Genomic DNA, 168,234 nt, shown 5'->3' on the forward strand with positions numbered 1-168,234 from the left:
ATCGCCGCTTCTATGTCGCCTCGCGCGCCCTCACCGCCAAGCAGGCCGCAGTTGCCATCCGAAGCCACTGGGCCATCGAGAACTCGCTGCACTGGGTCCTCGACGTCACCTTCAACGAGGACAAATGTAGAAGCCGAACCGGACACGGACCCGCCAACATGGCCGTTGTCCGCCACTTCGCCCTGAACCTCGTGCGATCAATCGACGACAAGCGAAGCATCAAGCTGCGCCGAAAGCGCGCTGCAAGAAACAACAAATACCTCGAACAGATCCTCCAACCTTCAATCCGTTAACCCGGATTCAAAGCCGTGGCCGGCTACCGCCCCGGGCGGCCGGTTTTGCCGGGACGGCGCTTTTCACGGCGGGCGTCAGCCGGATCTTCGTAGGAGCCGATGCCGGCGCGCTCGCGCTTGACCGGCTTGTCGCCCTCGACAGGCTTTTCCGTCCGGCGCACGGTCATCTCGTCGAGCGAATTCTTCTTGAACAAAGGTTTGGTGGAGTCGCCGGGGATACCGAAGTCTGAGCCGTGCGCTTCCTCGGCCGACTGCTTCTTGAACAAGGAGCGGGACACGGCACCGGCGGGCGTCGGCATGTCGGTGCCCGGCCCCATGGCGTCGAGCGAGGGTTTTGCGAACAGCGGCTTCTTGACCGGCACCGCGCCGTCGGCACCCATTTCATCAAGCGCCGGCTTGCGGAACAGGGAGGATTTGCCGCGATCCTTCGTGCCCCCCTCTGGCCTGCCGGCCATCTCCTCCTCAAAGGGGGAGATTCCCCTGTCGTCGACCGTCCGATGGATGGCGCGGCCCTTGTTGTGCTTGCCCTTTTCGCGACCAGAGACCGGGCTTTCCATGTCGGCATATTTAGCCAACGGATCGTCGGAGATGGAGAGCTCCATGTCGCGCAGCCGCTTGATCTCGTCGCGGATACGGGCCGCCTTCTCGAAGTCGAGATTGGCGGCGGCGTCGCGCATCTGCTTGTCTAGCGCCTCGAGATGTGCCTTCAGATTGTTGCCCATCATGGCGCCGGCGCTGTCGGTGAACTGCGAGATGTCGGCGCGTACGTGATCCTTCTCGTAGACCGAGTCGAGGATGTCGGAGATGCGAGACTTGACCGATTCCGGCGTGATGCCGTTGGCCGCGTTCCACTCCATCTGCTTCTCGCGGCGGCGGTTGGTCTCGGCCATCGCCCGCTCCATCGAGCCGGTGACCTGGTCGGCATAGAGGATGACCTTGCCGTCGACGTTGCGGGCGGCGCGCCCGATGGTCTGGATCAGCGACGTTTCCGAGCGCAGGAAACCTTCCTTGTCGGCGTCGAGGATAGCGACGAAACCGCATTCGGGAATGTCGAGGCCTTCGCGCAGCAGGTTGATGCCGACCAGCACGTCGAAAGCGCCGAGACGCAGGTCGCGGAGGATCTCGATGCGCTCCAGCGTGTCGATGTCGGAGTGCATGTAGCGGACGCGGATGCCTTGCTCGTGCAGATATTCTGTCAGGTCTTCGGCCATGCGCTTGGTCAGCACCGTGACCAGCGTGCGATAGCCGGCCCCGGTGGTTTCGCGGATTTCGCCGACGACATCGTCGACCTGTGTCTTGGCCGGGCGCACCTCGACCGGCGGGTCGATCAGGCCGGTGGGGCGGATGACCTGCTCGGCAAAGACGCCGCCGGACTGCTCCAGTTCCCAGGCGCCAGGCGTCGCAGAAACCGCGATGGAGAGCGGGCGCATGGCGTCCCATTCCTCGAAACGCAGCGGCCGGTTGTCCATGCAGGACGGCAAGCGGAAACCATACTCCGCCAGCGTCGCCTTGCGGCGGAAGTCGCCGCGATACATGCCGCCGATCTGCGGCACGGTGACGTGGCTTTCGTCGACGAAGACCAGTGCGGTGTCGGGAATATACTCGAACAGAGTCGGCGGCGGATCGCCCGGCTGGCGGCCGGTGAGATAGCGCGAATAATTCTCGATACCAGCGCAGGAGCCGGTGGCCTCCAGCATCTCCAGGTCGAAGCGGGTGCGCTGCTCCAGCCGCTGCGCTTCGAGCAGGCGGCCAGCCTTTTCAAGCTCTTGCAGCCGATGCTTGAGCTCTTCCTTGATCGACTTGATGGCTTGATTCAAGGTCGGGCGCGGCGTCACATAGTGCGAATTGGCGTAGATCTTGACGCTTTTCAGCTCGCCGGTTTTCTGCCCGGTCAGTGGATCGAACTCGGTGATCGCCTCGATCTCGTCACCGAACAGCGAGATGCGCCAAGCACGGTCCTCAAGGTGGGCCGGAAAGATTTCGATGGTGTCGCCGCGCACGCGGAACGAGCCACGGACGAAATTGACATCCTGACGCTTGTATTGCTGGGCGACGAGGTCGGCAAGCAGAGCGCGCTGGTCGAGCCGGTCGCCGATCTGCATCTGAAAGGTCATCGCCGTATAGGTCTCGACCGAACCGATACCGTAGATGCAGGACACCGAGGCAACGATAATGACGTCGTCGCGTTCGAGCAGCGAACGCGTCGCCGAATGGCGCATGCGGTCGATCTGTTCGTTGATCGAGGATTCCTTCTCGATGTAGGTGTCAGTCCGGGGCACATAGGCCTCGGGCTGGTAATAGTCGTAATAGGAGACGAAATACTCGACGGCGTTTTCCGGGAAGAATTTCTTGAACTCTGAATAGAGTTGCGCAGCGAGCGTCTTGTTGGGGGCGAGGATCAAGGCAGGACGCTGCGTCTCCTCGATCACCTTGGCCATGGTGAAGGTCTTGCCCGAACCGGTGACTCCAAGCAGCACCTGGGTGCGGTCGTTCTGGTCAATGCCTTCGACCAGATCCTTGATCGCGGTCGGCTGGTCGCCGGCGGGCTCGAAATCCGACACCATCTTGATGGCGATGCCGCCTTCGGATTTTTCCGGCCGGGCAGGGCGGTGCGGCGTCCACAGCACGCCGTCCTTGTGCAGCGGATTGCCGGATTCGATCAGCGCGGACAGTGCTGCGACGGTTGCGGTGACGCCGCCGGGCGAAACCGACTCGGCATCCTCCAGGCTGATGTCGAGGCCGGCGACGGGATTGAGGCCAACGGCAGCGCGCTCCTTGGCCGAGGCCGCGCCGCCCATCGAGGTGCCGCGCGCGGTCCGCGTCGGCGAGGCCGAGCGTTCGGGAATCTTTTTCGCCGTCTTTGGTGATTTGCCGCCGTCCTTACCGGAAACGGCCGGGCGCCCTTCCTTCTCAGCTTCCTGCTCGATCTGCTCAGCCCAATCGGCGATCGAGCCGGTCAGCGGCTCGCCTGAGAATTCCGCCTGCGGCGCTTCGGCAAAGCCGCCCTTGTGCAGCGGCTCCGATGCATCGAGAAAGTCGGTCAGAGGACTGCGCCGCTTTGGCGGCGAGGCGCGGTCGTCACTCGCCGGCGACGGCGTCTTTCTATCGGGAAGTTTGGCCATGTCCCGAATATGGGAGGTATCAGCCAAAATGGAAAGAGCGGAGTGGCGAGGGGCTTGGGACGAAACCAGGCTGCTGACACAAGGGTGTCAGGAGCAGTGTCGTGCCGAGTCGCTGTCCCTCAATTGAACCACACCGCAAAGGTCAAGAAGCCGGCGCCCCCGAACTGGCGCTGGATCTGGTCGAACTCCTCGCCGGTGAGGATTTTTCCGCTTTCGAGATAAGGCGCGATGGCTGGGCCGGTGATCGAAAGCACTAGGTCGAACGGTTTCGGCTCATCGAAGAAGCGCTTCATGTTGATGCCCTTGTCGGCGATGCGGAAATGCGGCAGCAAGATGCGGCCTTCGAGCAGGTCCTCGGCCATAGTCAGGGCGGCGAACCAGGCCTGGACCTGCTCTTCGCCGACGTCGAGGCCGGTGAGCGGGTTGGCGCCTTTCTGCTGCGGGCCGGGCAGCCATTCATGGTCGTTGTCGGTCTCGGCGCGGATCGCCGTCCAGTCCTCGCGCGACAGCCGGATCATTTCCAACAGATGCCGGCGCGCCGCCTGCCGGCGTTCCGGCTCGACCACCGGCCAATTGATCAGGTGCACCAGCGAGATGAAATCGGCCAAGCGCCATTCGGACGAGAAGATGCTTCTGCCCATGCCGCCGTCCAGCGGCACAAGCGTGTCCTGCAGCGGCAGTTTGGCGCGAGGAAACAGCATGTGGAACGAGCCGTCGAAGGTGTTTTTGAAATCATGCGCCAGCCAGAAATCCGCCTGCGCCATCAGGAACTCGGCATAGCCCTGCAGCCAGTAGCCGTCGGCGCGGTCGAAGCGGAAGGTGAGCGAAGAAGCAACGCTGTCAGGGCTGCCGCCGCGTGAAAGGGCGGCCATGATAGCGGCGGCGCTCTCGTCCGGCGCGATGGCGCCGTCCCCGTTGAGATCGATGCCGAGACGGGTCAGGTCGATCACCATGCCGATATCGGCTTCGGCGGGCACAGACCCAAGCGTGGCTGCGGATTTCTGCAGCCGGTCGCGGAAGGTGACTAGGATGGCGCGAAATTCCTCGTAGGTCAGCGGCGCGGGATTGGGATTTTCCGGCACCGGCAGCCGCATCAGTGGCAGCATGAAGGATTGCGGGCTCTCGAAACCGTGGCGGTGCAGGCCGCTGGCAAGGGTCTCCAGCGCGGTGAAGAATTCGCCAGCGCCAGCGGCGTAAGCCGACGCGGGATCACTGGGAGCGGCGGCTTCCAACGTGGCAAGGGCGCTGTCGCGGTCGGTTACGCTCTTCGCCTCGAACAGGGCGGAGGGTTGGGGGGCTGCGGCACCAGCGGAAACAACGAGCACGAGCAGAACGAGGGTGGATGCCAGCAGGCTCGAAAATCGCTTCATGTTTTTCCCCCAATGCACCATTCCGCCGGCGACCATACACGCATTTGTCGCGTTCCGCTTGTCGGTTTTGGCGCTGGGGTTCTCGACAGCCGCCCTATTGTCGACGGATACGCTTCAACCAACCCGGCTGACGGTCTACACAAGGCAAACAATTGGGCGTCGCGTGTCGAACTATCCGGTTTCCTACAAATTGTCGTGGCTGCCACGTTTCCTCCGGCCATCGCTCAGCGGCGACGCCGACGGCTTCGCGCCGCTGGCCGCAACGATGATCGAGCCGCCGCCGGCACGGACGGTGCGGCTCGCCTTCATTGGCGACATCTCCGCGGTTGCCAACCGCAACGCGCCGGACTGCGACCCGGTGATCACGGCGCTGCTTGGCTCCGCCGATCTGGTGGTCGGCAATTGCGAAAGCCCGGTTGTGGAATGGCCAAGCGCTACGCTCGGCACGCGGCTTGGCACGCACCATGCGATGACCGAGCGGTTTCTCGCCGAAGCGCTGGCGGCTGTCGGCATTCCGCGCGAAAAACTCGTGCTATCGCTGGCCAACAACCACGTGCTCGACCAGGGCGTCGCGGGATTCGACGAGACGGTCGCGGCGCTAAAGCGACTTGCCATCCGCACCATTGGCACCGCTGCAAATGGTCCGGTCGAGCTCCTTGCGGTCGGGCCGTTGACGATGGGCTTCGCCGCCTTCACGTTGTGGCGCAATGCCGATGCCGCCTTGTTTGAAGGCTGCGTGTCGATGCAAGGCGATCCTGCACGGTGGCCGCGCGACGCCACTGATGGTGCCGATCTCACCTGTGCCGTGCCGCATTGGGACTGGGAGTTTCGGCATTTTCCACGCGGCGAAACGCGGGCGTTGGCGCGGCGTCTGGCCGAGCATGGCGTCGGACTGATCGCCGGGCACCATGCCCATGTCGTGCAGCCGGTCGAGCGGATCGGCAAGATGCTCGTCGCCTACGGGCTTGGTGACTTCTTCGGCACGGCCTTCGCGCGCCAGCCATGGCCCGGCCGCATCGGCAGCATCCTGACTGTCGATATCAGCGCTGACGCCGACACACGCGGCGCTGTTGCCGCCTACCGGCTGCATGCCTTTATGCGCCTACGCTCCCGCGACCATGAGCGGCTGGTCCCGGTCGAAAGACTGGAAAGCCGGATTCACGGCAAGGTCGAAGGCCGTTTGAAAGCGATCTTTGGTGAGCAATCCGCGATGCTGGCGACGCCGGCATTGGCGCGCAAGGTCGGCGCGAAGGACGAAGAGGCGGGGTAGGGGAAGCGCAACTTCATGCGGGTGGTTGGCTGCTACGAACGGAAGATGTCGCCGTTGGCGATCGGCTCACAGGCTGCCAGGCACCATCCCTACCAGCCAGTTCGCCGACCGCTTCGCCATGTCGACCGTCGCAGACGCGGCGCGGCTGAGATCGGTCTTGACCACGGCGTAACCGGCCTTGGTGCGATAGAGCACGGCACGCCCGCCGTCGACCGCCGCTTCATAGGCGACAGGCCTTGCGGCTTCCGTTTCCATCGCCGTCGCCGGCGATCCGATAGGAATGCTTGGGCGATGGCTGAGTTCGGGCGGCAGCGGATAGGTGGTTTCAACGGCGCGGTCAGCAGGTTTCAACTCCGGCCGCGAGGCTGTCGCGGCAAGCTCGGGGGACGACGACGAGTCCTTGGTGCGACATATGCCCGAGACCAGCGGGTAGTTGAAATTGCGCTCATGCAACATCTGGCTTTTCATTGCCGCTTCGCAATCGGCGACGGTCGCCCATTTGGCGGGCGTCTCGCCGATATACTCGCAAAGCTTGGCGTCGCAGTCGCAACCGACGATGGTCATGGCGACAAGGGCGGTCTTGAACACGGTCTCGTCCCTTCGAATTGCAGCGTCTTTCCGGGTCCGAAAAAGAAGCCCGGCGCAGCAGTATCATCAATCGTCGTGGATCAAGGCGGGATTTGGCCGCGATTATGGAATGAGCATGGCAGTGCGCGACAGGGCGGTTCACCGTCGTCGATTGTGGCAGAAAGGTCTCAGGATCGTTTGGTGCGCGGTGAAGCGGCGCCGGCAAGATCGCCGGGATAGCCAAACGACAGTCGGCGCCGGGATTTCTCCCAGCGCCTCCCTGTCAGATCAGGACACGGTCGGGCAGCAACTTCCGTAAAGACGTCGCGCCATGCCGGCCTTGATTTTGACGGTCCTGCCAGTCGCTACCCGGAGGCAACGTCCGTTCTGGACCACGCCGATCTCCACCCTTGCGAGCTTCGCCCAGCGTGCCATCGAAGGTTTTTGCCGTCCTTCATGGCAGCATCGGTCCGCCGTCGGCGTTCGCACGCTTTCCGCGGCCCCGTAGGTCTCGGCTTCCATCCCTCGAACAGGCAAGCCTGCTTTCGCTCTGGGCCGTACGGGCCTCAGGAAATCCGCCTTCTCGCTTTGCCTTGCGGCGTGGCGATCGGTAGCCGCCTGAGATGGGTTCAATGTACGCCGGGTAAGCGTTTTACGAAACAACCGCGGGCCTGTGGATAGCGGGATTATCGGGGACTGCGTTCGGGAATTTTTCGACGAGGCGCGCTGACCCAGGCAACCGGTAGCGACATGACTCGTTCTGCGGTGAACCGGCGTCGTCAAATATTCCGCCCTTGCCCCGCCGGCCGGCGCGGGCTTCAATGCCGGCCAAGGATAACGGGGCGTTGGCTTTGGGTTCCTCGGGGGAGGGTGTGCTTGAAGGTCGGGGTGGTTCTCAATCCGGTTGCCGGCGGCGGCAGGCTCAAGCGGCATTGGCCGGAGGTCGCTGCCTCGCTGAAAAGGCATTTCGGCGATTTCGAACTGCGCGAGACGCAGGCCGAGGGCGATGCTGAAAGGCTGGCGCTCGACCTTGCCGCCGTCGGCTTCGAACTGGTAATCGCGGCGGGTGGCGACGGCACGGCAAGCGAAGTCGCCGACGGGCTGCTGCAGGCGTCCCAGGAAACCGGCCGGACAACAGAGCTTGGCCTGCTGCCCTGCGGCGCCGGCATCGATTTCGCGCGCGGGCTCGGCCTGCCGCGCGAGTTTGACGCGACGCTGAAGCGCATCGCTGCGGCCAAGAGCCGGCAAGTCGATGCCGGCCGTATCTCCTATGTCGACGACCATGGCGCGCTGGCCAGCCGCCACTTCATCAACATCGCCAGCCTCGGGCTTTCAGGCGCCACCGACCGTGCGGTCAACGCCGACAAGCGCAAGGGCAAGGTCTCGGCCAAGGCGCTGTTCTACTGGCGCACCGTATGGGAATTCATCCGCTACCGGTTCCAGGACGTTGTGATCACCGTCGACGACGGCGCCCCGGTCGAGGCGCGCATGGCGCTGGTGGCGGTGGCCAATGGAAAATTCTTCGGCGGCGGTATGATGATCGCGCCCGACGCCGAGTTGAACGACGGGCAGTTCGACATCGTCATCCTGAGGGCAGCAGGCAAGCTGAAACTGATCTGGGATATCAGGCTGCTCTACGGCGGGCGGCACCGCAATCATCCGGCGATCACCATTTTGCGCGGCAAGAAAGTGGTTGTCGAACCGCTCGGCGATGTTGAGAAGAACGGCGCGCTGGTCGACATAGACGGCGAGTCACCGGGGCGCATACCGGCGACCTTCGAGATCCTGCCCGGCGCGCTGACGCTGAGGTATTGAATCAAGGTGTCGAGACTTTGATTCAGGTGGTTCCGGCGATCCGTCCAATATGCTGAAATCGCCTGATAATCTGCCTTCATATACAAGGTGGCCGCGTGACCGTCCCAACCGCTCACGGCATTAGCGGCGTCTGCATCATCTGCAGGTGCAGGTCCTTGCCGGTCCAGGGGTGCGCATCGCAGACGGCTTCGTCGAGCTCGACGCCGAGGCCGGGTTCCTTCGACGGAATAACGTTGCCGTCCTGCCATTCGATCTTTTTCTTCAGCAGCTTTTCGTGAAAACCGTCCCACTGCTTCAGGGATTCCAGGATGAGGAAATTCGGCAGCGTCACCGCTAGCTGGATGTTGGCGGCGCCGACGATCGGCCCGCAATAGCAGTGCGGCGCGACCTGGATGTGATAGGCCTCGGCCATAGCGGCGATCTTCTTGGTCTCGAGAATGCCGCCGGAACGGCCAAGGTCCGGCTGCAAAATGGTCGCCGCTCGGTTTTCGATGACACGGGCGAATTCGAATTTCGTCGTCAGCCGTTCGCCGGTGGCGATGGGGATCGACGTGCCGCGCGCCACCTGCGCCATCACCTCGGGCATGTCGGGCGGCACCGGCTCCTCGAACCAGAGCGGGTCATAGGGTTCGATGGCGCGCGCCATGCGCAGCGCACCCGATGCGGTGAACTGGCCATGCGTGCCGAACAGGATATCGGCCCGGGTGCCGACCGCCTCGCGGATCGCCTTGATCATGCGGGCGGAGAGGTCGATGTCGACGAGACGCGGCTGGTGTCCATCGAAGGCGGTGTAGGGGCCGGCCGGGTCGAGCTTGACCGCGTTGAAGCCCTGCTCGACATATTCGAGCGCGCAAGCGGCAGCCAAGTCGGGATCGTTGTAGACGTTCTTGCCGCGCGCGTCCTCGGAGTGGACGCTGCCGGTGTGTGGATAGAGGTAGGTGTAGGAACGTAGTGTCTCATGCACCTGGCCGCCGAGCAGCTTGTAGACCGGCTTATTGGCCTCTTTGCCGATGATGTCCCAGCAGGCCATTTCGAGCGCCGAGAAACAGCCCATTCCGGAAACGTCGGGGCGCTGGGTGAAGCCGGACGAGTAGGCGCGGCGGAAGAAGCTCTCGATGTCATGGGGGTCACGGCCGACGAGATAGCGCTCGGCCATGTCTTCGACCATCCTGGCGGTGACGTGGGCGGAGAAGGTGGCGTTGTAGGCTTCGCCGTAGCCGACCACGCCGCGATCTGTGGTGAGCTTGACGAAGATGAAATACTTGCCGCCGATGCCGGGCGGCGGATTGCCGACAACCCAGGTTCTTACGTCGGTGATCTTCATTGCTGATCCTCCAGAACCAGTTCGGCGCCCTTCCATCCGGTCATGATCGCGGCGGCGTTGGTGTTGCCGGTGATGTTGTCGGGAAAGATCGACGCGTCGATGACGCGCAAGGACTCGATGCCGTGCACCCGCAGACGCGGGTCGACGACGGCGCGCGCAGCAGCCGGCCCCATGCGGCAGGTCGACACCGGATGATAGACGGTGCCCGAGCGCTTCCTGAAATCCTGAATCAGATCGGCGTCGGACGTGATCGACGGACCAGGCAGAACCTCTTCCTCGATGATCTCGGCCATTGCCGGCATCGAGGCGATTTTCCTGACGAATTTTACTGCTGCCAGCATCTCGGCGACATCGGATTCAGTCGAGTAAGCGTTGGCGACGATCTTCGGATAATCGCGCGGATTGCTGGAGCGGATCATGATCTCACCACGGCTCGACGGGCGGCAGTTGGACAGGCCGATTGAAAAGCCCGGCCACGGGTCGGGCGTCAGGATCGGGCGCTCGCCGCTCTTCGGAATGACGGTCGAGAACGCCTGGAAGTAGAGCTGCATATTGGGCCGCGACGCGGTCGGATCGGTGCGGAAGAAACCGCCGGAATTGTTCATCGACAGCGACAGCGGGCCGGAACGCATCAGGATGTATTGCATGCCGACCAGCAGCTTGCCCCACCAGGGACGCAGGATCTGGTTCAGCGTCGGCAGCTTGCCCTTGAAGGTGTAGTTGATGCCGACATGATCCTGCAGGTTCGCGCCGACATTCTCGTTGGCGTGAATAACGGGAATGCCGAGAGCGCCGAGCAGGGCCGACGGGCCGATCCCCGAAAGCTGGAGCAACTGGGGCGAATTGACCGAACCTCCCGAAAGGATCACCTCCCGGCCGGCGCGCGCGGTCCTGGTCTCGCCGTTCTGCAGATACTCGATGCCGACGGCGCGCTTGCCCTCGAACAGGATCCTGGTCGCCAGCGCATTCGTCTCGACGCGGACGTTCTTGCGCTTCATCGCCGGGCGCAGGAAGGCGCGGGCGGCCGACATGCGGCGGCCGTTCCTGGTGGTGATCTGGTAGACGCCGATGCCTTCCTGAACGGCACCGTTGAAATCCGGGTTGAGCGGCAGGCCGGCTTGGTTGGCGGCTGCAAGATAACGCTTGGTCAGCGGGTGAACGGCGATCGAGCAGTCGGTGATGTGCAGCGGACCGCCAACACCACGCCATCGATCGGCGCCGGCCTGATTGTCCTCGATCGCCTTGAAGGCGGGCAGGAGATCGTCGAAGCCCCAGCCGGGATTGCCGGCGTCACGCCAAGCGTCGAAATCCTCGCGCGCGCCCCGGATCCAGACCATGGCGTTGATCGAGCTCGAACCGCCGAGTAACTTGCCGCGCGGCCAGTGGTCGACATTGCTGGCCAGACCGGGATCAGGCTCGGTCTTGTAGTTCCAGTTGACCGCAGGGTCGAAGAAGGTCTTGCCGTAGCCAAGCGGCATCTGCACGTAGAAACGGCGGTCGGTGCCGCCGGCTTCCAGCACCAGGACCGAGAAGCGGCCCGAAGCCGACAGTCTTTCGGCCAGGACCGAGCCGGCCGAGCCGGAACCGACGACGATGAAATCATAAGTCTGCATGATGGATGCCGGTGGCTCCGAATTTGCGCTCCAGCCTAGACGCCGCAAGCCACCGCCATCACCGGAGCTTCCGGCATCGCTTGTGAAAAAAGCGACCGCGAACTTCGTTTGGGTTTCGACTTCCGGTCCGAAGCGGCCGTTACCACTTGGAAAAGCGTCCGGCTATCAATCATCTGCAATGTTCTTGAAATCATAACGCATGATCGGGCTGGCTGGCGTCCTGCGAGCTACGACTGCGAACCCGGCGCGAGCGAAGGTGGAGGCGTATCCACTACCGGAAGCGCTCGGCGATACCTCGGCATCAAAAGGATAGGCTTCGAGCGCGGGAGCATTTGCGCGCCTTGCGGTCTCCCGCGCCTCTGCGATCAGGTAGGACGTGACGCCCTGCCTGCGACACCTTTTTCGCACGTAGAGGCAAGACAAGGACCAGACTGGCGTATCATCCACTCGCTTGAGCTGCCACAGTCGATCGAGCCAAGGCACGGCATCTCGCGGTGTCACCCGGCACCACCCGACAGCAGTACTGCCATCAAAAGCAAGCACGCCTGGAGGTGGGCCATGCTCGACGGTCTGCCAGAACGCTGCCTTGTTTTCCTCGCGAGGTCTCTTCCGATAAGAACTGCCGATCCGCCCGTACATGCACCTGCAGCGACTGCAGACAGCGCTCTCAGCGAACAGGTCTTCAAGCGCGGGCCATAGATCGGGCGTCAGCAGACGAAAGCTGAGGTTCATGTCAGGTGCCTCCTCAACTCGCTGTGCGTAATGTAGCGCCGTGACCTGCCGCTTTGTATCCCCTTGGCCGAATTTCAACCGTGCCATCATCGGCCGGTGGCGCGTTGACGCGTCCGTGCCACGACTATACGGGGATCGGGACAGGCGCTCTCAAGGGGATTTCCCGTATGGTGCACTATGCGGAAGGCCGGCCGATCGGCGATCTGACGCTGCGGACGCTGGCCATGCCTTCGGACGCCAATGCCGCGGGTGACATTTTTGGCGGGTGGGTGATGGCGCAGATGGACCTTGCATGCGGCATCCGTGCCGCCGAGCGTGCCAAGGGCCGCGTGGTGACGGCGGCGGTAAAGGAGATGTCGTTCGCCAAACCGATGAAGATCGGCGACACGCTGTGCGTCTATACGCATGTCGAGCGCGTCGGCCGCACCTCAATGACGCTCAAGGTCGAGGCCTGGGCGCAGCGCTACCTTTCCGACCTGATGGAGAAGGTTACCCATGCCGATTTCGTCATGGTAGCGCTGGACAGCGAAGGCAAGCCGAAGGCGGTTCCGGCGGAAAGCTGACGGTCCGATTCCCGCATAGCCCGCGCCGCGATCCGCAGTGCAGAGAGACAATGCGTCAACGATTGCTGAACGGCACTCCCGGCTGGCGATCCTGTGGCCTGGTTCGGCCTGATGGGTATGACCGCCTTTGCCGAAGTCAGACGAGACGGCGCGGGCAGACTCTCACATCGGAAAACATCGACGGAGAGGCAGCGAAGTGACTGATCTGTCAGGCGACCCGGATATATTAGGCGACTAAGTACAACAGCGGCGGTCGACCCGAGCAATTGTTATCGGAAAATGAGCACCACCTGCCCAATCGACGGCAAACGATCGATCCGAAATCGAACCGGATCGGTAACTTCCGCAGAGAAATATGCAGTCGCAGCGGGTGTCTCCGCCGAGGGAGCGCGACGTGCGAAGCCCTTGCAAAGCAAGGGCCTCAGGCGTGCGCGCTGTCGAATTTCTCGCGCGCCGCCTTGACGCGTTCGGTGTTCCTGCGTGCCCATTCGCCGAGAGCGCCGACCGGCACCAGCAGCTCGCGGCCGAGGTCGGTCAACTCGTAGTCGACACGCGGCGGGATGGTCGGGAACACGGTGCGGGTGACGAAGCCATCCCGCTCCAGCCCGCGCAAGGTGGTGGTCAGCATCTTTTGCGAAATGCCCCCGACGGCGCTGCGCAACTCGTTGAACCGCAGCGGTCCGTCGCCGAGCTTGCCGACCACCAGAACGGTCCATTTGTCGCCGACGCGCTGCAGGATTTCCGAGATGGCGCGGCAGTCTTCGGTGCGGTGCGGGTGCCTTGGTAACAAAAAAGTGCCTCCTTGCGCATCGAGAGAACGGTCACTCATATAGCGCAGGTATCTAAACGATACCAGAAATTTCCTGAAGGAGAGCCCCCTATGTCCAAACCCAAGATCGCCATCGTCGTCGGTTCGACCCGCGCTGCCCGCTTCGCCGATGTGCCAACCCAGTGGATCGCCAAGATCGCCAAGTCGCATGCGGACATCGAAGTCGAAATCGTCGACCTGCGCGATTTCCCGCTGCCGTTCTTCGACGAGGTCGCATCGTCTGCCTGGGCGCCGTCGCAGAACGAAGTGGCGCAGCGCTGGCAGAAGAAGGTCGCCGAGTTCGACGGCTTCATCTTCACCGCCGCCGAATACAACCACGGTCCGACGGCCGTGCTGAAGAACGCGATCGATTACGCTGCCAATGAATGGAACAAGAAGCCGGCCGGCTTCGTCGGCTATGGCAGCGTCGGCGGCTCGCGTGCCGTCGAGCAGCTTAGACTGCATGCCGTCGAGTTGCAGATGGCGCCGGTGAAGTCGGCGGTCCACATTGCCTGGGGCGACTTTCTCGCCGTCAGGCAGGGTGAAAAGAAGCTCGATGAACTCGAGCATCTGAACCAGGCGGCCGCAGCTCTCGTCAACGACATTGCGTGGTGGGCCAGAGTGCTGAAGGCAGCGCGTCAGGCCGACGCCGTCGCCGAGGAAGTCAAAGCGGCCTGAGCGCCGGCTCGAAACAATCCTCCCAAGGATCCGGGGCGGCGCTTGCGCCGCCCCCTTTTTTGATTCAAGCCCTTGATTCAAGCCGCTTATTTCAGGCGACGTGCGCGTGCCGCGCTTGCCGAGGCCTGATGATGCAGTCGGCAAGGCGGTCCATTTCATTGAGCTCGTCTGCATGGTGCTGGCCCCACTCGCAAAGCGCCAAGAGTATGGGCTCGAGGCTAAGGCCGAGCTGGGTAGCGGAATATTCGACGCGAGAGGGAATCTCGGCGAAGATTTCGCGGTGGACGAGGCCGTGCTCCTCCATTTCACGGAGCTGCTGGATCAGCACTTTCTGCGTAGTGTCGGGCATCAGCGTCTTCAGCGCCGACAGCCGCCGAGGTCCGTCGAACAGGTGGTAGAGAATGACCGCCTTCCAGCGGCCCGAAATCACTTTCAGGGCGCGCTCCGCCGGCAGCATCGGCAGTCTCTTGGTTGGCCCACCATGGTCACCTCCTGGTCTGCAGGGGACAAATGAGTGTGTAGTCGCGGTCAGGCAGATAGTGGCAAACAGCACCCGATGCCATAGCGAGGTTTGCCATGAGAGCCATTCAACTCCCCCGTTTCGGCGGCCCCGACGTCCTCGAAATCATCGATGTACCGAAGCCAGCGCCGCTTGCCGGCGAGATCCTGATCCGCGTTCATGCGGCCGGCGTGAATTACTTCGAGGTGCTGATGCGCGGGGATCGCTATGCGACCACACCGGACTTGCCGATGATCCTCGGCGTCGAGGCTGCCGGGACCGTCGAGGCAGTTGGGCAAGGTGTGGATGCGTCGCTCGCCGGCAAACGTGTCACGGCGCCGTTGTTTGCCTCAAAGCGCCCCTTCGGTGGATACGCCGACTATGTGGCGATCGACGCGAGCCTGGCCGTGCCTTTGCCGGACGCACTTCCGTTCGAAGCTGCGACCGCATTGATGGTGCAGGGGCTGACGGCCTTGCACTTGCTGCGGCAAAGTCCGCCTGCCGGCAAGTCGGTGCTGGTCAGCGCTGCCGCGGGCGGCGTCGGCTCCTTGCTTGTCCAACTCGCCAAGCGCCAGGGCGCCAGCCTCGTGATCGCCGCCGCCGGCAGCAAGGCCAAGCTCGATCTTGCCTTGTCGCTCGGAGCTGATGCCGCTGTCGACTACAGCAAGACAGATTGGCCCGCGCGTGTCCAGGAAGCGATGGGCGGCGCCGGCGTCGACATCATCTACGACATTGTCGGCGGCCCGATGACGACGGCATCGCTGAAGGCTCTCGCGCCTTGCGGAGAGCTGGTGTTTGCCGCGCTCGGCAGATATGCGATCGGCGCTTCGGAACGGGAAGCGATGATCCTGCAGAACCAGTCGCTGAGAGGGTTCGCCCTGCTGCCGCTGCTGTCTGCGGATGTGCTGAGAGCCAGCCTGTCCGAGCTCTTCCAGCTGACGGCGAGCGGCCGGCTGCGGGTTGCGATTGGCGGCCGCTTCTCGCTCGACCAGGCCGGCGAGGCGCACCGCTTGCTGGACGAGCGCCGCTCGACCGGCAAGGTCGTGCTGATACCCTGATCTTTTTGCTCCAATTTGCTAGCGCACGATTTCGCGGTGGCCGCTTGGCAGGCGCGTAGCGATGAGCTTGTCGATGCGGCGGCCGTCGAGGTCGACCACCTCGAAGCGCCAGCCCTGCGCGTCGACGCATTCACCGGTCGCCGGCAGATGGTGCATGTGCGACAAGACATAGCCGGCGACGGTCTCGTAGTCGCGATTCTCGGGCAGGTCGATGTCGAGAACCTCCGCCATCTCGTCGGCCTGCATGTAGCCGGCGAGCAGCCATGAGCCGTCCTCGCGCTTGACGGCGTTTTCCTCTTCGCCAGCGTCAAGGTCGGAGCGGAAGACACCGGTGATGGCTTCAAGGATGTCGGCGGGGGTGACGATGCCTTCGAAGTGGCCGTATTCGTCATGCACCAGCGCCATCGGGACATCGGATTCCTTCAGCGTCGAAAGCACATCCAGCGCGTCGGCCTGGTCATGGACGATCGGGGCCGCGCGTACGTGCTTGCGCGGCTCGAGTACGCGTCCGCCGAGGATCGCAGCCAGCACGTCGCGGGTCTGGACGACGCCGATCATGGCGTCAACGCCGCCGTCGCCGGCCGGCAAGCGCGAATGCTGGGTGTCCATCAAGAGCTTGCGGATCGTCGCGTCGTCGGACTGCAGGTTGATCCAGTCGACCTCGGTGCGCGGCGTCATCACAGCGCGCACGGCGCGGTCGCCGAGCCGCATGACGCCGGCGATCATGCGCCGCTCGTCCGATTCGATGGTGCCGTGATGCTCGGCTTCAGCGACCAGCATCTTGATCTCCTCGTCGGTGACCTTGTCCTCGCTTTCGCCGCGCTGGCCAAGCAGCCACAGGATGGCGCGGCCGGAAACGTCGAGCAGGAAGACCAGGGGCGCTGCGACGGTAGCGAGGATGGTCATTGCCGGAGCGACCTTGGCGGCGACCCGTTCCGGATCGCGCAGCGCAATCTGCTTGGGCACCAGCTCACCGATGATGAGCGAGCCATAGGTGATGGCGGCAACGACGATACCGACACCGAGCGGGTCGGCGACGCTTTCGCGGATACCGGTCGATGCCAGGAAGGTAGCCAGCCGTTCGCCAAGCGTGGCGCCGGAGAAGGCGCCGGACAGAACGCCGACCAGGGTAATGCCGATCTGCACCGACGACAGGAATTTTCCGGGATTGGAGCCGAGTGCCAGAGCGCGACCAGCACCCTTGACGTTGCGGTCGATCATTGCCTTGAGACGAGCCGGCCGCGACGAGACGATGGCAAGTTCCGACATGGCCAAAAGGCCGTTCAAACAGATGAGGACGACCACAATGGCGATTTCAACGTAAAGCATGTTGGGTCAATAGCATTGCCGTGCGGTCTTCGAAAATAGATGGCCGCCATTTTTCGGGATCGCGGAATTCAGCCTGCATCCCACGGCGGCGCCGAGAAATGTGCGACCAGGGCGTCGACGACGACGCGGACCTTCGGCGTCAGGTTGCGGGTCACCGGCCAGACGGCATGCACGATAGTGTTCTCGACGAGACAATCCGACAGCACCATTTCGAGTTCGCCGCGCTTGAGGCTGTCGGCCACCAGCCAGGTCGGCAGATAGGTGATGCCGCAACCGGCGAGAGCGGCATCCAGCATCGGTTCGCCGTGACCGAGGATCAGCCGTGCCCGCGGCTGGAATTTGCCGAGATGACCATCGGTGTGCCGCACGGTCCAGGGATGGACGATGCCATTGCGGCCGTAGCCGATGACGCTGTGACTGGCGAGGTCCTCGATCGACTGCGGCCTGCCATGAGTTTCCAGATAAGCGGGAGCGGCGCAGATGGCCGAGCGTTGCGCATAGATCCGGCGTGCGGCGAGCGACAGGCTGTCATCGAGATCGCCCATGCGAACCGCCAGATCGATGCCTTCCTCGATCAGGTCGACGCGCCGGTCGTTGAAGGAGATTTCCATTGTGAGATCCGGGAATTGCCTGGAAATATCGAACAGCACCGGGGCGACGCAGCGGCGGCCGAAGGCTAGGGGCACGTCGACGCGAAGCCGGCCGGAGGGCACCTGCCGGCGCGAGGCAATCAGCGACTGGGCGGCCTCGATCTCGGTCAGTGCCCTGACGCAGGCTTCGTAGTAGCTGAAGCCCTCGCTGGTCGGGCTCAGGCTGCGGGTCGTGCGATTGAGCAGGCGGACGCCCAATCGCTGTTCCAGTTGCGCGATCGATTTGCCGACCGCCGATTTCGTCACATGCAGCCGCTCGCCGGCGCCGGTGAAGCTGCCAGCGTCGACCGCCTGAACGAATGCGAGGATGCCTTGCAGGCTGGCCGGTTCCAAAGCCGTTCTCCTATTGTAGAGTTTTGATCATCAATCAGTTTCCAAATATGCCGCATAGAAGCACTTTTTTCCATAGTTAAACGGCGTAGATGTCTCGCGTGGTCACCAATCACGGAGCGCGGACCGAAAATGAGCACCAAAATCAACAAATCCTGGCAGATGAACGGTTTCGGCCTGTCAAAGCTGAGACCGGCGCAAGGCAAGGTTCCCGAGCCCGGCCCGCATGACCTTCTGGTGCGCATCAAAGCCGTGTCGTTGAACTACAAGGACAGGCTAATCGTGGACGGCATGCTGATCCCGGACCTTGTCTTTCCCTTCGTGCCGACATCCGACGCGGTGGGCGAGGTGGCGGCCGTCGGAAGCGCGGTCAAGCACTTCAAGGTCGGGCAGCGTGTGCTCGGCCAAGTGATTGCCGATTGGCCCGACGGCGATGCGCCGCCGGTGTTGCACAAGCATACGCTGGGTTCCTCGTTGCCCGGCACGTTGTCCGACTATGTGATCTTTCATGAAGACGCCGCCGTGACAGCTCCACCGTCTCTCGACGATGCCGAGGCGTCGACGCTGCCGATCGCGGCGCTGACGGCGTGGTTTGCGCTGGTTGAAGCGGCAAAGCCGATCCCGGGCGAGACCGTCCTCATCCAGGGCACCGGCGGCGTGTCGCTGTTTGCACTGCAGTTCGCGGCCGCCTTCGGCCTGCGCGCCATCGTCACCTCGAGCAGTGACGAGAAGCTCAAGCGGGCAAAGGAGCTCGGCGCCTGGCAGGTGATCAACTATCGCACCCACCCGGCATGGGACGAGGCCGCGCGCGACCTGACGGATGGCACCGGCGTCAAGCACGTGCTGGAAATGGTCGGCGGCGACAATGCGCGGCGCTCGCTTAATGCACTGGCCGGCGACGGCCGCCTGTCGATCATCGGCCTTTTGGGCAGCATGGAGCTCAATTTTCCGATCTTGCCATTCATGCGCAACCGGATTGTCGTGCAAGGCATATCGATTGGTCACCGCCGCGCCTTCGAGCGAATGAACCAGGCGATCGAGACACTCGCGATCAAGCCAGTGATCGACACGGTCTATGACTTCGACGAGGTGCCGCGGGCATTCGAACATTTGGAGACGGGGCCGTTCGGCAAGATCGTGATCGCCGTCGCCTGATGCCGGCGGGCGCTACGGCAACTGCCGCAGCACGCCGACCACGGCCTTGCCGTCGGTGAAATAGGGATCGCCGCCGCCGTTGCGCCCACTCCGGGTTGCGCCGACGCCGGCGATTTCGTCGGTCGAGATCAACATGCCGGCAGCGGAAAGATCGTGGATCAGAAAGTCGCGCTCGGCGTCGATGTCTGGGCCGATGTGGTGGGTGATGGCGCCGGTGTCGTGACTGAGGCCGACGCCGCGATCGAAACTTGCGGATCCAAGCCACAGCGGCCGGCCGTCGTCGCCGGCGGCATCGGTCTGCCAGAAGCGAGCGTGATGACGCCGGTCGGCGCTTTCGCCAACCGGTTTTTCGAAGGCCAGGTCCTGCGCGCGGCCTTCGAACAGAAGCCGGCTGACCGGCGCGTCGGGATAGGGGCGGCCGAACAGCACGCTTTCGCCAATCTCGATCGCGGTCTTCAGCGTGACGGTGTCGGCAGTATCCCATCCGGCGACGGCGAAGGCGTGGACAAGTTCCTTTTCGGTGCCGACAAGGCCGACATTGATAGGGTCGCCCGGGATTCCTTGCGGCGTGTGCGTCACCATCTCGAAGCGCTGCGTGCGAAAGCCGCGATCGCGAAACGTCCAGAATTCGGGCGCGGCAAAATAGGCCAGTGCCAGATAGCCGGCGCAGAATGCCAGCAGCCAGGTCGCTGCGCGTCGTCGAAGGCTGCGTCGGCCCATGAGGTGCCCCCGCGTCGGGCATTACCTTAATCGGCGACGCGGGCCTTGGGCAGAGGGCATCCGCCTGCGATCAGCGGCAGGCGCGGTAGCCGTTCTTGCGGTTCTTGATGTCGAAATGGAAATGGTTGCGGTGGTCGTAATTGTAGCCGGGGCCGAGCACGGTGGTGAAATACTGGCAGCCGTCGGCGCGCACATTGTTGAGGAAGCCGCGCGTGCGGAAGGCGAACAGGCCGGGCTTGCGAACGTCGATGTCGTCGCCATTGTTGAGCTCGATGCTCATAACGTCGAGCGCATTGCCCTTGCCGTGCTCCGACAGCACGCCTTCGCCGGCGATGTTGCGGCAGGAATAACTCGAGCCCTGGTGGATGGTCCTGACCCCCGAGAAATAACGCCAGCGGGCGGACGGGACGAGTTCGTTCCTGGTCCAGCCGGCGAAGGTGGCGGCCATGTCGCAGGTCACTGTCGCCGCCGGCTTCATCTCGACGCTGCCGATGGCCGAGACCTTGACCGGATAGTCGATGCCGCACTGGCCTTCATGGATCGGCGCAAGATCGGTGTAGACGACGCCGAGGCGTTTCAACTCCTGGCGGCAGTCGACCTCGCTGGCCGGCATCTGTTCCGTCGGCGCCATCGGCTCGTCCATGCGCGGATAGGCGGCGGTCATGTAAGGGTTGGAGGGAACGAGGGTCTGCATGCCGGAATATCTTGGAACCGCGGCGGTCTGGCTGCCGACATCGACGGCGGGTTGCAGCGAAAACACGTCGCCGGTGGTGCAGGCAGAGATCGTTGCGACGGCAAGCAAGCTCGCAAGCCCGCCTGCGGTCGTACGCGCGCGTCTCGATCGCCGCGCGGCGACCAGCGCAGCGCGAAATATCCCGGCCATCGGCAGGTTCCCTGTCCCTAGATAGGACGGAATCTAATCCTGAAGAGTAAAGGAAAAATCAGCGCCGGCATTCACGCCTGAGGCCGAATTGCGGCATGAATGATCACTGACAGAACGTGCCGCCGTTGCGGCGCGGTTCGAGGTCGAGGTGGAAATGCAGCGAATGGTCGGAATCGCTGCCCGGTCCGAGCACGGTTTTGAACGGTCCGCAGGCTGCCTCGCGCAGCGCGTTCAGGAATTTCGCGTCCTTTTCCGGCGGCGCCGGCCCGACATCGATCTTTCGTCCGTCCGACAGTGTGAAGCCGGCAATGTCGAGTGCGTTGCCGAAGGCGTGCTCCGAGAGCTTTCCTCCGCCGTTGCGCGGCCGGCAGACGAAGGTCGATGCCTGGGTGACCGACTTCAGCTCCGCGCCGAAGTCGGCCTTGGCCGCGGGCTGGATGACATTGGCGGTGAAGCGCGCGGCCGCCTCGGCCATCTGGCAGTTCAGCTCGGCTCCAGGGCCGATGTCGACGGATTTGCCGAGCGTCTTCAGCGCGATCGGGTAGGGGATGGAGCAGCCGATCTGCGCATCGTGCTCGGCCTTGCGTTCCTCGAAATCGACGCCCATCGACTTCAGCCGCCTGCGGCAAGCAAGTTCTTCTTCGGGCATTTCCTTCGCAGGAATGGAAGCCGAGCGGGGATCCGGGAGTATTTTCTTCGCCTGCGGCTCCTCCGGCTTCTCCGGCGGTTTTGGCGCTGTTGCCGGCGGCTCGGTCTGCGCCGGCTTTTCAGGGGGCATTGGGGCCGTCGCCGGTGACTCCGGTCGCTCTGCCTTGGGCCGGTCAGTCCCCGGGGCGTCGGCGGGGCGCGGTTCCGGAACCGGGACATCCGCAAGCGAGGGGGGCGAAGATGTCGTTTTTCGGTTGAATTCGGGAACCGGAGCCGTTTGCGGCAGACTGGGGGACTTGGCCCAGGTGGAGACCACCGTCAGTGAGATCGCAGCGGCAACCAATCCCAATCTACGCATTTTGGAGAAGGTCAGCGCCGCCATTGCCCTCTAACGGTGTGGGTATGCAGAAGTTGCCTTGGAAAGCGCGGTCGTCCGATCACGATCGGTAACCGCTGTGTCATGCGCCGATCGCTTCCAGCCCTTCCTCGAGCCAGTCGGCAAGGAGCGGCATGCCGAGCAGATATTTCGCCGTGTGCTTGTTGGCGCGCTCGCGCGCGGCTGCCAGCGCATCGGCCCATTCCGATGCGTCATAATCACCCCGACCAATCCAGGCGAGCGCAACCAGCTCGGCGGCTTCATCGACATTGAGGTCGTTGATCAGTTCGCGCAGTTCTTCCTCGGTGAGATCTTCCGAGCTTTCCTCGGCGAGGCCGTCATGGTGGTGATTGTCGTGCGCCTCGCCGTCGAGCTCTATCTCGTGCTCGGCGCCATCGGCATAGTCTTCGTTGACGGCGGCGCTGAGCGCCTTCGCCTTGAGGATGAACAGGCGCACGGTGTCGGGACCGATCGAAAGCTCCCATTCCCTTTCACGGCGCTGCACTGGTGTTCTCCGCGTACTCCGTTTTGCCCGATGATAGCGAATTTGCAGCGCTCGTCACGTCACACGTTCGGCGTGTCGCCGCCTGGCAAATTACCGGCGGTCACTGCCCAATGGCCGGAAATGGTTTTGACGCCGCTGCCTTCTTCGGGATGAAACGGCTTTCGCGCGGCGTTAGTGTTGCATTGTCACACTCCAAGGAGGGTTCGATGCGCAGACGATTGCTGATCCAGGTCATGGCTGTTGCCGCCCTGCCGCTGTTTGCGGCACCGGTGTTTGCAGCCGGTGGCGGCGGCGGTAATGAGACCACCACACAGTGCAAGAAGGGCTATGTCTACGACAAGAAGCTGAAGAAATGCGTCCTTCCCAAGGAAGGCATGCTCGACGACGACAGCATCTATGATGCGGGTCACGCACTGGCGATGGCCGGGCGCTATGACGAGGCGATCGCCGTGCTCAGCCTTGCCGCCAACAAGCAGGATCCGCGCATCCTCAACTATCTCGGCTATTCGCATCGCCATTCAGGCCGCGTCACGGTCGGCCTTGGCTACTATGAGGAAGCGCTGCGCATCGATCCGAACTATACGCTGGTGCGCGAGTATCTCGGCGAGGCACATCTGCAGATCGGCGACCTCGCCGGCGCCCGGCAACAGCTTAGCGAAATCGAAAAGCGCACCGGCAAGGGTTCCCGCGAATACGGCATGCTGGCGGAGCAGATCGATCATTTCATGAGGAGCTGATTCGCTGCCAAAGGCTCCAAACGGCCGGCTGCGAGCGATCGCAGCCGGTTTTTTTGCTGCAGCTTACCCACTTGCCCCAACGGCAACTGTGCATCAGCGGATGAATTTTTAAAAACCGACTTTTTAGGCGTGAAAAACGCGCGAAGATTGCTATATTCGGGGAAATTGCGGTGAAACGGTTCCGTTGGCCCAGGCTGCCGGACCGTTTTCTTTTTGCACCCATCGACAAGGCCATCCCCGAAACGCGGGGATGGCGGCAGGAAAGGTCAGGCATGATGAACATGGTCCCGATGACAGGCGAGGGGTTCGCGTCATTGAAGGAAGAACTGCGCTGGCGCCAGCAGGAAGAGCGGCCGCGCATCATCGAGGCGATCTCGGAAGCGCGCTCGCATGGCGACCTCTCGGAAAATGCCGAATACCACGCGGCGAAAGAGGCGCAGAGCCTCAATGAGGGCCGTGTCAACGAGCTCGAGGACCTGATCGCGCGGGCCGAAGTGATCGACGTCACCAAGCTCAGCGGCGACAAGGTCAAGTTCGGCGCCACTGTGGTGCTGGTCGATGAGGACACGGAAGAGAAGAAGACCTACCAGATCGTCGGCGACCAGGAGGCCGATGTGAAGTCCGGCCGTATCTCGATCTCTTCGCCGATCGCGCGCGCGCTGATCGGCAAGGAAGTCGGCGACGCGATCGAGGTCAATGCACCCGGCGGAGCGCGGGGGTACGAGATCGTCCAGGTGCAGTTTATCTAGAACCTTTTTGGTAATTCTACTCCGGCGGCCGGCTAGCGCTGTTTTCTGCGCTTACGGTGCTCGCGTACTTTAAGTACGCTCCGCTCCAGTTCTCGAAAACCACGCCATCCGACTCGCCGGAGCGAATTCTTAAAAGGGCCTACGCCGGGGCTTGCGATTTGAGCGCCAGCAGCCTTTCGGCCTCCGCCATCACTTCAGCCGGCGTGACGCGGCCGCCGGGCACGGCCAGCAGCGTCGATGAGAACGGTCCGCGCGGCCCGGTCAGACCGGGTTCGGTCGCCAGAAAGATCGCCACTGTCGGCAGGCCGAAGGCGCTGGCGAGATGGGTGAGGCCGGTGTCGGCGCCGACGACCAGTACCGCGCGGCCGATGATCGCGGCGATCTCGGCAAGTGGCGATTTCGGCACCAGCACGGTCTGCGGAACGGCCTGCACGATCGCTTCGGCAACCGCCTTTTCCCTGTCGTTCGACCAGGTTGTAACCGGCGTCATTCCTCTCTTCATCAAAAGGCGAGCGGTTTCGATCCAGTCGCCGACCGGCCATTTCTTGTCCTCGCGGCTGGTGCCGTGCAGCAGGAAGGCGGTCTTTCCGCTGATCCCTGCCATACTGCCAGGCGGCGGTACAATACCGGACTGCAGCGTCGAAAAATCAGGCTCGTAGCCGAGCGCCAAGCCGAACAGCCGTCGCGTGCGTTCGATGGCGTGCAGGTCGCGCGGCACGGCGTAGCGGCGATCGTAGAACAAACTCGCCGAAGGTTCGCGCGCGCTCGAGCCGTCGAAGCCGGCGATCGGCGCTGCGGCCTGCTTGGCCACCAGAACCGATTTCAGCAACCCCTGTGCATCGATGACGAGGTCGTAGCGGCAATTGCGAAAGGCGCGGCGCAGGCCTGCCGCCTCACGCCATGTGTCGCCGTCAAGCAGCTGTTTGCGCCAGCGTCTTATGGCTACGGTATGGATCTCTCCGATCGCCGGATGCAAGGCAACGATGCCGGCAAAAGCCTCTTCCACACACCAGTCGAACGAGACATCCGGGCGGTTGCGGCGCGCATCCTCGACGGCCGGAAACGTGTGGATAACATCGCCCATCGAGGATGTCTTGACGATGAGTACCTTCATGCGGCGGCCGGGATTTCCAGCAGCCGGTCCGCGGCCGCCGCGACCTGTGCGACATCCAACGTCTTCAGGCAGTTGAGATGGCCGAGCGGGCAGATCTTCTTGTGGCAAGGCGAACAGGAGAGGCCAAGCCACACCAGTTCGCGGTGCTCGGCGAGCGGCGGAGTATTTTCAGGCGATGTCGAGCCGTAGACGGCAACGATCGGTGTGTCGACCGCCGCGGCGACATGCATCAGCCCGCTGTCGTTCGACACCGCCAGCCGGGCTGCCGCGATCAGGTCGATGGCGTCTTCCAGCCGCGTCTGGCCGGCCAGATCGACAACGCCAGGCGCAAGCGTGGCGATTTCCGCCGTCACCTCAGCATCGTTCTTCGATCCGAATAGCGCGATCTTGAGCCCTTTCGCCATCATCTCGCGAGCCAGGCCGGCATAGCCTTCGCTCGGCCAGCGTTTCGCCAGGCCGAACTCGGCGCCAGGCATCAACGCGACGAATTTTCCCGCCTTCAGCCCGAAGCGGTCGAGCAACGCCGCCTGGTTTCTTGTGTCGACGACGAGTTTTGGTGCGCGGAACGTGCCGCCGTTGGCGAGGCCAAAATAAGCCTGCGCCGTGCGCCGCTTTACCGCCTCGGGCAGCGGCACGATGTCGGTCAGCAGGCCATAGCGCATTTCCCTGAGATTGCCGACGCGGCGCGGAATTCCGGCAAAGAACGGGATCAACGCCGACTTCCAGCTTCCCGGCATGACATAGGCCATGTCGTAGCGGCCGCGCAGCAGGCGGCCGAAGCGCCGGCGGATGCGGAACTCGAGCGCTCCGGGCTTCAGCGGCAAGTCGATCTGCTGGCGTATCTCGGGCATGCGCTTGACCAGCGGTGCAGCCCAGGCCGGGGCCAGCACGTCGATTGCGGCGTTCGGATGAAGCTCCCTCAGCGCCGAGAACAGGCACTGCGCCATCACCATGTCGCCCACCCAGCGTGGGCCGATCACGAGGATCGTTGGGCTTTCAGCCATTCGACATAGTCTCTGACGCCGGTTTCCACAGCGCGAAATTGGCCATTGTAGCCGGCTGCGCGCAACCGCGACATATCAGCTTGCGTAAAACTCTGGTAGCTGCCCTTGAGGTGGTCGGGGAAATCGACGAATTCGATCTCGCCCTTGCCGAGCGTGCCGATCACCGTTTCAGCAATGGCGCGGAACGGCTGGGCCTTTCCGGTGCCGCAATTGAAGATGCCGCTTAGGCCGCGCCTCCACAGCCACAGATTGACGTCGGCGACGTCGCCGACATGGATGAAGTCGCGGCTCTGCTCGCCAGGACCGAAACCGTCATAGGCGCCGAACAGCTTCGGGTTCTCGCCGCGCTGGACCTGGTTGAACAAATGGAAGGCAACCGAGGCCATGGCGCCCTTGTGCGCCTCGCGCGGCCCATAGACGTTGAAGTAGCGCAGTCCGGCTACCGGCGAATGGTCGGTGTCGAAGACGGTGCGGCGAACGTAGTCATCGAACAGTTTCTTGGAATAGGCATAGACGTTAAGCGGCCGCTCGCATTGCGGCTCCTCGCGAAACTCGTCACCACCGCCATAGACAGAGGCCGAGGAGGCATAGAGGAACGGCACGCGCAGCGCCAGGCAAGCGTGCAGCAGCCGTTTCGAATAGGTGTAATTCACCTCCATCATGAACTTGCCGTTCCACTCGGTGGTGGTCGAGCAGGCGCCCTGGTGGAACACGGCCTCGATGCGGCCCAGGTCTCCCGCCTCGATGCGCGGGAGGAATTCGGCCCTGTCGAGGTAATCGGCGATCTGGAGATCGGCGAGGTTGGCGATCTTGTGACCGTCGGTAAGGTCATCGACGACAAGGATGTCGCTGACCCCTTCAGCGTTGAGCGCGGCGACGATGTTGGAGCCGATCATGCCGGCGCCGCCCGTGACGATGATCATGAAAGCCTCTGGTTTCGTTTGCCGATTCCGGCTCTTATAGGGGAGGCTGGCGGGGCTGTCGATAAAGCAGGCAGAAGCTGAAGATGCGGGCGTCACAGTGGCGCCGCAAAGCTCCCGCTTCAGTCGGCACGCTGCGATCGGCAGGGATCGCGACAGGAGCAAGCCAATGCCGTCGACGGAACTGCTTATCGCCTTTTTCGCCACCACGGCGATCTTCGCCTATATCCCCGGCCCGGCCATGCTTTATGCCGCCGCGCAAACCATGGCGCGCGGCCGCTGGTCCGGCCTGACAGCGGCATTGGGCATACATCTTGGCGGCTACGTGCATGTCATCGCCGCCGCTGCCGGGTTGTCCGTGCTTTTCCACGCCGTGCCGGCGCTCTACATGGCGGTCAAGCTGGTCGGTGCGCTCTATCTGATCTGGCTGGGCGTCTCGCTGTTGCGCGCCAAGGCGCAAGGCGAAGAAGCGGTCATGCCCGGCATTGAGCCGAAATCCGCGCACCGCGCCTTTTTCGAGAGCATCACCGTCGAGGTGCTCAATCCCAAGACGGCGATCTTCTTCATGGCGTTCCTGCCGCAGTTCATCGATGCGTCGGCGGCGTTTCCCGTCTGGCTCCAGTTCGTCGTTCTTGGAACCATCGTCAATCTGATGTTCTCCTCGGCGGATGTGGTGTGCGTGGTGTTGGCAGGTGCGGTGATCGCCAGGCTGCGGCGCTCAAGCCGCGCACAGCGCCTGATGCGGCGTGCGGGCGGCGCTGTGCTCGTCGGATTGGGCGTTCATGTCGCCTTGCAGAAAAGCTGATCGGTCAACCGGCGTTGGCCGTGACCGCTCGACGGCGGCCGTTGCGCTGGGCCGAATTGCGGTATATCGGCTTCGCCATGAGCGATCGGCCTTGCCAATCGAGCGTTACCAAGAGCACTGAGATCGGCTTTTCCCGCGCGTTGCCAATGACATGATCAAGCATCACCTGCCTTCTCCCGAACCCTTGCACCGCGTCATCTCGCGGTTCGGCAGCGTCACCGTGCTGGTGGTCGGCGACTTCATCCTCGACCGTTTCGTCAACGGGGTGATCGAGCGGATCTCGCCGGAAGCGCCAATCCCCGTGCTGCATGGGCGCGGCGAGATGCTGGCGATGGGCGGCGCCGGCAATGTCGTCTTCAACATCGTCTCGCTCGGCGCTGCCGCGGTACCGGTCTCGGTGATCGGTGCCGACCAGGCGGGCGAAAATCTCATGCGGATGCTCACTGAGCTTGGTGTCGATGCCAGCGGTATTGCAAAGGACCGTGAGCGCATGACTTCGTCGAAAAGCCGCTTCAGCGCCCTCAACCAGCAGGTGCTGCGCTTCGACGAGGAGGAAATCAAGCCGCTGGGCGACACGGAGCGGGCGACGCTGATCCGGCATTTTCGTGCAGCGCTTGCGGAGGCCGACATCGTCATCCTGTCCGATTACGGCAAGGGCATGCTGCTCGACGGCGTCGCCGGCGAGCTGATCTCGGTCTGCCGCGATGCGGGAAAGCCGGTGCTGGTCGATCCGAAAGGGAGCGACTATGCACGCTATGCCGGGGCGACGGCGATCACCCCAAACCGCAAGGAGCTCGGCCAGGCGGTCGGCCGTGCAGTGTTTGCCGACGAGGAGATCGTGGCGGCGGCACGCGAGTTGATCTCGGTGCACGGCTTCGATTTCGTCGTCGCGACGCGCAGCGAAAAAGGCATGAGCGTCGTCGGTCCGGACGACGCCTGGCATGTCGCCACGCAGGCGAGGGAAGTGTTCGACGTCTCGGGCGCCGGCGACACGGTGATCGCGACGTTTGCGCTGGCTCTGGCAGCGGGCGCCGACCGCGTCATGGCCGCCACCATCGCCAATGCTGCGGGCGGCGTGGTGGTGGGAAAGCGCGGCACCGCGCGGCTGACGGTCGAAGAACTCACCGGGGCGCTGTTTCGCTCGCATGGACCGATTGCCCACAGGGATGCGATCCTCGATGCCGCTGCCGCTGCGCGGCTGGTGGCGGCGTGGAAAGACGAAGGCTTGAGCGTCGGCTTCACCAACGGATGCTTCGACATCCTTCACGCCGGCCATGTCAGCCTTTTGCACGCGGCGCGCAGCCAGTGCGACCGGCTGGTGCTGGGCCTCAACAGCGATGCCTCGGTGCGCCGGCTGAAAGGGCCCGGGCGCCCGGTCAATGACGAGCATGACCGGGCCTGCGTGCTGGCAGCCCTTGCCTCGGTCGACGCGGTCGTCGTGTTCGACGAGGATACACCGCTTGCCCTGATCGAGGCGCTGTCGCCAGACATACTGGTCAAGGGCGCAGACTATACGGTCGACGAGGTGGTTGGCGCCGACGTAGTGCAGAAGGCAGGCGGGCGCGTGGTGCTGGTCGATCTCGTCGCCGGCAAGAGCACAACCGGTACGATCGGCAAACTGCGCGCGACCAACTGAGGGTTCCATGTCCGAACTGAACGACTATCTGGTCCGCTCAGCGGCCGCGATCACCGCGATGGTCGAGCGCGATCTCTCCGGCGAGATGGAGCGGGCTGTCACAGCCGTCGTCGCGGCGCTTTCGCAAGGCAAGGCGCTTCTGATCTGCGGCAATGGCGGGTCGGCCAGCGACGCGATCCACATCGCCGGGGAACTGGTCGGGCGCTTCCTGAAGGAGCGCAAGGCATACAATGTCATTGCCCTGCCGGCCAATGCGGCGGTGCTGACTGCCTGGGGCAATGATTACGGCTTCGACACGGTGTTTTCGCGCCAGGTCGAGGCGCATGGCTCGGCCGGCGCGGTGCTGCTCGCCATTTCGACCAGCGGCAATTCGCCGAGCATCCTCGCCGCCGCCGAACAGGCGCGCGCGATGGACATGACGGTGATCGGCTTGACCGGCGACACCGGCGGCAAGCTCAGGCCGCTATCGGACGTCCTGCTCAATGTGCCTTCGACCTCGACGCCGATCATCCAGCAGGGACATCTGTGCCTCTATCACCATCTGTGCGAGGTGGTCGAAGCGCGTCTCTGCAATGGCTGACAGGGTCGTGAACCCGTATCCGCTGGAAGAGCCGGGCCTGTGGGTGGAGCGCATCGGCACCAGGGTTTTTCCAGCCGGCTCACCGGCGCTGTTCCTCGACCGTGACGGCACCATCAATGTCGATACCGGTTATCCCAATGATCCGGCTGGTATCATGCTACGGGACGACATCGCGCCGGTAATCGAGGCCGCCAACCGGAACAATATCCCGGTTGTCATCGTCACCAACCAGTCGGGCATCGCGCGCGGCTATTTCGACTGGGGCGATTTCGCTGTGGTCAACGGCCGCGTGCTTGACCTGCTTCGCGAGAGAAACGGCTTCATCGATATGGTCGTCGCCTGCGCCTACCACGAAGCGGGCATCGGGCCGCTCGCGATCGCCGACCATCCGATGCGCAAGCCAAATCCAGGCATGCTGATCGAGGCGGCGAAGCGTCTCGGGCTCGATCTCAAGCGCTCGCTGATTGTCGGCGACAAGCCGGCGGACATGGAAGCGGGGCAGCGCGCCGGTCTGTCGCGCGGTTGGCTTGTCGATGGCGAGGCCTGCGATCAGCCGGAGTTCAAGGTTCTGCCGCTGAGCGATCGTAACGACCTGGATGGACTGCTGGCCGCAATTGAAGCGCTTACTACGAGTTAAGGGAACGCCACCAGGCCTTCATCCTTGACCTTGCGGATGGTCAGCGCGGTGCGCACCGTGTCGACATTCGGCGCCGAGGCTAGCTCTTCGATGACGAAGGTCTGGAAGGCGCCGAGATCGCTGGCAACGCAATGCAGCAGAAAATCGGATTCGCCCGACACCATCCAGGCATCGCGCACGATCGGCCAGCCACGCGTGCGCTCGGCGAAGGTCTTGAGTTCGGCGTCGGCCTGGTGATGCAGGCCGATAAGGCAGAAGGCGACGACGTCCATGCCAAGCGCCGGCGCATTGAGCAAGGCGCGGTAGCCGCGGATGATACCTGTCTCCTCCAGCCTCCTGACGCGGCGCAGGCATGGCGGCGCCGAAATGCCGACACGGCTCGACAGTTCGACATTGGTCATGCGGCCGTCGTCTTGAAGCTCGTGCAGGATCTTCCAGTCGATGGCATCGAGATCGGCCTTGAGTGGCATTGGCGGCTTTCGCAAGCGCAAGAATCTTTCGTGACCTTGTAATTAAACGACTTCGCTGTCCATTCCATCCCTTCGGCCGGAATTTTCGGAAAGGCTTCGAATATTCGTGGGTTTGACTCCTGCACCGAAGCTTTCCGGGGACGAACTGCAAGTCGTCTTGCTGGCGTCGCCTGCAACACCTAGATTAGCACCGAAAATCGACCTCTATGCCGGACGCTGATCTGCGTCCGGTTGTTGTGAAAGCGCCTCTATGACCGTCAAGCACGCGCCCGTTCTGATCATAGGCTCCGGCCCTGCCGGCTACACCGCGGCGATCTATGCCGCCCGCGCCATGCTGAAGCCGATGCTGGTCGCCGGCCTGCAGCAGGGCGGTCAGCTGATGATCACCACCGATGTCGAAAATTACCCGGGCTTTGGTGATCCGATCCAGGGCCCGTGGCTGATGGGCGAAATGCTCAAGCAGGCCGAGCACGTCGGCACCGACATCATCAGCGACATCATCACCGAGGTCGACCTCAACGTGCGCCCGTTCCGCGCCAAGGGTGATTCCGGCACCACCTACACTGCCGACACCTTGATCATCGCCACCGGCGCGCAGGCGAAGTGGCTGGGCATTCCGACCGAGCAGACCTTCATGGGCTTCGGTGTGTCGGCCTGCGCCACCTGTGATGGCTTCTTCTACCGCGGCAAGGATGTCGCGGTGATCGGCGGCGGCAATTCCGCGGTGGAGGAGGCGCTCTATCTCTCCAACCTGGCCAAGAGCGTGACTGTCATTCACCGGCGCAGCGACTTCCGCGCCGAGCGCATCCTGCAAGAGCGGCTGTTCAAGAGGGATAATGTCCGCGTCATCTGGGATACCGTCGTCGACGAGATCACCGGCCGGCCCGGCAAGACGCCGTTGCCGCCCTCGGTCGAAGGGCTGAAGCTGCGCAACGCGGTGACCGGGCAGGAAAGCCATTTGAAGGTCGAAGGCGTGTTTGTGGCGATCGGCCATGCGCCGGCGGTCGAGCTGTTCGTCGGCAAGCTGAAGCAGAAGCCGAATGGCTATCTGTGGACGGCGCCGGATTCGACCCGCACCGACGTGCCGGGCGTGTTCGCCGCCGGCGACGTGACCGACGATATCTACCGCCAAGCGGTGACGGCGGCCGGGCTCGGCTGCATGGCCGCACTCGAAGCGGAAAAATACCTGGCCGGCATCGAGGTTCACCGCGAAGCGGCGGAGTAAGGAAGCGGCTGAGGAAAGCCGTTCAAAAGCCTGATTTTTCATTCAGACGCCAAAAACAGAACGAGGGGCATCATGGCGTTGGACTGGGACAAGCTACGCGTGTTCCACGCTGCGGCGGAAGCTGGGTCGTTCACCCATGCCGCCGAAACGCTGCATCTGTCGCAATCGGCGATCTCGCGGCAGGTCAGCGCGCTCGAACATGACGTCGGCGTGCCATTGTTCAACCGCCACGCCCGGGGGCTGGTGCTGACCGAGCAGGGCGAGATGCTGTTCCGCACGGCGCACGACGTGCTGATGAAGCTGGAGACGATCAAGTCACGGCTGACGGAGACCAAGGACCGGCCTTCCGGCGTACTCAGGGTGACCACCACGGTCGGTCTTGGAGCCGGCTGGCTGACCGAGCGCGTGCAGGAGTTCATCGAGCTCTACCCCGAGGTCAGCCTGCAGCTCATCCTGGCGAATGAGGAGCTCGACCTGACCATGCGCCAAGCGGACTGCGCGATCCGGCTGCGCCAGCCGCAGCAGCCGGATCTTATCCAGCGCCGTTTGTTCACCGTGCATTTCCATCTCTACGCGGCTCCGTCCTACGTCAACAAATACGGCAAGCCGGCTTCGATCGCCGAGCTGAAGAACCATCGCATCGTCACGTTCGGCGTGCCGGTGCCGGCGCATCTGTCGGAATTGAACTGGCTGGAAACGGTCGGCGATTTCGAAGGTGGACAAAGGGTACCGACGCTGCAGATCAACGACATATTGTCGATCAAGCGCGCAGTGCAAGGCGGCGCCGGCATCGCCATGCTGCCCGACTATGTGATCAGCAAGGACTCAGGCCTTGTGCAATTGCTGCCGGAGACCGAGGTGCCATCCTTCGACACGTACTTCGCCTATCCGGACGCGATGAAGAACCAGGCCAAGCTGCATGTCTTTCGCGATTTCATCATCGCCAAGGCGCGCAGTTGGTCGTTCTGAAGCTGCCTGCACCAAGGCGGACCCTAGCCCCGCCACGGGCTCAGGCGAGGCAGCCAGCCGGGAACGGCGCGGCGATAGGCTTCGTATTCGGCGCCATAGCGGCGGGCAAGCGTCGGCTCCTCGTAGAGCTTGACGAACGAAACCATCGCCGTGGCGGCGACGGCGACGTAGGTGACAAGGAGCCAGCTCGAAAACAGCAGCGCCTGGCCGAAGATGATCGACAGTACCGCCACATACATCGGGTTGCGCACGTGTCGGTAGATACCGCCGACCACCAGTCTTTCGGTCGGCGCCACCGGGGCTGGCGTGCCCAGACCCTCGAGGGCAAACCGGGCGAAGGAATGAAGCAGCAAGGCTGCTGCGGCAACGACAAGGACCGAGCCGGCCGCGACGAAGCCGGGCACTGTCGACAGCGGCAGACGGTAGCGACCCGTCAACAGCCAAGGCAGCAGTCCTGCGACGACGCCGGGCGCGGCGATGAAGAACAGCGCGCTGCCGGCGATCGCCGAAAATGTGCGCATTGAGGTCTCCTGCCATAAAAATAAACGCGTCCTGCCCGATTCCACGTCACTCGGCGTTTTTCCGCATTTTCGGAGCGGAATCGGCCTTGATTCGCCGTTTCGCAACGGCTTTGGCCCGGCCGCGCACTCTATTTGGACGATTTTTTCTGGTCTTATCAAACTCGACAATGGGTTAGACCACAGCCTGCGTCTTTTTGCATGCGTGTGTTGCAAAATAGATGCTTGTTTCTTGGGCATGATGAGCACATATGTAGTTCATCTCCTGGGCGCGTTCTCCTCCCATTAGCGCCCTCGAGTGTTCCCCTCTGGAGGTTAGCCCTAATCGGCACTTCCAATCAAACTCAGCCGGATCTTCATTGATCCGGCTTTTTTGTTGCCCGGACCCCGCCAGGAAAATCGACAACATTGCCGCGTAACAGTGACATGTAACCTCAGGTAACATGTCGCAGACGCACTCTATCGATTAAGTAGAGCATAGGACGCGGTGTGGTCGTCCGGGAGATGGGGGCATCACTCGGACGGCCCGGGCTCAGGCGGCTACCGCGTCCGGACCTTTGTTTCGTCGAACCCAACAGGGCTGGCGGAGACCATGCGGCGGACCTGCCGTCTCACCTCCCGCGAAGACGGTCCGCAATAGGACGGCGTCCGGATCATCCGGACGCCGTTTCCTTGTGTCGGCCCTCAAAGCCCGGATTCAGGCAGCCTTGTGATTGGCGTTCATTGCCTCGTCGGCGAGACGCCCGGTCAGCTCGGCCATGTGGTCGAAGGCGCAGCGATAAGTGGCCACGCCTGCGGTCGCCGAACGCAGCTCGATGATCAGGTCGCCGATCTCCGCCTGCGGCATTGTCGCCTCGACGACATCCCAGCCCGGCCAGCCGGGCCGCGCGTCATAACGGAGAATCTGGCCGCGCCGCTGCGGGATGAGGGCGATGATCTTCGAGGTCGCATCGGACGGCGTGACGATTTCGACCTTCATGATCGGCTCGAGCAGCACCGGCGAGCACGCGGCCATGCCCTCCTTCATCGCCAATTTCGCCGCCATCTGGAAGGCCATGTCCGACGAATCTACGCTATGGTAGGAGCCGTCGGACAGATTGACGGCGACATCGACCACCGGAAAGCCGAGCGGTCCCGACTTCAGATAGTCGCGCACGCCGGTTTCGACCGACTGGATATAGGTCTTCGGCACGACGCCGCCGGTGATGGTGTCGGTGAACTGGAAGCCGGAGCCGCGCGGCAGCGGCTTGATCTCGATCACTACGTCGCCGAACTGGCCATGGCCCCCCGACTGCTTCTTGTGGCGGCCGCGCTGCTGCACGGATTTGCGGATCGTCTCGCGGTAGGGCACGGCCGGAGCATGGCCCTCGACCGGGATCTGGTTCTTGCCTTCCAACCGCTCGCGCACGACGCGCAGATGCATTTCGCCATGGCCAGACAGCACGGTTTCGGCGGCATCCTGGTTGTGGTGCAAGTTGAGCGAGGGGTCTTCCTCGGCAAGGCGATGGATGGCCGCCGACATCTTGACCTCGTCCTTGCGTTCCTTCGGCCGCAGCGCGAAGGCGAAGACCGGCTGCGGCGGCGCCAGCGTAACCAGCGGCTTGATGCCGCCCTTGGCTGAACTCAGCGTCTGGCCGGTCTTGACGTTGTCGAGCTTGCCGAGCGCGACGGTGTCGCCGGCCCCGGCGGCGGTGAGCTTGGACTGGTCCTTGCCGAGCATCCTGTAGATGCCGGAGACTTTTGCTGTTTCGCCGTTCGAGAGGAAGAGCTCGGAGGCGTCGGCAAGCTGGCCGGACAGGATGCGCGAAACCGACAGCTTGCCGCCATGAGCCGTATGGATGGTCTTCATCACTTGAACCACGGTCGCATTGCCGTCAGGAGCGCCAAGCCGCTTGCGGGTCGCTTCGGCATCCGGTGCGTCGTGGCGGATCGTCTTCAGCAGGCGCAGCACGCCATTGCCCTTTTCGGCGGTGCCGATCAGCACCGGCGTCACTGTGCCGGCGCGCAGGTCGGCGGCGAGATCGTCGAAGATGGCGTCCTTCGGCGGTTCGATCTCCTCGAGCAATTGCTCCATCAACTGATCGTCATGGTCGGCCAGCGTCTCCAGCATCGAGAAGCGCGCTTCCAACTCGCGTGCCTTCTCGTCGTCCGGAATCTGGGCGACCTCGCTTTCGGCATATTCGCGATAGATGTAGGCGCGCTCCAGCGCCAGATCGATCGAGCCGATGACGACACCGTCCTTGCGCAGCGGAATCTGGCGCAGCAGCAACGGCACCGAGCTTGTCGGCTGCAGCATCTTCAGCGTGTCGCGCACGCCTGATATCGCCTTGTCGACCTTGTTGAGGAACAAAATACGCGGCACGCCGAGGTCATCGAGCTTGCGCATGATCAGCTGCAGGGCAGGAATCTTCTTTTCGTCGGCTTCGGCGACAACCACCGCGGCATCGCAGGCGGCGAGCACCGGCTCAGCCTCAAAGGAGAACTCGATGGAGCCGGGGCAGTCGACGAAGGTGAGCTGCTCGCCCATGAATTCGGTGGTGGCGAAGGTCGCCTCGACGCTCATGGCGTGGGCACGGGCCTCGGGAGAATGATCGGAAACGGTATTTCCCGACGAAACGGGATTCTGGCGGGGAATGGCGCCCGTACGGGCCAATATTGCTTCGAGAAGTGTCGTCTTACCGCTTGCGAAGGGACCGACTATGGCAATGCATTTCGGTCCCGTGCGTCGTCCTCCGGCGCGAGTACCCATGACTGACCTCCACTCAGGCGTTTCCCTGGGGGCGGCGGCCGGCCTGTCGACCGTCGCGGGCGGGGTTCTTTTCAATCGCCACCTGCCCGCAGACATCGTCCCACGGGTTAGCCGGGAGGGCAAGGGATTTGAAGATGGCCGACCTGGTGGGCGGCAGCATTCAAGAACGCGGCGACGGCGGCCCAGCCATTGAAGGCCAGAATCCTCTTGAAACGGCTCAGCTGGCCCGGGTTTGGCGCCGCGCCAGCGTGGTTGCTTTCGCACTCTGTATTGCTACCGTTTCGGCAAAGCGCGACAGCAGCGGGTTGAACAGGTCCGGACGCTCCCAGAAGGGAGCGTGCCCGGTATCGGGGACGACATGGCAATGTTCCCACAGGGAACCGTAGGCCAGCGTTTCAAAATAGCTGAGCCGGACAAACGGATCGTTTTCGCCGTTGACGATCGCGACCGGAAATGTGGCTTGTTCGACCACCTGCTTCTGGTCAGCGCCTTTGCCACTGATCAGGCTGCGCGTTACCGCAGCGCGCAGCCTGCCGTCTGTGCGCAATATGGCGCGGCGGAAAGATGGATCGGCGGTATCGCCGAAGCAGAGTGTTTCAAAACGCTCGGCATCGCGCTCCGAATACACCCGTTTGGAAGCGAGCAGCATATCCCAATGGGCATGGAAGCCGCGCAACATGCCGAATGGGCCCTTCGATACGGGTGGGGCGCCGGTCAGCATCAACCCGTTGACCGCCCGGTGGAAGCTTGCGAGCTCGATTGCAACGTGCCCGCCAAGCGACCAGCCGAAGATGATGGCGTGGCCGATCTCCAAAAGGTCGAGTACATGGGCCGCACATTGAGCAAGGCCGGCGACCGTATAGGCCGTCGTCGGATCGTGGGCGTCCGAGGATTGACCATGGCCGGGAAGATCGAAGGCGATCAACCGATGGGCATCGGCGAGAGGGCTTTCGAATTGCCGGGCGAATACAGCGCGCGAACTGCCCGAGCCATGGATCATCACGATGGGGATGCCGGACCCCGACGACTGGCTGAGGCGCAAGTCCGCTTGCGGCGTGCGGATCGTACGGTCAAAAACACTCATTCGGGTTGGACCTTCAGATTGCCTGACGGCCAGCATCGCATCCCAGGGTCTATATGTTCTTTAGATGTGTGATGTTCTTTGGATGTGTGGTTAAAAAAGGATTTCTCTGTGACGACCGAATATGATGAAACGAATCCATGACAGCGAATTCGGAGTCTTGCTAATGGAACGTGGGCTCGATCTTCTCGTCTCGATCAGCAGCATCGCAACGCTTGGCCAGTATGTCTGGTCGATGCGAGCTCATTTCCAATCGCCGACCATGCCTTCGGGCGCGATGGTGATTTCGGCGGTCGTGATCGGCACGGCGCTGTTCTTTCTCGCGATACTGTGGATTGGAGGGCAGCCGGTATCGGCGAAGATCTGCGGGCTCGCCATTGAATTGGCAAGCTCGGCGCTGTTCTGGTGGGCGATTGCCACGTCGCGCAAGGCGCGGCTGCGCTTCGCATTCGATTCCGACAATCCCCACAGTCTGGTAACCGACGGCCCCTACGGCTACATCCGCCATCCGTTCTACGCCTCATACATCATCTTCTGGATCGGATGGGGCCTGGCAACCTGGTCGATCTGGGCGGTGGTACCTGTTGCCGGGATAATCGCGATCTACGTGATCGCCGCACTGGACGAAGAGAAGAAATTTTCGCGCACGACGCTAGCCAGTGCCTATGAGGTCTATCGCGAACGAACCGGCCGGTTCTGGCCGCGGCTATTGCGGTGGATTTGAGGCTGGCGGTTTTCATGCCGATCGGTTCGCCACCAGATTGAGGATTGCCGAAGATGAAAATCATTACCTGCGGCAGCGTCCCGACCATCATCGCGCCGGAAAAATACTTCACCGGCCGGGTATTCCAGACGCCGATCATCGAGAAGGAAGCGCCAGCGCGGCTCAGGGCCACCATGGTCAGTTTCGAGCCGGGCGCGCGCACCAACTGGCACACCCATCCGCTTGGCCAGACGCTCTATGTCACGTCCGGCGCCGGCCGCGCTCAGACGTGGGGTGGGCCGATACAGGAGATCAAGGCCGGCGACGTCATCTCGTTTGCGCCTAATGAAAAGCACTGGCACGGCGCCGGGCCGAAATCGGCGATGACGCATATCGCCATGCAGGAAGCGCTCGACGGCTCGCATGCCGACTGGCTGGAGCAAGTGACCGACGAACAATATGGCGGCTGAGACTTCTTGAGCCGATACGAAAAACCCGGCCTCGCGGCCGGGTTTTTCATGCCGACGACGCGGCTGATCAATTCAGCGAGGCGGTGAAGCGCTGGATGCGTGTGCAGGCCTCTTCGAGCAATGCTTCCGACGTAGCGTAGGAGATGCGGAAGTTCGGGCCAAGGCCGAAGGCCGAACCGAACACGACAGCCACACCTTCGGTTTCGAGCAGTTCGGTGCAGAAGGTCTCGTCGCTGTCGATGACGTTGCCGGCTTTCGTCTTCTTGCCTATCAACTGGGCGCAGGAAGGATAGACGTAGAAGGCGCCTTCTGGCGAAGGGCAAGAAATGCCGCGTGCCTGATTGAGCATCGACACGACGAGATCGCGCCGGCCCTGGAAGATCACCTTGTTTTTCAGGATGAAATCCTGCGGACCGTTCAGCGCTTCGACCGATGCCCACTGGGCGATGGTACAGGCGCCGGAGGTCTGCTGGCCCTGTATCATGTCCATCGCCTTGATCAGCGGCACCGGCCCGGCCGCATAGCCGATGCGCCAGCCGGTCATGGCATAGGCCTTCGACACGCCGTTCATGGTCAGCGTGCGCTCATACAGCTTTGGCTCGACCTCGGCGATGGTCTTGAAGACGAAGTCGCCATAGATCAGGTGCTCGTACATGTCGTCGGTCAGCACCCAGACATGGGGATGCCGCAAAAGCACGTCGGCCAACGCCCTGAGTTCCGCTTCGGTGTAGGCGGCGCCCGACGGGTTCGACGGCGAGTTCATCAACAGCCATTTGGTGCGCGGCGTGATCGCCTTTTCGAGCGCTGCCGCCGTCAACTTCAAGCCGTTGTCGATGGAGGTATCGGCAAAGGTCGAGGTGCCGCCACAGATCGCCACCATTTCGGGATAGCTGACCCAGTAGGGCCGCGGAATGATCACCTCATCGCCGGGGTTCAGCGTTGCCATGAAGGCGTTGAACAGGATCTGCTTGCCGCCGGTGCCGACGATGGTCTGCTCCGGCCGGTAGTCGAGATTGTTCTCGCGCTTGAACTTGTTGGCGATCGCCTCGCGCAGCGGCACGATGCCGGAAACCGGCGGATACTTTGTCTCGCCGCGGCGGATCGCCTCGATCGCCGCGTTCTTGATGTTGTCGGGCGTGTCGAAATCGGGCTCGCCAGCACCAAGGCCAATCACGTCGCGGCCGGCGTTTTTCAGCTCGCGCGCTTTCTGCGTCACCGCGATGGTCGCGGAAGGCTTCACGCGGGAAAGGGCGTCGGCAAGAAAGGCCATGACCAGATTTCTCCAAAGAAGGTCAGCGCTGGCCGAGGGCGGCCGCGGCGCCTCTCATGTCGCATCATCTCACCAAGCGCAAGCATTGTTGGATGAGCCAGACCTCAATTCCTCGGCAACATCAAATCCCCGGCAACAATAAATTCACCAACGGCCGATAAAACCTTGAGTGGCAGGATCGCAATCCAATCCGCCAGTCTCGCGGAGCGAGGAACCGTGTCGCGCAGCATCGGGCTTGCCCATATCATCCGTCATGATGACGGCACCTCCACCGGTGTCTGGGGTATTTACACGCTGCAGAGCGCCTTCCAGCCGATCTTCGCGTTCAAGGACGGCAAGCTGTCGGTCGCCGCGTTCGAGGGGCTTATCCGGCCGTTTCGCGATGGCGAGCCACAGTCGCCGATGAGTTTTTTCAGCACCTGTCCGGCGGGCGACCGCCTGCACGTCGAGGCGCTGACGAGGACACTGCACCTTCTCAACGCAGGCGCCTGCCTGCCAGAGGAAGCATCGATCTTCGTCAATTTCGACCCTTCGGTATTCACCGACCGGGCCATTGTCGACAAGGCGTTGCGCGACATGCGGCTGGTGCTGCACGAGGCGGGCATCGATCCGCGCCGTGTCGTCTGCGAGGTGACCGAGCAGAAGTCGGCGTCGCAGGAAAGCCTCTACAGTTTCGTCGAGGCGCTCAGGGCCAACGGTTTTCGTATCGCTGTCGACGACTATGGCGCCGACGAATCCGACATCAACCGCATCAAGGAGCTCAAGCCGGACATCGTCAAGTTCGATGCGCACTGGATCACGCAACTGATGGAGTCCGGCGCCGGCTTTGCCCTGTTGACCGCCATGGTGACGAGCTTCGAGCAGCAGGGCATCCGCACGGTATTCGAGGGCATCGAGAAAGGCTGGCAGCTTGAGCTGGCGGAAAAGTCGGGTGCCTCGATGGTGCAGGGCTTCGTGCTGGCGCGTCCGGAAATCGCGCCGACCAGTTTTCGCGTCTTCGGCAAGGATATGCAGTCGTCCGCGGCGGCGACCGATGCGGGCAATGCACCTGCCAGCCCGAGCGCGGCGCCTTCAGCGCGGCCGGTGAGGGCATTCGGGCGCAGGACGGTGCGATGACAGGACGCCCCGACAGGCGACGCGATGTCGGTGAGGCCATCTATGCCGACGAGGTCGGGATCGAGTATGGCGTCTACGGCGCATTCCGGCTGCGAAGCGCCTACCAGCCGATCTTCGCGCCGCGCGGCAGATCCTTGAAGGCTGTCGCGGTCGAAGGGCTGATCGAACCACATCGCGCAGCCCGGCCGGTTGCGCCATCGATGTTCTTCGACTGCATTCCGGGAGAGGACCGTCTGTTCGTCGAGACGATGTGCCGGATGCTGCACTTGAGGAATTTCCGCAACATCGGCGTCGACGGGCTCGACCTGTTCTTCAACTACAACCCGCTGATCAACGACCACCCCGGGCGGGCGATGGCCGAAATCCGATTGATGACCAGGCATCTCGGCGATTTCGATCTGCATCCGGGCATGCTGGTCTGCGAGATCACCGAGCAGGCGGCCGACGACAAGGTTCTCGTCAGCCTGGTCCGCGAGATGCGTCGAGACGGCATTCGTATCGCCATCGACGATTTTGGCACCGGACACTCGACCGAAGAACGGATCAGCCTTGTCGCGCCCGACATCGTCAAGATCGACGGTGCCTGGTTTGCGGAATTCTGCCGCCATGCCGCTGCCGAACGGTTCTTCCGGCCGCTTGTCTCGATGCTGCATGACCGTGGCGCCAAGGTGCTGGTCGAGGGGATCGAGCGATCCGTGCATCTGCGCGTTGCGCTGGACGGCGGCGTCGACCTGCTGCAGGGTTTCCATCTCGCTCGGCCGGCGCTGGCCGGCACGATCTTCAATGAAGAGCCGCTGGCCATCGATGCGCTGCTCGGCGTGGACAACAAGGTCATTCCGCTGCATCAGCGGCGCTGATGATCGCGCCAAAACAAATCACTGGTAACGGATGCGAGCCCGGTCGGGCTTGCGGCCTTCGGCCGACGGCATGAAATCTGAGGTGGAAAAGGCAAACAAAAAGGCGGGACAAATCCCGCCTTTCCATTCTTGGTAGCCTGATCTGGAGCATTTGGGCCGGGCCGGCAGCAATCTGCTGCTTCGGCTTGTCGGGGTCCTTCCGCTCCGGCCCGCTTCTCGCGCGACCGTCAGTACATCCGTGACTTGCCGCCCGTCCCGAGCTGTCGCCCGGCGCGCGCCATTCGCAAAATCAGGCTGCCTTGCTCAGAGATCCGGCGGACGACTTGCCAGTGCGGCGGTCCTGCTCGATCTCGAAGTTGATCTTCTGGCCTTCGACCAGGGTCGACAGTCCAGCGCGCTCGACAGCGGAGATGTGGACGAAAACGTCCGCGCCGCCATTGTCAGGCTGGATGAAGCCGAAGCCCTTGGTGGAATTAAACCACTTGACCGTACCTGTTGCCATTTTGATAGTCCTTCACATTTGCTTTAGTTTGACCGAACCGAAGTTCAGCCGGTTTGTATCGAGATTTTGGAGATAGACGTCAGCAAACGCGAAGATCGCGAGGCCCGATCGATCGGCCGAAATATCAATGGACCGCATATAGGCCGCTTTTGCGCCAAAAACAAGACCGTGTCGAAAAAGCACGATTGCGGCGCCGCCCAAAGGCCGCCCCAATCGAGTGAAACCGTCGCAACATACCGAAGCCGCGCCCTTTCGCTGCCTCGGGCACCGATGCGGGTTTTGGGAGAGGACCATGAAAACTGTTCTGCTTGCCATCTGCCTGACGCTGGTGGCCGCCGAGGCGCAGGCGATCTCGCGCTACGACCCGACCCGCATGAGCTGCGGCAGGGTGCAGGCGACGATCGCCAGGGAGGGCGCCGTCATCCTGCGCTACCCGTCGGGGCGCGTACCGGGGCTGCCGCTTTACGACCGCTATGTGCAGACCCAGCAATTCTGCAACATGGGCGAGGTCACGGCGCGGGCGTCGGTGCCGAGCGCCGACACCAGATCCTGCACCGTCTACAAGTGCAAGCGGCCGGAAACGAACCGGCATTTCCGCCGTCGCATCCTGCAGGACTAAGACAGACGTACCGGATCAGAATCCGAACGACACCTGCGCCGATGGCGGCGGGCCGACGCGCACGCCTTCCATGGCCAACATCTTTTCCTTGGTGGTCGAACCGCCGGGTGCTGAAAAACCGCCGATCTTGCCGCCGGCGGCAAGAATGCGATGGCAAGGGATGATCAGCGGCACCGGGTTGGCGCCGAGGGCTGCGCCGGTTTCCCGCGCCAGCCCGGCATGGCCGGCACGCCTGGCAAGTTCGCCATAGGTGGTGGTCTCGCCGAAGGCGAGCTTTCGCGCCGCGTCGTAGATGGCGAGGCGGAAATCATCGACCCCGGCCAGGTCGACCGGCACGGCGGAGAAATCGACGTCTTCGCCGGCGGCGTAGGCCTTTATCGATGCGATCAGTTCGGTGACCCATTGCGGCTCGGGCCTTGCGGCTTGCCCGGCGATGCCGGCATGGCGCAGCAGCCGGCGTTCCACCGCGTCACGATTGCGCTGCGGCAGGCAAAGCCTGGTCAGCCCCGCTTCGCTCCAGGCGATGCCCATGAAGCCAAGGGCGGTTTCGAAAACCGCGTGGCCGGCAACGGCGTGGGAGGAGGTTTGCATGATGTGCTCCTTTCCGAGAAACGGACGGTACATATCGAGAACGACATATCGCATTTCCAGGCTGCTCTCGCCACCCGAAAACCATCGGCAGTCCACAACAGGCTGCGGATTGCCGAGCGAAAGACGCTGGTGTAAGGCCTTCTTAACACAACCCGATGAACCGGACCCGAGCGCGGCTTGCCAGCAAAAATCATTTTTCCCGCAATCGGCGTGATGTTCGCTGCGGCCGGTCTCAGCGGCTGCACCTCGACCTCGCAGATGAAGGCCGCGCCTGCCCTCGCCGAAACAGCTGCCGAGGCGGGTAGCGATGCCGGCTTCACGCTGGCGCTGCCGGAGACGGTTTCGGTGCTGCCGGAATCGTCCGGCATCGCACCGGTGCAGACCGCAGCATTGGCCGTCGACGAATCCGCAGCTGCATCTGCTCAGCCCGCCGCCTTTGCCGGACCGATTCCGCTGGCCGCGCCCGCCGTGATGACGGCCGGCGCAGCACCTGTCTATGTTACCGCCGCCGTCGCCATGCCGGTCACCGGCCAGACAGCCGTTCAGCCAACTGCCATGCCGGGCGTTCAGCAGGCCGCCTACGTCGTGCCGCAGAACCCTGCCGTGCTAGCCCCAGTCGACCCGCCGTTGGAGCACGCAACTGGACCACGCGGCGAGATCGAACGGCTGATCGAGAAGTATGCCGCCCTCTATGAGGTGCCAGTGAACCTGGTGCGCAGTGTCGTCAACCGCGAGAGCACCTTCAACCCGAAAGCCTACAATCACGGCCACTGGGGATTGATGCAGATCAAACACGCGACGGCACACGGCATGGGTTATGACGGGCCGGCGAGCGGCCTGTTCGACGCCGAGACCAATCTGAAATATGCGGTGAAATATCTGCGCGGCGCCTGGCTTGTCTCGAACGGCAATGCCAAGCGCGCCGACCAGCTCTACCAGCGCGGTTATTATTACGATGCCAAGCGCAAGGGCCTGCTCGAGGCGACCGGCCTCGGCAGCGATAGCCTGCGCCGTCGCATGCAGCCTGATGCCTGAGCCGCGCCCGCCGGCGCCAAACGACATCCGGCTGCGCAAGATCCTCGACGACGCGCTTGCCCCTCCGCGCTGGCCCGAAGGCTTCGTCATGCGCGGCTTCGAGACCGCCGATGCGCTCGCCTTGCACACGCTGCTTGCCGCCGTGTTCGACGACGGCTCCGACGGGCCGTTCGAGGATTGGTGGCCGCGCATTTCCGGCGACAAGGATTTCGACCCCGCTTTGTGTTTCCTGGTCATCGACCGCCACGGCCGGCTGGCGGGGGCGGCACTGTGCTGGGCGAGGGCTTTCGTGAAAGATCTTGCCGTTCATCCAGAGGCGCGCGGCCGCGGCATCGCGGAGGCGCTGATACGACACGCCTTCATGATTTTTCGCGTGCGTGGTGCCGATCATGTCGACCTGAAGACCAACACGGTCGCCAACGCCGACGCCGTCAGGCTCTACGAGCGGCTGGGCATGAAGCCGGTCGCCTGGGAAGGATAGGGCAGCTCCGCCTTGCGGAATTTCCGGCACCGTTTGTCACGATGAAACATCGCGCCGGAGAAAGCGCATGCGGTTTGTGAGCTGCTTCACATAGGCCGCCACAAGCAAATGCTAATGCACCAACACGCCGCCCACTCGGCGGCGAGCAAGGTATCGGAGGAGGCTGCGCCGGCATGTGTCAGCCACTCCCTGGCGGGTCCCCGGGCTGGGGTTCGGGACCCGCCTGCTTGGCGCCTTCGGTTCCGGCAGCGCACCTTTTATCTCCGACATATCTCTGCTTCGACGCGCTCGTTCGACGCCGGCCGTCCGCCGCGCTGCCGATGGGCTACTGCGGCCGCTTGCGCGGGGCAAGGAGGAAAATCCGGAAAGGATCTGTCCACCACGGCGGCAGGCAGCATCTTGCCGGTACTCGCTCGATGACTAAGCTTCGATCTTGCGGTCCTCGTACCGCGGCGGGGTCTCGACCGAAACCGGAGAAATATGATGCGGCATTTGCTTTCCAGAACAGGCCTGGCCACCTTGGTCCTCATCGTTCCGCTTCTTACCGGCGTCGCCCGGGCCGACGATTGCGCCAACGCGCAGGACCAGGCGACCATGAACGAATGCGCCGGCAAGTCGTTCACCGAGGCCGACAAGAAACTCAACGACGCCTACAAGCAGATCGAGGGCCGGCTGAAGGGCGATGCGGCGGCGAAGAAGCTGCTGGTCAATGCACAGCGCGCCTGGGTCACCTTCCGCAACGCCGAATGCGCGTTCCAGGGAGGCCCGCCCGATATGGCCGGTAGCATGTATCCGATGGTCGTCGCCGGTTGCCAGGAGGTCCTCACCAACAATCGGTTGAAGGATTTCCAAGGCTATCTCAACTGCCAGGAGGGTGATGCGAACTGCCCGGTGCCGGCACAGTAGCATCGTTCGTCCCTGTGATGGCGAATTTATGGCGTCGAAAGCACGGGTCTTCATCGCCGACCGGGCGCGCAAAAATGTCGGAACCGTCTCGCGCCTTGCGTCCTTGGGAGGCAATGCGCGTTGCCGCGACCCGGGCAGTGCCGCCCAAGAAAAGCACCGCAGATGGAGATGACGATGATCAGCTTTCCCAACGAATCCCAGGAATACCGCAGCGCCCGCGAAAAGCTGCTGGAGAAGGAAATCGAGCTGCGCTGCACCATGGAGGATGTGGCGATTGCCCGCCGTGGGCTGCCGCCGGGCGGGCTGGTGCCACAGAATTATGTGTTCGACGGGCTCGATGCTGATGGCCAGCCGGTTCGCATAAAGCTGTCTGAGCTGTTTGCGCCGGGCCAGGATACGCTCCTGATCTACAATATGATGTTCCCGCGCCACCCGCAGGAGACGCGCGACGTGGCGACGAGTGGCGAGACGGCGAAGCTCGCGGTGCAGGACCAGCCATGCCCGTCCTGCACCGCGTTGCTCGACCATCTCGACCGCGCCGTCGGGCACATGACGGCCGCCGGCTTCAACTTCGCCGTGGTCGCCAAGACCTCGCTCGACAATTTGGTCACATTAGGCCGCGAGCGCGACTGGGCCAACATGCGGCTGCTCTCCTCGGCCGGCAACAGCTTCAAGCGCGACTATCATGCCGAGGCCGAGGACGGTGCGCAGCTGCCGATGTTGTCAGTGTTCCACCGCGATGCCGAGGGCATCCGGCATTTCTGGTCGTCGGAACTGGGCTACGCGGAGCCCGAGCCCGGCCAGGACCCGCGCGCGCTGTGCACGGTCGACACGCCATGGAACCTGATGGATTTCACCCCGGAAGGCAGGTCGCAGGCCTGGCGAGAGCAGCTGCAGTATGCCGATGCGTGCTGTAGTTGAGATTGACTGCTTTTCTTTTCTCCTCGCAGGGATACGAAAGGCGGCGAGGCCTCGACCGGCACGTCAGCGCCGGGCGGGCAGGATTGCCGACGCCTCGCTGTGTCCGGCATCCTCGTCCGCCTCCCTGCGATCACGTTTTATGCGTCGCGCAACTTCGTCGCTCGTGTCGCGTTGAACTGTCTGGGGACCGCGAACCCGGAGTCTTCATGTGAGAACGCATCTCACTATTACCACGGTCGCTTTGCTTGCCGGTGCACCGGCGGCCTTCGCCCAATCCGCCACGTCGCCCGATCTACCTTCTGCCGGCGAAACCAAGGTCGACACCGCAACCTTCTCCAGAACGGTGCCCAGCGCCAACCGGTTCGAGATCGAAAGCAGCAAGCTGGCCGAACAAAAGAATGTCGCCGCCGATGTGAAGGATTTCGCCGCGCTGATGATCAAGGATCACACCAAGGCTGGCGAGGATTTCAAGACGGCTCTCGAACGGAGCCAGACCACGGCCTCGGTGACATCAAGCGGTCCGGCCCTGCAGCCGAAAGACCAGGCGATGCTGGACCAGCTCAAACGGCTCGACGGCGATGCCTTCCAGGCGAAATACATCGCTCTGCAGATGGAGGCGCACAAGCAGGCGCTGGCGCTGTTTTCCACCTATGCGCAGTCCGGTGACGACCCGGCGCTGAAGGTATTCGCCGAGAAGACGCTGCCGACGCTGCGGATGCATGAGAAGCATGTGAAGGAGTTAGCGGCTGCTCACAGCTAGGCGCGCTGCCTCGCGAGGCCGCTAACAGGGAGGAGGGAGCGCTTTCTTTTTGCTATCAAAAAACCAACTCTTGTATTCAACAGTAGTCCTTGAAGGGCAGCAACTTCCAATGATGGCTTCTGCCGCGGCGGAGGCGCTCGAGAGTGTCGCGTAGAGAGGCACTTTCTGCGTCACCTTGGCGTGTGCCTTCTCATTTGCGGGAAAAGGTGGGGATCCACGCGTGAGCGCCGAGCGAGGCGGTCGCAGGACCGCAACATTGGCGGGACAGCCCCCCTCTGGCCTGCCGGCCATCTCCCCCGCTTGGGGGGAGATTGGCTAATCGTCTAGGCGAAATACTCTTGTAGCGGGCGCACTTCCAGCGACCCGGCCCTCAGTGCCGCGATGGCTTCCGCGACGGCCGCCGCACCGGAGAGCGTCGTGTAGTAAGGCACTTTCTGCATCAGCGTGGCGCGGCGCAGCGATTTTGAGTCCGACACCGCCTTCTGGCCGTCCGTCGTGTTGAAGACGATCTGCACCTGGCGGTTGCGGATGGCGTCCTCGATATGCGGGCGGCCTTCTAGCACCTTGTTGATTTTTTCGGCGACGACGCCGTTCTCGGCGAGGAAGCGCGCGGTGCCCGAGGTAGCCATTACCTTGAAGCCCTGGCCGGCCAGGCGCTTGACCGCCGGCAATATGCCCTTCTTGTCCTCGTCACGCACCGAGACGAACAGCGTGCCGGAGCGCGGCAGGTCGACGCCGGCGCCGAGCTGGCTCTTGGCGAAGGCCAATGCAAAATCGCGGTCGAGGCCCATGACCTCGCCGGTCGAGCGCATTTCCGGGCCGAGCAAGATGTCGACGCCGGGGAAGCGGGCGAAGGGGAACACCGCTTCCTTGACCGCGATGTGGCCGGGATTGCGTGGATCGGGCATGGCGCCGTAATGGGCGAAGGCGTCTTTCAGTTTCTCGCCGGCCATTATGCGGGCGGCAATTTTCGCGATGGGGCGGCCGATGGTCTTGGCGACGAAGGGCACGGTGCGCGACGCACGCGGGTTGACCTCCAGCACATAGACGGTGCCGTCCTTGATCGCATATTGCACGTTCATCAGACCGCCGACATCGAGCGCGCGGGCAAGGGCTGCCGTCTGGCGCTCCAGCTCGTCGACGAGCTCTGAAGGCAGCGAGTGCACCGGCAGCGAGCAGGCGCTGTCGCCGGAGTGAATACCGGCCTCTTCGATATGCTCCAAAATGCCGGAGACGAAGGTCACCTTGCCGTCGCTAAGGCAGTCGACGTCGACTTCGATGGCGCCGGAGAGATAGGTGTCGAACAAAAGCGGGTTCTTGCCCAACAGCGTGTTGATCTGACCGGTCTTGTCGTTGGGGTATTTCTGCTTGATGTCCTCCGGCACCAGGCCGGGCACGGTGTCGAGCAGGTAGGACTGCAGCATGCTCTCGTCGTGGATGATCTGCATGGCGCGGCCACCGAGCACATAGGATGGGCGCACCACCAGCGGGAAGCCGAGCTCGCCGGCGATGAGGCGGGCCTGCTCGACCGAATAGGCAATGCCATTCTTCGGCTGGGTCAGGCCGAGCTTGTGCAGCAGCTTCTGGAAGCGGTCGCGGTCCTCGGCGAGATCGATCATGTCGGGCGAGGTGCCGAGGATCGGGATGCCGGCCTTCTCCAGCGCATCGGCCAGCTTCAGCGGCGTCTGGCCGCCGAACTGGACGATGACGCCGACCAGCTCGCCCGAGGCCTGCTCGGCGCGCAGGATCTCCAGCACATCCTCCGGCGTCAGCGGGTCGAAATAGAGCCTGTCGGATGTGTCGTAGTCGGTCGACACGGTCTCGGGGTTGCAGTTGACCATGATCGCCTCGAAGCCGGCTTCGCGCAGCGCAAACGCCGCGTGGCAGCAGCAATAGTCGAACTCGATGCCCTGGCCGATGCGGTTGGGGCCGCCGCCGAGGATGACGACCTTCCTTCGCGACGACACTTGCGCCTCATTGGCGAGGCTGCCGGCAAAGGGCGCCTCATAGGTCGAATACATGTAGGCGGTGGGCGAGGCGAACTCGGCGGCGCAGGTGTCGATGCGTTTATAAACCGGATGAACGTCGAGCTTTTCGCGAGCCTTCTGGATCTCTTCCACGTCTTTCCTGACCAGGGACGCGAGACGAGCATCGGAGAAACCCATGGCCTTCAGCATGCGCAAATTGGTCGCATCCTCGGGGATGCCGTGTTCGCGAATGCGATCTTCCATGGCAAGGATGCCGGCGATCTGTTCGAGGAACCACGGGTCGATCTTGCACATGGTGTGCACGTCTTCCAGCGAGGTGCCCATGCGGATCGCCTGTGCGACCATGCGCAGCCGGTCCGGTGTTGGGGTGCCCAGTGCTGCGCGGATGGCGTTGCGGTCGTCGGCATGATTGGCCGCGCCGTGAGCGAGGCCGGGGATCTCGATCTCGTCGAGGCCTGTCAGTCCCGTCTCCAGTCCACGCAGCGCCTTCTGCAGCGATTCCTGGAAGGTGCGACCGATGGCCATGACCTCGCCGACCGACTTCATCGCCGTGGTCAGCACCGGCTCGGCGCCGGGGAACTTTTCGAAGGCAAAGCGCGGGATCTTGGTGACGACGTAGTCGATGCTGGGCTCGAAGGAGGCCGGCGTCGCACCGCCGGTAATGTCGTTCTCAAGCTCGTCCAGCGTGTAGCCGACGGCGAGCTTTGCCGCGATCTTGGCGATCGGAAAACCGGTCGCCTTGGAGGCCAGTGCCGACGAACGCGAGACGCGCGGGTTCATCTCAATCACCACCAGCCTGCCGTCGGCCGGGTTAACGGCGAACTGCACGTTGGAGCCGCCGGTCTCGACGCCGATCTCGCGCAGCACCGCAATCGAGGCGTTGCGCATCATCTGATACTCTTTGTCGGTCAGCGTCAGCGCCGGGGCGACGGTGATACTGTCGCCGGTATGCACGCCCATCGGGTCGATGTTCTCGATCGAGCAGATGATGATGCAGTTGTCGGCCTTGTCGCGGACAACCTCCATCTCGTACTCCTTCCAGCCGAGCACGCTTTCCTCGATCAGCACTTCGGTGGTCGGCGACGCGTCGAGGCCGGACTGGACGATCTCGAAGAATTCGGCACGGTTGTAGGCGATGCCGCCGCCAGTGCCGCCCATGGTGAAGGACGGGCGGATGATGGCCGGCAAGCCGACATGGTCGAGCGCCTGCGCGGCGATTGCCATGGCGTGGCTGATGTAGCGCTGCTTGCGGTCGCCCTCGCCAAGGTTCCAGCGCGTTTCCAGCGCGTCGAGCGCGGTATCGAGATTCTCCGGCTTCTCGGCCTTGAGCGCCGCACGTTCGGCCTCGTGCGTCTTGCGGTCGGCGTTCTTGACGTCGGTGGCGTTGGCCAGCATCGACTTCGGCGTTTCCAGCCCGATCTTGTTCATCGCCTCGCGAAACAGCGCCCGGTCCTCGGCCTTGTCGATGGCGTGCGCGTCGGCGCCAATCATCTCGACATTGTAGCGGTCGAGCACGCCCATGCGGCGCAGCGACAATGCGGTGTTGAGCGCGGTCTGGCCGCCCATGGTCGGCAGCAGCGCGTCGGGCCGCTCCTTGGCGATGATCTTGGCCACCACCTCCGGCGTGATCGGCTCGATATAGGTGGCGTCGGCCAACTCCGGGTCGGTCATGATGGTGGCCGGATTGGAATTGACCAGGATAACGCGGAAACCCTCTTCCTTCAGCGCCTTGCAGGCCTGGGTGCCGGAATAGTCGAACTCGCAAGCCTGACCGATGACGATAGGGCCGGCCCCGATGATCAGGATCGACTTGATGTCGGTGCGTCTTGGCATCGTCTAAGAATTCCCCGGCGGGCGGCTTGCACGAAAAACCGGGACGGGAAGACCCGGCCGGTTGTGCTCGCGATTCTGGTATCAGGCTAGGAGGGCCTTATAGGGAAGAGTTTTGCCCGATGTAACCCCGAAAATGCGGCTTCATGCGAAGCTCGGAGAGCTAATCTCCCAGCGCTATTCTCCCAATACCTGGGCGTCGGTAATCTCGAAGCGTTCGGAAACGCCGACACGAATCATGTTCAGGCTGCCCTCGCGGGTGAAGCGGAATTCGCCGGGCGCATCCGAACCGGCCGGCAGGCCGGCGGAAAAGCTGATGACGCGCGTGCCGCCATCGGGCCAGGTCACGGTCACGGCGCTGTCGCCACCCGTGTGCACGACACTTGCCTGGCAGCGGCCCATTGGCTGGCCGACATAGCGTGCGCAAGGGATCTCGCCGGCGGCACCGGGTGCCGGTCCATCTGTCTCTCCGCTCGACCGGTTTGCCGTGGCCGCCAACGCCAGGCGGTAAGCATCTTCGATGGCGGTCCTGCCGATTGCATCAGCGGATGGCAGCGTGGTTTCGGTTCCGCCCAGGCGCGCTGTCAGGTCGGGCGGCGGCTGATCCGCGTTCGCAGGGCCCTCCGCGTCGCCTACTGGCTGGGGGTTGATGGGCTCGAGGTAGCGCGCGGGAGCCCATCCGCTCATTTGCGGATTGCCGATCTCTTCGACCTTGCACCACGGATGGCCGTTGATGTCGTTGCAGCCGAGATTTTTCACGCTGGTGCCACCCGGCAGCCGCGCTTCGACCTTGCCGATGGCCGATGCCGTGGCACGGACGTTGAGGAGATCGCCTGGAGCGAGGCCGGTCACGATGGAGACGATGGCAGCCGGCGCTTCCTCGGCTTCGGCCGGCAACGCCGTAAGCATCAGCGAAGCGGCAATCAGCGTGTGCAGCGTCGTTCGGAACGTAATTGTGCGCCTCATCACCTGGCCGTGGGCGATCGATTGCATTGCCGAGGATACGGCCAAGCATAAAGCGCCACCGCATGCCACGCCGGGTTTATAGGGAACGGCGTGGCGTTATGTCACCCCGAAAATGCAGCCGGCTTGCGGCATGAACTTCGTTCAGCCTGGCATGAAGCCGGTGCGCAGCGCGTGGGCCCATTCCGGCCGCTCCACTTGCTCGGCCTGCCGCGCCGCCGCCTCGTGGTCGTAGTCGATGGCGATGGCCTCGAAGCGGTCGGGGCGGCCCGGTTCGCCGAATTCGACGATGCCATAGCGCGCATGGGGAGAGCCTTGCTCTGAGACATGCGCCGGCGGGGTTGAGTCGTCATAGGCGGGACAACCGATGCTGCCGGGATTGAAGATGACGGGACCATCGGGAATGTGGATCAGTCCGCTGCGGTGGCTGTGGCCGCAGAACGCGATGCGGCATGCGGGGTCGAGCGCTTTCAGCCGCCGCGTGATGGCGGCCAGCGGCGCACGCACCAGCCGGCCATCGGCTATCGTTTCGTTCAGATATTTTTCGTCGTGGTCGGGCCGGGCGTGGAAGGCGACCACGCCGGGAGCGACCTCCAGCGTAACGGGCAGGGCGAACAGCGCCTCGCGCTGCGCCGGTGTCAGCCGGTCATGCGCGTAGCGGTCGGAAGGCCACATGGCGTCATCGAGCGGGTCGCGGGCGACGCGGCGGTCGTGGTTGCCGCGCACCGTCGGCAGGTCGAGCCCCTGCAGCCGCTCCATCGTCTCGCGCGGCCAGAGCGGGCCGGAAACGCAATCGCCGAGATTGACGACGAGATCGGCTCCGCCGCGCTGCCGCAGATCGTCGAGCACGGCCTCCAGCGCTAGGACATTGCCGTGGATATCAGCGAGGATGGCAATGCGCATGAGAGGCTCCGTTGGTGAGGCAGCGTTTCCTCGCCCCTGCGAAGCGGGGGAGAATTGGCCGCGAAGCGGGGGAGAAGTGGCCGCAAAGCGGTCGGAGAGGGGCTTTCCGCAAGCGGCGCGCCGAGGAATCGAATTTCTTTGAACGATTAGTGTGCGTCAAGGCCTCTCCGTCTCGGCTTCGCCGAGCCACCTCTCCCCGACTTCCGTGGGGCGAGGAACCCAAGTTCTGAGGGGCTCGCGTTCCGATTGGCGGTTCCGGCGCCGTAACGCTAGGCGCGAACCTCGATCTCGGGGGCGCCGACCGTGGGCAACGCGGTATCCTCGCCGGCCGCGGCAATAATGCTGTCGAGCAGGCCGGGGAAGCGGCGGTCGAGGTCGTCGCGGCGCAGCGTGATCAGCCGGCTGGTGCCGACCACCTCGGTGCGGGTGATGCCGGTCTCGCGCAACTTGGCCAAATGATAGCTGAGATTGGTCTTCGAGCCGAGATCGAGGAACTGGCCGCAATTCAGCGGCACACCCTCCTTGCTGGCGAGATAGCGGACGATGGCCAGCCGCGTCGGGTCGCCGAGCACGGCAAGCACGTTCGGCAGGCTGATCTGGTCCGCGGTGGGATGGGGCAGGGTCATGCTTGGGAATTAAGCACAATCGGGGCCGATTTCAACGCATCTCCTCCTCCTCGTCCTCCCGCGGGCGCATGCGGTTTCTTCGGTGCCGCCGGCCTGTCCTGACACAGGGCTGTCAGGATGGCTCGGTTATTTTCCAACGGCTTCATTGACATCATGCCCTGTTATGTCCAATTGTTCAATAACTTTTGAACTAAGGAACTTTGCCATGGACAAGCGCCTCATCTGGCTTGCGCTCGGATCGTTCACGATTTCGACCGAAGGCTTTGTCATTTCCAGCCTGCTGCCCGACATCGCGAGGGATGCCGCCATCTCCGTTCCGCTGGCAGGCTCGCTGATCACCGCTTTCGCGCTCGCCTATGCGATCGGCACGCCGATCCTGGCGACGCTGACCGGCGAGTGGGACCGGCGCCGCGTCATCCTGTGGACGATGGCGTTCTTCGTGCTCGGCAATCTGGCGGCGGCGCTAAGTTCCTCCTTCGAACTGCTGCTGATCGCGCGCATCGTCATGGCGCTGTCGTCAGGCCTGTTCGCGGCGACCGCGCAAGGAACGGCCGTGGCGCTTGTCGATGATCATCACCGCGCCCGCGCCATTGCTGTCGTCGTCGGCGGCACCACGGTGGCGGTGGCGGTCGGCGCGCCGCTCGGCGCGCTTGTCGCGGCCATCGCCGGTTGGCGCGGCACCTTCTTCGCCATTGCCGGTCTCGGCGCGCTGGCCGGCGCGATCCTGTGGTACCGGCTGCCGCGCGGTATCGTCGGCACCAGGCTGCCGCTCCGGATGCGGCTGGCGGCAGCACTTCGCCCCGGCGTCATGCCAATTCTGGTGACGACGATCCTGGCGCTGATCGGCGCCTTCACCGTCTTTGCCTTTGTCGCGCCGCTCGCCATCGAAGGTGGCGGGCTGAACCCCATCGCGCTACCCGGAATGCTGCTCGCCTTCGGCGTTGGCGCGGTCATCGGCAACATCGGCGGCGGGCAGGCCGCCGACCGTTTCGGCGCGACGCGCACCGTTTGCTGGTCGCTGGCGCTGAGCGCGGCGATGCTGATGACGTTTTCGCTCATCCCGACGTTCCTGCCGCGCGAGATCGCCGGGCCGGCGCTGATGGCCATGATGGTGCCGTGGGGTATCGTCGGCTGGGCATTCCCGCCGGCACAGGCCAGCCGCATCATCAAGCTGGCGCCCGATGCCGCGCCCATCGTGCTGTCGCTGAACGCTTCGGCACTCTATCTCGGCGTGGCGCTGGGCGCTGGGGTCGGCGCTGCGGTGCTGCGCTATGGCGCACCGGCCGATCTTGGCATGGTCGCGGCGGTATTCCCGATCGTGGGACTGGGCGTCGTGCTGGCCGGCCGCTGGGCGGCGCGGCTGGTCGCCATGCCAGCCGAATAGGGACCGTTTGCAAACGTTTGCTGCTGGCTGCTGAGGCTTTCAGGGCGCGGCCGGCGGCAGGTCAAAATCCAGCGCAGCGATGCGATCGAGTGCCGCGCGCAGGCTTGCTGCCTGCTCCTTGCCGACCATGTCCTCGAAACGCTGCTGGGCGACGCGCCAGAGCTTCATCGCCTCCTCGAGCTTCTGCCTGCCCAACGGCGTCAGCCGCACGCGCTTGATGCGGCGGTCATTGCTGTCGGCGAAGGTCTCGACAAAACCGTCGCGGATCAGCGGCTTCAGTGTATGGCCGAGCGCCGACAAGTCCATGACCAGGGCTGTGGCAATGGCGCCCATCGCCGGCTCTTCGCCGACATGGATCTGGTAGAGCAGGCCTTGCTGGGTGGCCTTCAGGCCCGAGGCAGCGAGCACATCGTCATAGAGCTGGCCGAGCTTGCGCGTCGCGCGCCGCAGTGTCGCGTTGTTGCAAAGGCTCAGGGCGGTGAAGGCATCCTGCGGCATGGCGATTCCGTGGAGGACGAACGGCATCGTTCGGCTCCCGCCAGAAATAGTCTTTGCGCTGCAGATTGACAAGATGGTGGCATATGCCTATGTCTCCATGGTGGCATATACCACTAAAGATCGAATGCTTTTCGCGAGGCGAGGGCGTTTGCCCACCGCCGATAGCCAGGATCGAGCAAAATTGATCGAAAACAGAAGGATCAGGACAATGAGCACACAGGACAACAAGGGTACCGCGGTCGTCACCGGCGCCTCATCGGGCATCGGCGCCATCTACGCCGACCGGCTGGCTGGCCAGGGCTACAACCTAGTGCTAGTGGCGCGGCGCGCCGACCGGCTGGAGGAACTGGCGGGCAAGCTCCGCTCCAAGTACGGACGCACGGTCGGGTGATCAGCGCCGATCTCTCCGACGACGGCGATCTGCGCCGGGTCGAACAGGCGATCGCCGCCGACGACAGCGTGACGCTGCTGGTCAACAATGCCGGCTTTGGCGGCCAGCAGGTGGTGGCAACGGCCGACGCCGACGCCGACGCGGTCGAACGCATGATCAAGGTCAATGTCGTGGCTTTGACGCGGTTGACGCTCGCCGTGCTGCCTGACCTGATTGCGCGCAACCGCGGCGCCATCGTCAACATCGCCTCAGTGCTCGCCTTCGACACCTCGTTCGGCGGCATCTATAGCGGCACCAAGGCTTACGTCGTCAACTTTACCGAAGCTCTGCAGCGCGAAGTCGCTGACAGCAAGGTGGCCGTGCAGGTTGTGCTGCCGGGAGCCACGCGGACCGAATTCTGGGAAGTTGCCGGAAGCGACATTGCCAACATTCCGCAAGAGATCGTCATGACGGCCGACGATCTGGTCGATGCAGCACTTGTTGGCCTGGCCAGGGGCGAACCCGTCACCGCGCCAGGTCTCTCCGACGCGGCCGGATTGGAGACCTATCTTGGCGCTCGGCAAGGTTTCTTCGGCAGCCTTCTGGCCGGCAAGCCGGCAGCGCGCTACGCCGCGTGAACGCAAGTTCTGCGCCGCCTGAACGGAAGTGTGGCGGGTGGCATCTATGCCGTCCGCCACATCGGAATGATCGAGGCAGCGAGCAGCAGGCCAAGCACGGTGTTGAGCACGCGCCACTGCCGCTCGGTTCTAAACAGCCGGGCGAGCAGGGTGCCGGCTACACACCAAAGCGACAGCGATACCGCGGCTGCCAGACCAAAGACCGCGCCGAGCAAGAGGGCAAGCTGCATGGGTCCGTCGGCAAGCGCTGCAAACGAGGCCGCGGCGCCCAGCCCCATGGCCCAGCCTTTTGGATTCATCCACTGCAGGCCGGCGCCGCCAAAGAAGCTATTCGGCCTTGCCATGGCCACGTCCAGTTTGGGCGGGCGGCTGCGGCCGATCTTGAGAGCGAGCCAGATCAGGTAGAGCGATCCGGTCATTTTCATAGCCAGTTGCAGCGACGGGGCGGCGGCTAGCAGGCCTGCGAGCCCGGCAGCACCTGCCGCCGCCACCGAAGCCAGGCCGGCGGCGCTGCCGGCCATCAGCGGGATGGAGCGGCGAAAGCCGAACTGCGCGCCTGACGCCGTCGACAAGGTCGTGGCCATGCCGGGCGTGGCGGTGGACACCAGCGCAAACAGGACAAGCGGAAAGACAGGCTCGAGCATGCTGCTTCCTCGGTTGAGAGCCAGCATGCTAAGCGCCGCTAAATATCAGTAAATGCAATGTTTGTGATGGTTGGCATTAAAAGCTATAATGTCGATCATGACCCGCAATCTCGACACGGCCTTGATCCGAACCTTCATCACGGTCGCCGACAAGGCCAGCATGACGGCGGCGGCGAACGCGCTGCATCTGACGCAGGGCGCCGTCAGCCAGCAAATCAAGCGGCTGGAGGAGGTTCTCGGCTGCGGCCTATTCGAGCGTGACCGGCGTGGATTGCGGCTGACCCGATCCGGCGAACGGCTGCTCGGCAAGGGCAAGCGCCTGCTCAGCCTCAATGACGAGATCTGGGCCGAGATGGCGAGCAATGCCGTTGCAGGTAAGGTGCGGCTCGGTGTACCGTACGACCTTGTCGGCACCATGCTCGAGCCTGTTTTGAAGGCCTATGCCGGGACCTATCCGCAGGTCGAGATATCACTGGTCTGCGCTTCGTCGCCCGAGCTTGTCGCGGCCTTGGTGGCCGGAACCATAGATCTTGCCATCATCGAGGAACGGGTTGGTCCGTCGGCCGGCGAATGTCTTGTCATAGACCGGCTGGTCTGGGTCGGCGCAAAAGGCGGTGTCGCCCGCCGCAAGCGCCCGTTGCCGGTTTCGATAGTCGCCGACACCTGCGCGTTCCGCCCAGCGGTGCTAGCGGCGCTCAACGAGCACGGGCCGGAATGGCGAACCGTGTTCGAAAACGGCAACATCGATGCGACGACGGCGACGGTCCGGTCGGATCTGGCCGTCACCACCTGGCTGGCGTCCACGGTGCCCGCCGACCTCGACATACTGTCTGCCGATCCCGAATTGCCGGCCTTGCCGAATTTCTCGATCAATCTGCATCTGCCGAGGCATGGCGTCGGGCCCGCCGCGCGGGAGTTTGCGGCTCACATCCGCGAGGGGTTGGCACGGCGGCAACAGGCGGCCTGATCAGAGAGCAGACGGCCGGTATCCAGCCGTCGCTGATCGCTTGCGCGGCGGCGCGCCGTCTACTTCCAGGTCCGACGTCTCTCGATCTCAGCCTCCGAAGGCTGTTCCGGAGCGAAGGAGCCGGTGCGGATGTCGCCGGAGCGTTCATAGGTTGCCATGAGGACGCCGGTGCTCGACGCCTGCGAACGGGTCAGCTTGAAGGCGGCGGCGGGCAGCGTCCCGTTGCCAAACAGCCGCTTGCCCTTGCCCAGCACCAGCGGGAAGATCAGCAAGCTGATCTCGTCGATCAGGTCATTGGCAAGCAAGGTCTGGATCAGTTCGCTCGATCCCTGGATGAGCAGGTCCGGGCCGTCCTGCTGCTTGAGCTTGCGCAACGCCGCCACGACGTCACTGCCGAGCGGCTGGCTGTTTTGCCAGGACAGTGTATCGGGCCTGTGCGTCGCCACATATTTGGTGGCCGCATTGAAGCTGTCGGCAATCGGGCTGCTCTTCTGATACGGCCAATGTGCCGCGAAGATGTCGTAGGTCTTGCGGCCGAGAAGCAGCGCGAAGGGTTTTGAGAACGTCTCGCCCATAAAGGCGCCCATCACGTCGTCCCAGTAATGGAACGTCCAGCCACCGAATTCGAAGCCGCCGACAGGGTCCTCTTCCGGCCCACCAGGCGCCTGCATGACGCCGTCGAGGCTGACGAATGTTGCGGCGATGATCTTGCTCATTGACATGCTCCCTTTGCATTATCCGCACCGTTGGGGCCGGATTTCGGCCAGAGGACGCATGAGCGGACCTCTGTCCGACAGCGGCCGGAAAATTTCCGCCGCCGGTCGCAGACGAGCAGCAGGCACGGCATGCTCTGGCCTCGCGACTTCATGGCCGCCGCTTGGCGCCGTCGACACTGCGCGACGAGAACCAGACCTCGCCGATGACGGCAGTGGCGGTGCGGTCCGGAGCCTTGTCGGCAGTCAGCCAGATCGAGCGGCTGCGCGCCGCCTTTTCGCGGTCGGGCAGTTTCGCCGCCGGGCCTGCGACCGACGCGCCGACGCAAGGGATGAACCACGAGCGCATGAACGGACTGCAGGCAAAGCCCCGTTCAGTGCGGGTCACCATCACGGCCATGCCGACGCGCTCGGCCGGACGCCAGGGGAAGACCATGCGGCCGCCGGGCTTCAGCGCCTTGAGCCACTTGGCAGGAGGTGCGACGACACCGGCATTGACATAGATGATGTCGGAAGGCGGCAGGTCGTTTGCGACAGCATCGCCATGGGTGACGGTCACATTGCCATAGGCCTCGAGATTTTGCAGGGCGCGTGCTGCAAGATCGGCCTCCAGTTCGAAGGCAGTGACGGGACCCGGCGAAACCAGTCTTGCCAGCACAGCGGTGTAGTAGCCGGTGCCGGCTCCGATATGGGTCACCGCCTCATCCGGTCTGGGAGCGATCTTGCCGATCCACATGGCGTGCAGGAACGGTTCGCCGTTGTTGATGCCCTTGTCGGCATCGAGCGTCACCAGAACATTCTGATAGATGTGAACCGGATCGGCGCTCGGCGTTTTAACCACGCCATTGCCGGCGATGACCGTCCACGGCCCGGGGCCGAGAAAGGCCTCGCGCGGCACTGCTGCAAAAATCTCTTCGAGACGCGGATCGGCCGAGCCTGCATGGGCAGCCATCAGCCGTGCGTAGAACTTTCGGGCTTCGACGATCTGCGTCATGGCACGGCAAGATAGCGCAGATTGATTTGTCGTGTCGGTTATAAGAGGCGCTCAGCAGCGCCGCGAACCATTGGACGGAAGAAACTCAGCCGAAACCAGCAACAGTGTCGTAGAGCAGCTTGAAGTTGAGCACCAGGATAATGGCGGCGACCACCCATGCGAGCACGGCGACACCCGGGGGGATGGCAAGGCTGCCCATCTTGCGCTTGTCCGACACGAACTGCACCAGCGGCACCACCGCGAAGGGGAGCTGCATTGACAGGATCACCTGGCTGAAGACGAGGAGCTGGCCGGTGCCCTTTTCGCCATAGAGCGCGGTGACCACCACCACCGGAATGATGGCGATGCCGCGCGTCACCAGACGGCGTGCCCATTGCGGGATACGCAGGCGCAGGAAACCTTCCATCACGATCTGGCCGGCGAGCGTTGCCGTAACCGTCGAGTTCAGACCGGAAGCAAGCAGCGCCACCGCGAACAGGATCGAGGCGATGCCGAGGCCGAGCAGCGGCGATAGCAGCTCGAAGGCCTGGCCGATCTCGCCGACACCATGATGGCCGGTATCGTGGAAGGCGACCGCAGACACGATCAGGATGGAGGCGTTGACGAAAAGCGCCAGCATCAGGGCGATGGTCGAGTCGGTGGTTGCCCATTTGATGGCGTCGCGCTTGCCTTCGTCGGTGCGCGCATAGTTGCGGGTCTGCACGATCGAGGAGTGCAGATAGAGATTGTGCGGCATCACCGTGGCGCCGATGATGCCGATGGCAACATAGAGCATGGCCGGGTTGGTGACGATTTCCGAGGACGGTACGAACATCGAGTGCAGGATCGAGCCGACCGGCGGTGCGGCGGCAAAGATCTGGACGGCGAAGCAGCCGAAGATGATGATCAGCAACGCGATGATGAAGGCTTCAAGGAAACGGAAGCCCCTGTTCATGAGCAGAAGCAGCAGGAAGGCGTCGAGGGCGGTGATGATGGCGCCGCCGATCAGCGGTATGCCGAATAGCAGCTGCAACGCAATCGCCGTGCCGATGACTTCGGCAAGGTCACAGGCGATGATCGCCAGCTCGCAGGCGATCCACAGCACCAGATTGACCGGCCGCGGGTAGTAGGCACGGCAGGCCTGGGCGAGGTCACGGCCGGTGGCTATGCCAAGCCTGGCGGCGAGCGCCTGCAGCAGGATCGCCATCAGGTTCGACAGCATGATGATAAACAACAGCGTGTAGCCAAACTGGGCACCGCCGGCGAGGTCGGTCGCCCAGTTGCCCGGGTCCATATAGCCGACCGAAACCATGTAGCCGGGTCCCATGAAGGCGAACAGCCGGCGGAACCAGATACCGGCATGCGGTACAGCGATCGACGCGTTGACTTCGCGCAGGCTGGGCTCGTCGTCGTCCTCCGGGCGGGCAAACCGCCACGCGGACCGGGATACTGCTGTTGCTTCGGCGTCGGACATGAAGGCTTTCCGCTGGATAGGTCGATGTTGCTACCCTATCTATGCCGGGGCTCAACATTATGCAATATGCTATATTTCATTGTTTGTGCTTTTTGCGGTATTAGCCTGACCGATGCGAAAAGGAGTGATCGCAAACGCTGGTTGCGCCCGCTGCGGAATGCAAATAAACGGCCAGAACATTCGGGTCCGTGCTATGACTGCAGGCCGATTCAGATTTCGGGCGGCCCAGGAGGAGCGCGTGTTGGCGCTGAGGAACAGACCAGTTCGACGCGAAAAGCCGCTTCCGGATGCCGAAATTCATTCGGAGGGATTTCGGCAGACGCGCGAAGCGCGTCGCAGCGCACTCGTCGAAGACTATGTCGAGCTGATCGCCGACCTGATCGAGGACGGCAACGAGGCGCGACAGGTCGATATCGCAGCTCGGCTCGGCGTCGCCCAGCCGACGGTCGCCAAGATGCTGACGCGGCTGTGCGCCGATGGGCTGGTTTCGAGAAAGCCTTACCGTGGCGTGTTCCTGACCGAGGCCGGCCGCAAGGTCGCGGAAGAGAGCCGCATTCGCCACCAGACGGTGGAAGCCTTCCTGCGCTCGCTCGGCGTCAGTGCCGAGACGGCGCGCATCGATGCCGAGGGCATCGAACACCATGTCAGCGCCGAGACGCTCGAGGCCTTCCGCAAGGCGATGACTACGGCACGCTAGTTGCTTTACTCTCGCGGGTTCAAGCTGCAAACATCCACTGGGACATTTGATCGGCGAGACGGAGCTGGGTTCCAGCCAGGGCCGTGAAGTCGCCATGCCAGCAACGCGTTCGACGCGAAAAATGCTGTGACTTGGCGCAACCGTTGCGATAATTTGCGATAATTATTGTCGGGTTCGAGCGAGCCGAAGCACGGCCCGATCACGCGGAAACGTGCATCACGAGGGGTTATCATGCTCTGGAAGGGCCGCCGGCAGAGTGACAATGTCGAGGATCAGCGCAGCGACAGCGGTGGCGGGTTCAACCCATCCGGCGGCGGGCCCGGCCAGTTCCGCATCCCGGTCGGTGGACGTGCCGGTGGCGGCGGCATTTCGGGCATCGTCATTGTAGGCTTGATTTTCCTCGCGGGGTGGTACTTCGGCTTCGACCCTTCGCAAATCCTGGGCGACAACGGCGGCCAGATCACCGACAACAGTGGCGAACAGGGCGGCGGCACCGGCGCGCCCGCGTCCGACGAGATGAAGCAGTTCGTTTCGACGGTGCTGGCCGAGACCGAGGACACCTGGACCGGCATCTTCCAGGCCAATGGCCTTTCCTACGAGGATCCGAAGCTGGTTCTGTTCAGCGGGCAGATCCGCTCGGCCTGCGGTTTTGCCTCTTCGGCGGCCGGGCCGTTCTACTGCCCCGGCGACCACAAGGTCTATCTCGACACCACCTTCTTCCAGCAGCTCGATCAGCAGTTCGGCGCCTCCGGCGATTTCGCCCAGGCCTATGTGATCGCGCATGAGGTCGGCCACCACGTGCAGAACATCACCGGCATCCTGCCAAAGTTCAACCAGATGCGGCAGCAAATGGGCGAGGCCGAAGCCAATCAGATGTCGGTGCGGATCGAACTTCAGGCCGACTGCTTCGCCGGTGTGTGGGCGCATTTCACCGGGCAGAAGGGCATTCTGGAACAGGGCGACATGGAAGAGGCGCTGAACGCCGCCAAGCAGATCGGCGATGACACGCTGCAGAAGAAGATGCAAGGCTATGTCGTGCCGGAAAGCTTCAACCACGGCACTTCGCAGCAGCGGCAGACCTGGCTGGCGCGCGGCTACAAGAGCGGCAAGCTTTCGGATTGCGACACTTTGAACAATCCCGTCTGAGGCATCGCATCCGGCTCTTTTCCTCCTACGGCGATCAAGGTTCGGTCGCTGCGGCAACTGATGTCAGGATGAGGCAGTTGCTGTCGTTCGCTTATTGTTCCGGGTGGCAAGCTCGCCTATAACGTGCACCCCGCCTTCGCTCCAAGGGCGGCCTGAGGAGCTGACCCCACAATGATCGACCCCAAAATCGCCAAGCGGGGCCTTGCGCTCGTTTTCACCACGCTGCTGCTCGACATCATCGGCTTCGGCATCATCATGCCGGTGCTGCCGTCCTATCTCAGGGAATTGACAGGCGCCAGCGTCAGCGAGGCGGCGATCGAAGGCGGCTGGCTGTTCTTCGTCTACGCGGCGATGCAGTTCTTCTTCGCACCCGTCATCGGCGGGTTGAGCGACCGCTTCGGACGGCGGCCGATCCTGCTCGCCTCCGTGCTCACCTTCTCTATCGACAACCTGATCTGCGCAGTGGCCTGGTCCTACCCGATGCTGTTCATCGGGCGCGTGCTGGCCGGCATTTCCGGCGCCAGCTATTCGACGACGTCCGCCTTCATCGCCGACATCTCGACCGACGAGAATCGGGCGAAGAATTTCGGCCTGCTCGGCATCGCTTTTGGCGTCGGCTTCGTCATCGGGCCGGTTCTGGGTGGGTTGCTCGGCACGTTCGGGCCTCGCGTGCCATTCTACTTCGCCGCCGGGCTTGCTCTCGTAAACTTCCTGATCGCACTGTTTTTCTTGCCGGAAACGCTGGACGACAAGCACCGCCGCCGCTTCGAGTGGAAACGCGCGAATCCTGTCGGCACGCTCATCCAGATGCGCAACTATCAAGGCATCGGCTGGATCGGGCTTGTGTTCTTCCTGATGACGCTTGGGCACATGATGTATCCGGCGGTGTGGTCGTTCGTCTCCAATTATCGCTATGGGTGGAACGAACAGCAGATCGGCTTCTCGCTCGGCGCCTTCGGCCTGTGCGGGGCGATCGTCATGGCGACAGTCCTGCCGCGTGTGATCCCCAGGCTCGGCGAGTGGAAGACGGCGGCAATCGGCCTGGCTTTCACGGCACTCAGCGCTTTCGGCTACGCCTTCGCGTGGCAAGGCTGGATGATCTATGCGGTGATTGTCGCCGGCTGCCTGGAAGCGCTGGCCGACCCGCCGCTGAGAAGTCTCGCCGCCGCCAAAGTGCCGCCCTCTGCGCAAGGCGAACTCCAGGGCGCAATGACATCGATCTTCTCGATCACCTCGATCATCACCCCGCTGCTTTATACGGCGATCTTTTCCTGGTTCACGGGTCCGGACGCGCCGGTGGAGTTCGGCGGGGCCCCTTACCTGCTCGGCGCGATTTTCCTCGCGCTGGCGCTCATCGTCTTCGTCACGAAGGTGGCCAAGCCGACACCGAAGGAAGTCGAGCGTATGCATGCGCAGGAGGCGGTGACTGACGCGATTTGAGCCTCGCGGAGCGCCGAAAGCTGAAGGCCGCTGTCGGCCCTTTTCCACTGATCTAACTAAAGCGCGTCGCGTTCGAACGACTCCTGGCGACGCGCTTTAAGTTTTGTTTTCGCGTATGTCGTTGTCCCAAAACCTCTGCGCACTTTTGGGCGACGCGCTTTAGGCGCGCTCGGCCAGCGCCGGTTCGCCGCGCTTTTCGCGGATCAGATTGACGAAGCGGCGGAACAGATAGTGCGAATCCTGCGGGCCGGGTGATGCCTCGGGGTGGTGCTGGACCGAAAACACTGGCCGACCGGTCAGCGCGATACCGCAGTTCGAGCCGTCGAACAGCGAGACATGGGTTTCCTCGACGCCATTCGGCAACGAGTCGGCATCGACCGCAAAGCCATGGTTCATCGAGACGATCTCGACCTTGCCGGTGGTGTGGTCCTTCACCGGATGGTTGGCGCCGTGATGGCCCTGATGCATCTTCGTGGTCTTGCCGCCCAACGCCAGCGCCAGCATCTGGTGGCCAAGGCAGATGCCGAACACCGGGATACCGGTCTTCAACAGGTCCTGGATGACCGGAACGGCATAGTCGCCGGTGGCTTCTGGATCGCCGGGGCCATTGGAGAGAAAGATGCCGTCGGGCCGCATGGCGAGGATCTCTTCGGCGTCCGTCCTGGCCGGCACCACGGTGACCTTGGCGCCAAGCCCGGCAAGCAGGCGCAAGATGTTGCGCTTGACGCCATAGTCGATGGCAACGACGTGCATGGACGGTTCGTCCTGTTCGCCAAAACCTTCATCCCAGACCCAGGGCGTCTCGCGCCAGACGGAGCACTGGCCGGAGGTGACGTCCTTGGCCAGATCAAGCCCGACCAGGCCGGACCACGCGGCGGCGCGGCGCTTCAGGTCGTCGATGTCGAACACGCCGTCGGGAGCGTGCGCAATGACAGCGTTGGGCATGCCCTTTTCGCGGATCAGTGCGGTCAGCGCTCTGGTGTCGATGCCCGACAGCGCGACGATGCCGCGCCTCCTCAGCCATTGGTCGAGGTGGCCGGCGGCGCGATAACTCGAAGGGTTGGTGACATCGGCCTTGAACACGGCACCGACGGCGCCGGCGCGGGCAGCCGGATTGAGATCCTCGATGTCCTCGTTATTGGTGCCGATATTGCCGATATGCGGGAAGGTGAAGGTGACGATCTGGCCGGCATAGGACGGGTCGGTGAGGATTTCCTGATAGCCGGTCAGCGCGGTGTTGAAGCAGACCTCGGCGACGGCCGAGCCAGTGGCGCCAAGGCCGCGGCCCTCGATGACGGTGCCGTCTGCCAGCACCAGCAGGGCGGTCGGCTTTTCGGTGGCCCAAGGGGCGGTCATCGTTGCCATGGCGGCACTCCTAAAGGCTGCGCCCGTCATCCGGCCCGGCGGGCCATTCTGCGCAGCAAATGGCGCGAAGCAGCGATTTCGCAGCCTCCGCGCACAGTCGGAACTCAGTTCATGCAAGGCCCAGTACATAGGGGAAGGCGCAAAAGCGGTCAATGACGCCGCACCGCACCGTGTCGATTTATTTCATCGAGCAATATCAGTGATTTGCCGGATGCCATCGAATTTGCGTTGGGCTTTCGACGCGGTTATTGTCCCCGGCAATCTAAGGAGAATGCATCATGCGCGGAAAAATCGCCGAGTCCCTGAAGAGCGCGATGAAGGCGCAAGACAAGCGCCGGCTGCCGACGCTCAGGCTGATCCAGGCCGCCATCCACGACCGCGACATCGCCAATCGCGGCGCCGGCAAGGGACCGACCAGCGACGACGAGATCCTGCAGATCCTGGCCAAGATGGTGAAGCAGCGCGAGGAGTCAGCCAAGGCTTACGACGACGGCAAGCGGCCGGAGCTCGCGGCGCAGGAGCGCGACGAGATGGCCATTATCCGCGACTTCCTGCCGACGCAACTGGACGAGGCCGCCGTGCTTGCCGCGGCGCGCGAGGCGATCGCCTCGACCGGTGCGGCCAGCCAGAAGGACATGGGCAAGGTGATGGCGGCGCTGAAGGAGAAATATGCCGGCCAGATGGATTTCGCCAAGGCGGGCGGTATCGTCAAGGGGTTGCTGCAGTAGGGATTTTCCTTACCGCCGCGGATCGGTTTTACATCATGGTCGAACTCGTCAAACCGGCGCTAGAACATCTGCCGTCCTACAAGGCCGCGCTGGAGCGCGGCTGGTCGCCGGACAATGTGCGGCTGCTTGCAGCGACGCGCGAGCAGCTTGCGGCAATCGAAAACGATCCGGCGGCGTTCCTTGCCGACCTGGACGACCCCGAGGGCAAGGGGCCGTCAATCACCTTGCCCGACGGGACGAAAGTGCCGCGGCTGCCGGGGTTCCGGCGCTGGATCTGGGACGGTGAAGCCGCCGGCTCCATCGGCATCCGCTGGCAGCCCGGCACCGCGGCCTTGCCGCCGCATGTGCTCGGCCATATCGGCTATGCGGTGGTGCCGTGGAAGCGGTGGCGCGGCTATGCGACCGAGGCGCTGCGGCTGATGCTCGGCGAGGCGAGGGCCATCGGACTGCCCTTCGTCGAGATCACCTGCAAGCCGGACAATCTGCCCTCGCAGAAGGTGGTGCTGGCCAATGGCGGCCGGTTCATCAAGCGATTCTTCGAAGACGCCGCCTATGGCGAGGCGGAAAGGTTGCGCTACCGGATCGATTTGTAAGGCGTGACGTTCCCCCCCCCCCGAGCGCCTATTCGGCGGCGGCCGGCAATGGCGGCGTCGCCCTGATGCGCCATTCCCAGACATGCGAGGCAAGCGCAACTGCCACGGCAACCAGCATAGCCATCGCGCCAACCACGGGCAGGCTTCGATAGCCGTAGCCGGCATTTAGCATGGTGGCGCCCACAGACGCGGCCAGCGCGATGCCGACATTGAAGCCCGAGGGAATGAGCGAGGACGCGAGGTTAGACGCGTCCGCGGTCCAGGTCAGGATGCGGGTCTGGATCGGCGTGCCGATGGCAAAGTTAAGGCCGCCCCAGACGGTAATCGCCATCACCATCGGCACCGGGTAGGGGCTGACCGCATAGATGACGGCCAGCATCACCGCCTGCAGGGCAAGCATGGTGATGAGCGACGGCATCAGCTTCCAGTCGGCGAGCCGTCCGCCGACGAAGACGCCGATCGTTGCGCCGACACCGTTGAGCAGGAGCACCCAGGGTACCCAACCCTCGTCGAGGCCGGTGACTTCAAGCAGCGTCGGCGTGATGTAGGTGAACAGCCCGAACTGGCCGATCATCAGCATCAGCATGATGATGAGCGACGTCCAGACCTGCTGGCGTGCGAGCACGCGGACCTCGCGGCCAAAACTGACGGACCCATTCGACGACCTCGTCGTGCGCGGCACCAGCGCAGCTATGGAGGCGATGGCAACCACGCCGAGCGCACACATCACCCAGAATGTCGCGCGCCACCCCCAAATGTTGCCGATCGCCGTGCCGGCAGGCACGCCGACGACATTGGAGACCGTGAGGCCGGACAGGATGAGCGCCACCGCCATTCCGCGCTGGTCCTCGCGGGCCAGGCCGACAGCCACCACCATGGCGACGCCGAAATAGGCGCCGTGCGCTACGGCGACAGCAATGCGCAACAGCAACATCGATGCAAAGTCGGGTGCGAGCGCGCAGGCGGCCTGGCCGATGGTGAAGGCTGTGGCAAGGCCAAGCAGCAAGGCCTTGAGGGAAAGCCACTTGGTGGCAAGCGCCAGCAAAGGGCCACCGATCGCGATGCCGCCGGCGTAACCGGAAACGAGATAGCCAGCGGTGGGGATCGAGACGCCCAGCCCGCCGGCCACTTGCGGCAGCACGCCGGCAATGACGAACTCGGTGGTGCCGAAGGCGAAGGCGGCGATGAACAGGGCAATGAGAGGCAGCATGGGGCGGGAAGCGATCCTCGAATGAGAAGGCCTCAAATCATAGCCGGAAGCTGCGGGCAATCCAGAAATTGTCGGCGCCGCTTTAGGTTTTCTTCATCGGATTTAGGTCGCGGACCCTATGACGTGGTCGAAACGTCGGGCTGCTACGCGCCTGTCTTGCGTCCATAAGGAATTTTCAGCCACGCGCGCTCGTGAGCGTAATAAAGCAGCGACTTGGTGATGACTTCGGTGAAGCCGATGGTCGCGGCGAGCTTGATGCTTCCCGTCACGACGAGCGAAATGATCATCGTGTCGATGGTACCGGTGACGCGCCAGGAAAGTGCCTTGGCGAAGCTGCGCGAATGGGTATCCATCGACTTTACCTCCCGGTGGATTTTAGCCGATCCTTTAGCCGACAGACGGGAGGCTGAGCAAAGACTAATTTTCCGCGTCGGTTCGAAGCGTTCCTCACGCTGATGTTCGGGCACTCGTGGTCTGCGGACCTAGCCTATCCGACCTTTAGCCGCGAGCCGGTGAGCAGGCCGCGTTCCTCCAGCACCGGATAAGCCATCGAGGCGAGCAGCGAGTTGATCTGCTTCAGGTCGCGAATGGTGTCGAGGTGGATGGAACTGGTCTCGACGCTCTTGGCCGTACCGTCGCGCAGCCGCACGAAATGACTGGCGCTGGTTTCCTTCTCGCGGTCGCGCAGCCGGTCCTTTTCCAGCACCAGCTGGCGGGCGGTCTCCGGATCGCGCGAGACCAGCACGTTGAAGGCAAGCCGTGCATTGGCGAGCACCGAAGCGTGGAAGGCGCTAAGCTCGCGCCAGCCTTCGGGCGTGAACTCCAGCCCGCGCTCGAGCTTCTTCCTGACATGCACCAGCATGTTGCGCACGACGATGTCGCCGACCTGCTCGAGCTTGACGCAGGCGCCGATCAGTTCTTGGCAGCGCAGCGCTTCGTCCTCGCTCAGCGGGTTCTTGGTGACCTTGGCCAGATAGAGCTTTATCGCCGCGTGCTTTTTGTCGACGCGGTCGTCGAGCGCGGCCAGCGCCTTGATCTTGTCGGCGTCGGCGCTCTCATAGAGCTCGATGATGCGTTTCAGCATGATCTCGACCGTCTCGCAGACACGGACTACCTCGCGGGTGGCGTTGGCCAGCGCCTGGCTCGGCATGTCGAGGGCGCTTTCATTGAGCGCAGAAAGCTCGACCACGTCGAGCGCTTCGGCCGGCTCAGGCTTGGTGCCGAGCGCCACGATCTTTTCCGAAGCGCGGTAGACGAGCCCGGCCAGCGGCAGGCCGGCGAGCAGGATCAGCACATTGAAGAGGATGTGGGCATTGACGATCTGGTCGGGCACGGTGGCGCCAAGAAAAGCGAAGGGTAGCTTGAACGACAGGAATAGGATCAGCATGACCAGCGAGCCCATGCCGCGCATCAGGAGATTGCCGACCGGCACGATGCGTGCTCCCGGCTCCGCATTGCGGGTGAGCAGCGGCGCGATGATCGACGAGCCGAGATTGACGCCGAGCACCAGCACGATGCCGAGTTCGGGCGGGATGAAGCCGCGGCCGGCCAGAGTCACCATCAGCAGCACGGCGGCGATCGAGGAATGGAACAGCCAGGTGACCAGCGCTGCCAGCAGATAGGCGGTGACCGGGTCGCCGGAGAAATAGTTGACGATGACCGGCATCAGCGTGCTCTGGCGCAGCGGCTCGGATGCCTGGCCGATCATCTCCAGCGACAAAAGCAGCAGGCCGATGCCGATCAGGATGCGGCCGAACTGACGCCAGTCGCGCCGTTCGGTGGCCATGAACATGACCGTTCCGGCGACAAGACAGACCGGCACCAGCAGCGACAGATCGAAAGTGAGCAGCTTCACCACCAGTGCCGAGCCGATCTCGGCGCCGCGCACGGCAAGCTGGCCCGACATGCCGCTGACGATGCCGGCGCCGGCGAACGAGCCGACCAGCAGGGTAACTGCGGTCGAACTTTGCAGCGCGATCGCCAGTCCGCAGCCGGCCAGGACAGCCATCACCGGATTGCGCATAGTGGCGCGCAGTTTGTGGCGCAGTACGTCGCCATAGGCGCGCTCGACGCCGGTCTTGACCAGGCGGGTGGCAAACAGCATCAGCGCGACCGCGCCGGCAAGATGCAGCAGGACCACGGACCCGCTCATGTCAGGCTCGCAGCCCGGCAGGTGTCAGCGGCGTGGGCGCCGTGACGTCGAAGGGGGCAAAAGGGGGCGCGAATCATGACCATTACAGGAGCCGACATTACTCCGATTACTTTTAGCCGGGTAATAAATTCTGCCCTGGACCGCGACAGGGCGTGTCGGAAATGGATGGATCGCGAAATGGTTGCATTGCCGGCCGGCTTGGGGATGGCTGCGCGGACCAGTGCCAGCAGCAGCTTCACATCCGGTTTGAGGATGGCGTTGAATTAGGTATTCTAAATATAGGAAATCATTATGAAAACGTAATCTTGACGTTCAGTTTCGGTTCATCCTTCGGGCTCTATTGGTTGCGCATCGACAACCAAGGAGTACCCGTCGTGAAACGCATTATTCTTTCTGCTGTCGCCCTTTCGATGCTGGCCGCGACGTCCCCGCAGGGCCAGGCAGCGCCGCTGAATACGCCGAGCGCACCGCAGTCGACCTACAGCCAGGTCGAATGGCAGAAGCCTGGCAAGCACGTGGTGGTGAAGAAGAAGATCGTGGTGAAGAAGAATTACTGGCGCAACGGCCAAAGATATTCCAGCTGGAAGCGCCATCAGGCGATCCGCGACTATCGCCACTATGGCCTGCGCCGTCCCGGCCCCGGTCAGGAGTGGATCCGCGTCGGTAACGATTATCTGCTGGTCAGCGTCGTCTCCGGCATCATCTTCGGCGCGATTGCCGCGCGTTGATCGCCAGAACGATCGACCAGCACCCATATGTGGACGGCCCCCTGTTCGCAAGGTGTTTTGGCTCAGGTCTGATCGGATCGCTTGCATCCATATGTCCGGCCTGTTGATGCGGGTTTTGACCGCTGGCCAAGATGGTTTCCGCGGCGCGAGTTCCAGACATGCCGGCGGGGTCTATGCCCCGATGGATCACTTCGGAGTGTCTCGCGCTTGGGATCGATCGATCACGCCATCTGCTGTTTCCTTGCAAGGTCCGACATCATCCAGATCGGGTCGGGGTGATTTTGGTCTAGACTTGCTGCATCACGGGCCGCAGCAGTCGGTTGGGGTCATAGTCTTCGCCGGTGAGCATCATCTTCCAGGCAATGCGGGCGACCTTGTTGGCCAAGGCCACGGCAGCCAGCTTGGGCGGCTTGCGCGCCAGCAGCCTAGCCAGCCAGGGCGACGGCTCGGCCCGGCCGGCGCGCACCTGGCGGATCACGGCGGTAGCCCCGACCACAAGGGTGCTGCGCAGAGCCTCGTCGCCGGCCCGACTGATCACGCCCAGTCTCTGTCGGCCGGCGGTGGAATGACCCTTCGGCGTCAATCCGACCCAGGCGGCGAACTGGCGGCCCGACTTGAAGGCCGCTGGATCCGGCGTCTTCATCACCAGCATCGCCGAGCCCACCGGGCCGATCGATGGGACCTTGGCCAGCCGCCGGCTGGCGGCATGCGTACGACGCCAAGCCGCAAGCTCGGTCTCGGCGCGTTCGATCCGAACTTGCAGCTGAGCATATTCTGCGCCCAACAGCGCAAACAGCGCCCGTGCCAGATCCGGCAGGCTCTCATCGGCGGCGATGCGTGCCAGCAGCGGCTCGATCTTGTCCAGCCCCCGCGCCGCGATCACGCCGAACTCGGCCGCGTGGCCGCGGATCGCGTTGGAGAGCTGCGTGCGGGTGTTGATCAGCCGCTCGCGGGTTCCCAGTAACATCAGGCCGGCCTGCTCCTCAGCCGACTTCATTGGCACGAAGCTCATGGTCGGCCGGCTCATCGCCTCGCAGCCGGCCTCGGCGTCACGCGCGTCGTTCTTGTTGCGCTTGACATAGGGCTCACATGAGGAGGATTGGATCAATATGGATTTTCAGGTCATCGTTTTCTCCTCTGGTGTTTCGGATCCAAGGTCCGAACCCTTCATTGGAACGCGTGTCGCAGTCGACCTGCGCGCTCAAGCTCACATGCGGTCGCCGAAATAACGGCTGCACCAGAATTCCGCATCCTGCGGACAGGGCTCGGGAGGACGGGACCATTCTTAACTACGGCGTGCGAGGCCAAACCCTACGCCGGTTCGTCCCCCCGGGATCCGCCGGAACTGATCGGGTTCCGGTGGAATTGGTTTCAGTTTTCCGGGTGGCGGTCAGGCGGCCTTCATTCTGGCGCCCTCGATCACGACACCGCCGGTGACGTACTTCCACAGAGCGACAAGCAGTTTGCGCGCCAGAGCGACGATCGTGACTTTCCTGGTGCGTGGGCCGAACCGGCGGACCCTCTCGTGATACCAGCATGCAAGCGCCGAACCCGGCTGATGCCGCAGCCAGAGCCAGGCCATTTCCACGGCAATGGCGCGCAAACGGGGATTGCCCGCCTTCGAGACACCCTGTTCGTGGTTGATCGTGCCACTCTTCCAGGGCGTGGGCGCAAGACCGGCATAGGCCGCGACCTGGCGCCTGTTCGCGAAGTTCCGGAACAGGCCTTCGGACCACAAGGCGCCGGCAAAACCGGGGCCAATGCCCTTGAGCTCGAGCAACATCCGAACCGGCTCCAGTGCGGAACCGGCGGCCGGAGCCTCCTCCAAGAGCGCATCACGCTCCGCCTTCACGGCCTCGATCTGCCGGTTCAGCAGCTCGATGACTTCCAGCTCGCGCAGGGCCAGCGTCTTGAGATGTTTCGGAAGCGGCCGCCCGTCTCCGGTGCGCAGAGCCTCCAGGCGCTCCCGGCGGTCCTTGTTCCGAGGCTCGTACCCGCCGATCCCTTGCGCGAAGAACAGACCCTTCAACCGGTTTACATGACGGATACGCTCTCCGATCAGAGTCTTCAGTTCCCGGCAAAGCCGCCGACGATCCTCTTCTTCCGGTGTCGGTACGCAAACCATCGAACAGACCCGCGGTTCGCCCCTTTTCCACGCCATGAGTGTGCGAACAAGCGCCTCCCCGTCGATCCGATCTGTCTTGGCGCGGCGATGCCGGCGCGAAACCGCGATCGAAGCTGGGTCAACGACGTGGCTCTCGATCCCTTCCGCGACCAGGGCGCGGTGAATCCAGAACCCGTCCAGTCCGGCTTCCTGGATCACGATCACTGGGACAATCCGGCCGGTCCGGCGGTGGACATGGCGTTGCAGATCCGAAAACCGCTCCAGCAGCCCCGGCATATCCCCACCCCGCACCTGATGCCTCGACAGCTTGGACCCCACGGGGGCCGCAAGGGTGGTCACCAGCCACGTCGAGCGGCTGAGCTCCAGAGAAACGAAAATCGCGCCGCACTCAACGGTCGCAATCGTATGTGCGGTGGTCATTCTGGCAGTCTGCATGGCAAAGGTCTCCATCGAGAAAGTGAGCGACCCAACTCTTCCAGAGCTAGGCGCGCGCGTCTCCTCCTCATGGAATCTTCACGTGCTGCGGCGCGACCAGCCGCACCTCATGGCCCAGGCCTTTGAGCTCTCGCGCCCAATAGTGCGAGGCCCCGCAGGCCTCCAGCCCCACGACCACAGGCTCCAGGCGGGCGAAAAACTCCACCATCTGGCCGCGACGAAGCTTGCGGCGAACCACCGGCTCCTCAGCCGCGTTCACGCCATGCAACTGGAAAATACTCTTCGACGTATCAATGAAAATGCGCGTAATCTGCTCCACGGACGGCTCCTTCGATTGACGTTCTATGCGACCTCAATCTGGCACATCGATGCCGCTTCGGGGGCCGTCCACCCCATCATGCCGGGACATGAAAGAGAAGGCGGCCCGCAACGGCCGCCTTCTCTTTTGCCCTGTGAAAACCGGGTATGGCCGGCATTAGGAGTCGTCGTGCTCTGCCGGCGTGATTATATGGAGGACAAACGAGCCGTTCTCCATGCGCTTTCCACCCGCCTTCCTCGACGAGATACGCGACCGCATGCCGATTTCATCAGTGATCGGCCAGCGCGTCGCGTGGGACAGGAAGAAGACCAACGCGCAGCGTGGCGACTATTGGGCATGCTGCCCATTCCATGGCGAAAAGAGCCCGTCCTTCCATTGCGAGGACAAGAAGGGCCGTTACCATTGCTTCGGCTGCTCGGTTTCGGGCGACCATTTCAAGTTCCTGACCGAGCTCGACGGGATGAGCTTTCCCGAAGCGGTCGAGAAGATCGCCGACATGGCCGGCGTGCCGATGCCGGTTCGCGATGCCAATGAGGAGCGGCGCGAAAAGGAACGCGCCAGCCTGACCGACGTCATGGAGATGGCGACCGGCTTCTTCCAGGAGCGGCTGCAGAGCGCCGACGGGGCGAAGGCGCGCGCCTATCTGCGCGACCGCGGACTGACGCCGGCGACGCAGCAGTCGTTCCGGCTCGGCTATGCGCCGGACAGCCGCAACGCGCTGAAGGAGCATCTTGCCGCCAAAGGTGTCCCCAAGGCCGACATCGAAGCCTGCGGGCTGGTGCGCCACGGCGACGACATCCCGGTTTCCTATGACTGGTTCCGCGACCGCATCATGTTCCCGATCCCGGATTCCAGGGCCAAGATCATCGCCTTTGGCGGGCGGGCGCTGGCGCCGGATGCGCCTGCCAAATATATGAACTCGCCCGACACGGAGCTCTTCCACAAAGGCAACGTGCTCTACAATTTTGCCCGCGCCCGCAAGGCGTTGGCCAAGGGCGGCACCGTCATCGCCGTCGAGGGCTACATGGACGTGATCGCGCTGGCGCAGGCCGGTTTCGAGAATGTCGTGGCGCCGCTTGGCACCGCGCTGACAGAAAACCAGCTCGAACTGCTGTGGCGGATGGCCGGCGAGCCGGTGCTGTGCTTCGATGGCGACCAGGCCGGGTTGAAAGCGGCGTGGCGCGCCGCCGACATGGCGCTGCCGGCGGTTCAGCCAGGCCGCTCGGCACGCTTCGCGCTGCTGCCCGAAGGCAAGGATCCCGACGATCTGGTTAGAACCGAAGGGCCAGACGCGTTCCGCGCCGTGCTTTCCGAAGCGCGGCCGCTCGCCGACCTTTTGTGGATGCGCGAGACGGCCGGCGGCGTCTTCGATACGCCGGAGCGGCGGGCGGAGCTCGAAAAGACGCTGCGCGAGCTGACCAGCCGCATCCGCGACGAGAGCCTGCGTTATCACTACCAACAGGAGATGCGCGAACGGGTTCAGAGTTTTTTCGGCGCCCAGCGCGGGGCGCGCCAAGGGCGTCAGGCCGGGCGGCCGGGCGAGCGCTTCCACGGCAAAGCCGCGGCGCCGGGCGGCCAGTTCGCGCGCGGTGGCGCAGCGGGCGGGCGCACAGCGATCACCGAAAGCCTCGGTCGTTCGGCGCTGGTCAAGCGCGGTGGCGAGGGGATGTCGGTGCGCGAGGCAACGATCATCGTGGCGCTCGTCAACCATCCGGCGCTGATCGACGAGAATTTCGCGCATGTCGAGTTCCTCGACCTTGCCAACACCGATCTGAGGCGGCTGCACGCTGCCATCCTGGACGCGATGGCGCATGATATGGCGAACGACCGCAACGCAGTGATCGCGACGATCGAGCGGGCCGGCTGCGGCGAAGTCTGGGAGCGTGCGGTGGCGCTGATCAAGCGGGCGCGGCAATGGCCGGCGCTGGAAACCGCAGCACTCGACGATGCCCGCGACGCCTTCAGTCAGGCGCTGCACTTGCAGCGCAGCGCGCGCACCTTACATAAGGAGCTGAAACAGGCGGAAGCGGCGCTCGCTAGCGATCCCACAGACGAAAATTACCGGCATCTCGTCGAGATTCAGGCGCAATTTCGTGATGTGCAGGCGACGGAAGCGCTGATCGAAGGGTTCGGCGTGTCCTCGGGCAGAGCTGGGCGCGTGTAGGGCAAAGCTTACGCAAGAGTGAAATTTAGGAACGTGCTTGCGCGCCGAATAGGGCATCCCTCGCTCTAAGTCGGGTAATTGATTCGCTTTTTTCATGCGAATCATGCGAGAGGCGCTTGACCTTCTGGCAGAATGACGGAATCAGGACGACGATTCGAAACGTTAACCCGCGCTGGCGTCGATGGAAATGCAGCGATGTGAGGCACTGGTCACTGGACAGGCAATAGGCCTGCTACAGATATCAGGGTTAATCTGGACTTAAAGAGATGCAGTTACTGGCCCGGTGAAGCGCGTTTTGAAGCGAGCGCATTCGATTTGACCGGTCCCGGCAACTTACGCGGCTTTGATATTCAGCCGCTTGGAGAAAATGAAGAATGGCGACAAAGGAAAAGGAAGAGGTCGAGACCGAACGCGAAGGCGCCACCGATGGCCCTCTGCTCGACCTTTCCGATGATGCTGTCAAGAAGATGATCAAGGCCGCAAAGAAGCGCGGCTATGTCACCATGGACGAGTTGAACTCGGTGCTGCCCTCCGAGGAAGTGACCTCGGAGCAGATCGAGGACACGATGGCCATGCTCTCCGACATGGGCATCAACGTGGTCGAGGACGACGAGCAGGGCGAGGAGCCCGAAGCCGCCGACGCGGCTGCCGACGCCGAGGAAGACGCCAACGAGCTGGCCGAGCAGACCGGCACGGCGGTTGCCACCACGACCACCAAGAAAGAGCCGACCGATCGCACCGACGATCCGGTTCGCATGTATCTGCGCGAGATGGGCTCGGTCGAGCTTCTGTCGCGCGAGGGCGAAATCGCGATCGCCAAGCGCATCGAGGCCGGTCGCGAGACGATGATCGCGGGGCTGTGCGAAAGCCCGCTGACCTTCCAGGCCATCATCATCTGGCGCGACGAGCTCAACGAATCGAAGATCCTGCTGCGCGAGATCATCGATCTCGAGGCGACCTATGCCGGGCCGGAAGCCAAGCAGGCTCCGGTGGTCGAGCGCATCGAGGAAGCCAAGGTCGAGGAAAAGCCGCGCCGTTCGCGCGAGGACGAGGACGACATCACCAATGTCGGCGGCGACACCCGCGGGCTGACGGACGACGACGAGGAAGACGAGGACGAGGCGAGCCTGTCGCTGGCGGCGATGGAAGCGGAGCTGCGCCCGCAGGTGATGGAGACGCTCGACGTCATCGCCGACACCTACAAGAAACTCAGGAAGCTGCAGGACCAGCAGGTTGAGAATCGGCTGGCCGCCGCCGGCACGTTGTCGCCCAGCCAGGACCGCCGGCTGAAGGAATTGAAGGACCAGCTGATCAAGGCGGTGAAGTCGCTGTCGCTGAACACGGCGCGCATCGAGGCGCTGGTCGAGCAGCTCTACGACATCAACAAGCGGCTGGTGCAGAACGAGGGCAAGCTGTTGCGGCTGGCCGAAAGCTACGGCGTGCGCCGCGAGGAGTTCCTGAAGGAATATCAGGGCTCGGAGCTCGATCCGAACTGGACGCGCTCGATCGCCAATCTGACCTCGCGCGGCTGGAAGGAATTCACCAAAAACGAAAAGGACGCGATCCGCGACCTGCGTGCCGAGATCCAGAACCTCGCCACCGAAACGGCGATCTCGATCCAGGAATTCCGCAAGATCGTCAACCAGGTGCAGAAGGGCGAGCGCGAGGCCGCGATCGCCAAGAAGGAAATGGTCGAGGCCAATTTGCGTCTCGTCATTTCCATCGCCAAGAAATACACCAACCGCGGCCTGCAGTTCCTCGACCTGATCCAGGAAGGCAATATCGGCCTGATGAAGGCCGTCGACAAATTCGAATACCGCCGCGGCTACAAGTTCTCGACCTACGCAACATGGTGGATCCGGCAGGCGATCACCCGCTCGATTGCCGACCAGGCGCGCACCATCCGCATCCCGGTGCACATGATCGAGACGATCAACAAGATCGTGCGGACCTCGCGGCAGATGCTGCACGAGATCGGCCGCGAGCCGACGCCGGAGGAACTGGCGGAAAAGCTCGCCATGCCGCTGGAAAAGGTGCGCAAGGTGCTGAAGATCGCCAAGGAGCCGATCTCGCTCGAAACGCCGGTCGGCGACGAGGAGGATTCGCATCTCGGCGATTTCATCGAGGACAAGATGGCGATCCTGCCGATCGACGCGGCGATCCAGGCCAATCTGCGCGAGACGACGACGCGGGTGCTGGCCTCGCTGACGCCGCGTGAGGAGCGCGTGCTCAGAATGCGCTTCGGCATCGGCATGAACACCGACCACACGCTGGAGGAAGTCGGCCAGCAGTTCTCGGTCACCCGCGAGCGCATCCGCCAGATCGAAGCCAAGGCACTGCGCAAGCTCAAGCATCCGAGCCGGTCGCGCAAGCTGCGCAGTTTCCTCGACAGCTGAGGGCCGGCAACGGCATGGGCAATCGAAAGGGCGCCGATGGCGCCCTTTTTCGTGCGTGACACAGGGATCGGTCTGTCTGCCGATGCTGCCGCTCTTGCGGCGCGTACCCTTCGGGAGGATAATTTCGCATCGGATGCATTTTAGGGCGACAAACCCGGATGCCCGCCCCGGCGTAGCCGCCGTGCTCCGTGGCTCCGGAGGGAGGTATGTCATGACAACATACATCGTGCTGATCAACTGGACGGAGCAGGGCGCCAAAAATGTGCGCGAGTCGCCGAAGCGGCTCGATGCTGCCAAGAAGCTGTTGGGAGACATGGGCGGGTCGTTTAAGGCATTTTATCTCACTATGGGCGATTGCGACATGGTGGCAGTGGTCGAAGCGCCCGACGATGCCGTCTTGGCTCGTTTCTCGCTGATGCTGGCGATGGCTGGCAACGTCAGGACACGAACACTCAAGGCTTTCCCGGAGGATGCCTACCGCGAGATCATCACCTCGCTTGGGTGAGGCGTTACGCGCAATTTGAGCGTCTGAGCGATCGAGAAAGTCCAGGAATCCTGGACCGCCGGCAGTCGGGCGCCGTCTTGACGGCGCCCGGCCTGCCGATATTGAGGAGAAATGCTCCTCTCGCTCGAGCGGTTCGGCTACGATTTCTGATTTTTTCAAACCGTGGACACGCGCACTGGCCGATGCGACATGTTGCGGGATAGCGGCATTTCCCGGATAGTTCCGTGGTCCTTCACGTCGCACAACACATGCCCAAGCCGCTGCTGACTGTCTGGTACAACACGCGCTGCCCGGTCTGCGATGCCGGCATCAGCCGGCAGAAACGACGGCTGATCGAGGCGATCAAAGCCGGGCGGATCGAATTTCGCGACATCAATTCCGAACCGGCGGCACTGGCCGGATACGGCGTCTTGCTGGAGGATATCCGTCGTCGCCTGCATGCAACCGACGCGGGCGGCAGACTGCTGGTCGGCGCCGACGTCGCGGTTGCCGTCTTGCGCACGACGCCGGGCGAGGGCTGGCTGGCGACGCTGTTCGGCAATCCCGTCATCCTGCCGCTGACGCGCCTTGCCTATGATCGCTTTGCCGATCTTCTCTACGCCTGGAACCGGCGCAAGGGTCGCTGGTAGGCAGTCCGACGAGCCTTCGTTGAAAGGCCCGGAGCCGGCTCCGGGCCTTTTGTGGCTTACTATCGGGCTGCGGGCTCGCACAGCCAGTCGACAATGCGGCGCACTGCCGGCAGCACCAGCAGCAGCGTCGGAAACGCCACCAGCCAGGACAGACCCCAGGCGGTCAGCCACATGGCCGGCAGGCTGGGCTGGAAACCGAGGCTTTTCAACGTCGAGATGAACGAAACGATGAAGGTCATCAGCAACGACAGCACCAGCGGGCTGACGATCGCGGCATAACGCGCAGGAAGCCTCCTGCGCTTACGGGTGAGAATTTTCCCTGAAGCATCCGGTCCGTCGCATTTGGCATCCATTCGCCGGTTTCGGCGATTCAAACTGCCCGGAAAGACCGGGTTGGATGCGTTGCTTGACGGCAGACGCTTACGGAGCGGTCTTCGACCCTCGCGCGCCTTCTAGCTGCCGGCGCCGGCGAATTCAATCCTGCTGGCGCCATCTACAGATACATCGTAAGATATATCTTGACTCGAGCTCCAGGAGCACTTAATTAAGATATATCGTAAGACATAACTCAAGGAGTAAACGATGCACGGACATCATCATTTTGGCGAGCGCGCCGAGCGCGCTTTCATGCATATGGCCGGCAGGGTCGGCGGCCGTGGCGGCGGGTTCGGCCCGTTCGGACATGGCATGAGGGGTGGCGGACGCGGTGGGCCGGGCGACATGTTCCGCGCCGGGCGCATGCTCGCTGACGGCGATCTCAAGCTGATCACGCTTTCGCTGCTTGCCGAGGCGCCGCGCCACGGCTACGACATCATCAAGGCGCTGGAGGAGCGCACCAGCGGCGTCTACAGCCCGAGCCCGGGTGTAGTCTATCCGACGCTGACCTTCCTGGAAGAGGCCGGCTATGCCGTCTCGGTGACGGAAGGCAACAAGAAGGTGTTTTCGATCACCGGGGCGGGGCAGGCGCATCTCGACGAGAACCGCGAGATGATCGACCATGTGCTCGACCATCTCGAGCGTTTCGGCCGCAAGATGGCGAAGGCGCGCGACTGGTTCGGCTGGAACGACGAGGGCGAGGACGGCGGACGGCGCGGCCGCGGCCGTTCGGAAAAGCGCGACGCCTTCCGTGCCGTGCGTCACCGGTTGCGCGCAGCGCTCAGCGACATCGTTGATGCATCTGAAGAGAAGCAGGCCCAGGCGATGAGCATCCTGGAAGATACCGCCGAAGCCTTGGAAGCGCTGTCGCGCCGCTGAGCCGCTCGTTGGATAGGCCAGACGCTTGCCCGCGCGGCCAAGGATCGGTACTGAAAATCATCCTGCACCGCGCTATGTGATGCAGGATTGTTGCCGTTGGAGGATACCCCATGTCTTTTCTGAAACGTCTTTTCGGCGGCGGCGATCCAGGCGAGCCAAAGACAGCCGCACCGGCAAAGCAGATCGAGCACAAGGGTTTTTTGATCAGCGCCACGCCCTACAAGGCGGACGGCCAGTACCAGACCTGCGGCGTGGTTTCGAAGGAAATCGACGGCGTGACGAAGGAACACAGGTTCATCCGCGCCGACCGTTTTGCCGGCCTAGACGACGCCGTCGACATCTCGATCAAGAAGGGCATTCAGCTGGTCGATGAACAGGGCGAGAAGATCTTTGGCTGAGACCTGCCCGCTTCGGTCGCTCCCATAAAAACGAAATAAGGCAAGCGCCGTATCAAGCGCTTGCCTTATTGGTTTTTGATAGCCGACGACTGGTGGCTTATGCCGCAGCCTGTTCGCCTGCAGTCGCGGCCACCACGGCATCGACCTTGGCTGTCGCCTTGGCCAGAGCGGCGGTGACAGCATCAGGGCCCATGCCGACGCCTTCGATGCGGATTACTTCAACATCGGTCATGCCGATGAAGCCGAGCACGCTGCGCAGGTAAGGAATGGCGTGATCCAACTGGACGGCCGCGCCTTCGGAATAGATGCCGCCCGAGGCAAGCACGATGTAGACCTTCTTGCCGGTGACGAGGCCTTTCGGGCCGTTCTCGCCATAAGCAAAAGTCTTGCCGGAGCGGGCAACGTGATCGACCCAGGATTTCAGCGTCGAGGAGATGCCGAAATTGATGAAGCCGGTGGCCAGAATGATGGTGTCGGCCGCAAACAGTTCGTCGAGCACGGCGTCGGAGACGCCGACAACTTCGGCCTGACGCTGCGTGCGGGCCTCAGCCGGCGTATAGATGCCGGTCGAATAGTCGGCGTCGATGTGCGGCAGCGGGTTGGCGACGAGGTCGCGCACGACCAGCGTGTTCGAAGGATCGGCGGCGACGAGCTTCTCGGCGAATTCTGTGGCGATACGGGTCGAGTGCGAGGCGGCGCCGCGCGGGCTTGAGGTTACAAGAAGGATGGACATGGGGCTCTCCAGGGTTGGAATGAATTGTCCCGCAAAATATGGGACTATCGATCCATTGGAAAAACTGGTATATTTTCTATATGTTCCATCTATAAATTGGATATGGCGATGCAGCCCAATCCGACACTCGACCAACTTCAGATTTTTGTGACGGTCGCCGAAACCGGCAGTTTCTCGGCCGCCGGCCGCAAGCTCAACCGGGCGCAGTCCGTCATCAGCTACGGCATTGCCAATCTCGAGGTGCAGCTCGGCCTGAAACTGTTCGAGCGCGAGGGCACGCGTGAGCCGCAACTGACCGAGATAGGCCGGGCGATGCTGGAGGATGCGCGGCGCATGACCGGTGTGCTGCAGCGCATCCGTTCGCGCGTCGACGGCCACAATCAGGGGCTGGAGGCCGAAGTGGCGCTGTCGGTCGATGCGGCGCTGCCCTCACCGGTGCTGGTGCGGGTGCTGAAGGCATTCGAGGCGCAGTTTCCGACCGTGATGCTGCGTCTGCATATCGGCACGCTCGGCCTGATCCCCGATCATGTCGTCAGCGGGCAGGCCGATCTCGGTGTCGGCGGCCTGCTGGGCGAGGTCGACGTCCACCTTGTGCGCATCGGCTTCATGTCAATAGTGCTGGCTGCCGCGCCCAGCCACCCGCTGGCGCTGCTGCCGAAGCCGGTGGCGATCGAGGATGTGCGCGAACACACCCAGCTCGTTGTCACCGACCAGTCCGAACGCACCAAGGGGCGCGACTTTGGCGTCTTCGCCTACCGCACCTGGCGGCTGACGGACCTGCGCACCAAGCATATGCTGATGCGCGAGGGGCTGGGTTGGGGCGGGCTGCCGCGCTGGCTGATTGCTGACGATCTGGCGAGTGGCCGGCTGGTGGAACTCGATCTGGAGCCGTTCAGCGAGGTGCGTTCGCCGCTGTTTGCCATGCATCGCAGCGACCGCAGCCCGAAGCCGGTGGCTGCTTGGCTGATCGACCAGTTCAAGCGCCAGCTCGGCTGCTTCAACGAGTTCGAGCCGGGCCAGGTGCCGGATGAGGAACCGGCGACAGTCCATCGATAAGCGCCATGAGAACGGTGCGATAGTCTTCGGGCGAGGCGCCCACCTCGATGGCGAGCGCTGCGCGATCGAAGGCGGCGGCAAGCAACGCGGTCAGCGCTTCCACCGGCAACCTCGCCATTGACTGCGAGCGCATAGCTGCAACGAGGCCCTCGCGCAGCGAACGGTTGCCGTGGCGGTTGTCGATCTCGTCCATGGCGCCGCGACCGAGCACGGCCGGTCCGTCGAGCAGCAAGAGCCGCGCGCGGCCGGGCGCGCGCATGGCTGCGAGATAGGCGTCCGAGCCGGCAACTAGCGCATCACGCGGAAACAATGAGGGCGGCGAGGCGCGCTCGATCTCGGCGGCGACGGCCGCCGCCTCCTGTTCGACGACGGCGGCAAACAGCGCCTGTTTGTCAGCAAAGTGATGATAAAGGGCGCCGCGGGTGACGCCGGCAGCAGCGACAATCTCGGGTGTGCCGGTCTCGGCATAGGATTTTTCGATGAACAGTTTCCGCGCGGCAGCAATCAGGTCGGCGCGCGTCGCTTCGGTGCGGTCACGGTTAGAGCGGCGCGCGGAATCCCATTGCATACATGCAGCCTGTATGTTATTTCAATTTGCATGCAGACTGTATGTTATTCGACAGGAAAAGGAAAGATGAAGACGACGAGCTATTACCCGGTGCTGATGACAGGCGACGTGGCCGGCACGACGGCCTTCTACATCGAGCACTTCGGCTTCAGGCCGCTGTTTGAAAGCGACTGGTACATGCATCTGCGCTCGGCCGAGGACCGCCGGGTCAATCTCGGCATCGTCCAGGGCGACCATGAAACGATCCCGGAGAAGGGGCGGGGCCGCACCTCGGGCCTGCTGATCAATTTCGAGGTGAGGGACCCCGATGCCGTCTATGAGCGGGTCACCGCCGCCGGCCTGCCGATCCTGCGGTCCTTGTGCGACGAGCCCTTCGGCCAGCGCCATTTCATCACCAGGGATCCCAATGGCGTGCTGATCGACGTGATCAAGCCGATCCCGCCGAGCCCGGAGTTCCTGGCGCAATATGTCGAAGGGCGGCGGCCGTAGAGCCCGGCGCTCGGCAAAGAGGACTTCGCAACCAGGGAGCGCCGGCGAAAGAATACCGGCGCGGGCCGCTTCAGCTAGTCCTTGCCACCGGCATCACCGTGACCTGACTGACACCGGAGCGGCGCACGACCGTGCACAGCGTCTCGCGGCCGATGCGCTCGGCATCGAGCATGCGCACCAGATCGTCGACGCCGGTGAGCGGGCGGCCATCGATGGCGGCGATGATATCGCCTTCCCTGAGGCCGGCCTTGGCCGCCGGCCCGTTCCTCTCGACGCTGCGCAGGCGCACGGCCGTGTTGCTCGACACCTGTGACAGCAGGGCTGCGCGACGCGGCAGGACGGTTGTATCCGCCGAAACGCCGATGAAGGCGCGACGGACACGGCCGAAGCGGATGATCTCCGAGATGACGAAGTTGGCGGTGTTGGAGGCAACCGCGAAGGCGATGCCTTGCGCGCCATGGATCATGGCGGTGTTGACGCCGATCACTTCGCCCGCCGAGGATACCAGCGGTCCGCCGGAATTACCTGGGTTGAGCGCTGCGTCGGTCTGGATGACGTCGTCGATCAGCCGGCCGGTGGAGGCGCGCATCGAGCGGCCGAGCGCCGAAACGACACCGGCGGTGACGGTCCATTCGAAGCCGAGCGGATTGCCGATGGCGATGGCGATCTGGCCGCGCCTGAGACGCTTGGAATCGCCGAGCGGCGCGACATCGGCAAAGCTGCCGTCGGCGCGCACCAGCGCGATGTCGGTGTCGGGGTCGCGGCCGAGAACGTGGCCTTCTCTTGAGGCGCCGTCCGGCATCGAGACGCGCACGCTGCGCGCGTCGCCGACGACGTGGAAGTTGGTGATCACCAGCCCGTCGGGCGTGATGACGAAGCCGGAGCCATGGCCGCCGGCACCACCGATGCGCTCGATGCGGCAGACAGCCGGACCAATGCGGTCGACCGCATCGGCGACCGTCGCCGAATAGGCATCGAGCAGGGCGTCGTCGGATTGCGGTTTCTCGGCGGGCAGGGCCATTTCAGGGCTCCATGTCTTTGGAGCAAGATGAAGTCAGGTTTGAATCTGCGCCGAGCCAGAGCCCGCGAAATTGGGCGAGGACCAGCCCGGCGGAACGACCAAACCCAGGCTCATCTTACTCTGGGCTAGAGGATGCCTATATGTGCGGAGCGGCTTGAGCCGCCGCGACCTGACCAGATGGCCAGTCGATGTCCGAACTAGCCGTCAGGCGAGTATCCGCGAACGCGCTGTCGAGCGATATCTGGGACATGAGAGAACCCAGGAGACAATCATGAGCGATTTTAATCTGAGCGCATTTTCCGACGCCGTCGCCGATACCGCGGCAACAGCAGCGCCGGCGACGGCCAGCTTCGCCACGCATCATCATCGCACGGCTAGCGCCTTCCATTGGCGCGACGGCTATTTCGTCACTGCCGAGGAGGCTGTGGAAACCGGCGAGGATATCGAACTGACACTGGCTTCGGGCGAAACGGTAAAGGCCGAACTGGTCGGCCGCGACCCTTCGACCGGTGTCGCCTTGCTGAAGCCGGCAGGTGTCGTCAGCGCACCGTCGCTGACCAAGGCGGGTGCGGTGCGGCCGGGAAATCTGGTCGTCGCGGTCGGCAATAGTGATGGTTCGGCGCTCGCCGTGTTCGGCACGGCGGGCGAGGTCGGCCCGGCCTGGCGCTCGATGCGCGGCGGCACGATCGACCGGCGCATCAATCTCGCCGTCAATGCGGGTGGCCGTTTCGAGGGCGGTCCGGTGCTCGACGCCGATGGCGCGCTGATCGGCATGCTTCTGTTCGGACCACGCCGGCGGGCGCTGGTCATGCCTTATGAGACGATCGAGCGGGCGGTGGCGACGCTGCGCGAAAAAGGCCATGTTGCGCGCGGCTATCTTGGCGCCGGCCTGCATCCGGTCCGAGATGGTGACACGCATGGCGCGATGGTGATGAGCCTCGATGACAATGGTCCGGCCAAGGCTGCCGGCCTGCATCTCGGCGACATCGTCGTGTCGTGGAACGGCGAGGCGGTGCATGGTCCGCGCGATCTGATCCGCAAGCTTGGGCCGGACAGCGCCGGCGCGGCGGTGACGCTCGGCGTGCTGCGCGGCGGTGAGCAGCGCGAGGTCGCGGTAACCATCGGCGAGAAGCCGCTGAACTGAGAGGATAAATGGCAGGCGGCGGGATCACGAGTGGGAGGCGGTTGACGGTGCTGATCGCGCTGGGCGATGCCTCGCGCGCCGAACATCTGTCCACAACCCTTGCCGCGACTGGCGATCTGCTGCCGATTATGGCCGGCGGCAGCAATGGTGCCGACCAGGCAGACGTCGCCATCGTCGACGACAACAAGCTGGAGGACGGGAGGCTGGCAGGCGGGGCCATCGAACTCGCAATACCGCAGGTGCTCCTGTCTCAACGAGCCGACCGTGAGCGGCCGGCCGAAACCGTGTTTGCGGTGTTGCCGGCGGCAGCGGACGATGCGCTGATCGCCGCTGCCGTGCGGCTGGCCGCGGCAGGCTACCGGGTCACGGGCGAGGGCCGCGCCTTGTCCGACCGGCATGACGATTTCGCTTTCCATGACAGTGACCTGTTCGACGAGGAGCCGGTTGACGACAGGGCCGGCCGGCCGGTGCTTTCGCCGCGCGAGAGCGAAGTGCTGTCACTGCTGGCCGAGGGCGCGCCCAACAAGGTGATCGCGCGGCGGCTGAACATTTCCGTGCACACGGCGAAGTTCCACGTCGCGGCGATCCTGATCAAGCTCGGCGCCGCCAACCGCACCGATGCGATCGCCATCGCCATGCGGCAAGGCCTGGTGCTCGTTTAGTCTTCGGCCTGTCTCCGAGAGCCTACGCAGCGTAACCCGCATCCGGCGTGCTGGGGCCTTGCGCGGCGGTTGCCTGCCGCGCAAGGATTACGCGCATGCTGTTGCACGGGAGGCGGAAAGATGTCGCTCAAGGGAAAGACGTTGTTCATCTCCGGCGGGTCGCGGGGGATCGGGCTGGCGATCGCGCTGCGCGCCGCGCGTGACGGCGCCAATGTGACGATCGCGGCCAAGACCGCCGAGCCGCACCCGAAGCTGCCGGGCACGATCTATACCGCTGCCGAGGAAATCGAGCGGGCCGGCGGCAAGGCATTGCCGGCGCTGTGTGACATACGTGAGGAAGGGCAAGTGGCCGAGGCGGTCGCCAGGACCGTCGAAAAGTTCGGCGGCATCGACATCTGCATCAACAATGCCAGCGCCATCCAACTCACCGGCACGCTGGAAACCGACATGAAGCGCTACGACCTGATGCATCAGATCAACACGCGCGGCACCTTCCTGGTTTCCAAAATATGCATTCCGCACCTGAAATTCGCCGAAAACCCTCACATTTTGAATCTGGCGCCGCCACTCGACATGAAGGCCAAGTGGTTCAAGAACCATGTCGCCTATACGATGGCCAAGTTCGGCATGTCGATGTGTACGCTTGGCATGAGCGCGGAGTTCGCCAGGGACGGCATCGCGGTCAATTCGCTATGGCCGATCTCGACCATCGATACCGCGGCGGTACGCAATCTTCTAGGCGGGGCGACGGTGGCGGCGATGAGCCGTTCGCCAAATATCATGGCCGACGCGGCGCATGCGATCCTGATGCGGCCGTCACGCGAGGCGACCGGTAATTTCTACATCGACGAGGAGGTGCTGCGCGCCGAGGGCGTCAGCGATTTCTCGACCTATGCGCCGGGCGCGACGGGGCCGCTTGCCGGCGACTTTTTCGTGCCGGATGAGGTGTTCGCGAATTCGCAGACGGAGATAAAGCGAATCTACTAGCAACACTGTGCGGTCCGCATTACTCCGCCTCGGCCTTCTTGCTTTTGCCCAGGCCCATCAGCCGATCAATGGAGGCGAGCATCAGCGCCGAGACGACGAAGGCCAGATGCATGATCGTCAGCCACATCAGCTGGTCGGTCGTGTAGAAGGCGTGGTTGAGGAAGACTTGCAGAAGGTGGATGGACGAGATGGCGACGATGGTCGAGGCGACCTTGACCTTCAGCGAGCCGACATCGATCGTGCCGAGCCAGTGGACCTTGCCGTCATGCTCGTCGAAACGGCTGACGAAGTTTTCGTAGCCCGAGATGATTACCATCACTACCAGCGAAGCGACCAGCGCCGCATCGATCAGGCCGAGCATCTTCAGGATGGTGTCGGTGTCGCCGAGCGTGAGCGCAGCTGAGACGAACTCGACCAGCTTCTTGCCGAAAGACGCTGTGTAAATAGCGAGCGCGACGCCCAGCCCGAGATAGAAAGCGACCAGCAGCCAGCGCGAGGCGAGAATGATCGATTCAATGGCGAGTTCGAGACGTTTCATGCAGTGGCTCCGGTCTGCTTCTTTATGGTGGGAGCGCCGTATTTCGGGCCGGCTGCCGCGGTTTGCAAGGTTTGAAAGGCAAAAAGCCTATAGCGCTGCACGTCCTTTGGACGTGCGAAGGATGCTGTAGCACCTTGGTTTGCGCGTGATCCGTCGTGCCGCTGAAGCCAGAAACAAAAGCCCCGCCGGGAGGGGGACCGGCGGGGCCCATGTGTCCCGCTGGAGTCGGGACAAGGGCAGGGAACGCCCTGTCCAGAATCTGGGGTGGACGACCCCGCAATTCAATGTGAGTTATGAATTGCGGGGTGAGTTATCGAATTGCGGGGCTTGCCTCATTGGGCGCTGGCGACCGGCGCCACCAGCGAGGTGATGCGGCGGATGGCAACACGGCGGTTCTCGCGGTTGGGTCCCGGCGTGTTGACCTTAAGATACTCCTCGCCGTAACCCTGTGTCGTCAGGTTCTCGGCCGGGATGGCGAAGGCGTTGGTCAAGGCTTCGGCAACCGCCTCGGCGCGTCGGTCGGACAGGGCGAGGTTCGCATCCGGCGTGCCGACGGCGTCGGTATGGCCTTCAATCAGGAAGGTTTCCGCCGGGTTCTTCTTCAGCAGCTTGTCCATGGCATTGGCGACACCCTCCAGCTTCTGCACCTCGCTGTCGGAGATCGAAGCCGAACCGAATTCGAAGTTCAGCGTATCGAGGTCGATCCGGCGGACAATGTCGCGCACTCGGGAAGAGCGCTTGACCTCGTCGATCGAATAGAGACGCTGAACCCTCTCCACCGGCGGCTGTTCGAGGAAGGTGTAGTAGTCGTCCGGATCCTCGACCTCTTCGGAGTCCAGAATGTACTCCTCGCGCGGGACGGTGAGCCGCAACGGCGGCAGGTCATCACCGGGATCGCGCCATTCGTCAACGTCCTGATAGTACCGCTCGTCGACATAGCTCAGCACATATTCGTGCCCGTCGGGCGTGATGCGTGAGCGCCGGATGACATCGCCGTAGCGGTTGCGGATGGTGACGATCTGGTTGCCATTGTCACGCACCACGATTTCGCGGGTACGGTCGTCCGGCAGATCCTCATAATAGACATCCCTGGCGCCACGGTGCATGCGCGGGGCATCGCTGCTTTCCACCATCGTCTGGTTGTTGAATTGGAGGATGACGCGGTCGCCGAATTCCCTGACGACGTTGGCACCTTGCGGGCGCGGACGACGACGAACATCCTCGACATCGGGCGCTCGCTCGACGCGCTTGCCCTTTTCCTCCGTTACCGGAACCATCTTTTCAGGCTTGATTGCCTGCTGGGCCGCCTTGTCGTCGGTAGGTGGCGGTCCCTGGTCGACCGGAGCCGGCTGTAGCGCTTCCGCCTGAGTGCCGTTCTGCTGGACCGGCTGACCGCCCTCCTGGCCAGCGGCCTTTTCGCCAGCGCCGACCTGGCCACCACGATCCTTGCCACCCTTGCGCTTGCGCAGCACATCTTTCTGGCTGTCGAGGACGGGGGCGGCGTTCTGGTCGGCCGCAGCTTCGCCTTGGGCCGGTGCTGCCTGCTCGCCCGTTGAAGGCTGCTGCTCGCCTGTCACCGGCTGCTCGCCAACGGGCTTCTTGCCACGTTTCTTCACCTTGTCCTGAGGCTGTTCGCCCTGAGCGGGAGCCGCCTGCTGCTCGGTCGGCGTCGGCTGGCCTTCCGGCTCTGCAGCGGGGCCGGTCAATTCAGCAGGCTTCTTGCGCTTGCCCGGCTTTTGTCCGGGCTCGGCAGTCGGAGCCTGTTCTGCCGGGGCAGCCTCGATCTGCTGGTTCTGTCTTTGCTTCTTCTTGCGTGGATTGACGTTCGGCTGGTTGTCGTTTGCGGGCGCTGCCTGTTCGGCTGGTTGTTCCGCTGGGGCCGCTTCGATCTGCTTTTGCTGGTTGCGCCGCTTCTTGCGGGGTTGTTCGGGCTCGGCTGGAGCGACTTGCTCGGTCGGAACGGATTCGGTTTGCTGCTGCTGGTTGCGCCGCTTCTTGCGGGGTTGTTCGGACTCGGTCGGCGCGACCTGCTCGGCCGGAACGGATTCGGTTTGCTGCTGCAGGTTGCGCCGCTTCTTGCGGGGTTGCTGTTCGGGCTCGGCCGGCGCGACCTGCTCGGCCGGGGCAGATTCGGTTTGCTGCTGCAGGTTGCGCCGCTTCTTGCGGGGTTGCTGTTCGGGCTCGGCCGGCGCGACCTGCTCGGCCGGGGCAGATTCGGTTTGCTGCTGCAGGTTGCGCCGCTTCTTGCGGGGTTGCTGTTCGGGCTCGGCCGGCGCGACCTGCTCGGCCGGGGCAGATTCGGTTTGCTGCTGCAGGTTGCGCCGCTTCTTGCGGGGTTGCTGTTCGGGCTCGGCCGGCGCGACCTGCTCGGCCGGGGCAGATTCGGTTTGCTGCTGCAGGTTGCGCCGCTTCTTGCGGGGTTGTTCGGACTCGGCCGGCGCGACCTGCTCCGCCGGAGCGGATTCCTGTTGCCGCTGCTGGTCGCGCCTCTTCTTTCTGGGTTGCTCAGGCTCTGCCTGCTGGTTTTGCGCGCAGGCCTCGGCCGACTCGCCCTCGGCGCAATTCGATTGCACTGGCATGAGCTGCGCTGCAGTGTGTTGCAAGGGGCCAAATGCGGCACTGCCTTGCAGCGGGAAAGCACCTAACGGCGCCGACGCCATCAGCAAGCCGAAAGCGGTACCTGCCAGTATCCGTGGGGGGCGTTTCATCTCAAAAATTCTCCTGTGGGGTCCCATCCCTGCCCAAACTTTCATCATCCGGATTTGGTTCCGGTTTGCAGGCATTAGCGGCAATCAAGGACGATCGACCGGCGTTTTGAAGGCGACTTCGTGTTTTTCATATGGTGCTGGCCGGGGTTTAAGCCTGCTTCGCCGCTTGACCTTGCCGCCAGCGAGGGCCACATCGGCACGATGGATACGCCATTCTGGAAAACCAAGACGCTCGAGGAGATGACCCCGGCCGAGTGGGAATCGCTCTGCGACGGCTGCGGCAAGTGCTGCCTGTCGAAACTCGAGGACGAAGACACTGGCGAGATCTACTGGACAAGCGTCGGCTGCCGGCTGTTCGATGCCAAGACCTGCCGCTGTTCCGACTATGCCAACCGGCTGGCGCGCGTTCCCGACTGCGTCGGCCTGACGCCGCAGAATGTGCGCACCATCAGCTGGCTGCCCAAGACCTGCGCCTACCGGCTGGTCGCCGAAGGCCACGATCTCTACTGGTGGCACAAGCTCGTTTCGGGAAGCGCCGAGACCGTGCATGAGGCTGGCATCTCGATCCGCGGCCGGGTCAAGGCCAAAGAGACCGACCTTGCCGAGCCCGACGACTATTTCGAGTACATGCTCGACGACGAGCCTTAGCGCCGCGCTGGCTTCGCCTCGTTGAGCACCGAATCCGGCTCACATCATGCTGAACCTTACTGTCCACAGGCCACGTGGCAGCCTATTATGGACCTGGGATGGCCCCCCATCCGAAGTCCATGAGGAGTTCTTGTTACATGAACGGGAAATGAACGACCGGTTCGTAAAAAGTTCAGGCAGGGAGGCGCATTCTCCGCCCATCGGTTCGACCAAGGCACCGGTTCGACCAAGACACAGTCGACCAAGGCGGGCGAAAGCCCTCAACAAGGAGAGAAGACAATGTTCAATACGATCAAGACGGCAGCCCTTTCGGCCCTTGTCGGCCTCGGCACGCTTGCCGCGATCCCCGCTCATGCGGACAGCATCTATCTCGGCTTCGGCAATGACAACGATCCCCGCGTCGGCGTCTACACCGGGGGTGATGACCGCTACTACCGCGAGCACCGCCGCGAGCGCGACTGGCGCAGGTCCTGCTCGCCGGAGCGCGCCCTCGACAAGGCCGAGCGCATGGGCCTGCACCGCGCCCGCATCGTCGACATCAGCCGCCGCACGGTCAAGGTCGCTGGCCGCCAGTACGGCGACCGCGTGGTGATCGTGTTCGCCAACGAGCGCGGCTGCCCGGTCATCTACCGCTAAGGCATTGTCGAGAAGGATTTTTTCGAGCCCTGCGGTCCGAAAAGATCAGCCCCGGAGGATCAGTCCTGCGGGGTTTTTCTTGCGCTGCGATCGACGCCGACCAGGACGGTGGTTCCCTTTGGCAGATCTCCGGCCATCCCGGTTGAGCCGGCCCGATAGAGCCGGCATGGCGCCCTGCTTGATCCCGATCTTTTCGAGATACGGTTTGGGATCAGGGTTCAGACGGCGATCATTTCAACTCGAAAGTGACGGTGACCTGCACCGCGTAGGAATTTTCGCCGGCCTGCACCGGAACCGAGGCTCCGGCCGCGTCGAAGGCCTTGGCGTTCATCGGTATCGGCGGCGGCGCGACGTTCTGGTCGGTGATTTCCAGCACCCGCCCGATGCTGACGCCGGCGGCTTCGGCCAGCGTCCTGGCCTTGGCCATGGCGTCGGCGACCGCCTTCTTGCGGGCTTCGGTGACGGCTGCCGACGGATCGTCGTTGGAAAACGAGATGCCGCCGCCCTGGTTGACGCCAAGCGACACCGCCTTGTCGAGAATCTCACCGGTCTTGTCGATGTCGCGGATGCGCACCGAAAGCGTGTTGGTCACCTGATAGGCAATGAGCTCGGCCTCCTGGCTGCCGTCCGGCTTGTTGGTGTAGTTGTAGCGCGGGTTGATCTGGATACCGGCGGTCTGCAGGTCGCGCTCCTTGATGCCGGAAGATTTCATTGCCGCGATCACGGCGGCCATGGCATCGTTGTTGGCATCGAGCGCGGCGCGCGCGGTCTTGGCCTCGCGCATGACGCTGAGCGTCAGCAGCGCCAGATCGGGAGCCGCGGTCGCCTGGCCTTCGCCCGACACGATGATGCGGGGCGGTGGCGGCGAATCGGTGGCGCCGGCCATCGCCGGAAAAGCGATTGCGGCGGCGAGCGCCAGGGGCAAAAAGTGTCTGGTCATGAAAAATCTCCTTGGTCTGCGATCCAGTCGCCCTTCGACCACCACATCGGCCCGAAATCGGAATCGCTTCTGTTGCGATGGCCTCCGGTCCGGAAAAGCACGATGCGTAGGTACAAAGGTTATTGCGTACGTCCGTGCGGACGCACGTCGCCCTAGCGCGCCAATATGGGCTGATTTGGGCGATCTCGGCCAGCCCGTCCGGAAAGCCTTGTGCGGTTCGGCGAAAAACACTAATCCAGCCGCGTGGGGCCTGTAGCTCAATGGTTAGAGCCGGCGGCTCATAACCGCTTGGTTGGGGGTTCGAGTCCCTCCGGGCCCACCATAACCATTGTTTTTATTCACAAAAAGTGCCCTCGGCCCAAAACGTTTTGGGCCCATTATGGGCCCAAAGCAGGACCGTGGTCCCGGTTTGTTCCGACTCGATTTGATTATCTGACGATGCGGAGGTTTGCCCGCCGCTTCATGGCGTCGCGTTTGGCCTCGCGCTCGTTGATGGCACGAGCAATATCAACCGCGATCCGCTTCTTATTGGCCTCACGCACATACTCATCTGTTACCGTCATGGAGGAATGACCCATCGCCTCCATGATGGCGCGCGCCTGGATGTTGCATTCAGCGAGGTAGGTGCCGAAGGTGCGGCGCAGGCCATGAAGCGTGTAGCCGCTTGGAATTCCCGCCTGCCGCGTCCAGTGCTGCATCATGCCGGTCAGGCTCTTTTCCGAGAATGACCTGCCATAGGCGTTCTTTAAGACCGTGCCGCCTCTCGAGCGATCGAGCAGGTCCAAGGCCGTTGCTAGTTTGTCTACGACTGGAATGAACATCTCCCGCCCGCCATGGCGGTTGCGGTTCTTCTTCTGGCGGAAATCAAAGGCCTCGATTAGCACCAGCGAGCCGTCGAACAGTTCGATCTCTTCGGTTAAAAGATCGTCCCACTCAAGAGCAGCGATATCGCCGCGCCGATTTCCAAGCCAGAACCCCAGTGCATAGCAGGTGCGCGCGGCTGTACCGATGGGGTGTCGCTCCTCGAACTTTTCGCGCATCGCAATTGGCCAAGCTGGGTTCTTGGTCGATTTGGGCACCCGCACGCGGATAGATAGCGACGGATCATCCTGCGGCTTGATCCATTTTTCGACATCGGTCGCGACCCATAGAAGCTTCTTGATGGCGACCAACGTGTGTTTGGCGACTGTGCGGTTCGTCCTGAAGATGCCTTCAATGATGGCGCGAAGCCGATCCGCGTCGAGATGTTCAACAGGAGTATTGCGCCAGGTGAGTGGGTAGTTGGGATCGACCGGCAGGTTGAGAAAACGCTCAATCAGTCGCGCATTCTTCTGCTGCGTGGCTTCATCAAAGCCCAACCACTCCATTGTCGTTTCAAGCCGGCGCGCGGCATGACCAAAGGTTTTTGGCAGTGCCCGACCGGGCAAATCGACGATAACTGCCTTCTTGCCTTGACCCTGCGTGGCCTTCTCGTAAGCCGCCTCGAACTCGGGATCGCCGGGCTTACCGGGAAGGCGGATTTCAGGCATGCCCTTTGCGCGGTAGCGATAGATTAGCTTGCCGTTCTTGAGGCGCGAAGATACCCCAGGGTAACGGGCATCCTTAAATGGCCGAGCCATCAAATGCTCCTTTCAGTCCGGGGGACCCTTTCAGACTCGCCCGTAGCGAAAGGGTTTTGCTTTTGATGGCAACGCGCAGGAGCACCGGGTAACGAAACCCTCTTCCTTGCTCTATGCCTTCAAAGGTGCGCCTCGGTATTCCCAGTACCTTGGCCGCGGCTTCGGCAGTAAACCCTTCCTTTGCCCGCCATGCTTTCACGTCTTGCGCAAGTTTCTCATTCTCGTTCACATCATGCCTTCCGCACGGGCTATCATCGTACTACGCCTGCAGCGTATACGCAACGAGCGTAGTTGCTATCTTTTTTCCACGCCCCGTTTGCTTCGTTCCAACAGCTCTTGAAGGCCGCTGTCTTTGTCCGGCAACGAGGTGAAAGCGATATCCAAGGCTACACGATCCCAGACAGCGCGGCTATTGATGCGCTTGGGCTTTGGCATACGCCCATCGGCAACCATCTCGTCAAAAAGCGTCGATCCGACACCGATGTAACGAGCTGCTTCCTCACGAGATAGCCCTCGTGGGGGATACGAGATTGCGTCACTCTTCATGGACGCTGCCTCGGTCCTGATACTCCGGGCGGGTTGGTGTCGAAGCACAAAGCCGCATCCTAGTTGCCATTTCGCTGCGAGCAGATCGTGTTGGGCTAAAATAAGAAGAGCCTCGTTAAGCGGAAGCGGCCTGACTAGCTCGTGCGGCGTAAACTGGTAGCAACGTGTGGACTGTGGATCACGGGAGGAGAGCGTTTCTAAGCGGACTCGTGGGGCAAGTCGGTGGACGGCTACATTGCATTGTGCACGACCGGGGCTAACCACCTGCGACATCCCGCTGGCCCTCTTGCGCACCCTCCCTCAGTGTCGAAATCGGAGCCGTTATCCCGAGGACCGTCGAAAAACCGCCGTCGCAGAGTTGCCACTCTTTGGTGCTGAAACCGATATTTCTAATCATATCGGTTTTAACTCATCGCTCAAACTTTAGATGGAGCAAGGCAATTTCGGCTCGTCGATCGAAGTCGACGAGGGCGCCGCACAACGATTGGCAGCTTTGCGCCAGGAGTGGCGATCAGCGAGCCACTACTCAGACGTCCCGTTTGGGCCGACAGTAGGCGGTCGGGTCTTGGCGAATGAAGATACGAAAGCAGCCGGTCACCGACGTGCTTCGCATGGCGTCCGGCTTCTCTGTTAGGATGTGTTTGAAAGACGATCGCTGCATGGTCCAAGTTTCGCCCTCGACACCAGCTCTCGATCTGGACATTAAGAAAAGTCCGCAGTGTTCGGAAGAATTCCGAACTCTACGGCCGCATCGTCAACGACATTGCGCCTGATCTGATGAGAGACAGGTACACTTTCAAGGACTTGTCGGATTTCGAATACAGGGCTCGCGACGAATCGATCGGGCGGGCGTACATGGGGCACATCTATTGGACGGAGATGCTGTACCGGGCGCATATGGCTTCGGTCGCATCGGTGTTCCGTACGTCCAGGTGGATCAAGGTGGCGGTCCGCGAACATGAGGCGGGAAGTCTATATGGCTGCGCGTCGGCGTGTAGAAGCCTGATCGAATCCGCAGGCGATATAAACCACAGCCTGGGACCAGTGGCCCGGACGCTCGCCTACAACAAGGATGCGATACGAGCCGAGATTTCGGGTCAGGCTGGGGAGCCCATGCTGTCCGCTAAGGAGTTGGAAGACACGCTGATACACTTCACGCATGCCCGGAAGGTGCTGAAGACCGAAAAGACACCGGCAGTCGCAAGGCGATGCAGACCTTCCAGTACGTCGACCACGTGGATGGAATGAAGATTCCCGGCATAAAGCCGTTCCTACGCGAAACTTTGCGAGATCGGTCACCCGGCTGCCGACTCCGTGTCGGTGACCTTCGTTGCCAATGCCGGAGCCTGGATCGTAGACCCCGGCAACGAGATCGTCGTTCTCAAGGCGTTGCTCGCTGAACGGCAAGATACTCTCTCGGGCGTGCTAATGGCGTCGTTCAATGCCCCGCTCTTAATCCTAAGAACCCTTCACGCGTTCGATCTTTTCACGAGGCTGCGTAAGTACCATTTCGATGAAATTCCTGAGTGGAAGAAGATCCAAACCGCGCTGCGATCGTAGGCCATGAGCGGATCGAAAGACGTTCCGCCTTTCGACACGCATGGCGTGGATATTCGGTCTGCTAATCCTTCGAACACTTGCGTTCGGGCCCTCACGTCTCGCATAACTGCCATCACGAGGGGGAGGATTCGATGGTCGAGCAGGTCATTCAGGTCGCGGTGCACGACCTGAAGAGGAATTCCGAGAGTTTTGAAACGGTGTCGGGTAACGCGCACCTCAAGGTCTCGGAAACGGTGGAGCGCGTGGTCGGCGAGCTGCACGCCATGTATGCGAGCCGCGCCTCGAAGTCTCACGGGCGCTTCGCGGCAAGCTCCGACAACTATCCGGCACAGACCTATCTTGACGAGTTCCGGAAGGGCGACTTCAAGGACTTCGCCACGCTCACGGCCAAGCTGATGACGACACTGACCGTTCAGGCGCGCCGAAAGCCCGGGGCGACGGGCGGTCACGTCCTTTTCGCGCATCTCGAGAAGGACGAGCAACGGTTTCTGCTAGTGGCGATCATCAACGACAAGCTCGGTGCGGCGCTCACCAAAAGCTTTGACATCGCGTCAGTCGAACACCTCGACCTCGACGGCTTCCGCTTCGCCGGCCGGATCAACATGACGGCATGGACTAACTCGGCGGACCGTTACATCGGCTTCCTAAAGGGCAAGGGGAACGTCGCCGAGTACTTCAAGGAGTTCCTCGGTTGCGACAGCACCGTTCAGGACCTCGAGGATACCAGGACACTGGTGCGCGTGCTGAACGGTTTCGCCGAGCCGGCGAAGGGCTTCGTGAAGGACAAGCAAGCTTTCCTGCAGAAGGCGTACGACATCTGCCAGCGATACATCCGGGACAACGAGCCTTTGGATCTCGAGACATTCTCCAACGAGCTCTTTCCAGAGAACCCGAAAGAACTCGCCAAATCGCTCGGAGATCCGGATGTCGGACTTGGCGACGGCTTCGTTCCGAAGAAGCGAGCGCTGTCGCCGATGGTGAAGTTCTCCGCGAAGACGCGGCTCTGGTCGGTCGAATTCAATCGGCAAGCCCTTACCGACGGCAAGATCGTCTATAACGACGACAAGAAGACCCTGACCTTCACCGAACTCCCTCCCGACCTGATCGAAAGACTGGAACACGATCAGGAGTAGCGTAGCCTCATGATCACGTTCGACCAGCTGATAGCACTCTACCGCAACACGGAGTTCTCGAAAGATGGCTCCGCGGGAAAGTTGACGGTCCGCGATTACAGCATTGTGGAAACGCTGAAGCAGATTGAAAGCGATGAGAAGGCTTTCGACGACGCGGCATTCACGGTCGACTCAGCGTCGGCGGTCGTCATAGGCGCGACAGTTAGCGTCGAAATCGGCGCTCCACGCACAGGACTTGGCTTCCTCGCGCTCACCCTCGACCGGCTGCTCGAGAACCGTCGCAACCGCATAGCCGAGCCGGAGCGCTATTACCTGATCGAGGAGAGGTTCGCCTACAACGATACCGTCGTTCCCGACGCCGTCGCGCGCTACCGGAACGCATTGCGCCTGGTCCGCACCTTAAAAGAGGCGGCTGCGTTTCTCGACCCGTACCAGGCGGAGATGCTGTTCCTCGGCTCGATCCGGCTGATGGTCCGTGTAGACTTCAGGTCATCGGACCTTGTCTCCGTAAACTCCATACTGGTCGACGAGTTCGAGAACTTCGTCATGCAGAAGGTGCACAAGGACCAGAAGGCTGCGATCGTTGCTACCACGCTCATCGAGACGTGTCGCACCCATCCCGAAGGCGAGCGCTTCAGGTACCTTCTTCGACACTTTCGGGACTTCGTCACAAAGTGCGAGGACAGCTATAGGCTGTTCGCGTCGGAGTTCTCGTACGACAAGATCCGGGGGAAGGCGGAAGAGGCCATCGCGGACTACACCGGTAAGATCCATAAGACATTCCATGACATCCAGAACCAGATAATGGGCATTCCCGTCGCGAGTGTGATCATCGCCACGCAGCTCAAGCCCGCAACTCAATGCGACGTGAATTTCTGGGCAAACCTCGCCATCTCGCTCGGTGCAACGCTGTTCGTTGCCCTCCTGGCGTTTGCCATCGTCAACCAGCTGCTGACGCTGTCGACGATAGACGACGATCTGACCCGACAGAAGACCAAGCTGAAGGGCGATTACTCGGTCGTCGCCGCGGAGTTCCTCCCTCTTTATCGCAAGCTGGAAAACCGGATTACACTTCACCGATTCGTCCTTGGCATCATCCTTGTCGTCTGCGGGCTCGGGGCGCTACTCACCTGGCGCATTTATTTCCAGCTGACAACTCTGATGCCGTGGGCGTGCTGAGAGCGCCGTTCGGGTCACGCCATAGAAGCGAGATTCGTTCGATTGGGGCACTATGGGCCATGTGGTTCACTCGAACGGACTGCCCGCTTTCGGTGAAGGCAAACTCTGCCTGAACGGCCGATTAGAGGCGCGGTGCTGCCGGACAACTTGGCGTGGCCGCGACACGCAAGGTGAGGTTTTTGGGGCGCCTCCCTCATGCGCGCGCTTGGAAGGCTTCGTCTTGAAATACAGCCAGTTGAGAAACGCGTCGGCGTCCGTGAAATCAGCGCCACCGATGCGCCTCCGCAGCGCGTCGATGGTAGCGCACAATTGCGTGTATCGTTCGGCCGACAGCGTTGCGACAGTTGGACTTCGAGGCGCGCCAATGCCGATCGCCGCTAGGGCGCCGGAGGTATTGCCGTTGAAGACAGCGTACCGCTTCGGGGCGAAGGTGCAGAGAATCGCCGTGATCATATTCACGCCCACGCCAGGAATACCGAGCGCTAGCTGACGCATCTGCTCGTAACCCCGTTCTGGCGCGAGTTTGGCTGCCTTCCTGCCCGCGGCGAACAGTGTGATCGTCTTCTTGGGATGATCGAGTGCCGCCGACCCTCGTCGATGAATGTCGCCGGAATGCCAGAGATGTTGATAAGGCTCTCTTGAAGAAATCAGATTGCTTAGATTCTCTGCGAAGACGCTCCTCATTTCCTTCGAAATCCTCGGCGCGTTGCCGAGATCCGCGATCAATTGCTGAACCTTCAATGCCTTGTCCCGATCGGTCCGGCGCTTCGCCAGCGCGGAACGTTCGGTCTTGTCTGCGCGGTACTGGCGGAGGAAGCCATTCAAGCGCCGCAGATCGAACTGTGCGGCGAAGTTGTCTTCGAGCTCTTTCTCAAGTTTGCGTCGCAATCGCTCGGCGTCTTTGTGTCGCGAGGCATATTGCCCAAGCACCAGGTCATCGAGTTCTTGGAAGCTGCCGCTCTCACGAAAATCGGCAAAGGTGACTTTCAGATCCGACGACAGTTGTTCGTCCGAGTTCACCGTCGCCAGGATTGAAATTTCATCGTTTGTTGTCAGGGCGCCGGTCGTGAGGTTCGCTGACCCGATCAGACACCGAACCTGGCCTTCGCTTCGTCCGACATAGGACTTCGGGTGAAAGGTTGCGGTCTTGCCGTTTGCAAGAAACATTTCGAAGGCCCCGAACCGCTTCTTTATTGCGAGCAAATGCGCGAGCGCCTTTGGCTCGGTGATGTAGAAATCAGTACCGAGGAAAGCTTCAATTTTAGCGCCCTGCTTCAGGCGTGCCTCTAGGAGCAGCCCGATGATCCGTGCGCCACCCTCTTTTAGGAAGGCGACGGCGATGCTGATCTGCTCAGCGCCCTCCAAAACATGGGCGACAGCGGTCCGATGATCATCGGACGCCTTGTTCTGGATGAGTCGCATGCCGGTACATCCCCCTCAATGGCAGAATCCGCCGTCTCGAGAATAGCGGCTACCGTCCGATTTACCGCCATCTAATAGATATCCGTGTGCGTCAATTGCAACGATGTTCGAGATGTCCGCCGACAATTGTAACGAAACCTCGGATAGACTGCCGGCAGCTCACGAGCCAGGTAACAGACGACGGCTTTCGGGAACGGATGGGGGCACTTTATACGACCGATATGGCGCATTGCAGCCCGTCATTCTTGGGGCCGATAGCGGACTGGAAGCTTCGGGCCTCGGATCTTCCATAACGGACCTTCAATTCGGTGCGAGTATCTTCGTGACGTGACCCGAAGCAGACGCTTCAACAGGCCTGCTTTCGGGCCAACCGGCTAGAAAGTTCTACCTTGAACTCTGAGTGAATTCCCCGACTTTCCTGAAACACGACCTTCGCCCTGCCTGCGCAGATGGGCGATCGAGCCATATTGGCCAGCTTGGCGCTAGCCAAGCTGCGATTTATTTTCTCGAGTTTGAAACGGATCTCTGTTAACTGATAAGGGATTCGGAGAATCTCATGTCGAATCAGACCGTCGCAAGCCTATTTTCGGGAATTGGTGGATTCGAGGTGGGTTTCGCCAAAGCGGGCCTAAAGACGTCCCTGATGTGCGAAAAGGATTCTGCGGCACAGGCCGTCTTGCGAAGCCGCTTTCCGGAGATCAGTCTTGTCGACGATGTCACGGCCATGCCTCGTCTTCCCAAGTGCGACGCCCTTGTCGGTGGCTGGCCTTGCCAGGATCTCAGTCAAGCTGGACGGATGGCTGGTTTGGACGGCAGCCAGTCCGGGCTGGTGTCGCACGTGTTCAGGTTGCTCGACGCTACACCGAAGAAGCCGAATACTATAGTTCTCGAAAACGTTGCGTTCTCCCTAAATCTGCAGAAGGGCAAGGCAGTACGGTACGTTACCGCCGAGCTAGCCGAACGCGGCTACCGCTGGGCGTACCGCGTGCTGGACACTCGGGAATTTGGGCTTCCGCATCGACGCCGGCGCATTTTCATCGTCGGCATGTTGGAGGGTGACCCCGGAAACCTCCTCTTCGACGGTATCGACCGCGTAGCGCCCGCAAGCGATTGGGCGGCCAACATCGGATTTTACTGGACTGAGGGCAATCGTGGCGTGGGTTGGACCCCTGATGCAGTACCACCCCTAAAAGGGGGCTCCGGCCTAAGCATACCTTCACCGCCTGCTATTTGGACGGTGGAAACTGGACTGTTTCAGACGCCTGGCATCGAGGATGCGGAACGCCTTCAAGGTTTCCCCGCTGGCTGGACGGCGGCTGCCCGCGACACCAATAAGGGCGAGCGCGGGCGCTGGCGCCTTGTTGGCAACGCTGTGAGCGTGCCTGTGGCGACCTGGGTCGGACAACGTCTGGTGGCCTCGGAAGCCCACAGCCTTGCCTATCAGGAACACGGTACCGAGACGCTTTCCCAGCACAACGCGGCGTGGGGTGGCCCTAAGCAGACTTCACGCTACATACCTGGGGCGGGTGAAGGACCGGCAGACGAACGCCGCGTCTCGATCGCGAGCTTTGGCTTGAACGATGCACAGACATTATCCGTCCGCGCCGCCGAGGGATTTCTTCGCCGCTACATGAAGAGTGGGCTAACTAAGAACCAAGACTTCGCGCAAGCACTGGCGACCCACTGCGGTCTCGAAGAAGTACCCGCCTAAACGCGGCGGTAGTGCTGCCTTGTCTTGTAGCGCTCAAGCCCCTTAATGAGCGAGACCATGAAGATCCTTGTCCGTCGAAACTTCTCGGTAATGTCCTGAGTGCTGAATTGGGAACCGACGGTCTCGAACGTCTCGGCGCCATGAGCAAGTGTGTTGCGCATCTGTCTTATAAGGACCAGGTCGGAACCGCCGAGGCAAGATCGCGGTGGTCGCCATCGGCTTTCGATCCGCGCGACGAAGCGTAGCAATTCCTCGTTGTCGACATTTCCGGAAAACGGCAGACGGCGCAGGTCTGATTTCCAGTCCACGACCCCAGGCGCGCGGATGAGGCTGTCGTGGTTGGCGCCCTGGGTGAGCCGGTCGCGGAAGTGAGCTCGGGCTATCTCTTCCTGCCAGTAGTCTTTCAGAGCCATAAAGCCGCCACCGCCTGCCAGGATCTCCTGTCGCAGCCCTACCAACGCCTCTCGGGAACCGAACTCTATGCAGTTGTACATCATGATGAAGGCGGAGGCGCGGGACGCCGTGATCGCCGCCGTTGCGCGGTAGAAACTGCGGCCGGGTATGTTGTAAACACGCTCCAGCGACTGCAGAGACTTTAGGTACTCGGACACGTCCTGCGCGCGGACGCGAAAGCGTCCCTCAACGCTCATACGGACGGCCGAGCAGGCTGTCGCGGACGTATTCGATACGCCCCCGGAGCTTCGGAGCACTGTTGCTGGCGTCCGTCCGCACCAGCTCCTCGAACTGCTTCGACCGCAGCCATGCATCCGATGGCGGCCTTAAGGCCGGATCGCTCCGTAAGGCGAGCGCCGTTCCAACGGCAATGGCTTCGAAGCGGACACGAGGAACGCGTTTCCCTCCATCCGGCCGATAGAAGGCCTTCGGATAGTACATGCGGATAAACTGCATTGTCCGCTCGAATTCGGCGCCCATCTCCGAGAGCCGCGCTTCGTCAGTGGACTTGTTCAGCTTGTCCATGTTGGAGTCGAGGAATTTCCTGACATCGTGGCGGAACGCCAGGTAGCGGTCGCAGTAGATGAAAAAGCGCGTGACTAGCTCTTGACGCTCGCTGCGAGCGTCGACGCCCTTGGCCATATGGGGCGTCAAGCTCTTAAAGAGGTCTGATGCAGCCCTTTCAATCACCAGATCGAGGAAGGCACCGCGGTAAACGCCTTTCCGTATTTCGGCGTCTTCAAGTCGCTTTCCTGATGTGTTGAGGCGCCTGAACAGCTCAACACGGGTGCTTTCGTCGGTTCCCTGGTCCAAGACGAACGAACGTATTGGCGTGTTGTTGAGACGCCGCTGCACCGAGGGCGGCAAATCGGCGAAATGATATCCGTTCAGTATGTCTAGCTTCTCGAGACCTCTCAGCGCGAACCCATCCCGCAAATATCGTACTAGGCTTCGGATCCGTTGCGAGCCGTCAACGATCTCCAAGCGCCCCTCGACGTCATAGAGGAATACCGGAGGAACTGGGACCCTGAGGATGAGGCTCTCGATGAAATAGGAGCTTTGCTCCTCGTTCCAAGCGAGGCTTCGCTGATACTCCGGAACGTAGATGTCCCCTTCCGTCTCGGCCTCATCGCGAAATTTCGAAACCACCAGTTCGACGGAAAAGTCCGTAACAACGTACCGAGCCTCCCGGCGCACATCATCGACGATCGCAGCCACTTCGTCCGGGTCTGCCAACTGCAGTAAAAGGTTCGACATAAGGTTTTGGTCCCGACAAGATGCATAGATGTCAGATTCTTGGCATGATCGCTAGCGAGGCAGAGAATCGGAACCCTGCGTCGCTCGCCCAACACTCGGCGCCGTGAGGAAAATGTCTTGACGGCTTTCGGTGAGGATGGTCAGATACTGGACGCAGAGTTCGAGGTCGAAGAAACGGCCATCGGGGTCGACATCGTGCTTCACTCGAATGGCGGCGTCTCCCGAGGCAAGCCCGCCTACAACCCGGACTATATCGCGACCCTTGAAACCATCTTAGCCCGCCTCGCGGTGCTCGGTGGCAATCTTGAGGGGGCGTGGGTCGACAGTAAGGCCCTCGCCGACCTCGACCCGAACGACCGTCGAGTTAAATTGGAGACGGCCGACTATCCCATTCGTCTATCCGACGTTTCCGATATCGGCGAACTCAGATTGCAGATCCGCCGGAGCGTTTCAACGATCGGAAGGTCGGAACGTCGATCTGCCGGCACCGGCAATAAAAGTTACGACTAGCGGTATCTTTCGACATCCGCCCTTCTCTTCCGAGACTAGAGCGCGTCCTGTTTAATCCGGTTCATATCCTGCGGCTTTGAAGTAGTTGGCACATTCGGCTGTGGTGAAGAGGTCGACGACCGCGCCGACCGTGTCCCACAACGCCTTGATGGTTCTCTCGGCCTTTGCTCGCAGCAGCGCCTTGAGTTTGGCGAAGGCGTTCTCAATCGGGTTGAAGTCGGGACTGTAAGGCGGCAGGTAGAGCAGGCTCGCGCCTGCGGCCTCAATCGCGTCGCGCACGCCGGCGGCCTTGTGGGCGGGCAGGTTGTCCATGACAACTACGTCGCCCTCCGACAATGTCGGGACCAGCACCTGCTCGACATAGGCCAGGAACACGTTGCCGTTCATGGCGCCGTCGTAGACGAAGGGCGCAGTCATGCCCGTCAGCCGCAGCGCTCCGGTGAAGGTTGTGGTCTTCCAGTGGCCATGCGGCACGCCGGCCCGGCAGCGCTCGCCGCGCGGCGCTCTTCCACGCAGGCGGGCCATCTTTGTGGAGAGGCCGGTCTCATCGATGAACACGAGCTTCGCCGGATCGAGGTCGAGCTGGCCGTCGAACCAGTCGCGGCGCCGCTTCAGGATGTCGGGGCGATCCTGCTCCAGTGCGTGCGCGGACTTTTTTTGAATGTCCAGCCGTGGCGGCGAAGCCAGGCGCTCAAGGCGCTGCGGCTGATGCGCACCGACTGCTCGGCGACGAGCCGCTCCACCATCTCGTTCAGCGTGATGTCCTTGCGCTCCTCGATCAGCCCGACGACGAAGGCTTCATGCGCATCGAGGCTGGAGGCACGGCGGCGGCCCTGCGGGCGGGGCGCCAGTTCGCCGATCTTCGCCCGCGCAATCCAGCGGATCGCGCTGGACACTCCCACGCCGAACCGCGCCGCCGCTTGCCGCGCCGACATGCCCTCGTCCGAAGCCTTCAAGACCCGCGACCGAAGATCCACGCTCAATGCTTTTCCCATCGTCAACCTCCATCGAGGTGGACGTTGAATCAGCACAAAACGCAGCCGTCACTTCACAATCGATTCATCGATCACAGGACGTGCTCTAGAACCGGCGTTGCGGGGCGGTACCGCCACCGCACAAGCCTTCATCGACTCACTTGTCGACTTTAGTACGAACGTTGATCAGCTGCCCCTACTCGCAAGCGCACCCGACCTGCAAAACCCCGAAATACGCAAAGCGGTGTGGGATTTGACGCGCGATGCTACTCCGATCATCAAGCACCGGATTAGCCGATACGTGGAACGCGGGCCGATCGGAGCAATGGTGAAGCTAACGAACAACCACCGGTGTCAGGGCTGCGACGTCTTGGGTCAGGCTTGGGCCACGTTCTTCAAACCGGATGGTATGCCGTATGTCGAAGCTCACCACGTGGTGCAGGTATCGACACTCAGCGTTGATGTGCTGGGGCCGCAAAACGTCATTACGGTCTGTCCAAATCACCATCGCCAGCTTCACTTCGAGGTCACCACGGTGCTGCACCTTGGCGACGAATTCGAATTCATCCTCCCTCCGCACCTCGCGTTCCGGATTCGGAAGTTTTCCGTCTGAGACTAGCGTTAAAGCTTCGATGAAGGCGGTGTGGTTGGCTCATCCGCGCATCTATCGCCAGTCGCAATATTTGTAGGAGCGGCTCCAGGTAGTCGTTACGCTTTATCTCGCATTCCCACACCTCCACGACAGCCCAGCCCCGCGAACGCAGTGCGCCCGCAGCAGCGGCGTCACGCTCCCGATTGCGCCTAAACTTCTCCGTCCAGAACGCGACCCTGGACTTTGGCGTGGTCGCGAGATGGCAGCCCGGATGGCGATGCCAGAAACAGCCATGAACGAATACCACGACCTTTCGCCGGGGAAAAACGAGATCCGGCGTTCCCGGGAGGCCCTTAACATGAAGGCGGTATCGCAGACCGGCGGCATGAAGAGCCGATCGCACTTTCATCTCGGGCGACGTGTCCTTTTGCCGTACCGAACGCATTATCCTGCTGCGCTGTGAACTAACGGGATAATCGTCGTTGTCTATATGGTCACAGGTCATGGTTCTCAGTGCTCATTAGGGATGCAGCCGCCTGCGACGCTATAGGCGAACGTCGCAAAAACAGCCGCCTTCAGGCGCCAAAGTTGGCCGGACGCGCCATTCACGCTGAACCGTGCATTCCTTGAGGAGTCGACTCTCAGTCAAGTCTCACCGCAAGGAACGTCCCATCTAGACCGTTGAGAACTGAGAACGGTCGTTTAAGGCTCGTCACCTGCTCAGAGATTGAGCTAGCATGATCGTGGTGTTCGTCGGTAACTCGCCATGAGCCCATTCCCTGATCAAAGAAGATCGTGCCAGAGCCACGCGGCGTTCGAAATTCAAGGCGACGGCGGTGCGGCGCGGATTGGACTTGTGACACCTGCACTTTCGGCACCACCTCGACAAGCGATTGCTCCATAACCGCCGTACGCGTAACTAGGTCGGCCCAATCCCTATGCAACCACGGTCCTGTACGAGCCCCACCGCCGGTCTTGGCGGCGAGAGTCTGCACTTTGACGTTGGTGTCATAGTCGCTGAAGGCGGCGACCACTTCCGTCAGGAGACGGATGGACAGCGGATTGAACAGGTACTTGTCCGAATAGCGAATCTCCAAACACGGGGCAGCGAATACCTGCGCTAATTCCGTCGAGCGCGCGCGCAACAGCGCCCTGAGCCGGGCACCGAAACCCGCGGCTGGTCCGTCGAGCTCATCAGCAATCTCGAAAATGGCCTCACTGCCGCCGGCCGAGAGCAGGGCGGATACATCTAGCCGCTCCCGCGGCGCGGCAAGCGCCGTTGCACCTCGTACCACCGGAGCATCGGAGACAGAGCCCCAACCAATACCCACGGCCTTCGCGGATGCAGACGATGATGCCCAGGCGGTTAGCCCACGTGTCGAGACCACACCCGCCAGCCAGGCGTCGTTGTCGACTTCGTTTCGCGCTACGATGTCGACGCGTGCGCGCTGAGCCCATAGTACCACGTTCCGACGCGTGACGGCATCGGTAGCGGTCAGCGCGCTCGCGTCGACTGCGATCTGCACCCCGCGCCCGCGAGCGCCCCAGCGTTCCAGAACGGGCGCCATTTGCCAAGTCTCCAATTCCCACTCTGCAGGAGGCCCTGACATGAACACGACCAGTGTATTCGACGCATCGTCCCCAAGGCGGTCGGAGAGTGCTTGGGGGAGAGGTGCGGATTCATATTCGGTGGCAGGTCCGAACAGTCGGAAGCGCTTGGGAAGGTCCAGACTGCGTCCAATGGCGGTGAGTAGGGAATGCGCTGCCCTCCGGTCGGTGCCTTCGACCGCATGTTGGCTATCAACCGAGAGCACGCAGCGAGGGCAGGCGAATACTGCATCGGGATCGCCACAACGGCCCAACTTGCTGCAGTCCAGCAAGTCTCTAGCCTCGTTAAGTATGCCGATGGGATCACGAGCTATCGTGGCAGAGAAGCCGGCGCCTCCGCTCGCCCGGTCGAAGACAGCAGCGGTCCAATTGCGCTGGCCGGCAGGATGGATGGCGGGAGGCGCCGCAAAGCCCATCTCGTCAGCATCCACGCCGAGGCGACGCGCGGCCGCTTCTCTGATCGCCAAAGCCACCGTCAGCGCCACTTCACGGCTGGCGCAGTCGTAGAGTTGTATTTCGCAGACGTCGGTTCGAATTTCGTGACCGAGTCGTAGATGGCGCGCCACGGCATAGGGGTTGATCTCCGGCGCGCCTGTGCAGGTGCGTTCGTCGGCCGCACGGGGGCCTCCGCGAAGTGGACGGTGCCCCGCGAGGGACCCGGCGCCATCCGCTTGGTGTTCGGCTTCCGCGCGGCCACAGTGCAGGCAGACCTCGAACCCATGGCCGTGCGGACCTGGATTGAACCAGAAGACCAGACCGTCCGAGCCGGTCCGGAGGCGCCCGACGTTTGGGTCCGGGAGAGCGCGCCAAGCCAGAGTGCGCGCCGAGACCCAGGGGTCGACGAGCATTGAAGTCCCGGTGTCCGAGGGGTCATCATGAACTTCGTAGCGCGCGTCGACGGCAAAACCGGCTGGAGCGAGGAATCGCATGATCTTGAAGTCAGAGCTGCCGCAATCGGGGCAGGCGCCGGGAGACACGGCGGATGGCGCCGACAGTAACGCGCCGCAGGACTGACAATGGCGCATCTGACGAAGGCTTTGCACCTCCCGCACACCGGCCTTATCGGCGGGACGTTTCCAATTCAGCGTGACGCCCGCGGACTCTCGCACGACACCGTCCACCACCAAGCTCCGCCCAGGCGCATACTCGAATATGGCGATGTCGCGTTGTCGGGATGGGTATCCTCGAGAACTAAAGCGGTTCTCGCCAGAGTCCTCTCGCTTGTGTCGCTCGACCCCAGTCTCCGTCACGAAGGACACCACGTCGCTCGGGAAGCCATATGACGGTAGGAATCCGCGACCGGCGAGTTCACCCAAAAGGTAATTTCCCTGGAGCCTCCGACGTTGGAAGTCCCGCGCCTTGGATACCACAGAGGTTTCGGCATCCGGCTCATCGCCCCTTAGTGCGTCCCATTCCGCGCTCAAATCCGACTGAATGCGCTCGATCGTATCCCGGACACCTTCGAAGAGGTCGGGGTCTGGTCGCACGGGGGTCCCGCGCAACACCTCCTCAAGATCCGATGTCATCGTCTTGAGACCTGCAGCGGCGGCGTCGAGCCATGCTAGGAAGCGACGCCAAGGCAAGTTATTCAGGACTTCTGCGCTGAGTCCGAGGCCGAAAAAGGCGCCATTCGTCAGTTTGTGAAGTTCGGCGCCCTGAGTGGCCAGAAAGCGCGCAAGAAGAAGGGCGTGGGCGTGACGTCGAGCGATGGTTGGGCTTTCGAGACTGACCACCGGCGCGGGCGCTTCTCGCGCCAGGAAGGCGCCGGGATCTGCGAACGCGAGTCGGTCGAGCGGTCGATCCTTGCAAATCGTCAGGCCAAGAGCGATCGGCTGACGCGCCCGTCCCGCCCGGCCGACACGCTGCCGGTAATTAGCGATCGCCGGTGGCGCATTGGTGTTTAGAACCGCCTCGATGCTTCCAATGTCAACGCCCATCTCCATGGTGGTCGAGCAGCCAAGGACGTTGACTTTTCCAGATTTGAAGGCGTTTTCGTAGTCGCGGAGCAGGAAACTCGGTTGCTGAGCGGAGTGCTCCGCCGCGCGCAGCCACGGCGAGAACCTCGCCGCGCGATCCTGCTGATCGCCCCAGGCCCCCTTGGCCCTCAGGAGCGAGACACGTTCATCGGTCGCTAGCCAGTCGTCGAGAATTGAATCGGAGACGCGACCTCCGTGGGCATCACGGCGCCATGGAAACGGCAGGGTCGGCATGTCGACGGCTTCGGCTTTCGGGTGCACACCGAGCTTGTCGTATGGGCTTAGTCCGCGGAAGGTCGTGTCCACCAGACGTCGAGTGTTGGGGCACCAGAAGGCCCTTTCGATCGGCGTGACATTCATGTCGCCGAGCCGTAGCCGGAAGCCATTCGGACTGACCGTCATGAACCTTTGCAACGTCGACCATGCTGCCCGCAGAAGTTCGTTCAAGTCATCCCGAACGCTTGGATCATCGCGATCGAGACCAAGCGCCTGGACAAGCATCCGAACCACGCGAGAAGGTCTTGGACCGTAGGGGTGTGGCCAGAAGCGGACGTATCGGCTTGAGGGAAGCGCAGGCTCGAAAGGTACCATTTCCACGTGGCTCTGGCGGCGGTCAATCCAACGCATCCAACGTTTAGCGTCGAAATCCAGGATGACGTTAGTTCGGACAAAATGCGTAAGGAGAAGGCGCACGAGGTCGCGCCAGTCGTCTGCATTCAACCCTAAGCGCGTTGCGGAAGCCGGAACGACCACGTTGGGCTCGTCCAGGCCGGGAATGGTCAAGCGCAAAAGGCCCAATGTCTCAGCGCTGTTGGCGCGGACGGGCCGTCGCATGATCTCCCGATATAGCATGAATTCAGCGAGCCGCGCTGGGTCGGAGAAAGTCTCTTCGCGCTCGACCCAGAGATTCGAGAGAAAGCGGTTGATTGTGGGCTCAGCGGCGAGTCGATCGACAAGTTGGCGCCAGGCCTTCGGGGTGGCGACCCCTTCGAGCCTGATTCGCGCCAACCGAAGGTCAGCCATGAGGCTGAGAGTGATCCCGTCCTGCTCGTCGGAGGCCAGTCGCTTGAGCTTAGCCTCGATCGCGGCGATGGCCTGGTCGTCCCGCACGGGACGATCCTGCACAAAGTGGTAGAGAAAGCTTCGGACGAAGCCGCGCTCCGATGCCACCTGCAAGTTCGCCGCGTGTCGGGCCGTGCCCTGCCGCGCATCGGTGAAGGTAATCAGTTGCCGGCCGTCGAGCGGCAAGGGCTCGTCAGCGTCAGGTTTTGGCGATAGGTGCCCGACGAGTCCAGGGGTGATCTGAGACATCAAGTAGGGCGCACCCGCGACGAGCGATCGAAGCACGCCGGCCTCGAGGTCCACCTTCTTGGGTGCCCAGCCGCAACATGGACACTCACCTACGTGGCGGCTCGCGGTCGTTGGTAACCCCGCGCCGTCCACGGTCTCGACGATCGCACCGGTTTTTGGCTCGAAGCGGATTATCGGAGACGGCCGTGCCCCGCGCGCCCCTAAATATCGGCGGTTCACGACCGGGGATGTGGTCAGCGGCGCATCGTCTTGTGTGTCGTCTTCGGCGCCGAAGGTTTCGTCGCGATCGAGCGTTTGCTCGAACTCACCGTCCCCTGTGCCGCCTGTCCAGGCCACAAGATGCGATCCGTCGGCAGTTTCTTCAGCCTTGAGCGCACCATCGCCGCATTGAATGCAATAGGCCCATTCGAGCACGAGCGATCCGCAGTGTGAGCAATGCTCTCGCGATTCGAGGAAGACGGCGCCGAAGTGCCAGTCGGCTGCTTCAGATGCGGCGGGCCGCCCGGGACAGGTCGGGTTCACGCAGGCCCAGAGACCGGAAAGCGTCCGGTGGAAGAGGTGTAGGCGGACCGGCAGGATTGAGTCTCCGCCAGCGCTGGCCAGCGCCGGATCGGAATGTGGGTCCTTCGCCCTTGACGCTTCGACAAGCAGGCGCCTCGGGTCTACGTCCGCGCCGCCGATCTGGCGCGCCTGCGCGCTCCAGCCGCTCCAGCCTACGATGGCGCCGGCTCTGAACTGCTCCCTCAGGACCCTTAGCGGTGCAGACTTAGCGAAGATCTCACCGGCCTGGAGCGGTTCCATGCCCGCTATCTCGTCAAGTTCGATGAGATTGCTATTGAGGGCAGGAGAGGCCGGTAGCGACGCCCTAACACCTCTTACCACGTGAATATTTTGCTCTGGTGCGCCTGACAGATCTCGAAGGAAGGATCGTAGCTCGGCGGCGTCCGGGCCGCCGATCGTCGCTGAGGTCGCGACGTATCGGAGCTCTTCGGGTTTGCGACCGAAAGCAAGCGCGACGCGGCGTAGTAGGAGAGCAATTTCGGCCGCCTGGGCGCCGACATATGAGTGCGCTTCGTCCAGTACCACGAAGTCAAGCGTACCTTGTGACGCCCGCAGGATCGGTGCGTCCTTCTGCCGGATCAGCATGTACTCCAGCATGGTAACGTTGGTGACAAGAACCGGCGGAGGCGAGCGCCTGAGTGTCGTCCTATCAGCGACCTTCCAGGGTTCCCCACGCGCGGCGGTGCTCCGCACACTCTCCGGCGTGTCGCCATTGTAGAGGCAGTAGCGCAGCGCTCCGCCGAAGGGGGCGAACCACTTTGACAGCCGCTCCTCCTGGCTGGCGATAAGTGCGTTGAGCGGATAGAGCATCAGCGCGCGCACTCCTTCGAGCGGTTTTGCACCGCTATCGGAGGATCGAACCAGCCCATCCAAAATCGGTGTCAAAAAGCATTCTGTCTTCCCTGAGCCTGTGCCGCTCGACACGATCACCGAAGCGGCGCGTTCGCCGCAAAGCTGCTTCCAAGCGTCCACCTGGTGGGTGTAGGGCGGGTATGCGACTTCACGCAGAACTTCGAGCGTTCTTGGGTGCAAAAGGCCAGCCGGCAATCCGCCCCAACCGCCCTCTAACGGCAACCAGGGATAAGCGCCTTCGACAAACGGTTCGGAGAGGGCCGAGTTAGGCTGACCAGCGCGCGCACCCAAGCCCTCACGCAGATGCCGATTGAGATCGACTGAACGGAGTCGAGCCATACCGACAATCGCATCTGCAGCATCGCGTGGCAGCCGCGCCAGAAGCCTCTCGATTTCCATCACAGGTCCATTCGTTGGGTGGTGCCGGGGTCTATAGTCTCGCGTCCAAGGGCGACGGCGAGAGCGCTCTCGAAGAGCTGACGGTCGTGGAGCCAAGCGGCCCGACATCGTCCGACAACCTGCGGGTTTTGATGGAGTTTGCCGGCCGCCATTCGCGCCGCCACTAGGGGAGCAGCGATCAAATCCGCGAAGGCTGGGTCGTACCGCTCCCAAAGCTCGCGTCGCTCTGGCAGGAGCCCCGCGAGATGCAATCCGGTCGGTGGCTCGCGATGCTCACTCTGACGAGTCACGAACGCTTCGGCGAGTTCCCGAAGCGTTTCCTTCGGACGCCGGCATAGCCTTCCGATGAGGCCGGGTTCCAAATCTGCTCGTGGCGCGACCAATAGGAAGGTGATCCACGCATGAGTCGCTAGCCCGGGCTCCAGATCAGCGATTTGGCCGAGGGCGGCCGCCACATTGCGCCCTGCGTCGGCAGTCGGTAGTTCCAACCGTTCCAGGCGGCGCTCCAACTCGTCAATTCTCGTTCGAAACGCAGACACCCAGTGCTCGACTTCCGTTGCGCACCAGAGGAAGGGTAACTCACTTTGTAGCCGGATCACGGCGTCGCGCTCCTCAAGAGTGTCGCAGGTCGACAGGATCCACGGAGCCGCCTGGGGGGCACGGCAAAGTGACCGCAGGGCATCGATCGCCGGCACGGGCACGTTGCGATCCCGCGCGGCCACGCTCAGATCGACCAAGAGGCGGAGATCAGCGCGGTTCAAGGCTTCCGGGTGCTTTAACACTGTAGCAAATGCATCGTCCCGGGCGTCACGTCGTGCGATCCTGAAGGCCAGACGAAGCGCACTTCCACGATCGTCGTCGCCCGGTGGTTGGGCGACCACCTTCGGTCTGAGCGAGGTCCCGTCATTGGTTCGCCCGAAGATCAGCCAGGGGCCCGGACCGAGCTCTTGCAGGAGTCGCGTCTGCAATTCCTGCAAGGAAAGGCGTGGAAGGTTGTTGGAGAGTTTCGCGGTAGGCTGCGTCAGCGCTAGCGCATCCAGATTCCAACCAAGGATACTCGAAAGGCCCGAGAACGGCGAAATGCCTTTCTCGGCCACCAGCGGCTGGTCTTCGTCGTACCAGGCGATCTCGGCGAAGTGGTCACCTCGACCGGCCCAGCTCAGGCGCACCTCCGCATCGAGGTCCGGAAAGCTACCAAGGAGATCCCGCAATTCGTCTTGAAAGGCCGATAGCGGGACGAGACCGTCGATACGACGCGTGGCCTGCACGGGCTGTCCTGCGCCCTGCCGAACCACCAGCCATAGGTCGCGACCGCCAGGCGCCAACAGGCGGAACCCATGCAGTCGATCGATCGAAATCTGGGCCCGGCTTACGGCGGGCCGCATGTCCGGGGTCAACAGGAGCGGCTCGGCAATCGGATCAGCGAGCGTTAGGTCGAGTTGGGTGTCCCATCGCAGCGCCACGTGTAGCATCGCGCCTGGGGTGTGGAGTCGAAGATCGACGCGCGCGTCATCACCATTCCTGGAGATCGGAAGGATCTGACCGCCCTTCGCCGCAACGCTGGCCCCGAGCAGATTCTCGATTTTCAACGAGTGGGTTCGCGGTTCTCCCGATAGCACCAATTCACGCGGCGCAACGTCGGCGCAGGTCCAAGCGACCAGTTCACCGCCCCGCCTCATTGCGATCTCGACCCTGCCCAGGGGCGCGTGTTTGTTCGAAGAACGCCACGAGCCTCTCCCCAACGACCGCCAAATTAGGTCTTCCGACGAAACCAGCGTGTGATGCTGACCATCCGAAAGCCAAGCCTTTGGCGTCCCTAGGAACACCGTCTCGCGCACCCGCCGTAGAGTCTCTCCTGTGAGGATCAGTCGCTTCGTATCCTCGCGCTCGGCCGCGCTACGCCACGTGAGACGCCCATCACCAAGGTCGAGCGAAGCTTGCCCGACGAAGGCCAGAAGACAGCGTCCATCGAGGATGCAGTCTCCCAAGTCAGAAGGAGGGTGTTCGAACTTCAGTGCTGAACGAGCCTCCTGCGTTACAGCCATAGCCAGCCATGGCCGAGTGCTTCGAAAGGGCGAACTGCCAATGAATCTTAGTTCAAGCGCGTTCTCAAAATCGACGCCAGGATCTGGCTGGAAGAGGAGGACAGGCGCGTCTACCGGCTCGCCGGCAAACGCGGTGAACTCTTCGACTAAGGTCTCCCCTGCAACTGCCGCCAACCTAATTGCCTGGTTCAGGCGAGCGGGAACTTCGAACGCCTTGACCAGCGGACGGGACTCCCACGCTGTCGCCTCGTCTGATTCCACCTGTTCCAGCACGGCGATGGGCCGGTTCAAACCCGGCAGATCACCCCGCGGAAAGATGCGCAGCCGAGTGGCACCTTCCATCGCTGCCTGCAATTGGGGAGATGTTCGGACCACGTCGAGTTCACCTGACAAGGTGAGTTCGGCCCGCGGCGCCCACCCTTCGGCGGTGCGCCGCAGCAATCGGCTTGCCGCCAGGGCTCCCCCTTCGACGCGCCGGGTCCGGACCAAGTCTTCCACCAGAGATCGAAAATCGCCTTCCTCCAAGTCAAAAGGCAGATCGTTGCGCCAAGCAGGCACCACAGAATCCAGGTGGAGCACGGGATCTCGGTCATTTCGTTCGTGGAGGGGCGGCAATTGTTGACGGAAACGAACGATTACCGTGGACAGCGCCACGGCTGGCTCCACCAGCGCCTGAACAAGCGTTTCGCCCGCCCGCCATGCCTCACTTGCGACGGCCTCGGCAGGTGTGAAGCCCATTTCGATCGCCAAGATGCTGCGCTTCAGCCATAACCCCAAGGTTCCCTCTTTGATGGCAGCAGCTGGAAAACCCGTCTCGCGCACTACGCCGAAGAGGAGCGGCACGTCGGTCGGCTGAGGGCGTCGCCACCGTTTCAAGCCAGCTTCGGCGGCTTCCCGCACCACCGCGTAGCGCACGTCGGCGGCCGAATCATTCGCGTGATATCGAATTCCAAGGACAGCTAAGGGTCTGATCCAGTCCCAAGCCCCCCCGGCGCGTTCCCGGCGATACCACTCGGCTGTGAAAGCAACGAACAAAGCCTGACCATGGGAGTCGTTCAGCGCGGTCGGTCCATGGCGTTTTAGGACCTCCCGAACGCCCTCGAACTCTTGTCGGCTGAATCGGTAGCGATAAAGTGGGCGCCCATCAGGGAGCGATAATCCGCGCGATCGGAATAAGGCCTCGTAAGCGCCGCGTAGACCTAGACGCGGCTCGTCCATATTTCCCCCCAGGCTCCCAATTCAGATTGTGACACACTGTGCATTAGTTGTGAAGTTTTCCTCTGCGAGCAGGCCGCCTAGAGGGCGAGAGCGGACTTTTCGACAATAGGAACGATTTCGAAGACAATTTCGACGGCCTCGGCAGGCCGCTTGCACGGTCGTCGTTCAGCTTCCCCGAACTATCTTCGCGGAACGATTCCCAATGGCAGCTATTAGCGCGACTACGACCTGGAGCATGGTCATCGGCAACGACTACTTCCTGGGAGGAGACAATTTGCGTCTATGGCCGACGTGGGCGCATTGCGGACCAACAGCGTTGGGCCGGATGCGACCGGAAGCTTCAGGAGAAAAAGACCTCCTAGGCGGATAGTTCCACGTCGCCGTGTCCGGCTTATAGCGGACATTCGGCAATTTGGCAGCGAATGACCACATTGTGACAATCTTGCCGAAGACGAACGTCTAACCTAAACCCCCATCCAGGACATCAACCAAATTGGAGCCACTGTTTGGGACCGGGCGTAGTTGCGACGTTTGCCCTGTCCGGACGTGTGAGCAAATGCCGTGGGCAACCGTGATGCGTGCATTTTTTCGTTCGGTTGCTGCGATGATCGTGATGTCCGGCCTGGCAGGTTGCACCAGCATTTCTTACTACGCACAATCCTTGAAGGGTCACGTGGAGATCATGGCGGCGCGCCAGGATGTCGAAGAGCTGATCGACGATCCTTCGATCCCTGGGACATTACGCGCTCGAATGGAATCGGCGAGCGCCATCCGACAGTTTGCGATAGATGAACTAGCGCTTCCAGACAACAATAGCTACCGCAGCCATGTCAACGTTGGTCGGGACGCCGTGACATGGGCCGTCTTCGCAGCGTCGGAATTCTCGCTGACGCCACGAACATGGTGCTTTCCGGTGTTCGGATGCGTTCCGTACCGAGGATACTTCTCCAAAAGGTCTGCGATTGAAACCGCTGTCGCACTTCAGAGGCAGGGCCTGGACGTCTATCTGACGGGCATCACTGCATTTTGCACGCTTGGCTGGTCAAGTGACCCGCTGCTAAGCACCATGCTCAGCCAAGATGAAACGTATCTTGCAGGGCTCGTGTTCCATGAATTGGCCCACCTCACGTCACGCCGCGCTGCCGAAAATAAGCCTGCATCACCTTGCGGCTCGAACGGTTGTTCTGCGCCAGCCTGGTCGGATCGAGCACCGCCTGTTCTATCCCCTCTCGCGTCAGCGCCGCTTTGAGCGCCGCGATATTTGCATCGATGTCGGCATTGTTCGCCCGGAGCGATGCATAGATGCTGTCGGTCGCCTCGGCCACGGTCGGCTCGCTCACGGGTGTACTCCTTCGGCTGTTCGGGCGGCGGCTTAACACAGATCAGCGGCTTCGCCATACCGATAAGACGGCTGATGGGCGGCAACAGTATCCCCTGGGACTTAAAAGGGATACCGATGACGCGCGCCAACGGCTCGCTGCTTTCGGGAAATGGTGTCGCCCGTGGTGAACGGCCGATATGGCGGCCCGTTACTGTCGCCTACCTGGGCCGGAACCAGACTCGCGGACTGTTTACGCCCATTGACTCCCGGAGGTCAGGCGCGCGACCCGGATCAGGATTCGGGCCAGTGCGGTCGTAGTGGGCAGGAGCAGCGAAAGAATCTTTTTTCGCTGAATCAGCGCAGAAGTCCGTCACTCTCGAATTCGTCCCAGCCCTTCAGTTTCTGACGTGACACCTCGTCCCGAGTGCTGTCAGGCGCAGACGCGGCCCTGCGGCCGCTCTTTTGCGCACGCTTCAGGGCGGCCTTTCCGGCGGCCCGCCGCCTATTCTCTGCAGCAGCTATCGCGTCGTCCTCGCGCCAGACCGTAACCAAGTCGCGATCGAGCACGTCCTCGATGTGACGTGGGTCAAACACGTGAAAAGTTACCTTCCTTGCGCGACCACGAAGTTTCACCGTACGTGTGCCTGTGCTTTGCAAGCGGCCGTCCTTGAGCCACCGGTGCCGCTCTGCCGAAGAGATCGTCAGGATGTCTTCGACTTCACGGGGAATTACGGGCAGGCCTTCGATGCCTTCCAGCGTTTTGGACACAATCGCCGACGCAGTCCGGAAATCGCCATAGGCGCCTTCCGGCATGCGCAAGGTGAGCACCCCGACCTCGATACCGAGCAGCTTTTTCGCCGCCAAAGGCAGGTGGGCTCGCACTTCGCGAACGATCCCTCTGGCTCGGACCGATGACCCAAGCGTGGCCGCAGACGGGAGCGTCCACCCTTCGATCAAATTCGCAGCTGCATCCATTTTCTGGCGTGTGGACATGGGCCTTAGATATGTCTCCCATCATGTCGGCTTCAACAAGTGTGGAATCAGCTAGCGCGGCGCTCCGGCACTGGCCTTGAACCATGCCTTGTTCCAGCCCTCGCTAGATCGCAGCGCTCTCGGCCTTCGTCGGATCACCCATTCCGCCTTCAGGCCGCCAGGTTCCCCAGGGATGTCCGCTTCGGGAGAGCGGCAACGCAGGCCTCAACGGCCGCTATGCAGCGTAAACCGGACGTTCGCGATACGTGCCGGACAGCTGGCTGCCCGCATCTGATTGAGTTTACCCGCGCGTTCCGGCGTTCTCAATTTTTTCCAGATAATCTGCCCACCACTGCATCATCTTGACGCGCTCTTCCCAGTGCTCCGCCCGGGCATAGGCGCGCCGAACGTCGTTATTTTCAATATGAGCCAGCTGTCGCTCTACGGCGTCTGGATGCCACTTGCCGCATTCGTTCAACAGAGTTGATGCCGTTGCTCGGAAGCCATGGGCCGTTGCTTCATTCTTGCTGAAACCCATGCGACGCAGGGCGGCGTTGAGTGTATTGTCGGAAATCGGACGAGAAGGCGATCGCACGCTTGGAAACAGCAGCGTCCCAGCGCCGGAGATTTTTTTAAGCTCGGCCAGGATATCCAAAGCCTGCGTTGAAAGAGGAACGCGGTGCGGTCGTCGCATTTTCATTCGCGCTTCCGGGATAGTCCATACCGAACTTTCGAAGTCGAACTCCCCCCATTCGGCAGCGCGAAGCTCACCGGGGCGGGGAAACAGCAGCGCCATCAACCTCAGAGCCGCTCGGGTTGCGGGCTGTCCGTCGAATGTCTCGATCGCACGCAGCAAGCCGCCGAATGCCTTCGGATCGGTAATGGCGGCACGCGGCGTGACCGTTGGCCTGATGAGAGCGCCCCTCAGCGCGGACGTGGGGTCAGTGTCGGCGCGTGCAGTGGCGATGGCGTATCGAAAGACGCTGCCAATGGTCGAGCGCAGCCGCCTGGCCGACTCGTATCGACCGCGCACCTCCACGCTACGAAGGGCAGCAAGGATAGTGGCCGCATCAATGTCCCGAATGCACTTGTGCCCACAGGTGAGATAGGCGAAGTCGAGTAGCCATTTGACCTTGGTGATAGTCCGGTCGGCACGTCCCTCTTTCTTCAGCTTGTCCACATATTCCTCGGCGATTGATCGAAAGCTGTCCTTTGCCGAACCGACCTTTCGCAACTTGCGTTCCTGCGCGGGATCGATGCCAGTGAGGAGGAGACGTTTGGCGTCATCGCGCGCCTTGCGTGCTTCGGCGAGCGAAATAAGGGGATAGCTGCCCAACGCCAGAAGCTTCTGCTTGCCGTCAAATCGATAGGCGAGGCGCCATAGGCGGGATCCGGTGGGCTGCACCCAGAGCTGGAGCCCGCCACCATCAGACAATTTCAATAGCTTGGAAGCAGGACGGGCATTTCGGCATTTCACGTCGGAAAGGGCCATTTGTGGGACACCTCCCTTTGGCTGTTTCGATACCATCAGGATGTCCAGTACCAACGGAAATACCAGCCCTCCGCCTCGTTAGACCAAATACGCCGAAATTCCATGAAACGCGCTCAATCGCGCCATCCTTCCCAAAAAGATGAACGATTTCAGTTGTTTGTGCAAACAGAAGCGTAGAAGATTCGGCGAAAGGGAGTGTCGGGAGAGGAGGGGATGGTGCCCAGAGGCGGATTCGAACCACCGACACGCGGATTTTCAGTCCGCTGCTCTACCAACTGAGCTATCTGGGCCTGTTCCGGTACGCGGGCAATTCTGCATACCGGATTTCACGAAAGCGCCACGGGCGTCCCTTGAAAGCGCGTGGGTTATAGCACGGGAATCCGACCTGTCCAGCGCCTAAGCGTTGATTTTGGGCAGGAAACGAGAAGCAGTTGGGGGAGCCAAATTCTCCGTCAGGCGCGCGAATGCTCAGCCGTCCCGAACTGCCTCATTTCTGGTCGTCGGGCTCTTCCTCGTCGTCGCGGGCGGGGATGACGTAGGCGCCCTTCAGCCAGCGGTTGAGGTCGATATCCTTGCAGCGCGTCGAGCAAAACGGATAGGTCTCGCGTGCCGACGGCTTGCCGCATTCGGGGCAGGGGCGCCTGGGGCGCAGCGGCGTCACCTTGTCGCCCGACGTCACGGCCGCGCTCCCGACAGCCAGTTGACATGCACCTTGAACCCCTCGCCGCTCAAAAGCGCCACCGTCTCGTAGAGCGGCAGGCCGACGACGTTGGTGTAGGACCCGACAAGCTTGACGACGAACGCTCCGGCCAAACCCTGGACGGCATAGCCGCCGGCCTTGCCGCGCCATTCGCCCGAGGCGACATAGGCATCGATCTCTTCGCGCGGCAGCCGCTTGAAACGCACCCTGGTCTCGACCAGCCGCTGGCGCAGCTTGCCGCCCGGCGTGATCAGGCAGAGGCCGGAATAGACCCGGTGCGAGCGGCCTGAGAGCAGGCCTAGGCAGTTGGAGGCGTCGTCGATCGTCTCGGCCTTGGGCAGGATGCGCCGCCCGACGGCGACCACCGTGTCGGCGGCCAACACGAAGCTTGGCGCATGGTCGGCTTCCGTCATCAGCGACGCCAGCGCCTTCTCGGCCTTTTCCTTCGACAGCCGTTTGGCCAGCGAGCGCGGATGCTCGGCGCGCAGCGGCGTCTCGTCGACATCGGCGGGTAGCACGCGGTCTGGCTCAATGCCGGCCTGCTGCAGCAGTTCGATCCGGCGCGGCGAACCCGAGGCAAGCACGAGCTTCTGCAAAATGCTCATCGCGATCGCGGCCGGGCTCTTGATCTATTTGAAACGGTAGGTGATGCGGCCCTTGGTCAGGTCGTAGGGCGTCATCTCGACCAGGACCTTGTCGCCGGTCAGCACGCGGATGCGGTTCTTGCGCATACGGCCGGCCGTGTGGGCAATGATCTCGTGTTCATTTTCGAGCTTCACCCGGAACATCGCGTTGGGCAGCAGTTCCGTGACGACACCCGGAAACTCGAGGACTTCTTCCTTCGGCATTCGATACCTTTGCTTGGATGGAATTTCCAGCGCCCCGGCCGGAATTTGGGCGGAACCTATATGATAATCGCTCGCTTGTGAACATGCTTAAATCGGAGCGTTACTCGGGGTCGTCTTTTGCCTCCGGCGCTAGAAAACGGCTGGATATGCGCGCCTTAAGCCGCTCGCGCACGTCGCGATAGGCGGCCATGATCTGCTCGCGCGTGCCGCCGACATCCGTCGGGTCCGGCATCGGCCAGTACTCGACATCGACGGCGAGCGAGCGGGTAAGCTCGAGCGCGGCGTGATGCGCTTCCGGCGCCAGCGTGACGATCAGGTCGAAATAATTGTCCTCGAGATCGTCCATCATTCTCGGGTGGCGCTCGCCCAGCGACAGGCCTTCCTCGGCCAGCACGGCGTCGACGAACGGATCGCGTTCGCCGCTGCGCACGCCGGCCGAGGCAACGAAGGTCGAGGCCGGCAGCATCCGGCGCGCCAGTAACTCGGCCATCGGCGAGCGCACGGCATTCATGCCGCACACGAACAGCATAGAACGGGGCAGCGGGGCGGCAATCAGAGTTAGCCTCGCCAGTGCAGCACGCAGACCAGCGTGAACAGCCGGCGCGCCGTGTCGAAGTCGATGTCGATCTTGCCGGCGAGCCGGTCCATCAGCGTCTGCGAGCCTTCATTGTGCAAGCCGCGCCGGCCCATGTCGATCGCCTCGATATGGCTGGGCGTCGAGGTGCGGATGGCCTCGTAATAGCTTTCGCAGATCATGTAATAGTCCTTGACGATGCGCCTCAGCGGCGTCAGCGACAGGATGTGGGTGACCACGGCAGACCCATCGTCGCGCATCACCGCGAAGACCAGGCGGGATTCGGCCAGCGATAGCTTCAGCCGGTAAGGCCCGTCACCGTTGTCATTGACCGGCTGAAAGCGGTTTTCCTCGATCAGGTCGAAGATCGCCACCGCCCGTTCGTGCTCGACATCGGGCGTCGAACGGCCGATCGATTCGTCGAGTTCGACATCGATCAGCCGCGCGCGGGTTTGATCGTAGTCCGCCATAGCAGTCTAAAGGTTCAGCCGTATGGCGACGGAGCGTCCGTGCGCGTCGAGGCCTTCCGCTTTGGCCAGTGCGATGGCCGCCGGCGCCAGCGCCCGCAGTTGCTCCGGCCCGAGCTTCAGGATCGAGGTGCGCTTGACGAAATCGAGCACCGAAAGTCCGGACGAGAAGCGCGCCGAGCGCGCCGTCGGCAGCACGTGGTTGGAGCCGCCGACATAGTCGCCGATGACTTCCGGCGTATGGCGGCCGAGAAACACCGCACCGGCGTTGCGCATGCGCGCCAGGAAGGCTTCCGGCTCGTCGATGGCGAGCTCCACATGCTCGGCGGCGATGCGGTCGACCAGCGGCAGCGACGCCTCGATCCTCTGAACCAGGATCACCGCGCCAAAATCGCGCCAGCTCGCCGCCGCCGTCGCGGCGCGCGACAGCCCCTTCAACTGGCGTTCGACCGCCTGTTCGACCGCTTTGGCGAATCCGGCATCGTCGGTGATCAGGATCGACTGCGCCGACACGTCGTGTTCCGCCTGGGCAAGCAGGTCGGCGGCGATCCAGTCGGGATCGTTGCTGCCGTCGGCCACGACAAGCACTTCCGACGGCCCGGCGATCATGTCGATGCCGACGGTGCCGAACACCTGGCGCTTGGCCGCCGCGACATAGGCATTGCCCGGCCCGACGATCTTGGCGACGGGCTTTATCGTCTCGGTTCCGTGGGCAAGAGCCGCGATCGCCTGCGCGCCGCCGACACGGTAGATCTCGGAGATACCGGTCAGATCCGCCGCCACCAGCACCAGCGGATTGATGATGCCGTGGGGCGCCGGCACCGCCATGACGATGCGCTCGACGCCGGCGACGCTGGCCGGCACGGCGCTCATCAGCACCGAGCTTGGATAGCTCGCCGTGCCGCCCGGCACATAGAGCCCGACTGCCTCGATCGCCGTCCAGCGCGAGCCGAGCTCGACACCGGCAGCGTCCGTATAGCGGTCGTCCTGCGGACGCTGCCGCTCGTGATGGGCACGGATGCGGTCACGCGCGAACTTGAGCGCCTCGATTGTCTGCGGGTCGGCGGCATCGTAAGCTTGGGCGATGTCGTCTTTCGAGACGGCGATGCCGAGGCTTCTCAGGTCGGCCTGTTCGAATTTCTGCGTATAGTCGACAAGCGCCGCGTCGCCCTCGGCGCACACGCGCGTGATGATCTCGCGCACCACGGCATCGACATCGGCGGACACTTCCCGCTTGGTCAAAAGGAATGCGGCGAAGCGCTGCTCGAAATCGGCGTCGGACTGACGAAGAGTGATGGCCATCGGATGCGGCTCAGACCTTGTGGAGAGGGCGCGAGGTGGCTTCCCAGGCGCCGCCGACATCGGCAAGGCGCGCCTCGATACACTCGACATCGAGCATGATCGCGCCGCCCCCCGAAAAGATCAGCTCGACGATGCCGGCGGGCTTGTCGAGCGCGACGAAGCTGATCGCCAGCAGCGACAGCACTTCATCCGGCTTGTCGCGGGCAATGCCGCTGGTCTTGGCGCCGAGCACGCGGTCGAAATGCAGCACGCTTTGCCGCCGCTCGTTGTGCTGGCGGAAGAAACCGGATTTTGCCTCCCAGACGAAACGGTTCATGGTGATCACGAAGCGCTTGGCGGCAGGCAGGAATTCGAGGTCGGCGACCTTCATCACGGCATCCTGGACATGGGCCGAGACGATGCTCAGATCCTGATAGTCGAGCGCGACAAGCTTGAGAGCGTTCATGCGGATTTCGCACCTGAAAGTTGATGGTTCAACCTTCTGTTAGTGCATGATCCCGAAAAGTGGAAACCGGTTTTCGGAAAAGATCATGCTCAAGCAGGAATCTGGCGGTCTTTCCGGTCCGCGCAACCGCGCCACAAGTCCAGCGAATTTGCCTAGCCGGAAATCCGCTCGATCACCGCGCCGCAGCCGGACAGCTTTTCTTCCAGCCGCTCGAAGCCGCGGTCGAGATGATAGACCCGGTTGACCGTGGTCTCGCCTTCGGCTGCCAGGCCGGCGATGACCAGCGACACCGAAGCGCGAAGATCGGTCGCCATCACAGGCGCGCCCTTCAATTTTGCAACGCCGTCGACGATCGCCGTCTGGCCGGACAGCGTGATGTGGGCGCCAAGCCGGGCGAGCTCCTGAACATGCATGAAGCGGTTCTCGAAGATCGTTTCGGTGATGCGCGACTTGCCCTTGGCCATCGTCATCAGCGCCATGAACTGCGCCTGCAGGTCGGTCGGGAATTCCGGGAACGGCGCCGTCGTCACGTCGACCGGCGCAATCCCGGCGCCGTTGCGCCTGACGCGGATGCCGGAATTGGTCGGCGTGATCTCGGCGCCGGTCTGCGAAATCACGTCCAGCGCGGTCTGCAGAAGGTCGGGGCGAGCGCCCTCGAGCACGACATCGCCGCCGGTCATCGCCACCGCCATGGCATAGGTGCCGGTCTCGATGCGGTCGGGTATGACCCTGACGCGGGCACCGGACAGCGCTTCGACGCCGTCGATGGTGATGGTCGAAGTGCCGGCGCCGGAAATCTTGGCGCCCATGGCGTTGAGGCATTCAGCAAGGTTGACGATCTCTGGCTCGCGGGCGGCGTTTTCGAGAACCGTTTCGCCCTTGGCCAGCGCCGCCGCCATCATCAGCACATGGGTGGCGCCAACCGACACTTTCGGGAACACATAGCGGTTGCCGACAAGACGGCCGTTCCTGGTCTTGGCGATGACATAGCCGGTGTCGACATCGATATCGGCACCCAGCGCCTGAAGGCCCTCCAGGAAAAGATCGACGGGGCGCGTGCCGATGGCGCAGCCGCCAGGCAGCGACACCTTGGCCTCGCCCATACGGGCAAGCAGCGGGCCGATCACCCAGAAAGAAGCGCGCATCTTAGACACCAGTTCGTAAGGCGCCGTCGTATCGACGATGTTGCGGGCGGAGAAATTGATGGTGCGCGAATAGCCTTCCTGCTGCTTTTCGCGGCGGCCGTTGACCGAATAGTCGACGCCGTGATTGCCGAGGATGCGGATCAGCTGCTCGACATCGGCCAGGTGCGGCACGTTTTCCAGGGTCAGCGTGTCGTCGGTCAAAAGCGAGGCGATCATCAGCGGCAGCGCGGCATTTTTTGCGCCCGAGATCGGAATGCTTCCGGCAAGCTTGTTGCCGCCGACAATTCTGATGCGATCCATTAGAGAATGTCCCCTCGGCCGGATGGCCGTCTTTCAATCGGTTGAGTATGGTCCGGCCCGTCTAGACCATTGGCCGGCTTGGTTCAAGAAATAGGATTTTCCACGCACCAAGAGTGGCTGATGCGGCTCAATCCTTTTGCCCGTCCTTCGAAGCGCCGAGCCCGTCCGGCCGCTGGTCGGCCCCGCCGGTCCGCCGCGAGCGAGACTGCGCTTTGCGCTTCTGCAGATTGGCGCGCAGTTGCTCTGCGAGCCGCTGCTTGCGGTCCGTGCCGCCCTTTTTCGATGGAATTGTCTTGTCGTTCGGCTTGTTGCCCATTGTCCCGTCCCGGCTGGCCATCGGCCGATACGCTGCTCAGGGATAGCCAACATTGTGGCACCGCCATGTCCTGAAAACTCTTCTGGCACAGGCTTGCACAGATGCCTCGCGCTTGGCCTTGCGCTTGCCGGTTCGATATGGCAGAAGCCCCGCCATCGGAGGCTGCGGTAGCTCAGTGGTAGAGCACTCCCTTGGTAAGGGAGAGGTCGAGAGTTCAATCCTCTCTCGCAGCACCAGCCCAAACCATTGTTTGGAAACAACTATCTGACTTTCTTGGTCTTTTCGCCGCCTGTCTGGTACACAGGGGTGGTACACATGAGTTTGAGAATGCCTGGACCTTGGAAGCATCCGAAGACCGGTGTCTATTACCTTCGGCAACGCGCACCGACTGATTTGAAGAATACGCCGATGGCTGGACAGGTAACAATTCCTGTCGGCGGCACCGTTAAGACGGTGAAAGCGGGCGCAATCGTCAAGGTCAGCCTCGACACGAAAGATCCCTCAGAAGCAAAGAGCCGCTACCGTGACGCCGATGCTGCCTTGCACGAGTTTTGGCAGCGCCGCAGGGAGGGTCCGCAGCCCCTTACGCAGAAGCAAGTGCAGGCACTCGCGGGCATCCTCTACGTCCGCTTGGTCGACATGATGGATAGTGAGCCCGGTGAGGAGGGGATTTGGACACAAGTCCTTCGATTGAACAAAGGCAAGAGGGAGAGGGGTGAACTGGACCCCTGGTTCGGCCCCTCTGTCGATGCGTTGTTTGCCGAGCAGGGGGTCAACACCGATCCATTGAGTCGGACCCGCGTCGTCCACGCGACCTTCACCGCGATCCAACTTGCCGCCGAAGCGAACCTTCGTAAGGCTCAAGGTGACTATTCGCCAGACGATGCACGAAAGCGGTTCCCCGCTTGGGCTGCCGAGCCGAAGCAAGTTGCAGAGGCCCCACGGGCGGCTGGCGACATGGACCTGTTTGCTCTCTTGGATCACAAGTTTGCTACCCAAAGTCGCAAGGCGAAGACCAAGGACGACTATGCCCGCGATCTCGGCAAGTTCGTCGCGAGCAGTGGACACCGTGATGCCCGAGACGTGACCAAGGACGATGTTCGGAAATGGCGTGACGAATTGATAGGCGAGGGGCTTTCGCCGTCAAAGATCAACGGCAAGTGCCTGGCCGCCTTGAGCGCGGTCCTGACCCACGGAGTGAAGGAGTTCAACCTCACGACGAACGTTGCACGCGGCATTCGCGACGGAAGAAAGGGAGCCGCCCCTGTCCGGTCGAAGGGTTACACCGCCGAGGAAGCCAAGGCTATCCTGTCAGCTACCTTTCGAGGGAGCCCAAAAGGCATCTCAATGCCCCACAAACGGGCGCTGTTCTGGGTGCCGTGGATTTGCGCCTATACGGGGCTTCGGGTCACAGAGATCACTCAATTGCGCGGCGTGAGCGTCCGGCACGAAGAGAACACGCCCTATTTCTTCATCACGCCTGAGGATGGTTCCACCAAGAGCGACAAAGCTTGGATGACTGCCGTCCACCCACACCTTGTCGAACTGGGCGTACTGGAGATGTTCAAGGAGGTAGGCGACGGACCTGCATTCTACGTTCCCTATCCTGATGGAACGGACCTAACCAAACTGACAGGCAAACCCCGCTCGCATGAAGCCGGAACAAGGGTCGGCGATTGGATTACAAAGGAATTGGGTATTCAGGCACCAGGAGGTAAGCCAAACCACGCTTGGCGGCACCTGTTCACAACGCTTTCGCGCGCCCATGACATGGACAAGCAGACTCGGGACTTCATGCTCGGAAGCGGCCCCGAGGACGCTCGCGAAGGGTATGGCGATTGGCCGCCAAGTGCGTTGTCCCGAGAAATCAAGAAGCTTCCTCGCTTGGAGGTCGATGAAACGGAGTGGCGTCCGTCAAACGAGCGTGTTTCGCCCCAACCGGTTCGCATTGCAGGCGTCACAGGTGGTCGAGGGCGAAGTTAGGCTATTATCCAAGCACTACCTCAACCGCCTGCGATTGGCTGGCGTCACCAAGTCGGACCAAGACAGCGTTCTTGGGCACTCCTCGGGCAGTGTTGGAGAGGACTACGGCGGGGATGAGGCCCGGCTTGAGGTGGCCAGACGGGCACTGGAGAAGGCGCTGCAGGCGACCTAGCGACCGACCCAATAGCCTTCAATCCGCGCCTCGTCATCCTAACACCTTGCGGCACCGCATGGAGGATTTGCTGGTGATTTGTTGGGTTCCCGTCCAGTTCTGGACCGGGACCGGTTTCAGAGACGGGCATCGTGCACGCCGTGCAAAGACAAAGGCTGATAACGCATTGCAGATGTCACCGTGTTACTTTAAGCCTGGTCCCAGCTTATCCCTCAAACACCGACAAGATTGGCAATTGGCTAGGTCATCAGCCTTGTGAAAAAGGCTTCGGCCATCTTAAGCCTTTGTTGACCATAACCGGCCAAAGCTACGCGCGTGAATGAGACCGTACAGCCAACTTTCGTGGACCTGGATGGCGACGCCGAGGCGGCGCTGATCGCCGGTGCGCGCTTTGCCGAACCTGTGAAGGGTCTAACCCACGGCTTCTACAAATACCCTGCCAGGTTCTCACCTGCTTTCGTCCGCGCTGCGATCGACGTTTTTACAGAGCCAGGTGACACGGTTCTCGACAATCATGTCGGTGGCGGCACGACAGTCGTCGAAGCGGTCGCCTCGGGGCGGCACGCTGTCGGCGTCGACATTTCGAGCTTGGCTGAGTTCGTATCATCCGTGAAGGCTACCGTATTCTCCGAAGCAGAACTCGACGTGCTGGCCGAATGGGCGACAAAGGCCCCAAATGCTATCGACCTACGCAAGCAAAGCATTCACTTCGGCCACTACGCAGAGCTTGGGTACTACAAGCACCTCCAACACAAGTCGCGCTGGCGCCTTCGAAAGGCGATCGAACAGGGAATGGCCGCTGCTATCTCGCTCGCCCAGCCAAATCTCGAAGCCTTTGGGCGATGCGCCGTTCTCCGTACTGCCCAATGGGCACTAGATGGGCGAAAGCAACTGCCTACGATCGGCGAGTTCCGAGAGTGCCTCGGAGTTACGGCCACAGCAATGGTCGCGGGCGCTAGGGCGTTGCGTACAGCTTCCGAGGCCCACGGCGCACCGACTAACGCTCTGATAGTCAATCGCTCCGCCGCCGGACTTGAAGACGATGTGCGCCTAGCCAACATTCGCCCCAAATTAGTCGTGACTTCTCCGCCCTACCCGGGTGTGCATGTTCTGTACCATCGTTGGCAGGTGGATGGACGAAAGGAGTCTGCACTACCCTTTATGATCGCAAAGCGGCTCGACGGCAGCGGCGCCGCCTATTACACGATGGGAGACCGCAAAGCGGCTGACCAACTGAATTATTTCAAGAACATTAAGGCTAGCATGGGATCAGTTGCTGCAGTCGCTAATCACGACACTATCATTGTCCAAATGGTAGCGTTTGGCGACGCGGCACGGCAACTTCCAAGATACCTTGCGGTCATGGCAGAGATCGGCCTTGAAGAGCTGTTGCTCCCGTCCCTGCAAGGGGAGCGAGATGGACGCTTGTGGCGGGCAGTCCCCGGCCGCCGTTGGTATAGCCGCCAGAGGGGAGAGACCCCAGCGTCGCAAGAGGTCGTGCTAATCCACCGGAAGAAGACGCACGGATGTGAGTCGCCACAGGTTATCGCGACACTTCCATTAGCTTCACCAGAGTCATAGCCACCCGCTGAATCTCGGCGCGACGGCGTTCCTCGGCGCTGTCGAAATCGCCCTCTTTGTCGTCAAGGGTCGACTGATACATTTGATAAAGGTGATAGGCGACGTGCGAGTTGTACTTGGTGCGGCGCCTATCAATCTCACCTTCAGTGATCCCCTTTGCGACGAGAAACTTGTTGTAATCCTTAAAGACGGCCATGTCGGTGTTGATGATCAAAATGAGGGGCGCCTTATCCGTGGGCTCCCGAAAGTAGCCCGGATCGTCGTCAGTCCAAGGCTTTCCGCCCCAACATTCTTCCGAATAGTCATCGCGCGTAATGTATCGGAGGTCATAGGGGGGCCGTCTGATCGATCCAAAGGGGACATTACTATCGATGAGCCGGGGCGCCAGCGGTATAGGCTTCTCGGGCGCCTCGACCACGTCTGCAAGGAAGTCTGTCGACAACGTGGCCTCATTCGGGCCGATTGCGGTGACCTCGATCCAAAGAGAGTCACCCGCGTTCCAAATCGGATCTGGGGAGATCAGAAGCCCAAACCGGCCCGAAGTCGGGTCTGAAAAGCTGTATTTCAGCGTGCCGGCTCCTTCTATAAGACGCGCCTTCAAGTGCCATGCTGCCGGGTCGCCGGAAAGAAGCTGGTCCTTGCCGTCCCACCGCAACCCGACGTGCGTGTCCGCCGCGCCACGCTGCACGCGGATTGGAAGGCGTGACGTGACACGGAGCTTCGTGGGGACATCGAGAAGGATAGGCACAGGCGCGGGCCTTTCAGGAGCTACAACCACGCGCATTTCGAGTTGGCGCGGCTCCTTGATGCCATTAAATGTAGCCGTGACCGTAAGCGTCGCCCTAATGGGGTAGTCAGCCTCCACCTCTGGCTTCTCCCGGAAGAGCAGAGAGATTTTGCCCCGGTCGTCCAGGCGTTCCTTCTTGATTTCGAGTTCGGGAACTGTGCGGTCGGGTAAGACGTCGAACTGCGCAAGAGCCGACCAATGGCCCGCCGGCTGCGACAGAATAATCACGTCGCGAGGATGATTGGGTTGGAGGCGGATAGCCGAGGCGCTCGGTTTCGAAATTAGGACGGGGAAGTCTGCAATTGCTCCGCGATCGGGCTGGAGCAGCACCACGACACCTCCTGTCGCAGTTGACGTCTGTCCGAGATCGTCACCGTTGCCTCCCGCCGCCGCTCCTGCTCCCGAGAGGTTGTGCCAGCCGTGATCGTGATGGGAGTTGATAAGCTGGTCCAACGTATTCTTGACCTTCTCATCGCCTGCGCTGAGTTCAGATACTTGTCGCTCTGCTTCCTCCTCCAGGCGGACCAGGTCCGGGTCTTGTTTCAGTGTGGCTATTATCCGCTTCTGCATGGCGTTCCACACGTCCCCGCGATAGAAACCCTGGCGCGATCCTTGCATAAGGCGGCCAATCGCCGATTGAGCGAGTCCGTCGACATCAACCGCAATCATCATGCGGTTCCGCAAATACTTAAACCCAAGTTCTTGAATGATGAATGTGTTGTCGAGGGACTCTTGCCGCTGCCCGTTGACCAGGAAGACACAGCATCGCTTTCCTCCCTTGCTGGTTTCGAGGTAGCTCCCAAGTGGGGTCAGGGATTTGTCGAGAGCGAATTGTTCGTCGGATGCCGCGTCAAGTGGAACGACCGGTGTATCCTCGGCGTCCTTCTTCTTGCTCTTTGCCGGGAGTACCGTCACGCGGATGTCGATCGTCCCCATGTCAATGCCATGTAAGTCGTCGAACAACGATTGTTGATAAGCTACGGCTTCTTCCATAGCATTCTCCTATACCACCGGTTGCATTCTGAAGGACTTATTCAATGCTACGCGGGGGTCAGCCCCCTTGACTTGGCGTGCGAGGCGATAGGCCGTGCCAAGCATTTGCTCGGGCTTATCCTTTAAAGCGAACAGGTCGTAGGGCAGGATCGGGTTGAACAGGACGTGGTTGAGGGCTTGGTAAAGCAAATGGGAAATGGCCGCTGCTGAGCCGCCAAAATCGTATTTCACATGAGCAAAGTGGCTTCCCTGGTCAAAGCCTGCAGCGTCGGCAACGATCGCGTCAAATCGTGGAGCCTCACCCTCCGGGCCTTCTGCAAGGTAAGCATAGTATGGGTCCCGACGGTTGGCGGGTACGACTTGCCTTACAATGGTCCATCCAACCCCGGCATCTTCGCCTGGCTGGCGGATGGCCGCCGCCCTGCGGGTGAGAATGACCGAGTACTCGGAAGCTGAGTACGCGGACGAACCGCCCTGCCCGAAGACACCAATCAAATACGGCTTCTCGGCCTTGTCCGTTTGGCCCAATGAAAGAAGCGTCTCGTGCATAAGCGCGGGGACTTGGCCCATCCCCCGGTCGCGTACCGTGACAGCGAACTGCTTGGTTGAGTTATCGTGGTCGAGCCTGACGAAGAGCCGTTTTCTAATCTCCAAGACACGTTCTTGGGCCGAGCTTCGTTCAGCTTGGTCCAGGCGATCAAGGGAATCGAGTCGGGGCAACCCGAAATAGCGAAACGCGGCGTCACGAGGAGTGGCTGGAGCCTTCGCGTCAGGGTCTTTTTGAAGCTCCTCCAGGCGGGCCAACTCGACGATCGCCTCCATGCCATTAACAAGCCGCTCCGCTATAGGATTTGTCGGCTCTCCTGCCAGCTTGATACGACCGCCATTTCCTCTATCTCTTCCCACGGGGACCCAATGGAGGTGTCCAGGCAGCCACGTGCCGATCCGCTTGTCACGATAGTCCCATTGATACATATCGAGGGACTGAACCGGGAGGCTTGAGATGATCGCCTCCACCTGCATCGTGGTTCGGGCCACGAGAAGCCGATTCAGTAAATCCAGGTCATTTGCAGCCGTCACCGACCCCTCCTATTTGAGCCTCACAATTTGAAATCGACCTCGTCCTTTCCACCGGTCGACATCATTCGAGCCTCCAGCGCGTCTACCTCTTTTGTCAGCGCCTTCACGATCTTTTTGACATCTGCTTCGGTGTACTCGTAGGCATTTTTGTTCGCCAATTTAGCAATTACCTTTATCATTCTGATCGCGTTCTTCGTGCGATTCTCGGCCAATTCGACGAATTTGAGCCGCTTTGCGCCACTGGTTTTCTCTCTCAAATTTTCCGCCGTTTTGTCCAGCATTTTGTCCAGCCATTTCGTTGAGATTTTCTAATTCCATACTCCATAATTTCTCCTCTAAATTATACAACAAATGGAGTCAAGGAATGATTGTCCGAGACCAGCGCGGGATGGCAATCCCTTACAATTCCTCATCCCTCCACTAGCGACACCTTAAGGAGCTGCCGTCCTTGCGCCGGCGGGTTTAGTGTCTCGGCATGTACGTGCTGGGGGCACAGACCGCACCATCACCGATGCCTAGCTGCCCATGGTCCGAAGGGCGGGGTGAGGAATCTCTAGCCTAGGTCTATTCGTGACCAACGCTGAGTTTGTGTTCTGCCTCTCGCCAAATCTTTCGTGTTCAACCTTTAGGCGACCTGAACCTCGGGCCGTAACGATCTCTGCATCACTGACCAGCGGAAACACAAACTCGGGTTTGAGCACTAGCGCACCGGATACCTGCCTCTCGCCTGCCAACTGATAAGTGGAGAACATTGGCGGTATGAGACGGGCGAAATCTGCAAACGACACCATCATCGCGACGTTGCGAAACACGCCGGACGCAAAGATTGCATCATGGGTGCCGAGGCCGCTGTCCATGCCTAGTGACCAATCATGCAGACCAGGATCGTTTCGATGCGCCAGCGCCATGGCTACAACCAGACTACCTCGTATGCCTTGAATTGAATCCTTACCGATCACCCGCTCACGCAGACTAAACTTGCTTGAGTATCTCGCCTCGGAACGATGGAAATTGAAAGCGTTCCAGGCAAGCCCTTCGAACTTCCAAAGCCATCTCACAAGCAGCTCGCACTCAGGGTCAGTCACACTTTGTCCAACCGAGATACGCGGCAGCAGCTCCGACATCGGACCTTCGAGGTCGTGGCCGAACGCACTGTTGCAGTCAGCGCATAACGGTATTTGCACGGCCTCAGCGGGCAAGTCCTTCCCAAGCCAAGAAACCGGTTCTTTCGTCGCTTCGGCAAATCGAATAAGCCATCTTGGCCAGAAGTGCTCTTTGTTGCGATTCAAGTTGGCCTTCTCGCAGGCCAGGCAACGGTACTTGGCTGAGTTCAAGCCAGCCCGCAGTATTGACGCATTTTTGCGCCGCTCCAATCGGTTTGACATGATCGTCCCCCCAGAACTACCTACCATCACCAAGCTACCTTGGAAACTGCCGCGAGGCGGGCCTGAGATCGGCGGCGCCCCCGGCGAGAGGATCAGGTAGCTGGTCGCCTGAGGTCGACGATGAAGTTGCTCCCGGCCTCCGCGCCATAGTTCATTGCGGCAATGCCCGTGACCGTGAAAACGATCCCCAACGGAAACAACACAGCAAGCAACACCACCGCTATACCAAACAGCAGCCAAGCGTGGCGCACTAAGTATGGCATGAGACCGACAGCAATTAGGAGCTTCATCTCCATGTTCCAGACCGAGCCGAGGATGCGCCCAATGATAGGGATCACTTCGTTCAACGATTGCTCCACCCGCCGGAAGTCGCTCGGCTCGGCCACGGGCTGCTCGACATGGTCTGGAGTTGCCTGAGCGACGATCACCACTGGGTCCCGCTCCGAGCCGGTCGGCGGCGTTTCCGCACTTGTCCATTTTGCCGGCATCAGCCACCCGATAACGAAGCCAATGGGGCCGAAGACGAATGCCCCACTCACTGCGTCACCCAATGCAGCGACACCCGTGCTGAGGCCGATAAAGTATCCTAGCCCGCCGAATATGAGGCCGCGCGATAAACGGTTGTTCATGAGAGACCTCCAAGTCGTGTTGGCACAGACTTTGGCTGCCTGCCGTTCCAATTGTGGTGAAAGGTGAGTTGTAACTCCTGGCTCCGGTGATGCCCTCTTTAGCGAGCGCGACGAGTCGAGTCCTCGGCAGCACGCTGTAAGTGTCACTCTTAAACCAGGCCAAAATATCTGGAGAAATCGTATTTGACCCCAATCGGATACTCGGCAGTGGGCGACTACCCCCGTACCCCCTTCGACGCCACGTCAACCCACCCTCAGGAACGCCTAGACAGCCTCGCTTCACCCAGCGGTGACACGCCAGAGCCGTTTGTTGGGTGCGGCTGAGCATGCACCCTCGCGCGACCAAACGTGGGCTGGTGGTGGCAATGGTTGGTTTCCCGTCTCTAGGAGCAGATTTGCAACCTGAAGGAACTGTTGGCTCCTGGTCATGCGTCATGATCTTTCACGTGTTGTCGCCTACGACCTTCTGAGTCAGTCGACGGGAGAATGCAAGTGTCGACGTCCACATGGGCAGGGTCCACCGGACGTCCGGCCAAGCACCTTGTTCTATGTCCAGAAGAATGGGTGTTGACATTTGGACGACTCTGACTCACAAGCCTAGATGCTATTGGACATCGGAGGCTTGGTATGCAAATCGGGTACGCAAGAACGTCGACTGAAGAGCAGGTGGCAGGGCTGGAGGCGCAGGTACGTGATCTCCAGGCTGCCGGTTGCGAAGAGGTCTACTCGGAGCAGATATCGGCCTTGGGGAAGCGCGAGGAACTGGAACGCGCCCTCAAGTTCTTACGCAAAGGCGATACGCTTGTGATCACCAAGATCGACCGACTGGCACGCAACACACGCACGTTGGGGGAAATCGTCGATGGCCTCCATGAGCGCGGTATTGGGCTGAAGGTGCTGCAATTCGGCAATGAAACGCTCGACACGACAGGAGCCTATGGACGACTAATGCTGAACATGTTCGCGGCCTTCGCTGAGTTCGAGCGCGACCTGATGAAGGAGCGTCAGAAGGAGGGGATCGCCAAGGCCAGGGCGGAGCAGAAGTACAAAGGTCGCAAGCCCACGGCACGAGCCAAGGCCGGTGAAGCCGTGATGCAGTTCCAGCAGGGGAAGACGGTGTCGGAAGTGGCCAAGGCGGTTGGCATTGGCAGGGGTTCAGTGTATCGGGCACTTGCGGCGGCCGGCATCAATCCGACCCCGCCTTCTCAATGACTCAAACGCGGCCATAGAGGGCCGTACAGAGTCACGGGACAAAGCCGAGTCCCTCAACTGCCCCGCGCCGTGCCGCCATTCCTTGGCCCTCTGTGTGGCCGTAGGAGAGGGGTGGCCATTTTGACGAATTGGAAGTTCGCTGTTGGACCAGATTTCCCCGCTTGTCACCACGCCAGACGACGAAGATGACGAACGAGATCGCCCGTTCAACGCCTATCGGTTCGCCGCATCCGATAACGCCAAGGGCATCGTCGCGGAAGCTATCAAGCTGCTCCTGGACTACGAGAAGCGTTCTGGGCTGGCGAAGAACAAGCGCCGCGCCGTAGACCAGGAAACATTCGACCTGACCGTGGACGCGATCCTGTCCGACCTGATGCGCCATCATCTCGTCGAATATCCCGCCGACATCTATGTCACCCGCTCCAACAGGGTCTTGGGAACGAAGAGTCGGTATAGGCCGCGAGCATACAGCAAGGTCTTTCCACGCGTCCTGGACCTCCTAGCCAAGCCCGAGTTGGGTTATGTGTCCCAGGACAAGGCCGCTCCGATACTTGGAGGTTCCAAATCGACGGTTATCCGACCAGGTCCGACCCTGCTGGCGCGAATGGATGACGGCGACATCTCCACTGAAGACCTCGACGAACATGCGTATGGCGAGACCATCATCCTCAAGCGATTGAAGGACGCTGACAATTATTGGGACGAAGGCGGCTTGGAGCAGTATGACGACACCCCCACCACGGGGCGTTACCGTCACGAGCTTGATACGATCAACCAGTGGCTGGCTGCGGCCGATCTCCAGTATGATCGCCGGGGCATTCCGTGGCCGCACACGTCCTTCGACATCGGCGACAGACGGTTACGCCGCATCTTCACCCAGGCACGGTTCACTAGTGGCGGGAGGATGTTCGGGGGTTTCTGGCAGCAACTGCGGAAGCATGAGCGACGGCAAGGGCTCCGGATTGGAGGAGAGAAGGCCGTGGAGTTGGACTACGGTCAAGTAGGCCCCCGCATCCTGTACGGCATGGCAGGCCACCTCCCAGCCACCAACGACCTCTATTTCATGCACGGATACAATCAGCAGAGACATGGCATCAAGAAAGTGATGAGCGCCATGATCTTTGCTGGGGAACGGCTCGATCGGTTCCCGAAGGACACGAGGAAGCTCTTTCGACGCGGGGACAGGATCGGCGCGGTGGTCGAGGCCATCGAAGCCAACCACCCGCTGATCAAGGATCATTTCCACAAGGGCCTTGGTCACGATGCTCAATTCGTCGAGAGCAGCATCCTTGTCGACGTTCTCCTTGAACTTCGAGCCAAGGGCGTTGTGGCCTTGCCGATCCATGACGCGGTGATGGTGCCAGCTTCCAAGGTGTCGATGACCAAGGAGGTTATGCTCCGTGTGTTCGACGCTCATGCCCATGTTCAGGGCACTGTTACGGTTGAAGGCTAAGGGAGGGACTTCGTCCCTGTACTGGGTCCCATCAACCCTCATCTGCATGTTAGGCTATCTCTACTCCTACCCAGGTAGCTCCTTCACTCACTGCTCGGTACCCTTAATGGGAAACCTACGGAACACCTAAGAGGGACTCGAGATTGACGAACTGGGCCAAGAAGCGCGAGCGGAGGAACGAGGTCAAAGCCCGTGCTGCCGAGCCGAGCAGCATGTTCTCGCGCTGCCGTGTTGTAGGCTGCGGAAAGCCCGCCCGTTCTGGCACAGAGGACGGTCTGGACACGCGCTTTTGCCGACACCACTCCGACCACTACGCGCGTCATGGAAGCCCTTACAAGCGCTCCTACACCGCAAAGGAACTCGCACCTTACCGCAGGGCAGCGGTCGGGTGGCTGGAGGCGAACGCCGAGGATCAATGGGTGCGCAATGCTATTGATCGCGTGAACACGCTCTACAGCACCGCCGGGCCCCATATTGAGGCGTTCAGGCTGCGCGGGCTGTCTCCTGAGGCTCGGGCCAAGGCCGGCTGGGCGAGGCTGCGCAAGGCCGCCGTGGACCCGCGAGGGGTGGTTGCTGCATGGCTTGCCGTCGAGATCGCCATCCGCGATGACCCACAAGCCGAGACCAAGGCAGAGTTCAAGCGGGTGCAGGCCGCGAAGCTCGTCCACAAGATGGCGTCGGGAACGCACAAGCGATGGGGTGATGGTCCGGGTACGAAGGAGTTGCATGTTTACCCGAGATCGCGCGGACGAGTCTTACGGCACATCGGCGAGGCGCTGGAGCAAGCCACAGAACTCCTCGTCCAACATCACGGAGCCGATCTTTCCTGACCGCAGCAGGACTTGCGAAGGAGGTCAAGGATGGAGGAGCTTCTTTGGATCCCACGCGACGATGCCGTCCGTCTCACGGCGACCAAATCCGAAACCTCACTGGTCCGAATGCTAAGGAGGCGTTGACGGCTTCCGGATACCGCAAAACATAGGTAACCTCATTAGATAGGCAACAAAGGGGGGCTACATGGCAGATGCGGAGGAAGTTGCAAAACTGCTCGCATACGAATTTCTGAGGGAAGGGCGTTATAGTGCGGCGCACGGGCCAGTTGAGGTTAGATCACTGGCCCAAGCCGTTGCTGTCGCCGATGCGGACGAGGTTATTGAAGAAGCCCGAGAAAGCTTCGGCGGCATAGTTGTACAATCAGTAGGCTACGAAGTGGGGAAGGATAATCCGAGCGTTCACATTTATCTGATGAATGGCTCACAGAAGTTAATTAAGTCACTTCCAAAATCTGTAGACGGCGTTCCGATCAAAGGGCACAGAATGGGGCCAGTCACTGTTCGCCCCGATGCAGCATCGAGTTCGACAAACCATGGATATTTGTTTGAACGCAACAATCGTATAGCGTGCGGAAGCTCCTGCGCACCGACATCCGAAAGCTCAACGGGCACTTTAGGCGCGCTTGTACGTCGCAACGGCTCTCAAAACATCTACCTACTGTCGAACAACCATGTTTTGGCTGGGTGCAACCACGTTCCGAGTGGCCAACCGGTCCTTTCCCCAAGTAGCTCTGATGGTCGCCCTACCATGCGAGCGCCCGGCGAAGTAGGTCGGCACGAACTCATCCATGAATTGCGAAGTGGCGACCCGAACTTCGTCAACCCTTGCGACTCGGACTTGGCGCTCGCTCGTGCAACAAATCCTGCATTGCTAACCTCTTGGCAGGGCGATGTTGCTGATGGGTACGACACGCCCACCAACACATCGACGCCACTATCAGGAATGGCAGTTAAGAAGTTCGGGCGAACGACTGGGCTGACAAGGGGATTTGTAGAGGCACTGGTCCCCACGCCGATCCCCATTGGATACAATTCGAAGAATTTCAAAGGCGTTGTCTGGTTTCAAGATGTCTGGACTGTCCACAGCACCACAGACGCCTTCGCCCTCCCGGGCGATTCGGGAAGCCTCGTGGTAACTGAGGATGGGAGTGCGGCCGTCGGCTTAGTCTTCGCAGCAAGCCGAAATGGGGACTATGCATGGATCATTCCTATGCCTTCCATCGTTAACTCGTTTGGCGGGCTCGCTTTGGTAGGTGGCCACGGAATATGAGAACAGACCCTCTAACTGCCGCTAGACGGCTCGACGAGAGGCTTCGGGGGGAGCCTTGGTATTTGTCGACCGGTTTGGGGAAGGTAGAGGAATTAGACGCAATCTTTGTTTACGTTAAGTCAGCCCGTCACCGCTCGCTCTCTGAGCTGGGGAACCAATGGATGGGGTATCGTTTGGTTGTTCGTGCCACCGGCAGTATCCGGCCTTTGCAAGCGGCGTCACATAGAGCGTCGACGATCTAGCGCATCAGGGTTGCTTTGAAGACACAGCGCTGGTACACAGCGCAGATCGAGCGGCAGAAAAAAGCCAATAAGAACAGATATTTGTGGTGGTTTTGAGCGAGTTCAATCCTCTCTCGCAGCACCAGCCTATCCCTTTGAAAATCACTGAAACCCTTGACATATAAGGCGTTGCGCCCACTATTCTGTTACAAAATTGGTCCTCTATAAGACCCGATTGCGCCACGTCTGGATTCTTTTAATGCTTCCGTCGGGGTTTCGCCGGATCGCATGAGCCTCCCTCAAATGGGCAAAATGATTGCGCTGTAAGTCCCGTACGAGATGAATGGGATGCCCGAAGGGTGTGATTGCATCGATAAACCACAGATGCGGTCCGGAGGACCATTTTCCTGAGGGGGGTGTTCGCCCGAACAAAAGTAATTCCGAGTGAGTTTCCTTATCCACCACCGCCCAAGTGACGCAAGCTGTCGGCTGTCCACGGTCATCGCGATAAATCTTGCACTGCCCGACGCGCAAGGCCGGGATGATATTGTGGTCAACATCGGATATGGACCAATCGCGATGGAGCTCTGAGGCTAACGCGAGCGCCGTCACCATACCCAGCGCCTCGAAATATCCTATTCTTTCGTTTTCCTTGGCCCCTAATCGTTCGTCCACTACCGTTCCCCAAAACTGTCCTGGATCGCCTTTAGAATGGGTTCGAAGAAGTAGCTGATCAGCCGCCTCTCGCCGGTGATCACGTCGATTGTCGCCGTCATACCAGGCGCGAACTTGATTGATCGTTCGGCCATCTGGATATTGCGCCGTTCCAGCTTCAGGCGGACGACATAGACCCACTTGTCTGGAACCACATCGCCTCTTGCATCGGCGCCGACACTGGTGACACGGCCATGCACGATACCGAAACGCTCTGCTGGAAATGCATCGAATTTGACGAACGCCTGTTGACCGCTTTCGAGGAAGCCGACATCGCGGTTGTCAAAAAAAGCTTCGATCTCGATATCATCGTCGGAAGGCACGATCGACATCAGGGTCGAGCCGGCTTCGACAAAGCCGCCCACCGTGAATACCGAAAGCTTTTCGATCCTGCCGCTCGCCGGCGCTTTGAGAGAAAGATTGGCAAGTTGGTTCGTTGCGGCACGCAAGTCGGCGTTCAGGCCCTGAAGCACGATCTCCGCATCGTTTAATTGCTTGCGATAGGTGGAGAGAGCTGTGGATATGACGCTCGTCCGCTGCTTGATCATCGCCTCGGCTTCGGCGGCAAGCCCGTCGAGTTCGCGTTCGGCAATCAGCGCCTCGCTCTCTATCGATTTTTGTTCCCGCAGCCGCTCAAGATAGTCGAATTCGCTGATCGTTCCTTGCTTTCTCAACATCTCTGCTGAAGCAAACCTTTGCGAGACGATTTCGCGATCGGAACGCGCGTGTTCAAGACGCACTTGTTGAGCGTCCCGGCTGCGTGCGATGCGGGTCAATTGCGCGTTGGCCTGGGCTACCTGATCGCGAAGCGCCGAGAGCACGGCTTCGACAAATGCATCCGCGCCATTGATTTTTGCCGGCAAGCTGGTCTTCTCGCGCTGAAAAACCACCATGCCGGTTTCGACGAAGCCTTCACTTGTCGGATCGGTATTGGAAAGCGGGGCGATGATTGAGCGTGCCACAGCTTCCTCCTGAAGCTGCCGTTCGATGCTTACCTCGATACGCTTGATTTCACTCTCGACCGTTGTGGTATCCATTGCCACCAGCAGATCACCGGCTTTGACGGACTGGCCTTCGACAACCAAGATCTTGACGATCTTGCCATCGACCTGAGGCTGCACGACCTGAACCCGATTGGTGGGAATTACCTTGCCCTGACCGCGCGCAACGATTTCCGTCCTGGCGACATAACTGCCGAGGATGACCGTTACGAACATCCCAATAAGGAGCCAAGCAGTCAGGCGAATGGTCGGCGAGACCGGCTTGCCTACGCCATCCTCCATCATGCAGGCACACGCTCCGCCAGTCCCAGCCGACGATAGAATTCGGGTCGGTCCAAATCGATCACATTCGCGTCTTTGCCGAGCAGGCTGGGATTGTGGGTGATGACAATCAATGTCTTCTCTCGAGCCAGACGCTTCAGTGTCTCGACGACCACACCCGCCGACTGCGCGTCGAGCGCGCTGGTCGGTTCGTCTAGTATAAGGGCAGCGGGGCCAGCCAGAAGTGACCGCGCCAGGGCAACGCGCTGGCGCTGACCGCCGGAGAGAAAGGCGCCGCGCTCGCCGACATCGGTATGGATACCGTCCGGGAGCTGAGCGATGAACCGGTCGCTCGCGCTGTCGGCAAGCGCCTTGTTGATTTCTTCATTCGTGGCGTCAGGCTTCGCCAAAAGCAAATTGTCCATTATTGAGCCTGAAAACAATGCCGGCTCCTGCGGCAGATAGGCAATCGAATGCCTAACACTGCGCGGATCACAATCCGCAAGTTTGTGGCCGTTCGCCTCGACATATCCGTCATCCGGCTCGTAGAGACCGCTCATCAATTTGGCCAGGGTAGACTTGCCGCGGCCGGAATCTCCGACGATGATCGTTGAACGATTTGGGCCTATGTCGAGCGTCATGTCGCGGATGACGGCCTGGTCCGGCAGGTAACCGAACGACAGACCTTTCAGGCTAAGATGCAGTGGTCCTTCGATCAGTAATTTGGGCCTGGGTGTGTCTGTCTCGGCGGGTGTGTTCAGAAAATCCCCCAGCCGCAACCGGGCGACCCTCAGTCCCTGCCACTGCTCCCATATCGACGACAGCGACAGGATTGGTCCTGACACCTTCTCCGCCAAAAGGTGAAACGCAATCAGTTCTCCAAGTGTGATCTCGTTCTGAAAAACCAGCCGGGAACCGAAGAAGATAATCAGGATCACCGACCCGTTGCAGAGAAGGTCGCCAACGAAACTGTTCAGGATGTTGAGTTTCGCGACCCGGAAGCCCGCGAGAAGACTTGTGTTCAACGTCTCCTGAAACCGCTCGACCTGCACGCCTTCAGACGTCAGAGCCTTGACGGTAGCAGCGTTCGCAAATGCCTCGACAAGGCGCGATTGATGGTGGGAGCCAGCCAGAAACGATTCCTGCATCCGGCGCCGGACAAATGGTCCGATCAGGCCAAACACAACAATCTGAAGCGGTAACATGACCAGCACGATCAGCGTAAGGAACGGGCTGATCGACAGCAACGCGCCGATATAAATGACCGCGAAAAGTATGTCGAGTGCAATGCCGGAAACCGTGCCGGTCAAAAATCCCCTGACGGTATCGATCTCCTGGATGCGGGCAAGTGTCTCGCCGACCTGCCATTGTTGGAGATAGCGCAGTGGCAAGTTAAGGACGTGACGGAAGATCCGATGCGCGAGTTCTGCCGTCAATCGGTTGGACATGTGGTTGCCGAGAAAGGCCGCCAGAGCATCCAGCCCTGCGGAAAAAAGTGTCGTAAGCGCGAGGATCACAACAATCAGGACGAGCGTTGCCTCACGTTGAAAAGGCAGCACCCGATCAATGATCGTCTGGAACACAAAGGGCTGAACCAGACCCAGCAGGCGCAGGACGATCGCCACGACCACGATCTCGACGATCAGCGGTGTGTATTTAAAGGTCGATCGCGTAAACCATGATAACGAAGCAGGCTGCGAGGTAAGGCCGCTCAATTTAGCACCATCTAAAATTGTAACGATAGTTTTGTTGACAACCTCAGATGGGTGTTAAAGATGCCTTCGTGCGTTCGCAATCTTCTTTTCACAACGTCAACGATGCGGAGAAATGAGATGTTCGGCACACTCGAAGAAAAACTAGGGGTTCGCGTCGCATTCGGTGGTGAGAGGGGCGGTGGAAGTGGAAGCAATGGTCTTAATGAAAATTCACATCTGGGTCGCGTCGGCGCGGCAATAGGAAGTGTTGTTGGTGGCACGATAGGCAGCCGCGTTGGACCAACAGGGGGACGCGTCGGCGCAGCAGCCGGCGGATTGGGAGGTTACTACGCTGGAGCTTACGGGGGTAGTGTGGCTACTGGTATGGGCGAGTCTGTAGGCAGAGGTGGCTTCAGAGGCGATCTGAGCGGTTTACGCTAGCTCAAGTGACCGGTTCTGCCATTTGATTCTGGTGGGGGATAAAACTTCTGTTCGGTTTTCTCCAAGGAGTAACTTCGCTTGCCGTATTCATGGAACGCGGTAGGCGAAGGAGGAGAGATTAGTGGAAAAGCTTTATGCGGCGGCAGCATTGTTTTTTGCAATGTTATTAATTGATCTTTTCCTAAAATATGTCAACATAAGACTTAATTTTATTGTATATTCCGTAATAACGGCTATTATAGCGTATGTTTTGTTTAGTATATTTTAGTGTATACTTTATGCATAGTCAAAATCGCTGTTTGCCAGCTTTTCTTTTGCGGAAGGAGCGCCTGTTTTTTATGTGCCTCAGGTTGTCTCTGCCTTTCTGATTGTGAGTCAACCGAATGTTGAGCATCGGATCACACTCCTAGGACAACTTATGCGCTTGCTGAGAATTGTCGGATTCATCCTAGCTGTTGTCACGAGTGCGGCACTTGGCGCCTACTCTTATTTCCTGCGCGACGAAGCACCGACACATCCGTCCCTCACAAGAGCAATCCTGGCACCGCTTGTTCCGGTGCGCGACTTCTTCGCCAACACAGGAGCGGAATGGGAGTATAAGCCGTCCCATGATGGCCGCCTGCTTGCGTGGTATGGCGTTGACTGGACGAAAACGGTCATTCGTATAAAGCGGAGCGGAGAGAGCAGACCTTTTCTCACCCTCTCCGGTGTGGAATTTGACGATTTCCGCTGGCATCCCTACAACAACAAGTTGATCGTAGCTGCCGAAGGACGTCTTTGGCAGATAGACCCGGCAAAGCCGGCCCACGATCAGTGGACTGACATTACGCCTCGCGGTTTCCAAAACTGGCGCATAGTTTCCGCGGCTTCGGAGCCGAATGACCGCCTCGTGGTGGCCTCCAACGATCGGGACCCGGCGCTCTTGGATCTTTACACCGTGCGTCAGGATGGCGGCGGCAAACAGCTGTTGGAAAAAAACGAAGGCAAGAGCTTCGATTGGTGGCTCGACCGCTCCGGCGTTCCGGTGATCCGCGTCGATCGGCTCGAGGACGGCGGCGCGCAATTTCTCATTCGCGACAGCGCCAGTGATCCGTGGCGGACACTCACCAAAGCCGGCGCTAGCGACACCTTCGCGATTCTCTATGCTCCTGCTGCCGGCAAGCCGATCTACGCTATATCAGATCGCGGCCGCGATCGCATTGCGCTAGTGACGATCGATCCCCAGACAGGAGCGGAAACCGTTGTTGCCGAGCACCCGAAAGTTGATGCCAGGAAGGACGTCACGCTCGCCGATCAAGCCACGGAGCCTGATTTTGTTACGTTCGAAGATGGTTATACGCAATATCGGTCGTTCACACCCGCTGGCAAAATGTTCCTGAAGCTGCTTCTCGATGGTGACAATCCGGTCGACTTCAACGTCATCGCTTCATCCCCAGATGGGCGCTTCGTCACGGTCGCTCGCTCATGGCGGGAACAGTCCTTCGAATATTTTCTCTACGACCTGGAGAAAGGCGAATCAACCAAGATTGGCGAATACGACTTTCGCAGGCACAAGGATGCTTTGGCCGAAACCAGACCGGTCTCATTCAAGGCGCGCGACGGGCTGGAAATCCCGGCGTTTCTGACGCTGCCGCACGGTATCGAGCCAAAGAACCTACCGGCGATCGTCATTATCCATGGCGGGCCGGCCCAACAAGAAGTCTGGGCCTACAATCACGACTATCAGTTCCTCGCCAACCGCGGCTATGCGGTGCTCGCTGTCAATTTCCGCGGTTCAACCGGCTATGGCAAAAACTTCCGCGCGGCCGGCTACGGCCAGTTCGGCAAAGCCATGCAGGACGACATCGTCGATGCCGCAAACTGGCTTGTCGGAGAAGGCATTGCGGACAAGGCAAACATGGCGGTCATGGGCGGCAGCTACGGGGGCTATTCCGCTGCTCTGGCGATGACCCGCGACCCGGGCCTCTTCAAGGCAGCGATCGTCGAGTATGGTGTAACCGACATCGCCTACCAGATGCAGAACAACCCCTTCTCGTGGGGTCTGCATCTTGACGAGGTAAAACGCTACTTTGGTGACCCGAACAACAAAGCCGACCTTGACGAAATGCGGCAGCGCTCACCTCTTACACATGCCGCGAACGTCCAAGGTGCGATCCTGATCACCGCAGGCAAGGAAGATCGAATCGTCGGCTTCGAGCAATCGGAAGAGTTCGAACGCGCCTTGAAAGCAGCCGGGAAGGATGTGACGGGGGTCTATTTCGAGAAGGAAGGCCACGGCTACAATCGTTGGCAGACCAAGGTCAAACGCGCCCGTCTCATCGAGGATTTTCTGGCCAAACACCTCGGCGGGCGAACGGGCAGTTTCGACTACACCGAACTTGCCGCAGAGTATTTGAATTGATCTGTTCACAAGCAAACGCATGGTGCGCGAGCGGACTTCATAAGGATTGCAGACGATCCGGGTCAGTGAGACGAGGTGGCGCGCGGATATGCCGGGCGAGTCATGACTACAGCTCGAACTGGGAAGTCTTCGAGCATGCGTCGAGATCGTCGAATAATCTGTTCTAAATAGACCTTCCCATGATTTCGAGGAAGGCGCTTGGAGCCGACTATAGAACGGCACTGAAGGCACTCCCAGGCGCGGTCGCCCGAAGCCAAATTATGCCGCTCCTCTAAACGGTAAAGAACCCAGGAATTGGCAACCCTAGGGCCCCCCTATAGGTTCCCCGTCTCCGGAGGCGATGCCATGTGGTTGGCGCAAGCGCCTGGCCCTCACGGCCGACCCGTCCGCACCGGGATCTCTGATCGCATCCTCAATCAAATACGGACCTGACGCCCGCAACCGGAACATCGGAAGTCCTGGCGCATTGCTACTGACACCATTGCGGCTCACTGCCCACGGTCTCAAAATGCGACCCGTAATCACAGATGCATGGGACTTGGTGCGAGAAAGCGTAGTTGGCTTTGTCAACGACAATGCTCTTGGTCATGGCGCGGCAATGGCTTTTTATGTCACCACATCGCTGGCGCCAATCTTGCTGATTGTGGTCGCAATCGCAGGTCTCGTTTTCGGTCATGATGCTGCACAACTGGCGTTGTCTGCTCAGATCGAGGGGCTGATGGGGCCAGAAAGCGCAGGTCTCCTTCAGACCGCGCTCGAGAGCGCATCCAGCAAATCATCCGGAACCTGGGCGGCAGTCATTGGCATGGTCACTTTGTTCGTGACCGCATCTGGCGTCTTTGGCGAAATGCAGCAGTCGCTGAACACAATATGGAAGGTCGAACCTCAGAGCATGTCGTTGTCGCGTCTGGTGCGGGCACGTGCAGCAAGTCTGGGTTTGGTCGCTGCACTCGGTTTCATGTTGCTCGTATCTCTCGTAGCGAGCGCGGCGATCTCGGCGCTGGGTGACATCATCAACGCTCGCCTGCCGTTCGGCACAATCGTCCTCGGCTTGATCAACGCGGTTGTTTCGTTTGTCCTGATCTCAGGGATGTTCGCGGCTATCTACAAAGTGTTGCCCGATCGAACTCTCGAATGGCGCGATGTCGGGATTGGTGCTGTTGTGACCGCTGCCCTATTCACGCTCGGAAAATCACTTATCGGTTGGTATATCGGCACCAGCGCCATTGCGTCTTCATACGGCGCCGCTGGCGGGCTGCTCGTCATACTCCTCTGGGTTTACTACTCATCGGAAATTTTTCTTCTCGGTGCGGAGTTCACTCGCGCCTATTCCATTCGACAGGGGAGCAGGTCCGATCTGGATGCGCTGGTTCACAACGCTTTGCCTGCAAAGCACGTCGTCTCGTCTCGCGTAGAGCAAAAGGCCAACTCTGCTGGCATTGTCGCACTGTTAGCGGTGGCGTGCGCTAGTGCAACGATGACCACTCTTATGCTGGGTCCTCGCCGCCGGCCAGCACTACGAGGGCGTCGGTAGTCGCCCAGACGCGACAATTCTCGATCGAAGATAGCTGTCGCAGGATGACGTCAGTCCGGCGGGCCACTTTCCATCTGTCGTAGCCAGCGAATCGCATCGTCGAGGCGGTCGTCCCCCCAGAACAACTCTCCGTCGACAACGAAACTGGGGGAGCCGAAGATGCCGAGGGCTTTGGCCTGTTCAGTGGCCTGGTCAAGATCGGCTTTCCCTTTGTCGGAATCAGCGAGCCGTAGCACGCGCTCCGTATCCTGCCCGGCAGCACCAATGCTGACGGAAAGGTTGGGCTCGCTGCCGGCAGGCTCCCCGGCTTCGAACCATCGCCGGTAGCTCTCCCGCGCATAGGCCGGGCACCAGCCCTCGGCGGCCGCGATGATAGCGACGCGATTAGCGCGTTCCAGTTCGGCAAGCGGGTATGGCGCGGGCAGTTTCGGCAGTAGGCCATAGAGCACAGCACGCCGTTCAACATCCCGCCACATATAGGCAGCCTTCACAGGTTTCGTGCGGAAAGGAATATTGTCCATCTCGATCATGATGGTGCGGACATTGAAGGGTCGCCAATGGAAGCGCACTCCGGTTGCCACCTCCACATGCGCCAAGCGCATCACCGACAAGTAGCTGTAAGTGCTGCCAATGCAAAACCAGAACTCGATCATAGGATGCGTCTCCCGATCAAATAATATTCCAATTCTGACGCCTTGGGGCTGCTTGGCGACCAAGGTAGGCAGCATCGGAGGAATAAACTCTAGCCGGCCAGTGCCGGCACCCACGCATGGAACCGAGTCTAGATCACCGGCTTATATTAGCCAGAGTGCACATAATAGGATCTGTCAAGGAGGAACCGAAATGGCAGATGACAAAAGCAAACGCGACTTTCGCGACCGCAAGCGGATCTCGGCCGATGACGATTATGAGGTGAACTATTTCGCCCTCAAGAACAACATAACGCCGCAACAGGTGCGCGAGCTGATCAGCAAGCACGGTAACGATCGGGCAACCCTGACAAGGGCCGCGCAGGCCTTGCCGGCACGATGACCAAGCTTTCCGGATTGGGGCCGCGGATCGTCGGCACACGGCACGGCGAGCCCATCAAGCATGAGAGCGACCATTTTTAGTCATGCCCGGTCTGTGGCCAGCCGGTCGACAGGCGCGACCTTCGGCAAGTCATCTGGCACGAACAGCCGGGCCATGACCCGCCGTTTTGCGTATCGAGGTAGATGGCATAACCAGACCTCTACAAATGCATTTGTGCAAAACGGCTGGCCGTGCGACTGGCCGCGGCGGCCAGAAGTATCTCGAGAATTGTCCATTGGGCGGCAAGCTGACCGGGACAGCGATGGAATACCGTGTGCCATTGTGCTCTCGCGAAGCTGGCGACGGGCCTTCGTGATCCCACCTACAGGCTTGCTAGGTGCCCTTAGCGGCATCCTCGATCAGTTCGGCTAGCAAGTTGCGGAACCGCTCGTCAGATCTATCCCCTATATTTCCTACCTCCTTCGCCACTATCCCGGGCGCCGACACCAGCACCTCCCCACTCACCTGAACGCTGACCGTGAACGTCCTTCTGACCTTCTTCTCCAATTCTCGCTTCCAGTAGATCTGAAACCGAATAGACGGCGTTGACGTTTTGGCCTGGCGGCGTGGCGCGGTGTCTATGTCGACGGTCAAGTCATCTGCCACGTCAGCCTTGGCCGCTTCCAACGACGCAATTACGACATCGTTTAGCCAGGCCCTGGCTTGCGCGCTGAAGTCGGCCAAAGGGGCATCTCGCTGCGCCTTTTCAGCGCGTGCATGCTCTCCCTGCTGACGGCGAGCTGCTTTTCCGCGCTCAAGTGCTTCTTTGAACTTAGGCATCCTGGTTGCCTCCTTGTCGCCGCATGAGGCCGGCCGTCAAATCGACCTCCTCCGATAAAACGCGCGGAATCGGAATTGCGTTGCGTAAGCGGAGCCCCTGCCTTGCCGTGCTTTGTGCTGACCCGCTTAAAAACACGCTATCGGCCGGCGCAAAAAAGGCCCGCATCACCAAAAGATGACGCGGGCCGAGCTAACCGCGGCTGATTCAGAACTTATAGGCGATCGCAGCACCATCGCCTCCAGCCGCGAGAAATTGCCCCCCGCCACCGGTTTTGTTGGCAAACAGTTACCGTTCCCTGCTATTCCCCCTTCAAATCAAAAAGCAGTGGACTTGTGCATGACCAATGTCGCCCTGACCGGGCTTGCCCGCGATCTCGCCAAGCGCGCCGCCAAAGGCAGCCCGGTGCGCATCGGCGTCATCGGCTCCGGCGAGATGGGCACCGATCTGGTGACGCAAGGCATGCTGATGCCGGGCATTTCGGTCTGCGCCGTCTCGACGCGGCGGCCGCACACCGCGCGTGACGCCATCCGCATCGCCTATGGCGACGAGGCGATGGCGGTCGAAGCGGAGACCGCTTCGACCGTCACCGCGGCGATCGAGAGCGGCAAGATCGCCATCACCTCGAACGAGATGCTGGTGACCAATCCGCTGATCGACGTGGTGATCGATGCCACCGGCAAGCCCGGTGTCGCCGCCGATTTCGACCTGATGGCGATGGAGCACGGCAAGCATCTGGTGATGATGAATGTCGAGGCCGACGTCACCATCGGCTGCTATCTGAAGCAGCAGGCCGACCGGCTCGGCGTCGTCTATTCGGTCGGCGCCGGCGACGAGCCGTCGAGCTGCATGGAGCTGATCGAGTTCGCCTCCGCGCTCGACTACACCATCGTCTCGGCCGGCAAGGGCAAGAACAACCCGCTCAATCATGACGCCGTGCCCGACGACTTTCGCGAGGAAGCGCTTCGCCGCAACATGAACCCGCGCATGCTGGTCGAGTTCATCGACGGTTCGAAGACCATGGTCGAGATGTGCGCCATCGCCAACGCCACCGGGCTAGTGCCGGACGTTCCCGGCATGCACGGCCCGAAAGCTGATCGCGACGAACTGGCCAGGGTGCTGATCCCGCGCGAGCACGGCGGCATCCTATCGAAGAAGGGCGTCGTCGACTATACGATCGGCAAGGGCGTGGCGCCCGGCGTCTTCGTCATCGTCGAGGCGACGCATCCACGCGTCATCGAGCGCATGGACGATCTGCATATCGGCCACGGCCCCTATTACAGCTTCTTCCGGCCCTATCACCTGACTTCGCTGGAAGTGCCGCTGACCGCTGCGCGCATCGCGCTTTACGGCAAGGCGGACATGGTGCCGCTGCCGACGCCGGTCGCCGAGGTTTGTGCTGTTGCCAAGCGCGACCTGGCCACCGGAGAGACCTTCGATGCGATCGGCGAGACCTGCTACCGCTCCTGGACCATGACGGTCGCCGAGGCCCGCGCCCATCATGCCGTGCCGGTCGGTCTGCTCGAAGGCGGCAAGGTGCTGAAACCGGTCAGGAAGGGCGAGCTGCTGACCGCCGACAATGCCGCGCCCGACCCGACGACCAGGCTGTTCGCCTTGCGCCGGCTGCAGGACGAGATGCTATACAGGACTTGAAGCCGTAGGGGCATCCCCCCGAAACCTCGACCCGAGTCCTCTGGCGCTGTCATGACAAATTCTGTATAATGTAGTGACAAAGAATGGCCGGAGGTCGATCGCAATGAATCTCCAGATCAGGGATCCGCGCGCGCGAGAACTGGCAGGACGGCTTGCTGCCAAACGCAAGATCTCCATGACCGAGGCTGTCGTCGAAGCGCTGGAATCCGAATTGAACCGGGAAAGCGGGCGCATTCCCTTGGCGGAGCGCCTCGCAGCCATTGCTAACGACTTCAAAACCAAAGCAGGCCAGGGCGGTCGGCCTGTGAGCAAGGATGAGATCGATGAGATGTGGGGGCATCCCTGATGTTCGTCGACACCTCAGTGGTAGTCGCGATTCTTTCGGGAGAAGAGGATGCCGGCGAGTGGAGCAACCGCATCGAACAGGCACCAAGAAGGATAACCTCCGCACTTGTGGTGCTTGAAGCGGCGATGCGGCTTTCCACCATGCTTGCCGTCGAGCCGCTTGTCGCGGAGGCGGCGATAGAGGCACTTCTTCGGGAGGCTGAAATCAAAATTGTGCCGATCGACGCTGGCGATGCCAAGCTCGCCATCCAGGCTTTTTCAGACAATGGAAAAGGACGCGGGCATCCCGCCCAGCTCAACCTCGCCGACTGCCTCTCTTATGCTTGCGCCAAGTGCCGGGACGCAGTGCTGCTCTACAAGGGCAATGACTTTTCGCATACCGATCTCGCGTGACCCGCAAACCACCGTCACTTCCCCAGCTCGATCGACCTGAGCCGCGCCGCTTCCACGGCTTCGGTCAGCAGACGCGTCAGTCGGTCCTCGCCCATCAGCACGGCGAGGGCGGCGGCCGTCGTGCCGTTGGGGCTGGTCACCTGTTGTCTGAGCACACCAGGCTCTTCGCCGCTTTCGGCGGCCAGCGAGGCGGCGCCGTAGACGGTCTGCATGGCCAGCAGCCTGGCGGTCCTGGCCGGCAGGCCGGCCTTCTCGGCGGCCACGGTCAGCGCTTCGATGAAGTGGAAGATATAGGCTGGCCCCGATCCGGACACTGCCGTCACCGCATCCATCAGGCTCTCGTCATCGATATCAGCCACCTGCCCGCTCGCCGAAAGCAGGTCGGCGACGAAACGCTTGGTGTCGTCGGAAACCAGCCTGTTGGAAAATACCACCATCATGCCCTTGCCGATGGCCGCCGGCGTGTTGGGCATGCAGCGCACGATCGGCGCGCGTTTCCCCAGTATGCCTTCGAAGGTTGCGACCGGCGTTCCTGCGGCGATGCTGACGAAGGTGGTGCGGCCGTCACCGAAACGCTTGTAAGCAGCGATTACGTCGCGGATCACCTGCGGCTTGACGGCGATGACGACGAGGGCCGGCACGGCGTCCGCCGGAATGCCGTCGGCATCCGCGGCGGTGCCGCAGCCCAGCGCTTCGGCGCGCTTGCGCAAATCGGCGTTGGGCTCGACCACAAAAACCGCCGCCGATGGCAGCTTGCCGGATTTCAGCCAGCCCGAGAGCATGGCGTAACCCATATTGCCGCAGCCGGCGAGAACAAGCCTGATCGTCATTGGAAGCCTCCGCAATTTAGCGTCTCCATAGACGCTCGCGACGCGGCGGGGAAGCCCTTCTGGAATGGACGGATTAGGAAGCAGCGCGCACCGCGATCGGCCGCAGCGACACTTGCCTCAGGCCAAGCACGCCGAGCACGAAGAACAGCCAGATCGGATCGCCCCGATGGAAGAAGAAGCTTTCGGGGAAAGCGTTCAGATCGCTGCGTCGCCCGAGAAACAGAACGATCCAATCGACCTCATCTCGCTGTAACGTGCCGTTCTGGGCGGCTCGATTGCGCTCAAGAGACATGTAACCGAAGAGAAACCTCGCTCTCCTGGTATAGAAATTAACCGTTTGTTTGCCATGCCTGTTTAGCGTGGCTTAACGATTGGCAGACCGCCCCAAGCCGCCACTGAGTAAAGCTCCAAGACGATGGCCGACAGGGAAAACCGTGAAGACTGGAGGCGCGAGTGTTCGCTGCTGGCGCTCGCTCAGGGTCTGCGCGGCGAGGAGGATGAAGACACCTCGCCGGTTTCGATCGGCGACCGGTCAAACCCGTCATGGCGCGAGGATGCCGCCACGCGCCATCGCCTTGCCCGCTTGCAACGCGAAGGGCGGTCAAATCCGCTGCTCGCGGTCGCCGCTCCGCTGGTCGAGGTCGCAGGCGCCGAACGTTTTGGCCTTGTCCCCACGCTGCTGTCGGTGGTGCGCAGGATTATCGCCCGCAAGGAAGGGCCAACTGAGACGCACCCGGTCGAACCCGCATCACCGGTTATCGTCGCAAGCCCCAAGCCAATGCATGAAGCTGTCGGCTACCCGCAGCGGCAGCCCTATACCGGGCAGCTTCCTTATCCCAAGGACCCATTGGCAGGCGTCCCTCAGGTCCCGAGCGCCGCCGACCAGCATACCCAGATCGACGAAATCCGCGCCAGCCTGCGCGAATTCCACGAGGCGATACGTGAACTGGCCGAGAGCCGCTCGCAACGCCGCTATTTCTAAAGCTGTCAGCGCCGAATAAAAGCTGCCGGTTTCGAGTTTACGGCATGGGACGGCGCTTTGACGGGATTGCCCGGTCGAATTTTCGTGAAAATGCCGCGCTGAATATTGCCCAGAAAGCGCAGCGGTTTTGGCGCAACGATAGACATGAAACGGTGTTGAGGGTGGTTGATGGCCGAAGTGATTGACGGAAAGAGCGTTGCCGAAGACGTGGTGCGGACGGTCAAGGCCTTGACCGCGGAATTGGCGGGCAAGGGCGCGCAAAAGCCCGGTCTGGCGGTGGTGATCGTCGGCGAGGATCCGGCCAGCCAGGTCTATGTCGCCTCCAAATCCCGCACCGCCAAGGAATGCGGCTTTCATTCGGTCCAGCACACGCTGCCGGCCGAGACCTCAGAACAGGAATTGCTGAAGATCATCAATGGGCTCAACGCCGACCCGGCCATCAACGGCATCCTGGTGCAGCTTCCGCTCCCGGCCCATGTCGACGCCGGCAAGGTCATCCAGACGATAGCCCCGGAAAAGGATGTCGACGGCTTCCACTTCATCAATGTCGGCAAGCTCAGCACCGGCGAACTCGAGACCGCCTTTGTCCCGTGTACCCCCGCCGGCTCGATGCTGCTGATCGAGCGTGTGCGCGGCAAGGATCTGTCCGGCCTCAATGCGGTCGTCGTCGGCCGTTCCAACATCGTCGGCAAGCCGATGGCCAATCTGCTGCTTGCCGCCAACTGCACCGTCACCATCGCCCACAGCCGGACGAAGGATCTGCCGGCGCTCGCCCGCACTGCCGATATCCTGGTCGCCGCCGTCGGCCGGCCTGAGATGGTCAAGGGCGATTGGGTCAAGCCCGGCGCCACGGTCATCGATGTCGGTATCAACCGCATTGCCGCGCCTGAAAAGGGCGAAGGCAAGACCCGCCTCGTCGGCGACGTTGCCTATGCCGAGGCGGCAAAGGCGGCCGGCGCCATCACCCCGGTTCCCGGCGGTGTCGGGCCGATGACCATTGCCATGCTGATGGCCAACACAGTAGCCTCCGCCTATCTCGCGGCCGGATTGAAACGGCCTTCCTTCTGACCAGAAAGCCGCCAGCTTTGTCGAACCTTACTGTTCCCACAGAACGGCCGCTCGTGAGTGATCCCGTTCAAGGCGGCCGGCAGTTCGCGTTCCTGCTGGTCGACAAGTTTTCGATGTTCTCGCTGGCCGCGGCGATCGATACCTTCCGCTCGGCGAACCGGCTGCTCGGCCGTGATTTCTACGGTTGGACGACGGTGTCGGCCGACGGCGATGCTGTCATGGCTTCCAACGGCCTGCCGCTCAAGATCGACTACGCTGTTGCCGATCTGCCACCGGTCGATATCCTTTTCGTCTCCGTCGGGCTGACCACCGAATTCCCCGGCAAGAGCAAGGTGCTGGCGGCGCTGCGCAGCTGGGGCCGGCGCGGCAACGCGCTCGGCGCGCTGTCGGTCGGCTCCTATCTGCTCGCCGAAGCCGGCCAACTCGAAGGCTACCGCTGCACCATCCATTGGGAAAACCGCGCCGGCTTCGTCGAGCGCTTCCCCGACATCAACTGCACCGGCAACGTCTTTGAGATCGACCGCAAGCGCTATACCTGCGCCGGCGGCACCACCTCGATCGACTTGATGCTGGAGATCGTGCGCGGCGATTTCGGCTCGAACCTCGCCAATGGCGTCGCCAACCAGTTCCAGCACGAACGCATCCGCTCCGCCGGAGATCGCCAGCGCGTCGGACCGGAACGCGACCTCACCGGCAAGTCGGAGAAGCTGCGGCGCATCGTCGAGCTGATGGCCGACCATCTCGACGAGCCGCTGTCGGCGGTGCAGCTCGCCAAGTCGGCCGGTCTGTCGGTGCGCCAGGTCGAACGCCTGTTCCTGCGCCATCTCAGCGTGACCCCCGGCCGCTACTACATGCGGCTCAGGCTCGAGCGGGCGCGCGAATTGCTGCGCCAGACCAACATGCCGATTCTCGACGTGGCCATCGCCACCGGCTTCACCTCGCACTCCTACTTCGCCCAGAGCTACCGGCTGCAGTTCGGCCGGCCGCCTTCCGAAGAGCGGCGCACGACCTACTGAGCCGTCAGGCTCCAGCCGTTGGCGTTGATCCTCCTGCGGCTGGACTTGTGTCCCGACGCCGCGTCAAATAGCTTCCGGCACGTAAAAAAGGGCGGACCTAAGGAGATTTTCATGGCGGGACTTGCACGGAGCGTCGCTGCGGCGATGCTCCTTTTGTTGACGACGACGCTCGGCTTTGCCGCCGATCGGGTGATCGTCATTCTCGATGCCTCCGGCTCGATGTGGGCGCAGATCGATGGCAAGCCCAAGCTCGAAATCGCCCGTGAATCGCTGAGAACCGTGTTGCAGTCGGTTCCCGCCGACGAGGAAATCGGCTTCATGGCCTATGGTCATCGCGAGAAGGGCAGCTGTGACGACATCGAGCTGATCGTGCCGCCGCAGCCGGGCGCGACCAGCGCGATTTCGGCCGCCGCCGACAGTCTGAAATTCCTCGGCAAGACGCCGCTGACCGCCGCCGTCAAGCAGGCGGCGGAGGCTCTAAAATACACCGAGGACAAGGCAACCGTCGTTCTTATTACCGACGGCCTGGAAACCTGTAGCGGCGACCCCTGCGCGCTTGGCAAGGAGTTGGAGGCATCGGGCGTCGACTTCACCGCCGATGTCGTCGGCTTTGGCCTGACCGCCGATGAAGGCAAGCAGATCTCCTGTCTTGCCGACAACACCGGCGGCAAGTACATCCAGGCCTCCGACGAGAAAGCGTTGCAGGATGCATTGGTCGAAACCGTCGCTGCGCCGGCGCCTGAACCAGCGCCGGCCCCCGAACCGGCGCCCGCTCCGGAACCCGCCAAGCCTGAATTCAATTTCATCCCGACCGTGGTGATGGCCGAAGGTGGCGAGCCGATCACCGACGGCAATGCCTGGGAGATCTACAACGCGAATTCCGACGGCACGCGCGGCGATTCCGTCACCACCGAATATGGCGCCTATAGCGGCAATCTCGCCCCGGGCGACTACATCGTTGTCGCGCGCGACGACGAGGCCAAGGTGGAGCAGCCTGTCAAGATCGAGGCTGGCCAGGTCTACAAGCCGCTGTTCACCTTGAACGCCGGCACCTTGCTCATCCATCCGCGGCCGAGCCAAGGCGCCGAGATCAGTGACCAGGCCAGTCTCCATTTCACCTATCCCGGCGACAGCACCACCCACTATGGCGACACCAAGGTCATCGTGCCGGCAGGCGAACAAAAGGTCACGGTCAAGATCGGTGCTGGCACGGCGACGGAGACCGTTCAGCTTGCCGCCGGGCAGACGATCGAGAAGGATGTGATCGTTGGTGTCGGACATATCGTGGTCAACGCCTACTACACCGCTGGCGGCGACAAGGCTGACAGCTCCGGCATCGGCTTCGAGATCGTCAAGGCGAAGAAGAAGATCGACGGCACGCGCGACAGTATGGAGCATTCCTACGGACCGGACAGCAAGTTCTGGCTGCCGCCGGACGACTATGTGGCGGTCACTACGCTCGATCTCGCGGCCGTCGAGCAGCCGTTCAGCGTCAAGGTGGGCGACAACCAGGATGTCAAAGTCATGCTTGATGCCGGCGTTGTGGCAATGTCGGCCCCCGGTGCCTACTCGATCGAGATCCTGTCTCCGAAAAAGGACATTGAAGGCAAGCGCAAATCGCTTGGCCTGAACTACGGCGACAGCTGGCAGCAGACCCTTCCCGCCGGCGACTATGTGATCGTCCGCCACATGTCCGACCAGGGCCAGGAGAAGGAAATGCCGGTGACGGTCAAGGCCGGCGAACGGGCCGAAATCACGGTTCAGTAGGAATTGTCATTTTCCACGGCACCGAAAAAGGGCGGCCGCGCGCCGCCCTTTTTTTGTGAAAAGCAAAATGCTGTCAGGCCGTTCCGAATGCGCTGGCGCCATGGTCGGCGCGGCCCACCAATTGCCGGAACCCGGCGAAAAGCTCACGGCCGAAACCGAACTCATTGGCAATGAGATCGCTGTCCGCCGCCCGACGCAGCGCGAAATCGCCGGCCGGGACCAGCACTTCCAGCGTTCCAGCGTCGGCGTCGAGCCTGATGATGTCGCCGTCATGGATCCTGGCGATCGGGCCGTCCTCGACTGCTTCCGGCGTCACATGGATCGCCGCCGGCACCTTGCCGGAAGCCCCAGACATGCGTCCGTCGGTCACCAGCGCTACATGCTGGCCGCGATCCTGCAGGACGCCGAGCACGGTGGTGAGCTTGTGCAGTTCCGGCATGCCGTTGGCTTTCGGCCCCTGGAAGCGGATGACGGCGATAAAGTCGCCGGTCAATGTGCCCGCCTTGAATGCCTCGTTCAGCCCTTGCTGGCTGTCGAACACCTTGGCCGGCGCCTCGATGATGCGCCGCTCCGGCTTGACCGCCGATATCTTGATGACGGCGTGGCCGAGATTGCCTGAAAGCATCTTCAGCCCGCCGGTCGGCTGGAACGCCTTCTTGAATGGCGCCAGCACCTTCTCGTCGCCGCTTTCGCGCGGTGCGGCCTCGCGCACCACGCTGCCGTCGGCGCCAAGCTTGGCCTCGATAGCATAGGGCCGCAGCCCTTCGCCCCAAACCGTCTGGACATCCTCGTGCAGGATGCCCTCGTCGAGCAACTCGCGGATCAGGAAGCCGAGCCCGCCAGCGGCGTGGAAATGGTTCACGTCGGCAAGGCCGTTCGGATAGACCCGGGCCAGAAGCGGCACTGCTTCCGACAGATCCGAAATGTCCTGCCAGGTGATGGCGATGCCGGCTGCAGCCGCCATGGCGATCAGGTGAATGGTGTGGTTGGTCGAGCCGCCGGTGGCGTGCAGGCCGACGATGCCGTTGACGATCGAGCGCTCGTCGATCATCCGGCCGGCCGGCGTATAGGCGTTGCCGAGCGCGGTTATCGCCAGCGCGCGCTTCGTCGCTTCCCTGGTCAGCGCGTCGCGCAGCGGCGTGCCGGGATTGACGAAAGAGGCGCCGGGCGTGTGCAGGCCCATGATCTCCATCAGCATCTGGTTGGAGTTGGCCGTGCCGTAGAAGGTGCAGGTTCCCGGCCCATGATAGGATTTGGACTCGGCCTCGAGCAGTTCGGCTCTTCCTGCCTTGCCCTCGGCATAGAGCTGGCGGACCTTCGCCTTTTCGTCGTTCGGAATGCCTGTGGTCATCGGTCCGGCCGGGACGAACACCGCCGGCAGATGGCCGAAGGTCAGCGCCGCGATCACCAGCCCCGGCACGATCTTGTCGCAGACGCCGAGATAGACGGCGGCGTCGAACATGTTGTGCGATAAGCCGATCGCAGCGGCCATGGCGATGACGTCGCGCGAGAACAGTGACAGTTCCATGCCGGGCTGGCCCTGGGTGACACCGTCGCACATTGCCGGCACTCCGCCGGCCACCTGAGCGATGCCGCCGGCCTCGCGCGCCGCGTCCTTGATCAGTGCCGGAAACGTCTCGAAAGGCTGATGCGCTGACAGCATGTCGTTGTACGAGGTAATGATGCCGAGGTTCGGCACCCGGTCGCCACCGAGCGCCAATTTCTCCGACGGGCTGCAGACCGCAAAACCATGTGCGAGGTTGCCGCAGGAAAGCACGGCCCGGTTGGCGGTGCGGTTCGAGGCCTCTGCGATGCGGCCGAGATAGGCCTCGCGGCCTGGCATGGAGCGCTGGCGGATGCGCTCGGTGATGGCTTCGATGTCGCGTCTTGCGGTCATGGCGGTCGGTCCTTTCAGGCGAGGTCCCGGAAACGCCTACCGGCTATCTGCCGGGACCATCAGCAAGTTGAAATCAGCGTGCCCAGAAAACCTCTACAGGCCTCTGGGTTGCCTCGATCACGGCGCGAATGGGCTTTCGCTTTCCAAGCCCCATCGCGTCCTCGAATGCGGTGCGCTTTTCCTCACCTTCGATATGCAGTGCGATGAAGCCGGCGCTGACGATCCGCGCCAGCGGCAACGTCAAGCGTGGCTCGCCTGCGCTTGCAGCGTGAACCGGCAGCACGATGCTCTCAGAGGATGGGTCGAGCAGTTTTGCCAGTTCCTCGGCGTCGGGAAAGAACGAGGCGGTATGGCCGTCGGTTCCCATGCCGAGCAGGACGACATCGAGCGGCCAGGACAGCGATTGCAGCGCAGCGCTGTCGGAAACGGCAGCATCCTCGATGCTTGCGTTGTCATGATAGAGAGGCACGAAACGTGCGGTCGCAGCTGCGTTTTGCAGGAGATTGGCGGCAACCAGGCCGGCGTTGGAACGCGGCGAAGAAGCCGGTACGAAACGTTCGTCGACCAGCGTCACCGTGACCTTGTCCCATGCGATCGGGATCATCGAGAGTGCCGCAAAAAATTTTGCCGGTGTCGTGCCACCGGAAACGGCGAGCAGCCCTGTGCCGCGCTCGGCGATCGCCTTGGTCAGACGGCCGGCGACATGACCGGCAAGGGCTGCCGCCAATTCCTGGCGCCCGGCGAAGGCATGCCAGTTGTAGGCAGTGCCGTTCAATTGCTCTCGTGCCATGTCCGCCCGTCGCGTTCGATCAGTGCGATGGAGGCCGAGGGACCCCAGGTGCCGGCGGTGTAGCCCTGGGCTTCCTGCCTTGCGCTTTCCCAGGCGTCCTGGATCGGGTCGATCCATTTCCACGCCGCCTCGACCTCGTCGCGGCGCATGAACAGCGTCTGGTTGCCGCGCACGACATCCATGATCAGCCGTTCATAGGCATCGGGCGCGCGGCCGTCGAAGGACTGCGCGAAGCTCATGTCGAGCGGGATCTGGCGCAGCCGCATGCCGCCCGGCCCAGGATCCTTGATCATGATGAACTGCTTGACGCCTTCGTCTGGCTGCAGCCTGATCACCAGCTGGTTGGCGAAGATCGGTCCGGCGCTATCGCCGAAGATCGAGTGCGGGATTGGCTTGAACTCGATGACGATTTCGGAGACGCGGGTCGCCAGCCGCTTGCCGGTCCTGAGGTAGAAAGGAACGCCCGCCCAGCGCCAGTTGCCGATCTCAGCTTTGATCGCGACGAAGGTCTCGGTGTTGCTGTCCTTGCCGAGTTCCTCGACATAGCCTTTCACCGGTCCGCCGGCCGAGGCTCCGGCGCGGTACTGGCCACGCACCGTATGCTTCGGCGCTTCATTGCCGTTGATGCGTTTCAGCGCCCGCAATACCTTCAGCTTTTCGTCGCGCACGGCGTCGGCGTCCATCGACGACGGCGCCTCCATGGCAACCAGGCAGAGCAGCTGCAGCATGTGGTTCTGCACCATGTCGCGTAGCGCGCCGGCCTTGTCATAGTAGGTGACGCGATCTTCCAGGCCGACGGTCTCGGCCACGGTGATCTGCACATGGTCGACATTGGCGGAATTCCACAGCGGCTCGTAGAGCGCATTGGCGAAGCGCAGCGCCATCAGGTTCTGCACCGTCTCCTTGCCGAGATAGTGATCGATGCGGAAAATCTGGCTTTCATGGAAATCGTCGCCGACCAAGTCGTTCAGCGCGCGCGCCGAGTCAAGGTCGCGGCCGATCGGCTTCTCCAGCACGATGCGCGAGTTCGGCGTGATCAGCTTGTGCTCTTTCAGCTTGTGCGAGATGTCGCCGAACAGCGCCGGCGCCACCGCCAGATAGAAGGCGCGGATACATTCGCTGTTGCCGATTGCCTCCGTCAATTTGTCGAAGCCCGCGCCGGTGGTGGCGTCGGCCGAGACGTAGGAAAGGCGGGCAAGGAACGTCTTCAGCTCCGTGGCATCGATGTCGGCCGGTTTCACATGGTCGGAAATCGCCTGCTTGGCGAAAATCTGAAATTCCTCATCGGTCATTTTCGAGCGCGAGGTGCCGATGATCCGCGTCGGTTCGGAAAACTGATGGTCGCGCTGGCGATAGTAGAGCGACGGCAGAAGCTTGCGTTCCGACAGATCGCCGGTGCCGCCGAAAATGATGAAGTCGAAAGGATCGACAGGGATGATCTGGCTGGTCATGATTTGTCCGCTTTGACGCCGGTCGCAGTAGCGTGGCTGATATATTCTAATCGATTTAATCTTTCCAGTGCCATTGCGTCACAGCTAAGTGTGCCCTTGACACCGGCGCAACCCGGAGGCTTGTCGGCGGGCGATGGCTCCGGGAAGCCCTTCGCAGATGCAGCATAAAGCCGGATCGAAGCGAAAGCCAAAGGAGAAATCGACGCGGCCGGCACGACTGGCTTCAATCATGAGTGAGAAAAGCATGCGCCTGAAAAACAAGGTAGCCATCATCACCGGCGCCGCGTCCGGCTTCGGCGAGGGCATGGCCAAGCGCTTTGCCGAGGAGGGCGCCAGGGTCGTCGTCGCCGACCTCAACGCCACGGGCGCCGAACGCGTGGCCAGCGAAATTGGCGAGGCGGCGATCTGGACCAAGACGGATGTTTCGTCGCGTTCGCAATTCGACGAAATGGTCCATGCCGCCAGGAGGGCCTTCGGCTGCATCGACATCATGGTCAACAATGCGGGCTATACGCATCGCAACGGCGACATGCTCGACGTCAGCGAAGAAACGTTCGATCTGATCACGGCCGTCAACATGAAGGCGATCTACCACTCGGCACTGGCTGTGGTGCCGGTCATGGAAGCCCAAGGGGGCGGTGTGATCCTGACCACTGCCTCCACCGCCGGCCTCAGGCCCCGCCCTGGTCTCACTTGGTACAATGCCTCGAAGGGCTGGGCGATCACCGCTACCAAGTCGATGGCGGTGGAGCTTGCGCCCAGGAACATCCGTGTCAACTGCCTCTGCCCCGTCGCCGGCGAGACCGGTATGCTGGAGAAATTCATGGGCACCGATACGCCCGAGATCCGCGAGAAGTTCCGCGCGTCAATCCCGCTCGGCCGGCTTTCGACGCCGCTCGACATTGCCAATGCAGCACTCTGGCTGGCTTCGGACGAAGCCGCCTTCATCACCGGCGTGGCGCTGGAGGTCGATGGCGGGCGCTGCATCTGAACGGACGTCAATTCGACTCGAGCCAGCGGTTCGGCACCTGGGCGGTCAACGGGGCTGCCCCGCAGGGCAGTCCTCAAGGACAATTTTCGCAACAGACTAGGCGCCGGTCTTGACGTAGCTTTTGTAGACCCAGCCGCGTTTGCCGTTATAGACGATCTGGCACCATTTTTTGCAGCTCATTACCTGCACCGAGGTTTTTGCAGGTATTGTGACCATGGCGGCTGCCTTGTTCTTCGGGCCGGTTCGCATGGTGACGGCCTTGAGGATGCGTCCGGAGCCGGCTGCAGCAGCTTTCTCGGGCTTCTCTGTTGCCTTGCTGTCACCGCCCTCGGTCACAGAAGATTGTGCTGCCGGCAGCTGCGGCTTTGGAGTGGGGATAGCGGCAGTTTGCGCGCCGTCGTCTGTTGCCGGACTGGGAGCGGCAACCTTGGAAAGCAAAGCCGTGGCGTTGGTCTTCTGCGCTGCCGGTTCGGCGAATGCAGCAGAAGTTGACGGTTTATCGGCTGCTTGTTCAGTCTGGCTGGCTATTTGGTCAGACGCTGCCGCTGCCGCATTTGACGCAGTTTTCGAACCCGACCCGGTCCAGCGGGGATCGTTGGAGGCCAGTGCAGGAATCTCGGCCTCCATGGCAGCCGCCCCCGGTGAAACCGCGTCGGCCTTGTGCGCCGCCTGTGGCGCCGCTGCAGCGACTGTTGCGGCTGCCGCAACGGGAGCTATTTTCGTTGTCTTGACCGGAATGGCCGGAACGGTCTGCTCTGTGCTTGCAATCGCCTGCCTGTCGCTCGCCGGCAATGCCAGCCACAACGCCACCGCCGCAACGCCGAGCAGCGCTGCGGTGCCGACCGCCGCGATCACCAGATGCGAGTTCGACCGCACCTCCTGCCAGAACGAAGGCCGCATGTCATAGCCGAACTGCACTGCAAAGCGCCGTCGTTCCGGCGCGCCGAAACTGAAGGGCTCATTCACTCTTGCCACCTCCATATGCGGGCCGACGTTCTTTCGATCAGAGCTGGAAATTTCAGCGTCAGATCGGCATCGGTCCCAAAATCAGCGCGGGCAGGCCCGCAGAAGTCCCCGAATAATCGCCCAGAGCCTGCATCCTTTGCCCGCGATTGTGGCATCAGTGCGCCCATGCCGCGAAATCTGAGCCCTTGTTAAGGATTCTGCAACGTCTCGTTGGGGCAACCAACATCTGAATGGAATCAGGGCCATACCCCCGGCGGGGTTCGCCACGGCAGGGAACCTTCGTCGCTCAAATCCTGTCCCGCAGCGCAAACCAGTTGAGCGCCAGGAAGAGCAATGGCGTGCGAAAACGCCGGCCGCCGGGGAAGGGCGGGATCTTCAAATCCTCGATCAGCTTCAGCCGGTCGCGGTTGCCGGCGGCGGTCTCGGCATAGAGCTTGCCGAAGAAATTCGATAACATCACGCCGTGGCCGGAATAGCCGCCGACCGAGATCACATTCGGCATCACCTCGCGCACGAACGGTTTTCTCGGCACTGTGATGCCGACATAACCGCCCCAGCCGTGGGTGATCTCGACATCCTTCAAATCGGGATAGAGCTCGGCGATCTGCCGGCGGATGTGGATATGGATATCCTTCGGGTCGTTGACTGCATAAATCTCGCGGCCGCCGAACAGCAACCGCCCGTCCTTCGACTTGCGGAAATAGCGCACGACGAAGCGGGAGTCGGCGACCGCCTCGCCGCCCGGCAGCACCTTCGAATCTGCCCCAAGCGGCACCGTCGCGCCGATGAATGAGCCGATCGGCATGATGTGCGCCGCGCTCACCGGTTCGAGTGTGCCGCCATAGGCGTTGACGCCGATCAGGCATTTTTCGGCGGTGATCGTGCCTCTCGGCGTCGTAACCCTTACCTTGCCGCCGCTGGAGGTGATTCCGGTCGACTGCGTCTGCTCGAACAGTTGCGCACCCGCTTGCGCCGCCACCTTTGCTGTGCCGATCACCAGCTTCAGCGGGTGGATGTGTCCGGTGCCGGTGTCGCGGATGCCGCCGAAGTAATGCGTCGAGCCCAGCCGCTCCGCCGCTTCCTTGGCGTCCATGAAGCTGATGTGCGGATAACCGAAGCGGTTCACCATGATTTCGGCATGCGCCTTGTAGTCGTCGACGTAGCGCTGCTTGTGCGCCACCGACATCTGGCCGGGCATGTAGTCGATCTCGATCTTGTTGGCGGCGGCGAATTCGAGGAGATGCGCCTTGGCCTCCTCGGCGAGGTCGAACAGTGCCTTGGCGCGGGAAAAGCCGTATTCCGCTTCCAGCTCCTCGGCCCAGGCGCGTTGGCCGGTACCGAGCTGGCCGCCATTGCGGCCCGACGCGCCGTCGCCGAAGCGGTGCGCCTCGATCAGCACGACGTTGCTGCCCGCCTTGGCAAGATGGGCCGCCGCCGACAGGCCGGTGAACCCGCCGCCGACGATGGCGACATCGCATGAGCTGTCGCCATCGAGTGCTGGATATTCGGGCCGTGGCCCGGCGGTGTCCTCATACCAGGAGCGGCCGGGTGAAATCGGGGATTGGTAGGTCATTGGTCGCATCGCGACCGGTGAATGGTGGAGAGTGAATGGGGAATGGAGCCGGGTGGGATGACTCGTGTGCCGCCACTTATCTGAAATATGATCGAAACCATTCACTATTCACCATTCACTACCCGCCGACGAAGGCGCTTCTTCACACATTCAACAGCAAATACTCCCGCTCCCACGGGCTGATCACTTCCATGAAGGTCTCGAATTCCGCCCGCTTGATCGCCGCATAGGTCGCAGCAAACGACTTGCCCAGCAGCGCGCCGAGTTCTTCGTCGGCCTCGAACAGGTCGACGGCTTCGAGCAGGCCGCGCGGTAGGTCGATCTCGTCCTCGTTAGCGGTCGTCACCACCGGCGGCTCAGCCTTGATCTTGTTGGTCATGCCGATCAGCCCGCAGGCCAGCGATGCGGCCAGCGCCAGATAGGGATTGGCGTCCGAGGAGGGGATGCGGTTTTCGACACGCCGCGCCGCCGGATCGGAGCGCGGGACGCGGAAGGCCGTGGTGCGGTTGTCGTAGCCCCATTTGTTGTTGACTGGCGCAGAGGCCGCCTGCGTCAGCCGGCGGTAGGAATTGACGTAGGGCGCAAACATCACCAGCGCGTTCGGCACATGCTTCTGCATGCCGCCGATGAAATGGAAGAAAGCGTCGGTTTCCGAACCGTCCTCGGCCGAAAAGACGTTCTTGCCGGTCTTCTTGGCGATGATCGACTGATGGATATGCATGGCCGAACCGGGCTGCCCCTGGATCGGCTTGGCCATGAAGGTGGCGTAGATCTCGTGCTTCAGAGCCGCCTCGCGGATGGTGCGCTTGAACATGAACACCTGGTCGGCGAGTTCGATCGGATCGCCATGACGAAGATTGATCTCGAGCTGGCCGGCGCCTTCCTCGTGGATCAGCGTGTCGATCTCCAGACCCTGGCTTTCCGAGAAGTGGTAGATGTCGTCGATCAGTTCGTCGAACTCGTTGACGCCGGCGATCGAATAGCCGGCGCCGCCGCCGATCGGCCGTCCCGAACGCCCGACAGGCGGCGTCAGGGGATAATCCGGATCGGGGTTCTTGCGCACGAGGTAGAATTCGATCTCGGGCGCCACCACCGGCTTCAGCCCGCGCTTGTCATAGGCTGCAAGCACGCGCTTCAGCACGTTGCGCGGCGTGAACTCAACCGAGCGGCCGTCCTGGTGGACAAGGTCGCAGATGACCGCCGCGGTCGGGTCCTCTTCCCACGGCACCACGGTCAGCGTCGAAAGGTCGGGCATCAGCTTGAGGTCGCCGTCATCCTCCGGATAGTGGAAGCCGTTGCCGTCCTCAGGGTAGCCGCCGGAGATCGTCGTCATGAACACCGCCGAAGGCAGCGCCAGCGAGGTGTTGGAGGTGAATTTCTTCGACGGCATCATCTTGCCGCGCGCGACGCCGGCCTGGTCCGGGGTGATGCATTCGATATCTTCGATGCCGCGCCATTCCAGCCAGGCGCTGACTTCCTTCCAGTTCTTCACGCCGCGTTGGTTTTTCACGAAGGCAGGCGTGCGGGTACGTCCTCCGCGGCTCGACGGACGGACTTCCTTTTTTGCAGGCGGCATCAATCACCAGATTGGGTTGCGGATTTCGAAGTATAGCCGTGGCCGGCGATGGAAGGGAAGGGGAGCTCACGGCATTGAACTCGGGTTAACGGCGGTTTCGGGATTGCGGCAGTTCTGATTCTGTTGGCGGCGTTGATTCGGAGAGCACCGCCATGCCTGAGACTGCCGAGAAGCCGCGTCTGCGGCTGTTGCTGGACCATTTCGCCCTGATCGAGGATGACCGGGAGGGGTGGCGGGTGGCGCATCCGCTGTCTGAGGTTCTGCTGCTGGTGGTCTGCGGCACCATCGCGGCGGGCGATGATTTCGAGGACATCGCCGATTGGGGCGAGGACAATGTGGCCTTCCTGCGCCGTTTCCTGCCCTATCATCACGGGGTTCCGGGTTCGCGTTGGCTGCCGTTGCTGATGAACCGGATCGATCCGGGGCTGTTTGCGAACTGCTTCCAGTCCTGGGCGACGGCGATGCGTCCGGACGCGCCAGCGCTGGTGGCCATCGACGGCAAGACCTCGCGCGGCA

157 protein-coding genes, 3 tRNA genes and 5 pseudogenes are annotated in these 168,234 nt (G+C 61.9%); 76 read left to right on the forward strand and 89 right to left on the reverse strand.

Going from position 1 to position 168,234, the window contains the following annotated elements:
* On the forward strand, positions 1-293 hold a 293-nt coding region (locus EN859_RS21225), incomplete at its 5' end, for an ISAs1 family transposase (RefSeq protein WP_135913541.1).
* 23 nt (positions 294-316) lie between these two features.
* On the opposite strand, the gene uvrB is transcribed toward EN859_RS21225, so the two are convergent.
* Both uvrB and EN859_RS21235 read right to left on the reverse strand, forming a co-directional pair.
* The gene (gene uvrB / locus EN859_RS21230) at positions 317-3,415 is read right to left on the reverse strand and encodes an excinuclease ABC subunit UvrB (RefSeq protein WP_127854709.1); all 3,099 of its coding nucleotides are present in this window, start codon (positions 3,413-3,415) and stop codon (positions 317-319) included.
* A gap of 119 nt (positions 3,416-3,534) precedes the next feature.
* Entirely contained in the window at positions 3,535-4,785 is a 1,251-nt protein-coding gene (locus EN859_RS21235; RefSeq protein WP_127854710.1) for a hypothetical protein, read from the reverse strand.
* A 163-nt stretch (positions 4,786-4,948) separates the two neighbouring features.
* Between EN859_RS21235 and EN859_RS21240 the strand changes: the two genes are divergently transcribed.
* Entirely contained in the window at positions 4,949-6,055 is a 1,107-nt protein-coding gene (locus tag EN859_RS21240; RefSeq protein WP_127854711.1) for a CapA family protein, read from the forward strand.
* A 66-nt stretch (positions 6,056-6,121) separates the two neighbouring features.
* On the opposite strand, the gene EN859_RS21245 is transcribed toward EN859_RS21240, so the two are convergent.
* Positions 6,122-6,643, reverse strand: coding sequence for a hypothetical protein (locus EN859_RS21245; protein ID WP_127854712.1), 522 nt, complete (start codon positions 6,641-6,643; stop codon positions 6,122-6,124).
* Positions 6,644-7,498: 855 nt separating this feature from the next.
* On the opposite strand from EN859_RS21245, the gene EN859_RS21250 reads away from it, so the two are divergent.
* Positions 7,499-8,437 (forward strand): diacylglycerol kinase family protein, encoded by a 939-nt coding sequence (locus EN859_RS21250; RefSeq protein WP_127854713.1) that lies wholly within the window; start codon positions 7,499-7,501, stop codon positions 8,435-8,437.
* Positions 8,438-8,549: 112 nt separating this feature from the next.
* Here the strand turns inward: EN859_RS21250 and EN859_RS21255 are convergent, their stop codons facing one another.
* The 3 genes from EN859_RS21255 to EN859_RS21265 all read right to left on the reverse strand — a co-directional run bounded on the left by EN859_RS21255 (position 8,550) and on the right by EN859_RS21265 (position 12,106).
* Entirely contained in the window at positions 8,550-9,761 is a 1,212-nt protein-coding gene (locus EN859_RS21255) for a mandelate racemase/muconate lactonizing enzyme family protein (RefSeq protein WP_127854714.1), read from the reverse strand.
* Positions 9,758-11,374, reverse strand: coding sequence for a GMC family oxidoreductase N-terminal domain-containing protein (locus EN859_RS21260; RefSeq protein WP_127854715.1), 1,617 nt, complete (start codon positions 11,372-11,374; stop codon positions 9,758-9,760). The genes EN859_RS21255 and EN859_RS21260 overlap by 4 nt, the downstream gene beginning before the upstream one ends.
* A gap of 165 nt (positions 11,375-11,539) precedes the next feature.
* Positions 11,540-12,106: a GNAT family N-acetyltransferase gene (locus tag EN859_RS21265; RefSeq protein ID WP_210237708.1), complete on the reverse strand. Its 567-nt coding sequence runs from the start codon at positions 12,104-12,106 to the stop codon at positions 11,540-11,542.
* Positions 12,107-12,273: 167 nt separating this feature from the next.
* Between EN859_RS21265 and EN859_RS21270 the strand changes: the two genes are divergently transcribed.
* Complete coding sequence (locus EN859_RS21270) at positions 12,274-12,669, forward strand: acyl-CoA thioesterase (RefSeq protein WP_127854716.1); 396 nt, start codon at positions 12,274-12,276, stop codon at positions 12,667-12,669.
* Positions 12,670-13,090: 421 nt separating this feature from the next.
* Here EN859_RS21270 and EN859_RS21275 read toward each other — a convergent pair whose 3' ends face one another.
* Positions 13,091-13,459, reverse strand: a complete 369-nt coding sequence (locus EN859_RS21275; protein ID WP_189502137.1) for a helix-turn-helix domain-containing protein — start codon at positions 13,457-13,459, stop codon at positions 13,091-13,093.
* A gap of 90 nt (positions 13,460-13,549) precedes the next feature.
* Between EN859_RS21275 and EN859_RS21280 the strand changes: the two genes are divergently transcribed.
* Positions 13,550-14,155, forward strand: a complete 606-nt coding sequence (locus EN859_RS21280) for an NADPH-dependent FMN reductase (protein WP_127854718.1) — start codon at positions 13,550-13,552, stop codon at positions 14,153-14,155.
* A gap of 91 nt (positions 14,156-14,246) precedes the next feature.
* On the opposite strand, the gene EN859_RS21285 is transcribed toward EN859_RS21280, so the two are convergent.
* Complete coding sequence (locus EN859_RS21285) at positions 14,247-14,612, reverse strand: helix-turn-helix domain-containing protein (protein WP_127854719.1); 366 nt, start codon at positions 14,610-14,612, stop codon at positions 14,247-14,249.
* 119 nt (positions 14,613-14,731) lie between these two features.
* On the opposite strand from EN859_RS21285, the gene EN859_RS21290 reads away from it, so the two are divergent.
* A complete protein-coding gene (locus EN859_RS21290; RefSeq protein WP_127854720.1) occupies positions 14,732-15,712 on the forward strand; it encodes a zinc-binding dehydrogenase in 981 nt (326 codons plus the stop codon).
* An 18-nt stretch (positions 15,713-15,730) separates the two neighbouring features.
* On the opposite strand, the gene EN859_RS21295 is transcribed toward EN859_RS21290, so the two are convergent.
* Positions 15,731-17,041 (reverse strand): hemolysin family protein, encoded by a 1,311-nt coding sequence (locus EN859_RS21295; protein WP_127854721.1) that lies wholly within the window; start codon positions 17,039-17,041, stop codon positions 15,731-15,733.
* A 68-nt stretch (positions 17,042-17,109) separates the two neighbouring features.
* Positions 17,110-18,024 (reverse strand): LysR family transcriptional regulator, encoded by a 915-nt coding sequence (locus tag EN859_RS21300; RefSeq protein ID WP_127854722.1) that lies wholly within the window; start codon positions 18,022-18,024, stop codon positions 17,110-17,112.
* Positions 18,025-18,153: 129 nt separating this feature from the next.
* On the opposite strand from EN859_RS21300, the gene EN859_RS21305 reads away from it, so the two are divergent.
* On the forward strand, positions 18,154-19,176 hold the full coding sequence (locus tag EN859_RS21305) for an NAD(P)-dependent alcohol dehydrogenase (protein WP_127854723.1): 1,023 nt from the start codon (positions 18,154-18,156) through the stop codon (positions 19,174-19,176).
* Positions 19,177-19,188: 12 nt separating this feature from the next.
* Here EN859_RS21305 and EN859_RS21310 read toward each other — a convergent pair whose 3' ends face one another.
* From EN859_RS21310 to EN859_RS21325, 4 genes are all read right to left on the reverse strand, one after another.
* Positions 19,189-19,896, reverse strand: coding sequence for an LssY C-terminal domain-containing protein (locus EN859_RS21310; protein ID WP_127854724.1), 708 nt, complete (start codon positions 19,894-19,896; stop codon positions 19,189-19,191).
* 70 nt (positions 19,897-19,966) lie between these two features.
* On the reverse strand, positions 19,967-20,779 hold the full coding sequence (locus tag EN859_RS21315; protein WP_127854725.1) for an extensin family protein: 813 nt from the start codon (positions 20,777-20,779) through the stop codon (positions 19,967-19,969).
* A gap of 103 nt (positions 20,780-20,882) precedes the next feature.
* The gene (locus EN859_RS21320) at positions 20,883-21,809 is read right to left on the reverse strand and encodes an extensin family protein (RefSeq protein WP_127854726.1); all 927 of its coding nucleotides are present in this window, start codon (positions 21,807-21,809) and stop codon (positions 20,883-20,885) included.
* A 76-nt stretch (positions 21,810-21,885) separates the two neighbouring features.
* Positions 21,886-22,308: a DUF3775 domain-containing protein gene (locus tag EN859_RS21325; protein ID WP_127854727.1), complete on the reverse strand. Its 423-nt coding sequence runs from the start codon at positions 22,306-22,308 to the stop codon at positions 21,886-21,888.
* Between the two features lie 206 nt (positions 22,309-22,514).
* Between EN859_RS21325 and EN859_RS21330 the strand changes: the two genes are divergently transcribed.
* A complete protein-coding gene (locus EN859_RS21330; RefSeq protein WP_127854728.1) occupies positions 22,515-23,045 on the forward strand; it encodes a tetratricopeptide repeat protein in 531 nt (176 codons plus the stop codon).
* Positions 23,046-23,317: 272 nt separating this feature from the next.
* Positions 23,318-23,794 (forward strand): transcription elongation factor GreA, encoded by a 477-nt coding sequence (gene greA, locus EN859_RS21335; RefSeq protein ID WP_189502140.1) that lies wholly within the window; start codon positions 23,318-23,320, stop codon positions 23,792-23,794.
* Positions 23,795-23,933: 139 nt separating this feature from the next.
* Here the strand turns inward: greA and waaC are convergent, their stop codons facing one another.
* Genes waaC through rfaD form a run of 3 tightly spaced genes read right to left on the reverse strand, consistent with a single transcriptional unit; the run spans position 23,934 to position 26,835 of the window.
* Positions 23,934-24,908, reverse strand: a complete 975-nt coding sequence (gene waaC / locus EN859_RS21340) for a lipopolysaccharide heptosyltransferase I (protein ID WP_127854729.1) — start codon at positions 24,906-24,908, stop codon at positions 23,934-23,936.
* The gene (gene waaF / locus EN859_RS21345; RefSeq protein WP_127854730.1) at positions 24,905-25,912 is read right to left on the reverse strand and encodes a lipopolysaccharide heptosyltransferase II; all 1,008 of its coding nucleotides are present in this window, start codon (positions 25,910-25,912) and stop codon (positions 24,905-24,907) included. Before waaF ends, waaC begins: the two co-directional genes overlap by 4 nt.
* Positions 25,885-26,835 carry an ADP-glyceromanno-heptose 6-epimerase gene (gene rfaD, locus EN859_RS21350; RefSeq protein WP_127854731.1) on the reverse strand — a complete coding sequence of 317 codons (951 nt, stop codon included), beginning with the start codon at positions 26,833-26,835 and terminating at the stop codon, positions 25,885-25,887. Before rfaD ends, waaF begins: the two co-directional genes overlap by 28 nt.
* 166 nt (positions 26,836-27,001) lie before the next feature.
* On the opposite strand from rfaD, the gene EN859_RS21355 reads away from it, so the two are divergent.
* The 4 genes from EN859_RS21355 (at position 27,002) to EN859_RS21370 (ending at position 30,490) form a co-directional block, all read left to right on the forward strand.
* On the forward strand, positions 27,002-27,637 hold the full coding sequence (locus EN859_RS21355; RefSeq protein ID WP_127854732.1) for a LysE family translocator: 636 nt from the start codon (positions 27,002-27,004) through the stop codon (positions 27,635-27,637).
* A 151-nt stretch (positions 27,638-27,788) separates the two neighbouring features.
* The gene (gene rfaE1, locus EN859_RS21360) at positions 27,789-29,273 is read left to right on the forward strand and encodes a D-glycero-beta-D-manno-heptose-7-phosphate kinase (protein ID WP_127854733.1); all 1,485 of its coding nucleotides are present in this window, start codon (positions 27,789-27,791) and stop codon (positions 29,271-29,273) included.
* Positions 29,274-29,280: 7 nt separating this feature from the next.
* Positions 29,281-29,853 carry an SIS domain-containing protein gene (locus EN859_RS21365; protein WP_127854734.1) on the forward strand — a complete coding sequence of 191 codons (573 nt, stop codon included), beginning with the start codon at positions 29,281-29,283 and terminating at the stop codon, positions 29,851-29,853.
* Complete coding sequence (locus EN859_RS21370) at positions 29,846-30,490, forward strand: HAD family hydrolase (RefSeq protein WP_127854735.1); 645 nt, start codon at positions 29,846-29,848, stop codon at positions 30,488-30,490. The genes EN859_RS21365 and EN859_RS21370 overlap by 8 nt, the downstream gene beginning before the upstream one ends.
* Here the strand turns inward: EN859_RS21370 and EN859_RS21375 are convergent.
* Positions 30,487-30,960, reverse strand: a complete 474-nt coding sequence (locus tag EN859_RS21375) for an Lrp/AsnC family transcriptional regulator (protein ID WP_127854736.1) — start codon at positions 30,958-30,960, stop codon at positions 30,487-30,489. The genes EN859_RS21370 and EN859_RS21375 overlap by 4 nt on opposite strands.
* 250 nt (positions 30,961-31,210) lie before the next feature.
* Between EN859_RS21375 and trxB the strand changes: the two genes are divergently transcribed.
* Together trxB and EN859_RS21385 are read left to right on the forward strand one after the other, a co-directional pair.
* Entirely contained in the window at positions 31,211-32,185 is a 975-nt protein-coding gene (gene trxB, locus EN859_RS21380; RefSeq protein ID WP_127854737.1) for a thioredoxin-disulfide reductase, read from the forward strand.
* Between the two features lie 72 nt (positions 32,186-32,257).
* On the forward strand, positions 32,258-33,154 hold the full coding sequence (locus EN859_RS21385; protein ID WP_127854738.1) for a LysR family transcriptional regulator: 897 nt from the start codon (positions 32,258-32,260) through the stop codon (positions 33,152-33,154).
* 23 nt (positions 33,155-33,177) lie between these two features.
* Here the strand turns inward: EN859_RS21385 and EN859_RS21390 are convergent, their stop codons facing one another.
* The 3 genes from EN859_RS21390 to EN859_RS21400 all read right to left on the reverse strand — a co-directional run bounded on the left by EN859_RS21390 (position 33,178) and on the right by EN859_RS21400 (position 37,505).
* Complete coding sequence (locus tag EN859_RS21390) at positions 33,178-33,675, reverse strand: isoprenylcysteine carboxylmethyltransferase family protein (RefSeq protein ID WP_127854739.1); 498 nt, start codon at positions 33,673-33,675, stop codon at positions 33,178-33,180.
* Between the two features lie 694 nt (positions 33,676-34,369).
* Complete coding sequence (locus tag EN859_RS21395; protein ID WP_127854740.1) at positions 34,370-36,421, reverse strand: elongation factor G; 2,052 nt, start codon at positions 36,419-36,421, stop codon at positions 34,370-34,372.
* Between the two features lie 217 nt (positions 36,422-36,638).
* Positions 36,639-37,505 carry an alpha/beta hydrolase gene (locus tag EN859_RS21400; protein ID WP_127854741.1) on the reverse strand — a complete coding sequence of 289 codons (867 nt, stop codon included), beginning with the start codon at positions 37,503-37,505 and terminating at the stop codon, positions 36,639-36,641.
* Between the two features lie 163 nt (positions 37,506-37,668).
* Here EN859_RS21400 and EN859_RS21405 point away from each other — a divergent pair, with 163 nt between their 5' ends.
* A complete protein-coding gene (locus tag EN859_RS21405; RefSeq protein WP_127854742.1) occupies positions 37,669-38,226 on the forward strand; it encodes an isoprenylcysteine carboxylmethyltransferase family protein in 558 nt (185 codons plus the stop codon).
* A gap of 53 nt (positions 38,227-38,279) precedes the next feature.
* A complete protein-coding gene (locus EN859_RS21410) occupies positions 38,280-38,675 on the forward strand; it encodes a cupin domain-containing protein (RefSeq protein WP_127854743.1) in 396 nt (131 codons plus the stop codon).
* A 67-nt stretch (positions 38,676-38,742) separates the two neighbouring features.
* Here EN859_RS21410 and EN859_RS21415 read toward each other — a convergent pair whose 3' ends face one another.
* Positions 38,743-39,945: a pyridoxal phosphate-dependent aminotransferase gene (locus EN859_RS21415; RefSeq protein ID WP_127854744.1), complete on the reverse strand. Its 1,203-nt coding sequence runs from the start codon at positions 39,943-39,945 to the stop codon at positions 38,743-38,745.
* Between the two features lie 216 nt (positions 39,946-40,161).
* On the opposite strand from EN859_RS21415, the gene EN859_RS21420 reads away from it, so the two are divergent.
* Together EN859_RS21420 and EN859_RS21425 are read left to right on the forward strand one after the other, a co-directional pair.
* Positions 40,162-41,061, forward strand: coding sequence for an EAL domain-containing protein (locus tag EN859_RS21420; protein WP_127854745.1), 900 nt, complete (start codon positions 40,162-40,164; stop codon positions 41,059-41,061).
* Positions 41,058-41,918, forward strand: coding sequence for an EAL domain-containing protein (locus tag EN859_RS21425; protein WP_127854746.1), 861 nt, complete (start codon positions 41,058-41,060; stop codon positions 41,916-41,918). The genes EN859_RS21420 and EN859_RS21425 overlap by 4 nt, the downstream gene beginning before the upstream one ends.
* 289 nt (positions 41,919-42,207) lie before the next feature.
* Here the strand turns inward: EN859_RS21425 and EN859_RS21430 are convergent, their stop codons facing one another.
* Together EN859_RS21430 and EN859_RS21435 are read right to left on the reverse strand one after the other, a co-directional pair.
* On the reverse strand, positions 42,208-42,420 hold the full coding sequence (locus EN859_RS21430) for a cold-shock protein (protein WP_112396569.1): 213 nt from the start codon (positions 42,418-42,420) through the stop codon (positions 42,208-42,210).
* Positions 42,421-42,432: 12 nt separating this feature from the next.
* Positions 42,433-42,621 carry a hypothetical protein gene (locus tag EN859_RS21435; RefSeq protein WP_127854747.1) on the reverse strand — a complete coding sequence of 63 codons (189 nt, stop codon included), beginning with the start codon at positions 42,619-42,621 and terminating at the stop codon, positions 42,433-42,435.
* A 91-nt stretch (positions 42,622-42,712) separates the two neighbouring features.
* Between EN859_RS21435 and EN859_RS21440 the strand changes: the two genes are divergently transcribed.
* Positions 42,713-43,039 carry a hypothetical protein gene (locus EN859_RS21440; RefSeq protein ID WP_127854748.1) on the forward strand — a complete coding sequence of 109 codons (327 nt, stop codon included), beginning with the start codon at positions 42,713-42,715 and terminating at the stop codon, positions 43,037-43,039.
* Between the two features lie 15 nt (positions 43,040-43,054).
* Here the strand turns inward: EN859_RS21440 and EN859_RS21445 are convergent, their stop codons facing one another.
* Positions 43,055-43,630 carry a methylated-DNA--[protein]-cysteine S-methyltransferase gene (locus EN859_RS21445; protein WP_127854749.1) on the reverse strand — a complete coding sequence of 192 codons (576 nt, stop codon included), beginning with the start codon at positions 43,628-43,630 and terminating at the stop codon, positions 43,055-43,057.
* A 177-nt stretch (positions 43,631-43,807) separates the two neighbouring features.
* Between EN859_RS21445 and EN859_RS21450 the strand changes: the two genes are divergently transcribed.
* The 5 genes from EN859_RS21450 to EN859_RS21470 all read left to right on the forward strand — a co-directional run bounded on the left by EN859_RS21450 (position 43,808) and on the right by EN859_RS21470 (position 47,733).
* On the forward strand, positions 43,808-44,665 hold the full coding sequence (locus tag EN859_RS21450; RefSeq protein WP_127854750.1) for a lytic transglycosylase domain-containing protein: 858 nt from the start codon (positions 43,808-43,810) through the stop codon (positions 44,663-44,665).
* On the forward strand, positions 44,658-45,146 hold the full coding sequence (locus tag EN859_RS21455) for a GNAT family N-acetyltransferase (protein ID WP_127854751.1): 489 nt from the start codon (positions 44,658-44,660) through the stop codon (positions 45,144-45,146). The genes EN859_RS21450 and EN859_RS21455 overlap by 8 nt, the downstream gene beginning before the upstream one ends.
* Positions 45,147-45,629: 483 nt before the next feature.
* Positions 45,630-46,052 (forward strand): lysozyme inhibitor LprI family protein, encoded by a 423-nt coding sequence (locus tag EN859_RS21460; protein WP_127854831.1) that lies wholly within the window; start codon positions 45,630-45,632, stop codon positions 46,050-46,052.
* A gap of 174 nt (positions 46,053-46,226) precedes the next feature.
* A complete protein-coding gene (locus tag EN859_RS21465) occupies positions 46,227-46,973 on the forward strand; it encodes a DUF899 family protein (protein WP_127854752.1) in 747 nt (248 codons plus the stop codon).
* Between the two features lie 208 nt (positions 46,974-47,181).
* Positions 47,182-47,733, forward strand: a complete 552-nt coding sequence (locus EN859_RS21470) for a DUF4142 domain-containing protein (RefSeq protein ID WP_127854753.1) — start codon at positions 47,182-47,184, stop codon at positions 47,731-47,733.
* 323 nt (positions 47,734-48,056) lie between these two features.
* Here the strand turns inward: EN859_RS21470 and carB are convergent, their stop codons facing one another.
* From carB to EN859_RS21490, 4 genes are all read right to left on the reverse strand, one after another.
* Positions 48,057-51,554: a carbamoyl-phosphate synthase large subunit gene (carB, locus tag EN859_RS21475; protein ID WP_127854754.1), complete on the reverse strand. Its 3,498-nt coding sequence runs from the start codon at positions 51,552-51,554 to the stop codon at positions 48,057-48,059.
* Between the two features lie 174 nt (positions 51,555-51,728).
* Entirely contained in the window at positions 51,729-52,448 is a 720-nt protein-coding gene (locus tag EN859_RS21480) for an SH3 domain-containing protein (protein ID WP_348632938.1), read from the reverse strand.
* Between the two features lie 210 nt (positions 52,449-52,658).
* The gene (locus EN859_RS21485) at positions 52,659-53,417 is read right to left on the reverse strand and encodes a metallophosphoesterase family protein (protein WP_127854756.1); all 759 of its coding nucleotides are present in this window, start codon (positions 53,415-53,417) and stop codon (positions 52,659-52,661) included.
* A gap of 269 nt (positions 53,418-53,686) precedes the next feature.
* Positions 53,687-54,043, reverse strand: coding sequence for a helix-turn-helix transcriptional regulator (locus EN859_RS21490; protein ID WP_127854757.1), 357 nt, complete (start codon positions 54,041-54,043; stop codon positions 53,687-53,689).
* A gap of 205 nt (positions 54,044-54,248) precedes the next feature.
* On the opposite strand from EN859_RS21490, the gene EN859_RS21495 reads away from it, so the two are divergent.
* On the forward strand, positions 54,249-55,427 hold the full coding sequence (locus EN859_RS21495; protein ID WP_127854758.1) for an MFS transporter: 1,179 nt from the start codon (positions 54,249-54,251) through the stop codon (positions 55,425-55,427).
* A 39-nt stretch (positions 55,428-55,466) separates the two neighbouring features.
* On the opposite strand, the gene EN859_RS21500 is transcribed toward EN859_RS21495, so the two are convergent.
* Entirely contained in the window at positions 55,467-55,925 is a 459-nt protein-coding gene (locus EN859_RS21500) for a MarR family winged helix-turn-helix transcriptional regulator (RefSeq protein ID WP_127854832.1), read from the reverse strand.
* A gap of 208 nt (positions 55,926-56,133) precedes the next feature.
* Here EN859_RS21500 and EN859_RS21505 point away from each other — a divergent pair.
* Positions 56,134-56,933, forward strand: a pseudogene (locus tag EN859_RS21505) (SDR family oxidoreductase).
* 44 nt (positions 56,934-56,977) lie between these two features.
* On the opposite strand, the gene EN859_RS21510 reads toward EN859_RS21505, so the two are convergent.
* Entirely contained in the window at positions 56,978-57,577 is a 600-nt protein-coding gene (locus EN859_RS21510) for a LysE family translocator (protein ID WP_127854759.1), read from the reverse strand.
* 97 nt (positions 57,578-57,674) lie between these two features.
* Between EN859_RS21510 and EN859_RS21515 the strand changes: the two genes are divergently transcribed.
* Positions 57,675-58,544: a LysR family transcriptional regulator gene (locus tag EN859_RS21515; protein WP_127854833.1), complete on the forward strand. Its 870-nt coding sequence runs from the start codon at positions 57,675-57,677 to the stop codon at positions 58,542-58,544.
* Positions 58,545-58,603: 59 nt separating this feature from the next.
* Here EN859_RS21515 and EN859_RS21520 read toward each other — a convergent pair whose 3' ends face one another.
* The 3 genes from EN859_RS21520 to EN859_RS21530 form a co-directional block, all read right to left on the reverse strand.
* The gene (locus EN859_RS21520; protein ID WP_127854760.1) at positions 58,604-59,260 is read right to left on the reverse strand and encodes a dihydrofolate reductase family protein; all 657 of its coding nucleotides are present in this window, start codon (positions 59,258-59,260) and stop codon (positions 58,604-58,606) included.
* A 148-nt stretch (positions 59,261-59,408) separates the two neighbouring features.
* A complete protein-coding gene (locus EN859_RS21525; RefSeq protein ID WP_127854761.1) occupies positions 59,409-60,251 on the reverse strand; it encodes a protein-L-isoaspartate O-methyltransferase in 843 nt (280 codons plus the stop codon).
* A gap of 85 nt (positions 60,252-60,336) precedes the next feature.
* Positions 60,337-61,704: an Nramp family divalent metal transporter gene (locus tag EN859_RS21530; protein ID WP_127854762.1), complete on the reverse strand. Its 1,368-nt coding sequence runs from the start codon at positions 61,702-61,704 to the stop codon at positions 60,337-60,339.
* Positions 61,705-61,945: 241 nt separating this feature from the next.
* Here EN859_RS21530 and mntR point away from each other — a divergent pair, with 241 nt between their 5' ends.
* The 3 genes from mntR (at position 61,946) to EN859_RS21545 (ending at position 64,987) form a co-directional block, all read left to right on the forward strand.
* A complete protein-coding gene (gene mntR, locus EN859_RS21535; RefSeq protein WP_189502142.1) occupies positions 61,946-62,401 on the forward strand; it encodes a manganese-binding transcriptional regulator MntR in 456 nt (151 codons plus the stop codon).
* A 231-nt stretch (positions 62,402-62,632) separates the two neighbouring features.
* Complete coding sequence (locus tag EN859_RS21540; RefSeq protein WP_127854764.1) at positions 62,633-63,547, forward strand: neutral zinc metallopeptidase; 915 nt, start codon at positions 62,633-62,635, stop codon at positions 63,545-63,547.
* Positions 63,548-63,718: 171 nt separating this feature from the next.
* Entirely contained in the window at positions 63,719-64,987 is a 1,269-nt protein-coding gene (locus EN859_RS21545) for a TCR/Tet family MFS transporter (RefSeq protein WP_127854765.1), read from the forward strand.
* A gap of 159 nt (positions 64,988-65,146) precedes the next feature.
* Here the strand turns inward: EN859_RS21545 and carA are convergent, their stop codons facing one another.
* Positions 65,147-66,352 carry a glutamine-hydrolyzing carbamoyl-phosphate synthase small subunit gene (gene carA, locus EN859_RS21550; RefSeq protein ID WP_127854766.1) on the reverse strand — a complete coding sequence of 402 codons (1,206 nt, stop codon included), beginning with the start codon at positions 66,350-66,352 and terminating at the stop codon, positions 65,147-65,149.
* A gap of 278 nt (positions 66,353-66,630) precedes the next feature.
* On the opposite strand from carA, the gene EN859_RS21555 reads away from it, so the two are divergent.
* Together EN859_RS21555 and EN859_RS21560 are read left to right on the forward strand one after the other, a co-directional pair.
* Positions 66,631-67,080, forward strand: coding sequence for a GatB/YqeY domain-containing protein (locus EN859_RS21555; protein ID WP_127854767.1), 450 nt, complete (start codon positions 66,631-66,633; stop codon positions 67,078-67,080).
* Positions 67,081-67,115: 35 nt separating this feature from the next.
* Complete coding sequence (locus EN859_RS21560; protein WP_127854768.1) at positions 67,116-67,673, forward strand: GNAT family N-acetyltransferase; 558 nt, start codon at positions 67,116-67,118, stop codon at positions 67,671-67,673.
* Positions 67,674-67,701: 28 nt separating this feature from the next.
* Here EN859_RS21560 and EN859_RS21565 read toward each other — a convergent pair whose 3' ends face one another.
* The 3 genes from EN859_RS21565 to EN859_RS21575 form a co-directional block, all read right to left on the reverse strand.
* Positions 67,702-68,883: an MFS transporter gene (locus EN859_RS21565; protein WP_127854769.1), complete on the reverse strand. Its 1,182-nt coding sequence runs from the start codon at positions 68,881-68,883 to the stop codon at positions 67,702-67,704.
* Positions 68,884-69,026: 143 nt separating this feature from the next.
* Positions 69,027-69,236 carry a DUF2061 domain-containing protein gene (locus EN859_RS21570; protein ID WP_127854770.1) on the reverse strand — a complete coding sequence of 70 codons (210 nt, stop codon included), beginning with the start codon at positions 69,234-69,236 and terminating at the stop codon, positions 69,027-69,029.
* Positions 69,237-69,370: 134 nt separating this feature from the next.
* On the reverse strand, positions 69,371-71,035 hold the full coding sequence (locus tag EN859_RS21575) for a Na/Pi cotransporter family protein (protein WP_127854771.1): 1,665 nt from the start codon (positions 71,033-71,035) through the stop codon (positions 69,371-69,373).
* A 374-nt stretch (positions 71,036-71,409) separates the two neighbouring features.
* Here EN859_RS21575 and EN859_RS40540 point away from each other — a divergent pair, with 374 nt between their 5' ends.
* Positions 71,410-71,763 (forward strand): RcnB family protein, encoded by a 354-nt coding sequence (locus EN859_RS40540; RefSeq protein WP_127854834.1) that lies wholly within the window; start codon positions 71,410-71,412, stop codon positions 71,761-71,763.
* Between the two features lie 328 nt (positions 71,764-72,091).
* Here the strand turns inward: EN859_RS40540 and EN859_RS21585 are convergent.
* From EN859_RS21585 to EN859_RS21595, 3 genes and pseudogenes are all read right to left on the reverse strand, one after another.
* Positions 72,092-72,850, reverse strand: a pseudogene (locus EN859_RS21585) (IS110 family transposase); the annotation flags it as partial.
* A 303-nt stretch (positions 72,851-73,153) separates the two neighbouring features.
* Complete coding sequence (locus EN859_RS21590) at positions 73,154-74,308, reverse strand: IS110 family transposase (RefSeq protein WP_127854835.1); 1,155 nt, start codon at positions 74,306-74,308, stop codon at positions 73,154-73,156.
* A 91-nt stretch (positions 74,309-74,399) separates the two neighbouring features.
* Positions 74,400-74,642, reverse strand: a pseudogene (locus tag EN859_RS21595) (IS110 family transposase); the annotation flags it as partial.
* 214 nt (positions 74,643-74,856) lie between these two features.
* Here EN859_RS21595 and dnaG point away from each other — a divergent pair.
* From dnaG to EN859_RS21615, 4 genes are all read left to right on the forward strand, one after another.
* Entirely contained in the window at positions 74,857-76,806 is a 1,950-nt protein-coding gene (gene dnaG / locus EN859_RS21600) for a DNA primase (protein ID WP_127854774.1), read from the forward strand.
* A gap of 374 nt (positions 76,807-77,180) precedes the next feature.
* Positions 77,181-79,202, forward strand: coding sequence for an RNA polymerase sigma factor RpoD (rpoD, locus tag EN859_RS21605; RefSeq protein WP_127854775.1), 2,022 nt, complete (start codon positions 77,181-77,183; stop codon positions 79,200-79,202).
* Between the two features lie 211 nt (positions 79,203-79,413).
* Entirely contained in the window at positions 79,414-79,707 is a 294-nt protein-coding gene (locus EN859_RS21610; RefSeq protein ID WP_127854776.1) for a GYD domain-containing protein, read from the forward strand.
* 248 nt (positions 79,708-79,955) lie between these two features.
* On the forward strand, positions 79,956-80,336 hold the full coding sequence (locus tag EN859_RS21615; protein WP_245525651.1) for a DCC1-like thiol-disulfide oxidoreductase family protein: 381 nt from the start codon (positions 79,956-79,958) through the stop codon (positions 80,334-80,336).
* A gap of 59 nt (positions 80,337-80,395) precedes the next feature.
* Here the strand turns inward: EN859_RS21615 and EN859_RS21620 are convergent, their stop codons facing one another.
* Positions 80,396-80,689 carry a DUF2798 domain-containing protein gene (locus tag EN859_RS21620; RefSeq protein WP_127854777.1) on the reverse strand — a complete coding sequence of 98 codons (294 nt, stop codon included), beginning with the start codon at positions 80,687-80,689 and terminating at the stop codon, positions 80,396-80,398.
* Positions 80,690-80,918: 229 nt separating this feature from the next.
* On the opposite strand from EN859_RS21620, the gene EN859_RS21625 reads away from it, so the two are divergent.
* Both EN859_RS21625 and EN859_RS21630 read left to right on the forward strand, forming a co-directional pair.
* The gene (locus EN859_RS21625) at positions 80,919-81,590 is read left to right on the forward strand and encodes a PadR family transcriptional regulator (RefSeq protein ID WP_127854778.1); all 672 of its coding nucleotides are present in this window, start codon (positions 80,919-80,921) and stop codon (positions 81,588-81,590) included.
* Positions 81,591-81,700: 110 nt separating this feature from the next.
* Complete coding sequence (locus EN859_RS21630) at positions 81,701-81,988, forward strand: HlyU family transcriptional regulator (protein ID WP_127854779.1); 288 nt, start codon at positions 81,701-81,703, stop codon at positions 81,986-81,988.
* Positions 81,989-82,085: 97 nt separating this feature from the next.
* On the opposite strand, the gene EN859_RS21635 is transcribed toward EN859_RS21630, so the two are convergent.
* Complete coding sequence (locus EN859_RS21635; protein WP_127854780.1) at positions 82,086-82,721, reverse strand: FMN-dependent NADH-azoreductase; 636 nt, start codon at positions 82,719-82,721, stop codon at positions 82,086-82,088.
* A gap of 108 nt (positions 82,722-82,829) precedes the next feature.
* On the opposite strand from EN859_RS21635, the gene EN859_RS21640 reads away from it, so the two are divergent.
* On the forward strand, positions 82,830-83,777 hold the full coding sequence (locus EN859_RS21640; protein ID WP_127854781.1) for a LysR family transcriptional regulator: 948 nt from the start codon (positions 82,830-82,832) through the stop codon (positions 83,775-83,777).
* Here the strand turns inward: EN859_RS21640 and EN859_RS21645 are convergent.
* Positions 83,719-84,345 carry a TetR/AcrR family transcriptional regulator gene (locus tag EN859_RS21645; RefSeq protein ID WP_127854782.1) on the reverse strand — a complete coding sequence of 209 codons (627 nt, stop codon included), beginning with the start codon at positions 84,343-84,345 and terminating at the stop codon, positions 83,719-83,721. The two genes, EN859_RS21640 and EN859_RS21645, sit on opposite strands and share 59 nt — an antisense overlap.
* Before the next feature lie 66 nt (positions 84,346-84,411).
* Between EN859_RS21645 and EN859_RS21650 the strand changes: the two genes are divergently transcribed.
* Positions 84,412-84,834 carry a VOC family protein gene (locus tag EN859_RS21650; protein ID WP_127854783.1) on the forward strand — a complete coding sequence of 141 codons (423 nt, stop codon included), beginning with the start codon at positions 84,412-84,414 and terminating at the stop codon, positions 84,832-84,834.
* A 70-nt stretch (positions 84,835-84,904) separates the two neighbouring features.
* Here EN859_RS21650 and EN859_RS21655 read toward each other — a convergent pair whose 3' ends face one another.
* Positions 84,905-85,855, reverse strand: a complete 951-nt coding sequence (locus EN859_RS21655) for a trypsin-like peptidase domain-containing protein (RefSeq protein ID WP_127854784.1) — start codon at positions 85,853-85,855, stop codon at positions 84,905-84,907.
* Positions 85,856-86,126: 271 nt separating this feature from the next.
* Between EN859_RS21655 and EN859_RS21660 the strand changes: the two genes are divergently transcribed.
* The 3 genes from EN859_RS21660 to EN859_RS21670 all read left to right on the forward strand — a co-directional run bounded on the left by EN859_RS21660 (position 86,127) and on the right by EN859_RS21670 (position 88,648).
* A complete protein-coding gene (locus tag EN859_RS21660) occupies positions 86,127-86,999 on the forward strand; it encodes a S1C family serine protease (RefSeq protein WP_127854785.1) in 873 nt (290 codons plus the stop codon).
* 8 nt (positions 87,000-87,007) lie between these two features.
* A complete protein-coding gene (locus EN859_RS21665) occupies positions 87,008-87,661 on the forward strand; it encodes a helix-turn-helix transcriptional regulator (protein WP_127854786.1) in 654 nt (217 codons plus the stop codon).
* A 120-nt stretch (positions 87,662-87,781) separates the two neighbouring features.
* Entirely contained in the window at positions 87,782-88,648 is an 867-nt protein-coding gene (locus EN859_RS21670; RefSeq protein WP_127854787.1) for an NAD(P)-dependent oxidoreductase, read from the forward strand.
* A gap of 19 nt (positions 88,649-88,667) precedes the next feature.
* Here the strand turns inward: EN859_RS21670 and EN859_RS21675 are convergent, their stop codons facing one another.
* Complete coding sequence (locus tag EN859_RS21675; protein WP_127854788.1) at positions 88,668-89,186, reverse strand: TIGR00645 family protein; 519 nt, start codon at positions 89,184-89,186, stop codon at positions 88,668-88,670.
* Positions 89,187-89,518: 332 nt separating this feature from the next.
* Positions 89,519-90,892, reverse strand: a complete 1,374-nt coding sequence (locus EN859_RS39465; RefSeq protein ID WP_245525645.1) for an OmpA family protein — start codon at positions 90,890-90,892, stop codon at positions 89,519-89,521.
* A gap of 30 nt (positions 90,893-90,922) precedes the next feature.
* On the opposite strand from EN859_RS39465, the gene EN859_RS39470 reads away from it, so the two are divergent.
* From EN859_RS39470 to EN859_RS21690, 3 genes are all read left to right on the forward strand, one after another.
* Entirely contained in the window at positions 90,923-91,831 is a 909-nt protein-coding gene (locus EN859_RS39470; RefSeq protein WP_245525646.1) for a hypothetical protein, read from the forward strand.
* A gap of 264 nt (positions 91,832-92,095) precedes the next feature.
* Positions 92,096-92,542 (forward strand): YcgN family cysteine cluster protein, encoded by a 447-nt coding sequence (locus tag EN859_RS21685; RefSeq protein ID WP_127854837.1) that lies wholly within the window; start codon positions 92,096-92,098, stop codon positions 92,540-92,542.
* A gap of 279 nt (positions 92,543-92,821) precedes the next feature.
* Complete coding sequence (locus EN859_RS21690; RefSeq protein ID WP_127854790.1) at positions 92,822-93,178, forward strand: hypothetical protein; 357 nt, start codon at positions 92,822-92,824, stop codon at positions 93,176-93,178.
* A gap of 229 nt (positions 93,179-93,407) precedes the next feature.
* On the opposite strand, the gene EN859_RS21695 is transcribed toward EN859_RS21690, so the two are convergent.
* Positions 93,408-94,118, reverse strand: a complete 711-nt coding sequence (locus EN859_RS21695) for an SIMPL domain-containing protein (RefSeq protein WP_127854791.1) — start codon at positions 94,116-94,118, stop codon at positions 93,408-93,410.
* Positions 94,119-94,364: 246 nt separating this feature from the next.
* Between EN859_RS21695 and EN859_RS21700 the strand changes: the two genes are divergently transcribed.
* A tRNA-Ile gene (locus EN859_RS21700) sits at positions 94,365-94,440 on the forward strand.
* A gap of 106 nt (positions 94,441-94,546) precedes the next feature.
* Here EN859_RS21700 and EN859_RS21705 read toward each other — a convergent pair.
* The 3 genes from EN859_RS21705 to EN859_RS21715 form a co-directional block, all read right to left on the reverse strand.
* Entirely contained in the window at positions 94,547-95,737 is a 1,191-nt protein-coding gene (locus EN859_RS21705) for a site-specific integrase (RefSeq protein ID WP_091595079.1), read from the reverse strand.
* Positions 95,721-95,966: a helix-turn-helix domain-containing protein gene (locus EN859_RS21710; protein WP_236387255.1), complete on the reverse strand. Its 246-nt coding sequence runs from the start codon at positions 95,964-95,966 to the stop codon at positions 95,721-95,723. The genes EN859_RS21705 and EN859_RS21710 overlap by 17 nt, the downstream gene beginning before the upstream one ends.
* Positions 95,967-96,031: 65 nt before the next feature.
* Positions 96,032-96,283 carry a hypothetical protein gene (locus EN859_RS21715; protein ID WP_091595315.1) on the reverse strand — a complete coding sequence of 84 codons (252 nt, stop codon included), beginning with the start codon at positions 96,281-96,283 and terminating at the stop codon, positions 96,032-96,034.
* Between the two features lie 855 nt (positions 96,284-97,138).
* Between EN859_RS21715 and EN859_RS21720 the strand changes: the two genes are divergently transcribed.
* The 4 genes from EN859_RS21720 (at position 97,139) to EN859_RS21735 (ending at position 100,155) form a co-directional block, all read left to right on the forward strand.
* Positions 97,139-97,531, forward strand: a complete 393-nt coding sequence (locus EN859_RS21720; RefSeq protein ID WP_126034263.1) for a hypothetical protein — start codon at positions 97,139-97,141, stop codon at positions 97,529-97,531.
* A 66-nt stretch (positions 97,532-97,597) separates the two neighbouring features.
* Positions 97,598-97,843 carry a hypothetical protein gene (locus EN859_RS21725; protein ID WP_126034262.1) on the forward strand — a complete coding sequence of 82 codons (246 nt, stop codon included), beginning with the start codon at positions 97,598-97,600 and terminating at the stop codon, positions 97,841-97,843.
* 131 nt (positions 97,844-97,974) lie between these two features.
* Positions 97,975-98,976, forward strand: a complete 1,002-nt coding sequence (locus EN859_RS21730; RefSeq protein ID WP_091595086.1) for a nucleoid-associated protein — start codon at positions 97,975-97,977, stop codon at positions 98,974-98,976.
* Positions 98,977-98,985: 9 nt separating this feature from the next.
* Positions 98,986-100,155, forward strand: coding sequence for a hypothetical protein (locus EN859_RS21735; RefSeq protein WP_091595088.1), 1,170 nt, complete (start codon positions 98,986-98,988; stop codon positions 100,153-100,155).
* A gap of 66 nt (positions 100,156-100,221) precedes the next feature.
* Here EN859_RS21735 and EN859_RS21740 read toward each other — a convergent pair whose 3' ends face one another.
* A complete protein-coding gene (locus EN859_RS21740; RefSeq protein ID WP_091595090.1) occupies positions 100,222-101,577 on the reverse strand; it encodes a hypothetical protein in 1,356 nt (451 codons plus the stop codon).
* A 556-nt stretch (positions 101,578-102,133) separates the two neighbouring features.
* Here EN859_RS21740 and EN859_RS21745 point away from each other — a divergent pair.
* Complete coding sequence (locus tag EN859_RS21745; RefSeq protein WP_091595092.1) at positions 102,134-103,288, forward strand: DNA cytosine methyltransferase; 1,155 nt, start codon at positions 102,134-102,136, stop codon at positions 103,286-103,288.
* Here the strand turns inward: EN859_RS21745 and EN859_RS21750 are convergent.
* Together EN859_RS21750 and EN859_RS21755 are read right to left on the reverse strand one after the other, a co-directional pair.
* Positions 103,285-103,938 carry a hypothetical protein gene (locus tag EN859_RS21750; protein WP_126092495.1) on the reverse strand — a complete coding sequence of 218 codons (654 nt, stop codon included), beginning with the start codon at positions 103,936-103,938 and terminating at the stop codon, positions 103,285-103,287. The genes EN859_RS21745 and EN859_RS21750 overlap by 4 nt on opposite strands.
* A complete protein-coding gene (locus EN859_RS21755) occupies positions 103,928-104,998 on the reverse strand; it encodes a DUF262 domain-containing protein (RefSeq protein ID WP_091595096.1) in 1,071 nt (356 codons plus the stop codon). The genes EN859_RS21750 and EN859_RS21755 overlap by 11 nt, the downstream gene beginning before the upstream one ends.
* A 117-nt stretch (positions 104,999-105,115) precedes the next feature.
* On the opposite strand from EN859_RS21755, the gene EN859_RS21760 reads away from it, so the two are divergent.
* Positions 105,116-105,508, forward strand: a complete 393-nt coding sequence (locus EN859_RS21760) for a hypothetical protein (RefSeq protein WP_091595098.1) — start codon at positions 105,116-105,118, stop codon at positions 105,506-105,508.
* A gap of 51 nt (positions 105,509-105,559) precedes the next feature.
* Here EN859_RS21760 and EN859_RS21765 read toward each other — a convergent pair.
* A protein-coding gene (locus EN859_RS21765) for an IS630 family transposase (RefSeq protein WP_164784121.1) occupies positions 105,560-106,503 on the reverse strand; the annotation gives its coding sequence in 2 pieces (ribosomal slippage) (positions 105,560-106,167 and positions 106,167-106,503; 945 coding nt in all).
* A gap of 97 nt (positions 106,504-106,600) precedes the next feature.
* Here EN859_RS21765 and EN859_RS21770 point away from each other — a divergent pair.
* The gene (locus tag EN859_RS21770) at positions 106,601-107,095 is read left to right on the forward strand and encodes an HNH endonuclease signature motif containing protein (protein WP_091595100.1); all 495 of its coding nucleotides are present in this window, start codon (positions 106,601-106,603) and stop codon (positions 107,093-107,095) included.
* On the opposite strand, the gene EN859_RS21775 is transcribed toward EN859_RS21770, so the two are convergent.
* The 3 genes from EN859_RS21775 to EN859_RS21785 all read right to left on the reverse strand — a co-directional run bounded on the left by EN859_RS21775 (position 107,046) and on the right by EN859_RS21785 (position 117,044).
* Positions 107,046-107,579, reverse strand: a complete 534-nt coding sequence (locus EN859_RS21775; protein ID WP_091595102.1) for a very short patch repair endonuclease — start codon at positions 107,577-107,579, stop codon at positions 107,046-107,048. The two genes, EN859_RS21770 and EN859_RS21775, sit on opposite strands and share 50 nt — an antisense overlap.
* A 136-nt stretch (positions 107,580-107,715) precedes the next feature.
* Positions 107,716-113,781 (reverse strand): DEAD/DEAH box helicase, encoded by a 6,066-nt coding sequence (locus tag EN859_RS21780; RefSeq protein ID WP_164748266.1) that lies wholly within the window; start codon positions 113,779-113,781, stop codon positions 107,716-107,718.
* On the reverse strand, positions 113,781-117,044 hold the full coding sequence (locus tag EN859_RS21785) for an STY4851/ECs_5259 family protein (RefSeq protein WP_210237709.1): 3,264 nt from the start codon (positions 117,042-117,044) through the stop codon (positions 113,781-113,783). Before EN859_RS21785 ends, EN859_RS21780 begins: the two co-directional genes overlap by 1 nt.
* A gap of 613 nt (positions 117,045-117,657) precedes the next feature.
* On the opposite strand from EN859_RS21785, the pseudogene EN859_RS21790 reads away from it, so the two are divergent.
* Positions 117,658-118,158 (forward strand): annotated as a pseudogene (locus tag EN859_RS21790) (aminopeptidase); the annotation flags it as partial.
* Between the two features lie 10 nt (positions 118,159-118,168).
* Here EN859_RS21790 and EN859_RS21795 read toward each other — a convergent pair.
* The 13 genes from EN859_RS21795 to EN859_RS21855 form a co-directional block, all read right to left on the reverse strand.
* The gene (locus EN859_RS21795; RefSeq protein WP_091595108.1) at positions 118,169-118,384 is read right to left on the reverse strand and encodes a hypothetical protein; all 216 of its coding nucleotides are present in this window, start codon (positions 118,382-118,384) and stop codon (positions 118,169-118,171) included.
* Between the two features lie 335 nt (positions 118,385-118,719).
* Positions 118,720-119,358: a hypothetical protein gene (locus tag EN859_RS21800; RefSeq protein ID WP_126034257.1), complete on the reverse strand. Its 639-nt coding sequence runs from the start codon at positions 119,356-119,358 to the stop codon at positions 118,720-118,722.
* 280 nt (positions 119,359-119,638) lie between these two features.
* On the reverse strand, positions 119,639-120,829 hold the full coding sequence (locus EN859_RS21805) for an integrase arm-type DNA-binding domain-containing protein (RefSeq protein WP_126092497.1): 1,191 nt from the start codon (positions 120,827-120,829) through the stop codon (positions 119,639-119,641).
* Between the two features lie 214 nt (positions 120,830-121,043).
* Positions 121,044-121,119, reverse strand: a tRNA-Phe gene (locus tag EN859_RS21810).
* A gap of 197 nt (positions 121,120-121,316) precedes the next feature.
* Positions 121,317-121,508: a DNA gyrase inhibitor YacG gene (gene yacG, locus EN859_RS21815; RefSeq protein WP_127854793.1), complete on the reverse strand. Its 192-nt coding sequence runs from the start codon at positions 121,506-121,508 to the stop codon at positions 121,317-121,319.
* A complete protein-coding gene (locus tag EN859_RS21820) occupies positions 121,505-122,134 on the reverse strand; it encodes a Maf-like protein (RefSeq protein ID WP_127854794.1) in 630 nt (209 codons plus the stop codon). The genes yacG and EN859_RS21820 overlap by 4 nt, the downstream gene beginning before the upstream one ends.
* A gap of 24 nt (positions 122,135-122,158) precedes the next feature.
* The gene (gene infA / locus EN859_RS21825) at positions 122,159-122,377 is read right to left on the reverse strand and encodes a translation initiation factor IF-1 (RefSeq protein WP_006200926.1); all 219 of its coding nucleotides are present in this window, start codon (positions 122,375-122,377) and stop codon (positions 122,159-122,161) included.
* A 100-nt stretch (positions 122,378-122,477) separates the two neighbouring features.
* Positions 122,478-122,906 (reverse strand): low molecular weight phosphatase family protein, encoded by a 429-nt coding sequence (locus tag EN859_RS21830; protein WP_281015623.1) that lies wholly within the window; start codon positions 122,904-122,906, stop codon positions 122,478-122,480.
* Between the two features lie 29 nt (positions 122,907-122,935).
* Positions 122,936-123,421 (reverse strand): UPF0262 family protein, encoded by a 486-nt coding sequence (locus EN859_RS21835; protein ID WP_127854796.1) that lies wholly within the window; start codon positions 123,419-123,421, stop codon positions 122,936-122,938.
* Positions 123,422-123,427: 6 nt separating this feature from the next.
* Complete coding sequence (hisD, locus tag EN859_RS21840; protein ID WP_127854797.1) at positions 123,428-124,720, reverse strand: histidinol dehydrogenase; 1,293 nt, start codon at positions 124,718-124,720, stop codon at positions 123,428-123,430.
* A gap of 10 nt (positions 124,721-124,730) precedes the next feature.
* Positions 124,731-125,165: a DUF2948 family protein gene (locus EN859_RS21845; protein ID WP_127854798.1), complete on the reverse strand. Its 435-nt coding sequence runs from the start codon at positions 125,163-125,165 to the stop codon at positions 124,731-124,733.
* Between the two features lie 152 nt (positions 125,166-125,317).
* Complete coding sequence (gene murA / locus EN859_RS21850; RefSeq protein WP_127854799.1) at positions 125,318-126,610, reverse strand: UDP-N-acetylglucosamine 1-carboxyvinyltransferase; 1,293 nt, start codon at positions 126,608-126,610, stop codon at positions 125,318-125,320.
* Between the two features lie 127 nt (positions 126,611-126,737).
* A complete protein-coding gene (locus EN859_RS21855; protein ID WP_127854800.1) occupies positions 126,738-126,926 on the reverse strand; it encodes a hypothetical protein in 189 nt (62 codons plus the stop codon).
* Positions 126,927-127,087: 161 nt separating this feature from the next.
* Here EN859_RS21855 and EN859_RS21860 point away from each other — a divergent pair.
* From EN859_RS21860 to EN859_RS21870, 3 genes are all read left to right on the forward strand, one after another.
* Positions 127,088-127,162: transfer RNA gene (locus EN859_RS21860), tRNA-Thr, on the forward strand.
* Between the two features lie 79 nt (positions 127,163-127,241).
* Positions 127,242-128,909: a DUF6538 domain-containing protein gene (locus tag EN859_RS21865; RefSeq protein WP_189502147.1), complete on the forward strand. Its 1,668-nt coding sequence runs from the start codon at positions 127,242-127,244 to the stop codon at positions 128,907-128,909.
* Positions 128,910-129,396: 487 nt separating this feature from the next.
* Complete coding sequence (locus EN859_RS21870) at positions 129,397-130,662, forward strand: DNA methyltransferase (RefSeq protein WP_127854801.1); 1,266 nt, start codon at positions 129,397-129,399, stop codon at positions 130,660-130,662.
* Here EN859_RS21870 and EN859_RS21875 read toward each other — a convergent pair.
* The 5 genes from EN859_RS21875 to EN859_RS21895 all read right to left on the reverse strand — a co-directional run bounded on the left by EN859_RS21875 (position 130,625) and on the right by EN859_RS21895 (position 135,536).
* Positions 130,625-132,442: a hypothetical protein gene (locus EN859_RS21875; RefSeq protein ID WP_127854802.1), complete on the reverse strand. Its 1,818-nt coding sequence runs from the start codon at positions 132,440-132,442 to the stop codon at positions 130,625-130,627. The two genes, EN859_RS21870 and EN859_RS21875, sit on opposite strands and share 38 nt — an antisense overlap.
* 9 nt (positions 132,443-132,451) lie before the next feature.
* Entirely contained in the window at positions 132,452-133,522 is a 1,071-nt protein-coding gene (locus tag EN859_RS21880) for a hypothetical protein (RefSeq protein ID WP_127854803.1), read from the reverse strand.
* Positions 133,523-133,542: 20 nt separating this feature from the next.
* Entirely contained in the window at positions 133,543-133,803 is a 261-nt protein-coding gene (locus tag EN859_RS21885; RefSeq protein WP_127854804.1) for a hypothetical protein, read from the reverse strand.
* A gap of 234 nt (positions 133,804-134,037) precedes the next feature.
* The gene (locus EN859_RS21890) at positions 134,038-134,907 is read right to left on the reverse strand and encodes a hypothetical protein (RefSeq protein ID WP_127854805.1); all 870 of its coding nucleotides are present in this window, start codon (positions 134,905-134,907) and stop codon (positions 134,038-134,040) included.
* Between the two features lie 92 nt (positions 134,908-134,999).
* Positions 135,000-135,536: a hypothetical protein gene (locus EN859_RS21895; RefSeq protein ID WP_127854806.1), complete on the reverse strand. Its 537-nt coding sequence runs from the start codon at positions 135,534-135,536 to the stop codon at positions 135,000-135,002.
* A 627-nt stretch (positions 135,537-136,163) separates the two neighbouring features.
* Here EN859_RS21895 and EN859_RS21900 point away from each other — a divergent pair.
* The 4 genes from EN859_RS21900 (at position 136,164) to EN859_RS21915 (ending at position 140,304) form a co-directional block, all read left to right on the forward strand.
* On the forward strand, positions 136,164-136,748 hold the full coding sequence (locus EN859_RS21900; protein ID WP_127854807.1) for a recombinase family protein: 585 nt from the start codon (positions 136,164-136,166) through the stop codon (positions 136,746-136,748).
* A gap of 142 nt (positions 136,749-136,890) precedes the next feature.
* Positions 136,891-138,201 carry a hypothetical protein gene (locus tag EN859_RS21905; RefSeq protein WP_127854808.1) on the forward strand — a complete coding sequence of 437 codons (1,311 nt, stop codon included), beginning with the start codon at positions 136,891-136,893 and terminating at the stop codon, positions 138,199-138,201.
* 143 nt (positions 138,202-138,344) lie between these two features.
* Positions 138,345-139,031, forward strand: coding sequence for a hypothetical protein (locus EN859_RS21910; protein ID WP_245525648.1), 687 nt, complete (start codon positions 138,345-138,347; stop codon positions 139,029-139,031).
* 187 nt (positions 139,032-139,218) lie between these two features.
* Positions 139,219-140,304, forward strand: coding sequence for a hypothetical protein (locus EN859_RS21915; protein WP_127854809.1), 1,086 nt, complete (start codon positions 139,219-139,221; stop codon positions 140,302-140,304).
* 443 nt (positions 140,305-140,747) lie between these two features.
* Here EN859_RS21915 and EN859_RS21920 read toward each other — a convergent pair whose 3' ends face one another.
* The 3 genes from EN859_RS21920 to EN859_RS21930 are packed head-to-tail and all read right to left on the reverse strand — an operon-like array spanning position 140,748 to position 144,216.
* Complete coding sequence (locus tag EN859_RS21920) at positions 140,748-141,200, reverse strand: toxin-activating lysine-acyltransferase (RefSeq protein WP_245525649.1); 453 nt, start codon at positions 141,198-141,200, stop codon at positions 140,748-140,750.
* The gene (locus EN859_RS21925; protein ID WP_127854810.1) at positions 141,200-142,525 is read right to left on the reverse strand and encodes an HlyD family type I secretion periplasmic adaptor subunit; all 1,326 of its coding nucleotides are present in this window, start codon (positions 142,523-142,525) and stop codon (positions 141,200-141,202) included. Before EN859_RS21925 ends, EN859_RS21920 begins: the two co-directional genes overlap by 1 nt.
* Positions 142,522-144,216, reverse strand: coding sequence for a peptidase domain-containing ABC transporter (locus EN859_RS21930; RefSeq protein ID WP_245525650.1), 1,695 nt, complete (start codon positions 144,214-144,216; stop codon positions 142,522-142,524). Before EN859_RS21930 ends, EN859_RS21925 begins: the two co-directional genes overlap by 4 nt.
* An 838-nt stretch (positions 144,217-145,054) precedes the next feature.
* Between EN859_RS21930 and EN859_RS21935 the strand changes: the two genes are divergently transcribed.
* A complete protein-coding gene (locus tag EN859_RS21935; RefSeq protein WP_127854811.1) occupies positions 145,055-147,037 on the forward strand; it encodes a S9 family peptidase in 1,983 nt (660 codons plus the stop codon).
* 508 nt (positions 147,038-147,545) lie between these two features.
* Positions 147,546-148,571 carry a YihY/virulence factor BrkB family protein gene (locus EN859_RS21940; RefSeq protein WP_127854812.1) on the forward strand — a complete coding sequence of 342 codons (1,026 nt, stop codon included), beginning with the start codon at positions 147,546-147,548 and terminating at the stop codon, positions 148,569-148,571.
* Positions 148,572-148,621: 50 nt separating this feature from the next.
* Here EN859_RS21940 and EN859_RS21945 read toward each other — a convergent pair whose 3' ends face one another.
* Positions 148,622-149,224 carry a DsbA family protein gene (locus EN859_RS21945; protein ID WP_127854813.1) on the reverse strand — a complete coding sequence of 201 codons (603 nt, stop codon included), beginning with the start codon at positions 149,222-149,224 and terminating at the stop codon, positions 148,622-148,624.
* Between the two features lie 190 nt (positions 149,225-149,414).
* On the opposite strand from EN859_RS21945, the gene EN859_RS21950 reads away from it, so the two are divergent.
* Complete coding sequence (locus tag EN859_RS21950) at positions 149,415-149,603, forward strand: DUF3606 domain-containing protein (RefSeq protein ID WP_127854814.1); 189 nt, start codon at positions 149,415-149,417, stop codon at positions 149,601-149,603.
* Between the two features lie 372 nt (positions 149,604-149,975).
* On the opposite strand, the gene EN859_RS21960 is transcribed toward EN859_RS21950, so the two are convergent.
* On the reverse strand, positions 149,976-150,422 hold the full coding sequence (locus tag EN859_RS21960) for a hypothetical protein (protein WP_127854815.1): 447 nt from the start codon (positions 150,420-150,422) through the stop codon (positions 149,976-149,978).
* Between the two features lie 337 nt (positions 150,423-150,759).
* Here EN859_RS21960 and EN859_RS21965 point away from each other — a divergent pair, with 337 nt between their 5' ends.
* From EN859_RS21965 to EN859_RS21975, 3 genes are all read left to right on the forward strand, one after another.
* Entirely contained in the window at positions 150,760-152,073 is a 1,314-nt protein-coding gene (locus EN859_RS21965) for an NAD(P)H-dependent oxidoreductase (RefSeq protein WP_127854816.1), read from the forward strand.
* A 103-nt stretch (positions 152,074-152,176) separates the two neighbouring features.
* A complete protein-coding gene (locus tag EN859_RS21970) occupies positions 152,177-152,419 on the forward strand; it encodes a type II toxin-antitoxin system VapB family antitoxin (protein WP_127854817.1) in 243 nt (80 codons plus the stop codon).
* Positions 152,419-152,811, forward strand: coding sequence for a type II toxin-antitoxin system VapC family toxin (locus EN859_RS21975; protein WP_127854818.1), 393 nt, complete (start codon positions 152,419-152,421; stop codon positions 152,809-152,811). Before EN859_RS21970 ends, EN859_RS21975 begins: the two co-directional genes overlap by 1 nt.
* A gap of 14 nt (positions 152,812-152,825) precedes the next feature.
* Here the strand turns inward: EN859_RS21975 and proC are convergent, their stop codons facing one another.
* Positions 152,826-153,641: a pyrroline-5-carboxylate reductase gene (gene proC, locus EN859_RS21980; RefSeq protein WP_127854819.1), complete on the reverse strand. Its 816-nt coding sequence runs from the start codon at positions 153,639-153,641 to the stop codon at positions 152,826-152,828.
* Between the two features lie 73 nt (positions 153,642-153,714).
* A pseudogene (locus EN859_RS21985) lies at positions 153,715-153,870 on the reverse strand (O-antigen ligase family protein); the annotation flags it as partial.
* Positions 153,871-154,056: 186 nt separating this feature from the next.
* Here EN859_RS21985 and EN859_RS40545 point away from each other — a divergent pair.
* The 4 genes from EN859_RS40545 to EN859_RS22005 all read left to right on the forward strand — a co-directional run bounded on the left by EN859_RS40545 (position 154,057) and on the right by EN859_RS22005 (position 158,474).
* Complete coding sequence (locus EN859_RS40545) at positions 154,057-154,623, forward strand: hypothetical protein (RefSeq protein WP_348632939.1); 567 nt, start codon at positions 154,057-154,059, stop codon at positions 154,621-154,623.
* A 168-nt stretch (positions 154,624-154,791) separates the two neighbouring features.
* A complete protein-coding gene (gene folD, locus EN859_RS21995) occupies positions 154,792-155,691 on the forward strand; it encodes a bifunctional methylenetetrahydrofolate dehydrogenase/methenyltetrahydrofolate cyclohydrolase FolD (RefSeq protein WP_127854820.1) in 900 nt (299 codons plus the stop codon).
* A gap of 17 nt (positions 155,692-155,708) precedes the next feature.
* Positions 155,709-156,707 (forward strand): GlxA family transcriptional regulator, encoded by a 999-nt coding sequence (locus EN859_RS22000; RefSeq protein ID WP_281015624.1) that lies wholly within the window; start codon positions 155,709-155,711, stop codon positions 156,705-156,707.
* Positions 156,708-156,818: 111 nt separating this feature from the next.
* Entirely contained in the window at positions 156,819-158,474 is a 1,656-nt protein-coding gene (locus EN859_RS22005; protein WP_127854822.1) for a VWA domain-containing protein, read from the forward strand.
* Between the two features lie 73 nt (positions 158,475-158,547).
* Here EN859_RS22005 and edd read toward each other — a convergent pair whose 3' ends face one another.
* The 3 genes from edd to zwf form a co-directional block, all read right to left on the reverse strand.
* Entirely contained in the window at positions 158,548-160,371 is a 1,824-nt protein-coding gene (gene edd, locus EN859_RS22010) for a phosphogluconate dehydratase (RefSeq protein ID WP_127854823.1), read from the reverse strand.
* Positions 160,372-160,444: 73 nt separating this feature from the next.
* Entirely contained in the window at positions 160,445-161,161 is a 717-nt protein-coding gene (pgl, locus tag EN859_RS22015; protein WP_127854824.1) for a 6-phosphogluconolactonase, read from the reverse strand.
* The gene (gene zwf, locus EN859_RS22020) at positions 161,143-162,612 is read right to left on the reverse strand and encodes a glucose-6-phosphate dehydrogenase (RefSeq protein WP_127854825.1); all 1,470 of its coding nucleotides are present in this window, start codon (positions 162,610-162,612) and stop codon (positions 161,143-161,145) included. The genes pgl and zwf overlap by 19 nt, the downstream gene beginning before the upstream one ends.
* A 244-nt stretch (positions 162,613-162,856) precedes the next feature.
* Between zwf and EN859_RS22025 the strand changes: the two genes are divergently transcribed.
* Entirely contained in the window at positions 162,857-163,603 is a 747-nt protein-coding gene (locus EN859_RS22025) for an SDR family oxidoreductase (protein WP_127854841.1), read from the forward strand.
* A gap of 96 nt (positions 163,604-163,699) precedes the next feature.
* Here EN859_RS22025 and EN859_RS22030 read toward each other — a convergent pair whose 3' ends face one another.
* From EN859_RS22030 to EN859_RS22040, 3 genes are all read right to left on the reverse strand, one after another.
* Positions 163,700-164,569, reverse strand: coding sequence for an SH3 domain-containing protein (locus tag EN859_RS22030; protein ID WP_189502148.1), 870 nt, complete (start codon positions 164,567-164,569; stop codon positions 163,700-163,702).
* 286 nt (positions 164,570-164,855) lie between these two features.
* Entirely contained in the window at positions 164,856-166,142 is a 1,287-nt protein-coding gene (locus EN859_RS22035; RefSeq protein WP_127854827.1) for an FAD-binding oxidoreductase, read from the reverse strand.
* A 142-nt stretch (positions 166,143-166,284) separates the two neighbouring features.
* Positions 166,285-167,718 (reverse strand): glutamine synthetase family protein, encoded by a 1,434-nt coding sequence (locus EN859_RS22040; protein ID WP_127854828.1) that lies wholly within the window; start codon positions 167,716-167,718, stop codon positions 166,285-166,287.
* Between the two features lie 152 nt (positions 167,719-167,870).
* Here EN859_RS22040 and EN859_RS22045 point away from each other — a divergent pair.
* On the forward strand, positions 167,871-168,234 hold a 364-nt coding region (locus tag EN859_RS22045; RefSeq protein WP_135913543.1), incomplete at its 3' end, for an ISAs1 family transposase.

Origin of the sequence: Mesorhizobium sp. M00.F.Ca.ET.216.01.1.1 (genome assembly GCF_004010325.2) — a bacterium.
Lineage (GTDB): Bacteria > Pseudomonadota > Alphaproteobacteria > Rhizobiales > Rhizobiaceae > Mesorhizobium.

Excerpts from the sequence above, each read along its gene's own strand:
- uvrB (WP_127854709.1), bottom strand. The coding sequence starts at position 3,415 with ATGGCCAAACTTCCCGATAGAAAGACGCCGTCGCCGGCGAGTGACGAC.
- EN859_RS21235 (WP_127854710.1), bottom strand. The coding sequence starts at position 4,785 with ATGAAGCGATTTTCGAGCCTGCTGGCATCCACCCTCGTTCTGCTCGTG.
- EN859_RS21255 (WP_127854714.1), bottom strand. The coding sequence starts at position 9,761 with ATGAAGATCACCGACGTAAGAACCTGGGTTGTCGGCAATCCGCCGCCC.
- EN859_RS21260 (WP_127854715.1), bottom strand. The coding sequence starts at position 11,374 with ATGCAGACTTATGATTTCATCGTCGTCGGTTCCGGCTCGGCCGGCTCG.
- EN859_RS21265 (WP_210237708.1), bottom strand. The coding sequence starts at position 12,106 with ATGAACCTCAGCTTTCGTCTGCTGACGCCCGATCTATGGCCCGCGCTT.
- EN859_RS21270 (WP_127854716.1), top strand. The coding sequence starts at position 12,274 with ATGGTGCACTATGCGGAAGGCCGGCCGATCGGCGATCTGACGCTGCGG.
- EN859_RS21280 (WP_127854718.1), top strand. The coding sequence starts at position 13,550 with ATGTCCAAACCCAAGATCGCCATCGTCGTCGGTTCGACCCGCGCTGCC.
- EN859_RS21285 (WP_127854719.1), bottom strand. The coding sequence starts at position 14,612 with ATGCTGCCGGCGGAGCGCGCCCTGAAAGTGATTTCGGGCCGCTGGAAG.
- EN859_RS21290 (WP_127854720.1), top strand. The coding sequence starts at position 14,732 with ATGAGAGCCATTCAACTCCCCCGTTTCGGCGGCCCCGACGTCCTCGAA.
- EN859_RS21295 (WP_127854721.1), bottom strand. The coding sequence starts at position 17,041 with ATGCTTTACGTTGAAATCGCCATTGTGGTCGTCCTCATCTGTTTGAAC.
- EN859_RS21305 (WP_127854723.1), top strand. The coding sequence starts at position 18,154 with ATGAGCACCAAAATCAACAAATCCTGGCAGATGAACGGTTTCGGCCTG.
- EN859_RS21310 (WP_127854724.1), bottom strand. The coding sequence starts at position 19,896 with ATGGGCCGACGCAGCCTTCGACGACGCGCAGCGACCTGGCTGCTGGCA.
- EN859_RS21315 (WP_127854725.1), bottom strand. The coding sequence starts at position 20,779 with ATGGCCGGGATATTTCGCGCTGCGCTGGTCGCCGCGCGGCGATCGAGA.
- EN859_RS21320 (WP_127854726.1), bottom strand. The coding sequence starts at position 21,809 with ATGGCGGCGCTGACCTTCTCCAAAATGCGTAGATTGGGATTGGTTGCC.
- EN859_RS21330 (WP_127854728.1), top strand. The coding sequence starts at position 22,515 with ATGCGCAGACGATTGCTGATCCAGGTCATGGCTGTTGCCGCCCTGCCG.
- greA (WP_189502140.1), top strand. The coding sequence starts at position 23,318 with ATGATGAACATGGTCCCGATGACAGGCGAGGGGTTCGCGTCATTGAAG.
- waaC (WP_127854729.1), bottom strand. The coding sequence starts at position 24,908 with ATGAAGGTACTCATCGTCAAGACATCCTCGATGGGCGATGTTATCCAC.
- waaF (WP_127854730.1), bottom strand. The coding sequence starts at position 25,912 with ATGGCTGAAAGCCCAACGATCCTCGTGATCGGCCCACGCTGGGTGGGC.
- rfaD (WP_127854731.1), bottom strand. The coding sequence starts at position 26,835 with ATGATCATCGTCACGGGCGGCGCCGGCATGATCGGCTCCAACATCGTC.
- EN859_RS21355 (WP_127854732.1), top strand. The coding sequence starts at position 27,002 with ATGCCGTCGACGGAACTGCTTATCGCCTTTTTCGCCACCACGGCGATC.
- rfaE1 (WP_127854733.1), top strand. The coding sequence starts at position 27,789 with ATGATCAAGCATCACCTGCCTTCTCCCGAACCCTTGCACCGCGTCATC.
- EN859_RS21365 (WP_127854734.1), top strand. The coding sequence starts at position 29,281 with ATGTCCGAACTGAACGACTATCTGGTCCGCTCAGCGGCCGCGATCACC.
- EN859_RS21370 (WP_127854735.1), top strand. The coding sequence starts at position 29,846 with ATGGCTGACAGGGTCGTGAACCCGTATCCGCTGGAAGAGCCGGGCCTG.
- EN859_RS21375 (WP_127854736.1), bottom strand. The coding sequence starts at position 30,960 with ATGCCACTCAAGGCCGATCTCGATGCCATCGACTGGAAGATCCTGCAC.
- trxB (WP_127854737.1), top strand. The coding sequence starts at position 31,211 with ATGACCGTCAAGCACGCGCCCGTTCTGATCATAGGCTCCGGCCCTGCC.
- EN859_RS21385 (WP_127854738.1), top strand. The coding sequence starts at position 32,258 with ATGGCGTTGGACTGGGACAAGCTACGCGTGTTCCACGCTGCGGCGGAA.
- EN859_RS21390 (WP_127854739.1), bottom strand. The coding sequence starts at position 33,675 with ATGCGCACATTTTCGGCGATCGCCGGCAGCGCGCTGTTCTTCATCGCC.
- EN859_RS21395 (WP_127854740.1), bottom strand. The coding sequence starts at position 36,421 with ATGGGTACTCGCGCCGGAGGACGACGCACGGGACCGAAATGCATTGCC.
- EN859_RS21400 (WP_127854741.1), bottom strand. The coding sequence starts at position 37,505 with ATGAGTGTTTTTGACCGTACGATCCGCACGCCGCAAGCGGACTTGCGC.
- EN859_RS21405 (WP_127854742.1), top strand. The coding sequence starts at position 37,669 with ATGGAACGTGGGCTCGATCTTCTCGTCTCGATCAGCAGCATCGCAACG.
- EN859_RS21410 (WP_127854743.1), top strand. The coding sequence starts at position 38,280 with ATGAAAATCATTACCTGCGGCAGCGTCCCGACCATCATCGCGCCGGAA.
- EN859_RS21415 (WP_127854744.1), bottom strand. The coding sequence starts at position 39,945 with ATGGCCTTTCTTGCCGACGCCCTTTCCCGCGTGAAGCCTTCCGCGACC.
- EN859_RS21425 (WP_127854746.1), top strand. The coding sequence starts at position 41,058 with ATGACAGGACGCCCCGACAGGCGACGCGATGTCGGTGAGGCCATCTAT.
- EN859_RS21430 (WP_112396569.1), bottom strand. The coding sequence starts at position 42,420 with ATGGCAACAGGTACGGTCAAGTGGTTTAATTCCACCAAGGGCTTCGGC.
- EN859_RS21440 (WP_127854748.1), top strand. The coding sequence starts at position 42,713 with ATGAAAACTGTTCTGCTTGCCATCTGCCTGACGCTGGTGGCCGCCGAG.
- EN859_RS21445 (WP_127854749.1), bottom strand. The coding sequence starts at position 43,630 with ATGCAAACCTCCTCCCACGCCGTTGCCGGCCACGCGGTTTTCGAAACC.
- EN859_RS21455 (WP_127854751.1), top strand. The coding sequence starts at position 44,658 with ATGCCTGAGCCGCGCCCGCCGGCGCCAAACGACATCCGGCTGCGCAAG.
- EN859_RS21460 (WP_127854831.1), top strand. The coding sequence starts at position 45,630 with ATGCGGCATTTGCTTTCCAGAACAGGCCTGGCCACCTTGGTCCTCATC.
- EN859_RS21465 (WP_127854752.1), top strand. The coding sequence starts at position 46,227 with ATGATCAGCTTTCCCAACGAATCCCAGGAATACCGCAGCGCCCGCGAA.
- carB (WP_127854754.1), bottom strand. The coding sequence starts at position 51,554 with ATGCCAAGACGCACCGACATCAAGTCGATCCTGATCATCGGGGCCGGC.
- EN859_RS21485 (WP_127854756.1), bottom strand. The coding sequence starts at position 53,417 with ATGCGCATTGCCATCCTCGCTGATATCCACGGCAATGTCCTAGCGCTG.
- EN859_RS21490 (WP_127854757.1), bottom strand. The coding sequence starts at position 54,043 with ATGACCCTGCCCCATCCCACCGCGGACCAGATCAGCCTGCCGAACGTG.
- EN859_RS21495 (WP_127854758.1), top strand. The coding sequence starts at position 54,249 with ATGGACAAGCGCCTCATCTGGCTTGCGCTCGGATCGTTCACGATTTCG.
- EN859_RS21500 (WP_127854832.1), bottom strand. The coding sequence starts at position 55,925 with ATGCCGCAGGATGCCTTCACCGCCCTGAGCCTTTGCAACAACGCGACA.
- EN859_RS21510 (WP_127854759.1), bottom strand. The coding sequence starts at position 57,577 with ATGCTCGAGCCTGTCTTTCCGCTTGTCCTGTTTGCGCTGGTGTCCACC.
- EN859_RS21515 (WP_127854833.1), top strand. The coding sequence starts at position 57,675 with ATGACCCGCAATCTCGACACGGCCTTGATCCGAACCTTCATCACGGTC.
- EN859_RS21520 (WP_127854760.1), bottom strand. The coding sequence starts at position 59,260 with ATGAGCAAGATCATCGCCGCAACATTCGTCAGCCTCGACGGCGTCATG.
- EN859_RS21525 (WP_127854761.1), bottom strand. The coding sequence starts at position 60,251 with ATGACGCAGATCGTCGAAGCCCGAAAGTTCTACGCACGGCTGATGGCT.
- EN859_RS21530 (WP_127854762.1), bottom strand. The coding sequence starts at position 61,704 with ATGTCCGACGCCGAAGCAACAGCAGTATCCCGGTCCGCGTGGCGGTTT.
- EN859_RS21540 (WP_127854764.1), top strand. The coding sequence starts at position 62,633 with ATGCTCTGGAAGGGCCGCCGGCAGAGTGACAATGTCGAGGATCAGCGC.
- EN859_RS21545 (WP_127854765.1), top strand. The coding sequence starts at position 63,719 with ATGATCGACCCCAAAATCGCCAAGCGGGGCCTTGCGCTCGTTTTCACC.
- carA (WP_127854766.1), bottom strand. The coding sequence starts at position 66,352 with ATGGCAACGATGACCGCCCCTTGGGCCACCGAAAAGCCGACCGCCCTG.
- EN859_RS21555 (WP_127854767.1), top strand. The coding sequence starts at position 66,631 with ATGCGCGGAAAAATCGCCGAGTCCCTGAAGAGCGCGATGAAGGCGCAA.
- EN859_RS21560 (WP_127854768.1), top strand. The coding sequence starts at position 67,116 with ATGGTCGAACTCGTCAAACCGGCGCTAGAACATCTGCCGTCCTACAAG.
- EN859_RS21565 (WP_127854769.1), bottom strand. The coding sequence starts at position 68,883 with ATGCTGCCTCTCATTGCCCTGTTCATCGCCGCCTTCGCCTTCGGCACC.
- EN859_RS21570 (WP_127854770.1), bottom strand. The coding sequence starts at position 69,236 with ATGGATACCCATTCGCGCAGCTTCGCCAAGGCACTTTCCTGGCGCGTC.
- EN859_RS21575 (WP_127854771.1), bottom strand. The coding sequence starts at position 71,035 with ATGAGCGGGTCCGTGGTCCTGCTGCATCTTGCCGGCGCGGTCGCGCTG.
- EN859_RS21590 (WP_127854835.1), bottom strand. The coding sequence starts at position 74,308 with ATGACCACCGCACATACGATTGCGACCGTTGAGTGCGGCGCGATTTTC.
- dnaG (WP_127854774.1), top strand. The coding sequence starts at position 74,857 with ATGCGCTTTCCACCCGCCTTCCTCGACGAGATACGCGACCGCATGCCG.
- rpoD (WP_127854775.1), top strand. The coding sequence starts at position 77,181 with ATGGCGACAAAGGAAAAGGAAGAGGTCGAGACCGAACGCGAAGGCGCC.
- EN859_RS21610 (WP_127854776.1), top strand. The coding sequence starts at position 79,414 with ATGACAACATACATCGTGCTGATCAACTGGACGGAGCAGGGCGCCAAA.
- EN859_RS21615 (WP_245525651.1), top strand. The coding sequence starts at position 79,956 with ATGCCCAAGCCGCTGCTGACTGTCTGGTACAACACGCGCTGCCCGGTC.
- EN859_RS21620 (WP_127854777.1), bottom strand. The coding sequence starts at position 80,689 with ATGGATGCCAAATGCGACGGACCGGATGCTTCAGGGAAAATTCTCACC.
- EN859_RS21625 (WP_127854778.1), top strand. The coding sequence starts at position 80,919 with ATGCACGGACATCATCATTTTGGCGAGCGCGCCGAGCGCGCTTTCATG.
- EN859_RS21630 (WP_127854779.1), top strand. The coding sequence starts at position 81,701 with ATGTCTTTTCTGAAACGTCTTTTCGGCGGCGGCGATCCAGGCGAGCCA.
- EN859_RS21635 (WP_127854780.1), bottom strand. The coding sequence starts at position 82,721 with ATGTCCATCCTTCTTGTAACCTCAAGCCCGCGCGGCGCCGCCTCGCAC.
- EN859_RS21640 (WP_127854781.1), top strand. The coding sequence starts at position 82,830 with ATGCAGCCCAATCCGACACTCGACCAACTTCAGATTTTTGTGACGGTC.
- EN859_RS21645 (WP_127854782.1), bottom strand. The coding sequence starts at position 84,345 with ATGCAATGGGATTCCGCGCGCCGCTCTAACCGTGACCGCACCGAAGCG.
- EN859_RS21650 (WP_127854783.1), top strand. The coding sequence starts at position 84,412 with ATGAAGACGACGAGCTATTACCCGGTGCTGATGACAGGCGACGTGGCC.
- EN859_RS21655 (WP_127854784.1), bottom strand. The coding sequence starts at position 85,855 with ATGGCCCTGCCCGCCGAGAAACCGCAATCCGACGACGCCCTGCTCGAT.
- EN859_RS21660 (WP_127854785.1), top strand. The coding sequence starts at position 86,127 with ATGAGCGATTTTAATCTGAGCGCATTTTCCGACGCCGTCGCCGATACC.
- EN859_RS21665 (WP_127854786.1), top strand. The coding sequence starts at position 87,008 with ATGGCAGGCGGCGGGATCACGAGTGGGAGGCGGTTGACGGTGCTGATC.
- EN859_RS21670 (WP_127854787.1), top strand. The coding sequence starts at position 87,782 with ATGTCGCTCAAGGGAAAGACGTTGTTCATCTCCGGCGGGTCGCGGGGG.
- EN859_RS21675 (WP_127854788.1), bottom strand. The coding sequence starts at position 89,186 with ATGAAACGTCTCGAACTCGCCATTGAATCGATCATTCTCGCCTCGCGC.
- EN859_RS21685 (WP_127854837.1), top strand. The coding sequence starts at position 92,096 with ATGGATACGCCATTCTGGAAAACCAAGACGCTCGAGGAGATGACCCCG.
- EN859_RS21690 (WP_127854790.1), top strand. The coding sequence starts at position 92,822 with ATGTTCAATACGATCAAGACGGCAGCCCTTTCGGCCCTTGTCGGCCTC.
- EN859_RS21695 (WP_127854791.1), bottom strand. The coding sequence starts at position 94,118 with ATGACCAGACACTTTTTGCCCCTGGCGCTCGCCGCCGCAATCGCTTTT.
- EN859_RS21705 (WP_091595079.1), bottom strand. The coding sequence starts at position 95,737 with ATGGCTCGGCCATTTAAGGATGCCCGTTACCCTGGGGTATCTTCGCGC.
- EN859_RS21715 (WP_091595315.1), bottom strand. The coding sequence starts at position 96,283 with ATGAAGAGTGACGCAATCTCGTATCCCCCACGAGGGCTATCTCGTGAG.
- EN859_RS21720 (WP_126034263.1), top strand. The coding sequence starts at position 97,139 with ATGGGGCACATCTATTGGACGGAGATGCTGTACCGGGCGCATATGGCT.
- EN859_RS21730 (WP_091595086.1), top strand. The coding sequence starts at position 97,975 with ATGGTCGAGCAGGTCATTCAGGTCGCGGTGCACGACCTGAAGAGGAAT.
- EN859_RS21735 (WP_091595088.1), top strand. The coding sequence starts at position 98,986 with ATGATCACGTTCGACCAGCTGATAGCACTCTACCGCAACACGGAGTTC.
- EN859_RS21740 (WP_091595090.1), bottom strand. The coding sequence starts at position 101,577 with ATGCGACTCATCCAGAACAAGGCGTCCGATGATCATCGGACCGCTGTC.
- EN859_RS21745 (WP_091595092.1), top strand. The coding sequence starts at position 102,134 with ATGTCGAATCAGACCGTCGCAAGCCTATTTTCGGGAATTGGTGGATTC.
- EN859_RS21750 (WP_126092495.1), bottom strand. The coding sequence starts at position 103,938 with ATGAGCGTTGAGGGACGCTTTCGCGTCCGCGCGCAGGACGTGTCCGAG.
- EN859_RS21755 (WP_091595096.1), bottom strand. The coding sequence starts at position 104,998 with ATGTCGAACCTTTTACTGCAGTTGGCAGACCCGGACGAAGTGGCTGCG.
- EN859_RS21775 (WP_091595102.1), bottom strand. The coding sequence starts at position 107,579 with ATGACCTGTGACCATATAGACAACGACGATTATCCCGTTAGTTCACAG.
- EN859_RS21780 (WP_164748266.1), bottom strand. The coding sequence starts at position 113,781 with ATGGAAATCGAGAGGCTTCTGGCGCGGCTGCCACGCGATGCTGCAGAT.
- EN859_RS21785 (WP_210237709.1), bottom strand. The coding sequence starts at position 117,044 with ATGGACGAGCCGCGTCTAGGTCTACGCGGCGCTTACGAGGCCTTATTC.
- EN859_RS21800 (WP_126034257.1), bottom strand. The coding sequence starts at position 119,358 with ATGTCCACACGCCAGAAAATGGATGCAGCTGCGAATTTGATCGAAGGG.
- EN859_RS21805 (WP_126092497.1), bottom strand. The coding sequence starts at position 120,829 with ATGGCCCTTTCCGACGTGAAATGCCGAAATGCCCGTCCTGCTTCCAAG.
- EN859_RS21820 (WP_127854794.1), bottom strand. The coding sequence starts at position 122,134 with ATGAGCATTTTGCAGAAGCTCGTGCTTGCCTCGGGTTCGCCGCGCCGG.
- infA (WP_006200926.1), bottom strand. The coding sequence starts at position 122,377 with ATGCCGAAGGAAGAAGTCCTCGAGTTTCCGGGTGTCGTCACGGAACTG.
- EN859_RS21830 (WP_281015623.1), bottom strand. The coding sequence starts at position 122,906 with ATGCTGTTCGTGTGCGGCATGAATGCCGTGCGCTCGCCGATGGCCGAG.
- EN859_RS21835 (WP_127854796.1), bottom strand. The coding sequence starts at position 123,421 with ATGGCGGACTACGATCAAACCCGCGCGCGGCTGATCGATGTCGAACTC.
- hisD (WP_127854797.1), bottom strand. The coding sequence starts at position 124,720 with ATGGCCATCACTCTTCGTCAGTCCGACGCCGATTTCGAGCAGCGCTTC.
- EN859_RS21845 (WP_127854798.1), bottom strand. The coding sequence starts at position 125,165 with ATGAACGCTCTCAAGCTTGTCGCGCTCGACTATCAGGATCTGAGCATC.
- murA (WP_127854799.1), bottom strand. The coding sequence starts at position 126,610 with ATGGATCGCATCAGAATTGTCGGCGGCAACAAGCTTGCCGGAAGCATT.
- EN859_RS21855 (WP_127854800.1), bottom strand. The coding sequence starts at position 126,926 with ATGGGCAACAAGCCGAACGACAAGACAATTCCATCGAAAAAGGGCGGC.
- EN859_RS21865 (WP_189502147.1), top strand. The coding sequence starts at position 127,242 with ATGAGTTTGAGAATGCCTGGACCTTGGAAGCATCCGAAGACCGGTGTC.
- EN859_RS21875 (WP_127854802.1), bottom strand. The coding sequence starts at position 132,442 with ATGGAAGAAGCCGTAGCTTATCAACAATCGTTGTTCGACGACTTACAT.
- EN859_RS21885 (WP_127854804.1), bottom strand. The coding sequence starts at position 133,803 with ATGCTGGACAAAACGGCGGAAAATTTGAGAGAGAAAACCAGTGGCGCA.
- EN859_RS21890 (WP_127854805.1), bottom strand. The coding sequence starts at position 134,907 with ATGTCAAACCGATTGGAGCGGCGCAAAAATGCGTCAATACTGCGGGCT.
- EN859_RS21895 (WP_127854806.1), bottom strand. The coding sequence starts at position 135,536 with ATGAACAACCGTTTATCGCGCGGCCTCATATTCGGCGGGCTAGGATAC.
- EN859_RS21900 (WP_127854807.1), top strand. The coding sequence starts at position 136,164 with ATGCAAATCGGGTACGCAAGAACGTCGACTGAAGAGCAGGTGGCAGGG.
- EN859_RS21915 (WP_127854809.1), top strand. The coding sequence starts at position 139,219 with ATGGCAGATGCGGAGGAAGTTGCAAAACTGCTCGCATACGAATTTCTG.
- EN859_RS21925 (WP_127854810.1), bottom strand. The coding sequence starts at position 142,525 with ATGATGGAGGATGGCGTAGGCAAGCCGGTCTCGCCGACCATTCGCCTG.
- EN859_RS21935 (WP_127854811.1), top strand. The coding sequence starts at position 145,055 with ATGCGCTTGCTGAGAATTGTCGGATTCATCCTAGCTGTTGTCACGAGT.
- EN859_RS21940 (WP_127854812.1), top strand. The coding sequence starts at position 147,546 with ATGCGACCCGTAATCACAGATGCATGGGACTTGGTGCGAGAAAGCGTA.
- EN859_RS21945 (WP_127854813.1), bottom strand. The coding sequence starts at position 149,224 with ATGATCGAGTTCTGGTTTTGCATTGGCAGCACTTACAGCTACTTGTCG.
- EN859_RS21950 (WP_127854814.1), top strand. The coding sequence starts at position 149,415 with ATGGCAGATGACAAAAGCAAACGCGACTTTCGCGACCGCAAGCGGATC.
- EN859_RS21960 (WP_127854815.1), bottom strand. The coding sequence starts at position 150,422 with ATGCCTAAGTTCAAAGAAGCACTTGAGCGCGGAAAAGCAGCTCGCCGT.
- EN859_RS21965 (WP_127854816.1), top strand. The coding sequence starts at position 150,760 with ATGACCAATGTCGCCCTGACCGGGCTTGCCCGCGATCTCGCCAAGCGC.
- EN859_RS21970 (WP_127854817.1), top strand. The coding sequence starts at position 152,177 with ATGAATCTCCAGATCAGGGATCCGCGCGCGCGAGAACTGGCAGGACGG.
- EN859_RS21975 (WP_127854818.1), top strand. The coding sequence starts at position 152,419 with ATGTTCGTCGACACCTCAGTGGTAGTCGCGATTCTTTCGGGAGAAGAG.
- proC (WP_127854819.1), bottom strand. The coding sequence starts at position 153,641 with ATGACGATCAGGCTTGTTCTCGCCGGCTGCGGCAATATGGGTTACGCC.
- EN859_RS40545 (WP_348632939.1), top strand. The coding sequence starts at position 154,057 with ATGGCCGACAGGGAAAACCGTGAAGACTGGAGGCGCGAGTGTTCGCTG.
- folD (WP_127854820.1), top strand. The coding sequence starts at position 154,792 with ATGGCCGAAGTGATTGACGGAAAGAGCGTTGCCGAAGACGTGGTGCGG.
- EN859_RS22005 (WP_127854822.1), top strand. The coding sequence starts at position 156,819 with ATGGCGGGACTTGCACGGAGCGTCGCTGCGGCGATGCTCCTTTTGTTG.
- edd (WP_127854823.1), bottom strand. The coding sequence starts at position 160,371 with ATGACCGCAAGACGCGACATCGAAGCCATCACCGAGCGCATCCGCCAG.
- pgl (WP_127854824.1), bottom strand. The coding sequence starts at position 161,161 with ATGGCACGAGAGCAATTGAACGGCACTGCCTACAACTGGCATGCCTTC.
- zwf (WP_127854825.1), bottom strand. The coding sequence starts at position 162,612 with ATGACCAGCCAGATCATCCCTGTCGATCCTTTCGACTTCATCATTTTC.
- EN859_RS22025 (WP_127854841.1), top strand. The coding sequence starts at position 162,857 with ATGCGCCTGAAAAACAAGGTAGCCATCATCACCGGCGCCGCGTCCGGC.
- EN859_RS22035 (WP_127854827.1), bottom strand. The coding sequence starts at position 166,142 with ATGACCTACCAATCCCCGATTTCACCCGGCCGCTCCTGGTATGAGGAC.
- EN859_RS22040 (WP_127854828.1), bottom strand. The coding sequence starts at position 167,718 with ATGCCGCCTGCAAAAAAGGAAGTCCGTCCGTCGAGCCGCGGAGGACGT.